Origin of the sequence: Rhizobium grahamii CCGE 502 (genome assembly GCF_000298315.2) — a bacterium.
Classification (GTDB): domain Bacteria; phylum Pseudomonadota; class Alphaproteobacteria; order Rhizobiales; family Rhizobiaceae; genus Rhizobium; species Rhizobium grahamii.
Genome location: NZ_AEYE02000029.1, coordinates 279,821 through 507,772, shown reverse-complemented (window position 1 = coordinate 507,772; position 227,952 = coordinate 279,821). Strand labels below are relative to the sequence as shown.

General features: G+C 59.8%; 208 protein-coding genes, 2 tRNA genes, 2 pseudogenes and 3 riboswitches (2 of these 215 only partly in view). Of the genes and pseudogenes, 101 read left to right on the top strand and 111 right to left on the bottom strand.

Translation table 11 applies throughout. The features are described from left to right. Positions 1-802, top strand: partial view of a ParB/RepB/Spo0J family partition protein gene (locus RGCCGE502_RS24240; protein ID WP_016556843.1) — the 3' portion only. 83 nt of this gene lie to the left of the window's left edge; 802 of the gene's 885 nt are visible here — the last part of the coding sequence; its start codon lies off the left edge, out of view; its stop codon occupies positions 800-802. 7 nt (positions 803-809) lie between these two features. Here RGCCGE502_RS24240 and holA read toward each other — a convergent pair whose 3' ends face one another. Genes holA through leuS form a run of 3 tightly spaced genes read right to left on the bottom strand, consistent with a single transcriptional unit; the run spans position 810 to position 4,997 of the window. After that, the gene (gene holA, locus RGCCGE502_RS24235) at positions 810-1,844 is read right to left on the bottom strand and encodes a DNA polymerase III subunit delta (protein ID WP_016556842.1); all 1,035 of its coding nucleotides are present in this window, start codon (positions 1,842-1,844) and stop codon (positions 810-812) included. Positions 1,845-1,855: 11 nt separating this feature from the next. Further along, positions 1,856-2,377 carry an LPS assembly lipoprotein LptE gene (gene lptE, locus RGCCGE502_RS24230; RefSeq protein ID WP_016556841.1) on the bottom strand — a complete coding sequence of 174 codons (522 nt, stop codon included), beginning with the start codon at positions 2,375-2,377 and terminating at the stop codon, positions 1,856-1,858. Then, positions 2,367-4,997 carry a leucine--tRNA ligase gene (gene leuS / locus RGCCGE502_RS24225; RefSeq protein WP_016556840.1) on the bottom strand — a complete coding sequence of 877 codons (2,631 nt, stop codon included), beginning with the start codon at positions 4,995-4,997 and terminating at the stop codon, positions 2,367-2,369. The genes lptE and leuS overlap by 11 nt, the downstream gene beginning before the upstream one ends. A 198-nt stretch (positions 4,998-5,195) precedes the next feature. On the opposite strand from leuS, the gene RGCCGE502_RS24220 reads away from it, so the two are divergent. Then, a complete protein-coding gene (locus RGCCGE502_RS24220; protein ID WP_016556839.1) occupies positions 5,196-5,855 on the top strand; it encodes a YggS family pyridoxal phosphate-dependent enzyme in 660 nt (219 codons plus the stop codon). 82 nt (positions 5,856-5,937) lie between these two features. Further along, entirely contained in the window at positions 5,938-7,848 is a 1,911-nt protein-coding gene (locus RGCCGE502_RS24215) for a propionyl-CoA synthetase (protein WP_016556838.1), read from the top strand. Between the two features lie 59 nt (positions 7,849-7,907). Here RGCCGE502_RS24215 and RGCCGE502_RS24210 read toward each other — a convergent pair whose 3' ends face one another. Next, positions 7,908-8,606 carry a DUF1013 domain-containing protein gene (locus RGCCGE502_RS24210; protein ID WP_016556837.1) on the bottom strand — a complete coding sequence of 233 codons (699 nt, stop codon included), beginning with the start codon at positions 8,604-8,606 and terminating at the stop codon, positions 7,908-7,910. A gap of 222 nt (positions 8,607-8,828) precedes the next feature. Here RGCCGE502_RS24210 and acs point away from each other — a divergent pair, with 222 nt between their 5' ends. Further along, positions 8,829-10,784, top strand: a complete 1,956-nt coding sequence (gene acs, locus RGCCGE502_RS24205; protein WP_016556836.1) for an acetate--CoA ligase — start codon at positions 8,829-8,831, stop codon at positions 10,782-10,784. 34 nt (positions 10,785-10,818) lie between these two features. Here the strand turns inward: acs and RGCCGE502_RS24200 are convergent, their stop codons facing one another. Together RGCCGE502_RS24200 and RGCCGE502_RS24195 are read right to left on the bottom strand one after the other, a co-directional pair. Beyond that, positions 10,819-11,268: a thermonuclease family protein gene (locus RGCCGE502_RS24200; protein WP_016556835.1), complete on the bottom strand. Its 450-nt coding sequence runs from the start codon at positions 11,266-11,268 to the stop codon at positions 10,819-10,821. 48 nt (positions 11,269-11,316) lie between these two features. Then, the gene (locus RGCCGE502_RS24195) at positions 11,317-11,541 is read right to left on the bottom strand and encodes a DUF1674 domain-containing protein (RefSeq protein WP_016556834.1); all 225 of its coding nucleotides are present in this window, start codon (positions 11,539-11,541) and stop codon (positions 11,317-11,319) included. A gap of 123 nt (positions 11,542-11,664) precedes the next feature. Between RGCCGE502_RS24195 and htpX the strand changes: the two genes are divergently transcribed. The 4 genes from htpX (at position 11,665) to purH (ending at position 17,499) form a co-directional block, all read left to right on the top strand. Continuing rightward, positions 11,665-12,627, top strand: coding sequence for a zinc metalloprotease HtpX (gene htpX, locus RGCCGE502_RS24190; RefSeq protein ID WP_016556833.1), 963 nt, complete (start codon positions 11,665-11,667; stop codon positions 12,625-12,627). Further along, complete coding sequence (locus tag RGCCGE502_RS24185; RefSeq protein WP_019280551.1) at positions 12,618-14,012, top strand: RsmB/NOP family class I SAM-dependent RNA methyltransferase; 1,395 nt, start codon at positions 12,618-12,620, stop codon at positions 14,010-14,012. Before htpX ends, RGCCGE502_RS24185 begins: the two co-directional genes overlap by 10 nt. Before the next feature lie 110 nt (positions 14,013-14,122). Further along, positions 14,123-15,787 (top strand): heparinase II/III family protein, encoded by a 1,665-nt coding sequence (locus tag RGCCGE502_RS24180; protein ID WP_040675497.1) that lies wholly within the window; start codon positions 14,123-14,125, stop codon positions 15,785-15,787. A 95-nt stretch (positions 15,788-15,882) separates the two neighbouring features. Further along, positions 15,883-17,499, top strand: a complete 1,617-nt coding sequence (purH, locus tag RGCCGE502_RS24175) for a bifunctional phosphoribosylaminoimidazolecarboxamide formyltransferase/IMP cyclohydrolase (RefSeq protein WP_016556830.1) — start codon at positions 15,883-15,885, stop codon at positions 17,497-17,499. A 17-nt stretch (positions 17,500-17,516) separates the two neighbouring features. On the opposite strand, the gene RGCCGE502_RS24170 is transcribed toward purH, so the two are convergent. Both RGCCGE502_RS24170 and RGCCGE502_RS24165 read right to left on the bottom strand, forming a co-directional pair. Beyond that, positions 17,517-18,905 carry an MFS transporter gene (locus RGCCGE502_RS24170; RefSeq protein WP_176705727.1) on the bottom strand — a complete coding sequence of 463 codons (1,389 nt, stop codon included), beginning with the start codon at positions 18,903-18,905 and terminating at the stop codon, positions 17,517-17,519. Between the two features lie 27 nt (positions 18,906-18,932). Beyond that, positions 18,933-23,708, bottom strand: a complete 4,776-nt coding sequence (locus RGCCGE502_RS24165) for an NAD-glutamate dehydrogenase (RefSeq protein WP_016556828.1) — start codon at positions 23,706-23,708, stop codon at positions 18,933-18,935. 255 nt (positions 23,709-23,963) lie between these two features. Between RGCCGE502_RS24165 and pdxY the strand changes: the two genes are divergently transcribed. Both pdxY and RGCCGE502_RS24155 read left to right on the top strand, forming a co-directional pair. After that, positions 23,964-24,839, top strand: coding sequence for a pyridoxal kinase PdxY (gene pdxY / locus RGCCGE502_RS24160; RefSeq protein WP_016556827.1), 876 nt, complete (start codon positions 23,964-23,966; stop codon positions 24,837-24,839). A 56-nt stretch (positions 24,840-24,895) separates the two neighbouring features. Next, positions 24,896-25,537 carry a carbonic anhydrase gene (locus tag RGCCGE502_RS24155; RefSeq protein ID WP_016556826.1) on the top strand — a complete coding sequence of 214 codons (642 nt, stop codon included), beginning with the start codon at positions 24,896-24,898 and terminating at the stop codon, positions 25,535-25,537. Between the two features lie 57 nt (positions 25,538-25,594). Here RGCCGE502_RS24155 and RGCCGE502_RS24150 read toward each other — a convergent pair whose 3' ends face one another. The 17 genes from RGCCGE502_RS24150 to RGCCGE502_RS24075 all read right to left on the bottom strand — a co-directional run bounded on the left by RGCCGE502_RS24150 (position 25,595) and on the right by RGCCGE502_RS24075 (position 49,379). Then, complete coding sequence (locus RGCCGE502_RS24150) at positions 25,595-26,413, bottom strand: lytic murein transglycosylase (protein WP_016556825.1); 819 nt, start codon at positions 26,411-26,413, stop codon at positions 25,595-25,597. A gap of 173 nt (positions 26,414-26,586) precedes the next feature. Continuing rightward, on the bottom strand, positions 26,587-27,621 hold the full coding sequence (locus RGCCGE502_RS24145; RefSeq protein ID WP_016556824.1) for an aspartate-semialdehyde dehydrogenase: 1,035 nt from the start codon (positions 27,619-27,621) through the stop codon (positions 26,587-26,589). A 113-nt stretch (positions 27,622-27,734) separates the two neighbouring features. After that, positions 27,735-27,950 carry a hypothetical protein gene (locus RGCCGE502_RS38280; RefSeq protein ID WP_040675496.1) on the bottom strand — a complete coding sequence of 72 codons (216 nt, stop codon included), beginning with the start codon at positions 27,948-27,950 and terminating at the stop codon, positions 27,735-27,737. Positions 27,951-27,976: 26 nt separating this feature from the next. After that, entirely contained in the window at positions 27,977-29,197 is a 1,221-nt protein-coding gene (locus RGCCGE502_RS24135) for an OpgC family protein (protein ID WP_016556823.1), read from the bottom strand. 99 nt (positions 29,198-29,296) lie between these two features. Beyond that, positions 29,297-37,816: a glycoside hydrolase family 94 protein gene (locus RGCCGE502_RS24130; protein ID WP_016556822.1), complete on the bottom strand. Its 8,520-nt coding sequence runs from the start codon at positions 37,814-37,816 to the stop codon at positions 29,297-29,299. A 359-nt stretch (positions 37,817-38,175) separates the two neighbouring features. Further along, positions 38,176-38,340, bottom strand: coding sequence for a DUF1328 domain-containing protein (locus RGCCGE502_RS35010; protein ID WP_016556821.1), 165 nt, complete (start codon positions 38,338-38,340; stop codon positions 38,176-38,178). Between the two features lie 294 nt (positions 38,341-38,634). Further along, positions 38,635-38,799: a hypothetical protein gene (locus tag RGCCGE502_RS37520; protein WP_016556820.1), complete on the bottom strand. Its 165-nt coding sequence runs from the start codon at positions 38,797-38,799 to the stop codon at positions 38,635-38,637. A gap of 122 nt (positions 38,800-38,921) precedes the next feature. Continuing rightward, positions 38,922-39,116 carry a hypothetical protein gene (locus tag RGCCGE502_RS24120; RefSeq protein WP_016556819.1) on the bottom strand — a complete coding sequence of 65 codons (195 nt, stop codon included), beginning with the start codon at positions 39,114-39,116 and terminating at the stop codon, positions 38,922-38,924. A 161-nt stretch (positions 39,117-39,277) separates the two neighbouring features. Further along, entirely contained in the window at positions 39,278-40,027 is a 750-nt protein-coding gene (locus RGCCGE502_RS24115) for an ABC transporter ATP-binding protein (RefSeq protein ID WP_016556818.1), read from the bottom strand. After that, complete coding sequence (locus RGCCGE502_RS24110; protein WP_016556817.1) at positions 40,024-40,857, bottom strand: ABC transporter ATP-binding protein; 834 nt, start codon at positions 40,855-40,857, stop codon at positions 40,024-40,026. The genes RGCCGE502_RS24115 and RGCCGE502_RS24110 overlap by 4 nt, the downstream gene beginning before the upstream one ends. Next, positions 40,854-41,789: an ABC transporter permease gene (locus RGCCGE502_RS24105; protein WP_016556816.1), complete on the bottom strand. Its 936-nt coding sequence runs from the start codon at positions 41,787-41,789 to the stop codon at positions 40,854-40,856. The genes RGCCGE502_RS24110 and RGCCGE502_RS24105 overlap by 4 nt, the downstream gene beginning before the upstream one ends. After that, positions 41,786-42,853, bottom strand: a complete 1,068-nt coding sequence (locus RGCCGE502_RS24100) for an ABC transporter permease (protein WP_016556815.1) — start codon at positions 42,851-42,853, stop codon at positions 41,786-41,788. The genes RGCCGE502_RS24105 and RGCCGE502_RS24100 overlap by 4 nt, the downstream gene beginning before the upstream one ends. 18 nt (positions 42,854-42,871) lie before the next feature. Beyond that, positions 42,872-44,515, bottom strand: coding sequence for an ABC transporter substrate-binding protein (locus RGCCGE502_RS24095; RefSeq protein WP_016556814.1), 1,644 nt, complete (start codon positions 44,513-44,515; stop codon positions 42,872-42,874). Between the two features lie 48 nt (positions 44,516-44,563). After that, positions 44,564-45,622 carry a dipeptidase gene (locus RGCCGE502_RS24090; protein ID WP_016556813.1) on the bottom strand — a complete coding sequence of 353 codons (1,059 nt, stop codon included), beginning with the start codon at positions 45,620-45,622 and terminating at the stop codon, positions 44,564-44,566. A 158-nt stretch (positions 45,623-45,780) separates the two neighbouring features. Further along, a complete protein-coding gene (locus tag RGCCGE502_RS24085; protein WP_016556812.1) occupies positions 45,781-46,806 on the bottom strand; it encodes an ABC transporter permease in 1,026 nt (341 codons plus the stop codon). A gap of 33 nt (positions 46,807-46,839) precedes the next feature. After that, positions 46,840-48,381, bottom strand: a complete 1,542-nt coding sequence (locus tag RGCCGE502_RS24080) for a sugar ABC transporter ATP-binding protein (protein WP_016556811.1) — start codon at positions 48,379-48,381, stop codon at positions 46,840-46,842. A gap of 68 nt (positions 48,382-48,449) precedes the next feature. After that, positions 48,450-49,379, bottom strand: coding sequence for a sugar ABC transporter substrate-binding protein (locus RGCCGE502_RS24075; protein ID WP_016556810.1), 930 nt, complete (start codon positions 49,377-49,379; stop codon positions 48,450-48,452). A 318-nt stretch (positions 49,380-49,697) separates the two neighbouring features. Between RGCCGE502_RS24075 and RGCCGE502_RS24070 the strand changes: the two genes are divergently transcribed. Next, on the top strand, positions 49,698-50,207 hold the full coding sequence (locus RGCCGE502_RS24070) for a DUF1993 domain-containing protein (RefSeq protein WP_016556809.1): 510 nt from the start codon (positions 49,698-49,700) through the stop codon (positions 50,205-50,207). A gap of 137 nt (positions 50,208-50,344) precedes the next feature. Here the strand turns inward: RGCCGE502_RS24070 and galE are convergent, their stop codons facing one another. Next, positions 50,345-51,328, bottom strand: a complete 984-nt coding sequence (gene galE / locus RGCCGE502_RS24065; protein WP_016556808.1) for a UDP-glucose 4-epimerase GalE — start codon at positions 51,326-51,328, stop codon at positions 50,345-50,347. 345 nt (positions 51,329-51,673) lie between these two features. Here galE and RGCCGE502_RS24060 point away from each other — a divergent pair, with 345 nt between their 5' ends. Beyond that, positions 51,674-52,456, top strand: coding sequence for a class I SAM-dependent methyltransferase (locus RGCCGE502_RS24060; RefSeq protein ID WP_016556807.1), 783 nt, complete (start codon positions 51,674-51,676; stop codon positions 52,454-52,456). A 6-nt stretch (positions 52,457-52,462) separates the two neighbouring features. Here the strand turns inward: RGCCGE502_RS24060 and RGCCGE502_RS24055 are convergent, their stop codons facing one another. From RGCCGE502_RS24055 to RGCCGE502_RS24010, 11 genes are all read right to left on the bottom strand, one after another. After that, on the bottom strand, positions 52,463-53,167 hold the full coding sequence (locus RGCCGE502_RS24055; RefSeq protein ID WP_016556806.1) for a response regulator transcription factor: 705 nt from the start codon (positions 53,165-53,167) through the stop codon (positions 52,463-52,465). Beyond that, positions 53,164-55,872, bottom strand: a complete 2,709-nt coding sequence (locus RGCCGE502_RS24050) for a DUF4118 domain-containing protein (protein ID WP_016556805.1) — start codon at positions 55,870-55,872, stop codon at positions 53,164-53,166. The genes RGCCGE502_RS24055 and RGCCGE502_RS24050 overlap by 4 nt, the downstream gene beginning before the upstream one ends. 63 nt (positions 55,873-55,935) lie before the next feature. Beyond that, positions 55,936-56,505 carry a potassium-transporting ATPase subunit KdpC gene (kdpC, locus tag RGCCGE502_RS24045; RefSeq protein ID WP_016556804.1) on the bottom strand — a complete coding sequence of 190 codons (570 nt, stop codon included), beginning with the start codon at positions 56,503-56,505 and terminating at the stop codon, positions 55,936-55,938. 12 nt (positions 56,506-56,517) lie between these two features. Continuing rightward, complete coding sequence (gene kdpB, locus RGCCGE502_RS24040) at positions 56,518-58,605, bottom strand: potassium-transporting ATPase subunit KdpB (RefSeq protein WP_016556803.1); 2,088 nt, start codon at positions 58,603-58,605, stop codon at positions 56,518-56,520. Between the two features lie 42 nt (positions 58,606-58,647). Then, complete coding sequence (locus RGCCGE502_RS37515; protein ID WP_016556802.1) at positions 58,648-58,803, bottom strand: hypothetical protein; 156 nt, start codon at positions 58,801-58,803, stop codon at positions 58,648-58,650. A 10-nt stretch (positions 58,804-58,813) separates the two neighbouring features. Next, the gene (gene kdpA, locus RGCCGE502_RS24035) at positions 58,814-60,517 is read right to left on the bottom strand and encodes a potassium-transporting ATPase subunit KdpA (protein ID WP_016556801.1); all 1,704 of its coding nucleotides are present in this window, start codon (positions 60,515-60,517) and stop codon (positions 58,814-58,816) included. A 61-nt stretch (positions 60,518-60,578) separates the two neighbouring features. Continuing rightward, on the bottom strand, positions 60,579-60,668 hold the full coding sequence (locus RGCCGE502_RS24030) for a K(+)-transporting ATPase subunit F (RefSeq protein WP_016556800.1): 90 nt from the start codon (positions 60,666-60,668) through the stop codon (positions 60,579-60,581). Between the two features lie 433 nt (positions 60,669-61,101). After that, a complete protein-coding gene (locus RGCCGE502_RS24025) occupies positions 61,102-61,755 on the bottom strand; it encodes a CDP-alcohol phosphatidyltransferase family protein (protein WP_016556799.1) in 654 nt (217 codons plus the stop codon). Further along, positions 61,752-62,144 carry a hypothetical protein gene (locus RGCCGE502_RS24020; protein ID WP_040675495.1) on the bottom strand — a complete coding sequence of 131 codons (393 nt, stop codon included), beginning with the start codon at positions 62,142-62,144 and terminating at the stop codon, positions 61,752-61,754. Before RGCCGE502_RS24020 ends, RGCCGE502_RS24025 begins: the two co-directional genes overlap by 4 nt. Then, positions 62,141-63,088 carry a phosphatidate cytidylyltransferase gene (locus RGCCGE502_RS24015; RefSeq protein ID WP_016556797.1) on the bottom strand — a complete coding sequence of 316 codons (948 nt, stop codon included), beginning with the start codon at positions 63,086-63,088 and terminating at the stop codon, positions 62,141-62,143. Before RGCCGE502_RS24015 ends, RGCCGE502_RS24020 begins: the two co-directional genes overlap by 4 nt. Then, positions 63,085-63,729: a lysophospholipid acyltransferase family protein gene (locus RGCCGE502_RS24010; RefSeq protein ID WP_016556796.1), complete on the bottom strand. Its 645-nt coding sequence runs from the start codon at positions 63,727-63,729 to the stop codon at positions 63,085-63,087. Before RGCCGE502_RS24010 ends, RGCCGE502_RS24015 begins: the two co-directional genes overlap by 4 nt. A 236-nt stretch (positions 63,730-63,965) precedes the next feature. Between RGCCGE502_RS24010 and RGCCGE502_RS24005 the strand changes: the two genes are divergently transcribed. The 6 genes from RGCCGE502_RS24005 to RGCCGE502_RS23980 all read left to right on the top strand — a co-directional run bounded on the left by RGCCGE502_RS24005 (position 63,966) and on the right by RGCCGE502_RS23980 (position 71,182). Continuing rightward, complete coding sequence (locus RGCCGE502_RS24005) at positions 63,966-64,280, top strand: DUF6074 family protein (protein ID WP_019280546.1); 315 nt, start codon at positions 63,966-63,968, stop codon at positions 64,278-64,280. Positions 64,281-64,731: 451 nt separating this feature from the next. Further along, complete coding sequence (locus RGCCGE502_RS24000; protein ID WP_016556794.1) at positions 64,732-65,895, top strand: isovaleryl-CoA dehydrogenase; 1,164 nt, start codon at positions 64,732-64,734, stop codon at positions 65,893-65,895. 35 nt (positions 65,896-65,930) lie between these two features. Then, positions 65,931-67,538 (top strand): carboxyl transferase domain-containing protein, encoded by a 1,608-nt coding sequence (locus RGCCGE502_RS23995; protein WP_016556793.1) that lies wholly within the window; start codon positions 65,931-65,933, stop codon positions 67,536-67,538. A 7-nt stretch (positions 67,539-67,545) separates the two neighbouring features. Continuing rightward, entirely contained in the window at positions 67,546-69,531 is a 1,986-nt protein-coding gene (locus RGCCGE502_RS23990) for an acetyl/propionyl/methylcrotonyl-CoA carboxylase subunit alpha (protein ID WP_016556792.1), read from the top strand. Between the two features lie 53 nt (positions 69,532-69,584). After that, entirely contained in the window at positions 69,585-70,415 is an 831-nt protein-coding gene (locus RGCCGE502_RS23985; protein WP_244441791.1) for a hydroxymethylglutaryl-CoA lyase, read from the top strand. Further along, a complete protein-coding gene (locus tag RGCCGE502_RS23980) occupies positions 70,415-71,182 on the top strand; it encodes a crotonase/enoyl-CoA hydratase family protein (protein ID WP_016556790.1) in 768 nt (255 codons plus the stop codon). The genes RGCCGE502_RS23985 and RGCCGE502_RS23980 overlap by 1 nt, the downstream gene beginning before the upstream one ends. 55 nt (positions 71,183-71,237) lie before the next feature. On the opposite strand, the gene RGCCGE502_RS23975 is transcribed toward RGCCGE502_RS23980, so the two are convergent. After that, positions 71,238-71,327, bottom strand: a tRNA-Ser gene (locus tag RGCCGE502_RS23975). 307 nt (positions 71,328-71,634) lie between these two features. Here RGCCGE502_RS23975 and rplU point away from each other — a divergent pair. The 4 genes from rplU (at position 71,635) to RGCCGE502_RS23955 (ending at position 73,623) form a co-directional block, all read left to right on the top strand. Continuing rightward, positions 71,635-71,952 (top strand): 50S ribosomal protein L21, encoded by a 318-nt coding sequence (rplU, locus tag RGCCGE502_RS23970; protein WP_007528566.1) that lies wholly within the window; start codon positions 71,635-71,637, stop codon positions 71,950-71,952. A 34-nt stretch (positions 71,953-71,986) separates the two neighbouring features. After that, a complete protein-coding gene (rpmA, locus tag RGCCGE502_RS23965; protein ID WP_016556789.1) occupies positions 71,987-72,256 on the top strand; it encodes a 50S ribosomal protein L27 in 270 nt (89 codons plus the stop codon). Between the two features lie 126 nt (positions 72,257-72,382). Next, a complete protein-coding gene (locus RGCCGE502_RS23960; RefSeq protein ID WP_016556788.1) occupies positions 72,383-73,039 on the top strand; it encodes a GNAT family N-acetyltransferase in 657 nt (218 codons plus the stop codon). Further along, on the top strand, positions 73,036-73,623 hold the full coding sequence (locus RGCCGE502_RS23955) for a GNAT family N-acetyltransferase (protein WP_040675494.1): 588 nt from the start codon (positions 73,036-73,038) through the stop codon (positions 73,621-73,623). The genes RGCCGE502_RS23960 and RGCCGE502_RS23955 overlap by 4 nt, the downstream gene beginning before the upstream one ends. 40 nt (positions 73,624-73,663) lie before the next feature. On the opposite strand, the gene RGCCGE502_RS23950 is transcribed toward RGCCGE502_RS23955, so the two are convergent. Next, the gene (locus RGCCGE502_RS23950) at positions 73,664-74,527 is read right to left on the bottom strand and encodes an endonuclease/exonuclease/phosphatase family protein (RefSeq protein ID WP_016556786.1); all 864 of its coding nucleotides are present in this window, start codon (positions 74,525-74,527) and stop codon (positions 73,664-73,666) included. An 83-nt stretch (positions 74,528-74,610) separates the two neighbouring features. Between RGCCGE502_RS23950 and obgE the strand changes: the two genes are divergently transcribed. The 7 genes from obgE (at position 74,611) to modC (ending at position 81,850) form a co-directional block, all read left to right on the top strand. Next, positions 74,611-75,693, top strand: a complete 1,083-nt coding sequence (gene obgE / locus RGCCGE502_RS23945; protein WP_016556785.1) for a GTPase ObgE — start codon at positions 74,611-74,613, stop codon at positions 75,691-75,693. Then, the gene (proB, locus tag RGCCGE502_RS23940) at positions 75,680-76,849 is read left to right on the top strand and encodes a glutamate 5-kinase (protein ID WP_016556784.1); all 1,170 of its coding nucleotides are present in this window, start codon (positions 75,680-75,682) and stop codon (positions 76,847-76,849) included. Before obgE ends, proB begins: the two co-directional genes overlap by 14 nt. After that, positions 76,842-78,125 carry a glutamate-5-semialdehyde dehydrogenase gene (locus RGCCGE502_RS23935; protein ID WP_016556783.1) on the top strand — a complete coding sequence of 428 codons (1,284 nt, stop codon included), beginning with the start codon at positions 76,842-76,844 and terminating at the stop codon, positions 78,123-78,125. Before proB ends, RGCCGE502_RS23935 begins: the two co-directional genes overlap by 8 nt. A 37-nt stretch (positions 78,126-78,162) precedes the next feature. Further along, on the top strand, positions 78,163-78,756 hold the full coding sequence (locus tag RGCCGE502_RS23930; RefSeq protein ID WP_244441790.1) for a nicotinate-nucleotide adenylyltransferase: 594 nt from the start codon (positions 78,163-78,165) through the stop codon (positions 78,754-78,756). A gap of 470 nt (positions 78,757-79,226) precedes the next feature. Further along, positions 79,227-80,012 carry a molybdate ABC transporter substrate-binding protein gene (gene modA, locus RGCCGE502_RS23925; protein WP_016556781.1) on the top strand — a complete coding sequence of 262 codons (786 nt, stop codon included), beginning with the start codon at positions 79,227-79,229 and terminating at the stop codon, positions 80,010-80,012. A gap of 72 nt (positions 80,013-80,084) precedes the next feature. Beyond that, the gene (gene modB, locus RGCCGE502_RS23920) at positions 80,085-80,786 is read left to right on the top strand and encodes a molybdate ABC transporter permease subunit (protein WP_016556780.1); all 702 of its coding nucleotides are present in this window, start codon (positions 80,085-80,087) and stop codon (positions 80,784-80,786) included. Further along, complete coding sequence (modC, locus tag RGCCGE502_RS23915) at positions 80,783-81,850, top strand: molybdenum ABC transporter ATP-binding protein (protein ID WP_016556779.1); 1,068 nt, start codon at positions 80,783-80,785, stop codon at positions 81,848-81,850. Before modB ends, modC begins: the two co-directional genes overlap by 4 nt. Here modC and RGCCGE502_RS23910 read toward each other — a convergent pair whose 3' ends face one another. After that, a complete protein-coding gene (locus RGCCGE502_RS23910) occupies positions 81,851-82,222 on the bottom strand; it encodes a winged helix-turn-helix domain-containing protein (protein WP_016556778.1) in 372 nt (123 codons plus the stop codon). A gap of 206 nt (positions 82,223-82,428) precedes the next feature. Between RGCCGE502_RS23910 and rsfS the strand changes: the two genes are divergently transcribed. The 6 genes from rsfS (at position 82,429) to RGCCGE502_RS23880 (ending at position 88,191) form a co-directional block, all read left to right on the top strand. Beyond that, positions 82,429-82,872 carry a ribosome silencing factor gene (gene rsfS, locus RGCCGE502_RS23905; protein WP_016556777.1) on the top strand — a complete coding sequence of 148 codons (444 nt, stop codon included), beginning with the start codon at positions 82,429-82,431 and terminating at the stop codon, positions 82,870-82,872. Positions 82,873-82,990: 118 nt separating this feature from the next. Further along, positions 82,991-83,473, top strand: a complete 483-nt coding sequence (gene rlmH, locus RGCCGE502_RS23900) for a 23S rRNA (pseudouridine(1915)-N(3))-methyltransferase RlmH (protein WP_016556776.1) — start codon at positions 82,991-82,993, stop codon at positions 83,471-83,473. A 120-nt stretch (positions 83,474-83,593) separates the two neighbouring features. Further along, positions 83,594-85,048 (top strand): murein hydrolase activator EnvC family protein, encoded by a 1,455-nt coding sequence (locus RGCCGE502_RS23895; RefSeq protein ID WP_016556775.1) that lies wholly within the window; start codon positions 83,594-83,596, stop codon positions 85,046-85,048. Then, on the top strand, positions 85,038-86,360 hold the full coding sequence (locus RGCCGE502_RS23890; RefSeq protein ID WP_016556774.1) for a S41 family peptidase: 1,323 nt from the start codon (positions 85,038-85,040) through the stop codon (positions 86,358-86,360). Before RGCCGE502_RS23895 ends, RGCCGE502_RS23890 begins: the two co-directional genes overlap by 11 nt. An 81-nt stretch (positions 86,361-86,441) precedes the next feature. Further along, complete coding sequence (locus tag RGCCGE502_RS23885; protein WP_016556773.1) at positions 86,442-87,644, top strand: divergent polysaccharide deacetylase family protein; 1,203 nt, start codon at positions 86,442-86,444, stop codon at positions 87,642-87,644. 13 nt (positions 87,645-87,657) lie between these two features. Then, a complete protein-coding gene (locus tag RGCCGE502_RS23880; protein WP_016556772.1) occupies positions 87,658-88,191 on the top strand; it encodes an RNA pyrophosphohydrolase in 534 nt (177 codons plus the stop codon). Positions 88,192-88,227: 36 nt separating this feature from the next. Here the strand turns inward: RGCCGE502_RS23880 and bfr are convergent, their stop codons facing one another. The 5 genes from bfr to RGCCGE502_RS38270 are packed head-to-tail and all read right to left on the bottom strand — an operon-like array spanning position 88,228 to position 94,967. Beyond that, on the bottom strand, positions 88,228-88,713 hold the full coding sequence (gene bfr / locus RGCCGE502_RS23875) for a bacterioferritin (protein WP_007528518.1): 486 nt from the start codon (positions 88,711-88,713) through the stop codon (positions 88,228-88,230). Continuing rightward, positions 88,679-89,119, bottom strand: a complete 441-nt coding sequence (locus RGCCGE502_RS38275) for a (2Fe-2S)-binding protein (RefSeq protein ID WP_081647304.1) — start codon at positions 89,117-89,119, stop codon at positions 88,679-88,681. The genes bfr and RGCCGE502_RS38275 overlap by 35 nt, the downstream gene beginning before the upstream one ends. 16 nt (positions 89,120-89,135) lie before the next feature. Beyond that, entirely contained in the window at positions 89,136-92,567 is a 3,432-nt protein-coding gene (locus RGCCGE502_RS23865) for an error-prone DNA polymerase (RefSeq protein WP_016556770.1), read from the bottom strand. After that, on the bottom strand, positions 92,567-94,012 hold the full coding sequence (locus RGCCGE502_RS23860; protein WP_280114305.1) for a Y-family DNA polymerase: 1,446 nt from the start codon (positions 94,010-94,012) through the stop codon (positions 92,567-92,569). Before RGCCGE502_RS23860 ends, RGCCGE502_RS23865 begins: the two co-directional genes overlap by 1 nt. Positions 94,013-94,022: 10 nt before the next feature. Further along, a complete protein-coding gene (locus tag RGCCGE502_RS38270; protein WP_016556768.1) occupies positions 94,023-94,967 on the bottom strand; it encodes an ImuA family protein in 945 nt (314 codons plus the stop codon). 162 nt (positions 94,968-95,129) lie between these two features. On the opposite strand from RGCCGE502_RS38270, the gene RGCCGE502_RS23850 reads away from it, so the two are divergent. Continuing rightward, on the top strand, positions 95,130-95,567 hold the full coding sequence (locus tag RGCCGE502_RS23850; RefSeq protein ID WP_016556767.1) for a metallopeptidase family protein: 438 nt from the start codon (positions 95,130-95,132) through the stop codon (positions 95,565-95,567). A gap of 8 nt (positions 95,568-95,575) precedes the next feature. On the opposite strand, the gene RGCCGE502_RS23845 is transcribed toward RGCCGE502_RS23850, so the two are convergent. Both RGCCGE502_RS23845 and RGCCGE502_RS23840 read right to left on the bottom strand, forming a co-directional pair. Next, positions 95,576-95,782, bottom strand: coding sequence for a DUF1737 domain-containing protein (locus RGCCGE502_RS23845; protein ID WP_016556766.1), 207 nt, complete (start codon positions 95,780-95,782; stop codon positions 95,576-95,578). Positions 95,783-95,795: 13 nt separating this feature from the next. Further along, entirely contained in the window at positions 95,796-96,704 is a 909-nt protein-coding gene (locus tag RGCCGE502_RS23840) for an HpcH/HpaI aldolase/citrate lyase family protein (protein WP_040675546.1), read from the bottom strand. Positions 96,705-96,816: 112 nt separating this feature from the next. Here RGCCGE502_RS23840 and RGCCGE502_RS23835 point away from each other — a divergent pair, with 112 nt between their 5' ends. From RGCCGE502_RS23835 to leuD, 3 genes are all read left to right on the top strand, one after another. Beyond that, positions 96,817-97,059: a hypothetical protein gene (locus RGCCGE502_RS23835; protein ID WP_016556764.1), complete on the top strand. Its 243-nt coding sequence runs from the start codon at positions 96,817-96,819 to the stop codon at positions 97,057-97,059. A gap of 112 nt (positions 97,060-97,171) precedes the next feature. After that, positions 97,172-97,600 carry a VOC family protein gene (locus RGCCGE502_RS23830; protein ID WP_016556763.1) on the top strand — a complete coding sequence of 143 codons (429 nt, stop codon included), beginning with the start codon at positions 97,172-97,174 and terminating at the stop codon, positions 97,598-97,600. Positions 97,601-97,738: 138 nt separating this feature from the next. Further along, the gene (gene leuD, locus RGCCGE502_RS23825) at positions 97,739-98,347 is read left to right on the top strand and encodes a 3-isopropylmalate dehydratase small subunit (protein WP_016556762.1); all 609 of its coding nucleotides are present in this window, start codon (positions 97,739-97,741) and stop codon (positions 98,345-98,347) included. A 61-nt stretch (positions 98,348-98,408) separates the two neighbouring features. Here leuD and RGCCGE502_RS23820 read toward each other — a convergent pair whose 3' ends face one another. Further along, positions 98,409-99,341, bottom strand: coding sequence for a pyridoxal-phosphate dependent enzyme (locus RGCCGE502_RS23820; RefSeq protein ID WP_016556761.1), 933 nt, complete (start codon positions 99,339-99,341; stop codon positions 98,409-98,411). A 176-nt stretch (positions 99,342-99,517) separates the two neighbouring features. On the opposite strand from RGCCGE502_RS23820, the gene leuB reads away from it, so the two are divergent. Together leuB and RGCCGE502_RS23810 are read left to right on the top strand one after the other, a co-directional pair. Beyond that, positions 99,518-100,630: a 3-isopropylmalate dehydrogenase gene (leuB, locus tag RGCCGE502_RS23815; RefSeq protein WP_016556760.1), complete on the top strand. Its 1,113-nt coding sequence runs from the start codon at positions 99,518-99,520 to the stop codon at positions 100,628-100,630. A gap of 118 nt (positions 100,631-100,748) precedes the next feature. Beyond that, complete coding sequence (locus RGCCGE502_RS23810; RefSeq protein WP_016556759.1) at positions 100,749-101,507, top strand: phosphatase PAP2 family protein; 759 nt, start codon at positions 100,749-100,751, stop codon at positions 101,505-101,507. Between the two features lie 69 nt (positions 101,508-101,576). On the opposite strand, the gene RGCCGE502_RS23805 is transcribed toward RGCCGE502_RS23810, so the two are convergent. The 3 genes and pseudogenes from RGCCGE502_RS23805 to RGCCGE502_RS23795 all read right to left on the bottom strand — a co-directional run bounded on the left by RGCCGE502_RS23805 (position 101,577) and on the right by RGCCGE502_RS23795 (position 105,902). Then, positions 101,577-103,463 carry an MFS transporter gene (locus tag RGCCGE502_RS23805; protein WP_016556758.1) on the bottom strand — a complete coding sequence of 629 codons (1,887 nt, stop codon included), beginning with the start codon at positions 103,461-103,463 and terminating at the stop codon, positions 101,577-101,579. Between the two features lie 212 nt (positions 103,464-103,675). Further along, positions 103,676-104,023 (bottom strand): annotated as a pseudogene (locus RGCCGE502_RS23800) (VOC family protein); the annotation flags it as partial. A 115-nt stretch (positions 104,024-104,138) separates the two neighbouring features. Beyond that, positions 104,139-105,902: a glucan ABC transporter ATP-binding protein/ permease gene (locus RGCCGE502_RS23795; protein ID WP_016556756.1), complete on the bottom strand. Its 1,764-nt coding sequence runs from the start codon at positions 105,900-105,902 to the stop codon at positions 104,139-104,141. Positions 105,903-106,224: 322 nt separating this feature from the next. On the opposite strand from RGCCGE502_RS23795, the gene RGCCGE502_RS23790 reads away from it, so the two are divergent. From RGCCGE502_RS23790 to RGCCGE502_RS23780, 3 genes are all read left to right on the top strand, one after another. Further along, positions 106,225-106,965 (top strand): helix-turn-helix transcriptional regulator, encoded by a 741-nt coding sequence (locus RGCCGE502_RS23790; protein WP_016556755.1) that lies wholly within the window; start codon positions 106,225-106,227, stop codon positions 106,963-106,965. A gap of 114 nt (positions 106,966-107,079) precedes the next feature. Further along, entirely contained in the window at positions 107,080-110,544 is a 3,465-nt protein-coding gene (pyc, locus tag RGCCGE502_RS23785) for a pyruvate carboxylase (RefSeq protein WP_016556754.1), read from the top strand. A 69-nt stretch (positions 110,545-110,613) separates the two neighbouring features. Next, a complete protein-coding gene (locus RGCCGE502_RS23780; protein WP_016556753.1) occupies positions 110,614-111,174 on the top strand; it encodes an NADPH-dependent FMN reductase in 561 nt (186 codons plus the stop codon). Positions 111,175-111,195: 21 nt separating this feature from the next. On the opposite strand, the gene RGCCGE502_RS23775 is transcribed toward RGCCGE502_RS23780, so the two are convergent. The 3 genes from RGCCGE502_RS23775 to RGCCGE502_RS23765 form a co-directional block, all read right to left on the bottom strand. Further along, positions 111,196-111,957, bottom strand: a complete 762-nt coding sequence (locus RGCCGE502_RS23775) for an amino acid ABC transporter ATP-binding protein (RefSeq protein WP_016556752.1) — start codon at positions 111,955-111,957, stop codon at positions 111,196-111,198. After that, the gene (locus tag RGCCGE502_RS23770) at positions 111,954-112,634 is read right to left on the bottom strand and encodes an amino acid ABC transporter permease (protein ID WP_016556751.1); all 681 of its coding nucleotides are present in this window, start codon (positions 112,632-112,634) and stop codon (positions 111,954-111,956) included. The genes RGCCGE502_RS23775 and RGCCGE502_RS23770 overlap by 4 nt, the downstream gene beginning before the upstream one ends. A 104-nt stretch (positions 112,635-112,738) precedes the next feature. After that, positions 112,739-113,512, bottom strand: coding sequence for an amino acid ABC transporter substrate-binding protein (locus RGCCGE502_RS23765; RefSeq protein WP_016556750.1), 774 nt, complete (start codon positions 113,510-113,512; stop codon positions 112,739-112,741). 240 nt (positions 113,513-113,752) lie between these two features. On the opposite strand from RGCCGE502_RS23765, the gene RGCCGE502_RS23760 reads away from it, so the two are divergent. From RGCCGE502_RS23760 to ispG, 3 genes are all read left to right on the top strand, one after another. Then, positions 113,753-114,535 (top strand): DeoR/GlpR family DNA-binding transcription regulator, encoded by a 783-nt coding sequence (locus RGCCGE502_RS23760; RefSeq protein ID WP_016556749.1) that lies wholly within the window; start codon positions 113,753-113,755, stop codon positions 114,533-114,535. A gap of 59 nt (positions 114,536-114,594) precedes the next feature. Then, positions 114,595-115,788 (top strand): MFS transporter, encoded by a 1,194-nt coding sequence (locus RGCCGE502_RS23755; protein WP_016556748.1) that lies wholly within the window; start codon positions 114,595-114,597, stop codon positions 115,786-115,788. Between the two features lie 96 nt (positions 115,789-115,884). Next, positions 115,885-117,135 (top strand): flavodoxin-dependent (E)-4-hydroxy-3-methylbut-2-enyl-diphosphate synthase, encoded by a 1,251-nt coding sequence (gene ispG, locus RGCCGE502_RS23750; protein WP_016556747.1) that lies wholly within the window; start codon positions 115,885-115,887, stop codon positions 117,133-117,135. 15 nt (positions 117,136-117,150) lie between these two features. Here the strand turns inward: ispG and RGCCGE502_RS23745 are convergent, their stop codons facing one another. Further along, on the bottom strand, positions 117,151-117,789 hold the full coding sequence (locus RGCCGE502_RS23745; protein ID WP_016556746.1) for a LysE family translocator: 639 nt from the start codon (positions 117,787-117,789) through the stop codon (positions 117,151-117,153). Between the two features lie 115 nt (positions 117,790-117,904). Beyond that, positions 117,905-118,819, bottom strand: a complete 915-nt coding sequence (locus RGCCGE502_RS23740; protein WP_016556745.1) for a polyprenyl synthetase family protein — start codon at positions 118,817-118,819, stop codon at positions 117,905-117,907. Between the two features lie 134 nt (positions 118,820-118,953). Here RGCCGE502_RS23740 and mtgA point away from each other — a divergent pair, with 134 nt between their 5' ends. From mtgA to RGCCGE502_RS23720, 4 genes are all read left to right on the top strand, one after another. Then, positions 118,954-119,700: a monofunctional biosynthetic peptidoglycan transglycosylase gene (mtgA, locus tag RGCCGE502_RS23735; protein WP_176705724.1), complete on the top strand. Its 747-nt coding sequence runs from the start codon at positions 118,954-118,956 to the stop codon at positions 119,698-119,700. Positions 119,701-119,913: 213 nt separating this feature from the next. Further along, positions 119,914-120,561, top strand: coding sequence for a glutathione S-transferase family protein (locus RGCCGE502_RS23730; RefSeq protein WP_016556743.1), 648 nt, complete (start codon positions 119,914-119,916; stop codon positions 120,559-120,561). 157 nt (positions 120,562-120,718) lie between these two features. Beyond that, on the top strand, positions 120,719-120,904 hold the full coding sequence (rpmF, locus tag RGCCGE502_RS23725; protein WP_016556742.1) for a 50S ribosomal protein L32: 186 nt from the start codon (positions 120,719-120,721) through the stop codon (positions 120,902-120,904). A 158-nt stretch (positions 120,905-121,062) separates the two neighbouring features. Further along, complete coding sequence (locus RGCCGE502_RS23720; RefSeq protein ID WP_016556741.1) at positions 121,063-121,467, top strand: hypothetical protein; 405 nt, start codon at positions 121,063-121,065, stop codon at positions 121,465-121,467. Between the two features lie 2 nt (positions 121,468-121,469). Here RGCCGE502_RS23720 and phaR read toward each other — a convergent pair whose 3' ends face one another. Next, positions 121,470-122,042 (bottom strand): polyhydroxyalkanoate synthesis repressor PhaR, encoded by a 573-nt coding sequence (phaR, locus tag RGCCGE502_RS23715; protein WP_016556740.1) that lies wholly within the window; start codon positions 122,040-122,042, stop codon positions 121,470-121,472. Between the two features lie 235 nt (positions 122,043-122,277). Here phaR and RGCCGE502_RS23710 point away from each other — a divergent pair, with 235 nt between their 5' ends. Both RGCCGE502_RS23710 and RGCCGE502_RS23705 read left to right on the top strand, forming a co-directional pair. Next, positions 122,278-123,459: an acetyl-CoA C-acetyltransferase gene (locus RGCCGE502_RS23710; protein WP_016556739.1), complete on the top strand. Its 1,182-nt coding sequence runs from the start codon at positions 122,278-122,280 to the stop codon at positions 123,457-123,459. 68 nt (positions 123,460-123,527) lie between these two features. Next, entirely contained in the window at positions 123,528-124,253 is a 726-nt protein-coding gene (locus tag RGCCGE502_RS23705) for a beta-ketoacyl-ACP reductase (RefSeq protein ID WP_016556738.1), read from the top strand. Here RGCCGE502_RS23705 and RGCCGE502_RS37505 read toward each other — a convergent pair. The 8 genes from RGCCGE502_RS37505 to metA form a co-directional block, all read right to left on the bottom strand. Next, the gene (locus RGCCGE502_RS37505) at positions 124,250-124,402 is read right to left on the bottom strand and encodes a hypothetical protein (protein ID WP_019280539.1); all 153 of its coding nucleotides are present in this window, start codon (positions 124,400-124,402) and stop codon (positions 124,250-124,252) included. The genes RGCCGE502_RS23705 and RGCCGE502_RS37505 overlap by 4 nt on opposite strands. An 89-nt stretch (positions 124,403-124,491) precedes the next feature. After that, positions 124,492-124,638, bottom strand: a complete 147-nt coding sequence (locus RGCCGE502_RS37500) for a hypothetical protein (protein WP_016556737.1) — start codon at positions 124,636-124,638, stop codon at positions 124,492-124,494. 142 nt (positions 124,639-124,780) lie between these two features. Then, positions 124,781-125,509 carry an SIS domain-containing protein gene (locus tag RGCCGE502_RS23700; RefSeq protein ID WP_016556736.1) on the bottom strand — a complete coding sequence of 243 codons (729 nt, stop codon included), beginning with the start codon at positions 125,507-125,509 and terminating at the stop codon, positions 124,781-124,783. A 13-nt stretch (positions 125,510-125,522) separates the two neighbouring features. Continuing rightward, the gene (nagA, locus tag RGCCGE502_RS23695; protein ID WP_016556735.1) at positions 125,523-126,674 is read right to left on the bottom strand and encodes an N-acetylglucosamine-6-phosphate deacetylase; all 1,152 of its coding nucleotides are present in this window, start codon (positions 126,672-126,674) and stop codon (positions 125,523-125,525) included. Beyond that, positions 126,674-127,705 carry an SIS domain-containing protein gene (locus RGCCGE502_RS23690; protein WP_016556734.1) on the bottom strand — a complete coding sequence of 344 codons (1,032 nt, stop codon included), beginning with the start codon at positions 127,703-127,705 and terminating at the stop codon, positions 126,674-126,676. The genes nagA and RGCCGE502_RS23690 overlap by 1 nt, the downstream gene beginning before the upstream one ends. Beyond that, the gene (locus RGCCGE502_RS23685) at positions 127,702-128,475 is read right to left on the bottom strand and encodes a GntR family transcriptional regulator (RefSeq protein WP_040675493.1); all 774 of its coding nucleotides are present in this window, start codon (positions 128,473-128,475) and stop codon (positions 127,702-127,704) included. Before RGCCGE502_RS23685 ends, RGCCGE502_RS23690 begins: the two co-directional genes overlap by 4 nt. A gap of 115 nt (positions 128,476-128,590) precedes the next feature. Continuing rightward, positions 128,591-129,613, bottom strand: a complete 1,023-nt coding sequence (locus tag RGCCGE502_RS23680) for an aldose epimerase family protein (protein ID WP_016556732.1) — start codon at positions 129,611-129,613, stop codon at positions 128,591-128,593. A gap of 138 nt (positions 129,614-129,751) precedes the next feature. Continuing rightward, positions 129,752-130,675, bottom strand: a complete 924-nt coding sequence (metA, locus tag RGCCGE502_RS23675) for a homoserine O-acetyltransferase MetA (RefSeq protein ID WP_016556731.1) — start codon at positions 130,673-130,675, stop codon at positions 129,752-129,754. A 35-nt stretch (positions 130,676-130,710) separates the two neighbouring features. Next, a riboswitch (SAM riboswitch) is annotated at positions 130,711-130,788 on the bottom strand. 150 nt (positions 130,789-130,938) lie between these two features. Here metA and RGCCGE502_RS23670 point away from each other — a divergent pair. Then, positions 130,939-132,765, top strand: a complete 1,827-nt coding sequence (locus RGCCGE502_RS23670; protein ID WP_019280538.1) for an ABC transporter ATP-binding protein/permease — start codon at positions 130,939-130,941, stop codon at positions 132,763-132,765. Between the two features lie 4 nt (positions 132,766-132,769). On the opposite strand, the gene RGCCGE502_RS23665 is transcribed toward RGCCGE502_RS23670, so the two are convergent. The 4 genes from RGCCGE502_RS23665 to RGCCGE502_RS23650 all read right to left on the bottom strand — a co-directional run bounded on the left by RGCCGE502_RS23665 (position 132,770) and on the right by RGCCGE502_RS23650 (position 136,575). Further along, complete coding sequence (locus RGCCGE502_RS23665; protein ID WP_244441789.1) at positions 132,770-133,354, bottom strand: DUF5666 domain-containing protein; 585 nt, start codon at positions 133,352-133,354, stop codon at positions 132,770-132,772. A 164-nt stretch (positions 133,355-133,518) separates the two neighbouring features. Further along, entirely contained in the window at positions 133,519-135,345 is a 1,827-nt protein-coding gene (locus tag RGCCGE502_RS23660) for an ABC-F family ATP-binding cassette domain-containing protein (protein WP_016556728.1), read from the bottom strand. 3 nt (positions 135,346-135,348) lie between these two features. Beyond that, a complete protein-coding gene (locus RGCCGE502_RS23655) occupies positions 135,349-135,999 on the bottom strand; it encodes a thiamine diphosphokinase (RefSeq protein ID WP_016556727.1) in 651 nt (216 codons plus the stop codon). A gap of 48 nt (positions 136,000-136,047) precedes the next feature. Continuing rightward, entirely contained in the window at positions 136,048-136,575 is a 528-nt protein-coding gene (locus RGCCGE502_RS23650; protein WP_040675492.1) for a MarR family winged helix-turn-helix transcriptional regulator, read from the bottom strand. A 119-nt stretch (positions 136,576-136,694) separates the two neighbouring features. On the opposite strand from RGCCGE502_RS23650, the gene RGCCGE502_RS23645 reads away from it, so the two are divergent. The 5 genes from RGCCGE502_RS23645 to RGCCGE502_RS23625 all read left to right on the top strand — a co-directional run bounded on the left by RGCCGE502_RS23645 (position 136,695) and on the right by RGCCGE502_RS23625 (position 143,606). Beyond that, positions 136,695-138,227 carry an MDR family MFS transporter gene (locus tag RGCCGE502_RS23645; RefSeq protein WP_016556725.1) on the top strand — a complete coding sequence of 511 codons (1,533 nt, stop codon included), beginning with the start codon at positions 136,695-136,697 and terminating at the stop codon, positions 138,225-138,227. Between the two features lie 60 nt (positions 138,228-138,287). Continuing rightward, positions 138,288-138,398, top strand: a riboswitch (TPP riboswitch). Positions 138,399-138,442: 44 nt separating this feature from the next. Further along, positions 138,443-139,471, top strand: coding sequence for a thiamine ABC transporter substrate binding subunit (gene thiB, locus RGCCGE502_RS23640; RefSeq protein ID WP_016556724.1), 1,029 nt, complete (start codon positions 138,443-138,445; stop codon positions 139,469-139,471). Then, complete coding sequence (gene thiP / locus RGCCGE502_RS23635; protein ID WP_016556723.1) at positions 139,471-141,105, top strand: thiamine/thiamine pyrophosphate ABC transporter permease ThiP; 1,635 nt, start codon at positions 139,471-139,473, stop codon at positions 141,103-141,105. The genes thiB and thiP overlap by 1 nt, the downstream gene beginning before the upstream one ends. Then, positions 141,098-141,814, top strand: coding sequence for a thiamine ABC transporter ATP-binding protein (locus RGCCGE502_RS23630; protein ID WP_016556722.1), 717 nt, complete (start codon positions 141,098-141,100; stop codon positions 141,812-141,814). The genes thiP and RGCCGE502_RS23630 overlap by 8 nt, the downstream gene beginning before the upstream one ends. Positions 141,815-142,061: 247 nt before the next feature. Continuing rightward, complete coding sequence (locus RGCCGE502_RS23625; protein ID WP_040675541.1) at positions 142,062-143,606, top strand: M48 family metalloprotease; 1,545 nt, start codon at positions 142,062-142,064, stop codon at positions 143,604-143,606. Positions 143,607-143,659: 53 nt separating this feature from the next. Here RGCCGE502_RS23625 and RGCCGE502_RS23620 read toward each other — a convergent pair whose 3' ends face one another. The 5 genes from RGCCGE502_RS23620 to RGCCGE502_RS23600 all read right to left on the bottom strand — a co-directional run bounded on the left by RGCCGE502_RS23620 (position 143,660) and on the right by RGCCGE502_RS23600 (position 149,850). Then, the gene (locus RGCCGE502_RS23620) at positions 143,660-144,523 is read right to left on the bottom strand and encodes an RNA polymerase factor sigma-32 (RefSeq protein ID WP_007528357.1); all 864 of its coding nucleotides are present in this window, start codon (positions 144,521-144,523) and stop codon (positions 143,660-143,662) included. A gap of 376 nt (positions 144,524-144,899) precedes the next feature. After that, positions 144,900-145,472 (bottom strand): CarD family transcriptional regulator, encoded by a 573-nt coding sequence (locus tag RGCCGE502_RS23615; protein ID WP_007528356.1) that lies wholly within the window; start codon positions 145,470-145,472, stop codon positions 144,900-144,902. A gap of 398 nt (positions 145,473-145,870) precedes the next feature. Then, complete coding sequence (gene fdxA, locus RGCCGE502_RS23610) at positions 145,871-146,209, bottom strand: ferredoxin FdxA (RefSeq protein ID WP_016556720.1); 339 nt, start codon at positions 146,207-146,209, stop codon at positions 145,871-145,873. Positions 146,210-146,402: 193 nt separating this feature from the next. Further along, on the bottom strand, positions 146,403-146,807 hold the full coding sequence (locus RGCCGE502_RS23605) for an RNA-binding S4 domain-containing protein (RefSeq protein ID WP_016556719.1): 405 nt from the start codon (positions 146,805-146,807) through the stop codon (positions 146,403-146,405). A gap of 4 nt (positions 146,808-146,811) precedes the next feature. Next, positions 146,812-149,850, bottom strand: coding sequence for a helicase-related protein (locus tag RGCCGE502_RS23600; RefSeq protein ID WP_019280536.1), 3,039 nt, complete (start codon positions 149,848-149,850; stop codon positions 146,812-146,814). A gap of 513 nt (positions 149,851-150,363) precedes the next feature. Here RGCCGE502_RS23600 and RGCCGE502_RS35725 point away from each other — a divergent pair. After that, positions 150,364-150,519 carry a DUF3309 family protein gene (locus RGCCGE502_RS35725; RefSeq protein WP_007794620.1) on the top strand — a complete coding sequence of 52 codons (156 nt, stop codon included), beginning with the start codon at positions 150,364-150,366 and terminating at the stop codon, positions 150,517-150,519. 27 nt (positions 150,520-150,546) lie between these two features. Beyond that, positions 150,547-150,810, top strand: coding sequence for a YMGG-like glycine zipper-containing protein (locus RGCCGE502_RS23595; protein ID WP_007794616.1), 264 nt, complete (start codon positions 150,547-150,549; stop codon positions 150,808-150,810). Between the two features lie 143 nt (positions 150,811-150,953). Here RGCCGE502_RS23595 and efp read toward each other — a convergent pair whose 3' ends face one another. Beyond that, complete coding sequence (efp, locus tag RGCCGE502_RS23590) at positions 150,954-151,523, bottom strand: elongation factor P (protein WP_016556716.1); 570 nt, start codon at positions 151,521-151,523, stop codon at positions 150,954-150,956. A 151-nt stretch (positions 151,524-151,674) separates the two neighbouring features. Here efp and epmA point away from each other — a divergent pair, with 151 nt between their 5' ends. From epmA to RGCCGE502_RS23555, 8 genes and pseudogenes are all read left to right on the top strand, one after another. Further along, the gene (epmA, locus tag RGCCGE502_RS23585; protein WP_016556715.1) at positions 151,675-152,742 is read left to right on the top strand and encodes an EF-P lysine aminoacylase EpmA; all 1,068 of its coding nucleotides are present in this window, start codon (positions 151,675-151,677) and stop codon (positions 152,740-152,742) included. After that, a complete protein-coding gene (locus RGCCGE502_RS23580; protein WP_016556714.1) occupies positions 152,739-153,791 on the top strand; it encodes a lysine-2,3-aminomutase-like protein in 1,053 nt (350 codons plus the stop codon). Before epmA ends, RGCCGE502_RS23580 begins: the two co-directional genes overlap by 4 nt. A 262-nt stretch (positions 153,792-154,053) precedes the next feature. Continuing rightward, positions 154,054-154,305, top strand: a complete 252-nt coding sequence (locus tag RGCCGE502_RS23575) for an acyl carrier protein (RefSeq protein ID WP_016556713.1) — start codon at positions 154,054-154,056, stop codon at positions 154,303-154,305. After that, positions 154,306-155,487, top strand: coding sequence for an acyl-CoA dehydrogenase family protein (locus tag RGCCGE502_RS23570; protein ID WP_016556712.1), 1,182 nt, complete (start codon positions 154,306-154,308; stop codon positions 155,485-155,487). Between the two features lie 4 nt (positions 155,488-155,491). Then, a complete protein-coding gene (locus RGCCGE502_RS23565) occupies positions 155,492-156,400 on the top strand; it encodes an amino acid--[acyl-carrier-protein] ligase (RefSeq protein ID WP_016556711.1) in 909 nt (302 codons plus the stop codon). Continuing rightward, a pseudogene (locus RGCCGE502_RS39395) lies at positions 156,364-156,894 on the top strand (DUF1839 family protein); the annotation flags it as partial. The gene RGCCGE502_RS23565 and the pseudogene RGCCGE502_RS39395, both read left to right, overlap by 37 nt. Positions 156,895-156,963: 69 nt before the next feature. Next, positions 156,964-157,371 carry a DUF1839 family protein gene (locus RGCCGE502_RS39390; RefSeq protein WP_500690640.1) on the top strand — a complete coding sequence of 136 codons (408 nt, stop codon included), beginning with the start codon at positions 156,964-156,966 and terminating at the stop codon, positions 157,369-157,371. Positions 157,372-157,387: 16 nt separating this feature from the next. Further along, complete coding sequence (locus RGCCGE502_RS23555) at positions 157,388-159,862, top strand: glycoside hydrolase family 2 protein (protein ID WP_016556709.1); 2,475 nt, start codon at positions 157,388-157,390, stop codon at positions 159,860-159,862. 48 nt (positions 159,863-159,910) lie between these two features. Here RGCCGE502_RS23555 and RGCCGE502_RS23550 read toward each other — a convergent pair whose 3' ends face one another. Continuing rightward, positions 159,911-160,147, bottom strand: a complete 237-nt coding sequence (locus RGCCGE502_RS23550) for an Lrp/AsnC ligand binding domain-containing protein (RefSeq protein WP_016556708.1) — start codon at positions 160,145-160,147, stop codon at positions 159,911-159,913. Positions 160,148-160,219: 72 nt separating this feature from the next. After that, positions 160,220-161,110, bottom strand: a complete 891-nt coding sequence (locus tag RGCCGE502_RS23545; protein ID WP_016556707.1) for a LysR family transcriptional regulator — start codon at positions 161,108-161,110, stop codon at positions 160,220-160,222. A 218-nt stretch (positions 161,111-161,328) separates the two neighbouring features. Here RGCCGE502_RS23545 and RGCCGE502_RS23540 point away from each other — a divergent pair, with 218 nt between their 5' ends. The 6 genes from RGCCGE502_RS23540 (at position 161,329) to RGCCGE502_RS23515 (ending at position 169,166) form a co-directional block, all read left to right on the top strand. Next, positions 161,329-162,612: an NAD(P)/FAD-dependent oxidoreductase gene (locus RGCCGE502_RS23540; protein ID WP_016556706.1), complete on the top strand. Its 1,284-nt coding sequence runs from the start codon at positions 161,329-161,331 to the stop codon at positions 162,610-162,612. A gap of 17 nt (positions 162,613-162,629) precedes the next feature. After that, positions 162,630-164,168 (top strand): L-piperidine-6-carboxylate dehydrogenase, encoded by a 1,539-nt coding sequence (amaB, locus tag RGCCGE502_RS23535; protein WP_016556705.1) that lies wholly within the window; start codon positions 162,630-162,632, stop codon positions 164,166-164,168. Positions 164,169-164,240: 72 nt separating this feature from the next. Further along, positions 164,241-165,230: an Ldh family oxidoreductase gene (locus RGCCGE502_RS23530; protein ID WP_016556704.1), complete on the top strand. Its 990-nt coding sequence runs from the start codon at positions 164,241-164,243 to the stop codon at positions 165,228-165,230. A gap of 137 nt (positions 165,231-165,367) precedes the next feature. Beyond that, entirely contained in the window at positions 165,368-166,396 is a 1,029-nt protein-coding gene (locus RGCCGE502_RS23525) for an iron ABC transporter substrate-binding protein (protein ID WP_016556703.1), read from the top strand. A gap of 176 nt (positions 166,397-166,572) precedes the next feature. Further along, entirely contained in the window at positions 166,573-168,129 is a 1,557-nt protein-coding gene (locus RGCCGE502_RS23520) for an ABC transporter permease (RefSeq protein ID WP_016556702.1), read from the top strand. Next, positions 168,126-169,166 (top strand): ABC transporter ATP-binding protein, encoded by a 1,041-nt coding sequence (locus RGCCGE502_RS23515; protein ID WP_016556701.1) that lies wholly within the window; start codon positions 168,126-168,128, stop codon positions 169,164-169,166. Before RGCCGE502_RS23520 ends, RGCCGE502_RS23515 begins: the two co-directional genes overlap by 4 nt. On the opposite strand, the gene RGCCGE502_RS23510 is transcribed toward RGCCGE502_RS23515, so the two are convergent. The 13 genes from RGCCGE502_RS23510 to RGCCGE502_RS23450 all read right to left on the bottom strand — a co-directional run bounded on the left by RGCCGE502_RS23510 (position 169,167) and on the right by RGCCGE502_RS23450 (position 182,817). Further along, positions 169,167-170,492, bottom strand: a complete 1,326-nt coding sequence (locus tag RGCCGE502_RS23510) for a glucoamylase family protein (RefSeq protein WP_016556700.1) — start codon at positions 170,490-170,492, stop codon at positions 169,167-169,169. A 113-nt stretch (positions 170,493-170,605) separates the two neighbouring features. Continuing rightward, complete coding sequence (locus RGCCGE502_RS23505; protein ID WP_016556699.1) at positions 170,606-171,238, bottom strand: thiamine phosphate synthase; 633 nt, start codon at positions 171,236-171,238, stop codon at positions 170,606-170,608. Next, complete coding sequence (locus tag RGCCGE502_RS23500) at positions 171,235-172,008, bottom strand: thiazole synthase (protein ID WP_016556698.1); 774 nt, start codon at positions 172,006-172,008, stop codon at positions 171,235-171,237. The genes RGCCGE502_RS23505 and RGCCGE502_RS23500 overlap by 4 nt, the downstream gene beginning before the upstream one ends. Before the next feature lie 2 nt (positions 172,009-172,010). Beyond that, positions 172,011-172,208 carry a sulfur carrier protein ThiS gene (thiS, locus tag RGCCGE502_RS23495; protein WP_016556697.1) on the bottom strand — a complete coding sequence of 66 codons (198 nt, stop codon included), beginning with the start codon at positions 172,206-172,208 and terminating at the stop codon, positions 172,011-172,013. After that, entirely contained in the window at positions 172,208-173,179 is a 972-nt protein-coding gene (thiO, locus tag RGCCGE502_RS23490) for a glycine oxidase ThiO (RefSeq protein WP_016556696.1), read from the bottom strand. The genes thiS and thiO overlap by 1 nt, the downstream gene beginning before the upstream one ends. A 1-nt stretch (position 173,180) precedes the next feature. Further along, entirely contained in the window at positions 173,181-175,007 is a 1,827-nt protein-coding gene (gene thiC, locus RGCCGE502_RS23485) for a phosphomethylpyrimidine synthase ThiC (protein ID WP_016556695.1), read from the bottom strand. 93 nt (positions 175,008-175,100) lie between these two features. Continuing rightward, positions 175,101-175,212: riboswitch (TPP riboswitch) on the bottom strand. A 47-nt stretch (positions 175,213-175,259) separates the two neighbouring features. Next, positions 175,260-176,024, bottom strand: a complete 765-nt coding sequence (locus RGCCGE502_RS23480; RefSeq protein ID WP_019280530.1) for a FadR/GntR family transcriptional regulator — start codon at positions 176,022-176,024, stop codon at positions 175,260-175,262. A gap of 23 nt (positions 176,025-176,047) precedes the next feature. Next, positions 176,048-177,109, bottom strand: coding sequence for a four-carbon acid sugar kinase family protein (locus tag RGCCGE502_RS23475; RefSeq protein ID WP_016556693.1), 1,062 nt, complete (start codon positions 177,107-177,109; stop codon positions 176,048-176,050). After that, complete coding sequence (locus RGCCGE502_RS23470; RefSeq protein ID WP_016556692.1) at positions 177,106-178,098, bottom strand: ABC transporter ATP-binding protein; 993 nt, start codon at positions 178,096-178,098, stop codon at positions 177,106-177,108. Before RGCCGE502_RS23470 ends, RGCCGE502_RS23475 begins: the two co-directional genes overlap by 4 nt. After that, on the bottom strand, positions 178,098-179,105 hold the full coding sequence (locus RGCCGE502_RS23465; protein ID WP_016556691.1) for an ABC transporter ATP-binding protein: 1,008 nt from the start codon (positions 179,103-179,105) through the stop codon (positions 178,098-178,100). Before RGCCGE502_RS23465 ends, RGCCGE502_RS23470 begins: the two co-directional genes overlap by 1 nt. Continuing rightward, entirely contained in the window at positions 179,105-180,067 is a 963-nt protein-coding gene (locus RGCCGE502_RS23460) for an ABC transporter permease (RefSeq protein WP_016556690.1), read from the bottom strand. The genes RGCCGE502_RS23465 and RGCCGE502_RS23460 overlap by 1 nt, the downstream gene beginning before the upstream one ends. 2 nt (positions 180,068-180,069) lie before the next feature. Further along, positions 180,070-181,026 carry an ABC transporter permease gene (locus tag RGCCGE502_RS23455; RefSeq protein ID WP_040675537.1) on the bottom strand — a complete coding sequence of 319 codons (957 nt, stop codon included), beginning with the start codon at positions 181,024-181,026 and terminating at the stop codon, positions 180,070-180,072. A gap of 141 nt (positions 181,027-181,167) precedes the next feature. Next, on the bottom strand, positions 181,168-182,817 hold the full coding sequence (locus RGCCGE502_RS23450) for an ABC transporter substrate-binding protein (protein ID WP_016556688.1): 1,650 nt from the start codon (positions 182,815-182,817) through the stop codon (positions 181,168-181,170). Positions 182,818-183,124: 307 nt separating this feature from the next. On the opposite strand from RGCCGE502_RS23450, the gene RGCCGE502_RS23445 reads away from it, so the two are divergent. The 7 genes from RGCCGE502_RS23445 (at position 183,125) to RGCCGE502_RS37495 (ending at position 190,145) form a co-directional block, all read left to right on the top strand. After that, complete coding sequence (locus RGCCGE502_RS23445) at positions 183,125-184,030, top strand: dihydrodipicolinate synthase family protein (RefSeq protein WP_016556687.1); 906 nt, start codon at positions 183,125-183,127, stop codon at positions 184,028-184,030. A gap of 10 nt (positions 184,031-184,040) precedes the next feature. Next, complete coding sequence (locus tag RGCCGE502_RS23440) at positions 184,041-185,228, top strand: sialidase family protein (protein WP_016556686.1); 1,188 nt, start codon at positions 184,041-184,043, stop codon at positions 185,226-185,228. Positions 185,229-185,578: 350 nt separating this feature from the next. Next, positions 185,579-186,712, top strand: coding sequence for an iron-containing alcohol dehydrogenase (locus RGCCGE502_RS23435; protein WP_016556685.1), 1,134 nt, complete (start codon positions 185,579-185,581; stop codon positions 186,710-186,712). A gap of 31 nt (positions 186,713-186,743) precedes the next feature. Next, the gene (gene pdxA, locus RGCCGE502_RS23430; protein WP_016556684.1) at positions 186,744-187,733 is read left to right on the top strand and encodes a 4-hydroxythreonine-4-phosphate dehydrogenase PdxA; all 990 of its coding nucleotides are present in this window, start codon (positions 186,744-186,746) and stop codon (positions 187,731-187,733) included. A gap of 231 nt (positions 187,734-187,964) precedes the next feature. After that, positions 187,965-188,774 (top strand): hydroxyacid dehydrogenase, encoded by an 810-nt coding sequence (locus tag RGCCGE502_RS23425; RefSeq protein WP_016556683.1) that lies wholly within the window; start codon positions 187,965-187,967, stop codon positions 188,772-188,774. A 33-nt stretch (positions 188,775-188,807) separates the two neighbouring features. Beyond that, positions 188,808-189,857: an Ldh family oxidoreductase gene (locus tag RGCCGE502_RS23420; RefSeq protein ID WP_016556682.1), complete on the top strand. Its 1,050-nt coding sequence runs from the start codon at positions 188,808-188,810 to the stop codon at positions 189,855-189,857. A gap of 114 nt (positions 189,858-189,971) precedes the next feature. Next, the gene (locus RGCCGE502_RS37495) at positions 189,972-190,145 is read left to right on the top strand and encodes a hypothetical protein (protein WP_019280528.1); all 174 of its coding nucleotides are present in this window, start codon (positions 189,972-189,974) and stop codon (positions 190,143-190,145) included. 173 nt (positions 190,146-190,318) lie between these two features. Here the strand turns inward: RGCCGE502_RS37495 and RGCCGE502_RS23415 are convergent. After that, positions 190,319-190,393 (bottom strand) — tRNA-Gly (locus RGCCGE502_RS23415). Positions 190,394-190,646: 253 nt separating this feature from the next. Between RGCCGE502_RS23415 and RGCCGE502_RS23410 the strand changes: the two genes are divergently transcribed. The 4 genes from RGCCGE502_RS23410 (at position 190,647) to RGCCGE502_RS23395 (ending at position 193,148) form a co-directional block, all read left to right on the top strand. Continuing rightward, the gene (locus RGCCGE502_RS23410; protein WP_016556681.1) at positions 190,647-191,156 is read left to right on the top strand and encodes a prolyl-tRNA synthetase associated domain-containing protein; all 510 of its coding nucleotides are present in this window, start codon (positions 190,647-190,649) and stop codon (positions 191,154-191,156) included. 53 nt (positions 191,157-191,209) lie between these two features. Continuing rightward, positions 191,210-192,175, top strand: a complete 966-nt coding sequence (gene trxA / locus RGCCGE502_RS23405; protein ID WP_016556680.1) for a thioredoxin — start codon at positions 191,210-191,212, stop codon at positions 192,173-192,175. 106 nt (positions 192,176-192,281) lie between these two features. Beyond that, positions 192,282-192,950 (top strand): LON peptidase substrate-binding domain-containing protein, encoded by a 669-nt coding sequence (locus RGCCGE502_RS23400; protein ID WP_016556679.1) that lies wholly within the window; start codon positions 192,282-192,284, stop codon positions 192,948-192,950. 9 nt (positions 192,951-192,959) lie between these two features. Further along, complete coding sequence (locus RGCCGE502_RS23395; protein ID WP_007794429.1) at positions 192,960-193,148, top strand: Trm112 family protein; 189 nt, start codon at positions 192,960-192,962, stop codon at positions 193,146-193,148. On the opposite strand, the gene RGCCGE502_RS23390 is transcribed toward RGCCGE502_RS23395, so the two are convergent. Continuing rightward, positions 193,149-194,396: a ubiquinone biosynthesis hydroxylase gene (locus RGCCGE502_RS23390; protein WP_081647302.1), complete on the bottom strand. Its 1,248-nt coding sequence runs from the start codon at positions 194,394-194,396 to the stop codon at positions 193,149-193,151. 53 nt (positions 194,397-194,449) lie between these two features. Here RGCCGE502_RS23390 and tesB point away from each other — a divergent pair, with 53 nt between their 5' ends. The 6 genes from tesB (at position 194,450) to xth (ending at position 201,986) form a co-directional block, all read left to right on the top strand. After that, entirely contained in the window at positions 194,450-195,334 is an 885-nt protein-coding gene (gene tesB / locus RGCCGE502_RS23385; RefSeq protein WP_016556677.1) for an acyl-CoA thioesterase II, read from the top strand. 211 nt (positions 195,335-195,545) lie between these two features. Continuing rightward, positions 195,546-195,896 carry a P-II family nitrogen regulator gene (locus tag RGCCGE502_RS23380; RefSeq protein ID WP_019280527.1) on the top strand — a complete coding sequence of 117 codons (351 nt, stop codon included), beginning with the start codon at positions 195,546-195,548 and terminating at the stop codon, positions 195,894-195,896. A gap of 28 nt (positions 195,897-195,924) precedes the next feature. Beyond that, complete coding sequence (locus RGCCGE502_RS23375) at positions 195,925-197,349, top strand: ammonium transporter (RefSeq protein ID WP_016556676.1); 1,425 nt, start codon at positions 195,925-195,927, stop codon at positions 197,347-197,349. A gap of 240 nt (positions 197,350-197,589) precedes the next feature. Further along, on the top strand, positions 197,590-200,253 hold the full coding sequence (locus RGCCGE502_RS23370) for an FtsK/SpoIIIE family DNA translocase (RefSeq protein ID WP_016556675.1): 2,664 nt from the start codon (positions 197,590-197,592) through the stop codon (positions 200,251-200,253). A gap of 134 nt (positions 200,254-200,387) precedes the next feature. Further along, the gene (locus RGCCGE502_RS23365; protein WP_016556674.1) at positions 200,388-201,059 is read left to right on the top strand and encodes an outer membrane lipoprotein carrier protein LolA; all 672 of its coding nucleotides are present in this window, start codon (positions 200,388-200,390) and stop codon (positions 201,057-201,059) included. Positions 201,060-201,182: 123 nt separating this feature from the next. Continuing rightward, the gene (gene xth, locus RGCCGE502_RS23360; protein ID WP_016556673.1) at positions 201,183-201,986 is read left to right on the top strand and encodes an exodeoxyribonuclease III; all 804 of its coding nucleotides are present in this window, start codon (positions 201,183-201,185) and stop codon (positions 201,984-201,986) included. A gap of 5 nt (positions 201,987-201,991) precedes the next feature. On the opposite strand, the gene RGCCGE502_RS23355 is transcribed toward xth, so the two are convergent. Further along, positions 201,992-202,447: a cyclic nucleotide-binding domain-containing protein gene (locus tag RGCCGE502_RS23355; protein WP_016556672.1), complete on the bottom strand. Its 456-nt coding sequence runs from the start codon at positions 202,445-202,447 to the stop codon at positions 201,992-201,994. A gap of 1 nt (position 202,448) precedes the next feature. Continuing rightward, positions 202,449-203,132, bottom strand: coding sequence for a response regulator transcription factor (locus tag RGCCGE502_RS23350; RefSeq protein ID WP_016556671.1), 684 nt, complete (start codon positions 203,130-203,132; stop codon positions 202,449-202,451). Between the two features lie 143 nt (positions 203,133-203,275). Between RGCCGE502_RS23350 and RGCCGE502_RS23345 the strand changes: the two genes are divergently transcribed. Both RGCCGE502_RS23345 and RGCCGE502_RS23340 read left to right on the top strand, forming a co-directional pair. Further along, complete coding sequence (locus RGCCGE502_RS23345) at positions 203,276-203,824, top strand: L,D-transpeptidase family protein (RefSeq protein ID WP_016556670.1); 549 nt, start codon at positions 203,276-203,278, stop codon at positions 203,822-203,824. Between the two features lie 138 nt (positions 203,825-203,962). After that, positions 203,963-204,793, top strand: coding sequence for an aldo/keto reductase (locus tag RGCCGE502_RS23340; protein WP_016556669.1), 831 nt, complete (start codon positions 203,963-203,965; stop codon positions 204,791-204,793). Between the two features lie 53 nt (positions 204,794-204,846). On the opposite strand, the gene RGCCGE502_RS23335 is transcribed toward RGCCGE502_RS23340, so the two are convergent. From RGCCGE502_RS23335 to rplS, 6 genes are all read right to left on the bottom strand, one after another. Beyond that, a complete protein-coding gene (locus tag RGCCGE502_RS23335; RefSeq protein WP_016556668.1) occupies positions 204,847-205,383 on the bottom strand; it encodes a SixA phosphatase family protein in 537 nt (178 codons plus the stop codon). Positions 205,384-205,493: 110 nt separating this feature from the next. After that, positions 205,494-206,903, bottom strand: coding sequence for a 3-isopropylmalate dehydratase large subunit (leuC, locus tag RGCCGE502_RS23330; RefSeq protein WP_016556667.1), 1,410 nt, complete (start codon positions 206,901-206,903; stop codon positions 205,494-205,496). 244 nt (positions 206,904-207,147) lie between these two features. After that, positions 207,148-207,969 carry an amino acid ABC transporter permease gene (locus tag RGCCGE502_RS23325; protein WP_016556665.1) on the bottom strand — a complete coding sequence of 274 codons (822 nt, stop codon included), beginning with the start codon at positions 207,967-207,969 and terminating at the stop codon, positions 207,148-207,150. A 22-nt stretch (positions 207,970-207,991) separates the two neighbouring features. Further along, on the bottom strand, positions 207,992-208,789 hold the full coding sequence (locus RGCCGE502_RS23320; RefSeq protein WP_016556664.1) for a transporter substrate-binding domain-containing protein: 798 nt from the start codon (positions 208,787-208,789) through the stop codon (positions 207,992-207,994). Between the two features lie 730 nt (positions 208,790-209,519). Further along, on the bottom strand, positions 209,520-210,398 hold the full coding sequence (locus RGCCGE502_RS23310; protein WP_016556662.1) for an aldo/keto reductase family oxidoreductase: 879 nt from the start codon (positions 210,396-210,398) through the stop codon (positions 209,520-209,522). Positions 210,399-210,585: 187 nt separating this feature from the next. Further along, positions 210,586-211,122: a 50S ribosomal protein L19 gene (gene rplS, locus RGCCGE502_RS23305; RefSeq protein ID WP_016556661.1), complete on the bottom strand. Its 537-nt coding sequence runs from the start codon at positions 211,120-211,122 to the stop codon at positions 210,586-210,588. A 347-nt stretch (positions 211,123-211,469) separates the two neighbouring features. On the opposite strand from rplS, the gene RGCCGE502_RS23300 reads away from it, so the two are divergent. Further along, on the top strand, positions 211,470-212,924 hold the full coding sequence (locus RGCCGE502_RS23300; RefSeq protein WP_016556660.1) for an NCS1 family nucleobase:cation symporter-1: 1,455 nt from the start codon (positions 211,470-211,472) through the stop codon (positions 212,922-212,924). A 39-nt stretch (positions 212,925-212,963) separates the two neighbouring features. Here RGCCGE502_RS23300 and trmD read toward each other — a convergent pair whose 3' ends face one another. The 5 genes from trmD to ffh all read right to left on the bottom strand — a co-directional run bounded on the left by trmD (position 212,964) and on the right by ffh (position 216,662). Continuing rightward, positions 212,964-213,644, bottom strand: coding sequence for a tRNA (guanosine(37)-N1)-methyltransferase TrmD (gene trmD, locus RGCCGE502_RS23295; protein ID WP_016556659.1), 681 nt, complete (start codon positions 213,642-213,644; stop codon positions 212,964-212,966). A gap of 8 nt (positions 213,645-213,652) precedes the next feature. Continuing rightward, complete coding sequence (gene rimM, locus RGCCGE502_RS23290) at positions 213,653-214,222, bottom strand: ribosome maturation factor RimM (protein WP_016556658.1); 570 nt, start codon at positions 214,220-214,222, stop codon at positions 213,653-213,655. A gap of 117 nt (positions 214,223-214,339) precedes the next feature. After that, positions 214,340-214,708, bottom strand: a complete 369-nt coding sequence (rpsP, locus tag RGCCGE502_RS23285; protein ID WP_016556657.1) for a 30S ribosomal protein S16 — start codon at positions 214,706-214,708, stop codon at positions 214,340-214,342. Positions 214,709-214,757: 49 nt separating this feature from the next. After that, positions 214,758-215,078 carry a chorismate mutase gene (locus RGCCGE502_RS23280; RefSeq protein WP_016556656.1) on the bottom strand — a complete coding sequence of 107 codons (321 nt, stop codon included), beginning with the start codon at positions 215,076-215,078 and terminating at the stop codon, positions 214,758-214,760. A gap of 15 nt (positions 215,079-215,093) precedes the next feature. After that, complete coding sequence (gene ffh, locus RGCCGE502_RS23275) at positions 215,094-216,662, bottom strand: signal recognition particle protein (RefSeq protein ID WP_016556655.1); 1,569 nt, start codon at positions 216,660-216,662, stop codon at positions 215,094-215,096. A gap of 304 nt (positions 216,663-216,966) precedes the next feature. On the opposite strand from ffh, the gene RGCCGE502_RS23270 reads away from it, so the two are divergent. Next, positions 216,967-217,971, top strand: a complete 1,005-nt coding sequence (locus RGCCGE502_RS23270) for an MBL fold metallo-hydrolase (protein WP_016556654.1) — start codon at positions 216,967-216,969, stop codon at positions 217,969-217,971. On the opposite strand, the gene RGCCGE502_RS23265 is transcribed toward RGCCGE502_RS23270, so the two are convergent. Then, positions 217,972-219,930 (bottom strand): elongation factor G, encoded by a 1,959-nt coding sequence (locus RGCCGE502_RS23265; protein WP_016556653.1) that lies wholly within the window; start codon positions 219,928-219,930, stop codon positions 217,972-217,974. It lies immediately after the preceding gene. Positions 219,931-220,134: 204 nt separating this feature from the next. Here RGCCGE502_RS23265 and dapF point away from each other — a divergent pair, with 204 nt between their 5' ends. The 5 genes from dapF (at position 220,135) to RGCCGE502_RS23240 (ending at position 225,212) form a co-directional block, all read left to right on the top strand. Further along, the gene (dapF, locus tag RGCCGE502_RS23260) at positions 220,135-221,040 is read left to right on the top strand and encodes a diaminopimelate epimerase (RefSeq protein WP_016556652.1); all 906 of its coding nucleotides are present in this window, start codon (positions 220,135-220,137) and stop codon (positions 221,038-221,040) included. Continuing rightward, complete coding sequence (gene mtaB, locus RGCCGE502_RS23255) at positions 221,037-222,311, top strand: tRNA (N(6)-L-threonylcarbamoyladenosine(37)-C(2))-methylthiotransferase MtaB (protein ID WP_016556651.1); 1,275 nt, start codon at positions 221,037-221,039, stop codon at positions 222,309-222,311. Before dapF ends, mtaB begins: the two co-directional genes overlap by 4 nt. Positions 222,312-222,326: 15 nt before the next feature. Beyond that, entirely contained in the window at positions 222,327-223,919 is a 1,593-nt protein-coding gene (gene ftsY / locus RGCCGE502_RS23250; RefSeq protein WP_016556650.1) for a signal recognition particle-docking protein FtsY, read from the top strand. Between the two features lie 64 nt (positions 223,920-223,983). Next, a complete protein-coding gene (locus RGCCGE502_RS23245; RefSeq protein ID WP_016556649.1) occupies positions 223,984-224,628 on the top strand; it encodes a septation protein A in 645 nt (214 codons plus the stop codon). Then, entirely contained in the window at positions 224,625-225,212 is a 588-nt protein-coding gene (locus RGCCGE502_RS23240) for a DUF2585 domain-containing protein (protein ID WP_016556648.1), read from the top strand. Before RGCCGE502_RS23245 ends, RGCCGE502_RS23240 begins: the two co-directional genes overlap by 4 nt. On the opposite strand, the gene RGCCGE502_RS23235 is transcribed toward RGCCGE502_RS23240, so the two are convergent. The 5 genes in view from RGCCGE502_RS23235 to ccmA are tightly spaced (at most 47 nt apart) and all read right to left on the bottom strand, a layout consistent with a single transcriptional unit that may run on beyond the window. Then, positions 225,213-225,818, bottom strand: a complete 606-nt coding sequence (locus tag RGCCGE502_RS23235; protein ID WP_019280525.1) for a DsbE family thiol:disulfide interchange protein — start codon at positions 225,816-225,818, stop codon at positions 225,213-225,215. Beyond that, a complete protein-coding gene (gene ccmD / locus RGCCGE502_RS23230) occupies positions 225,815-225,982 on the bottom strand; it encodes a heme exporter protein CcmD (RefSeq protein WP_016556646.1) in 168 nt (55 codons plus the stop codon). The genes RGCCGE502_RS23235 and ccmD overlap by 4 nt, the downstream gene beginning before the upstream one ends. Positions 225,983-225,984: 2 nt before the next feature. Continuing rightward, positions 225,985-226,746: a heme ABC transporter permease gene (locus RGCCGE502_RS23225; RefSeq protein ID WP_016556645.1), complete on the bottom strand. Its 762-nt coding sequence runs from the start codon at positions 226,744-226,746 to the stop codon at positions 225,985-225,987. Between the two features lie 47 nt (positions 226,747-226,793). Beyond that, a complete protein-coding gene (gene ccmB / locus RGCCGE502_RS23220; protein WP_016556644.1) occupies positions 226,794-227,453 on the bottom strand; it encodes a heme exporter protein CcmB in 660 nt (219 codons plus the stop codon). Further along, positions 227,450-227,952, bottom strand: partial view of a heme ABC exporter ATP-binding protein CcmA gene (gene ccmA, locus RGCCGE502_RS23215; RefSeq protein ID WP_016556643.1) — the 3' portion only. It continues 142 nt past the right edge of the window; the window shows 503 of its 645 coding nt (coding positions 143-645); the start codon falls outside the window, past its right edge; its stop codon occupies positions 227,450-227,452. The genes ccmB and ccmA overlap by 4 nt, the downstream gene beginning before the upstream one ends.

The following is a 227,952-nucleotide window of genomic DNA, read 5'->3' as shown; positions in this document are numbered from 1 at the left end:
TACCGCAAAGCCGGGCGTCAGCGCCGATCGTATGGTTCCGATCGAATTCGTCAGCCGGAACCCGCGGAACCCGCGGCGTTTCTTTGATGATGGCGAACTGCATGAACTCGCGAGTTCTATCCGTCAACACGGTATTGTCCAGCCGGTCGTAGTTCGCACGCTTGCAAGCAATCAGTTCGAGATCATCGCCGGCGAAAGACGGTGGCGGGCGGCGCAGTTAGCCGGCCTCGTAGAAATCCCGGTGATCGTGCGCGACGTAGATGATAAGACTGCGCTCGAGATCGCGATTGTTGAGAACGTGCAGCGCTCCGACCTCAATCCGCTGGAAGAGGCGCTAGGCTATGATCAGCTGATGGCGGAGTACGGTTATACGCAGAATGATCTCGGCGAAATTATCGGCAAGAGTCGTAGTCATGTTGCGAATTCGCTGCGTCTCCTGAAGTTGCCGGAGCCGGTTCGCGACTTGTTGGCTGCGGGTAGCCTCTCGGCTGGCCACGCCCGAGCCTTGGTGCCGACCTCCGATCCGACCGCCCTCGCCCGCACAATTGTCGCAAAGGGTATGTCGGTGCGCGACGCCGAACGACTGGCTCAAAGCGATATTAAGGCTCAATCAGAGCCAAGGGCTGCAGGGCACCAAAAGGATCAGAAGGATTCGGACACGCTCGCCTTGGAGCGGACTCTGTCGGATGCACTCGGCCTGGACGTTGCGATCAATCATAAAGCAAGCGGCGGACAGATTCGAATCTCTTATAAGTCATTGGAACAATTGGAAGAAATCTGCCGACTTCTGGAGCGTCGCTAGGTAGAAGCTACCGACGTGCCGATTGTAGCGTCGTTGAAAGCAGCGTTTGTAGGACGATGCTGTCTTCTAAGACAGCACGCTTGCGGGTTTGTAGAATTGCGGCCTGCAGACGATTTGCCTCCCGCGCCAAGGCCTCAGCGGACCAGGTTCGGAGTGCCTGCTCGATGATTGGCTTTCGTCGAAAGTGAAGGTGGCGGCCTAACGCCTGCATGACCTGCGCAGCAGGCAATCGCTTCTCGTCCATCTCCGTCTTCATTGCGTCAAGCAGTTGAAATTGCTTTAGGCAGGCCTGAACAACAAGGAATACGGCGGTCTTGGACGATATAATCTTCTGCATCGCGTGCAGAAAATTTGCCGAATTGCCGTTCAGCACCGCATCGACGGCGTCATCCACGGAGATCGCGCTGGCGTCGCCAATGATCTCCGTAACGTGGTGTTCTTCGATCGTCGATTTTCCGCGGCAATAGAGTGCGAGCTTTCGCAGTTCATTGCGCGAAGCAATACGATCTCCCCCGATGAGCTCTAGCAAAGCTTGCCGTGCGGCCGGCGTGATGCCGATCCCGGCGCTCGAGAGTTCGCTGTCTATGAGGCTGTTTAGCGCACGGGTGTCATCCGCGTAGCAGGGGATCGCCACCACATTGCGGGCCGCTTCGGTTGCCTTTCGCAGTAGGGATCCCTTCTTCAGATCCCCAGCTTCGACGATAACGTACGTGGCGTCCGGCGTGTCGATTGATAAAGCCTGGAGAGAGTCGACGAGATATTTCTCGTTCGCCGCTCCGCGTATCCAGATAAGTTTGTCCCCGCCGAAGAGGCCGATTGCCCCTGCCTCGTCCAGTAGACGGCCTTGATCCCGCTGCAAATCGGAAACGTCGAGCTTTATCAGGGAGAAGGGATCGTCGAGCGAAACTCCGGTCTTGCCCGCGATTAGTGTTGCGCGCTCGGAAACAAGGCCACGATCTGGTCCGTAGATGACGAATAGGCGGTAGTTGCGGGCGGATCGCTCGAGAAAGCCTTCAAACTCATGCGATTTGATTTCCACCACGCTTCCGCTCCTCAGCGGCCGAGCGCAGCCGCGATATCGGCGCCAACGAACTCGGCGGCCTGCCGCGCTGCGCGATTTTCGGCATCACGAATGGCACGCTGCTTCGCAAACTCCTGACCCGGAAAATCAAGCAGGGCCGTCGCATAGCGGTTTCCGGCCTTTATTACATGGCCGTCCTTCGTCGACTTCAGGGTATAGTCGACGCTGACCGTTGCACGGCCAGCCAGCGACTCATCCGACGACGCGACGAGCAATGTGCTGATGATGTTCGACCGAACGCTCAATTCCACCTCGTAGTCGGGGTTCGCAGGCTCGCCGGCGCCGCGTGACGCGATGAAGATCAGCCGATTGCGAACCTCTTGCCCGACACGGCTGGTCGCTTCCGAGAAGCCGACCGACGAGAGCCTGCCGGCGACGCCCGAGCTCTCCGAATAAAGGGGCCGAAGTTGGCAGGATGCGAGAAAGGCCGTCGACGCAAGGATTGCGGCAATACCGGTGCCACGCACCAGCTTGAAAGCGATATCAAACGACAATGTTCACAATCCTTTGCGGAACCACAATGATCTTCTTGGGCGCCTGACCGTTCAGAGCCCTCTTAACGTCGTCCAATGCTAATACGGCCTCGGTGACGGCATTCTGATCTGCGTCGCGCGAAATTGTCAATTCGGCGCGCTTCTTGCCGTTGATCTGAACCGGCAAAACCACATCGTTTTCAACGACGAGGGCGGCATCGTAACGCGGCCAATCGGTGTGTGCCAGCAAACCACTGTTGCCGAGCGCTGCCCAGCATTCCTCGGCCAGGTGGGGCGTCATCGGCGCCACTAGTTGGATAAGGATCTCCGCAGCGTCACGCACGGCAGCGCGATAGGCGAGGTCGCCCTCGCCCGCGGCGACTTTGGTCAGCGGCGATGCAATCGCATTGACGAGTTCATAAATCCGCGCGACAGCCTTGTTGAACCACAGTCGATCATAGTCGTTCTGAACAGCTTTCAGCGTCTTATGGGCGATCTGCGAGATCGCCTGCCCTTCGCCATCCTTAGCCGGAGTCACAGCGACACCTTTAAGATTATCCGCGGCTTCAGCAATCAAACGCCACAACCGTTGTGTAAACCGGTGGGCTCCCTCCACGCCTGCTTCCGACCAGATGACATCCCGTTCCGGCGGCGAGTCCGAGAGGACGAAGAAGCGGGCAGTGTCGGCACCGTAAGATGCGATGATATCGTCCGGATCAACGACATTCTTCTTTGACTTCGACATCTTCTCGATCGATCCGATCGCGATTTCTTCCCCGTCGGAGAGATGATAGGCGCGGCGTTTGCCGTCGAGCTCTTCAATGCGAATGTCGGCGGGCGCGACCCATTCGCGGCTCGTTCCCGAGCCGCGGCTGTATGTCTCGTGCACGACCATACCCTGCGTAAAGAGACCCTTGAACGGCTCCTTGGCGTCGACGTGACCCGTCTCGCGCATCGCTCGGGTGAAGAAACGCGAGTAGAGCAGATGCAGGATGGCGTGCTCGATGCCGCCAATATATTGATCGACCGGGAGCCATCGATTGGCAGCGCTGGCGTCGGTCGGCTTGTCCTCCCAGGGTGCGGTAAAGCGCGTGAAATACCAGCTCGAATCGACAAAGGTGTCCATCGTGTCGGTTTCACGCCGCGCATCCTTGCCGCACTGCGGGCAGCCGACATGCCGCCACGTCGGATGACGATCGAGTGGATTGCCGGGCTGATCGAAGGTAACGTCCTCGGGCAGCTTTACCGGCAGATCCTTCTTCGGAACGGGAACGACACCGCAGTCATCACAATGGATGACCGGTATCGGGCAGCCCCAATAGCGCTGGCGTGAAATGCCCCAATCGCGCAGGCGGAAGTTCACCTTGCGCTCTCCTTGTGGAGCATTGCCGAGCGTCATTGATGTCAGGCGGTCGGCAACGATCTCGAATGCTTCAGTTGTGTTCTTGCCATCGAGGAAACGCGAATTGATCATTACGCCATCACCGTCATAGGCCACGTCGCCGACGCTGAACGTCGCGGCATCGCCATCTGCTGGCATGACAACCGGAACAACGGGCAGACCGTACTTGCGTGCGAAATCGAGGTCGCGCTGATCGCCCGATGGGCAACCAAAAATCGCTCCAGTGCCATAGTCCATTAGAACGAAGTTCGCGACATAGACAGGCAGTTCCCATGAGGGATCAAGAGGGTGCCTTACCCGAATCCCGGTATCGATGCCCTTCTTCTCCGCGGTTTCCAGCGCCGCGAGCGAGGTGCCGGCACGACGGCATTCTTCGCAGAAAGCATCGATAGCCGGATTCTTCGCCGCAGCATCCTTCGCCAGCGGATGGTCGGCCGCGATGGCCAGGAACGAGGCACCAAACAAAGTGTCCGGTCGGGTCGTATAGACTTCGATCTCGGTTTCTCCGGCTGGCGCCGTCTGCTGGACAATCTCCCAGCGCAGCATCATGCCCTCGGAGCGTCCGATCCAATTCTTCTGCATGAGCCGGACCTTCTCCGGCCACTGATCAAGCGTGTCCAGCGCGTCGAGCAGATCTTGGCTGAAGTCGGTGATCTTGAAGAACCACTGCGTCAATTCTCGTTGCTCGACCAGCGCACCTGAACGCCAGCCGCGGCCGTCGATCACTTGCTCGTTGGCGAGTACCGTGTTGTCGACCGGGTCCCAATTGACCTTCGACTGCTTGCGATAGACAAGCCCCTTCTCCAGGAAATCCAGGAAGAGATGCTGTTGGTGCTGGTAGTAAGCGACGTCGCAGGTTGCGAATTCGCGGCTCCAGTCCAACGACAGGCCCATCGCCTTCAATTGGGACTTCATGGAGGCAATATTCTGATAGGTCCAGGACGCGGGATGGACGCCCCGTTCCATCGCCGCGTTTTCAGCCGGCATGCCAAAAGCGTCCCAGCCCATCGGATGCAGGACATTGTAGCCGCGAGCGCGCTTGTAGCGGGCGACGACATCGCCCATCGCGTAGTTCCGCACATGGCCCATGTGGATGCGACCGGACGGATACGGAAACATCTCGAGGACGTAATACTTCTCGCGCGGATCGCTGTTGTCGGTCTCGAAGACCTTCGCCTCGTTCCATTTCTGCTGCCAGCGAGGTTCGGCATCGCGCGGGTTATAACGTTCGGTAGCCATGGTATTCGTATTTCCAGAAAATCAGGGGAAGTTGGTGGTGACCTTCACCATGAAACCACGGTAGCGTCAAGTTTTACGGGCGCCAGCACCTCCCGATCTCGGTCTTCCAGCCACGATTTCAAGCATGTGGGCCTTGGCAAGCACAGCCCGGGCGTTTAGTGCATGGCAATCTTCTCACGCGACATCTCGAGGCGAACGATGGAACTAGAAGAGCGATTGAACGATGTGCGCTCGCGTATTGCAGCAGCCGAGCTGCAAGGCAGACGACCGGATGGGTCGGTTCAGCTGGTTGCCGTCTCGAAGACATTCGACGCAGACGCGATTCGCCCAGCGCTCCAGGCGGGACAGCGAATATTTGGCGAGAACCGGGTCCAGGAAAGCCAGGGAAAGTGGCCTGATCTGAAAGCTGAGACACCCGGCATCGAACTCCATCTGATTGGACCTCTGCAGTCGAACAAGGCAGCGGAAGCAGTGGCGCTGTTTGATGTCATCGAAACTGTTGATCGCGAAAAAATTGCCCGCGCACTTGCCGATGAGATGAAGCTTCAGGCGAAGACCCCTCGCCTCTACGTTCAGGTGAATACCGGGCTTGAGCCGCAGAAGGCGGGAATCGCACCCAAAGAGACGATGCAGTTTGTCGCTTTTTGCCGCGACGAGCTCGGCCTCGCCATTGAGGGATTGATGTGCATTCCGCCCGCAGACGAAAATCCAGGCCCGCATTTCGCGTTGCTGGCGCAGCTCGCGAGGGCTGGCGGCATCGAGAAATTGTCGATGGGAATGTCCGGGGACTATGAAACGGCGATCGCCTTTGGGGCGACCAGCGTCCGCGTGGGATCCGCAATTTTCGGCGCCCGCTGATACGCTGCTTTCGTCGGGCTTCCTCTCCTGCCCAGCCTCTCCTAGATTGCTAAGGTAACTTGCATGTCCTGGGGAGGAGCAGATGCAGGGTGGCTATCAGCGAACCTATGCCAGATGGAAGGACGATCCCGAGGCCTTCTGGCAGGAGGCGGCGGCAGAAATTGACTGGTTCAAAGAGCCGGAGCTGACGTTTTCACGGGAGGGCGGTCCATATGGCCGTTGGTTCCCCGGGGGGGAAACCAATACTTGCTATAATTGCTTGGATCGCCATGTTCGGGCAGGTCGCGGCGGCGACACCGCATTCATCTACGACAGCCCCATTGGCGGTGCGAAGACCATCTTTAGCTACGGTGAAGTCCTTGCCGAAGTGAGCGCCATCGCCGCGACTCTGCGCGAACGTGGGATTGGAAAGGGCGACCGCGTTATCATCTACATGCCGATGGTGCCGCAAGCAGTCTTCTCCATGCTTGCATGCGCGCGCATCGGCGCTGTCCATTCCGTCGTGTTTGGTGGCTTTGCCGCAAACGAGCTTGCCGCGCGCATCGACGATTCGGGAGCGAAACTAATCGTGACCGCAAGTTGCGGGCTCGAGCCGGGACGGGTGGTGCCCTACAAGCCTTTGGTCGATCAAGCGATCGCCATCGCCAAGTCAAAACCAGCCCATTGTCTTGTCCTGCAGAGGCCGCAGCTTGCGGCAGACCTAGTCGATGGTCGCGATGAGGATTTCGAAGCTGCTGTTGCGAGAAACCGTGGAGTGAAGGTGGAATGCGTTTCCCTCGGCGCTACGGACGAACTCTATATTCTCTACACATCGGGTACCACGGGCCAGCCTAAGGGCGTTGTGCGCGACAACGGCGGTCATATGGTCGCCCTCAATTGGTCGATGGCGAACATCTTCGGCATCCGGCAGGGTGAAGTCTTCTGGGCTGCCTCCGATATCGGTTGGGTTGTCGGGCATTCCTACATCGTCTATGCGCCGCTGCTGGCAGGCGCCACCAGTGTGATCTTTGAAGGCAAGCCGGTCGGCACACCCGATGCCGGCGTCTTCTGGCGAATCGCTTCGGAGCATGACGTTCGCGTTCTCTTCACCGCCCCCACCGCCTTCCGTGCCATTCGCCGCGAAGATAGCGAAGGTGTTCACCTCAAGACGTATTCCATGCCGAATTTCAGGGCTCTGTTTCTGGCGGGAGAGCGCGCTGATCCGGAGACACTGAAGTGGGCCGAGCGTATGCTCGATGTTCCCGTGATTGATCATTGGTGGCAGACCGAAACCGGATGGCCGATGGTGGCGAATCCGCTCGGCCTTGAGGTGTTGCCGGTGAAGCATGGCTCCCCCTCGGTCCCCATGCCCGGCTACAGCATCCACGTTCTTGATGACGCCGGCCACGCGGTTGCGCCGGGGACACTTGGCAACGTCGTTGTCCAGCTCCCCCTGCCTCCCGGTTGTCTGCCCACTCTGTGGAATGCCGACGCGCGCTTCCACTCAGCTTATTTGGCTGAATTTCCTGGCTATTACAAAACGGCAGATGCCGGTTACATCGACGAGGATGGTTATCTGTTCATCATGTCGCGCACGGACGACATCATTAACTGTGCTGGTCACCGCCTATCAACGGGCGCAATGGAAGAGGTTTGTGCCACGCACCCGGATGTCGCCGAATGCGCGGTGGTCGGAATTGCCGACCAGTTGAAGGGTCAGGTACCCTGCGGTTTCCTTATCCTTAAAAAGAATGTTTCACGGGAAACATCAGCGATCGAATCGGAGGTCGTGCAGCTCATCCGGGAAGCGATCGGCCCGGTGGCTGCTTTCAAAACGGCGATAACCGTCGACCGCCTTCCCAAGACCCGCTCTGGCAAGATCTTGCGCGGCACGATCCAGAAAATCGCCGATGGCGTGCCGTGGAAAATGCCGGCAACGATCGACGATCCGGTAATTCTCGAGGAGATTGCTGAAGCGCTGCGCAAGCGCGGATTCGGCTCTCCGCCAATGTAGAGTACAAAATAGAAAGGCCCCGCTTACGCAGGGCCTTCTAAATTACTCACCAAAAACAATCAGTACTGATCGTCTTCGTCCTCATCCTTCGGAGAAGACTTCAGCGACTTGAGCTTTGCGAAGACGGCATCGGCGTCGATTTCCTTCTCCTCTTCGCGATCGTGGCTCGTCAGACGTTCCGTCTCATGCGCGGATTGCAAGGTCGCGCCAAGCTCGGCGGCCGTCGGCAGTGGACGGCCCTTCGCGGCCTTCTCGACTTCCATGTCGAGATCGATTTGGCTGCAGAGACCGAGTGTCACCGGGTCCATCGGCGCGAGATTTGCGGAGTTCCAGTGAGTGCGCTCGCGAATCTGTTCGATTGTCGACTTTGTGGTACCGACTAGCCGCGAAATCTGCGCATCCTTCAGTTCCGGATGATTGCGCACCAGCCAGAGAATGGCGTTCGGACGATCCTGGCGCTTCGAAACCGGTGTGTAGCGCGGACCGCGACGCTTGGATTCGGGAACGCGAACCTTGGGCTCGGAGAGCTTCAGCTTATGCGCCGGATTCTTTTCTGCGCGGGCGATTTCGTCGCGTGAGAGTTGACCGGTTGCTATGGGGTCGAGACCCTTGATGCCTTGCGCAGCTTCGCCATCGGCAATTGCCTTCACTTCGAGCGGATGCAGTCTGCAAAACTGAGCGATCTGGTCGAATGACAGGGCTGTGTTGTCGACGAGCCAGATGGCAGTCGCCTTCGGCATGAGCAATTGTTGAGCCATGGATATAGTCCTTCTGTCGTCCGCGCCGGTGTCGCGGTCCGTGGATTGTCACCACTATGTCCGGGAAATATGGCGCTATATAACCGCAGTGACGCAGAATTGCAATTGATCACGAATGAAATGACCTTTGTCTAATTGCCGGGCAAATGCGACCTGCTATGAATGCCTAGAGCCAAGCCGGACTGCTTCGTTCAGTCCGGTGTCCGAGTGAGGAGGAGTTCCATGTCCGAAAAGATCTACCCGGTGCAAAAACCGGTGAAGAACCATGCGCTTATCGATAAGGCCAAGTACGAGCAATGGTACGAGGAAAGCGTCGAAAACCCTGACAAATTCTGGGGCAAGCATGGGAAGCGGATCGATTGGTTCAAGCCCTACACGAAGGTCAAGAACACGTCTTTTACGGGCAGGGTCTCGATCAAGTGGTTCGAGGACGGGCAGACGAACGTTTCGTACAACTGCATCGATCGGCACCTGAAGACCAACGGCAATCAGACGGCAATCATCTTCGAGGGCGACAACCCGTACGTCGACAAGAAGATCACTTACAATGAGCTTTACGAGCATGTTTGCCGCATGGCGAACGTCATGAAGAAGCACGGCGTCAAGAAGGGTGATCGCGTCACGATCTACATGCCGATGATCCCGGAGGCGGCCTACGCGATGCTCGCTTGCGCACGCATCGGCGCTGTCCATTCGGTGGTGTTCGGCGGCTTCTCCCCAGAAGCACTGGCCGGCCGTATCGTCGATTGCGAATCCACCTTCGTCGTCACCTGCGACGAGGGCGTCCGCGGCGGCAAACCTGTTCCACTGAAGGACAATACCGACACGGCGATTCATATCGCCGCCCGCCAGCATGTTATCGTCGACAAGGTGCTCGTGGTGCGCCGTACGGGTGGCAAGACCGGCTGGGCACCGGGCCGCGACCTCTGGTACCATCAGGAAATCGCCACGGTTAAGCCGGAGTGCCCGCCGGTGAAGATGAGGGCGGAGGATCCGCTCTTCATCCTCTACACCTCCGGCTCGACGGGAAAGCCAAAGGGCGTATTGCATACGACGGGTGGTTATCTCGTCTACGCGGCAATGACCCATGAGTATGTCTTCGACTACCATCCGGGCGATATCTACTGGTGCACCGCCGACGTCGGCTGGGTCACCGGCCATTCCTACATCGTCTACGGACCGCTTGCGAACTGTGCGACGACACTGATGTTCGAGGGCGTACCGAACTTCCCGGACCAGGGCCGGTTCTGGGAGGTCATCGACAAGCACAAGGTCAACATCTTCTACACGGCGCCAACGGCGATCCGGTCACTGATGGGGGCTGGCGACCACTTCGTCACCCGCTCGTCGCGCTCTAGCCTGCGTCTGCTCGGAACAGTCGGCGAGCCGATCAATCCGGAAGCGTGGGAATGGTATTACAATGTCGTTGGCGACAAGCGTTGCCCTGTCATCGATACCTGGTGGCAGACGGAAACTGGTGGTCACATGATCACGCCGCTTCCGGGCGCAACCGACCTGAAGCCGGGGTCCGCGACGACGCCGTTCTTCGGCGTCAAGCCGCAGCTGGTCGACAATGAAGGCAATGTGCTCCAAGGTGCCGCCGATGGAAACCTCTGCATTATCGATAGCTGGCCGGGTCAGATGCGGACCGTCTACGGCGATCACGAGCGCTTCATCCAGACATACTTCTCGACCTACAAGGGCAAGTACTTCACCGGCGACGGCTGCCGACGGGATGAGGACGGCTACTACTGGATCACCGGTCGCGTCGATGACGTGCTGAATGTTTCAGGCCACCGCCTCGGTACCGCCGAAGTCGAATCCGCGCTCGTTTCGCACAACCTTGTCTCGGAGGCAGCTGTCGTCGGCTATCCGCATCCGATCAAGGGTCAGGGCATCTATTGCTACGTCACCCTGATGGCCGGCAACGAAGGTTCGGACGATTTGCGCCAGCAACTGGTCAAGCATGTTCGCAGCGAAATCGGCCCGATCGCTGCACCTGACAAGATACAGTTTGCCCCGGGTCTTCCAAAAACGCGTTCGGGCAAGATCATGCGCCGTATCCTGCGCAAGATTGCCGAAGATGACTTCGGCTCTCTCGGCGATACCTCGACGCTTGCCGATCCGGCAGTCGTCGACGACCTTATCGCCAACCGCCAGAACAAGGCGACCGCATAAAGAAGAAAAGCCGCTCCGAGCGATCGGGACGGCTTCAATTCTCTGCGGCGCAGGTCTCCCGCGGTTTTCGGCCGCCGTTGTAGGTCCGGACGATCCCTTCTTCCAGCAGGTCCTGAGCCGGATTCCTGCCATCTGAAAGGGTGACGTTCGCCAGGATGCGGCCGAAATATTTGTCGCCCGCGATCTGCGTCAGCTGGATTTCCGATGATCTGGATGTCAGGGTTTCGAGGGCATGGCGCGCGTCGATCCCGGCGCGCCTTGTTTCAGCGCAGCTAGAGTGCATTTCGGGCGCGTCGATTCCGCGGATCCGGACATACACTTCCATTGTCTGCTGTGGCCAAGGACGCGCTTCGACCAGCAGCGTGTCGCCATCGATCACTCTCAGGATTTCCGCCGAAACAGGCCCCTTTATTTCGTCGCGAGCAACGGCCGTTATAGGGGTCGCAACAAGGGCCAGCGCAACGAAGGGAGCAATCTTTCTCATGAAAGGAATAAATTCCGATAATGAGTAAAAGTCAATAGGAATATTTACTTAAAAATCGATCGCCCTACCGTTGATTTCCCAATCTCCAAAGCGCGAGGGATCTGCGCCGCCGCGGCCACCTATCTCTGCAGGCATTTCTACCGGCTTCTCGTTTCGGCGACGTTCTTCGGCCTCGGCAAGCGCGCGCTTGGCAGCCGGTGATAGCAACTTCCGAGGAGCCTCGGCGGCCTCAGTCGCCAGGGTTTCGTTGTTGTCGTTGTCTGCTGGCTGCATCACGCGATTCCGCCTGAAAAACATTGAAAATGGCTGGTGAATGACCAAATCATAGAGCGCCAGCGCCGCAATTGAAACCCTCTGGTTTTAGCGGGTCCGCTCAGGGACACTTTGGAGATAGCGATGAATCTTGTCCGTACAGCCATGTTGCTCGCCTTCATGACCGCATTGTTCATGGCCGTCGGCTTCCTAATTGGCGGGCGTGGCGGTATGATGATCGCGTTCGTGATCGCCGCCGGAATGAACTTCTTTTCCTACTGGAATTCCGACCGGATGGTGCTGTCGGCTTATCACGCCCAGGAGATCGACGAGCGCAATGCGCCGGAGTTTTTCACGATCATCAGGGATTTGGCGCGCAATGCTGGCTTGCCGATGCCGAAGGTCTATCTATACGACAGCCCGCAACCAAACGCCTTCGCGACAGGTCGTAATCCGGAGAACGCTGCCGTTGCCGCCTCCACTGGCCTCCTGAGCGCTTTGACGCCCGAGGAAGTCGCCGGCGTGATGGCGCACGAATTGGCGCACGTGCAAAATCGCGACACCTTGACGATGACGATCACGGCGACGCTCGCTGGCGCGATCTCCATGCTGGGCAATTTTGCGTTCTTCTTCAGTGGCAACCGGGAAAACAACAACAATCCGCTCGGCTTCATAGGGGTGTTGCTGGCGATGATTGTCGCGCCGCTTGCTGCAATGATTGTGCAGATGGCCATTAGCCGGACGCGCGAATACTCGGCCGATCGCCGTGGTGCAGAGATTTGCGGCAATCCGCTGTGGCTTGCTTCGGCACTCGGCAAGATTGCACGTGGTGCCTCGCAGGTGCCGAACTACGATGCCGAGCGCAATCCGGCAACCGCCCACATGTTCATCATCAATCCGCTGACCGGTGCTGGGATGGATAATCTGTTCTCCACGCACCCGAACACGGAAAACCGGATCGCAGCGCTGCAGGAAATGGCGCGCAGCGGCATGAATATCTCGACGCCGCCGGTTCGCGCTGATAATCCGATGCGCAAATCGCGTTCGGTTCCGAATACCGGTATTGATCGCGGTGGTTCACAACCGCCAAAAGGTCCGTGGTCTTGAATTCTGACGGCAAGAAAAAGCCATTTCGCAAACCGAAGTCTTCCAATTCGGGCTCTGTCGATGCTCCGGCAAAGCCCGGATTGCAGGTTCGCGCTGCTGCGGCCAAGATCCTGGCGGCCGTCGTCGACCGGAAGCTTTCGCTTGACGGTGCCTTGGACCATGAACATGGCAATCCGGCGTATAAGGCTCTCAATGAGGGTGACCGCGCCCTCGTCCGCGCCATTCTCAATGCGACGCTGCGCCATTTGCCGCGGATCGATGCCGCAATCTCAAGCTTGCTTGAGTCACCCCTCCCGGACGGCGCGCGGGCCTTGCATCACGTTCTTGCGATTGCCGCCGCGCAAATTCTCTACCTTGATGTGCCGGATCACGCTGCGGTCGACCTCGCCGTGGAGCAATCAAATCAGGACCCCCGGAATCGTCGCTTTGCGAAGCTGGTGAATGCCGTTCTGCGCCGTCTTGGACGCGAAAAAGAACAGGTCCTTGACGAGATCAGCTCCATTCCAGTGATGCCGGGATGGTTTCTCGACAGGCTTGAGAAGGCTTACGGCAAGGAAAGGGCGCACTCGATCTCTGAATCGCAACTCGAGCCGGCCGCGATCGATCTTACCGTCAAGGACGACGCGCAGAGATGGGCAGAACGTCTGGGCGGCCTCGTGCTGCCGACCGGTGGTGTCCGGCTGGCTGCCTTCGAAGGTAGCGTTCCCTCACTGGAAGGATTTGCGGAAGGCGCGTGGTGGGTTCAGGACGCAGCAGCCAGTATCCCGGCTCAGCTGTTCGGTGACTTGGCGGGCAAGCGCGTTGCCGACTTATGCGCAGCTCCGGGCGGAAAGACAGCCCAGCTGATCCGCGCCGGAGGCAACGTTACAGCGGTCGAGCAATCCGAAAACCGCATCAAGCGACTGCGCGCGAACCTCGATCGGCTTGGATTGAATGCCGAGACGGTTGCCAGCGACCTGACCAAATACGAGCCGGCGGAGCTTTTCGACGCCATCCTGCTGGATGCGCCCTGCTCGTCGACGGGAACGACGCGTCGCCATCCCGATGTTCTCTGGGCCAAGGGACCGGATGACATAGCGAAACTCGCAAGCCTTCAGGAGCGCCTGCTGCGACACGCGATAACCTTGTTGAAGCCGGGCGGCACGATCGTCTTTTCCAATTGCTCGCTTGATCCGGCCGAGGGCGAAGAGGTCGCCGCGCGCGTATTTTCGGACACACCGATGCTTGAGCGTGTCGCCATCGATGCCCAGCAGTGGCCGGGCCTGGAGTCTGCCATCAATGCCCTCGGAGAATTCCGCACCACACCCGACATGCTGACTGCTCCCGCTGGCTTTGCCAGTGGTCTTGATGGTTTCTACGCCGTCGTAATGCGCCGTGTTGCCTGATTGAAAGGCAACTGGCATAGTTGAGCACTTGTCATAATTTGATACGTAAGTGTCACTGATTCCGGGCTTATTCACCTATTCTTAACGACGCGGGTCAATAGACAATAAACATGTGGTCCGGGTTCTCGACTCTGTACGTGGGAGAGGCTTGGCGGCGCGCGTTGTGCCGCGGAGCAATCCTGCGGCTGCGTCTCTTCCGCCATACGGTTCACGCCCCGGAGCGGTTGATCGTCGCTCCTACCGACCTGCGCGCGGTCGATCCGCATGTGGCCGACGAGATTTTGAACGGTCGCTTCCCACTTGCCGGTCGGCTCCTCGAAACCGGCGGCAAGTCGCCCTTCAATTTCAGTCTCCCATCCCGATCATTCGCCCTGCGGCTTCATAGCTTCGGTTGGCTCCGCCACATGCGGACCAAGAAGAGCGACCTGCATTCGAGCGTTGCCCGGTCCATCGTCAACAATTGGCTGTCGCTGCATGGCGGCCGCATCGAAGGCATCGCCTGGGAGATCGATGTTACCGCGCAGCGTGTGATTTCCTGGCTCTCGCATTCGCCTGTCGTTCTCCACAACGCCGATCGCGGCTTCTATCGCCGCTTCCTGCGCTCGCTGGCCTTCCAAGTGCGATTTCTGCGCCGCATGGCAAAATACGCGCCTCCCGGCGAGGTTCGCTTTCGCTTGCGCATTGCCCTTGCAATGGCCTCCATTGCCATGCCGACGCGCGCTGGCGCCCTTCGGCGTGCGGCTGAAGCGTTGGATCAGGAGTTCGACAGTCAGATTCTGCCTGATGGCGGGCATGTCTCGCGCAATCCGCGGGTCGGCTTGGAATTGCTCCTGGATCTTCTTCCGCTCCGGCAAACCTATGTCAATCTCGGGCATGATTTGCCGCAGAAGCTGATTTCCGGCATCGATCGGATGTACCCGGCCCTGCGGTTTTTCCGGCACCAGGATGGCGATCTTGCACTTTTCAATGGCGCAACGTCGACGCTCGCGACGGAATTGATGTCGTTGCTGCGGTACGACGAGACTGCGGGTGATCCCTTCAAGGCGATGCCCCATTCACGTTATCAACGGTTAGCCTCAGGTAGAACGGTGGTCATTGCTGATACAGGATTGCCGCCGACCGGCAGCCTGTCGCGCACGGCGCATGCGGGTTGCCTTTCGTTTGAGATGTCGTCCGGACGTCACCGCTTTATCGTCAATTCCGGATCACCGAAGTTTGCCGGTAAGCGTTACGTGCAGATCGCTCGAACGACGGCTGCGCATAGCACGGTGACCGTCAACGACACCTCTTCCAGCCGTTTTGCGTCCTCCGACTTCGTCGCGAACGTTATCATTGACGGCGTGAAAAGCCTGAATGTGGATCGCGTGCTCGCCGATGACGGCCGCGATGTGATCAAGGCGAGCCATGACGGCTACCTCAACGCCTTTGGTGTTCTGCATGAGCGAGAGCTGACCCTGAACGCCACGGGATTGATCGTTACGGGCTGTGATCGGCTGGTTGCGCCGGAAGGCAAGGTCGATGAGGCCGTGCGCGCCGTGGCGCGATTCCATGCTCACCCTTCCATCAATCTGAAGCAGTTCGACAAAGAGTCGGTGATGATGACGGCGCCTGATGGAGAAACATGGCTGTTCTCGTCGCCCGGCAATGAGATCATAATTGGCGAGGACGTCTTCTTTGCTGATGCTTCGGGCATTTGCGGTTCCGACCAGATCGAGATCGCCTTCTCATATCCGGAGCGGCCGGAAATACGCTGGTTTTTATCGCGCAAGGGCTAGCGAGTGTTTCCGCGGCGGCAAAGCTGTGCTAACGCGGCGCCATCATCCGCTTATCCCTCGCCGGATATCTCCCGAAGACCAAACGGAGAAGCCTCATGGCCGTTGTTTCCAAGAAAATCCCCGCACCCGATAAGGTCGCAGTCAAGACCGCGTTGCTTTCGGTATCGGACAAGACCGGTATCGTCGAACTCGCGCGTGCGCTCGCCGACAAGGGCGTTCGCATCCTGTCGACCGGCGGCACTCACAAGGCAATTGCAGCGGCCGGTCTCGCCGTGACTGACGTTTCCGAGATCACAGGCTTTCCAGAGATTATGGATGGTCGCGTGAAGACCCTGCACCCGAAAGTGCACGGTGGCCTGCTTGCCATCCGGGACGACGCGGAACATCAGGCGGCAATGAAGGCGCACGGTATCGAGGGTATCGACCTAGTGGTCATCAACCTCTACCCGTTCGAGGATGTCCGCGCTGCTGGCGGCGACTATCCGACGACCGTCGAGAATATCGATATCGGCGGCCCGGCTATGATCCGCGCATCGGCCAAGAACCATGCCTACGTGACGATACTGACCGATCCGGCGGACTATTCTGAGCTGCTCGAGCAGCTGGCTTCGGACGCCGGTCAGACCAGTTATGCGTTTCGCCAGCGGATGGCCGCCAAGGCGTTCGCGCGCACGGCAGCTTATGATGCCATGATTTCCAACTGGTTTGCCGAAGCTCTTTCGATCGACACGCCGCGTCATCGCGTCGTTGGCGGCGTGCTCAAGGAAGAAATGCGTTATGGCGAGAATCCGCACCAGAAGGCGGCATTTTATGTGACGGGCGAGCGTCGCCCCGGCGTTGCCACGGCGTCACTGCTGCAAGGCAAACAGCTTTCCTACAACAACATCAACGACACCGATGCGGCCTATGAACTCGTCGCCGAGTTCCTGCCTGAGAACGCAGCAGCCTGCGCGATCATCAAGCACGCAAACCCCTGCGGCGTCGCGACCGGCACCAACCTGCTGGAAGCCTACAAGCGCGCGCTTGCCTGCGATTCCGTTTCGGCATTTGGCGGCATCATCGCGCTCAACCAGACGCTCGATGCGGAAACGGCGGAGGAGATCATCAAGCTCTTCACCGAAGTGATCATCGCGCCCGACGTGACTGAGGAAGCGAAAGCCATCGTTGCACGCAAGGCAAATCTTCGACTGCTGACTGCCGGTGGGCTTCCCGATCCGCGCTCTGCCGGTCTGACGGCGAAAACCGTCTCCGGCGGCTTTCTTATACAGAGCCGAGACAACGGCATGGTCGAGGATCTGGAACTCAAGGTTGTTACCAAGCGCGCGCCGACCCCGCAGGAACTCGAAGACATGAAATTTGCCTTCAAGGTAGCCAAGCATGTCAAATCGAACGCCGTGGTTTATGCCAAGGATGGACAGACGGCCGGCATTGGCGCAGGCCAGATGAGCCGCGTCGATTCTGCCCGTATCGCTGGCCTGAAGGCTGAGGAAGCAGCTAGGGCTCTCGAGCTTGCGGAACCGCTGACACGCGGTTCGGCAGTGGCGTCTGAGGCCTTCCTGCCCTTCGCCGACGGCCTGCTGTCCATGATCGCCGCAGGTGCAACGGCAGTGATCCAGCCGGGTGGATCCATGCGCGACCAGGAAGTGATCGATGCTGCAAACGAGCACAACGTCGCGATGGTCTTCACCGGCATGCGGCACTTCCGCCACTAAGCCCGTGGGGGCTGCCGTTACGCCCTGTCCGCGGGATAGGGCGTACGGAAAAGCAGGATCAGCCCTGCAGCCAAGAAGATTGCCAATGTTGACATTCCCAGCCGCGACGAACCGGTCGCGTAGGTCACGGCGGAAAAGAGTAGTGTCGCCAGAAAGCTCGTAGCGCGCCCAGAAAGCGCGTAGATGCCAAAATAGCGCCCGGCCTCGTTCAGACTTACGCTGCGTGCGAGATAGGACCGCGAGGACGCCTGCACCGGTCCAAAGGCTAGACCGACCAGCAAACCGTAGGCAATGTATGCCTTCTCCGCCGCCGTGCCGAAGAGGCCGCCGGAATCGGCGGCTGGCAGCTTGAGCAGACCAAAGAGTGTGTATCCGGGCCCGGTCGACACTATTCCGATAGTGGCGATCAGCAACATTGTCAGGCTGATAACGATCGTCGACTTGGAGCCTATACGCCGATCAACGCGGCCGGCAATGATGCATCCGAAGATCGCAACGACGTTGAGTATGATTCCGTAGATCCCGATCTCGATCGTCGCCCAGCCGAACATTCCGGCAGCAAAAGCGCCGCCGAGGATCAGCAGCCCGTTGACACCGTCCTGATAGATCATCCTCGCGATGAGGAAGCGAACAATGCCACGGCGATGCTTGAGTTCGGCAAGCGTACTCTTCAACTCGGTAAAGCCGGCTCGCACCGCGGCGCCAAACGGAAGGCCTTTGCTGATATCGGGTGTGAAAAAGAACATCGGCAGAATGAAGATCAGATACCAGACAGCCGAGATCGGCCCAGTGATGCGGGCATCTTCGCCCTGGTGCGGATCGAGACCGAATAACGGATCAAGACCAAGAATTGTTTTGCCGGATTCGAGATTGCCGGCGAGCAGGACCACGACGGCGATAAGAACAATCATCCCGCCGAGGTAGCCGAGGCCCCAGGCCGTATTGGATAGTTTGCCGACCTCGTCTTTGCTGACGAGCCGAGGCATCATGGAATCATTGAAGACAATCGAGAACTCGGCCGCGATCGAAGCTAGGATCATGAAGATTATTGGGTAGATCAACGGTGAGCCGGGCGCTGCAAACCAGAGGCAGAAGAGGCTCGCAATTTTGATCACTGCGAAAAACGCGATCCAGGGCTTTCGGGCGCCGGATTGATCGGCGATGGAGCCGAGGATTGGCGACAAAATGGCGATGATCACCGAAGAGATCGTCGCCATGTTGCTCCACATTGCCTGGGCAGAGACCGGATCGGCCGTCAGGCGCGACACGAAGTAGGGACCGAAGATGAAGGTCGTTACAACAGTGAAGAATGGCTGGGCTGCCCAGTCGAAGAGCATCCAGCCCCAGATGCCCTTCTCCGATGCCCTAGCCGGCTGCGTTCCCGTCCAGTCGATGCGATTCACAATCCGCTCCTGATTCCGAGCGGAACTGTCTCACCTCGCCCCTTCGCGCGCAAGATCGGTCAACAGACCAGCCGCCACGGTGATACGGGCAAGGTTCGGGTCGCCGCTGTCGCTCAACCCCGACAGTTCCTCCGCGATCCGGTTGATCCTGATGCGATCGCCTGCATGCCAAGCTTGGACGGGAAGCTTGTCCTTACCGTGGTTGGCAAGTGCCGAAATGACGATATCGCGTCGCGCGCTTGCGATCTGGTCGATGCTGCGAGCCAGCGCCAGGTTTTCATAGTGGTCAGCCGTGATGATCCGTGAGCCGGCGGCAAGCAAGCGCCCGATCCGGAATGTCTGGGAGACAGCAAAATAGCTTTCCGCGGCGCGCGCCAACGGTTCGCCCGTGCGGGCAGCGATTTGCATGATCTCAGGTACGAGGGCAAAGCCGAGTAGCCCCGAGATCTCGGCCGCCAACTTATCCGGCACACCCGCATCACGATACTCCTGTTGCCGCGCTTCGAGCTCCGGTACCGTCTGGTTGGCGAAAATCGGCTTGAGCTTCTTGAGGGCAGTCTGAAGTCCATCGACAGTTGCGGCCATATCGCCCTTGGTCATCTGCGTCTTCAGGAGCAGGCGCGTCAGCACCGTGAACGTATGACTGATTTCCTCGTAGATGCGGTTCTGCATCTGGCCGGAAATCTTGCCATCCAATGCGTCGGTCTCCGCCCAAAGCCGGCTCAGGTCGAAGCCATCGCGCGCGATGATCGCGGCCCGAACAACGTCGGGGCCGGATGCCGCCGTCGCATCCGTCATGCTGATGGCAAAGCTTGGGCCGCCGCGGTTGATGGCCTCGTTTGCCAGCACCGTCGCAATGATCTCGCGCCGTAGACGGTGGGTATCGATATCCGACGCGTTCGTCTTGCGCATCTTTGCGGGGAAGTAGTTCGAAAGCGTTGCCGCGAAATAGGGATCGTCAGGCAGATCGCTGGCAGCCAATGCGTCGAACAGCACGATCTTCGCATAGGACAGCAGAACGCCGATTTCGGGTCGGGTGAGCGGCTTGCCAGCGGTATAGCGTTCCGCGAGGACGGTGTCGTCGGGAAGGGTCTCCACCTTCCGGTTTAGCTGCTTTGCGCCTTCGAGCACTGTCATGAGCCGAGCAAGTTCCAGCCCGTTGGCAGTGCCTTTGCGCTCGGTCAGCGATATCGCGAGAGACTGCAAATAGTTGTTCCGCAGCACGAGTCTGCCGACCTCGTCCGTCATGGAAGAAAGAAGCTGATCGCGCTTTGACCGAGTCAGGCGACCGTCGTGCATTGCTGCAGCGAGAGCAATCTTGATATTGACCTCGACGTCGGACGTGTTGACGCCGGCCGAATTGTCGATTGCGTCGGAATTGCAGCGCCCGCCCCGCAGGCCATAGGCGATACGACCTTTCTGCGTGACACCAAGGTTTGCGCCTTCGCCGATCACCTTGGCGCGCACGTCTTCGGCAACAACGCGAATCGGGTCGTTGGCACGATCGCCGACTTCAGCATCGGTTTCCGACGGCGCCTTGACGTAGGTGCCGATACCGCCGAACCAAAGCAGGTCGACCGGGCTCTTCAAGATGGCCGTCATGATCTCGAACGGCGTTGCTACAGCCTTGTCGATGCCAATCGCAGCCACCGCTTCCGGCGTCAGAGTGACGGACTTTGCCGAGCGCGAAATAACCATCGCACCTTTCGAAAGGACGCTCTTGTCGAAATCCTGCCAGCTCGACCGTGCCAGGTTGAAGAGCCGCTGCCTTTCGGCAAGCGTCTTCGCCATATCTGGATCGGGATCGATGACGATGTCTCGATGGTCGAAAGCCGCAATCAGCCGGATTTTGGGCGACAACAGCATGCCGTTGCCGAAGACGTCGCCCGACATGTCGCCGACGCCGGCGACAGTGAACGGCGTGGTCTGGATGTCGATGTCCATTTCGCGGAAGTGGCGCTTTACCGTTTCCCAGGCGCCGCGAGCGGTGATGCCCATCTTCTTGTGGTCATAGCCAGCCGATCCGCCCGATGCGAAGGCATCATCGAGCCAGAAGCCCGCTTCTTGGGCAAGCGCGTTGGCGGTGTCCGAGAAAGTCGCGGTTCCCTTGTCGGCTGCCACGACGAAGTAGGGGTCGTCGCCGTCGAGCCTCACCGTATCCATTGGCGGCACGATATCGGCGCCACTGATGTTGTCAGTAATCGACAGCAGCGTACGGATATAGGTCTTGTAAGCTTCGCGGCCGGCGTTGAAGATTTCATCGCGGCTGCCGCCAACCGGCAGCTTTTTCGGATAGAAGCCGCCTTTGGCGCCGACCGGCACGATGACGGCGTTCTTGACCTGCTGCGCCTTCACCAGGCCGAGCACTTCGGTCCGGTAGTCTTCGGCGCGGTCCGACCAACGCAAGCCGCCACGCGCCACCTTGCCGAAGCGCAGATGCACGCCTTCGACTTCGACGCCGTAGACGAACATCTCGCGGAATGGCCGCGGTTCCGGGAGTCCGTCGACCAGATGCGGATCCAGCTTGAAGGCCAGCATCGCCTTCGGCGAGCCGTCCGCATTGCGTTGGAAGTAATTTGTCCTCAAGGTCGCATCCACTACGTTGACGTAGCGGCGCAGGATCCGATCATCATCCAGGCTCGGAACATCGGAAAGTGCTGCCTCGATCTTTTCGTGCTGTTCGCTTACCTTCTTCATCCGCGTCTTGTCAGCGATCTTCGGATCAAGCGTGTCATGGAACAACCGGAAGACCATCGCTGCGATTGCCGGATACTTGTCCAGCGTGGTTGCTATATAGTCCAGGGAGTACGGTATGCCCGCTTGACGCAGATAGCGCGCATACGCGCGAAGTACGCTGGTTTCGCGTGCAGTCAATCCGGCCGAAACGATCAGGCGGTTGAAGTTGTCATTGTCGATGACACCGCTGAAAGCCGCCAGAAATGCTTCCTCCAGCGTCGCTCCGTGACGGTCGAGGTTGATTTCGACGCCGCCACGAGCTTCGAGCTCCATATCGTGGAGGACAACCAGGCTTTCGGAGCCGCCGGGTAGGGTGACATCGATATCAAAGGTTCCTTCGCTGATGACGTTGAAACCTAGATTCTCGAGCAACGGCACGCGGCGTGACAAAGCAAGCTGGCCACCCGAATGGAAGATCTTGAGGCACAGCAGCTCCTCGCCATCCTTCTCTCGCGTGTAGAACGCGATGCGGATCGGCTCTCCACTGGCGCACGCAGCAATGTCGCCCAGATCGCCAAAGGTTTCCTCGGGCGTGAAGAGATCCTGGAAAGCGTGACTGACCTGCAGGCGCGGTGCCTTCGGCCCGGCAAGAGCTTCGAAACGATCGTCCCACCGCGCCGTGATGGCGCGAATAGCTTCCTCGAGCTTTGCCTGCGGCACGCGCGGCGTCTTGCCTCCCGACCGGCCGATGATGAAGTGGACGCGTGCGACACCGCCCTCCGGGAAAGCCGGATAGTAGGCCGAGACACGGCCATCGTAGACGGTCTTCAGATAGGTCCCGATCTTCTCACGCACGATCGAGTCATACTCTTCGCGTGGGACGTAAACGATCACCGATACAAATCGGTCGAAATGGTCTATGCGCGGCAGGACCCGGACACGCGGCCGATCGGCAAGATCGTTGATCTGCTCGGCGAAGCCGGCCAGAAGCGTTGTGTCGATCTGGAAGAGGTCGTCGCGCGGGTAGGATTCCAGCGTGTTATCCAGCATACGGCCCGAGTGGCTCATTGGGTCGAAGCCGAAATGTTCCTTCACTCGCTCGATCTTGGAGCGGAGCAGCGGGATATCGCTGGCAAGCGACGTGTAGGCAGTCGAGGTGAACAGACCGACAATACGCAGTTCGCCCGTCACATTTCCGTCGGCGTCGAAGCGCTTGACCCCCACATAGTCCATGTAGGCGCGGCGATGAACGATCGACTTCACATTGGCCTTGGTCACGATCAGGAAGTCCGGCCCATCCAGGAATGCCAGGATTTCCGGCGTCGTCGTCACCGCGTCCTTGCCGGTGCGCAAAACCAGGACATCAGGGTTTGACAGGATGCCGAGACCGGTGCCCTTGTCGCGCTCCACCTTCGCACTCGAGCCCTTGCCGGAATAGACATATTCCCGCATGCCGAGGAAGGTGAAATTTGCGTCCCGCAGCCAGGTCAGGAAAGCGAGCGCTTCGTCCCGCTCCGTCTTCCGCCGGCTGGCATTGTAGGCGGAAAGCTCATCGATCACCGTTCCAAGCTTATCCAGCATGGGTCTCCAGTCGGATACGGTCACCCGCACCTGCTCGACCACGGTTTTCACTCGCTTGACAAGCTCGGCGGCCTGGGCCGACGTCAAGGGCGCCAGATGTAGCTGGATGTGGCTGACGCGATTGGCCGGCTCGCTCGGGAGATCAGCGGAATAAAGTTCCGGAGCCTTGCCGGCTTCCATCACCAGGATCGGATGCACGGCCATGTAAAGGTCGCGATAGCTGCTGGTCACCTCGCCCATCACCGATTCATACAGGAACGGCATGTTGTGGTCGGTTACCGAGAGAATGGATACCGCGACACCGCCGGGCTCGACGTCGGCGATCGTATCGATGGTGATACGTGCCGAATTGCTGCCCCAGGCAGCCAGTTCCTTAGCCGAATGCACGGCGGAAAGCGCCAGCATCTCCGGTGTGTATTGCTCCAGGTCGTCGCCGCTGGCGCGCCCAAATAGGACATCGGGATCGAGATAGGTTTCCCCGGTTGCAGCCGCGATTTTGGTCGCGCTTTCAAGCTGTTTTTCTCGTTTCGGATTGTTTCGACCAGCCATCGCAGATACTCCCTCATCTCCTCGATTTGGCGCAAAGTAGCAGAAGACTTGACGAAAGAATCTCTAAATGAGCGCTTTATGAGGCAGCTTTCATGCGTTTTTGGCCACCGGAACGCAAATTTTCGAAAGATTTTGCTTCGTCGTAGATATGCGGAAATTTCCCGAGCCCGACGTTTTCATGTCTGTATGAAGAGCGGTTGACAGTGGAGCGGCAAAAAGGGGATCAACGGTTGTCGAAAAGCTGAGTGGAGCGTCATGTCGGAAAGTGCTGCAGGAACTGTCATCGTCATCTCCAGCCATGTTGTGCGCGGTTCCGTCGGAAATCGTGCGGCGGTCTTTGCGCTGGAGACGCTCGGCCATCAGGTCTGGGCGCTGCCGACGATCGTGCTTCCATGGCATCCGGGCCATGGTCGGTCAACGCGGCTGACATTTAGCGAAGCCGACTTTGACGCGGCAATCGACGATCTCATCCGCGCGCCGTGGATCGGTGAAGTGAAGGCCGTTCTTTCGGGCTATTTCGGCAATGCGGCGCAGGCACGCTCGGTTGCCCGGCTCGTGACCGCTTTGCGCGAACGAAAGCCGGAATTGTTTTATGTCTGCGATCCGGTGATGGGGGACCTGGGTGGGCTCTATGTGCCGCAGGCAACGGCGGAGGCGATCAGGGATCATCTGATACCCCTCGCGTCGCTTGCGACGCCCAATCGCTATGAGCTTGCCTGGCTCGTTGGCGCCTCGCTGGATGACAATACGGCGGTCATGGATGCCGCCCTGTCGCTGGGGCCGTCTCGCATGCTGGTAACGTCGGCCGTGCCGATGATGGCAGGCGGCACAGGGAACCTCTATCTTTCGGGGCGTCACGCTCTGTTGGCGGAACATCGCCTTATCGACAAGCCGCCGAATGGTCTTGGCGATCTCCTTGCGGCCCTGTTTCTATCGCGGCTTCTCTCCGGCATGGAGGACGAAAAGGCGCTTCAGCTTGCAACGGCAAGCGTCTATGAGGTGCTTGCCCGCGCTGTGAAGCGGGGCAGCGATGAACTGACGCTTGCGAGCGACTCCTCGAGCCTGGCAACCCCAATGGCAATGGTTCAGATGAGGCGTCTCCTGCATCCGGCTCAAAGGCGCAAGGGCTAGCGGCTATCGTGTCGTGCGATATTGATCTTGTATTGCGCAGGCTGTAATCGAAGATCATGCAGCATTTTCCAAGCACCCTTCTGGACGGTTACCGCAACTTTATGAACGGGCGTTATGCGGACGCCCGTGATCGCTATCGGACACTGGCGGAACACGGGCAGAACCCCAGTACGCTCGTGGTAGCCTGCTCGGATTCCCGTGCTGCGCCCGAACTGATTTTCGACGCCGGCCCGGGCGAACTTTTCGTCGTCCGCAATGTTGCCAACATGGTGCCGCCGTATGAGCCGGATGGGCATTTCCACTCGACGTCTGCCGCGCTGGAATTTGCGGTTCAGGCCCTGAAGGTTACAGATATCGTCGTCATGGGCCACGGCCGTTGTGGTGGCATCAGGGCGGCTCTGGACCCGAGCGCTGAACCCCTTTCTCCTGGTGACTTTATTGGACGCTGGATGTCGCTCGTGAAGCCTGCGGCAGAACAGATCGGCGCCAACGACGTGATGACTGCCGCCGAGCGTCAAACTGCGCTCGAGCGAGTATCGATCCGCAATTCGATTGAGAACCTCAGGACATTCCCGAACATCAAGGCCTTGGAAGAGGCCGGCGAGATCGCGCTTCATGGAGCATGGTTCGACATTTCGACCGGCGAACTGTGGGTGATGGACGCCGAAACCCGCGACTTCATTCGACCGGACGTCTAAGCCCAAATAAAAAAGCGCCGAACCTCAGTTCGGCGCTCGTGGCTCAGTGTTGAATTCTCAGTTTCCGTCGATCTGCTGGCCGATGTAGGCAATGGCCTGCTGATAGACCGTCGCGGCATTCCAGCCGGCGATCGCTGCAAAGTTGGGCTCGCCGGGCTGATAGCCGGCGCCGGCCTGCCAACCATGGCCCTTCAGGAAATTAGCCGTCGAGGCCAGCGCATCCGCGCGCGAGCCGACCATGTCGACGCGACCGTCGCCGTCGCCATCGGCGCCGAAGCGCACGACGTTGCGTGGCAGGAACTGCGTCTGGCCAATCTCGCCGTGCGCGGCGCCTCGCGCCTGCGGGCTGAGGTAGCCTTCCGAGACGAGTTGAAGCGCTGCGTAAAGCTGATCGGTGAAGTAATCAGAGCGCCGGCAATCGTAAGCAAGTGTCGATACGGCCGACATGGTGTGCTGGTTGCCCATGTAGCTGCCGAAGCCGGTCTCCATGCCCCAGATCGCGATCAGCGGGCCAGCGGGAACACCATATCGGCGTTCGATCGATGCAAAGAGCGTAGCATTGGCACGCTTCATGCCCTTACCGCGGGAAATGATTGTCGCACCACCGCGCTTCTGCATGAAAGCGTCGAAGGAAAGCTTGAAGCTCTTCTGGCCGCGGTCTGCGGCGATGGTCGGCCTGTTATAGGAAACGTTCGCAAAAGCGCGATCAAGAACCGACGGGCTGACGCCGTTCGCAGCAGCCTCTTGCTTGAACTCGCCAACCCAGGCGTCGAAGCCGGCACCGTTATTGCCGCACTGGGCGGCTGTGGCCGCTGCCGGAACTGCGTGGAGAGTACAGGCCGCCGCAGCAGCCAGCAAAAATTTCGTCATGCGCATGGAGATACCCCGATCCCGATCTGACTAGCCTTCAAACCGGGCCAGCTGCCCGCTTCCGGCAATATTGTCACCGTCTTTGAATTGGCAAGCGCGGGAAGCCGAAAACGGCAAACCCGCGCCCAGCAAGCCCTACCTCAATAAGCGGGACTTAACAAATCACAGTTAACAGTTGGTTAGGCCGCCTTCTTGCGTGGCTTCACAAGTCCGCGATTGATCAGAAGCTCGGCGATCTGGATCGCATTGAGCGCAGCCCCCTTGCGAAGGTTGTCGGAAACCACCCACATGTTCAGGCCGTTCTCGACCGTCGCATCTTCGCGGATGCGCGAGATGTAGGTCGCGTCTTCGCCGGCGGACTCGTATGGCGTGATGTAGCCACCGTTCTCGCGCTTGTCGATGACGAGGCAGCCCGGAGCTTCGCGCAGGATATCGCGTGCCTGATCGGCAGTGATTTCGTTCTCGAACTCGATGTTGACCGACTCGGAGTGGCCAATGAAGACCGGAACGCGAACTGCCGTGCAGGTCACCTTGATCTTCGGATCGAGCATCTTCTTGGTTTCGGCGAGAACCTTCCACTCTTCCTTCGTGTAGCCGTCTTCCATGAAGCTATCGATGTGCGGAATGACGTTGAAGGCAATACGCTTCGTGAACTTCTTGTTCTCGATCGGATCCGCTACGAAGACGGCGCGGGTCTGGTTGAACAGCTCGTCCATACCATCCTTGCCGGCTCCGGAAACCGACTGATAGGTCGAAACGACCACGCGCTTGATCTTGGCGAAGTCGTGCAGCGGCTTGAGAGCGACAACGAGCTGGGCGGTCGAGCAGTTAGGGTTGGCGATGATGTTGCGCTTGCTGAACTGGGTAACGGCGTCCGGGTTCACCTCCGGAACGATCAGCGGCACGTCCGCGTCGTAGCGCCATGCTGAGGAATTGTCGATGACAACGCAACCCTGAGCGCCGATCTTGGGAGACCACTTCTTGGAGACCTCGCCGCCTGCCGACATCAGGCAGATATCGGTGTCGGAGAAATCGTAGTTCTCGAGATTTGCGACCTTCAGCGTCTTGTCGCCGTAGGACACTTCGGTGCCCTGCGAGCGCGCGGACGCAAGTGCTACCACTTCATCGGCAGGGAAACCGCGCTCGGAGAGGATGTTGAGCATTTCCCGACCGACATTTCCGGTGGCTCCCGCAACTGCAACTTTAAAACCCATTTCTCAAGCTCTCTTTCTCTTCTCTCCTCTTGTCAGTTGAGGGGGGAAGCGCGAAAACATCGCGTCTTCCTTGTCCCCAGCCGGGCCGGGGAGAGAGCGGCAGGCCAGAGACGTCAGACGGTTTTCGTCGTCGTTTTGGCCTTGGTTTTGGAAGAAGCCGGAACGGCAATATCCATCCCGGCACTAAGTGCCCGGTCATTGCATGCAGCAATGGCGTGTTCGTGGCGAACCATGGATATTCCTTTTCCGCCGTTGCTCTTAAAAGGTTTTCCACAGGAGTCAAGGTTTTTGCAATTGGAGTCCGCAGCAGGATAGCGGACTGAGAGCAGTCGAACTGCCGAACGCGTCTCGCCTCCTAGCGCCGATCCCTAGAACGATCGACGTGCACGGGAACCGGAACCAAGCCTCGGTCGGGCAACCGCCTGTGGTTCCCGGCGTCCAATTTGCGCTTGCGCTCAAGATGATAGGCATAGGCAAACTGGACAGCGATGCCGATCACCACAAAGATCGGGCCGACGATCCGATCGTGGTTGTTGATGTAGAGCACCACCTGCCCCACCATCGCCAAAATCGTGCCGGCGACGAAAATGCTGAGCGAATGGCGACCAAGAATGGTCAGCGGGTTGTCCGTGGACCTGCGAAGCAAGCGCGAGATCGCTGGAATATTGATGACGAGATAGGTGAGTGCCAGGATGTGCAGCAGCCTCGGCAGCGACAGGAATGTTTTGTCGAAGCCTGTCAGCACCGGCGGCAGCCCCAACGAGGCCAGCGCAATTCCGAAGCTCCAGAGTTGACCGACAACCCAGGCAAAGGACAAGGCGACATAGGCAGCCGCAAGTCCAAAGAGAACGGGATGCTGCGGCAGTTTGCCGCCGCGGCGCACATGCATCATTCCGACAATGCCGATGGTGAAGAGGAATTGCCAGGACAACGGGTTGAGGAACCAGTAGCCCTCGATCAACAGGTTGTGAGGCGCGATCTCATATATGCCGGCAAACAGCCAGACGGCGCCCGAAAAGGCAAGCGCAAGGAGCGGGCTTGCGGCGTTGAGCAGCAGAATGACCGGCACCATCAGCATCAGCGCGCCATACATCGGCAGGATGTTATTGTAGCCGATCTGATGCCCAAGCAGCAGCAGCGAGGGAATGCCGTCCTTCAGATTGGTGAGAACGGCAAGGATGTTGATCTCACACAGAAGCCCAGGCCGATGGAAGATCCAAGCGCCGGTCAGAAAAAGAGCCAGAGTCATGAACGTCGTGATCATGTGAGCCAGATAAAGTGTGAACGATCGCTTCGTGGCCTTCATCGCCGTCTGCAACCAGGTGCCCGGTTGAAAGCGCGATCCATAGGCCAAGCCGACCGCAATCCCGGAGATCAGGACGAAGCCTTCGGCTGCATCGGAAAATCCAAAATTCTTGGTTGTGAGATTCTCAAAAATCTGCCCTGGGACATGATTGATGAAAATCGTGATGAGCGCGAGTCCGCGCAGAACGTCCAATCTGGTGTCACGTTTCGGCGTCGCTACCGACACAGAAATTTGCTTGGCGCTGATCTTTCCTTCAAGCGCTACGGCCATGGACTTCTCCTGCTTTCCGATTTGCAAACGCAGTTGCGGCCAAAAGGGTTCCCTTTTGGCCGCAACGAATCGCCGGATGATTAGCGTAGAAGAATGCTGTTATCCGACCGGATATCCCTCGCCGGGATCGGTGACTTCGCGTCCGTTGATGGTCAAATCGTAGCCCCTTGGTTGGGACGATTTTGAGACCGAAATGAGGTATTTAGCACCTAAATGTTCGATCTCCGCAGAGAAGCCATCCCAAGTGCTTGGCAAGGCCGGACGCACATACAAGCGGCTGTCCTTTATCCGGATACCGAGGATCCCCTCGGTCACCGCACGGTAGAGCCAGCCTGCGGAGCCGGTATACCATGTCCAGCCGCCGCGTCCTGTGAGGGAGCCTTCGCCGTAGACGTCAGCGGCAATGATATAAGGTTCGACGCGGTAGCGTTCTGCCGAGGCCGGATCCCGCGCATGGCTGATCGGATTAAGGAGTTCAAAGCAACGCAAGGCGTCATCGCCGCGGCCAAGCTCGGCCAAAGCCATCACCACCCAGGTCGCGGCATGGGTGTATTGGCCGCCGTTTTCACGAACACCTGGAGGATAGGCTTTGATATAGCCAGGATCTTTAGCCGAGTTAGCAAAGGGCGGGGTGAAGAGCCGGATGATCCGCGCTTCTGGATCGACCAGCTTGTCCAGCACTGAGTTCATTGCCTTTGCTGCGTGCGCCGAATCTCCCTCTCCCGAGAGCACGCTCCAGGATTGGGCAATCGAATCGATCTGGCACTCCAGGCTCTCCTTTGAGCCAAGGAGGCTGCCGTCGTCAAAGGTACCACGCCTGTAATAGCTGCCGTCCCAGGCAACGGTTTCAAGCGCAGCCTTAAGCTCGGTGAGGTGTTTGGTCCACCGCTCAACACGGACTGTATCGCCCCGCTCCTGTGCATAGACGGCGAAGGAGCGCAGCGCGCCAGCCAGGAACCAGCCGAGCCAGACACTCGTACCCTTGCCGCCGATGCCGACGCGGTTCATGCCGTCGTTCCAGTCCCCGCCGAGGAACAGCGGCAGACCGTTCTTGCCCTTCCGGGTGATGGCAAGATCTAGTGCGATGGCGGCGTGCTCATAAACGCTCACCGTGTCGTCGGACACCTCGGGCAAATAGAACGAGTCGTGCTGGCCCTCGAGTAGTGCCGGACCTTCGAGGAAGGCGAGTTGTTCGTCGAGGACGCTCTTGTCGCCCGTAACGCTGCAGTAGTGGTGGATCGCATAGGCAAGCCACACGACGTCATCCGAAATGAGTGTCCGAACGCCGGCGCCGGTACCGGGCAGCCACCAGTGCTGAACATCTCCCTCGCGGAATTGTCGCGAGGCGGCGTTCAGGATCTGCTTCCGGGCAATCGACGGCTCGTGCACAATGAAAGCCAGCGTATCCTGGAGCTGATCGCGGAAACCAAAGGCACCGCTGGCCTGATAGAAGGCGGTGCGCGCCATGATGCGGCAACCAAGGCTCTGGTAGGGTAACCAAGTGTTGATCAGATTGTTCATGCTCTGATCAGGCGTGGAAACCTGCAGCTTTCCAGTGAAATGCTGCCAGAAGCCGCGATTTGCCTGGACAACGTCGTCGAAGGCGACCTTGCGGATATCGTTGATTACCGCGCTCGCCTCCGCCCTCGTCTTGGTTTCGCCGAGGAAGAAGCAGACATCCCGCTCCTCGTCCGGCGCGATCTCGATATCGATCGCCAGTACCGCTGCCGGATCGCCGTCGAGTTCGGTGGCGCCGGAAAGGAGGGCGGCAGAGCTGACGGCGTGCGGTGCCTGGATCGTGCCCGTCTTGCCGATAAATTCCCGACGGCTGGCGGTAAAGCTCGACGGCTTTTCGCTCGCCACAAAGAAGGCGGTGCGACCGGAGTAGTCGATGCTGTAGTTGTTGCTGGCAAACAGCGCACCCGTTTCCGCGTCGTGCTCCGAGAGGATGAACGGCGCCGACTTTTGTGCATTGTTGCCGAGAATCCACTCGACATAGCCGTAGAGCCGCAGCTTCCTCGGCTTGGTGCCAGTGTTGCGTAGCCGGATTCTCTGAAGCTTGACCGGTTTTTCGCGATCGACGGTTTGCGTGACCTCAAGCGCGATTTCATTCTGGACGCTGGAGAATACGGAATAGCCCAGGCCATGCCGTGCTTCAAAGCGAATATCCTGCCGCTCCGAGAGGCTCGCAAACGGTGTCAAAACCGCTCCACTTTCGCGATCGACAACGTACATCGCCTCACCCGGCCGGTTTATGACCGCGTCGTTCGACCACGACGTCAGCTGGTAATCGCGCGAGTTTACACTCCACGTGAACCCTGCGCCTTCTGCAGATACATGGAAGCCAAATTTTTCATTCGAGATCACATTGATCCACGGATGAGGCGTCGCGTGGCCACCGGGAAGACGCACGACATACTCGCGACCATCGACGGTGAAGCCGCCGATGCCGTTCCAGAAATTGAGGTCGCCTTCCTCCTCGATCACCACCTTTGACGGACGTGGGGCGGGCGTCGGCGCAGTCCGCTTGACGGGCGCCTTTGCCCGATCGGCACGCTCCAGTTCCTGCTGTTCTTCCTTGGATGGAGCAAACAACGCGACGGCACGATTGATTTGGTCGAGAATCTTGCCGTTCTTGGCGTGGAAGGTGACGCGCGAGGCGGAGATGAGGGCGTGATACGTCGCCTCTTCCATCAGATCCTTGCGGACCGTGAAGATATGCTGACGCAAACCATCGGCCTGGCCCATGCGGCGGACGTTTTCGGCCATCTGGTCGACGGCATGCTGCATGTCCTGCGCATAAGAGGATGCGCGCTCGTTCATGATAACCAGATCGGCAGTGACGCCGCGCGAGCGCAGGTATTCTTGTGCGAGCAGGGCCTCCCTGACCACGTCGAGGTCCATGTCGTCGGTGACGCGCAGCGTGAAGATCGGGAAGTCCCCCGAAATCGCGAGCGGCCAAAGCGACGACTGCGACTGCATGCCGGCCGCGACTGCGGCGGCATCGGCGCGCAGGTGCATGTCCGGATATACGAGGTGACGGCCAAGATGCTGGAAGGCTGCGGCCTGTTGCGACGTCACGCCGACATGGCGCATCTGCACCTGCGTGCGGGTCCATGCCTGGACGAGTTCGTGGTTGAAGGCGTCAGCATGCCGATAGCGATTGACCGCCTGGTCAACCTCGTTACGGCTCGGGGCAGCAATGGTCCAGAAGATGACGCTGACCTTCTTGCCGGGGGGGACACGAACCGTACGGCGAAGCGAGAGAACCGGATCGAGGGTGAAGCCATCCGTTCCGGAAAGGGTCGCACCCGGATCGAAGGCAGCAGCGTTCGCTAGGCTACGGCCGCGACCGAGGAACTTGCGGCGGTCGGTTTCGAATTCGGTGTCGCGCGTAGAGCCGGAGGTATCGACGATCAGGTGAGCGACAGCCATGTTCGGCTCGTTCGGATCTCGCTTGTTGCGCTCGGCGCGGATGACGTCGCCGCGCTTGCCAACCTCTGTCTTGACGAACATGCGCGCAAATGCCGGATGGGCGTTGTCGACGTCATCTGTCGCGAGAACCGGCTCGAGATAGGACGTTACCTCGATAAATCGATCTTCCGTCCCCGAATTGACAAGTGTCAGGCGCCGCGCTTCGGCGTCATGCTCGGTGGCGACGATGCATTCGACTTCACTCGTGATATCGCCGACCGTTTTGGTGAACTCCGCCTTTTCGTCGGCAAAGAGAACCTTGACCTCTTCGCCTTCGACACTCTTCGGCTCCGTGGTTGCCGACCACCATTCGTTGGTCGCCGTATCGCGAAGGAAGAGGAAGGTGCCCCAGCGATCCTCGGTCGGATCCGCTTTCCAACGGGCAACCGACTGGCCGTTCCACCGCGAATAGCCGGCGCCTGTCGCGGTCAGCATCAGCGAGTAGTGGCCGTTCGAGAGGAAGACCAGCTCGCGGTCACGCGAGGCCGGATCGTAGATTTTGCGCAGTTCAGGGCGCAGAAGATCGTCCTGAATGCTGGCGGGGGTATCGGATTCGTGTTTGCCGCTCATGACAGGAATATCCCGTGGTGCCTTCTCTTGAAGAAGGAGCTCGGCAGCTTCGATCACTGGATCCGAATGGAAGAGTTCGCGCAGGTGACCATTGAAGGCGACGTTCGCGACGGCAGCGATCGACATGCCGTGGTGGTGAGCGTAGTAGTTATAGACGACCGCGCAAGTCTTGCCTTCCGGCACGCGGGTCGGCGTAAAGTCGACGGCGTCGTGGTAGCCGAACTTGCCGAGCGCGCCGAGCTTGCGCAGGCGCTGCAGGTTTTCAAGCGCCGCGTCAGGGTCGTACTGGCTGGCAAGGATCGAAGCATATGGCGCGATGACGGCGTTGTGGCCGAGGCCCCGCTTCAGACCCAATGATGGGACGCCGAAGTTCGTGTACTGGTAGTTGAGGTTGTGGTCGCGCGCATTGAAGGCCGCTTCCGAAATGCCCCACGGGATGCCTAGCTTGCGGGCATGGTTCATCTGCTCGACAACAACGAGATTGTTGGTCTGGTTGAGGATGCCTCCGCCACGCTCCTGCATGACGAGCGGGGGCATGAGGTATTCGAACATCGAACCGGACCAGGAGACAAGCGCGCCGCGCGACCCAACCGGGACGACCTGGCGGCCGAGACGGTACCAATGCTCCGTGGGCAGATCGCCCTTCGCGATGCCGAACAAGCTGGTGAGGCGGCATTCCGACGCCAGCAGGTCGTAGCAGGCCTGATCCAGCTCGGCGCTTTCGACGCGATAGCCGATTGAAAGCAGGCGACGCTCAGGTCGGAACAAGAAGCCGAAGTCCATCGAGAAGGCAAGGTCACGGGCCTTGTCGCGCAGCGCAATCAGACGAGGCCGCAGCGCGTCGATGTTGGACAGATCGAAGGTGCTGTCGGAGATATGGGCTTCGCAGACCTTGACCAGCGATTCCGCCCAGCGCGTGACCTCTGCGCTCAACGGGGACTTTACCTCATGGTCGAGGTTAGCGGCAAGTTTCTGAATGTCGCGCGCCAGGACGGCGAGGTTGATAATGCGGATCGATGCGAATTCATGCTCGCGTTTGACCGCAGCCAGCGCATTCTGGAAGCCGATGATGCGTTCTTCGAGGCGGCGGCGTAGCGGACGAACCGTCTTGCGATCATCCGGCAGCTCCGACAGCCCCTCGGCAAGAATACCCGCCGTATCGCCGACGCCGTCGAGGTTGCCCTGCATGTGAGCCGACGGCGCTTCTGCCCAGTCGCGGCAGGCGGACGAAATCGCGATCAGGTGGCCGGCAAGGTTGCCGCTGTCCACCGCTGAAACGTAGCGCGGTCCGAGCGTCTGGAGCGTATCGGTGTGATACCAGTTGAAGAGATGGCCGCGGAATTTTTCCATCTTGTCGATCGTCGCGATGGTCTGCTCAAGCCGTTCGATCGTTTCTTCGAAGGAGAACCATCCGAATTGGCGGCCGGATACGACGGACAGCAGATAGACGCCGATGTTCGTCGGAGACGTGCGTGTGGCCACAATCACATGCGGCGTTTCCTGGACGTTGTCCGGTGGCAAATAATTCTGCTCGGCGGTCGTAAACGTCTCGAAATACCGCCATGTGCGGCGGGCGATCTTGCGAAGCTCGGTGGAGACAGATTCCGCAACTTCAAGCCGGTCTTCGGTCTCGGCCGACTGGCTGACATAGTAGGCGACCAACGGCGAGAGAATCCATAGGCAAGCGAAAGGAACGCCGACGAGATACGCGTTGTCACCGGAAAGCGCCGCGAAGCCGAGCGCACACAAGGCCAATACTGGTGCGTGCCACATAGCCCGGTAATAAGACAGGATCGTTCCCTGTTTGCCCGCCTGGACGCTCGCCGCCGTGCGCCACTGCAGCATCAGCCTGTGGCTGAAAAACAGGCGATAGAGCGAGCGGCCGATCGCGTCGGCCATCATGCATGCGGAATCGGCGATAAAGATGATCCGCAAGGCGACTTGGGCATTGGCGGCACGAATGTCGGACCAAACGGTATAAAGGTGAGCGCTTGCGACCACATCGCTGCTGCGCGGAATGATGCCGTGAATGAGCGACAGCGTCGGAGCGACAAAGAGGCAGAAAATCAAGAGAATCTGCCACACGAGCGCGCCGAGCGGGCTCATGAAATACCAGCCGAGCACGGAGGCGAAGAACCAGGCGATCGGAGTCAGCGAGCGGCGCAAGTTGTCGAACATCTTCCAACGGCCGAGCCCGGTCACACCATGCTTCGGGTTGAACATATATGGCAGCAGCTGCCAGTCGCCACGCGCCCAGCGATGCTGACGCGAGGTTTCGACTTCATAGCGGATCGGGAAATCTTCAACCAGTTCCAGGTCGGTGACGAGCGCGCAGCGCGCCATTGAGCCTTCGAGGAGGTCGTGGCTGAGCACCGAATTTTCGTCGATTCGGCCCTTCAGAGATGCCTCGAAGGCGTCCACGTGGTAGAGCCCCTTGCCGGTGAAGGTGCCCTCGCCCGCCAGATCCTGATAGACGTCGGACACGGTGAAGACGTAGGGATCGAGACCGCGGTTGATCGAGAAGACGCGTTGGAAGACCGACGCGTCCTTGCCTGTCGTCAGCGACGGGGTGACACGCGGCTGCAGCACGCCATAGCCGCTTTCGACCCGTCCCGTAGCCTGATTGATGACGGGACGGTTGATCGGGTGGTAAAGCTTACCGGCAAGCTTGGTGACGGCATCGCGCATGAGGCGCGTGTCGGCATCGAGCGTCATCACGTACTGAATGTTTGCCGGCACGACATTGGCGCCCGGAAGGTAGGTCGTATCGCGATCACCGCGAAGCAGAAGGTTCAGTTCGTGCAGCTTGCCACGTTTGCGCTCCCAGCCCATCCAAGCGCCCTCGGACGGATTGTAGAGCCTGCGGCGATGTAAGAGGTAAAAGCGCGTCTTGCCATCAAAGGCATAGCGCGCTGAGAGGTTCGCGACCTCGCGACGGGCATAGTCCAGAACTTCGAGGTCGGCCGGCGTTTCCTCGACCTGGCTGTCCGGCCAGTCGCTAAGCAGCGCGAAGTAGATCTCGCCGCGCGGGTTGGCGAGGTAGTGTACCTCGAGATTGCGAACCAGCTCATCCACACTGTCACGGTTCGAGATCAAGCACGGAACGACCAGAAGCGTACGGGCCTCCTCGGGGATGCCCTCCTTGAATTCGTAGCCGACCAGTCGAGCCGGCGTCACGAAAAACGACAGCACGGTGTTGAAGAGGCCGGTCGCACCTTCGGAGGCCGGAAGCGAGAACATGATTAGCAGGATCGCGATCTCAAGCGGACCCATGCCTGCATTGGCCATGAACCTCCCGACGATCGCCATCGCGATGATGGTCAGAAGGATCACGGGAACGGCGATCGAGAGCCAGTTAAACCGACGAACGGTTCGAACAAAATGCTGCGTCAGAGTCGGGCGATAGTTTGACCGAGCTTCCAGCTTGGGTCTTTGCACGCCGGTCAGGAAACCGCCAACATTTGGTTCACGCTGCTGCGGTTCGTCGGAGGCCTTGGCCTCCTCGGTCATATCCAGCGCCAGCTGGGCGATCTCCATTTCCGACAGCGGCGAGCGCTTGGCAAGCTTTTCGATCTGCTTGCGGTATTTGTTGCGAGAGCCCGAATCGAGATCGCCATAATCGGAATGATCCCAGAGCAGCTTGTCGACGTGGCTGACCTGCTCCACCCAGACGGACCATTCTGTGTCGTCGATCTCGCGAAGACTGCGAATGATGTTGCCCATCGTGACGTTGCCGGAGGACAGGCGGCTGTGCTCCGCCATTGTCGTCTCTTCGGTGTCACGCCCGAGCGCTTCAAGCCGTTCGTCGAGCCAGGCGATCGCTACGCTGGACGCCTGCGAGCCGTCACGCATGCGGTAAAGGAACTGCGTCGCGAAGGTGTTGTCTTCCGCAAGCGATTCCAGCGACCTGAGATATTCGGCAGCCTTCGTCGGGTCCGTCAGCCGCACGAGCTCATCTGCAGCCTCATTGGCGCGTCGGCGCATCCGGCGGCTGCGTTCAACACGGATAGAGATGCGGCGCAGGTTCTCCACGAGAACGTAGCGTACCAGTGACGGCAGCGCCCAGAGCTCACCGATCTTCAGTGTTTCGCTCTGCTGAAATCCGTCGACGAGGGCTGTGAGGCTTTCCTGCGAGATTGTGCTGTGGGTGTGGGCTACATAGAGCCATGCAAGCGCGAGCGTGCGCGGCACTTGTACGCCGTTGACGTCGATCGTCGGCAGCTCTCTGTAGAAGCGCCGCGGGAAATCGCGACGCACTTCCTGGATCGCTTCCTCGACAATGTAGTGGTTATCGAGCAGCCACTCCGCCGCCGGAGTGATCGTTTCACCGGATTCCACGTCTGTTGCCGTGGTGCGGTAGACCCGCAGGATCTCCTTCTCGTTCTCCTTGTGCCGCGCGAAGAAATCGAAGGGCGCAAAAGCCGGCAGCGAGTCTATGCCGCGGGCAGCGACTGAGGCGCCTATGGCCTTGATATCCTCGATGGAAAGATATGTTGAGCGGATCGAGTCGTTATGATCGATCTGCTTCGTTTCGGACTCGCGGGACGGGTTCGGAGACGTGGCGGAAATGTTCATGGGTTCGGTTCTGGATCCAAACAAAATTATGATGATTTTGCGTTGCCTTTTGCACTGCCGAATATGACTGCCGCATGAACAGCGCCGGGGTTTCTGGATCCCGGACTGCAAGATCGGAACGGTAATCAACCAACGATGCGAAACGGTTTAAACGCGGACATGTGTGGGCGACGCGCGAACACGGCTCCGTTGTGCCCTCCACCTTTTGGAGCCATTCCGGGAAAGTTGGACACCATTGCGATAATTCAAGTCAAGATGTTTTAAAGGCGGCATTTCGGCCGCACGTGGGATCGCACTTACCGACAAAAGGAAACCGGCGCTTGGGCAAGCGCCGGCTTTCATTTGTAGATAGGTTTTCGTCAGGTGCGTCGCATGAGGCGCATGACCACAGACACGACGAACAGAATCAGGAACAGGAAGAAAAGAACCTGAGCGATCGAGGCGGAAGCGCCGGCAATGCCGCCAAAGCCCAATACGCCGGCGATCAGCGCCACAACGAGAAATACGAGTGCATAATAAAGCATGGCGATCTCCTTGTCTTAGCTGATGGAATTAACGGGAGGTCGCTCTATTGGTTCCGTCAAAGCTACAAGACCGCCCCAGCCAAAAAGAAAAGGCGCGCCAGTGACGCGCCTTGTCATAACCGCTAATCGATCGCAATTTTAGAATGCGTGGAAGAGGTAGAGCAGAATAATTACCGGGATCGGAATGCCGATCAACCAGAGTAAAATGCCTTTCATCGTCATTCTCCCTTTTCACAATGTCTGTGCGGAGAGAATGAGCAGCTAAGCGGATAGTTCCGCAACGGCACCTCTGGCTTAGCCTACGACGCCAAAGACGAGAGCTGCGACGAAAACAAATGCCGCCGTGACAAGCGTTGCGTTAATAGCAAGTTGGATCTTGCTGCGGGTCGTGCCCGGCTTTTTGGTTTGGACGGAACCATACTGATTCACATGAGCATGCGAGATACCTAGGTCTGCCATGTGTTGCCTCCGTTTCTCCGTGTTCTTTTTCGTTAGCGTTTTCGTATTTTCTCTATCTGATAGGTAGAGATAAAATTCTGTCCTGCTAGGGGGTGTTAAAAAATCCGCCCCTTTGGGTGGAACTAGACAAGAGTCCGCCAGGCCCAGAGCAAGGAGCGATCATCTTCCACCGCTTGGCGCGCGCTTCTTTTGGGTTCCGATTTTTCGAGGAGCCGCCGGTCTTTCTCCGCCGGAATCGAGGTCGAAGCTGCAGCTTTTCTATCGGTCTTGGCCGGTGGGTGCAGATATCCCATCGTCATGCCGCCGAGAAAAAACATGCTTGATCTCCATGATCACGAAAATTAACGGGCGTTAACGGGATCATGACAGAAGTAAGGCGGGTGTCAATAGTCTAGTTGAATGGTCGTGTTTTAGCGGATCGTTAAGGCTAAGGCTCGTCGAGCCCTAGCGAAAACAATTCATTGAAAAAGATTGCCTTTCACGCTTTGACGAAACCCTTGCTGGCCACCATCAGATTTCGCGTGTAGTCCTCGGACACGGCTGCCCCTGCCAGCTGTGTGGATGTTAATCGTTCGACGACGGATCCATTGCGCATCACAGCAAGGCGATCGCACATATGGGTGACCACGCCGAGATCATGGCTGACCATGACGAAGGTCAGCTTGCGATCTCGCCGCACCTGTTCGAGGAGGTTCAGAACCTCTGCTTGCACCGACGCGTCAAGCGCCGAGGTGGGTTCATCGAGTAAGAGAATGGACGGCTCGACGATCAGCGCGCGGGCAATCGCAACGCGCTGGCGCTGGCCACCGGAAAGCTGATGCGGGTAACGGAAGCGGAAACCGTTTCCAAGCCCAACCTCATCAAGAGCGCGGGCGATCCGCATGTCGCTGTCGCGGATGCCATGGATCGCCAGCGGCTCGAGCAGGAGGCGATCGATGGTCTGGCGTGGGTGTAGGGATCCGTACGGATCCTGGAAGACCATCTGAACCTGTCTGTAAAAGGCCTTGGATCGCTTCGCACCGACCAGGGGATCGCCGTGGATCTTGATGGAGCCGCTTGTTATCGGCGCCAGGCCGGCAACGGCACGGAGCAATGTCGATTTTCCGGACCCAGATTCGCCGACCAATCCGAATGACTCACCGGACTCGATATCGACGCTGACGTCCTTCAGGGCGTGGAAGTGATCATAGACCACGCTCAGCTGGTCGACTGAAAGTGCGACGCTCATGCGGCCCACTCCGGCTTGCGATCGAGGACCGGCAACGGGTGCCTGCTTTCGCCGATTTGGGGCATGCAGTTCAACAGGCCCTGCGTGTAGGGATGGCTCGCATTCTTGAGATCGGATGCCTTGAGTTCTTCCACGACCTTGCCGGCATACATGACGATGACGCGGTCGCAGAAGGATGAGACCAGGCGCAGGTCGTGGGATACGAAGATCAGGCCCATGCCGCGTTCCGACACGAGCCGGTCCATGATCCTGAGAACGTCGAGCTGGACCGTGACATCCAATGCGGAGGTCGGCTCGTCGGCGATCAGAAGCTCCGGATCGGCGATCAGCATCATAGCGATCATGGCGCGCTGACCCATACCGCCCGAGACCTCGTGCGGATAGAGGTCGAAGACCCGCTTGGGATCACGGATCTGCACGGCCTCGAGCATTGCGAGCGCGCGGTCGCGCGCCTCCGTCTTGCCGACTTTTTCGTGGGTCCTCAGCGTCTCGCAGATCTGCCGGCCAATCGACATGACAGGGTCGAGCGAATACTTCGGATCCTGCAAGACCATCGCGATGCGTTTGCCGCGCAGCTGCCGGCGCTGTTTGGCCGATGCGTTGAGAAGGTCGATACCATTGAAATCGAGCTTGTCGGCCGAAACAATGCCGTGCTTTGGGGTCAGACCCATGATGGCGCGCCCCGTCTGGGACTTGCCTGAGCCGGATTCGCCCACGATCCCGAGGCGTTCCTTGCCAAGCGTAAACGAGACGCCGCGGACGGCTTCGATCACGCCCGTGCGCGTGGGATAGCTGACCTTGAGGTTTTGAACGGTGAGGAGGTCGTTCATTGGCCGCTCTCCTTGGGATCGAGCGCGTCGCGCAGGCCGTCACCAAGCAGGTTGAAGCCGAGGCTGACGATGAGGATCGCAAAGCCTGGCATGGCTGCCACCCACCACTGGTCGAGGATGAAGCGCCGGCCAGAGGCGATCATCGCCCCCCATTCAGGAAGCGGCGGCTGCGCGCCGAGGCCGAGGAAGCCGAGACCAGCGGCCGTCAAGATGATGCCAGCCATGTCGAGCGTGACGCGCACGATGAGTGAGGAAAGGCAGAGCGGCATGACGTGCCGGACCACAATCCGCAGCGGCGATGCGCCCATCAGCTTGACCGCAGAGATGTAGTCGGAGCGGCGGACGGTCAGCGTCTCCGCGCGCGCAATGCGAGCGTAGGGCGGCCAAGAGGTGATCGCAATCGCGATGATGGCGTTCTGGATACCAGGTCCGAGCGCTGCAACGAAGGCAAGCGCCAGAACCAGCTTGGGGAAGGCCAGGAAGATATCGGTGATGCGCATCAGCGTCGCGTCGACCCAACCACCGGCGTAGCCCGACACCGTCCCGACGATCAGACCAATAGGTGCCGAGATGGCGGCGACTAGAACGACGACGAGCAGTGTCAGGCGGGAGCCGTAGATCAGGCGTGAATAGATATCGCGGCCCTGGTCGTCGGTACCAAGCAAATAACCCTCAGCGCCGGGTGGAAGCAGGCGCGCATTCTTCAGGTCGCCAACAATGGGCGAATGCGTTGCGAGGAGGTTTGCAAAGGCGGCCACGAACAGGAGGGCAATGATGATCAGCAAACCGACGACGGCCAGGCGGTGTGCGGTGAATTGGCGCCATGTCACATAGGCTCGGCCCAATTGCGCCTGTTTGCGCGATTGTGGCCGATCGGAAAGCAGCCACTCACGGCGGCTCATCGGCGCTGATTGATGTGCGGGAACCGTCATCGGCTTCGCGTCCTAGGGTCGAGTGTCCGATAAAGAAGGTCGGACAGAAGATTGATGCCGATGAAAACCGTGCCGATGACGATGGTGCCACCGAGAACAGCGTTCATGTCGGCATTCTGAAGGGAATTTGTGATGTAGAGTCCGATGCCCGGCCATGAGAACACCGTCTCTGTCAGTACCGAACCCTCAAGCAAACCGGCGTAGGAGAGAGCGATGACGGTAACCAGCGGCACGGCGGCATTGCGCAATGCATGGCCCCAGATCACACGCGTTTCGGACAACCCCTTGGCGCGTGCGGCAACCACATATTCCTGGCTGAGCTCATTGAGCATGAAGCTACGGGTCATGCGGCTGATGTAGGCAAGCGAGAAATAGCCGAGCAGCGAGGCAGGCAGAATGATGTGGCGGAAGACGTCATAGAAAACGTCCCACTGCCCCTGCATAGCGCTGTCGATCAGATAGAAGCCGGTCACCGGCGTAAAACTGTACTCGAAGACGATGTCGATGCGGCCCGGGAAGGCAACCCACCGCAACTGCGCGTAGAAAATCACAAGCGAGATCAGCGCAAGCCAGAAGATCGGAACGGAATAACCAATCAGACCGATCACACGGACAACCTGGTCGGCAATGCTGCCGCGCCGAACAGCAGCAAGCACGCCAAGCGGCACGCCGATAGCCGATCCGATGATGGTCCCGAGCGTCGCGAGTTCGATCGTCGCGGGGAAGACACGCCTGATGTCGACCATCACGGGATTGGTGGTCAACACTGACGTTCCGAAGTCGCCCGACAGGATGCTCTTCAGGTAAATATAGAACTGCTGGTAGAGCGGCAGGTCGAAACCAAGCTCGCGACGAACGCGCTCGACGACGTGCGTGGGCGCACGATCACCGAGGATGGCGAGGACGGGATCGATCGGGACGACCCGGCCGATGAAGAAAGTTACGGCCAGGAGGCCAAGATAAGTCGTGACGGCGGCGACAAGAAATCGCCCGACCGCCTTGGCAATGGGAACGGCACGGCCCCGTTTGGGCCGTGCCTCCATATTTGTTTCAACGATGCTCAACGGGTCAATCCTGCCGGATCATTCCTTGCCGATCGGGCCGACATAGTTGGTGTCGAAGCTCGGGCCGAGCTTGAAGTCCTTCAGGCTCTTGCGAGCGCCTGCGACTTCGATCTGCTGGAAGATGATCACGAACGGGCTGTTTGCGAGAAACTTCTTCTGAACATCCTCGTACATGGCAGCGCGCTTGGCGCCATCACGTTCCAGCAGGGCGGCCTTCGTTTCCTTGTCGAGTTCCGGCGCTTCCCAGGTGTTGCGCCAGGCGAGCGTCTTGACGGTACCTGCATCCGAGTTGTCCGGATTGCTGGTGAACGTATCGGCATTCGAATTCGGGTCGAAATAGTCCGAACCCCACTGGCCGATGTACATGTCGTGGGTGCGCGCGCGGAACTTCGTCAGGGTCTGCTTGCCGTCGCCAGGGATGATCTCCATCTTGACGCCGGCCTGGGCGAGCGACTGCTGCATGGATTCGGCAATACCGGTTACGGGCTGTGTATTGCGGACGTCCATCGTTACCGAGAAGCCGTCCTTCAGGCCAGCTTTCGCAAGCAGCTCCTTGGCCTTGGCGACGTCGAGCTTGTATGGGTTTTCATCGAGCGCGCCGAGCTGGCCCTTCGGCAGGAAGGTCTGGTGGATTTCGCCGATGCCCTTGATGAGCGTCGAGCCGATCGCATCGTAGTCGACGAGGTACTTGAAGGCTTCCTGGACTTCTGGCTTCTTCAGGTTCTCGTTCTTGGAATTGAGGCTGACGTAGTAGACAGTGCCCTTCGGCGCGCTGACGGTGGTCAGGTCGGCATTCTTTGAGACTGCATCGAGGTCACCGGGCTCGAGGTTACGCGCGATATCGATGTCGCCCGCTTCGAGCGCCAGGCGCTGCGCCGAGCTTTCCTTCATGAAGCGATAGATAACGCGGTTGAGTTTCGCCTTGTCGCCGTAATAGTTGTCGTTGCGCTCCATCACGACGACTTCATTGGCGCGCCATTCGCGGAGCTTGTAGGCGCCGGAGCCGGCGTAGCCGGTCTTCAGCCACTCGTTGCCGAAATCGTTGTCGTACTTGTAGTCAGCGCTCGGCGTCACGGACTTGACGTGATCCATGACCAGCTTCTTGTCGACGACGGATGCAACGGTTGCCGTCAAGCAGTTCAGCACGAAGCTAGGCGCATAGGGCTTGTCGACGGTGAAGACGAACGTGCTTTCATCCGTTGCCTTCGCCTTCTCGGTGACGTTGTCGCCGTTGATGCCGAATTGGGTGATGATGAAGGCCGGGCTCTTGTCGAGTTTGACGGCCCGTTCGAACGACCACGCGACGTCTTCAGCCGTGATCGGATTGCCGGACGCGAATTTCATGCCGGGCTTCAGCTTGAAGGTATAGGTCAGGCCATCGTCGGAAACCGTCCAGCTCTCAGCAAGGTCGCCCTTTACCTTCGACGTGTCGCTCATATCGAGACGGACGAGCAGGCTGTAGGTGTTGCTCGTGACCTCAGCCGTCGACAGCTCGAATGCTTCGCCCGGATCCATGGTGATGATGTCATCGATGGCGAAGCCTTCGACCAGCGTGTCCTTCGGCGTTTCCGCGAAGGCGACCGGCGCGGCTGCCATCATGATCGAGAGCGCTGCCCCTGCAGAGAGCGCGCGGAAAGTGCGGTTGAATTTGCTGACTATCATGGTTTTTGTTCCCCTGTTTTCCATTTCAACACAAAGCAATCGGCAGGCTTAGGCGTCCTGTTCTCCCCATGCCGAAGCCAGAATTCTCAGCCAGTTCCCGCTGGCCAATTTTTCGAGATCTCGGGCACCATAGCCAACGCGCTGGAGGGCGGCAATGAGCTTCTGATTGCCTGCGGCATCCCCTATTTCTTCAGGAATTGTCGCGCCGTCAAAGTCCGAACCGAGCGCCACGCAGTCGATGCCGACGCGCTCGACCAGATAGTCGATATGGCGCACCATATCCCTCAGCGGCGTATCACCATCGGAGCGACCGTCGCTGCGCAGCATCGCAGTCGCGTAGTTTACGCCGACGAGACCGCGGCTTTCTCTGATGGCGTCGAGTTGTTTGTCAGTGAGATTGCGGGCAACCGGTGTCAGCGCATGGGCGTTCGAATGGCTAGCAACGAGCGGCTGATCGGTCGTTTTTGCGACATCCCAAAAGCCTTTCTCGGTGATGTGCGCCAGATCGATCAGGATCCCAAGCCTGTTGCATTCGCGCACGAGCGCAAAACCAGCTTCAGTCAGGCCGGGGGCCGTGTCCGGCGACATCGGGAAAGCGAAAGGCACACCGTGGCCGAAGATATTGTGGCGGCTCCAGACTGGGCCGAGTGAGCGCAGGCCGGCGGCATGGAACACTTCGAGTGCTGCCAGATCGGGGCCGATTGCCTCGCAGCCTTCCATGTGCATCACCGCGGCGAAGACGCCGTCGGCCATGGCTTTGCGGATGTCCTTTACCGTGCGGCAAAGGCGCCAGGCGCCGGCGCGGTCGAGGCGAAGCGCGATTGCGGCCATCTCCGTCGCGATATTCAGCGACGAAAGCGGCTCGAGCGGCGCGGCAAGCGGAGTCACGTAATGACCGTTCTTGTCGGGATCGGCAAAGACAAGATCGCCGGAAGGAACGTAGATTGCACAAAGGCCGCCGGCCAGACCGCCGGCCTTGGCGCGTGGAGCATCGATGTGGCCTAGATCAGTTCCGTTTGAAAATTCAGCGATTGGATCGCCGCCATCCCGTTCATGTGTCCAAAGCCGGAGAAGGACGTCGTTATGGCCGTCGAATACGAATTGCATCTGCGTTCCTGTGTGCCCGAGCGGGCGATATGAAGAGCGCAGAATAGAAAAGCTGGCGGAATACGCTACCCCTTTTTTCAGAATTTTTGCGGTTCGGTAGCAATGGTTAGCGGAAACGAAAAACGGGAGCCGAGGCTCCCGTTCCAAAGTCCTTTTCGTCAGTGCTTGGCGCGTTTCTTTTGCCGGTAAACGTCGATCACGACGGCGGCCACGATGATCAGCCCTTTGACGATCTCCTGGTAGTAGGCGTCAACCCTGAGGAAGGTGAAGCCCGAGGTCATGACGCCAAGAATGATCGTGCCGATAACCGTGCCGGTGATCCGACCGACGCCACCTGTCAGAGACGTGCCGCCGATGACCGTCGCAGCAATCGCGTCCAATTCGTACATGACACCCATGCCTGCTTGCGCGGTTTGAGCGCGGGCTGCGGTGACCACGCCGGCAAGACCTGCCAAGAGACCAGCGATGGCGTAAACCTTGATGAGGTGCGCCTCGATATTGATGCCGGAAACGCGTGCCGCCTGAAGATTGGCGCCGATTGCATAGGTGAATTTGCCGTAGCGGGTATAGCGCAGGGCAATATGGAAGATCAGCGCGACGACGAGGAAGACAATCACAGGCCAAATGCCGGTGCCGATGAAATTGAATTGATCGGTGAGCCCCGAAACCGGCTGGCCTTTGGTGTACCACTTCGAAATGCCGCGTGCGGAGACCATCATGCCGAGCGTGGCGATGAACGGCGGGATCTTGGTCCTTGCGATCAGCTGTCCGTTGATGAAACCGGCCGCGAGGCCAATCAGGAGACCTACGCCGATCGGAATGAAGAATGGTAGGTCGGTTAACGACGGATAAAGCGCCCGAGGCCAGGTCGATGCCTGGGCAAAACTAGCAGCAATCATAGCTGTCATGCCGACGACGGAGCCGGACGACAGGTCGATGCCGCCGGTGATGATGACCTGGGTCACACCCACCGCGATAATACCGATGACCGATACTTGAAGGATCATGATCGTCAGGCGCTGCGAATTGAACAGGAAGCTCTGGCCGATAAAGATCCAGCCGAGAACTTCGTAGACAAGCGCAATGCCAATCAGAACGAGGAAAATACTGAGCTCCGGCGGAACGCGTCGTCTGCGCGCGCGCGTTGCGAGTGGGGCTGCCGCCTCAGCTGCGTTGGTATTCATGATATCCTCCCTTCGGCTCCCGGAGCCCGCGCGTCACTGCGCGGCAAGCTCCATCACCTTGATCTGCGTTGCTTCGTCGCGATTGAGAAAACCGGTTACGCGTCCTTCATGCATCACCATGATGCGGTCGCTCATGCCGAGCACTTCCGGCATTTCCGACGAGATCATGATCACTGCCACTCCATTCCTCGCCATCTCCGACACCAGGCGATGGATCTCGGCCTTGGCGCCGACATCGATGCCACGTGTCGGCTCGTCGAGAATGAGGATCTTCGGATTGGTGAGCAGCCAGCGACCGATCAGAACCTTCTGCTGGTTGCCACCGGACAGGTTCTCCACGCGCTCATCGAGGTTCGGCGTTTTGACGCGAAGCTTCTTGGCCATGTCTTCACAGGTTGCCTCGATCGAGCCTTCCTGCACGAAGCCACCCTTGACGAACTTGTCCTGGAGAACGGCGATCTGCATGTTCTCGAGAACGCTGAGGATCAGCAGGCAGCCCGTTTCCTTGCGGTCCTCGGTCAGGAACGCCATGCGGTTCTGGATCGCGACGGTTGGCGATGCGATATCTGTCTTCTTGCCGAAGAGTTCGATGGTGCCCGATGTCGCCGGCGTTACGCCGAACAAGGTCTCTGCGACATTCGATCGACCGGATCCCACGAGTCCGGCAACGCCGAGGATCTCGCCAGACCGGACATCAAAGGAGACGTCATGGAAAACATTGTTCAGCGAGAGATTCTTGACCGAAAGGACGACGTCGCCGATCGGCACCTCCTCCTTCGGGAACATCTGGGTGATCTCGCGACCGACCATCATGCGGATGATGTCGTCGCGGGTGACGTCCGTTGACGCATGGGTGCCGATGTAGCGACCATCGCGGAACACCGAGAATTCGTCGGCAATCTCGAACAGTTCGTTCATCTTGTGCGTGATGTAAACGATGCCGATGCCTTGAGCTCGAAGGTCGCGAATGATCCTGAAAAGATGCTCGACCTCGCGCTCGGTCAGTGCCGATGTCGGCTCGTCCATAATCAGAACGTCGGAATTGTAGGAAACCGCCTTGGCAATTTCGACCATCTGCCTGTTGGCAACCGAAAGATCGCGAACCTGGATCTCCGGGTCGATATCGATATTCAGCCGTCGAAACAGCTCGTCCGTCTGGCGGAACATTGCTGCGTGGTCAACAAAGCCGAACTTGTTCTTCGGCTCGCGCCGGATCCAGATGTTCTCGGCGACGGTCATGTAAGGCATCAGGTTCAGTTCCTGATGGATCATCGCGATGCCATTTTCCAGCGCATCCAGCGGTGATTTAAGCTGAATTTCGACCCCCTTGAGGCGCACTTCGCCCTTGTCCGGGATGTAGATGCCAGCAAGGATTTTCATCAGCGTCGACTTGCCAGCGCCATTCTCGCCCATCAAGGCGTGGACGGTGCCGCGCTTCAGCCGGAACTGAACGTCATCCAGTGCGATGACGCCGGGGAATTCCTTGCGGACACCTTCGGCGCTCAGCAGGTATTCCGCATTCGGAACAACGCCGCTTTGACGCACTGCAGCCATGGTAGACGGGCTGACAACCATCTCATTTCCTCCCGGACACGGACTGAAGGAAGGGATGCGGACCATGCCCGCATCCCGATTTCCGAACGTTAGTTCTTCGCGACGAAGTCCTTGACGTTTTCAGGCGTGACGAGCTGGAAAGGAATATAGACCTTCTTGTCCACCTTTTCGCCCTTAGCCAGCTTCAGCGCTGCATCGAGTGCGCCCTTGCCCTGACCTGCTGCGTCCTGGAAGACCGTCACGTCGAGGTCGCCTGCCTGCATCGCAGCGAGTGCGTCCTGAGTGGCGTCAACACCGCCGATGACGATCTTGCTGAGATCCTTGCCGGCCGCCTTGAGTGCCTGGATGGCGCCGATTGCCATTTCGTCATTGTTCGAGATGACGGCATCGAACTCGAGACCGCTGGAAAGCCAGTTGGTCATAAGGTCGGAACCTTGGGTACGGGACCAGTTCGCCGTCTGCTCTTCAATGATCTGGATGCCCTTGCACTCATCGGTCGCCACGACATCGTGGACGTCCTTGGTGCGCATGCGCGCAGCCTGGTTGGAGAGTTCGCCCATCATTACAACGGCCTTGCCCTTGCCACCGAGCAGCCGGCAAACTTCCTTGGCTTCGAGGGTGCCAGACTCCTGCTCATTCGAAGCAACGAAAGCCTGCTTGTCCGGAAGAGCGTCAACGTTGACCGGTTCGCGGTTGACATAGACGAGCGGAATGCCGGCTTCAGCGGCAAGCTTCGACATCGCCGCCGTGGCGTCGGTGTCAACCGGATTAACGACGATCGCGTCGACCTTGGACGCAATGAAGTTCTGGATCTGGCTCTGCTGCTTGGCCACGTCGTTCTGCGCGTCTTCAACCTGCAGCGTCACGCCGTTCATGGTCTTGGCGTAGTCCTGCATGCCGTTGCGTAGAACGGTCAGGAAGTTGTCGTCGAACAGCGCCATGGAAACGCCGACTGTTTCAGCGTGAGCGGCCGTCGACAGGACGAGCGCCATGGCAGTGCCCAGGATAAATTTCTTCATTTTCTTTCCTCCACAAAGCGGTGTCCGGCTGCACCCTCCTCACGCCGGAGCTCCGGGCCGTGCCCAAAAGCCAGTATATGTTCGTTGGGCCATCTCCCGTTGGCAGTCCGTCAAGAAACGGAACAAACGAACCGTAAAATCTGTATCACGGAATATTCATTCCATTTTCTGACAAAGGCGTCAAGTCCATTTCAATGATGAGGCCAAGGACCAGCCGCGAAAATCGCGCGAAGACACCTTGGCTGGCGCTGAAAAGCGTTCCTGCGCGAACTATATGCGCCAGCGGCAGCAGGTCGCTGCCTACCATTGGAGAAACCGATGCCTATTTCGATGTACCGATTGACAGTTCCCGTCTTCCAGCACGGTCTTGAAAGCTTGAAGACCTATCTCGACAAAGCCGAGAACTTCGCGAAAGAAAGAGGGATCGATGACGCGGATCTCGTTGCCGCGCGGTTGACTCCGGACATGCTGCCGTTCTCGGGCCAGTATCAGCGCGCGACCGATAGCGCCAAACTGGCGATCGCGCGGCTGACCGGCAGCGAGGCGCCTAAATTTGAAGACAACGAGGCAACGATCGCCGAGTTGCGCGAGCGCGTTGCCAAGACGGAAGCCTATCTCGCGACCGTCGCGCCGGCAGCGCTCGAGGGAACGGAAACGCGGGAAATCATTCTTTCGCCAGGAGGCAATAAGCTCACGTTCCGCGGCGACGAATACGTGATGACGTTCGCACTGCCGAATTTCTTCTTCCACCTTGCAACGGCCCACGCGATCCTGCGCAACCAGGGCGTACCCGTCGGCAAGATGGATTACCTCGGACGCCTCGGCTGAGAGGTCGGAGGGGCGCCGCGACCACCCGCCTATCGCGCTCAGCGTCGTCGTGCATGAGGACCGGCAACATACGTCAATCACCGCGCCTACTAAGCGTGGTGATTGACGTTACGTGTTCGACCGATCCTTGATACGTTTCAGTGCTGATTTGACTTCGCGTGCCAGTTCCACGCGGAGCGAATGATCTGAGATAGATCGTACTGCGGCGCCCAGCCGAGAATTTCCCGCGCCTTGTCATTGTTGGCAACGAGCGTGTGGGAGTCGCCTTCGCGACGGCCGACATATTCCACCGGAAACGGCCGCTCCGAGACGCGCTCGATTGTGCCGAGAAGTTCCTTTACCGTCGTTCCAGTGCCGGTGCCGAGGTTGAGGGCAACCGACTCCCCGCCCCGCAGCAGATGCTCGACGGCGCGAACGTGGGCGTCGGCGAGATCGAGGACGTGGATGTAGTCGCGGACGCAGGTGCCATCGCGCGTCTCGTAATCGGTGCCGAAGACCTTGAAGCCCTCACGGCGACCCAGTGCGGCGTCGATCGCCAGTGGTATGGCGTGGGTTTCAGGCTGGTGCCATTCGCCGATCCGGCCCTCGAAATCGGCGCCGGCTGCGTTGAAGTAGCGGAGTACGACCGATCGAAAGCCTGTGTACTTGTCATAGTCGGCCAGCGCCTGCTCGACGATGTATTTCGTGCGGCCGTAGGGATTGATCGGCACCTGGCGATGCGTCTCATCCAGCGGCACGCTCTGCGGCAGGCCATAGGTTGCGCAGGTCGACGAGAACACGAATGCCTTGACACCAGCAGCCTGGGCGGCTGCCAAGAGGGTCAAGGTGCCGATGACGTTGTTCTCGTAAAAGGCTACCGGATCCTTGACCGATTCACCGACCTCGATAAGGGCGGCAAAGTGCAGGATGGCTGCTGGTTTGTGCTTGGCCAGGACCTCGTCGAGGCGGGCCCGATCCCGGATATCCCCTTCCTCTGCGGGTCCCCATTTTACAAATTCGCGATGACCGTTGGAGAAATTGTCGAAAACGACCGGTTTGAAACCCTTATTCGCAAGATCGAGACACGTGTGCGAGCCAATATACCCAGCGCCACCCACGACCAGAACCGTTTCACCTGCCATGCACCACCTTTAATTCTCGTTTCGCTGGAGAGGAGACTTAGGACAGGTCGATGGCAAGAAAAAGAAAGAAACGAAGCGGGAGCGGCGAGGGCATCATTTTGTCAGCGATGGCATTAGCAAATTGATTGATCGAAGCTTTTCGGCCGGATTGACTGTCCGCCGGCTTAATGGCGGCGCGGGTCTCTCAATAGATCGCTGCATCAAAACTGCAAAGGCTCAAGCAACCTAATGCGTCTCTAAAGACATATTCTGCTCCAACTTAAATAGAATTGACTTATGTTCCTTTCTTCTGCGAAACATTGTCCCTCACGGGGGTTCTGTTGATGCATCGGAAGGCGCGGTGCCATGAATTCATCGGTCAGAAAATTCATATTCCATGATCTTCAAGCGATCGAAGGGTACATTGATCCGCCGGACGCGCTGGTCTTTCTTGCTATTTTGCGTTCCCAGCAATCGGCTTCCCTGCAAGGCGGCTTGGCCGAGATTGGTGTTTACTACGGTCGATCCTATTTTCTCCTGCGAAAGATCTGCGGAGACGGAGAGAAGATCGTCGCTATCGATCCGTTCGACATCGTGAAACCGGATCACGGTGTTACGCAGTATGAACGTTTCGCGGCGGGTGGCCGCCAACTCGGGCTTTCAGTAGATGAAGAGCGTGTCATCAAGAGCGACAGCACGCTACTCCGGCCAGCGGACGTCATCGAACGGGCCGGCCTGATTCGCTTCTTCAGCATCGATGGCGGCCACATGCTGCCCCATGTCGAGGCTGATAGCCGCCTGGCCGCCGCGTCGCTGGCCGAGCATGGCATCATCGTTTTCGACGACACGTTCAATCCGGCCTGGCCCGAGGTTACCGCTGGCGTGACCGACTTCCTGCGTGAAGAGGCCGGTCGCTATTCCGTCTTCTGCCTGACGAAATACAAGACCTACGTCTGCCGTCAACCGTTCCATGAATTTTACGCGCGGACGATCAAGACTTCGCCCGAGCTAAAGACTTTCGATCACATTGAAACCGAGTTTTTGGGTTCTACGGCAATCCGACTGCACAACCCGATGCGCCGCCGCATCGCCTATGAAGTGATGGTGGGGCTCGGTATGCGAGCGTGGTCTGAGCGCGCATACCGATGAACCGACTCAGGCCGGCGGCGGATCGGCTTCTTTCAACCTGTATCCGACACCGGTTTCCGTCGTGATGTATTGCGGCTGATCAGGGCTCTGTTCGATCTTCTGGCGCAACTGGCGAACATAGACGCGCAAATACTGGACATCGGCGGCCGGCCCCCAGATCTGCTTCAGCAGGAACTGGTGAGTCAGGACCTTTCCGGCGTGCTGGGCAAGGACCCTCAGGATGTCGTATTCCTTCGGCGAGAGTTTGATTTCCCTGCCATCGATCTTGACGATGCGCTTGACGAGGTCGATGGACAGGCCGCCGGCCTGGAAGATCGCCCTCTCACCCTGCTGTTGTAGACGGTGGCGCAAGGCGACGCGTAGCCGGGCGCCGAGTTCGTTCATGCCAAACGGCTTCGTCAGATAATCATCTGCACCCGCTTCGAGGGCATTGACGATGCCAGTTTCATCTGTGCGGCTGGAAAGGATGACGATTGGCAGGGTGAGACCCCCGTCTCGCCATTCCTGCAATAGTTCGTGGCCCGATTTGTCTGGTAGACCAAGATCGAGCACGATCAGATCAGGCGGATCGTCCTTTGCCGACTGCAGGGCGGTAGCGCCGTTCGGCGCCTCGTTCACCTCATAACCCTGCGCGGTGAGACCAACGCGAAGCAGCTTGCGGATCGGGGGTTCGTCGTCGACGACGAGAATTTTTACGGCTGAACCGGTCATTTGAGCTCATCCAATTTCGGAATTTCATTTGGTCTCGGAAGGCGGATGGTGAAGACGGCACCGGAGCGATCGGTGCGATTTCCGGCCGTTATTGTTCCACCCATGGCCTCGACAAAGCCGCGACAGATTGACAGGCCGAGGCCGGTTCCGGCGCGAACCTGGTCGCCTTTGCGTACGCGATAGAAGGTATCGAAGACCCGATCCACGTCTGCCGGCGGAAGACCCGGCCCCTCGTCCAAGACCTGAATCATGACACTGTATGCGTCAGCCCAGGCGTCAATGCGGATCGATGACCCAGGCGGCGCATATTTGGCGGCATTGTCGAGAAGGTTGAAAAGCACCTGCTCGAACAGCACCGGATCGACGCGGACCATCGGTAGATCGGTGGGGATTTTCATCACAGTCTGGTGGTGTGAAAGAATTTTCTCGGCGCGCCGCAGCGCACTTCCGGCAATATCGCCGGGATAGTGCAGCGCATAATTCGGTTCCATTGCGCCCGATTCGATTTTCGTCATGTCGAGGAGGTTGGCAATAAACCGGTTCAGCCGTTCCGATTCGTCGACCACGGTGGACAGAAGATCAACGCGATCTTCCGGAGGCATGGAATCGAGATAGTCACGCAGTGTGCCCGCGGCGCCGAGGATCGCGGCTAGTGGCGTCTTCAGATCGTGCGAAATCGACGTCAACAGGGCAGAACGCAAACGATCGGCCTCAGCGGCAAGCTTCGCACGGTCGACATCCGCCACGAGTTGAATGCGTTCAATCGCAAGAGCGGCTTGGTCCGCCAGCGCGTGGAGAAGACGCTGTTGCTCGGGTGTCAGCAATGGCCCGTCTCGCCGGTCATTGTCCAGGCCGATCACGCCGACGGCAGCGCGTCCGGTTCGCAGCGGCACATAGAGACGCCTGGCGCCGGGTAGGGTGTCGGCACCGCGGCCGGCGGCGTGATTGTGCTCCCAGGCCCACCGGGCGGCGGCGATATCTGCCTCATCGAGCGTATCGTCCGGCGGGTAGCCGGCTTTGACGGCAATGGTGCCTCCTTCGGGCAGCAGCAGGACGACGCGGACTTTGAGCATTGAGGCAAGCTGGAATGCCGTGGCCCAGAGAACGTCGTCTAGTGTGCCGGTGCCGGCCAGCTTCTTGGAGAAGAGATAAAGGTCTTCCGTCGTTCTGGCGCGCTGTCGAGCCGCCGCAGCCTGGCGTTGGACCGTTGCGGTCAGATTGCTCGCTATCACCGCAACGCCCAGGAAAAAGAACAGCGCGAGGACGCTTTCCGGATCGCTGATCGTCAGCGTGTAACGGGGCGGCAGGAAGAAGAAATTGAAGGACAGTGCGCTGAGGACGCAGGTGTAGAGCGCCGGACGAAGCCCGTGGATGACGGCCGCGGTGAGGACTGCCATCAGGAACACGAGCGCGAGGTTGCGGACGTCAAGAACCTGATCAAGCACAACGCCTGCGATGAGCGCGATCACCACATAGGCTGTGGCCGAGAGGTATGGCTGGATATTGAAGGCAGGCGACGACGGCGCGGTTTTGACACCGCGCGCCGACGTTCCATCCTTCTCGCTGCCGGAAATCACGTGGACACTGATGTTGCCCGAGGTTCGGATCAGATCGTCGGCTATGGAGCGGTGAAGCCAGTCCCGCCAAGTCGGCTTGCTCGGGGCGCCGATGACGATGTGCGTGACGTTGTTGGCGGTGGCGTGTCGAACCAGCTCTTCCGACACCTCGCGACCGGGAATGGTGAGAGCCTCGCCGCCGAGCTGTTCGGCCAGGCGGAGCGTTGCCGCAATCGTGTCGCGGTCGGCCTCGGTCAGACTGATCGATCGATTGGTCTCGACATAGACGGCCGCCCAAGGCGCGCGCAGCCGCGAGGCCATTCGCGACGCGTAGCGTACCAGTGAAGCGGAGCGCAGATGATGATCAATAGATACAAGTACCCTTTCGCCGGCGGCCCAGGGACCGGAGATGGCATGCGCCTGCATATGGGTCAAAAGCTGATCGTCTACACGCTGTGCGGTCTTGCGCAATGCGAGTTCGCGCAACGCGGTGAGGTTTCCGGCGGTGAAATAGTTAGTCAGGGCCTTTTCGGCGGTCTTTGGGACATAGACCTTGCCGTCATGCAACCGCTTGATCAGGTCTTCCGGTGTGAGATCGATGATCTCGACGTCATCGGCCATGTCGATGACAGAGTCTGGAACTGTCTCGCGCACGCGGATGCGCGTGATCTGTGAGACCACATCATTCAGGCTCTCAACGTGCTGGATGTTCAGCGTCGTGTAGACGTCGATGCCGCGATCTAGCAGCTCCTTGACGTCGAGATAGCGCTTCGGATGTCGACTGCCTTCGGCATTGGTGTGAGCGAGTTCATCGACCAGGACAAGGGAGGGTCTGCGGGCGAGAATGGCGTCGATGTCCATTTCCTCGAGAGGCCGGCCCTTGTAGTCGATCTTGACGCGGGGAATGACTTCGAAGCCGTCGACGAGCGCTTGTGTTTCCTTGCGCCCGTGAGTCTCGACCATGCCGATGACCACGTCGACGCCATCGGACATCTTGGCGCGGCCCGATTCCAGCATCTCATAGGTCTTGCCTACGCCGGGCGCGGCGCCGAGGAAGATCTTCAGTCGGCCGCGGGTCTCCTGACGCGCTTTCTCGAGCAGCGCGTCGGGTGAGGGCCTTCCAACCGTGTCGCGGTTGTCTTCCGGCATGCGTTTTATCTTTCCTTGACGAGCAGGCCCCGGGTGCACACAGGCGCCCCGGGGCTTTTGACCTTACTCAGACATAGAAGCATCAAGGGACTGGTTCAATGCCAGTACATTGACGGTCGCTTCGCCGAGAATCCCTAGTTCAGGGTGCTCGACGGCGGCATCGACAATCGTCTTGAGCTTGCTTTCATCGATCCCACGTGCCTTGGCAACGCGCGGTATCTGGAAGTAGGTGGCTTCGGGCGAGATGTGCGGATCGAGGCCGCTGCCGGAGGCGGTCACGAGATCGATCGGAACCTCCGCATTCGGGTTGGTTGCCTTTGCCGCCTCGTAGTCAGTCTTGACGCGATCCAGCAGCTTCTGGCTGGTCGGGCCAAGGTTCGAGCCCGAAGATGAGGCGGCGTTGTATCCATCGCCCGCGGCCGAGGGACGACCGTGGAAGTATTTGTCGCTGGCGAACGCCTGGCCGATCAGCGTCGAACCGATCACCTTGCCGTCCTTTTCGATCAGGCTGCCATTGGCTTGCGCCGGGAAGAGCGCCTGCGCGGCGCCGGTCATGGCGAGTGGGTAGAGCAGGCCGGTGATGGCTGTGGTGGCAACGATCATGACGATTGCCGGACGAAGTTCTTTCAACATGATGTCAACTCCTTAGGCGAGACCGATGGCCGTGATGACCATGTCGATCGCCTTGATGCCGATGAAGGGGACGATGATGCCGCCGACACCGTAGATAAGCAGGTTGCGGGACAAGAGCGCGCCGGCGCCGACCGCGCGGTATTTCACGCCTTTGAGCGAGAGCGGGATCAGCGCGACGATGATCAGCGCGTTGAAGATGATCGCCGACAGGATGGCGCTCTGCGGCGTGGCTAGGCCCATGACGTTCAGCACGCCGAGTTGCGGATAGAAGGCCAGGAACATCGCCGGAATGATTGCGAAGTACTTGGCGATGTCGTTGGCGATCGAGAAAGTCGTCAGCGCACCACGCGTCATCAGCAGCTGCTTGCCGATTTCGACGATTTCGATGAGCTTGGTCGGATCGCTGTCGAGGTCGACCATGTTGCCGGCTTCGCGGGCCGCGACCGTGCCGGTGTTCATGGCAACGCCGACATCGGCCTGGGCGAGGGCGGGGGCGTCGTTGGTGCCGTCGCCGCACATGGCGACGAGCTTGCCCTTGGCCTGTTCCTCGCGGATCAGCGACAGCTTGTTCTCCGGCGTGGCCTGAGCGAGGAAGTCGTCGACGCCTGCCTCGGCCGCAATGGCGGCGGCGGTCATAGGGTTGTCGCCGGTGATCATCACCGTGCGGATGCCCATGCGGCGCAGTTCGGCAAAGCGCTCGCGGATCCCGCCCTTGACGATGTCCTTGAGCTGGACGATGCCGAGAAGGCGCCCGTCGCGCGCAACGGCGAGCGGTGTGCCACCTTCCTTGGCGATCTCATCGGCGATTGCCTGCAGTTCCCGCACGACCTCGGTGTTGCTTCGAATGGCGACGGCCGCATTGCCGGAGACCGGCGCCGGCGCCGCGCCAACATATGCAAGCACAGCATCGACCGCGCCTTTGCGGATCGACGAGCCCTCGACATCGACGCCGCTCATGCGCGTCTGGGCAGTGAAGGGCACGAAGGTCGCCTTCAGGCTCGTCATATCGCGACCGCGGATACCGTACTTTTCCTTGGCGAGCACGACGATCGAGCGGCCTTCCGGTGTCTCGTCGGCGAGCGATGCCAGCTGTGCCGCGTCGGCGAGGTCCTGTTCGGTGATGCCGCGAACCGGGCGGAATGTTGTCGCCTGGCGGTTGCCGAGGGTAATCGTTCCGGTCTTGTCAAGCAGCAGCGTATCGACGTCACCGGCGGCTTCGACGGCGCGACCCGACATGGCAAGCACGTTGAAGCGCACCAGACGGTCCATGCCGGCAATGCCGATCGCCGAGAGAAGCGCGCCGATGGTGGTCGGGATCAGCGTCACGAAGAGCGCGACGAGGATGATGATCGGGATCGAGCCGCCAGCGTAGCTTGCAAAGCTCGGGATGGTCGCGGTGGCCAGAACGAAGATCAGCGTCATGCCCGCGAGCAAGATGTTGAGCGCGATTTCGTTCGGCGTCTTCTGACGTTCCGCGCCTTCGACGAGAGAGATCATGCGGTCGAGGAATGTATGTCCCGCCGCGGCGCTGATGCGGACACGAATCCAATCCGACAACACCTGCGTGCCACCGGTAACAGCCGAACGGTCGCCGCCGGACTCGCGAATAACAGGGGCGGATTCGCCGGTAATCGCAGCTTCGTTGACGGATGCGACGCCCTCGATGACTTCACCGTCCGAGGGAATGATATCGCCAGCCTCGACGAGGACGAGGTCGCCCACCTTCAGGCTCGTGCCGGGGACCAGACGGTAACCTGTGCCGTTGTTGGCCGTCAGCAGCTTTGCCTGGGTTTCGGTGCGGGCCTTGCGCAGCGAGTCCGCCTGCGCCTTGCCACGGCCCTCGGCGACGGCTTCGGCGAAGTTGGCAAAAAGCACTGTGAACCAGAGCCACAGGTTGATCTGGAAAGAGAAGCCGAGATCTCCGCCGCCCATGACGAGATCGCGGACGAACAGGATCGTGGTCAGTGCCGAAACCGTCGCCACGACGAACATGACGGGGTTTTTGGCAAGGGTGCGTGGGTTCAGCTTCTTGAAGGCGGCGCCCACGGCCGGAATGAGAATGCGAGAATCCATGATGCTCGCTGATTTTGCCTGGCTCATAAGAGACTCCAGCTTGAAAGAGTAAGGCGACCGTTGTGGCGATCAGCCGTGTAGGATCCGAAATACCGCGACGATGACGAGGAGGCCGGCCAGCATCACCAGGATGATGTCGGAGGCGCGGGTCATCCGCTGGGTGTCACGTCCCGGCGAACCGGGACGTGCGTTGAAGGATTTGCGAAACTTGTGACGAAGGATCATTGCGTCCACCTCAGAAGGTCTGGCCGGCAATCATGACCAGATGCTCGACGACCGGGCCAAGCGCCAAGGCCGGGAAGAAGGTCAATCCGCCGACGATCAGGATCGTGCCCGTCAGGAGGCCGACAAAGAGCAGGCCATCTGTCGGGAAGGTGCCTGCGGAGGCGGGGACGGTCTTCTTGGCGACCAGGGAGCCGGCGATTGCGAGTGCCGGCACGATCACCAGGAAGCGACCCATCAGCATGCCGAGGCCGAGCGTGATGTTGTACCAGGGTGTGTTGCCGGTCAGGCCGCCGAAGGCCGAGCCGTTGTTTGCCGCAGCCGAGGTATATGCGTAGAGAATCTCCGAGAAGCCGTGCGGACCTGCCGTGCCGATCGAGGCAACGGCCGAGGGCAAGACGCTTGATATCGCGGTGAAAACCAGCATCGCAAGCGGAAGGCAGAGAATGGCGAGGACGGCCATCTTCATCTCCTTGGCTTCGATCTTTTTGCCAAGGTATTCCGGCGTACGGCCGACCATAAGACCAGCGACGAAAATCGCGATGATGACGAAGAGCAGAATGCCGTAGAAGCCCGCGCCGACGCCGCCGACGATAACTTCGCCAAGCTGCATGTTGATGAGGGGGATCAGGCCACCGAGCGCCGTAAAGCTGCCATGCATCGCATTGACCGCACCGCATGAGGCAGCCGTCGTTATGACCGCAAAGAGCGAGGACAGCGTGATGCCGAAGCGCACTTCCTTGCCTTCCATATTGCCGCCTTGCAGGCCGAAGGCGTGCATCAGCGGATTGCCTGCGGCCTCCGCCCAATAGGTCACAGCCACGCCGGCGACGAACAGGATCCCCATCGTAGCGAGGATCGCCCAGCCCTGACGCTGGTTGCCGACCATACGTCCGAAGACGTTGGTGAGGGCCGCTCCGATCGCGAAGATCGAGACCATCTGAATAAGGTTTGAAATCGCGTCGGGGTTCTCGAACGGATGCGCGGAGTTGACGTTGAAGAAGCCGCCGCCGTTGGTGCCAAGCATCTTGATGGCCAGCTGCGAGGCGACGGGGCCGAGAGCGATCGTCTGCTTGGCACCCTCGAGGGTCGTCGCATCGACATAGGGACCGAGGGTTTGCGGCACGCCAAGATAAACATAGACCAGCGTCAGCACGATGCAGATCGGCAGCAGGACGTAGAATGTGCTACGCACCATGTCGACCCAGAAGTTGCCTATCGCCTTACCCGACGCCCGCGAGAAGGCGCGGATGAGCCCGATCGCAATCGCCATACCGGTTGCGGCAGAAATGAAGTTCTGCACCGTCAGGCCGGCCATCTGCGTCAGATACGACATCGTGCTTTCACCGCCGTAGTTCTGCCAGTTGGTGTTGGTGACGAAGCTCGTGGCAGTGTTGAAGGAAAGCTCAGGTCCAACGGCTGCCATACCGGCCGGGTTATAGGGCAAAACAGCCTGCAAGCGCAGTAACGCGTAGAGAACGATGACACCGAGCAGGTTGAAGAGCAGCATCGAAAATGCGTAGGAAGTCCAGTGCTGATCCTCGCGTTCACTGGTGCCGGCTAGCGCGTAAAGTCCCCGCTCGATCGGAACGAGGACTGGTGAGAGAAATGTGCGCTCGCCGTTGAAGACGCGAGTCATATAACCGCCGAGCGGTTTGACGAGCACGATGATGATCCCGCAGTAAAGCAGGATCTGAAGCCATCCGTTGAGGGTCATGGGAGGTAACTTTCAATACCCGATTGGTTCCGCCTGTCGCGTAGTGGGAGAGGGCGCGATGCTAGAAGCGTTCGGGGCGAATGAGAGCGTAGGTGAGGTAAACCGTGAGGAACACGGTGACGGCACCACTGAGAATATAGTCGAGTGTCATGGCGCTTCTCCGGTTAGAGCCGGTCGCAGGCTTTGGTGTAAGCAAAGCACAGGGCGAAAAATACGATTGCTGTGGCGAGTAGAACTATGTCCATCATCGATCTTGACTCCTGTTGTTCTTCTGGAGTCAGACAAGACAAAGGGCGCCACCCACCGGATGGCACCTTTCATGCTTTCTGGCGTGGAGATGATCCTTGGATCTCTCGGACATTAATATGCGGCCGAAGCGCATAAGCGTTCGAGATTGGCGGCGGGGCGCGGATATAAAAATCTTATAAATACGGGAAAGAAAAATGCCTCGCCGAAGCGAGGCTAGTCCTAGGCCGCTTCGGGGAAAAGAAGAAGCGGCGTCGTTGTTCTATTGACCGCCCGCGCCGCTGCAAAGCGCACTTTCCGGCTTTTCGGTACGCCTGAGCAGGATTGAGCGGATCTCGTCAGTGGCCCGCTCGGCCAGCCTTCAGGCTTCGAACAACATTTCTGCCTCGTCGCAATGCCGTGAAGGCAGCGCCGATCGCGATCAGCCAGAGGGCTGTATGCAAGACCTGATTGTGCCCGTTCCACAGCGGCTCGAGGACAGAGAGAGCTGCCGCGGCCGTCATCGTTGCCATGCGGTGCTGCTTTGCCATCGGGCCTGAGAAGTCGCTTGGTGTCCCCGCTGCTCGTCCGAGCTCGCGAACGTAGGCGGTCAACACTGCAAAGGAGGCTGCTGCCCAACCGAGGCCAGGGGATCCAACGCCATACCCCACGCCGACCAGGATCATGATATCGGCGATGCGGTCGGGGAATTCGTTCCAGAACGGTCCGTCGCTTGCACCTTTGCCGCCTTCGACGGCAACCATGCCATCGAAGAGATTGCACAGCAGCCGCAATTGGCAGAAAGCGGCCGCGAGAACGAGGAAGACGGCCCGGATCCAGCCGGTCTCAAATCCGGCAAGGCAAAAGGAGCCGCCGGCCAGCGCGGCGGCGATCATGCTCGCCTGCGAAATCTGGTTCGGCGTGATCGACCGCGACGCTAGCCACTGTGCGACGCGCTTTGCCCATCGCGTGTCTCTGCTTGCCAGTGGCCGCCGATCGCCCGTTTCCGTCATGCCCCAATCGCCTTTTGGTAGAGAAAGTAGTTGTAGATGGCCGCATAGCTCGTCGAAACAGCCAGCGGCACCGCTATGGTCTTCAGGATTTCCGGCGTGCCGCTCAAGGCATGGATCGAGATCAGCACGCTAGTCGAGGCAAGGCATGCAATCAATGGCGGCGCCCAGAGCCTGGCGTGCCCCTTAAACTGCTTCGAGAGCCACTCGATCACGGTCTTGAGAAATAAGGTAAGACAGGCTGAGAGTCCGCCTTGCACAACGCCGGCCAGCAGGGCCTGTTGCAGCGGATGGCTACTGTTGGCGAGGACCGCCCAGCCGCCCATGGCTACGAATGCGAAGAGCACGTGAGTCAAACTGCTTTGGGCCAGGCGACGTGCCAACGCCATCATGTGGTCGACCACCAGTAGCGAACGATGTGAAAGAAGATCGGTGCGGAAAAGACCACGGAGTCGAGCCGGTCGATCAATCCGCCATGACCTTCGATCAGGTGGCCCCAATCCTTGACGCCGCGATCTCGCTTGATGGCTGACATGACGAGGCCGCCGAAAAACCCCATCATCGTGATAACGAAAGCCATGATCCCGGCTTGAAATGGCGTAAATGGCGTAATCCACCACAGAGCGGCGCCGATCAATGTGGCGCTGGCGACGCCGCCGACAAAGCCTTCCACGGTCTTCGAAGGGGACAGGCTTGGCGCGATCTTCGTTCGGCCGAACAGCTTGCCCCAGACATATTGCAGGACATCGCTGAGCTGCACGATGATCACCAGGAAGGCGATTAGAAGAACGTTGCGCCCTTCGTAGCCCGGGATCGTCAAGGTCAGCAACGCCGGAACGTGGGAGGCGCAGAACACGCAGATCATCAACGCCCATTGAACTTCGGCGATGCGGACGAGGAAGCGTTCGGTATCGCCACGCAGGACGGAGATGATCGGCATCAAAAGGAATGCGTAGACCGGAATGAAGATCGAGAAGATGCCGTATTGTCTCTCCCACAACAGCCAATACTGGAGCGGCAGGACGATGAAGAAAGCGGCCGCGAGGGCCCAGTGGTCGGCGCGCTTGGTGTCGGTCAGCGTGATGAACTCGCGTAGCGCCGCGAAAGAGCAAAAGCCAAACAGCAGCAGCACGCCAATCCTACCGGCAAGAAAGGCGAGGCCGATCAGGATGACCATGATCCACCAGGCCTTGATGCGTGCATTCAGGTTCTCGATCGCGGCATTCGACTGACCGGCCGGCAGTCGCCGTTGCAACAGATAGCCGATGGTCGAGGAAACGATGAGGAGCGTGAAAATGCCGAGGACGAGCGTCCACAGATCGGAGTTTGCGTTCATTCGTTACCGCCGAGGTGCTTGGGCGACAGATCGAGCAGCGCCGTGCGCGCCCTGTCGAGGAAGGTTTCCTTGCCCTCATCGGCTTCAAGTCGCATGGCGCTGCCGAAGGTCACGGTGCAGATGAGGGGAATCGGGACAATCTCGCCCTTAGGCATGACGCGATTGAGATTGTTGATCCAGACGGGCACGAGCTGAAGGTCCGGCCGGGTCGACGCAAGATGAAAAAGCCCGCTTTTGAACGGTAGTAGCTGCGCATCCGTCTGGTTGCGTGTGCCTTCGGGAAAGAGAATCAGCGACGCGCCGGAATCAATCACCTCGGCCATGACTTCAATTGGATCACTGGTGCGGTTCTCGCGATCCCGCTCGATCAGCACGGCCTGGAAGACATCGCGGCCGATGAAGCGATTGATCGACGACTTTAGCCAATATTCCGCGCCGGCGACGGGGCGTGTCCGGCGCCGCAAGCTCGGTGGCAGGACCGCCCAGACCAGAATGAAATCGCCGTGGCTGGAATGATTGGCAAAATAAACGCACTGCCCGTTAGGGATGCCGTCATTCGGCCAGATGGCGCGCACCGCCGTTATTGCTCGCGCGAATACCACGATGGCTGCCGCGACAAGCTTCGCGATTATCCTCCTCACCGATTTCCAGCCCCCCACTGCACCGACAAAGCAGTCTGCAGAACCTAGCGACATTTTTGACTATCCGGAAGTCCTGCCTATGGCGGAAGTGATTGGCGGCTTGATACTCCCATATCCACCCTTCAACCGGAGCTGGCATGATGTGCGACGAACCGACCGGGTGACTTTGTCGAGCATGAAAGGAAAGCGTTAACCATGGTCGGCTACGAATGAGTCGGACGCAACGGAATGAGTCGATGACAGTACAGTCAAACAAAACTCTGCAAGCAATGACGACGAGCGAGATCGTGCTTTTCCCGGTCGCTTCGCGCGCCGGTGACATCGAACGGTGCGCGGCCGAACTGGATCGCCGCCATGGCGAGGAAGCAGTCACCTTCTGGAAGACCGAGTGCCGCCGGCTCGCCGCTGAGCTGACGTCGCTTGGCTGCTCCGACGACGAGGTCCGTAACCAGGTCATGACATTCCAAGCCGAGGTCCAGGCTGAGCTGGTTCGTCGGCATCAAGTGCGGGCAATTGCCGAAAGCCGTAGCGGCCGCGCCATCAAGCGCTGACCGCATCACGATCGGTTCCGGCCGCATTTGGGCTGCCGCTTTGTCGGACAACCCTTGCGGTTGAACGCGTCGTCCCGACGACAAAATCTTTCCAAATTATGCGCGAGATGAACCGTCTTGGTTCAGAAATTCCGCGCGCCCGGTGCTAGCATCCCTTTGTTCTCGCGCGAATCTGCACAGATCCTGCGCGTATTCAGGTCGTTGCCTATCTCGGGAGGAAGGGCATGTGCCGGCGGCAGATCTATCGAATATTCGCGGGAGCAAGCTGGCGGTCAGAATTGTCTGGCCGCTCGGAAATGCTTGCCATTTTCGCGTTCTTCAACGAAATTTATCAGGCCGACCGGCAGTGGAGGAGCTGCCGACCAGATACGCGCGTGAAAACAATGACGGGAAAATAACGACACACGCATGCCGGACGCGGTAATCGCGCGCCGGACTTGGGAGGGAAGGCATGTATTCCGGTGGTTTGAGATTTGGTCTGGCGGACGAGATCGAGGCGCTCCGCGACAGCGTTCGGCGTTTCGCGACGGAGCGCATCGCGCCGCTGGCAGCCGAGACGGACAGTAGCAACAGTTTCCCAGCGCCGCTCTGGCGCGAGATGGGTGAGATGGGGCTGCTCGGGATCACGGCCGAGGAGACCTATGGCGGCGCCGGCTTGGGATATCTGGCCCATTGCGTCGCGATGGAGGAAATCAGCCGCGCTTCAGCTTCGGTCGGGCTCAGCTACGGCGCCCATTCAAACCTCTGCGTCAACCAGATCAGCCGCAATGGAACGGAAGCGCAGAAGTCAGACTATCTGCCGAAGCTTATTTCCGGCGAGCATGTCGGTGCGCTTGCCATGTCGGAGCCGGGTGCCGGGTCGGACGTCGTTTCGATGAAGCTTCGGGCGGAGAAGCGCGGCGACAGCTACGTTCTCAATGGTAACAAGATGTGGATCACCAACGGCCCGGATGCGGATGTGCTGGTTGTCTATGCGAAGACAAACCCCGATGCGGGACCGCGCGGCATCACCGCGTTCCTCGTCGAGAAGGTCTTCAAGGGCTTTTCAACCGGCCCGAAGCTCGACAAGCTCGGCATGCGCGGCTCCAACACCTGCGAGCTGATCTTCGAGGATTGCGAGGTTCCCGAGGCAAATGTGCTCGGTACCATCGGGGGTGGTGCGCGCGTTCTGATGTCGGGGCTCGACTACGAGCGCGTCGTCCTTTCGGCGGGTCCGATCGGCATTATGGCGGCCTGCATGGATGTCGTCATGCCTTATCTTCACGAGAGAAAGCAGTTTGGCCAGGCGATCGGCGAATTCCAGCTGATGCAGGGCAAGCTCGCCGACATGTACGTCACCATGAACACTGCACGCGCCTATGTCTATGCGGTGGCGTCCGCCTGCGATCGCGGCGAGACGACGCGCAAGGATGCGGCTGGCTGCATCCTCTATGCCGCGGAGAAGGCGACGCTTCTGGCTCTCGAAACGATCCAGGCACTCGGGGGCAACGGCTACACGAACGACTATCCCGCCGCCCGACTCCTACGCGACGCCAAGCTCTACGAGATCGGTGCCGGAACCTCTGAAATCCGACGCATGCTGATTGGCCGCGAGCTCTTTGCTGAAACGGCCTGATTCGAACGTTCATCCGACAACCATCCTGGTGACCAATGACGGTTTTGAAGTCGCAGATTTCGACGAATTCGGAGAGCTTCAGGACAAATCGCGCGGCAATGGCCGAGGCGATCCGTGCCATCGAAGAGGCGGCTGTAAGTGCCGCCAATGGTGGTGGACCTGCCGCGCGCGAGCGTCATGTTTCCCGCGGCAAGATGCTGCCGCGCGATCGGATTGCAGCTTTACTCGATCCAGCCACACCGTTTCTCGAGATCGGATTGACCGCGGCCCACGGCATGTACGGCAACGAGGCTCCCGGTGCTGGCCTGATTACCGGCATCGGCCGTGTTTCAGAGCGTGATTGCATGATCGTCTGCAACGATGCGACGGTCAAAGGCGGCACCTACTTTCCGATGACGGTGAAGAAGCACCTGCGTGCGCAGGAAGTTGCAGCCCAGAACAATCTGCCGTGCATCTACCTGGTGGATTCCGGTGGCGCGAACCTGCCGAACCAGGACGAGGTGTTCCCTGATCGCGATCATTTCGGCCGGATATTCTACAATCAGGCCAATATGTCGGCCGCAGGAATTCCGCAGATTGCCGTCGTCATGGGCTCGTGTACGGCAGGCGGTGCCTATGTACCGGCCATGTCCGACGAGGCGATCATCGTCGAGGGGCAGGGAACGATTTTTCTCGCTGGCCCGCCACTAGTCAAGGCAGCAACCGGTGAAGTCGTCTCGGCCGAGGATCTCGGTGGCGGCGATGTGCACACAAGGCTTTCCGGTGTCGCGGACCATCTTGCGCGCGATGACGCGCATGCGCTGGCGCTGGCGAGGCGGGCCGTCGCCAATCTCAATCGATCCAAGGCGGGCGCCGTCGAGCGCCAAGCGGTTGAGGCGCCACTGTTCGATCCCTCGGAAATCGCAGGGATCGTCCCGGCCGACCTGCGCGTGCCCTACGATGTGCGCGAAGTCATTGCCCGCATCGTCGACGGCTCGCGCTTCGATGAATTCAAGGCACGCTATGGGACGACGCTGGTCTGCGGCTTTGCGCATCTCCATGGCATCCCCGTCGGCATTGTTGCCAACAACGGTGTACTGTTCTCGGAATCGGCCCTCAAGGGCGCGCACTTCGTGGAACTCTGCTCGCAGCGCAGGATACCGCTCGTGTTCCTGCAGAACATCACCGGCTTCATGGTTGGCCGCAAATACGAAACCGAAGGCATCGCGAAGAACGGCGCCAAGCTCGTTACCGCGGTCGCAACGACCGGTGTGCCAAAGGTGACGATGCTGGTCGGCGGTTCCTTTGGGGCGGGCAATTACGGCATGGCAGGTCGCGCCTTCTCGCCGCGCTTTCTCTGGACATGGCCGAACAGCCGGATCTCGGTCATGGGTGGAGAGCAGGCGGCAGGCGTGCTTGCGACTGTACGGGGAGAGGCGCTTTCCCGCGCCGGCACGCCCTGGTCGCCAGAGGAGGAGAGCAGTTTCAAGCAGCCGGTGCTCGATCTTTTCGACCGGCAGAGCCATCCGCTCTACGCGTCGGCGCGGCTGTGGGACGACGGGGTGATCGATCCGGCAAAGAGCCGCGATGTGCTCGGTCTCTCGCTGTCTGCGGCGCTGAATGCGCCGATTGAAGAGACGCGTTTCGGCCTGTTTCGGATGTGAGGTAGCGATGTTCCAGAAAATTCTCATCGCAAACCGTGGCGAGATAGCGTGCCGGGTGATCCGGACCGCCAGGCGCATGGGGATCGCGACCGTGGCGGTCTATTCGGATGCCGATGTTGGGGCACTGCACGTCGAGATGGCGGACGAAGCAGTTCGCCTTGGGCCGGCCAGTGCGCAGGAAAGCTATCTCTCGGTCGAACGGATCCTTTCTGCAGCCGAGCGGACCGGCGCCGAAGCCATTCACCCCGGTTATGGGTTTCTGTCCGAGAATGCCGACTTTGCGGCAGCCGTGGAGGCCGCGGGGATGGTCTTCATTGGACCTCAGCCGTCCTCCATCCGTGCCATGGGATTGAAGGACGCGGCAAAGGCGCTGATGGATCAATCGGGCGTACCGGTTGTCCCGGGTTATCACGGTGAGGAGCAGAATGATGGGTTTCTCGCCGACCAGGCCACCCTGATCGGTTACCCCGTGCTCATCAAGGCCCGCGCCGGCGGTGGCGGCAAAGGCATGCGCCGCGTCGACAGCGAAGAGGATTTTCCCGAAGCGCTCGCTGCCGCACGGCGGGAGGCGAAGGCTGCATTCGGCGACGACGCCGTATTGATCGAGCGATATCTCATTCGCCCACGCCACATCGAAGTTCAGATCTTCGGGGATCGGCATGGCAACGTCGTGCATCTTTTCGAGCGCGATTGCTCGCTGCAGCGTCGCCACCAGAAAGTGATCGAAGAAGCGCCGGCACCGGGGATGACGCCGGAGATGCGCCGCGCGATGGGCGACGCCGCCGTACGTGCGGCGCGTGCCATTTCCTACCGTGGGGCCGGCACCGTGGAATTCATCGCGGATGTCTCGAACGGCCTCTGGCCGGATCGCTTCTACTTCATGGAGATGAATACTCGCCTCCAGGTCGAGCATGCGGTCACCGAGGCGATCACCGGGGTCGATCTGGTCGAGTGGCAATTGCGTGTCGCTGCCGGCGAGCCCCTACCGAAGAAGCAGTCGGAGCTTGAGATCTACGGATGGGCCTTCGAGGCGCGAATCTACGCCGAGGATGCGGTCAAGGGCTTCCTCCCCGCGACGGGAACGATCCGGCATCTGGACTTTCCTGAGGTTACGGCGCGGATCGATGCCGGAGTACGTCCTGGCGATACGGTCTCCGCCCATTACGATCCGCTGATCGCCAAGATGATCGTGCATGGACCAAACCGCAATGTCGCTCTGTCGCGGTTAACCCGTGCGTTACAGAGTTCACATGTCGTCGGCGTCACCACCAATTTGGACTTTCTGGCCAGGTTGAGTGCGCAGGAGGAATTCGTCGCCGGCCATCCCGATACCGGCCTGATCGATCGCGACCTTGCATTGCTGACGGCAATCGAGCCGCCGGTAGACACGGTTGTTGCTCTTGCCGCGGTGTTGTCGCTGGGCGCGCTTAGGCAATCATCGGATGGCGATCCATGGCTGACGCTGGGGCACTGGCAGCTTTGGAGCGAAATGCAACGCATCGTCACGCTGACCTACGAAGGGGGGCATTCTACGCTACGGGTTGCCGCAAAGGGGTTTGATTTCTTTGCGGTACACGACGGCCGGCGCGTCATTCCAGTGAAAATCGTCAGTCGGCAGGATGACGGATGCCGGGCGGAGGTCGATGGCCGGCAAGTCCACGTCAAGGCGAGCTTGGCGGCACATCACTTGGTGGTCAGTGTCGATCACAGAACCCATATTTTCCACCTCGGAAACCGGCTCGATTTCAGTGCGAGCGATGTTGCGGATGGCAACAGGCTGATCGCCCCGATGCCGGGCTTTGTGAAAATCGTGCGCACGAGTTCGGGAGCCGCGGTCTCCAAGGGCGATGCGCTTGTCGTCATGGAAGCGATGAAAATGGAACTCACACTCGTTGCGGCCCGCGACGGAACGGTGGAAGCGGTGGAGGTGAGTGAAGGCCAGCAGGTCGATGAAGGCGCGGTGCTTCTGACGCTTCGGGTAGAGGAGACGTGATTGTGCAGCCCGGAGAATCGTCATTGCTGCCGCGGGATGTCTCGATCGTCGAGATGGCACCACGCGATGGGCTGCAGAACGAGAAGGATTTAATCCCGACCGCCACGAAAATTGCTCTGATCGACATGATCTCGGAATGTGGTTTCGAGCGGATCGAGGCGACAAGCTTCGTCAGCCCGAAGTGGGTGCCGCAACTTGCTGACGCCGCCGAAGTCATGGCCGGCATTAAGCGGAGACCAGGTGTTCGATACGCAGTTCTGACGCCGAATATGAAAGGATTCGACGCGGCAATCGCGGCGGGCGCGGACGAGGTCGCGATCTTCGCGTCCGCCTCGGAAAGCTTCTCGCAAAAGAACATCAACTGTTCCATCGCCGAGAGTATCGAGCGCTTCAAGCCGGTTGCCGAAGCAAGCCATAGGCACGGCGTCCCGATGCGCGGCTATGTCAGCTGCGTCGTCGAATGTCCCTATGAGGGTGCGGTTTCGCCCGATGCGGCGGCGCGCGTCGTCGAGAGCCTGCATGGCTTGGGCTGCTACGAGATCAGCCTCGGCGATACGATCGGCAAAGGACGCCCTGAGGAGGTCGATCAGATGCTGCTGACGGTCCTCTCCTATGCGCCGGCGACCATGCTTGCCGGTCATTTCCACGACACTGATGGCTGGGCTCTCGACAATATCGAGGTGTCGTTGAAGCACGGGCTGCGGGTCTTCGACGCGTCAGTCGGCGGCTTGGGCGGTTGCCCCTACGCACCGGGCGCAAAGGGAAATGTCGATACGTTGGAAGTCGCCCAGTTCCTTGCCCGCAAGGGTTATCGAACCGGGCTCTCGCCGCAAAAGCTGGAAGAGGCGGCGCGCTTTGCCCAGAGCCTCAGGAGTGCAGGGTAATGCCGGAAACGCTGATGATTTCGATCGACGAACGCGGTGTTGCTCGGCTTACGCTGGCCCGCGAAGACAAACATAATGCCATGTCCGCCGGAATGATTGACGAACTGACGGAAGCGGCAAACGCTCTCGGATCGGACAGGAATGTACGCGTCATCGTACTTGCAGGGGCGGGCAAGAGCTTCTGTGCCGGCGGTGATCTGGAGTGGATGAGTGCCCAGTTCCAAGCAAGCCGGGCGGAGAGAATCGCCGAAGCGCGGCGGCTGGCGATGATGTTCAAGGCGCTGAACGAGGTTCCGAAGCCACTCGTTGGCTGCGTCCACGGGAGCGCCTTCGGCGGCGGGATCGGATTGATCAGCGTCTGCGATGCTGTGGTTGCTTCGGAAACCGCTCGTTTTGGCCTGACGGAAGTTCGGCTTGGCCTGATTCCAGCAACGATCAGCCCCTATGTCGTGGCGCGAATCGGCAGTTCTGCGGCGCGGTCCCTCTTTGTTTCCGGCCGGACATTCGATGCGTCCCATGCCAAATCGATCGGTCTTGTTGCCTCCGTCGTGCCGTTAGGTGATCTTGAATGGGCCATCAATCAGGAAGTCGTCGAATTCCTCGCAGCTTCGCCGCAGGCCGCAGCGCGCGCCAAGGCCCTTGCACGTTCGCTTGCCACGCCAATCACAGACGAGATCATCGACAACGTGATTACCCAACTCGCGGACACGTGGGAAACAGAAGAGGCGCAAGCCGGCATTGCCGCCTTCTTCGAAAAACGCCGATAGAAGTCCAGCGGGCGTCGACTGCCGGGGAAGACTGACTCAAGCCAGGTGGGAACTATGGCGGAGAGGGTGGGATTTGAACCCACGATACCCTTGCAGGTATGCCGCATTTCGAGTGCGGTGCATTCGACCACTCTGCCACCTCTCCGCGGTTTGGTCGGCGCTTGTTCGGCGCGGTGGGCTACATAGCGACAGAATGACGGGCTGGCAAGACGAAATCTCAAAGCTTTTCATCCTTTTGCCTTGACAGTGTTTTTGGCCTCGCGTATCCCGGCTTCGCAATAGGTGTGGATAAGTCTGCGCCTTGCCAGTCTCGCGCTCGCGCGGGGTGGATCACCGGCAGCGAGAGTTCTGGGCTAAAGCCTCTGAAATCCCTGCTTAACCTCGACTGATAAAAAGACGGCCACCTGCTTGTTGGGCGGGTATGAGCCGGAACGAACATGAAAGGATAAAAAATGTTCGCAGTCATCAAGACCGGCGGTAAGCAGTACCGTGTGGCGGCAAACGACGTGCTGACCATCGAGAAGCTTGAAGCAACCGCTGGCGACGCAATTGAATTCACCGAAGTCCTCGTAATCGGCGAAGGCGCCGACGCTGCGATTGGTGCTCCCTTCGTCAAGGGCGCTTCCGTCAAGGCCGAAGTGGTCGAGCACAACCGCGGCAAGAAGGTCATCGCCTTCAAGAAGCGCCGTCGTCAGAACTCGAAGCGTTCGCGCGGCCATCGCCAGCACCACACTGTTGTCCGTATCACGGACATCGTGGCTGCCAAGTAAGATTACGGGACTTAAGGTTTAAAGGAGAACACCAATGGCACACAAAAAAGCTGGCGGTTCATCGCGCAACGGTCGTGATTCCGAATCCAAGCGCCTTGGCGTGAAGAAGTTCGGCGGCGAAACCGTCATCGCGGGCAACATCATCCTGCGTCAGCGCGGTACGCAGTGGCATCCGGGCGCCAACGTTGGCCTCGGTAAGGACCACACCATTTTTGCGCTTACGGCCGGCAATGTGAACTACCGTACGAAGGCCAATGGCCGCGTGTACGTGTCTGTAATGCCGAAAGCGGAAGCAGCGGAATAAGCCGGTAGCGCTCTAAAACAGCCGGCGTCTCATCGACCCGGCTGAGCGTATCAGGTTCAGTCCAGAAAACAGGGGAGATGGGGCGCCATCTCCCCTTTTTTCTTGTCCAACGAAGGAGGACTGAACATGCAAGGCGAATTGTTGAGGGAAGGCCAATCGCGGTCTTTCAGGGAAGACCAGCGGTCTCCCAAGGAACGGCTGAGGCCGGAGCGGTTAAGGACCGATTGCCCTGTCTTACTGTCGGAGCGGCTCGTCATGCGCGCGCCGCACGAAGAAGACATCGACGCCCTTGCCCATCTTGCCAACAACGCCAAAGTCGCCACCATGGTGTCGCGTATGCCGCACCCGTATACGGCCAATGATGCCGCCGACTTCGTGCGACGCACGAAAAACGGCGAGATTGGCAAGTGCGTCTATGCGATCACGAAAGCCGAAAACGGTGCCTTCATCGGGTGCTGCGGAGTTGAGCCGCATCTTGATGGGCGGACCGTCGAGATCGGTTACTGGCTAGGCGAACCTTACTGGAATCAAGGCTTTATGACTGAGGCGTGCCATGCCTTGGTCGATATGGTCTTCCGCACGCGGCAGGATGTCGATCAGATCGATGCCCGTTGCCGGGTGATGAACGTCGCTTCGCGGCGGGTCATCCAGAAGTGCGGCTTCCAGTTCCAGGGATCGGGCCTTGCGGCGTCGCTGGCGCTGGGCAGTAACGTCCCGGTCGAGTGGTACAGGCTTGATCGGAAGACCTGGATGTCGCTGAGAAGCTGGGGGAGCGTCTTATGAACGCGATCAGTCTTCAAAGACCCAGGAGCCAGTCGATGACGCCCGGCCCGATGCCTGTCATTGCGACTGACCGGCTGGTTCTCCGGCCGCACCGGCTGAGTGATGCAGATGCGATCGCTGACACACTGTCCGACTTCGCCGTGACCCGCATGCTCGCGCGCGTTCCTGCTCCTTATGACAGGCAGGACGCGCTCGACTGGCTGGTACCGGTGACGGCTGGCGGTATGCCCGACTGGCAGTTTGCGATCACGACCGGCGACGACGCCCATATCGGCGTCGTCGCGATCGAGCTGCGCCATGGTCTCTGGCACCTCGGCTACTGGCTGAACCGTTTCTACTGGCGGCGCGGCTATATGAGCGAGGCGGTATCGGCTGTGTTGGAGCGCTTTTCGCGCCGCATGCCCGACACGACGGTTCATTCCGGCGTGTTTGCCGACAATCCGGCCTCGCTGAAGCTGCAGGAGAAGCTCGGCTTCCGCATGACCGGTTGCAGCGAGATCTACAGCTTCGCACGCAACACCATGGTCACGCACGTCGAGACGATGTTGAAGCCGGGCGCGTTGCAACAGGCGAGGATCGCCTGAACAAACAAGAGGCGTCCCGATGCGTTGGGACGCCTCGCTATTAACCGCCGATCTCGACCCAGACGGGGAAGTGGTCGGAGCCTACCGAATCTGTATCGATCTTTGCCGATTTCAGACGGCCCGCTAGGCCGCAGCCGACAAAGATGTAATCGAGATGCATGCGTTTGCCATGATCCTTGGGATCCATCCAGCTATAGCTGCCGGGCGGGTAAGCCTTCAGCGCTGCAAGCGCGTCGACAGGCGTGCCGATGCGTGGGACGCGGCCGTAGTAGCCGTCCGTGGCTCCAGCAAGAAGGCAGTATTCGGGCGACTCCGGCGTCATGTTGAAGTCGCCCATGATGAGATAATCCTCGGGCAATGGCGGATCATCGACATCGAACTCGACAGCGCCCGTGACCGAGCCGCCCTCGGAAACGAAGGCGTTGATGCGCTCGTTCAGATGAACGAGTTGCCGGCTGCGCTCGTCGATCGAGACGTGATCGAGATGCACCGAGTAGACGCGCAGCGTCCCCTCCGGCGTTTCGATAACGGCCTCCGTTGCGCCCCGCTGGAGGTTGACTTTCGAGATCGTTCGGCTGCGCGGCAGAAGCAGCGTTCGAGTCGAGAGGATCGGCCAGCGCGAGAGTACCATGTTGCCGAATTGGAAGCGCGTTCCGTGTGTCGGCCAGCCATCGGAGCCCTCTTCGATATGCAGGTCGCAAGCCGGCCCATAGACCCAGAAATGGTTGGGAAAAAGCGCTGCAAGGTCGGCAACCATGTCGGCATAGTCGTTCCTGGCGAAGCCACGAGTGACCTCCTGGAGCGCGATGATGTCGGCGCCATCGAGGCTCGCGGCGATTCGGTCGAGGTCGTAGATGCCATCAAGACCAAAGCCGTACTGTATGTTATAGCTCGCAAACTTCACGATAATCCTTTGACCTCCGATTGAACCGCCTATATCGAAAGCGGCAAGAGGGGCGATGAACAGCCACCGGACATGGAAGTAAAATGAAATTTCTCGACGAAGCAAAGGTCTATATCAAGTCCGGAGACGGCGGTGCGGGCAGCGTCTCGTTCCGGCGCGAGAAATTCATCGAGTTCGGCGGCCCGGATGGCGGTGACGGCGGACGCGGCGGCGACGTCTGGGTCGAGGCGGTCAATGGCCTCAATACGCTGATCGATTTCCGCTACCAGCAGCACTTCAAGGCCAAGGTCGGCACGCACGGGATGGGCAGGGACCGTACCGGGGCCAATGGCGACCACGTGACGCTGAAGGTGCCTGTCGGCACGCAGATTTTCGAGGAAGACCAGGAAACGCTGATCTGTGACCTCACCGAGGAAGGCCAACGCTTCCGGCTCGCTACCGGCGGCAACGGCGGCTTCGGAAACGCGCACTTCAAGTCCTCGGTCAACCAGGCGCCGGACTGGGCCAACCCTGGTCTTCCTGGTGAGGAAAAGACGATCTGGCTGCATCTGAAACTGATTGCAGATGCCGGTCTCGTCGGATTGCCGAATGCCGGCAAGTCTACGTTCCTTGCGGCTGTCACTCGCGCCCGGCCGAAGATCGCTAATTATCCCTTTACGACATTGCACCCGAACCTGGGCGTGGCGACCGTTGATGGACAGGAGTTCATCCTTGCCGACATTCCCGGGCTGATTGAAGGCGCACATGAAGGTGTCGGGATCGGTGACCGCTTCCTCGGCCATGTCGAGCGCACGCGCGTATTGCTGCATCTCGTATCCGCGCAGGAAGAGAAAGTTGGCAAGGCCTACACGACCGTGCGCCGCGAACTCGAGGCATATGGCGGTGATCTTGGCGACAAGCTGGAGATCGTCGCTCTGTCGCAGATCGATGTTCTCGACGACGACACGTTGAAGAAGAAGACCAAGGAGCTTGCCAAGGCCTGCGGCAGGACGCCGTTCCAGATTTCCGCGGCGACGGGCAAGGGCATGACGGAAGTGTTGCGCGCCTTGCGGGATGTCATCGTCGAGGCGAATGCGGGTACAGCGGAAAAACTCGCGAAGGCACCGAAACTCCGCCACCGCGATATGGTGTCGGATGACGAAGGCGAGGCCAATGACGACGCGTAAGTCGCTCGAGCGCTATCGCCGCGTCGTCATCAAGATCGGTTCGGCCCTCCTCGTCGATCGCAAGATGGGCCTGAAGAAAGCATGGCTTGACGCGATGTGCCGCGATATTGCGGTCCTGAAGGCGAAGGGCGTTGATGTCCTCGTCGTTTCCTCCGGTGCGATTGCGCTCGGTCGCTCCGTTCTCGACCTGCCTTCGGGTGCCTTGAAGCTCGAGGAAAGCCAGGCCTCGGCGGCCGTCGGCCAGATCGCCTTGGCGCGCGCCTGGTCCGAAAGCCTGTCACGGGACGAGATCGTTGCCGGCCAGATTCTCCTGACGCTCGGCGATACCGAAGAGCGTCGTCGCTATCTCAACGCGCGTGCCACTATCAACCAGCTTCTGAAGATCGGCGCGGTGCCGATTATCAACGAGAACGATACTGTTGCCACCAGCGAAATCCGCTACGGCGACAATGATCGCCTAGCCGCGCGTGTCGCGACGATGACCGGCGCTGATCTGCTGATTCTGCTCTCCGACATCGACGGGCTCTATACGGCACCGCCGCACCTCGATCCGCAGGCTGAGTTTCTTCCCACGATAGCCGAGATCACGCCTGAGATTGAAGCCATGGCAGGGGGGGCGGCATCCGAGCTGTCGCGGGGCGGCATGCGTACAAAGATCGATGCTGGAAAGATCGCGACGACGGCCGGCTGCGCCATGATCATCGCATCAGGCAAGACGGACAGCCCGCTCTCGGCAATCGAGAACGGTGCGCGGTCCTCGTGGTTCGCGCCTTCTGGGACCCCTGTCACGGCCCGGAAGACCTGGATTGCCGGCCAACTGCAGCCGGCGGGCGAACTTCACGTCGACGAGGGCGCTGTTGCCGCGCTCGGCGCCGGCAAGAGCTTGCTGCCAGCCGGCGTGCGCAGGGTGGTCGGGCTTTTCAGCCGCGGCGATACCGTGGCGATCGTCGGCCCGCACGGTCGGGAGATCGCCCGCGGGCTTGCCGGCTACGATGCCGAAGAGGCACGGCAGATTACCGGCCGCAAGTCGACGGAGATCGAGGCAATCCTCGGCTACGCGGGACGTGCGGCAATGATCCATCGCGACGACATGGTGATGACGTCGCAGATCGGTTCGAAATCGGAAAGGCAGAAGAAGGACACAAGCTATGCTTGATACCGTTGCGCAGAGCCCTGACATTGACGCGCTGATGAATGACATCGGCCGCAAAGCCAAGGCTGCCGCGCGACCGTTGGGCTTTGCGTCCACCGAGGCGAAGAACAAGGCGCTGAACGCCATGGCCGATGCGATCCTCGACAACAAGGATCATATCCTCGCCGAGAATGCGAAGGATCTGAAGGATGTCGCCGGCACGGACATGCTGGCATCCTTCGTTGACCGCCTCACCCTGACTGACAAGCGTATTGCCGAAATGGCTGACGGGATCCGCGCGATTGCGGCCCTCAAGGATCCGGTCGGCGAAGTGATCGCGGCCTGGGACCGGCCAAACGGTTTGAAGATCGAGCGTGTCCGTACGCCTCTTGGCGTTATCGGCGTGATTTTCGAGAGCCGCCCGAATGTGACTGCGGATGCGGGTGCCCTGTGCCTGAAGGCCGGCAACGCCGTCATTTTGCGGTGCGGTTCCGATTCCCGGCGTTCGTCGCAGGCAATTCATGCCTGCCTCGTGCAAGGCCTGAAGGCTGGCGGACTGCCGGAGCACGCCATTCAGCTTGTGCCGGTGACCGACCGCGCGGCTGTCGGCGCAATGCTCCGAGGACTGGATGGCGCGATCGACGTTATCGTTCCGCGCGGCGGCAAGAGCCTTGTTGCGCGCGTCCAGAACGAGGCGAGGGTGCCTGTCTTTGCGCACCTCGAAGGGCTTTGCCATATCTATGTGGATGCCTCGGCCGATCTCGGGATGGCCAAGGAGATCGTCGTCAACGCGAAAATGCGGCGCACGGGTATTTGCGGTGCGGTCGAAACGATCCTCATCGACAACGCTGTCGCCAGCACCCATCTTCGTCCGCTGTTGGAAGCCCTCGCAGGCGCCGGTTGCGAGATCCGCGGCTCGGCTGCCGTCGTTCAAGCGATGCCCGGTGTGAAGGCTGCGACCGAGGAGGATTGGTCGACGGAATACCTGGACGCCGTCGTTTCGGTTACCATTGTCGATGGCATTTCGGGTGCGATAGAGCATATCCAGACCTATTCCTCCAACCACACCGAGGCGGTGATTGCCGAGAATCCCGATGTGGTTGAGCGGTTTTTCACTGAGGTCGATTCCGCGATCCTGTTGCACAACGCATCGACGCAGTTCGCCGATGGCGGCGAGTTTGGCATGGGTGCCGAGATCGGCATCGCGACCGGCAAGATGCATGCGCGCGGCCCGGTCGGCGTCGAGCAATTGACATCCTTCAAGTATCGGGTGCGCGGCACCGGACAGACCCGGCCCTGACGTGATCAACGACGAGATCGACCGACCTTATCTTCGCATGCCGCATACGGAGCGCGGCATGGTCGTCGGTCTTTTCGGCGGCTCCTTCAATCCGCCGCATGACGGGCATGCGCTGGTTGCCGAAATCGCGATCAAGCGGCTTGGCCTCGATCAGTTGTGGTGGATCGTTACGCCCGGCAATCCTCTCAAGGATCGTAGGCATTTGCTGCCGCTTGCAGAGCGGATCGCCTTGAGCGAGTGTCTTGCCCGACACCCCTCGATCAAGGTCACGGCGTTCGAGCGCGATTTTGCGACGAGCTTCACGGCCAACACGTTGGCGCGCGTCAAGGCGCGCAACCCGCATGTCCATTTCATCTGGATCATGGGGGCGGATAGCCTGAAGACGTTCCATCTGTGGCAGCGCTGGCAGGACATCGTCAACACGTTTCCGATTGCCGTCATCGACCGGCCGGGTTCCACGCTGTCGTTCCTCTCGTCGAAGATGGCGCGGACGTTCGATTTCGCTCGTATTGACGAGGATGATTCTCAAGCCCTCTGGAAACGGCGCGCACCTGCCTGGACTTTCATACACGGTCCGCGCTCGGGCCTCAGCTCGACCGATATCCGCGCCACGAACGGCGCCTTGAAATAGTTGGATTTTCCGGGATCGAACAAACGAAAAGCCCGACGGGGGAGGAGATCCGTCGGGCTTCGTAAACTTGATCGACAACTGGGAGGAGGAGTGTTGCCGATCCATATCAAACGACTTTGGGAGGAGGAGATCGTCGTTTGATGAGTGTGTTGTACCACATTCTTCGGATTTTTAAAGCTAGCGTATTGCATTGCAGCAATGCGTATACGGCATATCTCTCGACAGAAGTCATTTCTGTGATGCCCATTTCTTTTGCATTCTCAAGGATTTCGGCCAAGCCTCCGCGTTTTTGGCACGCACTTATGCGGAATTTCAGCTCCTTTAGCGGACGGTGGTGCCCAGCCATGCGCTTCACGAATGCGTGAAGTCCTCCGATTGAGCAAAATGGTTATGCCCTCGAAAATATAACGGTAGCCAAGGCGCTGGCTACGTTATATTTCTCCGGATATTGCGAAACTCGGGGAGAGATCATGTACAGTCGCCGCCAATGGATCAACGTTGCCGCCGCTACCATTTCGGCGGTTCTTTTAGGTGTTGCAGCAACGCCGGCAATCGCCGCGGAGAAGGTTACCGTTTTCGCGGCAGCCAGCTTGAAGAACGCCCTTGATGCGGCGAATGCCGCCTGGGCGAAGGAAGGCGGCAAAGAAGCGGTTGCTTCCTATGCTGCGAGTTCGGCGCTTGCAAAGCAGATTGAAGGCGGTGCGCCCGCCGACATCTTCATGTCGGCCGATCTGGACTGGATGGACTATCTCGCAAAGAAGAACCTGATCAAGGCCGACACTCGGTCAAATCTCCTCGGCAACAAGATCGTACTTGTCGCACCCAAGGATCACGCCAAGCCGGTCGACATCAAGAAGGGCTTCGACCTTGCTGCTCTGCTCGGCGATGGCAAGCTCGCGATGGGCGAGGTCAAGTCTGTTCCGGCCGGGAAGTACGGCAAGGCGGCGCTTGAGGCGCTCGGCGTCTGGCCTTCCGTCGAAGGCAAGGTAGCTGGGGCGGAGAGTGTTCGGGCGGCACTTGCTCTGGTCTCGCGCGGTGAGGCACCGTACGGCATCGTCTATCAGACCGACGCGTCTGCGGATCCGGGCGTTGCGGTTGTTGGAACCTTCCCGGCGGATTCGCACCCACCAATCATCTATCCGATTGCTGTGCTCTCCGAGAGCAAGAACCCGGATGCCGCTGCTTACCTGGAATTCCTGAAGTCGGAAAAGGCGGCCCATTTCTTTGCCGATCAGGGTTTCACCATCTTGAAATGATTGCGAATTTTCGCACGAGGACTTAGCGTGAGAAGGCCCGTCCGACGGGCCTTCTGTTTTTGGAGAAATGGCTTGAACGCACTCGGCCTGAGCGATGACGAATGGACAGCAATTTTGCTCAGCCTGCGCGTGTCAGTGGTCGCGATGCTGGCGAGCCTGCCGTTCGGGATCGGAGTAGCCCTTTTGTTGGCGCGCGGGCGGTTTTGGGGCAAATCTGTTCTCAACGGTGTCGTTCATCTGCCGCTGATCCTGCCGCCGGTGGTCACGGGTTTCATCCTGCTGATTCTCTTCGGGCGACGCGGACCGATTGGCACCATCCTCGATCAATATTTCGGCATTGTCTTTTCGTTTCGTTGGACGGGTGCGGCACTTGCCTGCGCGGTCATGGCCTTTCCCCTGATGGTGCGCAGCATCCGGCTCTCTATCGAAGCGGTTGATCGAAAGCTGGAGGAGGCGGCCGGCACGCTGGGTGCCAGTCCGTTCTGGGTCTTTTTGACCATAACGCTGCCGTTAACGCTGCCGGGAATCATCGCCGGAATGATCCTTTCCTTTGCCAAGGCGATGGGGGAGTTCGGGGCAACAATCACCTTCGTTTCCAATATTCCGGGGGAAACACAGACACTCTCGGCCGCGATCTATTCCTTCACGCAGGTTCCCGGCGGTGACGCCGGTGCTCTGCGGCTGACGCTCGTCGCAGTCGCCATCTCCATGGTCGCCCTACTCGCGTCGGAGTTTTTATCGCGCATCGCCGGTCGGAGGATCGATCCGGAATGACGCTCGTTGTGAACGCAAAGCAGCGTCTTGGCGCGTTTTCGCTCGATGCCGCCTTTACCTCGGAACGCGGGATCACCGCGCTGTTCGGCCGGTCCGGTTCCGGTAAGACGTCGATGATCCGCATCATCGCCGGGTTGACACGACCCGATAGAGGGCAGGTTATCCTCGACGGGCAGACGATGACGGACACCGACCGGCGGATCTTCGTCGCGAAGCACCGCCGAAGGTTCGGGTATGTCTTTCAGGAAGCACGACTGTTTCCGCATCTCAATGTTCGCCACAATTTATCCTATGGCAAATGGTTCGCCAAAGCTGCCGGCTCGCCGGAGGGCCTGGACCGCATTGTTGCGTTGCTCGGTATCGAAAGCCTGCTTGAGCGCCGACCCGAAAAGCTCTCAGGTGGCGAAAAGCAGCGCGTGGCGATTGGCCGGGCCCTGCTCTCGGCTCCTCGTTTGCTGTTGATGGACGAGCCGCTGGCGGCGTTGGATGATGCCCGAAAGGCCGAGGTCATGCCCTATCTCGAGCGGTTGCGCGACGAGATGGACATTCCGATCGTCTATGTCAGCCATTCGATCGCCGAGGTAGCACGCCTTGCCAATCAGGTCGTGGTCATGCGGGACGGCAAGGTCGAGGCGGTCGGCTCGGCGGCGGACGTGCTCAGCCATCCGCCCTCTTCGTTCGAGCGACGCGAGGCAGGTGCGCTTCTCGAAGGAAAAGTGGAGAGCGTCGACCCCCGGCATCGCATTGCGACGATTGCCCTGAAATCGGCGAGACTTCACATCCCGGGAGCGATGTTGGTACTGGGCAAGACCGTTCGGGTGCGGATCCCCGCGCGCGATGTGATGCTCGCAATGAAAAGGCCCGAGGCTTTGAGTGCTCTCAATGTCCTTGAAGGTCTAGTTCAGGCCATGACTCAGGCCGACGACGCGACAATCGACGTGCTCGTTGATTGCGGCGGAGATCCAATCCTTTCCCGGATTACCAGCTTTTCGGCAGAGCGGCTGGGCCTGCGAGTCGGGGTGCCGGTTTTCGCCGTCATAAAGACGGTTGCCCTAGAGCCGTGATCAGCGACTGTTTTGGGTCGATCGGTTGGCCTCCAGCCATGCCAGGTCATCCGCGAGGGTCGCCTTCATGACTTGTTCCATCTTTCGAAAGCGGGCAAGCAGTTCGTCGCCAAATGGCGTCAGTGTCGCCCCGCCTCCCTTTTGCCCTCCCCTTTGCGATTCGACCACGGGCTCGAGGAACATCCTGTTCATGTCGCTGACCAATAGCCAGGCGCGACGATAAGACATGTCCATCGCCCTGCCGGCTGCGGAAATCGATCCTGTTTCCCTGATGTGCTCGAGCAGCTCCATCTTGCCGCGCCCGAGCCGGTCTTCATGGGGAAAGCTGATGCGGAGAATTGGAGTAAGGGTTTCTACTGAGGGGCTTTTCATGGCGGGGGTCTTCGCGGTCGGAAACGGAACTTACTTTACGTGCGGGCGGAAGCACTGTACACAGCCGGCAACATACAGTCTTCCATCTAAAGATGAGTTCTCGTACCAAAGCGGATATTCACGCTTTGTGATTGTGCGCGTCTTGAAACGTTAATGGTTTGGTGCCTATCTTAACTATGATTTGGTCACCCAAATCAGTGATGTGCATGTTTTGTCATTCCGAGAAAGGGAAAGCACTGACAACAGTACACGCCAAGGGAAAAACGCTTGCCGTTGTCCCGAAGAGCCCGGAACGTGGCGCCGATGCTGCCGCCCGCGCCCTGCACGCCGTCCTCACAAGTCTTGAGGACTCTAAGGCTGAAGATATCGTCACTATCGACATTGCTGGAAAATCGGCACTGGGGGACTTCATGGTCGTCGTCTCCGGGCGCTCGAGCAGGCATGTCATGGCGATCTCCGATCACCTGTTGACTGATCTGAAAGACGAGGGCCTTGGAAGCGCCCGTGTCGAAGGTCAGGAAGGCGGCGATTGGATCCTGATCGACACCGGTGATGTCATCGTTCATGTCTTCCGTCCTGAAATACGCGAGTTCTACAACATCGAAAAGATGTGGGCCGCGCCCGATATGGACGAAGAAACGGTGCACTAACAGGCTGCCTGGACGCTGTGTCCGGTGCCTGATAGACGGCAATTCAATTGGGCCGGATGATGGGATCCGGCCAGGTGGCATATGTGCGCCGCCCTATGCCGAATTGCAGGAGCGGATAATGCGTGTTGGTCTTTTTGCAGTGGGGCGGCTGAAGTCAGGCCCCGAGAAGGACCTTGCGGGCCGCTATTTCGATCGTTTTTCCAAGGCTGGTCCCGCTGTCGGCCTCGAATTCTCCCGTGTCGCCGAAGTTGCTGAAAGCCGCGCGTCGAATGCCGATACGCGCAAGCGCGACGAAGCGGCAATGCTGCAAAAGTTGCTGCCCGACGGGAGCGTCCTCATCCTCTTGGATGAGCGCGGCAAGGCGCTGGACAGCGAAGGCTTTGCAAATCTCCTAGGAAACTATCGCGATCAGGGAAAGCGCGACCTCACGATCGCCATCGGTGGTGCTGACGGTCTCGATCCGTCGCTGTACGATCTTGCCGAAGCCACGCTTTGCCTCGGCAAGATGACCTGGCCGCATCAGCTGGTTCGTACTCTGATTGCTGAGCAGCTATATCGAGCCGTCACGATCCTTTCCGGCCATCCCTACCATCGCGTTTGATGGGCTCCGTTGCTCACGCGAGCGTGTCCATCCTGGGGCGCGCAAACCCTCAATCGATCTGGCAAAGAATGTCAAATCAGCTTAATCTCCGCGCGATTTGAAAGGGATCTCGAAGCTCATATGCCGACGCGCGTGTTCAAGCCAAAATACGTCATTTTGTCGGCCCTGGCCGCAGGCTTGAGCATGTCTGTGGCGGCAGTTGTAAGCCGCCCCTTCGCCGCCAGCGCCTTCGCGCAAGATGCGCCGGAAGTTGCAGGGATGTCGCCGGGCGATGCGCCTACTGTGGCAGGTGCAACCGTTGCCCAGCCGCCACCCGATCCGGCGGCCGACCTTGCGAAGAAGCGAGACGAGACGCGAGCCGAGCTTGATGCCTTGTCGAAGAAGATAGGCCTCTCATCCGACAAGGTTGCCGAGTTGGAGAAGAGCATCGCGGATCTGGACAAGAGCAGCGGCAGTGTTCGTCAGGCGCTGATCGATTCTGCGACGCGGCGCAAGGCACTCGAGAAGCAGATTTTGGAGAGTGAGAAGAAGCTTGCCGATCTGGGCGTGAAGGAAGATACGGTTCGGCGTTCCCTGTATGAACGGCGCGGCTTGCTGGCGGAGGTGCTAGGGGCCTTGCAGCGGATGGGCCGCAATCCGCCACCTGCCCTGCTCGTCACACCCGACGATGCGCTCGCCTCAGTGCGCAGCGCGATCCTGCTCGGCGCCGTGGTTCCCGGCATTCGAAAGGAGACAGACAAGCTCGCTGGCGATCTCGCTAACCTTTCTGCATTGCAAGCAGCAAGTGCTGCGGAAAAATCAGCGCTCACCACGACGATGACGAACAACATCGAAGAAGAGCGCCGCATGGATCTGCTTCTTGCCGAAAACGAGAAGCTGAGCCGCAGCAGCGCCGCAGAACTGAACGCGGAGAAGAAGCGCTCGGAAGATCTTGCCAGCAAGGCGACAAGCTTGGAGGGTCTGGTGGCATCGATGGAAACCGAGATTGCATCGGTGCGCGAAGCCGCGGCTGCAGCTCGGCAGGCCGAGGAGAACCGCAAGCTCCTGACCGAGGAGCAGCGTGCCCAGGCCAAGGCGCTCGCGGAGAGCGGTGTGCCTGATAAAAACCGCATTGCGCCCGCATATCCCTTCGGAGAATTGAAGGCGAAGCTGGAATTGCCTGTGGCAGGCGATGCTCTCCGCCAGTTCGGCGATGCCGACGGAACCGGCCATGAGGCATTGGGAATGACGCTTGCCACCAATCCGGAAACGGTGGTTACCGCTCCCGCAGATGGCCTTGTTGTCTATGCGGGCGCATTTCGCAGCTACGGCCAAATGATCATCCTAGACGCCGGCGACGGCTATCATCTCGTCCTCTCCGGCATGGAGACGATCAGCACGCGGCAGGGCAAGTTCGTCTTCGCTGGCGAGCCGCTTGCCGCAATGGGTGCAAAAAGAGTGGCGAGCGCGACTGCATTGGCGCTGGAAACCAACCGTCCAACGCTTTACATTGAATTTCGAAAAGATGGAAAACCGGTCGATTCCCGGCCTTGGTGGACCGCTAAAGACACTGGAAAGGCACGCAATGATTCGTAGGGCTTCTCTTGTTCTGGTCGGCGCATTGATGGGTGCGACCGCGATGAGCGTCATCTATTCGGCGGGCGTGCCTGCGGAAGCAGCTGGAGCCTCCACCTATAAGGAGCTTTCCGTTTTTGGTGACGTCTTTGAGCGCGTGCGCGCACAGTATGTGACGCCGCCGGCCGAGGACAAACTCATCGAAAATGCCATCAACGGCATGCTGTCCTCGTTGGATCCGCATTCGAGCTACATGAATGCCAAGGATGCAGCCGACATGCAGACCCAGACGAAGGGTGAATTCGGCGGCCTCGGCATCGAGGTCACGATGGAAGATGAGCTTGTCAAGGTCATCACCCCGATCGACGACACGCCTGCGGCAAAGGCCGGCGTTCTTGCTGGCGACTACATCTCCGAAATCGACGGTCAGTCGGTTCGCGGCCTGAAGCTGGAAGACGCTGTCGAAAAGATGCGTGGTCCGGTCAATACGCCGATCAAGCTGACGTTGATCCGCAAGGGTGCCGACAAGCCGATTGAGCTGACGATCGTCCGAGACGTTGTTGCGGTCCAGGCCGTTAAGTCGCGCGTCGAGGATGATGTCGGTTATCTGCGTGTCATCTCCTTCACGGAAAAGACCTATCCCGACCTCGAGAAGGCGATCGAGAAGATCAAGAAGACGGTCCCGGCCGACAAGCTGAAGGGCTATGTGCTCGACCTTCGCCTGAACCCCGGCGGTCTGCTCGATCAGGCGATCCAGGTATCGGATGCGCTGCTGCAGCGGGGCGAGGTGGTGTCCACCCGCGGCCGTAATCCGGACGAAACCCGCCGCTTCAACGCTGGCCCGGGTGATCTGACGGACGGAAAGCCGGTGATCGTTCTCATCAATGGCGGTTCGGCGTCCGCTTCGGAAATCGTTGCCGGTGCGCTGCAGGACCTCCGCCGTGCGACGGTGCTCGGCACGCGTTCGTTCGGCAAGGGCTCGGTCCAGACGATCATCCCGCTCGGCGAAAACGGCGCGCTGCGACTGACGACTGCACTTTACTACACGCCGTCGGGCCGCTCCATCCAGGGCACCGGTATCACGCCCGACATCAAGGTCGAGGAGCCGCTGCCGGATGATCTGAAGGGCAAGATGGTCACCGAGGGCGAGTCCAGCCTGCGCGGGCACATCAAGGGTCAGAGCGAGACGGACGAAGGCTCCGGCTCGGTTGCTTATGTTCCGCCGGATCCGAAGGACGACATCCAGCTCAACTACGCGCTTGACCTGCTTCGCGGCAAGAAGACCGATCCGGCCTTCCCGCCCAATCCGGACAAGGCCGTCAGCGCCAAGTAATTGCAATTTGAGGCGTCAGGCCGGATGGTATGTCCGGCCTGACGCCTTTTTTCTGTCCTGATTCTCAAGCGGAAAAGAAGTTTGAATACCGATCTGCACGCCCCTCTGGGACAGAACCGAAAGGCCAAGCGCCAGCGGCCGGGTATTCTGCGCACCGGGCGCGTTGTCGCCGGGATTTGTCTCGTGCTGATCGGGGCGTCATCGCTCTACACTGCGTTTCGCGGTGACGGATTGAAACGAGAAAAGCCGCCGGTGCAAAACCAGACGGCTGCCCCACCTTCTGAGACAGTTCAAAATCAGGTGCCGCCGCAGCCCCCATCCGCTGCAGCTCCTGGCATGGCGCCATCCGGCCCTAGGTCGGGCGCGAATGTGGAGCAGATGGTCACCGGCGACGGATCGGTGGTCACGAAATACTCCCCAAGACAACGCGATGGAAATGGTCCAGTACTGGTCGATGCCTCGCAGATCGGACAGGATCCACGGGTGGCAGCCTTGCCGAACGACGCGCTTCTGGAGGAGACGCCATTTGGGCGACTGCCGATCGTTGGGCCGGACGGACGGCGCCCGATGGAGCAGTATGCGCGGCCATGGTCGGGCGCTCACGGAACACGCATCGCGATCGTTGTCAGCGGTCTCGGGCTTAGCCAGACGGGCACGCAGCGGGCCATTCAACAATTGCCTGAGGAGGTCACGCTCGCCTTTGCCGCCAGCGGCAACAGCTTGCAGCGCTGGATGCAGGAAGCGCGTCGTGGTGGCCACGAAATCCTGTTGCAGGTTCCGTTCGAGCCTTTTGATTATCCGGCAAACGATCCTGGACCGGATACGCTCCTGACCTCGACATCGGCTGCGAAAAATATTGAAAACCTGCACCGGGCGATGGGCGAGATCACCAACTATACCGGCATCATGAACTATCAGGGCGGGCGCTTCCTTTCCGACCCCAATGCCATGGAGCCGGTTATGCGGGACATCGGAAAGCGCGGGCTGTTGTTCCTTGATGACGGAACGTCAGCTCAGTCCAAGACCGCCGCGATCGCCAAAGGAACAGAAACGCCCTACGCGTTCGCAGATGTTCAGTTGGACAAGCAGCTTGACGTGAACGCCATCATCCAGAAACTGGACGAGCTGGAGCGTGTTGCAAAGCGCAACGGCCAGGCGATCGGCGTCGCTGCTGCTTTCGACGAGAGCATCGACGCGATCGCGCAATGGACGCAGGAAGCGGCGATGCGAGGCATTGAGATCGTTGGTGTCGCAGCACTCACCAATGATCTCAAAAGACCTTGAATAGAGAGAGCCGATGAGCAAGCCGATCGTCAAAGCCGAGGACCTGCCGTACCGCCCCTGTGTCGGCGTCATGATCCTCAACCGCCAGGGCCTCGTGTGGGCAGGGCGACGGATTCCGGAAGAGAATTCCGAGTATGATGGATCGCCGCAGCTTTGGCAGATGCCGCAGGGCGGCATCGACAAGGGCGAGGATCCGCTTGAGGCGGCCTACCGCGAGCTTTACGAGGAAACAGGCATTCGTACCGTGACGCTGCTCGCCGAGGCGCGGAACTGGATCAATTATGATTTGCCGCCCCAGCTGATCGGCATTGGGCTGAAAGGCAAGTTCCGCGGCCAGACGCAGCGCTGGTTCGCGTTCCGCTTCGATGGCGATGAAAGCGAGGTTGCAATCAATCCGCCGCCAGGCGGGCATGCGCCTGAGTTCGATGCTTGGGAGTGGAAGCCGATGGAGAGCCTGCCTGGTCTTATCGTGCCCTTCAAGCGGGCTGTCTATGAGCAGGTCGTCGACGAGTTCAGGCACTTGGTGGATTTGAGTGCCGCAGAGTGAATGACCGACGGCCGGGGCCGCCGGTCACGATTGGGATTACTCGGCCTCGTTGGCGGAGTCGGCGTTGAGTTGGCCGTACTTCGATTCGCCGATCTTGCCGAGCAGCTCCAGCTGTGTTTCGAGGAAGTCGATGTGGCCTTCCTCGTCCGCGAGGAGTTCTTCGAAAAGCTTCATCGAGACGTAGTCGCCGGCCTCATGACAGATGTCGCGTGATTTCTTGTAAGCCGTGCGCGCATCGTATTCGCCGGCAAGGTCGGCTTCCAGAACTTCCTTGACGTTCTGGCCGATACGAAGCGGAGCGAGGGTCTGGAGATTGGGATGGCCTTCGAGGAAGATGATACGTGCAACCAAGCGATCGGCGTGGTGCATTTCCTCGATGGACTCGGCCCGCTCCTTCTTGGCTAGCTTGGTGTAGCCCCAATCTTCAAGAAGTCGGTAGTGGACCCAATACTGGTTTACGGCGCCGAGTTCGAGAAAGAGGGCCTCGTTAAGCCGCTCGATGACTTTTTTGTCGCCTTTCAATGTCCGCTCTCCTGTTTTCTTCGTGGAATTCTCTGAGGCGGGACATGAAATCAAATATTTCGTCGTCCGTCGAGTGGTGACGGGCGTGATATTCTTCGGTTGTCTGGATGATGATATCGACCACATTCGGGAAGCAGCCGCAGCAACGGCCCCGCTTTTCCATGGCGTGGTAGACCTTTGCTGGAACAATGAGCTGCCAACAGTCCTGATCGAGAAGCTCATTGATGACTTCCCTGATTTCGTGATCAGTTATGTAGTTGCAGCTGCAGACAAGCACGGCATCATTCCAAACATGACATTCACTATCCCCTTTTCTGCAAAAGAAGATGATAGGTGTCAAGAAAAATCGAGTTGCGGGGGTAGTCCATTGGTCGCAGGCCGTGTGGCGCTCGGAACGATTGCGAATCCGCTAGATCGCGATCTCAATGAAAATTGCGGCCCCTTGGCATAATGTTAGCTGTTTCTCTCGCTTCGGAATGGCTTGAAGTCAGCCTCTTCTCCATGGCAGCCTTTTCAAGTGAGTTTGCGAGTTTCCTTTGTCGCGGGTCCATCGTCGGATTGAGCGCTTCGTCCGAACGATCGCTCACGCCGAAGCGACGGGCTTCCTTCTGGAGGATGCCAAGCGCAGGGGTCATATCCTCGATATGGTCGACGACAGTGTGGATCACGCCGCTCTGGCTCTGAAGCTTGCCATATATTTTCACGAGCCGCGCACCCATGACGATCGGGCGATACTTCTCGAAGACCTTCTTCCAGACAATCGCATTGGCAACGCCCGTCTCGTCCTCCAATGTCATGAAGATGACGCCCTTGGCCGAGCCGGGACGCTGACGTACCAAAACCAGGCCAGCGATGGTTACTCTTCTCCCGTTTGGGACGGTCAGAAGATCGACATTCCGCACCACCCCGGCCTTGTGGAACTCGTTACGAAGGAATGAGACGGGGTGGCCTTTCAAAGAAAGCGAAAGGTAGCGATAGTCTTCAACCACCTGTTCACCAGCCAGCATTTCCGGCAGACGCGTCTCAGGCTCGACCTGTAGATCGATGTGACTCACTTGGTCGAACAGAGGGAGTTTTTCAGCGGCGCTTTTCGCATCGAGTGCCCGCACGGCCCAGAGTGCTTCGCGTCGTGATAGTCTTATGGAATGAAAGGCATCCGCATCGGCGAGCCGTTCTATATCCGCTTTATGCAGGCCTGAGCGTAGCCAGAGATCGCGAATCGAGGAATAGCCCTTGCCTCTATTTATGACGAGCTGCTGCATGCTCGCTTCCGAAAGGCCTTTTATCTGCCTGAAGCCAAGCCGAACGGCTCGCTTCGTCCGGATGATTTCCCGCATGGCGGCATGCCGGAAATTAACGGTCCGTCTGTTGAATTCGGCCTCCTCAAGCAGGCAATCCCAATTCGATTCATTGATGTCGACCGGCCGAATCTCAACGCCATGCTCCCGGGCGTCCCGGACGAGTTGAGCTGGGGCATAGAAGCCCATTGGCTGTGAATTCAGCATCGCTGCACAGAAGATGTCGGGGTAATAAGCCTTTACCCAGGAGGAGGCATAGACGAGCAAAGCGAAAGAGGCAGCGTGGCTTTCCGGGAAGCCATATTCGCCAAATCCCTTGATCTGGTTGAAACATTGCTGGGCAAACTCACGAGCGTAACCTTTCGCGACCATGCCTTCGATGAACCGCGTTTCGAAATTGCCGATGGTGCCTGTCCGTTTGAAGGTCGCCATGGCTCGCCTCAGTTGATCCGCTTCGGCTGGCTTAAATCCCGCAGCTGTAATTGCGATCTGCATGGCTTGCTCCTGAAAGAGTGGCACGCCAAGTGTTCGTTCCAAAACCCCCTTCAGTTCCTCGCTCGGGTAAGTCGCTGGGATGCCACGTGCCTCGGCTTCTCTGCGCTTCAGGTATGGGTGCACCATGTCGCCCTGGATGGGGCCTGGCCTGACGATGGCGACCTCGATGACAAGGTCGTAAAACTTTTTTGGCTTCAGACGCGGCAGCATACTCATCTGCGCCCGACTCTCGATCTGGAAGACGCCAAGCGTGTCGGCTCGACACATCATCGCATAGACAGGCTTCTCGTCCTCATGCGTAGCGTTGCCGAGATCGGCGAGCGTCTTCTTGACGTCGTAGTGCAGGAGAAGCAAGTCGAATGCCCGCTTCAGGGCCGTCAGCATTCCAAGGGCCAGGATATCCACCTTGAGGATTCTCAGATTGTCGAGGTCATCCTTGTCCCATTCGACCATGTAGCGTCCGGGCATTGCCGTTTTCATGATTGGAACGACTTCATCCAGCCTGTCCCTGGTGATGACAAAGCCCCCGACATGCTGGGTGAGGTGCCGGGGAAAACTCAGAAGCTCGGATGCATATTTCAGCACGTTCTTGGTCATCGGATCGAAAGTATCGAGCCCAGCGGCTCTTGCTTCCCGCTCGGAGAGCTTCTCATCCGACCAGCCCCAGACCAGGCTGCCGATGGCAGACTGGACATCTTCTGAGAGACCGAAAGCCTTCGAGACCTCGCGACCTGCGGATCGGGTGCGGTAGGTCGTAACCCCCGCCGTCAGACCGGCATGTTCCTTGCCGTACGTCTGATAGATATACTGGATGACCTCCTCGCGCCTCTCGTGCTCGAAATCGACATCGATATCCGGCGGCTCGTCGCGGTCCATCGAGAGGAAGCGGTCGAAAAGCAGGGTGCTCTTCTCCGGATTGACCTCGGTTATCTCCAGGCAATAGCAAATCACCGAGTTTGCAGCGGAGCCGCGCCCCTGGCAGAGGATCCTCCTCTCGTGCCGGGCATACTGGATGATCCGATGGACCGTCAGGAAGTATGATTCATATTGCTTCCGGCGAACGAGATCCAACTCGTATTCGATGTTCTTCTGAACTTTCTCAGGTACGCCGTCGGGGAAGCGCTTTGCTGCACCTGAATTGGTCAGGCGTTCCAGTGTTCCATAAGGCGTTTCCCCCTCGTCATTCTCGGAGGGGTAGTTGTGCTCCAGTTCGTCGAGCGAAAAGGAAAGGCAGCCAAAAAACTTCGCTGTGTTCGTGACGGCGTGCGGATAGTCTCTGAATAGGCGCAGAATTTCGTTGCCACTCTTGAGATAGCGTTCGGCATTCGGAGCCAGAAGAAAGCCAGCCTCGGGAATGGAAACGTGCTCCCGGATCGATGTTACGATATCGGCGAGGGGGCGGCGGGCCGTATTGTGGTAGAGTGGCTGGTTGGTAGCGATCAGCGGGATGCGGCTGCGGTCAGCCAGCATGGAGATGGTCGCAAATGTACGCTTGTCGCGGCCGTCATAGGCGGGGGCGAGCGCCATGTGGATGTTTTTCCGGAAGCGTTTTCTGAACCGCTCCAGACAGGCTTCGAATGCGGCGTGACTGTTCTCATCGGCAATGGACGGGTGCGGAATGATTGCAAGCATCATGTCCTCGCCCCATTCCATCAGATCCTCTTCCGACAGAATGCACTTACCCTTCTCAGCTCTCAGGTTTCCGGCACTCAGCAGCCGGCAAAGATGCGCCCAGCCTTGACGATCTCGGGGGTAGGCAAGAATGTCAGGCGTTCCATCCGCAAAGACAAGGCGGGCTCCCGGCTGGAAACGGATCGGATCGGGAATGATGTCCTTCTTCTCGCGCTCCTCCAGAAGCCCGGCTTTCTTTCGTTCGAACTTCTTCCGGATCGCCTCCGCCTGGGCATGCGCGCGAACGACACCCGCAACCGAATTGCGGTCGGCAATGCCAAGTCCACCAAGCTTCAGAACAGCAGCCTGGACGATCATTTCCTCGGGTTTAGAGGCACCCTCGAGAAACGAGAAATTGCTCCTTGCGCCGATTTCGAAGAAGGCGGACATCAGGCAATGATCCCATGCATGAACCAGCTCTGTGCGGTGTCCCGCTCATAATGGCCCTGGCGATAGATCCAGAAGCGCCGCCCCTTATCGTCTTCGATCCGGAAGTAGTCTCTATCCTCAGCATTCGACCCATCGAGCCACCATTCCATTGCCAGTCGCTCCGGTCCCTCACTTTTCAAAACACGATGCTGCATGCGCCGCCAGTGAAAGCTCGCTGGTGCGCCATCAGGGATTTCGATGGCAAAGGCATCCACCGGTTCTGCATTCCGCAATAACCGGATGGGTCGCTCGTTCCTGGACGGCGGAGGATGTCCTTCCCGGGTTTTCGGGGCGGATAGGTGATCGATTGCCGGCACTGCAATTGTGGCTCTTTCCGGTACGTGGCTCTCCCGCAATTGGAAAGTTTGCAGGCAGTCTTTTCCAAGGCGGGCGGAAACCCGGTCCACGAAGGCAGCAAGAGAGGCATCCTTCTGTTGATGCTGTTCGAAATCACCCTGCAAGGTCACGAAATCTTCGTGCAGGAGCACGTTGAGACGGAGGATCTCGAATCCGTAACCGGCATCGAAATCGTCGTGAATTGCCTGCAGGCGTTCGGCAAAGAGGGCGGCGATGCGCTTGGGCTCCCGTAAGGGCTGTGCTGTCCCGGCAGAAATCCGAAACACCTTGCCGTCGACACGGAACAGCACCAGTTCGAAGATGCGGCCGCCGACGCCACGCGCTTCGAGCGAGGGCTTCAGGGAGATGGCAATCTGATCGGTGAGCGCAAGGATATCGTCTTCGGCTCCGATTGGCTCAATCAGACGACGTTCGACCGAAAGGCTCGCGACGGGCAGGCGCGGAGAGACCGGCTCCTCATCGGCTCCAAGCGCCTGATCGAGCCTCAAGAGCACCGCTCCTCCAAAGCGGCGGGTGAGCGGCGCGCGTGGGGCGGTCAGCAGATCGCCGACATATTTGAGCCCCATCTTGTTCAGGCCTTCTATCGTTTCTTCCTCAAGGCGCAAGGCCGCGACGGGCAGGGGAGCCAGCGCCTGTTCTGCCTCCCCGTGCTCGATGATGCCGCCTTGGCCGAAATGGCTGATGGCCCAGGACAATCCAGGCGAGGAAGAGATGGCGCCGCGGGCATCAATTCCCATCTGGAAGAGCCTTGTGAGAATATCCTTGAGAAGGGAGGCCTCGCCGCCGAACAGATGGGTGCAGCCGGTTATGTCGAGAAACAGGCCATCCACACCGTCGAGAGCGACAAGTGGGGTATAGCGATCGCACCAGTCAGCAATCGCTTCCAGGAAGCGTTGGTTGGCAGCAGGGTCGTCCTCGATCACATCAAGCGTGGGGTAGATGGCGCGGGCTTCGGCGACGCCCATGTTCTTTCGGAGATTGAGGGTTTCGGCTGCCTCGTCGAGCGCTGTCAGCCGCATGGTATTGTTGAGACGGCTAGAACAGACGATCGGTGCGGCTTCAGGACGTCCGCGCGAACGCCAGGAGAGCCCCCATTTCTTTCTTGATATCCGGTCGGTTGGAAGATGCGGAAAGTGGAGTGCCAGAATGCGCTGCGCGTTCGTCTGGAAGGCGAGGGTTGACTGACTGTGAGATGGCGAAAAAACGGCGGTCATGAGGATTCCACTCCAGTAGAAAGGAGAGGGGGGCCGGGTTGCGGCTCTTCTCCAGGGTCAGATGAAAAACCGGATTGCCGATGCTACCGCCCAGCATCGTGCCATCCGGCAAGGGGCGCGCCTGTGCCGGCGCGGGTGCCACAAGGAAGCGGAAGCAAGCGCTGCTGGCCTCTTCCTCTCCAGCCTGCCGCAACAGGAAAAGCGGGCGTTTTACTGCTTTCGCCCGCAAGCTCAAACGGCGGCTCTCCGTCAGGCCGAAGGGCTTCGGATTGCCGCGCACCTCCAGAATTGTCGCAGGAAAGACGCCGCTTTCGATTGCCGCTTCGGCAAGCCAAAGGGCATCTTCAAGCTTGCGTGGACTGGCATAGAAGAACTGGTCCGGTCCCAGACCGAAATCGCGTAAGCCCACGGCGTAGGGGATGCCTGCTTCCATCGTGGAAACCATATCTGCGATCCACAGGATCGGCAGGGATGCAGGGTTCTCTCCCGTCTGGCGCTGCAGCATGGCGGCAAGCGCCAGCACGAAGCCGCTGCCGGCGCCAGCTTCGCGCAAGAGGTCGGAACGAACCTCGGTGATCCCGTCGAGCGGCAGGCCGCCATCAACTGCCTCGTCGAGCGCGGGGATTCCAAGAGGAAGACGCAGGCCACTGTCGTTCTTGGTGGAGAGGTCCTTCTCGGCCAAGGCTTCGCCTTGCGCTGCAGCCAAGGCCGGCGCGGGCTTTCCTTCAAGCTTTGCAATGGTTTCGCGGAGCGCAAAAAGGCGCTCGCGCGTCACGGCCGACTGTGCCATGACGTTCTCCAAGTCTCATATGTTCCTGTTATGTTCTTATGGATTCCAGAGGCGGGCGAAAGAGTCAACAGCCATTTGATGTGAATTTATTCCTGCCTTTGATTCCGCTCTCGAAAATCGTACGCAAAGGTTCTATATGGGCCGCAAAGGAAGGGAATTTTTATGGCCCGCATAGACCAGAGCGATAATTGGCAGGATCGCCACGCTCCGACGATCAGCACTTTCGAGTCCCTGGCGATGGAAGCTTATAGCCATCTGCCGGAAGAATTCCGCTCGCTGACCACCAATCTGACGATCGAGATTGAGGATTTCCCTGACGACGACGTGTTCGAGGACATGGCGCTGGAAACGCCGTTCGACTTGCTCGGCCTCTTTGAAGGCCGAGGCATCTCGGAGCGTTTTACGATGGAAACCGGCGAATTGCCGAACCGTATCCGTCTCTATCGGCGGCCGATCCTCGACTATTGGGCCGAGAACGACGAGACGCTGGGCGATATAATCACTCACGTCCTCATCCACGAGATCGGCCACCATTTCGGTCTTAGCGATGACGACATGGAGCGGATCGAGGCGAGCGCCGAAGAGGCGGCCGAACGCTAAGCTTTCGCTTACTGTTCGGACAGCTTCATGTCCGGGTGGTAGTCCTTGCCTTCGACTTCCTTGACGATCGCCTGAGCGCACATCACCTGGCCGGTCTGCGTGTTGAAGGTCATCGACGGCGAGCCGTTCAACGACCAGCCCTTGTTGAGGGCGTCGGTTACGCGGTGACAGAAAGCGGCATCATCCTGGCCGGTCAGAAGGCGATAAAGCTTCATCTAAAGTCGTCTTTCACTTCGCCGTTTGGCGTTCTGCAATCAGGCGGGCTTTATGAACCAGACTTTCCGCCTGGACAAGGTGTAGCCGCTCGATCATCCGACCATTGGCATTGATGACATTCAGGCCATTTGTAGCGGGGTCGGCAAAGGCGGTGATGATCGCCTCCGCCTCGGCAATTGCCGCCTCATCCGGGCCGAAATGCCGGTTGGCGGCTTCGATCTGAGCCGGATGAATCAGCATCTTGCCGTCGAAGCCCATGGCGCGGGCGTGCGCGCATTCGGCATCGAAGGCATCGGCATCCTTGAAATCGTTGAAGACGCTGTCGATCGCGTCGAGGCCATAGGCGCGCACGGCAAGTACCACCTGCATCAGCCAGGGCACGAGATAGGTACGGCCCGGCTGTGGCAAGACGCCGGTCTCCTTGCGCAGGTCGTTGAGGCCGACGACGAAACAATCGAGCCGTGAGCCCGGCGTGCGCCCGGCCTCGGCAATCGCGGCCGCGTTCAGAATGCCACGGGGCGTTTCGATCATCGCCCAGATGCGGAGACTTTCCGGCGCGTCGGCATCGGCAAGCCGGTCGCTGACGGACATCACATCCTGCGGCTCGTCCACTTTCGGCAGGAGCACGGCATCCGGCTCCAGTGCCAGGACCAGTTCCATGTCCGTATTGCCGAATGTGGAATCAAGCGCATTGATGCGGATGATCCGCTCCTTGTTCACAAGGGGGGCGCCCGAAAAAAACGTCTTCAGATTGTCGCGGGCTTCCGCCTTCCGTTCCGGGGCCACGGAGTCTTCGAGATCGAAGATGACGGCGTCGCAATCGAGCGCATGGGTCTTTTCCAGGGCGCGCGCATTGATGGCAGGGACGCTCAGCACCGAGCGGCGCAGGTTCAAGGAACGAGTCGGAGAATTGCGGGTCATCACAAATGTGTGCCAAGCTTTGTGATGGGTGGCAAGACAACAAAAAGCCATGCTCACCTTGCAGAGAAAGAAAAGAAGGACCACATTCCTTTCCGAAGAAAGGTCTAAAACCATGCAAAGCATTCGTTCCGTCTTCCTCCTGCTCGCAGGCATCACCGCCTTCGTTGCGCTGGCGTTCGTCACCTTTTCCGTGACGCTGGCAGTCGGTGGTATTCTGACGGTGCTTATGGTCGGCCGCGCGCTTTCGCTGAAGATGAAGCCGGCGCCGGTGCGCGCCACAGCCAAGGCAAAGTCACATTCCGGCGAGAACATGCGCATCTGGAATGATGGTCGCGGTACGATCATCGACCTCTGATTTTCGCGTCAGTTCCAGAAAAATTTCGAGATCACTGTCGGCTCGACTGATCTTCCCGCGTCCTTGAAAGGTCTGGGCTTTGGCCCGAACCAATCAAATCATGGAGGACAGTATGGATACCGCAACGGAAACCGGCACGATGCAGATGCCGCCGGTCAAGAATGGCTTGCTGCCTTATGTCACGGTCGACGGCGCGCTGAAGGCCGCGGAGTTCTACAAGCGTGCGTTTGGTGCCGAGCAGGCCTTTGTCGTTCCGCCGGATGAAAACGGCCGGACGATGCATGTTCACCTCTACATCAACGGAAGCTCGCTGATGTTGTCCGATGCCTATCCCGAGCACGGTCATCCGTTTCAAAAGCACCAGGGCTTCACGCTTCAGCTTGTTATCGACGATATCGATTTCTGGTGGGAGCGCGCCGTTGCCGCCGGCGTAGAGGTGATCATGCCTGTTCAGCTGATGTTCTGGGGCGATCGATATGGCCAGGTGCGTGACCCGTTCGGCGTGCTCTGGGCCATGAATGCACCAGCGAAGGCAAGTTGATCTCACCGTGATCATGGCTGGCTGCGCGTCGAATCCGCGCGCAGCCACTCCCGCGATATAAATTTTCCTTCATTTCGGTCAAAATCTGGACTAAACGCTGATCAACAAAACTACGTCTGCTGACATTGGAGCCAGGCCATGGACAAATTCGTAAAGCTGACGGGCGTCGCTGCCCCTCTGCCGGTTGTCAACATCGATACCGACATGATCATTCCAAAGGACTACCTGAAGACGATCAAGCGCACAGGTCTTGGCAAGGGTCTTTTCGCCGAAGCCCGGTACAATGAAGACGGCTCCGTGAACCCGGACTTTGTGCTGAACAAGCCGGCCTATCAGAATGCAAAGATCCTCGTTGCCGGCGACAACTTCGGTTGCGGCTCCTCGCGCGAGCATGCGCCGTGGGCGCTTCTCGACTTCGGCATCCGTTGCGTCATCTCGACCAGCTTCGCCGACATCTTCTACAACAACTGTTTCAAGAACGGCATTCTGCCGATCAAGGTCAGCCAGGAAAGCCTCGACAAGCTGATGGACGACGCCTCCCGCGGTTCCAACGCGATCCTGACGGTTGACCTGGAAAACCTCGAAATCACCGGTCCGGACGGCGGTTCGATCAAGTTCGATCTCGACGAATTCAAGCGTCACTGCCTTCTGAATGGCCTCGACGATATCGGCCTGACGCTGGAAAAGGGCAAGGCGATCGACAGCTTCGAAGCCAAGAACACGGCATCGCGCCCCTGGGCTGCGTAAGTCTGATAAAACATGGCATTTCGTCAAAGCCGGGCTTTTACCCGGCTTTTTCTTTGGTGGCTTACAGCAACCGTTCTTTCCAGGCCTTCAATTTCTCCAGCGAGACGCCGATGCCACCGCAGACCTCGATCAGCGGATTTTTGAAGCGAGCTAGGACGTCGGCATGCACGTCAGCGACCGCCAGGGCAGCCCCACAGGCGGGCTCGACCAGAATGCGATAGGCGTCGGCGAATTTCAGGCAAGCGGCGACAGTCTGCGCATCGGTGACCGTGACGCTCTCTATCGGATGGTGCTTCGGCAGATCGAAGACGTGCTGGGCCACCTGGCGGGCACCGAGAGAGCTGGCTATTGAGGTGATCGCTGGCAAGGTGATGCGTTCGCCTGCGGCAAGGCTGGCATGAAGCGAAGCGGCTCCTTCGGTTTCGACGGCGATGACCGGCAGGTCAGACAGACCGTTTCGCTTGAGACCGGCAACGATGCCCGCGAGCAAGCCGCCACCGCCAACGCTCGTGATGACGCAATCAAACTCGGTGCCTTTTGCGACAACCTCGTCGATCAATGTGCCATGCCCCTCCCATAGAAGAGGATGGTCGAACGGATGTACGTAGGCCGCTTCTCTGGCATTCGCTTGCTCAATTGCAAAAGCGTTGGCTTCGTCGAATACCGTTCCATGGACTAGAACCGTGGCGCCGGTTGCCGCGATTGATTGGCGAACTTCCGCCGACGTCGTCTCGGGCACAACGATGGTCACCGGAATGCCGAGCGACCGGCCGGCATAAGCGGCAGCGATCCCGGCGTTGCCGCCGGAGGCACAGAAAATCTCGCGGGCGCCGTTCTCGATTTCATGCTGGCAGAGCCTGCCAACGCCGCGGAGCTTGAAGCTTCCCGAAGGCTGCAGCGCGTCGAGCTTCAGCCATAGCGGCTTGTGGCTTGCGCTGTAATCGGCGGAAGTGCGGAAGAGCGGCGTGTCGAGGTGGAGTGGTGCAGATGGCATGGTGGTACCCGATGAGCTTGGCGATACAGGCTCTCCTTGTGGACCCGCTTGCGCTGGTCGGTCAACGAGGGATCTCGCCGTAATTCCGCAACCGTACCGAATCGGCCTCGCGCTCGCTTGAAATGCCGTTTTTGCAGGTCTAAGAAGCCGCAACTTGTTTTTCCGCGGAGGGTTTCATGACAGCGCGCAATCTTTTCCTGCTGCCGGGCGACGGCATCGGCCCAGAGGCCATGGGTGAGGTCCGCAAGATCATTGCCTATATGAATGAGGCAATGAATGCCGGCTTCGTCACCGACGAAGGCCTGGTCGGCGGTAGCGCCTATGATGCGCATGGTGCCGCGATCTCCGAAGGCGACATGCAGAAGGCGCTTGCCGCCGATGCCGTTCTCTTCGGTGCTGTCGGCGGCCCGAAGTGGGATGACGTTCCCTATGAAGTGCGTCCGGAAGCCGGTCTGTTGCGCCTGCGCAAGGATCTGGAGCTGTTCGCCAACCTGCGTCCGGCCATCTGCTACCCGGCGCTCGCTGCCGCTTCCTCGCTGAAGCCGGAGCTGGTCGAGGGCCTCGATATCCTGATCATCCGCGAGCTGACCGGCGGCGTCTATTTCGGCGAGCCGAAGACCATTACCGATCTCGGCAATGGCCAGAAGCGCGCGATTGACACGCAGGTTTATGACACCTACGAGATCGAGCGCATCTCGGCCGTGGCCTTCGAAATGGCCCGCACGCGTCAGAATCGCGTTTGCTCAATGGAAAAGCGCAACGTCATGAAGTCGGGCGTGTTGTGGAACCAGGTGGTCACCGCTACACACAAGGACAAGTATTCCGACGTCAAGCTTGAGCACATGCTGGCGGATGCCGGCGGCATGCAGCTGGTTCGTGCGCCGAAGCAGTTCGACGTCATCGTCACCGACAACCTGTTCGGCGACATGCTGTCCGACGTTGCAGCCATGCTGACGGGCTCGCTCGGCATGTTGCCCTCGGCCTCGCTCGGCGCGCCGGATGCCAAGACCGGCAAGCGCAAGGCCCTCTATGAGCCGGTGCACGGTTCGGCTCCTGACATCGCCGGCCAAGGCATTGCCAATCCGATCGCGATGATTGCGTCCTTTGCCATGTGCCTGCGCTATTCCTTCAACCTCGTGCAGGAAGCCGACAACCTCGAAAAGGCGATCGCCAACGTGCTCGAAAAGGGCATCCGCACCGGCGACATCATGGCCGAAGGTGCCAAGAAGGTTGGAACCACCGAGATGGGTGACGCGATCCTCGCCGAATTCAGGGCCCTTTCTGCCTGATATTTCACGTGAAACACGCTTTTGGCCTTCCGCATCGACCGGTGCGGAAGGCCTTTGCTTGAAGGCGGATGATGCCGTTCCTATTTCCGTTCTGCACTGAGCAACGAGCGGGAGTAGAATGAACGAAGCCATCGATCGTAAGCCGAACTGCTGGAGCTATTTGCGAAAGCGCTACACTGCGCGGCGCTCAATCCACCGTCGGGTTCCCTGGCAAGGCTTCGCGCTTTTTGCCATCAACGCTGTTGCCATTGCCTTCTTCGTCTTCGACCGCCCGTTGGGGCAGGCAGTCAAAAGCCTTTCGCCTCCGCTGGTGTCGATCGCCGGGGATGTCACCGACGTCGGCAAGCTTGTCTGGATTCTCGTCGGTCTTTTGACAATACTAGCGACTGGCTATTTCGTTCGTCGACGACTATGGAAGGTGCGCGGCCGTTTCCGGCTCGCCTATTTCGGGCAGATGACAGCCTATGTCGGGTTCTCGGTTCTGTTCGCCAGCATCGTTTCCAATCTGCTGAAGTTCGCAATCGGGCGTGCTCGACCGCTGCTTTATGATCAGGAAGGCATTTTCAGCTTCGTCCCTTTCAGCACTGATTTTCTTCATCAGAGCTTTCCGTCGGGTCACTCCTCCAACGTCGGCGCTCTGTTCATGGCGCTGGCGCTTCTCTTTCCACGGTTCCGCCTCGGCTTCATCGGCATCGGTCTTTGGCTTGGAGCCACGCGCGTCATCATTGGCGTGCACTATCCCAGCGATGTGGCGGCCGGCCTCGCATTGGGCGCGTGGTTGGCTTTTGCGACATCCATTTTGTTTGCACGCTTCGGACTGGTCTTCTCGATCGGTCGTGATGGTTGGCCGACGCCGAGGCTCAGCCGCCTTCTCTAGGCTTGGCCAGACACGAAAAAGCCCGGCGTCTTGCGGGCGCCGGGCTTTCTTAGATTTCGGTTACCTGGATCAATCCATCGCGTGGATGTCGCGATCCTTCGTTTCCGGCAGGAAGATGAGACCGATGACCAGTGTGATTGTGGCGAACACGATCGGATACCAGAGACCGTAGTAGATGTCGCCGGTTGCCGCGCTCATTGCGAAGGCCGTTGCGGGCAAGAGGCCACCGAACCAACCATTGCCGATATGGTAGGGCAGGGACATGCCGGTGTAACGGATTCGGGTCGGGAAGAGTTCGACCAGAAGCGCCGCGATCGGGCCATAGACCATCGTAACGTAGATCACGAGCACGAAGAGAATGGCAATCGTACCGATCCAGTTGACGCGGGCCGGGTCGGCCGTCATGGCAAAGCTGCCGCCATTGGCGATGCTATAGACCGCCATATCGGTGGCACCCTTCGCTTCATCAGCCGTTAAGAGCTTGTCAACGACGAGCTTGTCTGCCGGCACGGTCTGCTTTTCACCGGCGCGGACTGCATCGGCGTTGAGAGCAAGCTCCGGGTTGGCTGCAATGAAGGCGTCCAGTTTTGCATCTGGAACCTTGATGGCACCGCGCTTCAGCGGATATCCGGCATCATGAAGGGCGATGTTGACGCCTTTTTCAAAGGCGCCGGTCATTGCCTTTGCCTTGTCGCCGGCGGCGACGGCGTCGAAGCTGGCGATAGTTTCGTCACCGATTTTTACGGTTGCGGGCTGCCCCGCCGGGCCAGGCACGACGTCATAAGGCACCGAGTTCTTGGTCAGGAAAGCCGTTGCCACATCGCAGGAACTCGTAAACTTCGCGGTTCCGGTCGGATTGAACTGGAATTTGCAATCCGCCGGGTCGGCTGTGACCGTGGCCCGTACGGAAGCCTGTGCTTCGGCAAGCGCCGGATTGGCCGTCCAGGTCATGGCCTTGAACAGCGGGTTATAGGTCACTGCTGCGATCAACAGGCCGGCCATGATGATCGGCTTGCGGCCGATCCTGTCCGACAGGCCGCCAAAGACGACGAAGAAGGGTGTGCCGAGGATGAGGGCAATCGCCACCATGATGTTTGCCGATTGCAGATCGACCTTGAGGACGTTCTGCAGGAAAAACAGCGCATAGAACTGACCGCCGTACCACACGACTGCCTGACCCATCGTTGCGCCGAGAAGCGCGATCAGGGCGATCTTCGCATTTTTCCATTGGCCGAAGGCTTCGGTCAGTGGCGCCTTGGACCCCTTGCCTTCGGCCTTCATGCGCTGGAATGCCGGCGACTCGTTCATCTTCAGACGGATCCAGACGGAGACGCCGAGAAGCACGACCGAGAGCAGGAACGGGATACGCCAGCCCCATGCTGCAAAAGCTTCCTTGCCCATCAGAAACTGAACGCCGACGATGACGATCAGAGAAAGGAAGAGGCCGAGCGTTGCAGTGGTTTGGATCCACGAGGTGAAGTAGCCGCGGCGCCCATTTGGCGCGTGTTCGGCCACATAGGTTGCCGCGCCACCATACTCACCACCGAGCGCCAGACCCTGCAGGAGGCGAAGGCCGATCAGGATGATGGGTGCTGCGATGCCGATCGATGCAGCACCGGGAAGAATACCGACGAGGAACGTCGAGAGACCCATGATGAGGATCGTGACCAAGAACGTGTATTTGCGGCCGACGAGATCGCCGAGGCGCCCGAAAACCAGCGCGCCAAACGGGCGCACCAGGAAGCCGGCGGCGAAGGCCAGAAGCGTGAAGATGTTGCGCGTCGCTTCCGGATACTGGGTGAAGTAGGTCGCGCCGATATAGGTGGCGAGCGAACCATAAAGATAGAAGTCATACCATTCGAAAACCGTGCCGAGCGACGAGGCGAAGATAACCTTCTTCTCCTCGCCCGTCATCGGACCGGCTTTTGTGCCGTCGACGCTTGCGATATTTGCCATTTTCTGTCCTCCACAGAACGATCTGAAACGCGGCGCGCGACCTTGCTCTCCTCAAAGCATACCCCGGGTCGCGGTTCGCCTGATGAGAGTGTGACAGAAAAGCTCATCCATACAGAGAGCGGCTTTGGGATTATGACTTTAGTCTAACGCCTTTGCAGGGACGGCCGACGCCGTGCGACGGTGCCGGATCGGCTGGACTTTTGATCTCCTGGCCTGTGCGAAAGGATATTTACGACTGTCCCGAAGGGATCGCGCACATAGAAGCGACGAACGCCCCAAGTCTCGTCGGCTGGGCCGTAAATGACCTCGAATGCCGATGAGCTCATGGCCACGAAGACTTCATCGACGTCGTCGACTTCGATCGAAAGACCCGGGACGGGCGTCCCGGAGCCGCCCTCGCTCGCGAAGCTTACCTGGACGGGCATTGACTGGTTTGAGCCAAAGGTGGAGATCCAGCCGTGATCCATGAGGATGTCGAGGCCCAGAATATCCTGATAGAAGACCTTCGCGGCAAGAGGGTCGGCGGTCTCGATGTTTGCTACGATTCGCAGGACCTTCATGTCGCCTCCTCAGCCACACCAGTTTTGCCTAAATTATGCGTGAACTCCCAAGCGGCAAGAAAAAAGCCGGGCGGCGAAGTGCCGTCCGGCTGTTGTTCATACGATCCCTTCAGCCTTACGCGGCTTCGGTCGTGTGTGCCTTGCGAACTTCTTCATCCGTCAGGATGCCGCTAGCGCGCAACAATGCCGCAAAGCGACCGTTGCTATGGCTGAGCTCATCGAAGCTACCTTCTTCAACGACGCGGCCGCCATCCAGGAACAGCACCTTGTCAGCTTCACGAACCGTGGAAAGACGGTGCGCGATGATGAAGGTCGTGCGGTTCTGGCGCAGGTTGTCGATTGCGGCCTTCACGCGGTTTTCCGTTTCGACATCAAGTGCGCTTGTTGCCTCGTCGAGCACCAGGATCGGTGCATCCTTGAGGATGGCGCGGGCGATTGCCACACGCTGACGTTCACCGCCCGAGAGCTTGTTGCCGCGCTCACCGACGTGGGTGTCATACTGGTCCTCACGTGTCTCGATGAAGTCGGCTGCGGCGGCAGCTTCGGCTGCACGGCGCATGTCTTCATCCGAAGCGCCTTCCCGGCCGAGGCGAATGTTGTCGCTGATCGAACGGTTGAGCAAGCCGGCATCCTGGAACACGGTTGCGATGTAGCGGCGAAGCGACTTGCGGGTGATCTTCGTCGTATCATGACCATCGACCAAGATCTGGCCGCTGTCCGGATCGTAGACGCGCTGCAGAAGGTTGATCATCGTCGTCTTGCCGGAGCCGGTCGGGCCGACGATCGCAACCGTCTGGCCAGCCTTGGCGGTGAACGACACGTTGTGCAGACCCTGCGCGGTGTTGCCGAAGCGGAACGACACGTTGCGGAACTCGACCTCGCCCTTGACGTCGGTGATATCGGCATTGCCGGCCGGCTCTTCGCGGTCGCGGACAGAGTCTTCAAGCGAATAGAAGTCTTCGAGCTTCGAACGGGCTTCGAAGATCTGCGTCGCGAACTGGCGCATCTGGTCGAGGCGCGAGATTAGCAGGTTCGCAAAACCGATGAAGGCAATGACGTCACCGATGCGCAGTTCGCCGGACTGAACCATCAGCGTACCGATCACCAGGATGATCATCATGGCGATGGTCGATGCCATGCGGTTCATGGCGCCGGCCAGAGCCCACCAGTCGAGAACCGGATACTGAGCCTGCAGCAGACGGTCGGCAAAGGACCTCAGGGCCTTGGTTTCCGCCTCAATACGGTTGTAGCTGTGCAGGACCGATACGTTGCTGATCGAATCGCTGACGTGCGAGAAAACCGTGTGGTAGTGGTTTTCGACCGAAGCCTGCCCGTCTTTGGTGCGGCTCATGACGAGACGACCGATAAGCCAGTAGGCAATACCGAGCACAACCAGCACGCCCGAAAGACGCAGGTCCATGGACATCGCAGTCGGCACCAGAAGCGCGATGGCTACGACCGTCGCCAGGTGATTGCGCATGAACTCCAGCCACAGGCCGAAAAGCGTTTCACAGGCGCGAAGCAGCGTATGCAGCGCATTCGACGTGCCGCGCTGGTGATGCCAGGAGAGCGGCATGGAGATAATGCGGCCGAATGCTTCCGTCAGCAGCGTGGCGCGACGGCCATGAGCCAGTCGGTCAGCCTCACGAGCGACAAGAACGAACGCTATGGTGTTGAAGACGGCAAAGCCGGCCCACATGAAAAGAATGGGTTTGACTTCACCCTTGCCTGAAATCGCGTCGATGATGCGACCGAACAAAATCGGTTCAGCGATCGTGATCGCGGCAAGCACGATGTTCGCAATAACGACCAGGGATACGCGGAGCTTGTAAGCGCCAAGATAGCGCAAAGCTCGAGCATAGACCTTGAATAGCGACACGGCGATACCTCTTGTGCATGTGCGAAATAAGGGACGCTGCAACGCTACAAAAAGATACCTGAACCAGCGATTAACAGAGCGTTCAGGCAGGCGGCAATGGCCAGATTCTTTTGCTTGAGCGGCGATCTCTCAGGGGCTATTTCCGCCAGCCTTTTGAAATTTTTTGGGGCGCATAGCAATTTTCGCAATTTTCGCTTGCGCCCCGGGGTCGGGCTGGCACACCATAGATTGACGCTTGCTTTGCGTCGAAGGGCCCCAGGCAAGCACGTCCCACTGGTTCGTGACATTCGGCGCGGAGCCCAATTGGGGTAGGGGCATTTCCGTGAATATTCATTCTTTAATTCAATTGCTTGTCGTTTTGGAAGAGTGTCGCAGACCTGAAGGAGTTGTCGCCGAACTGGAGCATGCCATCCACGCCTACGGGTTCCAGTACTACGGCCTTTTGCGACATCTGAAAGCGACTGAAGATCCAATCAGTCTGATGTTTGCCGGTCATTGGCCGGAGAAGTGGCCACAGATCTATATTTCGAAGAAATACGTTTTGACTGACCCGACGGTTCGCTATCTCGCATATGCGCAAAGACCGTTTCGTTGGAGAGACAGCCTGGCCGCCTTCCGCAAGGATCCGCACTATCGCCGGATGGAGCAGATGATGGCCGACGCACATGGCCATGGGCTTAGGGACGGCTACATTTTTCCTATCCACGGTCGAAACGGCATCCTCGGTACCATGAGCGTCGGCGGAACGCAGGTCGATCTGTCTCCGGTCGAAATCTCACTGTTTGATGCCATAGCGCGAAAAGCGTTCTGGCGACTGCTCGAGCTCAAGGGTGAGATGCACACGCTCGAAGAAGTTTCCGGCATCGACACGCGGTTGACGCGCCGCGAGATGGAGATACTGCAATATCTTGCAGAGGGCATGACCTCCGTTGAGATCGGAAAACGCCTCAAGATTTCCAATCATACCGTCGACTGGTACATGAACGGCCTGCAAGACAAGCTGAAGGCAAGAAACAGACAGCACGCCGTTGCTGTCGCCTTTCGTCACGGACTCCTCACTTAGTCTGAGAAATTCTATCTTAGTCGTTTCTGGAAATTGAACTTTCCGTGACAGCACGTTAAGACTTCTCTTCGCGGGTGCAGCAATTGCCCGTTTCGATGCCGTGAGGAGACAGCATTGCCCATTTCCAAGATACTTGTTGCCAACCGTTCGGAAATTGCCATCCGCGTGTTTCGCGCGGCCAACGAGCTCGGGATAAAAACGGTCGCGATATGGGCGGAAGAAGACAAACTGGCACTGCACAGGTTTAAGGCCGACGAGAGTTACCAGGTCGGCCGTGGACCGCATCTTGCCCGGGATCTCGGCCCAATCGAGAGCTATCTGTCGATCGACGAAGTGATCCGCGTCGCCAAGCTTTCGGGCGCCGATGCGATCCATCCGGGTTACGGCCTGCTGTCGGAAAGCCCGGAATTCGTCGATGCCTGTAACAAGGCAGGCATCATCTTCATCGGCCCGACGGCCGACACCATGCGTCAGCTCGGCAACAAGGTTGCGGCTCGCAATCTGGCGATCTCGGTCGGCGTGCCCGTCGTGCCGGCAACCGAGCCGCTGCCTGACGATATGGCTGAGGTCGCCAAGATGGCGGCGGCGATCGGCTATCCCGTTATGCTCAAGGCTTCCTGGGGGGGCGGCGGGCGCGGTATGCGCGTCATTCGCTCGGAAGCCGATCTTGCGCGCGAGGTGACGGAAGCCAAGCGCGAGGCGATGGCTGCCTTCGGCAAGGACGAGGTCTATCTGGAAAAGCTCGTCGAGCGCGCTCGTCACGTCGAAAGCCAGATTCTCGGCGATACGCACGGCAACGTCGTGCATCTCTTCGAGCGCGACTGCTCGATCCAGCGCCGCAACCAAAAAGTCGTCGAGCGCGCGCCGGCGCCTTACCTCAGCGAGGCGCAGCGCCAGGAACTCGCGGCCTACTCGCTGAAGATCGCGGGTGCCACCAATTACATCGGCGCCGGTACCGTCGAATATCTGATGGATGCCGACACCGGCAAATTCTACTTCATCGAAGTCAATCCGCGCATCCAGGTCGAGCACACGGTCACCGAAGTCGTTACCGGCATCGATATCGTCAAGGCACAGATCCACATTCTTGACGGCTTCGCGATTGGCACGCCAGAGTCGGGCGTGCCCGCGCAGAATGACATTCGCCTCAACGGCCACGCTCTGCAGTGCCGCATCACGACCGAAGATCCCGAGCACAACTTCATCCCTGACTATGGCCGCATCACCGCTTACCGTTCGGCATCCGGCTTCGGCATTCGCCTTGATGGCGGCACCTCCTATTCCGGTGCGATCATCACCCGCTATTACGATCCGCTGCTGGTCAAAGTCACGGCCTGGGCGCCGAGCCCGTCTGAAGCGATCTCGCGTATGGACCGTGCGCTGCGCGAATTCCGCATCCGCGGCGTTGCCACCAACCTGACCTTCCTGGAAGCGATCATCACGCATCCGAAGTTTAGGGATAACAGTTACACCACACGCTTCATCGACTCGACGCCGGAACTCTTCCAGCAGGTTAAACGTGCTGACCGTGCAACCAAGCTGCTCACCTATTTGGCGGACGTGACGGTCAATGGCCATCCGGAAGCCAAGGATCGCCCGAAGCCATCGGCTGACATCGCCGAGCCGGTTGTCCCCTATACCAACGGCAATGGTATTCCCGACGGCACCAAGCAGCTTCTCGACAAGCTCGGCCCGAAGAAGTTCGGTGAGTGGATGCGCAATGAGAAACGCGTGCTGATGACCGATACGACGATGCGCGATGGCCATCAGTCGCTGCTTGCCACGCGCATGCGTACCTACGACATTGCCCGGATCGCCGGCACCTACGCGCATGCGTTGCCGAACCTGCTGTCGCTGGAATGCTGGGGCGGCGCGACCTTCGACGTCTCCATGCGCTTCCTGACGGAAGATCCATGGGAGCGCCTGTCGCTGGTCCGCGAAGCGGCACCAAATCTGCTGCTGCAGATGCTGCTGCGCGGCGCCAATGGCGTCGGCTACAAGAACTATCCTGACAACGTCGTCAAATACTTCGTCCGCCAGGCCGCTGCCGGCGGTATCGATCTCTTCCGCGTCTTCGACTGCCTGAACTGGGTCGAGAACATGCGCGTCTCGATGGATGCGGTGGCCGAAGAGAACAAGCTCTGTGAAGCAGCGATCTGCTACACCGGCGATATCCTGAACTCCGCGCGCCCGAAGTATGACCTCAAGTACTATACGGATCTCGCCGTCGAGCTCGAAAAGGCCGGCGCGCATATCATCGCACTGAAGGACATGGCCGGCCTGTTGAAGCCGGCTGCCGCCAAGGTCTTGTTCAAGGCGCTGCGCGACGCTACCAGCCTGCCGATCCATTTCCACACGCACGACACTTCGGGCATCGCCGCCGCGACGGTTCTCGCCGCAGTCGATGCTGGCGTCGACGCCGTCGATGCCGCGATGGACGCTCTGTCCGGCAATACCTCGCAGCCCTGTCTCGGCTCGATCGTCGAGGCGCTGCGTGGTTCAGAGCGCGATCCGGGTCTCGATCCGGAATGGATCCGCCGCATCTCCTTCTACTGGGAAGCGGTGCGCCATCAGTATGCGGCCTTCGAAAGCGACCTCAAGGGGCCGGCATCGGAAGTCTATCTGCACGAAATGCCGGGTGGCCAGTTCACCAACCTCAAGGAACAGGCCCGCTCGCTCGGCCTCGAGACTCGCTGGCATCAAGTGGCGCAGGCCTATGCCGACGCCAACCAGATGTTCGGCGACATCGTCAAGGTGACGCCGTCCTCGAAGGTCGTTGGCGATATGGCGCTGATGATGGTTTCGCAGGACCTGACGGTCGCCGATGTTGTCAGCACCGACAAGGAAGTCTCCTTCCCGGAATCAGTCGTCTCGATGCTGAAGGGCGATCTCGGTCAGCCACCATCGGGTTGGCCCGAGGCGTTGCAGAAGAAGGCACTGAAGGGTGACGCACCCTATACGGTGCGTCCTGGCTCGCTGCTTGCCGACGCCGATCTCGATGCGGAGCGTAAGACGATCGAGACCAAGCTGGAGCGCGAGGTCAACGACTTCGAATTCGCCTCCTACCTGATGTATCCGAAGGTCTTCACCGACTTCGCGCTGGCATCCGACACCTACGGTCCGGTCTCCGTTCTGCCGACGCCTGCCTATTTCTACGGTCTTGGCGATGGCGAGGAGCTGTTTGCCGATATCGAGAAGGGCAAGACGCTCGTCATCGTCAATCAAGCGATGAGCCAGACCGACAGTCAAGGCATGGTCACTGTCTTCTTCGAGCTCAACGGCCAGCCGCGCCGCATCAAGGTTCCGGATCGCGCTCATGGTGCGACCGGTGCCGCCGCCCGCCGCAAGGCGGAACCCGGCAATGCCGCGCATGTCGGTGCGCCGATGCCGGGCGTCATTTCCCGCGTTTTCGTCTCGCCGGGCCAGACGGTCAACGCCGGCGACGTCCTCGTCTCCATCGAGGCGATGAAGATGGAAACGGCGATCCATGCCGAAAAGGACGGTGCGATCGCGGAAGTGCTGGTCAAGGCGGGCGATCAGATCGACGCCAAGGACCTGTTGGTCAGCTACGCCGGCTGACGAATATCGGAATCAAACGATGGGGCGGCCTCTGGGCCGCCCCATGCATTTTCATGAAAAGGATTTGATATGAGTAAGCTCAAGATTGCTGTCATTGTCGGAAGCACGCGTATCGGCCGCTTTGCGGACCATCCGGCCAAGTGGATTGCCGAGATCGCCGCAAGCCGGCCTGAACTCGAGGTCGAGATTCTCGATCTGTTGGATTATCCGATGTCCTTCCTCGGTCAGGCAAGCGCGACCGAAGCCCAGAACGAAACGGCGGAGCGTTGGAAGAAGAAGCTGCGCGAGTTCGACGGCTACATCTTCACGGCGGCCGAATACAACCACGGCCCGACTGCCGTTCTCAAGAATGCTATCGACCTCGGTGAGTTCATTCACAAGCCGGTCGCTTTCGTCGGTTACGGCGGTGTCGGTGGCGCCCGCGCGGTAGAGCAATTGCGACTGATCTTCGTCGAAATGAGCGCCGTTTCCGTGAAGACCGGCGTTCACATCTCCTTCCCGGAATACCTCTCGGTTATCAAGGACGGAAAGGGCCTGAGCGACTACGCTCACCTCGCCGAGGCCGCCAAGAACCAGCTCGACCAGCTTGTCTGGTGGGGCGAGGCATTGAAGGCTGCCCGCGCAGTCTGACGCTCTAGCCGCCGCCCGTGTCTAAATGTCGTAGGTATGGGCGGCGTTGATTGTCGAGATGAAGCGCTTGGTACGCTCGCGCTCCGGCGCGGTAAAAATGTTCCGTGCACTTCCCGTCTCGACCACGCTGCCGGCCTCGAGAAAGACAACGTCGTTGGCAATCTTGGAGGCGAGACGCAGGTCATGCGTCGCCATCACCATCGTTGTTCCCTCCTTGGCGAGGCGACCGAGAACATCGACGACTTCAGCCGAAAGTTCGGGATCGAGCGCCGATGTCGGTTCATCGCAAAGAAGAACCCGCGGAGACGGGGCAAGCGCGCGGGCGATTGCGACGCGCTGCTGTTGACCGCCCGAGAGCGTCGAGGGCCATGCGTCAGCCTTGTGGGCCATGCCGACCTTCGTCAACAGCTCCATTGCCCGTTCCCGGGCTCTTTCCTTCGGCCACCGCAGAACCGTGATGAGGCCTTCCATCACATTCTCGATGGCGGTTTGATGCGGAAAGAGCTGAAAGTTCTGGAACACCATGCCGGTCTGCCGGCGGATCTTCTGGATTGCCTGCCAGGCAGTCTTCTGCCCCGGTGCAAAGCTCAGCTTCTCCTCACCGAGGCGGATCGTGCCCGCTGTTGGGATTTCCAGCAGGTTGATGCAGCGGAGCAGCGTGCTTTTGCCGCCGCCGGAGGGACCGACGAGCGCCGTGACGCTGCCCTCGGGAATGCGGATGCTGATGTCCTTCAGGATGACGGTGTCGCCGAAGCGCTTTTCGATATGGGAAAGCTCGATCATGCGTTTGCCTCCAGCATGCCGCCATAACGCGCGAAGCGGCGCTCGAGGCGTACCTGCATGGCCGATAGGACGGAGCTCAGCGCAAGGTATATCAACGCAGCTTCGATGTAGAGGATAAGCGGCTCGTACGTGGTTGCGACGATGCGCTGTGCGGCCTGAAACAGTTCGGGTACCGTAATGGCAGCCGCAAGCGAGGTGTCCTTGACCAGCGAGATGAACGTGTTGGAAAGCGGCGGCACCGCCACGCGTCCGGCCTGCGGCAGGATCGTGCGGCTCATCGCCTGGCGCCAGTTCATGCCGATCGAATAGGCCGCTTCCCATTGGCCCTTCGGCACGGACGAGATGACGGCGCGGATGATCTCGGAGCTATAGGCGCCGATGTTGAGCGTAAAGCCGATCAGCGCTGCCGGAAAGGCATCGAGCAGGATGCCGATGCTTGGCAGGCCGTAAAAAATCACGAAGAGCTGCACCAGAAGCGGGGTGCCTCTGATAACCCAGACGTAGAAGCGGGCGATGGCAGCAACCGGCGCCGGTCCGAAAAGCCGGGCGATCGCAGTGATCAGGCCTAGGACGAGGCCGAACGCGAAGGAGAGGAGGGTCAGCGGGATCGTGAAGATCAGGCCGGCCCAGAGGAGGGGTCCGAGCGAATCCGCCATCAAGTGAAGCCAGTTCGGCAAGGTGCAATCCTCAAAGAAAGGCGCGTCCAGCGAGGGTTCGCTGAACGCTTTTCAGGCACATATAAAGGATGTTGCGGCGGCAGCAAGCCGCCGATCGTGACGGGTTACTTCGAAACGTCCTGGCCGAAGTATTTGTCAGAGATCTTCTTGTAGGTGCCATCGGCCTTGATGTCGGCCAGCGCCTTGTTGATAGCTTCGAGCAGTTCGGGCTCGCCCTTGCGGATGATGATGCCGGAGTAGTCGGCATTTTCCTGCTGGGCGGCGATCTTCACCGGAGCGTCAGGCTTGTGCTTCTTGAAGTCGAGGAAGGAGAGGCTGTCGTTGATCGTCGCGTCTGCGCGCTTGGTCAGGACAAGCTGGATCGACTGGTCGAAGCCGTCGGTGCCGACGAGTTCAGCGCCGGACTGTTCGGCAAGCTTGCCGAAGTTGCTGGTCAGCGACTGAGCGGACTTCTTGCCCTTCAGATCTGCGAAGCCCTTGATGCTGTCGTCGCCATCGCGAACGATGAGAACGGCCTTCGATGCGATATAGGGCTCAGAGAAATCGTACTTCTGCTTGCGCGCATCGGTGATACCGACCTGATTGATGACCGTGTCGTAGCGCTTCGCGTCGAGACCGGCGATCAAGCCGTCCCACTTGCCCTCGACGAATTCCGGCTTCACGCCGAGCTTGGCGGCAATCGCTTCGCCGATCTCCACGTCGAAGCCGACTAGTTTGCCACTGTCGTCATGGTAGGTGAATGGAGCATAGGTTCCCTCGGTGCCAATCTTGAAGACACCCGCGGACTTGATAGCGGCGAGGTTTTCAGCGGCAACGGCGGGGAGGAGCGCGGCGGCCTGGATCAGTGCTGCGGCGGCGATGGTCTTCAGGATGTTCATTTTCTTATCCAATTCACCAGAGTGTTTGCTGCGGCGAAAATCGCAGAAAAGCCCGCTGTTGCGAAGCGTAGAAAACTGCAAAGACAATCGGCATCTGCAAATATTTTTCTCATTTATCACGGATTCGGCGCGGCATGTTTCAGTTTGTGAAGGCTGACCTGCGGCCGGACCCTTGCCTGCAAGTTTGTATCCGTTTATGCATGTTTGTAACGATTTTATCTAAACCGGGCTGAAGTCGGCATGAACACGAATGAACTCCTCCTGCAGGAGAGACAGAGCGTCATCCTGCGGAAGCTGCAAGCCGAAGGTCGAGTGCTTGCAGCAGATCTTGCGATTGAATTCGGCGTGTCCGAAGACACGATACGTCGGGATCTGCGTGAAATGGCAGCCGCCGGCCTTTGTGAGCGCGTGTATGGCGGGGCGTTGCGCGTTTCGCCTGCCGGTGGAAGCCTCAATCATCGCGCGGGTATCGCGCGCGATCGTAAGCTGGCGCTTGCCACTGCTGCGGTGTCGCAGATCGCCTCTGGCTCGATGGTGTTTTTCGATGCGGGCAGCACCAACCTCGCAATCGCGACGGCCCTGCCGATGGACTTGCCCTTGACTGCCGCAACAAACGCTCCTGCCATCGCCGCTGCCTTGATGGAGAAGCCTGCCGTCAATGTGATCCTGATCGGCGGCTTGATCGACCGCCAGGTTGGTGGCGCACTTGGCGCGAAAGCGATGCGCGACATGGAAGCCCTGTCGCCCGATCTTTGCATTCTTGGCGCCTGCGGGATTGATCTTGTGGCCGGCGTAACAACCTTCGGCTTCGAGGACGCGGAATTCAAGCGGTTCGCTGCATCGCGAAGCAAGAAGGTTCTTGTCGCCGCAACGTCCGACAAATTCGGTACCGCCGCCCCGCATGGCGTACTTCCGGTGGCGCAATGCGAATGCCTGGTGGTCGAACGCGACACGGATCAGGAAATGTTGGCGCGCTATCGCGACAATGGCTGCAGAACGATCGTAGCCGGAAGCATAACGTAAGCATCATTCAACAACGCGTCGTGTCCGAGTGCTGGCGCTGAGACATTTTGGGAAGAAAAATGGACAACCACGTTAATACGGCACCGATTGTCAGAAGTGGCTTCATAACAAAGAACCGGGCTGCGGTTTCGCTGCTGTTCCTCATCAACGGCTTCATCGTCGGCTGCTGGGCGCCGAAAATTCCCGAATTTGCTGAGCGCCTGCAACTCAGCAAGTTCCAGTTGGGGCTAATGATTCTGGTTCTTGGTGTCGGTTCGCTTACTCTCATGCCAATCGCGGGATCACAAATCGCCCGCTATGGCTCGAAGCTTGTCGCGCAGATTGCTGCCGTTTGCCTGCTGCCCGCACTTCTGGCGCTGACGCTTGCGCCCAATGTTGTGACAGGGGCGATCTCGATCTTCCTGTTTGGCGGGTTCATGGGCGCCATGGACGTTGCCATGAATGCCAACGCGGTTGCAGTCGAGCAATCGATGCGCCGCTCAATCATGTCCTCGTGCCACGCTTTCTGGAGCTTGGGCGGTTTGATAGGGGCTGGCCTTGGCGGCTTGCTGATCGCCACTGTTGGTGTGCTCTGGCATGCGGTGATTGCGACCTTATTGGCAGCGCTCGTGCTGGGCCTGGCTTGGAACATGATCCTCGCAGATCCTCCACATCCGGACGAGAAGAAGGAAAGGCTCCGGCTGCCAATGGTGCCGCTGCCCTGGTTGATTGGTCTGATGGCACTATTCTCGATGGTTCCGGAGGGCGCCGTGTTGGATTGGGGTGCGCTCTATCTGCGTCAGGAGCTCGGCGCGTCGGTGGCACTTTCCGGCTTCGGCTTTGCGGCGTTTTCGCTGACGATGGCTGTGATGCGGTTTGGCGGCGACCTTGTTCGTGACCGGCTTGGCGGCGTGATGACGCTTCGGATCTGCACGTTGTTTGCAATCTCAGGCATGCTGCTCGCCGCATTCGCACCCAATGCGGAAATTGCAATCCTCGGCTTTGCACTGTGCGGGATCGGCATTTCGAACATGGTCCCAATCGCCTTTTCGGCTGCCGGCAATATTCCCGGCCTCCGCGCCGGCATCGGCCTCTCGGTTGTTACAACAATGGGCTATTCGGGCATGCTGGTGGCACCCTCCGCAATTGGCTTCGTGGCCGAACATATCGGCTTCAGCGTCGTGTTCATGGCTTTGCCTGTCTTGCTGGTCGTCGTCCTGCTGTTCTCGAACCTTGCACGTTATGCCGACGGCATATCGGGCGGCGGTCACTGAACGGCTCCAAGCAAAAGTGATGCGCGGGGCGGGTTGACAACAAAGCAGGCATGATCCACCTGAAAGACACAAATTTCAGGGGTTCAAGAACTCTCTATGTCTTCTGCTGCAGATTTTGATCCGAAGCCGCGCCGCGCATCCGTCGCCGTCGATGTTGGCGGCGTCATCGTGGGCGGCGGTGCGCCCGTTGTCGTTCAGTCGATGACGAACACCGACACGGCGGACATCGACTCCACGGTCGCCCAAGTGGCGGCTCTCTTCAAGGCGGGATCGGAGATCGTCCGCATTACCGTCGACCGCGACGAAAGTGCGGCAGCGGTTCCGAAGATCCGCGAGCGACTGTTGCGACTTGGCATGGACGTGCCGCTCGTCGGTGACTTCCACTACATCGGCCACAAGCTTCTTGCCGATCATCCGGCCTGTGCGGAAGCGCTGGCGAAGTACCGTATCAATCCGGGCAACGTCGGCTTCAAGGACAAGAAGGACAAGCAGTTCGGCGACATTATCGAGATGGCGATCCGCTACGACAAGCCGGTGCGCATCGGTGTGAACTGGGGTTCGCTGGATCAGGAATTGCTGACGGCACTGATGGACCAGAACGCCGAGGCCGGCTCGCCGCTTTCGGCGCGCCAGGTGACCCGCGAGGCGATCGTGCAGTCCGCGCTGATCTCGGCCAATCTGGCCGAAGAGATCGGTCTGCCGCGCAACCGGATCATTCTGTCGGCCAAGGTCAGCCAGGTACAGGATCTGATCGCCGTCTATTCGATGCTCTCCGAGCGCTCCGATCACGCCCTGCATCTCGGTCTTACCGAAGCCGGTATGGGCAGCAAGGGGATTGTCGCCTCATCGGCTGCCATGGGCTACGTCCTGCAACAGGGCATCGGCGATACCATCCGCGTATCGCTGACGCCGGAACCGAATGGTGACCGGACCCGTGAAGTGCAGGTCGCCCAAGAATTGCTGCAGGTCATGGGCTTTCGCCAGTTTATTCCCGTGGTTGCGGCTTGTCCCGGCTGCGGCCGCACGACCTCGACCGTCTTCCAAGAATTGGCGCAGAACATCCAGAACGACATTCGCAAGAACATGCCGGTCTGGCGCGAGAAATATCCTGGTGTCGAGGCGCTCAACGTTGCGGTCATGGGCTGCATTGTCAACGGGCCGGGTGAAAGCAAGCACGCCGACATCGGGATCTCATTGCCTGGTACCGGTGAAACGCCGGCTGCGCCGGTGTTCATCGATGGTACCAAGGCATTGACGTTGCGCGGACCGAATATCGCTTCGGATTTCGAAGCATTGGTCGCCGACTATATCGAAAAGCGCTTCGGGCAGAAGACCGCTGCGGAATGAGGCTGGAGAAAGCCGTCAAATACGGCTGGTCAGCAGCTTCAGTCCGGCGACACAGTAGAAGGCTGCCATAGCCCCTTCGATCCAGCGGCGCGGATTGCGGTAAATCTTCAAGGCGTGTGGTGTCGAGAAGATCACTGCGTAGCCCATGAAGATGGCAAAGCCGGTCGTCATGCACATGCCGATGATCAAGCCGGCGACGGATGCCGGCGCGCCCTGAGGCATCCCGAGCGCGATGATCGCCAGCCAAGCGAAGATGGCCTTCGGGTTGGTGACGTGAATGCCATAGCCGCGCAGCAACAGGGCGCGCGTCGTAAGGCTCTTTTGCACGACCGCCTGCGGCAGATCATCGTTGCCGCGCACAGCCCTGAAAGCCTTGTATGCGAGATACAGTAGGTAGATGCCGCCGAAGATCTTCAGGATCTGCAGCGCCATGGCATAGATCTGGAGGATGGTTGCCAAGCCGAGAGCGGCGGCACAAGCCCAAGTGAACGAGCCCGCAAAGATGCCGAGCGAGATCGTCATGCCTGCCTTTCGGCCATGCGTCATCGACGTCGACACGATTGCCATGATCGCCGGGCCAGGGCTGATGACGGCAATCAGATAGGCGACGTAGGCCGGCAGGATCTGCGGCAAATAGGTCAGGATCTCACGCATCTGCGTCTCTTGTGGCCGGCGGTCAGTTGTTTCACCCGTTTGTGACTTGGCTCCCGACAGTCGGCAAGTGACTGCGCCCGATGTGTTGGCGGAAATATTGTCTCGGTGACGCTTTTCAGCTCTTTCGACCGGCGATGAAGCGAGCCGTCTCGGCCAGAATGGTGCCGCGCTCCGAGTAGGGAGCCACCAATGCCTCGGCCGCGAGCACCTGCTCGGCAAGCTTGGCTTCCGCCCATGCCATGCCGTGCATTGCCACCAGCGTTCCTTTGCCGCGGCCGGCATCCTTGCCGGTCGCCTTGCCCATCGTGGCGGCATCGGAGGTGAGATCGAGAATGTCGTCGGCAAGCTGGAATGCGAGGCCAATCCGCTCGCCGAACTGGCGCAATCGCACGCAATCCTCTGACGAGGCGCCGGCGATAATGGCGCCGGCCTCGCAAGCAAAACGGATAAGGGCGCCGGTTTTCATCGCCTGTAGGGTAACAATGCCTTGTTCGTCCGGCGCCTGTCTCTCGGCCGCTAGGTCGAGAGCCTGCCCGCCTGCCATGCCTCCAATGCCGGCTGCGCGGGCCAGCGCCAACGTCAGCGTCACCTTGGCCTTATCCGGCAGGACGGTTTCGGGGGACGCGATGATGTCAAAGGCATAGGTCAGCAGGCTGTCGCCGGCGAGAATGGCGGTCGCCTCGTCATAGGCGATGTGCACGGTCGGTTTGCCTCGACGCAGATCGTCGTCATCCATTGCCGGCAGATCGTCGTGAACGAGCGAATAACAGTGCACGCATTCAAGCGCCGCGCCCACACGCAGAGCCGCATCCCTGTCGCCTCCGAGCAGCGATGCCGCCTCGATGACAAGGAAAGGCCGAAGTCGCTTGCCGCCGTTCAGGCTGGCATAGTGCATGGCTGAACGCAGCCGTTCCGGCCGGGCAATCTCGCCCTTCAACGCGGAAGGCGACAGCAGCGTCTCGAGCACAGCCTCGATTTCGCGCGCGGTGGCCGTCAATCTGGCTTCGAATGTTTCAGTGCTTGCGTCCATGGCGCGCTGTTTGGCACGAGCCGCCTTCTACTGGCAACGGAATTGTCGATGGCGCGGTGAAGATTTCCTTTGTCTCTGGCAATGCCAGTTCGCAAACGGTATGGAGGAGAAGGGCAAGAGACTGGGTCGGGGAATTGGACATAACGCCGGAGAGAGAGGAAAGCATGACCGTGCCGCTTCACAGGCACGCGTATCTTTGGCTTAAGAGTCGTCCCGTGATCATGCGGATCGTTCTCGCGCTGGCGGCGCTCGTCATCCTTCCCTATGTCCTAATCGTCCTCTACTTACTGCCCTTCATTCACCCCGTTTCCACGCTCATGCTGCGCGATCTGCTGTTGCTGCGTGGCTACGACCGTCAATGGGTGTCGCTCGATGACGTTTCTCCGGTTCTGGTTCAGTCGGTGATGATGTCGGAAGACGGGCAATACTGTTTCCACGGCGGCGTCGATTGGGGCGAGATGCGGATGCTTCTCGAGGATACATTGAGCGGCCAGGCGACCCGTGGCGGCAGCACGATCCCGATGCAGACGGTGAAGAACCTGTTTTTGTGGAATAGCCGGTCCTTCGTTCGCAAGGCGTTGGAGCTGCCATTGGCTGTGACGGCGGATTTCATCTGGTCGAAGCGGCGCCTGATGGAGATCTACCTCAATATTGCTGAATGGGGACCAGGGATCTACGGCATCGAGGCCGCGGCCCGCCACCATTTCAAGGTGCCGGCATCGAAACTGACCAGCCGGCAGGCCGCTCTTCTTGCCGTGTCGCTTCCCAATCCCTTTGATCGCAACGCGGGCAAGCCCGGTCGGGGATTGCGACGACTCGCCGGCCTCATCGAGCGACGCGCTCGCGGGTCGGGCGATTACATCAGATGCATTTATGATTGATATCGCAATAAGTCGTTGGTGTTGACGAGTGCCATCTGGCATTCGTTGCTTCAACACGATGGACGGAAATCCCGCTACCAGCGACTGGACTACCAGCGATGATTTCTGCTTTTTCGCCCACGCTTGAAGTTGCCGGCCTTCTGCGCTTTCAACGATATGAACCATTTCGAGGAGCGGCTCGTGTTCGCGCCTGTAATGTAAACGGGAGATTCCATGGACAAACTCACGCTCTATATCGGCAACAAGAACTATTCCTCCTGGTCGTTTCGGCCATGGATCGCCCTGACGGCTGCCGGCATTCCCTTTGAGGAGGTACTGGTTCCTTTCGATTTCGCCGCCGGCAATCCGCGCTTCAAGGAGTTCTCGCCGACCGGTCAGGTCCCCGTGCTTCAGCACGGCGATGTTCGCGTCTGGCAGTCGCTGGCGATCATCGAATATGTGGCCGAGCTTTTCCCGGAAGCCGGGATATGGCCGAGGGAACGTGAGAGGCGAGGTGTTGCACGCGCGGTTTCCATGGAGATGCTGGCAGGTTTCAGGGCGCTGCGGAACGCTTGTCCGATGAATATCCGGCGGCCGAAGGGTAAGATCGTGCTTGCGGACGGCGTCATGGCCGACGTCGCCCGCATCGAGACGATCTGGCGGGACTTGCGGGCTCACTCCGGCGGACCGTTCCTGTTTGGCGGGTTTTCCGGGGCCGACGCGATGTTCGCGCCAGTTGTCAATCGTTTCGAGGTTTATGACCTAGTATCAGCCGGCGACACACTAAGTTATATGGCAGCCGTCAAAGCGCATCCCGCCTGGAAAAAGTGGGAAGAGGCGGCGCGATCCGAGCCCTGGATTGTCGAGGAAGACGAGGTCTGAGCCGGTGAATCGCAGGAATCTCAAAAAATAAGCTTGGGGACTGGTCAAGTACCCCCAAGGCATGTATAAGCGCGCAAAATTTCCGAAATCGCGATACGTCGTTTCGGCCGCCAGTCTGGCCGTTGGATGTGTTTGCCCGTGAAGTGGAGTAAGAGAAATGGCTGTACCGAAGAGAAAAACGAGCCCGTCCAAGCGCGGTATGCGCCGCTCTGCCGACGCGCTGAAGGCTGCGACCTACGTTGAAGACAAGAACTCCGGCGAACTGCGCCGTCCGCACCATATCGATCTGAAGACCGGTATGTATCGCGGCCGTCAGGTTCTGACGCCGAAGGAAAGCGCATAATACACGGGCGTTCTGCCTGCGTAGGACTTACGAGGTCGGCCCTGTGCCGGCCTTTTGCTTTTTCGATCGGCAAATACTCGGCAAATACATTGTCGTGATGTCTTGAAGTGATGCGGTTGTTTACGGCACTATTCTCCGGCTGAGGGGAGCTATGCCATATGTTCAATGCCGTACCACTGATGACTATTCCATTCATTCTTTACAATATGTCGATGCTTGGCCTGATGGGCGGCGGCGGGCTTCCATCGCTCGAAAACGACGTCATCGTTCTATCGATGATTTCGGGAGCCATGTGGAGCATGTCGCTCGGCGATCTGTTCATCGTCGTCGCGCTTGCGGTGCTGTTCTTCGAAATACTGAAGGCAACGCGCAGTGACGGCAGCCTGACAAATCACATGTTGTCGATGCTTGTCTTCATCGCGTTCTTGGTCGAGTTTCTTCTCGTCCAGGATGCGGCCACCCAGGTTTTCTTCATCCTGATGACGATTGCATTGATCGATGTGATTGGCGGCTTTGCCGTATCTATTCGCACCGCCGGCCGCGACGTTTCGATCGGTCTCTGAGCTTAGAGGTTATCGAGTTTGTTCTGAAGCGCGCGCAGCTGTTCTTTCAGCTCGTCGATGTCTTTTGCTTCCGCCTTACGGCTTTCCTTGGCCGGTGGGGTCATGAACGGCGAGAACATCTGCATGGCCTGCTGGAACATCTCGGTATTGCGGCGGACCTGATCTTCGACCATCTGCATCGGCAGCTGCAGATTCTTGCCCATCGGTGTTTCGCCGAAGGCGCGCGTAACCTGCTCGCGCATCTGAGACTGCTGCTCGGTAAAGGCGCGCATGGAATGTTCCAGGAAGCTCGGAACGACCATCTGCATCTGGTCGCCATAGTAGGTGATCAGCTGGCGAAGGAAGGAGATTGGTAGCAGCGTGTTGCCCGTCTTGGATTCCTGCTCAAAAATGATCTGCGTCAGTACGGAGTGGGTAATATCGTCGCCGCTTTTCGCATCCTGGACCGTAAAATCCTCGCCCTTCTTCACCATCTCCGCCAGGTCTTCCAGTGTCACATAAGTGCTGGTGCCTGTGTTGTAGAGGCGGCGATTGGCGTATTTCTTGATTACGATCTGCCCGTCATTCTTCGCCATATCAGTCTCCCGAAGCCCGTCTGATTGTTATGGAAATTCCTCCACCTAGGAATGTAGACGCAAACGAAGCCCGGTGACAATCTCTTTGTGCGATGCGGCAAGCCCTTTTGCAGCAGAGATAATTTGCTTCAGTGTAAGTGATCCCTAAAATTGAATGACGCAGTCTTGTCGTTTGACTCGGCGATGAAGCTTTGTCAGTTTCCTCTAATCTGATGGAGCTAACGAGGAGATTGTCATGTCGAGTTCATCCATCGTCATCGCTAGTGCGGGCCGCACTGCCGTTGGCTCATTTAATGGCGCCTTCGCGACTGTCCCGGCCCACGAACTGGGCGCGGCTGCAGTCAAAGGCGCATTGGAGCGTGCAGGTGTCGACGCCGGGGAAGTCGATGAGGTCATTCTCGGTCAGGTTCTCCCGGCAGGCGAAGGTCAGAACCCGGCCCGCCAGGCGGCGATGAAGGCGGGTGTTCCCAAGGAAGCGACTGCCTGGGGTGTCAACCAGCTCTGCGGTTCTGGTCTTCGCGCCGTCGCGCTTGGCATGCAGCAGATCGCCCTCGGCGATGCAAAGATCATCGTCGCTGGCGGCCAGGAGTCGATGTCGATGGCACCACATGCCGCGCACCTGCGCGGCGGCGTCAAAATGGGCGACATGAAAATGGTCGACACCATGATCAAGGATGGTCTGACGGACGCTTTCTACGGCTACCACATGGGCATTACTGCCGAGAACATTGCTCGCCAATGGCAGCTCTCCCGCGACGAGCAGGACCGATTTGCCGTCGCGTCGCAGAATAAGGCAGAAGCCGCGCAGAAGGCCGGCCGGTTCGCGGATGAAATCATTCCCTACGTCATCCAGACGCGAAAGGGCGACGTGACTGTCGATGCCGATGAGTACATCCGGCACGGCGCGACGCTGGACTCGATGGCCAAGCTGCGTCCGGCCTTCGACAAGGAGGGCACGGTTACCGCGGCGAATGCCTCCGGCCTTAATGATGGCGCCGCCGCAGCCGTTCTGATGACCGAAGCTGAAGCCGCTCGTCGTGGCATCCAGCCGCTCGTCCGTATCGTCTCCTGGGCAACCGCAGGCGTTGATCCGCAGGTGATGGGGACCGGCCCCATCCCGGCATCGCGGAAGGCGCTGGAAAAGGCGGGCTGGTCCGTCGGCGATCTTGATCTCGTTGAAGCCAATGAGGCCTTTGCCGCACAGGCTTGCGCGGTCAATAAGGATCTCGGCTGGGACCCCTCGATCGTCAACGTCAACGGCGGTGCGATCGCGATCGGCCACCCGATCGGTGCATCCGGTGCGCGCGTTCTCAACACGCTTCTCTTCGAGATGAAGCGTCGTGGCGCGAAGAAGGGACTGGCGACTCTTTGCATCGGGGGCGGCATGGGTGTTGCAATGTGTTTTGAAGCTCTTTGAATAGCAGGCAGTCCAACTATAACCTGAGCCCCGCGAAATAGCGGGGCCTTCAAATGAGGGAGCGGAACATGAGCAGAGTGGCTGTTGTCACTGGTGGTACGCGCGGTATTGGCGCCGCGATTTCCGTCGCACTGAAGAATGCAGGCTATGCAGTTGCCGCCAACTACGCCGGCAATGATGAGAAGGCGAACGCCTTTCACGGCGAGACCGGCATTCCCGTCTTCAAATGGGATGTTTCCGACTACGCCTCATGTGGCGAAGGCATCGCAAAGATCGAGGCGCAACTGGGTCCAGTCGATGTTCTCGTCAACAACGCGGGCATTACCCGGGACGCAATGTTCCACAAGATGACCCCTCAGCAATGGCATGAGGTCGTCAACACCAACCTCACCGGCCTGTTCAACATGACGCACCAGGTTTGGGGCGGCATGCGCGACCGAAGCTACGGGCGGATCGTGAACATCTCCTCGATCAACGGCCAGAAGGGGCAGATGGGGCAGGCGAATTACTCGGCCGCTAAGGCTGGTGACCTCGGGTTCACCAAGGCGCTTGCGCAGGAGGGTGCCGCCAAGAACATCACCGTGAATGCCATTTGCCCCGGCTACATCGGCACGGAGATGGTTCTCGCGGTTCCGGAAAAAGTGCTGAACGAACGGATCATTCCGCAGATTCCGGTGGGCCGTCTCGGAGAACCTGAGGAAGTCGCGCGCTGCGTCGTCTTCCTGGTTTCCGACGACGCAGGCTTCATCACCGGATCGACGCTTAGCGCGAATGGTGGGCAGTTGTTCGTTTAGCGGATGGACGCCGTAAGGCCGTTATCGTGGCTCTCGACCTGCTGCGAATAGCGGCCTTGCTGGCTGCGCGTATCGTACGGATTCAAGTATGCCGCATAGGCCGCCATAGCGATGGTCAACATTGCGGCCGCACCGATAATTCTGGTCATTGCCCTGCACTCCAAATTCCCCACGACGCATTCGTCGTTCAAGCAGGTGTCGATATTGGGGCCGATTTGAGGAATTATTTGGCTGTCTTTCAGCCCTTTGGGTGGCGTCTTGCCTTGGCCCTGACTGGCACCCTCTGCAGAGCGCGGTTTTCACCGCGAAGGGCGGCTGTCGCTGTTGTCATGAAGGCGGCAGCAATGAGGATGGTGATTGCTGAATTCAAGATGATCTCGGCCATCGGATCGTTCCTTTCAAAGCCGGCGGGACGTGGGCTCGCCGTGGTTGTTGAAAGAAATATGCGCCTCACCCCTCCGGCGAGGTAGATTGAACTTTGACGACCGACTGTCAGCGTGGTGTTGACAATCGGGCGTCAAATGGACCTAGAGGTGAGGATTGCGCGGCCGATACTTCTTTACCAGTTGCTCGTTTACCGCCTTGGCGCCGGGCATGTTGGCGCTCAGATAAATCGGTGCGTCGCCCTCTTTTGAGAGTTCGGAAGCCACCTCAGCCAGGACGGCGTTGAGGACCGTTGCACCAATGGCGGTCGAAACGGGGCCGACCTTCAGCTCCGTACCCGGCAGTTCAATCACCGCATCGCCAGGAGGAAGGCCGTTGTCCAATACGACGTCGGCAATGTCCGCCAAGCGGCGCCGGCCATTTGCGACTGCACTGGAATAGGAGACCGAGGTGATCGCGATCACTTTGGCCCCAATCTCACGGCCATAGTCGGCGGCTTCGATCGGCGCTGCATTGACGCCAGAATTCGACGCGATGATGATTACGTCTCCAGGCTGCATGCCATAGCGTTCCAACACCGGTCGCACCAATCCTTCCGTTCGCTCGTAGACGGAGCTGATCACCGCGCCCTCGTGCAGCATGGCAGAGCCGACGAGAATCGGAACGGTGAAGGCAAGCCCGCCCGCGCGATAATGTACCTCTTCCGCCAGCATGTGCGAGTGGCCGGTGCCGAATACGTAAACGCGCTTGTCGTTGCGTGCGGCCTCGAGGATCGCATCGGCCGCCAACGCCATCGGCTCGGCGATTTCCTTCTTTAAGGTCTCGAGCCGGCCGATGAGGTTGGAAAAATAGGCATCGGTGATCGCAGTCATCACTTCCTCGCTTTTACGCCGGTTGGCCACTGATAAAGGTCCGCGTGACCTCCAGAGCGTCAGTCAGGTGGACGAGATCAGCGCGCGCACCCGGCGAAAGGTGGCCGTAGCCTTCAAGGTTGAGAAAGCGTGCAGGATAAAGCGTCGCCATGCGAAGCGCTTCCGCAAGTGTTAACTCGAGATAGGTCACGCCATAGCGGATGGTGGACGCCATGTCGACGTCGGAACCGGCAAGCGTGCCATCCGATAGGACCAGTTTTGAACAAAAGCCGCCGCGTTCGCGCCGGACGGTGCGGCCGTTCAGTGTAAAGGAGTCCTTCTCCGAGCCAACCAGCGACATCGCGTCGGTGACGAAGAAGAGCTTGCCTTCGCCGCGCTTTGCGCGAAGAGCAGTCCGAAGCGCCTTCGGATCGACATGATGGCCATCGGCGATGATGCCGCACCAAACCGAAGGATGATCGATCGCCGCGCCGACGAGGCCGGGCGCTCGGTGACCGAGTTGGCTCATGGCGTTGAAAAGATGGGTGACGCCGCGCGCGCCGGCATCAAAGCGCACCTCTGCTGCTTCGCTGGAGCAATCGGAATGGCCGATGCTGATGGTGACGCCGGCTTCGCTGAGTTCGCGCACCTGCTTCGCGGTGACTTGTTCAGCAGCCATTGTTACCAACAGGGTGCCGATTGCCTCCTTGGCCGAAATGAAGGCTTTCACGTCCTTGTCTTCGACCGGCCGCATAAGCTCGGCAAGATGGGCTCCCTTGCGCGCCGGTGCCAGGTGTGGACCTTCGAGGTGGAGGCCCGCGACGCCGCGGTTTGTCTTGACGGCTTCCTTGGCCGCTTCGATCGCTGCTGCGGTCGCATCCGCCGTATCGGTGATCAGCGTCGGTAGCAGTGCGGTCGTTCCGTAAGGTCGATGGCCGTCGGCTATCATGTACATGGAGGCGGGCGACGGCTCGTCGTTGAGCATCCTGCCGCCACCGCCATTCACCTGAGCGTCAATGAAGCCTGCGGAAAGCACACCACCGTCGAAGCGTATGTGATCGCCGTCCGGCAGTTCACCTGCCGCTGCAATGGCCTCGACGCGTCCGCCCGAGATGATGAGGGCTTTGTCGTCGTGAAAGCGCTGGCCGTCGAAGATCCGCGCGCCGGAGAAGATCTTGCGAACCATCACATCGTCTCCGTGACCTTGAGCAGGTTGGCCGGCTTGTCCGGGTCGAAGCCCTTGCGGCGCGTTACCGACTCGATCAGGCGGTAGTAGACCAGCAGCGAAACGAGCGGGTCGAGCAGGCCACTTCCGGTCGTCGGTACCTGCAGATTGACTCCGGACACCGGCTGGCCGGATAACGGCACGGTCGTCGCGCCGAGCTTGCGTAGCCGCTCAAGCGCCTGGACGTTGTTGGCAAATGCCGGATCGTCGGGCGTGAAGGCGACAATTGGGAAGCCCGGTTGCACAAGCCGCATCGGACCATGCATCAGTTCGGCAAGCGAGAAGGCTTCCGCATGCAAACCGGCCGTTTCCTTGGCTTTCAGTGCGGCCTCGAGCGCAATAGCGAACGCGGGACCACGACCCGCCGTATAGAGCGAGCTTGCCTCAAACAGAATGTCCTCGGCTGCCTTCGTATCGATTCCGTTGGTTGCCTCGAGGGCGTCCGGCAGCTTTTCCAGCGAGGCGTGCAGATCGCGCTTGCCGCTGATGGCGGCGGTGACGCCTGAAAGGGCGGCGACCGAGGCGATGAACGACTTAGTCGCCGCTACGCTCTTTTCCGGGCCTGCGTTGAGGCCGAGCACAATATCGGCCTGCTTGGCGAGTGCGCTGTCGGTGACGTTGACGACGGCGATGGTCGTTGCGCCGCCGTGCTTCGCAGCCTCCTGCAGAGCGATGATGTCGGGGCTTGCACCGGATTGTGACACCGTGAAGTGAATGCCGCCCTTCAGATGCAGAGACGCGCCGTAGACCGATGCGATCGACGGACCGATCGAAGCGACCGGCACTCCACAGGTGATCTCGAACAGGTATTTGAAGAACGTCGCGGCGTGGTCCGAAGACCCGCGCGCTGCCGTGGTCACGACGCTCGGAGCGCCAGATGCAAACAGCTTCGCAATTGCGTCAAAGGCAGGCTTTTCCTTCTGGAGCAGTGTTGCGACGACCTCCGGTGATTGGCCGGTTTCCTGCAACATCAGCGAATGGTTTTCACTCATAAGTCATCTCCAATTCTTAATTCCGCAACAAAATCATATGCATCACCACGATAGTGGGAGCGGGTGTATTCGACGACCCGCTGGTCTTCCAAGCGCGATACACGTTCGATCAGCAACGCTGGCGCACCGGCATTCACGTGCAGTGCAGCGGCCGACGACGGATCGAGAGTGACCGCCGTCAGCCTCTGCAGCGCTCGAACGGGGCGGTGACCGCTTGCCGTAAGCGCTTCGTAAAGGGACCCCTCGCCGCCGCCATTTTCACCAAGGAATTTTATCGGCACGACGGCGCGTTCGATGGCCAGCGGCAGCCCGTCGGCAAGGCGCAGACGATCAAGCCGAAGGACGGGTTCGTCGAGCCCTAGGCCAAGCAGGAACGCTTCTTCGGGAGATGGTGTATTGACCGTCCGCGACAAGATCCTCGCGGCCGGCGCGCGTCCGCGTGAGCGCATGTCCGCGGAGAACGAGGAAAGTCGCCATAGCGACTGCTCCATGCGCTCGACCTTGCTGGAGACGAATGTGCCGCTTCCGTGTCGCGACTCGAGCACGCCTGAATTCATCAAGTCGCGATAGGCGGTCCGAACGGTCACGCGCCCCACCTTCAACGCTTCAGCCAGATCACGCTCGCCAGGCAGGGCCGTTCCAGGCTTCAACAATCCTTCCTGAATGAGGCCGGTCAGGGCTTGCCCCAGCCGCTTGTAAAGCGGTCCGGTCAGCGCTTCGTCGCGCAGGCCGCGGCTCTTCAGTTCCGCCATCAGACTGGTTCTATCCATGTCGTCATAATAGAACCTATTTAGAACCAATCACAAGCACGAAAATCAGCTTGAAAAGAAAAAACCCTCGCAGGTAGCCTGCGAGGGTTTGTTTCTTCCAGTACGTGGAAGAGCGTTAGCTCTTCGAGAAAATGTAATCCGTTTCCTGACGCAGCACTTCGCCCGGGCGCAAAACCGCATTGGGGAAGCCTTCGTGATTGATTGCATCAGGCCAAACCTGCGTTTCCAGGCAGAAGCCGGCGAAGGGACCATACTTGCGTCCTTCAAGACCCGGCACGGGCACGTTCAGCTTGAACGCGGCGTAGAACTGCACGCCAGGCTCTGTCGTGCGCACTTCCAGCGAAACGCCTGAATTCAGGCTGCGGGCAAGCGCAACCGAGCGCTTGGCCGTCCGGTCCTTCGAGAGGCAGAAATTGTGATCATAAAGCGCCTGCTCGCCATCGTCGAACCGCTTCATCGGCGACATTTCGCGGAAGTCGAAGGCTGTTCCGGCGACCGGCCGAACTTCGCCTGTCGGGATCTGAAGGTCATTGGTGACGAGGTAGCCGTCGGCCGCGATCATGATGTCGTGGCCGAGTGCATCGTCACGGCCGTCAAGGTTGAAGTAGGTGTGCTGGCAGACATTGGCGATCGTCGGTTGATCGCTGGTCGTTTCGTAGGTGACGGACAGTTCGCCGTCGCCATGCACACGGTAAGTAGCCTGGATGGTGCAATTGCCGGGGTAGCCGGCGCGCCCGTCCGGATCGACGATCTTAAGGACGACACGGTCGACGTCATGCTCGACGATTGTCCAGTTTTGCTGCGCGATATTGCCGTTGCCGCCATGAAGATGCGTCACGCCCTTCTCGTTGAGATCGAGCTGATACTTCACGCCGTCCAAGGTGAATTTGCCGCCACCGATGCGGTTCGCGCAGCGGCCTGGTGTCGCACCAAAATAGGAGGAGTGAGTCGGGTAGCTGTCGAAGTCGTCGAAGCCGAGCACGAGGGGCGCCTCGTGGCCGTCGAGGCGGAGATCCTGAATAACGGCGCCCCAGGTGAGGACCTTGGCCGTCAGCCCACCGCCTTTGATCTCGACGCGATGGACGGTTTCGCCCGATTTGGTCTGCCCGAAAACTTCCCGTTTCAACATTTCCGCCATTGCGACTGTCCTGATATTCCTTCAAGTGAGGCAGGAACGTGCCCCCATTTGCCGCAAACCGCAACGGGTGTGCCGCAAAAAAGTAATACTTTCAGTTCGCCCCGCGCTTCTTCAGCGTTGCGCTGACGCCGGCACGCGTTAGCCGTCCTTGCCGATATCGTTGAGATCGTAGGGGGTGGTCTGGTAGATCTCGTTGATCCAGTTGCCAAACAGCAGATGAGCGTGGCTGCGCCAGCGGTTCTGCGGTGCCAGGGAGGGATCGTTATGGGGAAAATAGTTGTGCGGCATCTTGATCGGCACGCCGGCATTCACGTCGCGGAAATACTCGTCGGACAGCGACGTGGAGTCATATTCCACGTGATTGAACATATAGAGCCGCTTCCCCTTCCGTTCATGCACAAGGCAGACGCCCATTTCGCTGGATTCCATCAAGACCTCCAGGCTTTCCGACTTCTCGATGTCGTCACGGCGAACCTCTGTCCAGCGCGAAACAGGAACCTCGAAATTGTCTGAGAACCCATTCAAGTAGACCGACGATGGTTTCAGGTTCCGGTGGCGGTAGACGCCGAAAGCCTTCTCCTTGAGTTCGTACTTGGGAACACCGTGGAAGTGATAGATGGCGGCCATCGCTCCCCAGCAGACGTTCATCGATGAATGGACGTTGGTTTCAGTCCAGTCGAAAATCTGCTGCATTTCGCCCCAATAGTTCACATCCTCGAAGGGCAGCGTCTCGATGGGCGCGCCGGTAGTAATGAAGCCATCGAACCTGCGGTGCTTCACTTCCTCCCACGTCTGATAGAAGGCGAGAAGATGGTCTTCCGAGGTGTTTTTTGCTTTATGGTTGCCGACGCGAATGAGCGAAAGCTCGACCTGCAGCGGAGAGGCGCCGACCAGGCGAGCCATCTGCAATTCCGTCTTGATCTTGTTCGGCATGAGATTGAGCAGACCGATCTGCAGCGGTCGGATGTCCTGACGGATCGCCGCCGTCTCGGTCATCACGCGCACGCCTTCCTGAACCAGGGTTTCGAACGCAGGCAGGGTATCGGGGATCTTGATTGGCATTGCGGTCACTCGATCAAAACAAAGAATAGATCGCTATCGGTCCGCACGCGGCCCTTTAGCAACTTCTTTAACGTGGCTGCAAGCCGGCCGGCCAAATCACCACAGAGCATCCTAGATAGCGCCAGTCCTTCGGCGAATCAATTGCCTAAACGAATGGATGGGTCGATGCGAAGTCACCGCCGCGTTAATGACTGCTAGAATCTGTTGGTGGACACGGCGAGTCACCATGGTTATTGAAATAGAATGACGGCTAGGGACACGTAATGGCAGATGACCTCGAAGGCAGGCCAAGCATTCAAGGGCAGGACAGAGTAGGGTACGACCTGAGCCTGGGCTATCGCTTGAAGGTGATGTTCTCGGCTTTCTGGCATTCACCGGTCCGAGGAAAGGTGTTAGTGATCGCGCCGGCGCTGATTGGCATCATTCTCGCCACTGCCTATGCGACCGTGATCCTCAACCAGTGGAACGCCCCGTTTTACGACAGCATCGCTCGACGAGATCTGCCTGGGTTTTTCCATCAGTTGAAGGTCTTCGCAGTGATTGCGGGCATGCTGCTGCTGCTCAACGTCGTGCAGGCCTGGCTCAATCAAATGACCGCAGTCTACATGCGCGAGGGCCTGACGCGGGACCTGGTCAGCCAGTGGCTTCAGCGCAAGCGTGCGCTCCGCCTTTCAGCCAGCGGCCTGATCGGCGTCAATCCCGACCAGCGTCTGCATGAAGATGCGCGCAACCTCGCCGAAAGCACCACAAGCCTCATGATCGGGCTGGTGCAGGCGACGATCCTGCTCATCAGTTTCATCGGCGTGCTATGGGATCTGTCCAGCGGCTTTGTCTTCCGTTTCGGCGCGCATTCCTTCTCCATTCCGGGCTATATGGTCTGGGCCGCTATCTTCTATGCGGCGTCAGCATCAATTCTCAGCCAGCTCGTGGGCCGTAAGCTTGTGAAGCTCAATGCGGATCGCTTCTCGAAGGAGGCGGAACTACGCTTCGCGTTGATGCATGCCAACGAGAACATGCCGGCGATCACCGTCGCTCGCGGGGAAGAAAACGAGCAGAAGCGGATCAATACCGACATTAGTGCGGTGCTCACCGTTATCAAGCGGGTAGCGATGGCCAATGTCAATCTGACCTGGGTATCGGCCGGTTACGGCTGGCTCGTCGTTGTTATCCCGATCATCGTCGCAGCACCGGCCTATTTCTCTGGCGGACTGACGTTCGGGCAGTTGATGGTGTCGGTCGGCGCCTTCAACCAGGTCAATACCGCCCTTCGCTGGTATGTCGCGAACTTCGGTCCCATTGCCGAATGGCGTGCCACGCTGATGCGTGTCACCGATTTTCGTCAGGCTCTTACCAGCATGAACGACGAGATCAACATGAGGGGCACGATCAAGTACGAGCGGAATCCTCCCGGAACTCTGACGCTCGATCACGTCCGGATCGCCGCCAAGATCGGCGAAGAGATCGACCAGTGCGGTGGCTTCCGTATCCAGGAAGGCACGGTGACGATCAAGGCCGGTGAGAAGATCATGATCAACGGCGATCACAACGTGAACCGCAAGCTGCTTTTCCTTGCGCTTTCCGAACTCTGGCCGTGCGGTGGCGGCAAGATCGGGCTGCCGCCCACGGATGACATGCTGTTCGTCCCGCAGTCGGCCTACATCCCGGGCGGCACGCTTCGCGAAGCGTTGGCGTTTCCGGAGCCTGTGGAGACTTATCAAAATGCCGACGTCGTGGTGGCATTGGAGAGGGCCGGCCTTCACAATCTGGTTTCCCGGCTTGATACGCGAGCCCGCTGGGACAAGCTGCTCGATTCCGATGAGCAGCGGGCTATAGGTTTCGCGCGCTTGCTTCTTGTACGACCGAAGTGGATTGTCTTCGATGAAGTGCTGGAAGGCATGGAGCCGGAATGGCAGTCCACAATGATGGAGGTTCTTGCGTCTATGCCGGAGGCGGCGATGATCTATATCGGCCGGTCAGACACATACGTCGAGACCTTCAAGCCTCGTGTGCTGCATCTGGAGGCTTTGCACGCGAAGCCGGAGGCGAAGGTGGTGACAAAGGCAGCGAACGCGCCCGCGCCTGTCGTCTGACGACCTACATCGGCGGGACGACACCGTTTGTGCCGACCGTTACGTTTGTGGCGGACACTGTCCCGTCAGGTGCCTTCTGACCCATCACGATCACACGCGCGCCGGCGACGAGGTCGGTCTTGTCAGCCGGAGCGAAGGTGACAATCGGTGTATCATCGGCGATGGATATCGTCTTTTCCTTGCCCTGATAGGTCAGCGTGATCATATGTCCATCGACTGCCTTGACGGCCTTAGCGACGGTGGCGTTGGTCATCGTGCTGTTTGGCTTCAGGTCCCAGGGGCGGCTGCCTTCTCCGGTGCCCTTCATTGCGGCTGGGAAGATCAACACTTCAAGAGCGCCGTCGCCGCCCTCAGCTTTTGGCAGTGACGCAACGCCGACGAAATCGCCCGGCTTGATGTCTTCCACGGAAGCTTTCTTGATGCCGCGGACCTTCCAATCCGGCTTCAACGTCACCGTTTGCTCTGTACCTTCTCGCGTCTTGACTACCAACGTGTTGCCGCTGAGGCTCTCAATGGCACCACGCACGCGTTGCGCTTCCTGCGCAAGCGTTACGTGCGATGCAATAGTTAGAACACCCGCGGCCCAGATGAGCGCGGTCGATGTTTTGAGAATGTGTGACAAGACGTGCTTCCTTGCCTCGTTCAAATTGCGGATAGGCAAGCTTAATCTTGCCAATCGCGGACTGACGAATCAATGAAACGTGAAAATCGAATCACGCAGGTACAGCGATAAGGTCGAAGGGGCGCAAAGGCTCAGCCCTCCAATTCCTCCCGAAGCATCTCGAGTTCCAGCCATTCCTCTTCCATCTTCGTCAGGCTGCCACGGAGCTTTTCCATCTCCGCCGCAAGCCTGTTGAAGGTTGTGGGGTCCCTGGTGAACAGGCTGGGGTCGGCCATGCGCTCCTCGCGTTTGGCAATCTCGGCCTCTGCCTTGGCCATTTCCTTCGGAAGATTCTCGAGCGCGAACTTTTGTTTGAAGGAAAGCTTGCCCTTTGCTTTTGCCGTCTCGGAGGAGGCGGATGTTTCCTGGGGCTTAGCTCGCTCCGCCGCCTTTTCGGCCTTCCTTCGCTCTTCGACGGCGCCTTTTCGTTGCGCGAGCATGTCCGAGTAGCCGCCTGCATATTCAATCCAGCGACCGTCCGGTGCATCCGGCACAGCAGGTGCAATGGTCGAGGTCACCGTGCGGTCCAGGAAGTCGCGGTCGTGGCTGACAAGGATCACGGTGCCGGGGAAGCCTGCGACGATTTCCTGCAGCAGATCCAGCGTCTCGATATCAAGGTCGTTGGTCGGCTCGTCGAGGATCAATAGGTTCGCCGGGCGCGACATAATGCGGGCGAGCATCAGCCGCGCGCGCTCGCCGCCGGAGAGGCTCCTGATCGGCGTGCGGGCCTGTTCCGGCTGAAACAGGAATTCCTTCATGTAGCCCGTCACGTGCCGCTGTTCGCCGTTCACGAGGAGGTTCTCGCCGCGGCCATCCGTCAGGTAATGGGCGAGCGTCTCTTCCGGATTGAGGTCCTCACGCTTCTGATCGAGCGTCGCAATCTCCAGATTGGTTCCGAGCTTGACGGTGCCGCTTTCGGGTTCGAGCTGTCCGGTCAGCATTTTCAGGAGTGTGGTCTTGCCGGCGCCGTTCGGGCCAACGAGACCGATGCAATCACCGCGATGGACGCGAATGGAGAAGGGGGTAACAATCGGCCGGTCGCCGAAGGTTTTCGTGATCTTCTCGGCCTCGATGACGAGCTTGCCGGACTCCTGCGCGTCCGAAACCGTAGCCTGCACGGTGCCCTGGGGACCTTTGTGGCCACGATATTGCGAACGCATCGTCTGCAACTCACCAAGGCGGCGCATGTTGCGCTTGCGCCGGGCCGTAACGCCGTAGCGCAGCCAATGCTCTTCGCGCTCGATTGCCTTGCCGAGTTTGTGCTGCTCGAGCTCTTCCGCCTCCAGCACCTGGTCGCGCCAGGCTTCAAAATGAGCGAAGCCCCTGTCGAGCCGTCGCGAGGTGCCGCGGTCGAGCCAGACAGTTGCCGTTGAAACCTTCTCGAGGAAACGCCGGTCGTGGGAGATCAGGACGAGCGCACTGCGGCTCTTCTGCAGTTCGCCTTCCAGCCATTCGATGGTCGGCAGGTCGAGATGGTTGGTCGGTTCGTCGAGGAGGAGGATGTCGGGCTCCGGCGCAAGCACACGCGCGAGCGCTGCGCGACGCGCTTCGCCGCCTGAGAGGTTTTTGGGATCCTCCTCGCCGGTGAGGCCGAGATGCGAGAGCAGATACGTGACACGGTAGTGATCGTCGCCCGGGCCGAGGCCGGCCTCGGCATAAGCCTGCACGGTCTTGAAGCTGGCAAAATCGGGCGCCTGTTCGAGATAACGCACGGTTGACGAGGGATGGCGGAAGACCTCTCCCGACTGCGCTTCGACGAGTCCGGCAGCGATCTTCAGCAACGTCGACTTTCCGGAGCCGTTGCGGCCGACGAGGCAGATCTTGTCCCCGGGCTCGACCTGCAGCGCGGCACCGGCGAGCAACGGCGTGCCGCCGAAGCTGAGAAAGACGTCGTCGAGTTTCAGGATGGGGGGCGCCAAAGATCAGACTCCGGAAAGATCGTAGGGGCGCGCGAGCACAATGGCGCGGCCGCTCTCGAGCGAAAGGCGCACCTTGCCTTTCGCGACATTGGAAATGGTGCGTGACGAGCCGAAGGGCAAATGGAAAACGGCAAGCGGGTAGCGCGCGTTCTCGATTGACAGGCCGCGAAGCTCGCTAAAACCGGGAACAGAAAATAGACTGTCAGGCGGCAGGTCCAGTTCTATTGCGCCTGAAATCAGCGGCACGGCCTCCTCGCCGCCGGATGTCAGAAGCACATCGTAACCCTGCTCTGCCAGGCTGACGGCATAGAGCAGGTGCTGGATGGCATGGTCGGAACGCTCGCCCGCAAGGGCGCCGGCCAATACAAGACGTTTCGCGCCGCGCGCGATCGCTTCCGCAACCGCAATCTCGCCATCGGTGGAAGCCTTCGCAGCGGGATAAGGTTGCCTGGGCACGTCGGGAAAGGCACCCTCGAGATCTGCGGGCGTCGAGTCGAAATCACCGACCCACAGCTCTGGGATGACGCCGAGTGCTGCCGCGTGACGCATGCCACCGTCGGCGGCGATGAAACGGCTGCCAGAGACGGCATTTCGCAGGCGATCGGTTACCTGCAGCTCGCCGCCAAGCAGAATGGTGAAGGTGGATTGGCTCATGGGCACTGCCCATAGCGCAAAGCAGGGGGGAAGGGAAAGGGCCGTCGCTCAGGCTTCGTCCGCGATATCCTTGACGCGTGCCTCAAAAACACTCTCGAAGCCGGAAATGAACTTCTCGAACAGTTCTCCGAACGCCTCGATCTCTTCGGGTTTCCAGTCTTTGACCACCTCGGAAACGAATGAGAGCTTCTGCGCACGTATTTCCGACAGCAGCCTTTGTCCGAGAGGCGTCATCACGACGATAATCCGCCGCGCATCCGCCTGAGATGCCTTTCGCCGCAGGATGTTCCGCCCCACCATCTCGGCGACGATGCGGCTTGCGCGCGACGGGTCGATCCGCATCATGTCAGCAATCGTCCCGACCGTTACCTCGCCGTTCTCCTGAGCACGCCGCACTGCGTCCAGCACGTCGAGGTGCGATAGCTCAAGACCAGGGGCCACGGTTTGAATGGCAAGCCGCCCGATCAATCGACGTCCGGTCATCAGGCGCATGCGGGTCATACTTTGACCAATGCGCAAAATGCCGGCGTCTTCGTTCGCGTCAGGGTCGTTCAGTTTCATCAGGCTCTCATTCATTCCGAAACCATAACACGCCACGCGCCGATTGAGAATATGCCAAAGTCAAGTGCGTGACATTGACAAATATATGCTGATAGCACATAACTAGATCAACTCATCATTTGGAACGACGCTTTATGGACACTCAAATTGCTGCGGCGCCGCTTGTGACCGATCATCGCCGGCGGTTCATTCTCTTCCTTTTCTTGATGGCCGCAATGTTCATGGCAACGCTCGACAATCAGATCGTCGCAACGGCTCTGCCGACGATCGTTGGCGAGTTCGGCCACCTCGAGCGGTTCAGTTGGGTCGGCTCTGCCTATCTTCTCGCCGTGAGCGCCGTGATGCCTCTCTACGGCAAGCTCGGCGATCTCTTCGGCCGCAAATATGTGATGATGGCCGCGATCATGATCTTCACCGTCGGCTCTGCCGTCTGCGGACTGGCTGTATCGATGAATACGCTGATTGCGGCTCGCGTGCTGCAGGGACTTGGCGGCGGTGGCATCATGGTGTCGATCTTTGCCGTCAACGCGGACCTGTTCGAGCCGCGAGAGCGGGCGCGGTACCAGAGCTATTCCAGCCTCGTGCTGATGGCATCGGGCGCCATCGGGCCTGTCCTTGGTGGCGCAATGAGCGATCTCTTCGGCTGGCGCTCGATCTTCCTTGTCAACGTTCCGATCGGTTTCGTCGTCCTTGTCGGTCTGGCCTTGATGCTGCCTTACCGGAAACCAAACCGCCGCCCGAAGATCGATTACGCTGGCGCCCTGCTGCTCGCCTTGACGACGGCAAGCATCGTTCTGGCCGCCGATGGCGCTCAGGTCTTCGGCTCGCTCGTTGCTCCTCAAAGCCTGGCGATCATGGCGCTCGGCGTCGCGGCGGCCATCGGTTGGGTCTTCGTCGAGCGTCGCGCCGCAGAGCCGATCGTTCCCCTGTCGCTGTTTCGCAATTCGACGTTCAGCCTGTTGCTCATCATGTCGATCATGAGCGGCGCGATTGGTATCGGGATGGTCAATTATTTCGCATTGTTCCTACAAACGACGACCGGTCTTTCGCCGTCGGCGGCTGGAGCGTTCTTTATTCTTCTGACCGGCGGGATCGTTTGCGGGTCACTCTCGGCAGGCCGCATCATCTCCCTCACCGGTCGCTACAAGCCGTTCGCCATCGCAAGCCTGACCTGCAGCGCCATTGCGTTTGTACTGCTGACGCAGGTTCATGTCGGAACACCGGTCCTGCTGATCGGGGCGGTGATGGCCCTACACGGCTTCGGTGTCGGTCTTGCACAACAGGTTCCGGTCATCGGCGTCCAGAATGCTGCCCCGGCGCGCGACGTCGGCGCCGCAACGGGATCGGTGACGCTGTCGCGTATGGGCGGAGCATCGATCGCCATCTCCATTTACGGCGCGATCGTCGGCTCGCAACTCGGCAAAACGGGCGTTTCCATTCCAGGGGTAACCGACATTGAGCAACTCACTCCAAAGATGCTGGCAGCCTTGCCGGAGCAGGCGCGTCAAGCCGTTGCCGAAGCGTATGGCAGTGCGTTCATGCCGCTTTTCATGGCATCCTGTGCCATCGCCCTCATCGGCCTTTGTGCGGCGGTGATGCTGAAACCAACACAGCTGCCTCGTGTCGTTGAGGTGCGGCCGGCCGCCAACGCCGAAGCCGCGGAGTAAAACGCCGATGGCGCCGCAAGGCCGCCCCTTGCAAGACGCCAAGCGTGGCGATACATCTCAAACGCTCTAACGGGGTGCCCGTGCCATCAGGCGCGCGGCTGAGAGGCTCAAAGCCAACCCGCGGAACCTGATCCGGCTAACACCGGCGGAGGGATTAGACGCGTGACATCTGGCACCGCCCTTTTCCCCTTCAAGCAAACCAGAGGAGAGGTGCCATGTTCAAATTCAAGTTCACGAGCCGTTCGTTGCTTGCCACGATCTTTGTCGCGACCATCGGCTTGGCCGGCCAGGGCGCACAGGCGGCAGACAAGACGCTCACCGTCTACACCTATGAGAGCTTCACATCCGAATGGGGTCCGGGACCGAAGGTCAAGGAAGCATTCGAGAAGACCTGCGGCTGCAGCGTCAAGTTCGTAAGCGTAGCCGATGGCGTGGCGTTGTTATCGCGTCTGAAACTTGAGGGCGCTGGGACTAAGGCGGATGTCGTGCTCGGGTTGGATACGAATCTGACCACCGAAGCGAAGGCGACCGGCCTCTTCGATGCGAGCGGTGTCGACGTCAGTGCACTCAAGGTGCCGGGAAACTACAAGGATGAGGTATTTGTGCCTTATGACTATGGCCACTTCGCCGTCATCTACGACACCCAGACGATCAAGAATCCTCCGAAAAGCATGAAGGATCTGGTCGAAGGCGATTCTTCGCAGAAGATCGTCATTGAGGATCCGCGCACCTCGACACCCGGGCTCGGCCTCTTGCTGTGGGTGAAGTCCGTCTACGGCGACAAGGCGCCTGAGGCCTGGGCAAAACTCAAGAAGCGGGTGCTGACGGTGACTCCCGGTTGGTCCGAAGCCTATGGGCTCTTCACCAAGGGCGAGGCGCCGATGGTGCTCTCCTACACGACTTCGCCTGCCTATCACATGGTTGCGGAAAATACGGACCGTTATCAGGCGGCTGCATTCTCGGAGGGCCACTACATCCAGATCGAGGTGGGGGGCCTCCTGAAGAATGCACCGGACAAGGAGCTTGCACGCGAGTTCCTGAAATTCATGGTGACGCCGGGCTTCCAGGATACGATTCCGACCAACAACTGGATGATGCCGGTTTCGGCGACATCGCAGCCGCTACCGGACGCGTTCGACAAGCTTGTGAATCCATCAAAGACCTTTCTGATGAGCTCGGATGAAGTTGCTGAGAAGCGCAAGGCCTTCGTCGATGAGTGGCTGGCCGCCATGAGTATGAATTGATGCTTTTGACCGAGGCTGAGATGCGACGGGCGATGCTGGGTGGGGCTGTGAGTCTCGCCGGCATTGCCCTTTTCGTCGGCTTTGCAGTCTTCGCATTGCTCCTTTCGAGCGGTTTTTCCTACATTCTGGCAGCGGTGCTTGAACCCTATATCCTGCAGGTCCTGCGTTTCACCTTGTTGCAGGCCTTGCTCTCGACGCTGCTCTCGATCGCTTTTGCCATTCCGGTCACGCAGGCCCTGGCGCGTCAGCAGCATTTCCCCGGTCGCATCTGGATCATTCGGCTGATGGCCGTGCCGATGGGGCTTCCTGTCCTAATCGGGGCGCTGGGGTTGATCGGTATCTGGGGGCGGCAGGGCCTTGCGAACGCGCTGCTGCTCAAGCTCGGCATGGCGGAGCCGATCAGCATCTACGGGCTTTCCGGGATCCTGTTGGCGCATGTCTTCTTCAACATGCCGCTGGCTTGCCGCCTGATGCTCGCGGCGTTGGAGCGGGTACCGGCGGAATACTGGCTGATGGCGAGTGGTCTCGGCATGCGGCCCGGTTCGATTTTCCGTTTCATCGAATGGCCGGTCCTGCGCTCTGTCATTCCCGGGATCGCCGGCCTGATCTTCATGCTCTGCGCCACGAGCTTCACGCTGGTGCTGACACTGGGTGGCGGACCGGCCGCAACGACCGTCGAGGTTGCCATATATCAGTCGCTGCGTTTTGATTTTGATCCGGGCCGGGCCGTCACGCTTTCCCTGCTGCAGATCGCCCTTACATCGGTCATCCTTGGGGCGCTGTCATGTCTTCCTGCGTCCGCGGATGAAGGGATGACTGTCGGCAAGGCGATCAGGCGCCCGGATGGTGGGCTGTTGGGTGCGCGGCTCGTGGATGGAAGCATCCTGCTGTTCGCCGCTCTGTTCCTTGGTTTACCTTTGATGTCGGTGCTTCTGGCTGGCCTTCGGTCCAATCTCATGAAGCTCATCAGTGAACCCATTTTCTGGCAGTCGGCTGCGACCAGTCTTGCCATCTCGATCTCCGCGGCCACTAGCGCCTTACTTATGTCGATGATGCTGGTGGGTGCGCGCCGGGCGGCGCTTCTCCGGCGTTCAGGGATCCCGGGCGCAGGAGCGTTCTTTGCCGCCATGGGTGGCGCATCATCGTTGGTCTTGCTCGTGCCGCCGATCGTCTTGGCGACGGGCTGGTTTCTAGCGCTGAGAAGCTTCGGTGACGCCAGCGCCGTGGCTCCGCTGCTGATTGTCGCGATCAACGCTTTGATGTCCCTGCCCTTTGTGATGCGTGTCCTCGAGCCGGCTTTCATCGTCCACAAGCGCCGAACGCAGAAACTTGCGGCGAGTCTTGGTGTCTCGGGTTGGGTGCGGCTGCGCCTGATCGATATGCCAGCCCTGATTAGACCAGTGCTCACGGCATTTTCGTTCGCGATGGCGCTGTCGCTCGGCGATCTTGGCGCCGTCGCATTGTTCGGCTCGGACAGTTTCGTCACGTTGCCTTGGCTCGTTTATAGCCGCATGGGGAGTTACCGGACGAACGATGCGGATGGTCTAGCGCTGATCCTTGGCATCCTCTGCCTGCTGCTCACAATCGCCGGCACCATGGGGCCAGCGCGGCGAGAGGTGGCTTTCCATGGTTGATCCGCGGTTCTCGGTCGAGATGCGCGACGTCGGTCTCCAACTTGGCGTGCAGGAGTTTCACTTCGATTGCCGGCTTCCTGCCGGTGCTGTGATTGCTGTGACGGGCGCGTCCGGTGCCGGCAAGTCAACCTTCCTCAATCTGCTGGCTGGCTTTGATGTGGCTGAGCGAGGGCAGATCGTGATCGCAGGGAAGGATGTGACCAGCGAGTACCCGGCCCGGCGGGCCGTCTCTCTCGTCTTTCAGGACAACAATCTGTTCGCGCATCTCGATGTCGTTACCAACATCGGCCTTGGCATCAACCCGTCGATGAAGCTGACGACTGCCGACCGCCAATCGATCACGTCTTCGCTTGAAAAGGTCGGGCTCCGCGGGTTTGAACGACGAATGCCGGCGACGCTGTCCGGCGGGGAACGGCAGCGGGTGGCCTTTGCACGTGCGCTTGTTCGCAACCGGCCGGTGCTCCTGCTGGACGAGCCTTTTGCAGCGCTTGATCCCGGCTTGCGAAGTGGAATGGCGGCGTTGCTGCTCGACATGCATCGCGAGACGAGCAATACCGTCGTCGTCGTGTCGCACGATCCGGACGAGGTCAAACGCATCGCAGACTTTGGTCTTTTCATTGAGAACGGCAGGATCGCGGTGGCCGCTCCGATCGATGAATTTATGGGCCGCCAGGATCATCCCGGATTGACGCAATTTCTCCGCAGTTAACGAATCTGGCGGTTGCAACGGCACTTTCGCCATAATTTGAGGCGACCGAGGAAACTCAAAAGCACGTTAGGCTTGCTAAAATACAACGGCGCCACATTTACTTAGAGTCTCGCTATGCAACCGATGCGGAAATCAGTTACAGCAAAGACTTGTGTCCCCGATTGTGCAGTGCAAGGACGGGGACGGACGCCTGTTGAATCACCATGAGACCGACCGGGTCGCGGAAGCGGGCCGGCCGACAAGCAAGATGACCTGGAGAGCCAGACTGGACAGTATACCGACGTGGAAATTCCCCGCGCCTTCCAGTGATGTGCTCTCGTCGGCGTGCCGTCTGGTACGACGAGCCTCGGTTATCTGTGCGACAAGCATGGCGCTATATGGCTGCCAATCCATTCTTGAGCAATCCTATCAGCCAAGTGTTGCGCCGTCCTCTAATCCGCAGATTGTCGACGAGGTGCAGAAGAATGATCCGCGTGCCGCCATGGGTGCACGCGAGCATCCGCGCATCGTGGCGAGCTATGGCGGCGAGTATAAGGATGCGAAGACCGAGCGTCTGGTTGCCCGTATCGCGGGGGCGCTGACCGCTGTCTCCGAGAATCCGAGCCAATCCTACCGCATCACCATCCTGAACTCCCCGGCCATCAACGCGTTTGCCCTGCCGGGGGGCTATCTCTACGTGACGCGTGGCTTGCTGGCGCTCGCCAAAGACGCATCCGAGGTTGCCGCGGTTCTCTCGCACGAGATGGGTCACGTCACGGCAAACCATGGCATCGAACGGCAGAAGCGCGAGGAGGCAGAAGTCATCGCCAGCCGCGTCGTGGCCGAGGTGTTGTCGAGCGATATTGCCGGCAAGCAGGCGTTGGCGCGCGGCAAGCTGCGATTGGCAGCTTTCTCGCGACAGCAGGAATTGCAGGCCGACGTTATCGGCGTCCGGATGCTCGGGGAAGCAGGGTACGATCCCTACGCGGCCGCGCGGTTCCTCGACTCCATGGCCGCCTACAGCCGCTTCATGTCTGTCGACCCCGAGGCGGACCAGAGCCTCGACTTCCTATCCAGCCATCCGAATTCCGCCCAGCGCATCGAACTGGCGCGCGATCATGCGCGAGCCTTCGGTCAGGAGGGCAAGGTCGGCGATACGGGCAGGGACTATTATCTCGACGGAATCGACGGCTTGCTATACGGCGACAGCCCCGAGGAGGGCTATGTGCGCGGGCAGACCTTCCTCCACGGCGGGCTCGGCATTCGCTTCGACGTGCCGCCTGATTTCAAGATCGACAACAAGGTCGAGGCGGTCATGGCGACTGGGCCCGGCGATGTTGCAATCCGTTTTGACGGCGTGGCCGACAATCAGAACCAGAGCCTCACGAACTATATCTCGAGCGGGTGGGTTACTGGCCTCGATCCCTCCACCATTCAGCAGACCACGATCAATGGAATGGAGGCGGCCACGGCGCGGGCGAGCGCAGATCGTTGGGACTTCGACGTCACCGTTATACGCAACAACGCTCAGATTTTCCGTTTCCTGACAGCTGTGCCGAAAGGTAGTGCCGCGCTCCAGCAGACGGCGGACGTATTGCGAGCAAGCTTTCGTCGGATGACCCCGGAAGAGACGGCATCGCTGAAGCCGTTGCGCGTCAGGGTCGTCAAAGTGCGGCCGGGCGAAAACATCACGACGCTTGCTGCACGGATGATGGGTACGGATCGAAAGCTCGATCTCTTCAAGCTTATCAATGCGCTGCCGACCGGCGCCTCCGTTTCTCCCGGCGATCGCGTCAAGATTATTGCGGAATAAAAAGAGGCCCGGCTTTCACCGGGCCAAGTCCATCACTGGGGGAGTAAGCTCGTTCAGGCCGATGCGGCCATGTAGGGGTCTGCGCTCACGAGTGCGCTGCGTAGCTTTTCCATCGCCCGACTTTCGATCTGCCGAACGCGTTCCTTGGAGATGCCGAGATCTGCGCCGAGTTCCTCGAGCGTAGCGCCATCTTCAGCAAGCCTCCTAGCGCTGATGATCTTCATCTCCCGCTCATTGAGGTGCTTCAAGGCAGAAGCGAGCCAGTTGCGCCGGCGCTCGCCGTCGATCATGTTCGATACTTGCTCATCCGGCAGAGGCTCGTCGCTGACGAGGAAGTCCATCTTCTCGGCACTATCCGCATCGCCGGAGACCGACGGGGCCTGAAGCGAAGCGTCGTTGCTCGAAAGCCTGGCATCCATCGTTTGGACGTCGGAAAGGCTGACGCCGAGTGCTGCTGCGATTTCTTGATGAATGGATTGAAGTGTCAGCTGCGTGTCGCCTCTGGCGAGCTTGGCGCGCAGGCGGCGAAGATTGAAGAACAGGGCCTTCTGCGCCGAACTCGTACCGCCGCGAACGATCGACCAGTTGCGAAGGATATAGTCCTGGATCGAGGCACGGATCCACCAGCTTGCGTAGGTAGAGAAGCGGACGTCACGCTCGGGCTCGAAGCGCGCAGCCGCCTCCAGTAGACCGACGTAACCCTCCTGCACGAGGTCGCTCATCGGCAGACCGAAGTTGCGGAACTTTCCTGCCATCGAGATAACAAGGCGCATATGGGCCATGGCGATCTGATTGCGAGCGCCACGGTCATCATTATTCTTCCAGCGGATTGCGAGATCGTGTTCCTCTTCTCGAGCAAGGTAGGGAGCCGCCATGGCGATTTTAATCATGCGCCGGTCTGCAGACATGTTCTTCATATCGGTCTCCTGAATTCAGGCGTGACGCCAAAAAAGGGCAAAGAATTCTTGCTTCCGGACATTGCTGCCCAGACCAAATTCATGTCTTGAACGTATAAAGGCCCCGAACTCTGGACGTTTCCAGATGGGGCCCTAGCTTAGGGTTATGCGCCGGTAGTACAGCGGGGTGGGATCAAGTTCCTCAAGTTGCCCGCTAGGCAGAACGTGGAAAGCATGATCCGCTCCTCATCGAACGTTTACAGATATGCGAGCGTTCGAGGGTGATGTCAGTTCCCGACGCGGTCCGCAGCTACATTGTTGAAACGTGCCAAGAGAGAAAAAGTTCCAAAAAAAACCCGGCACAAGGCCGGGTTTTTTTGCAGGAAAAACAGGGAGCTTATGCAGCTTCGTCCTGAGATTCGTCTTCTTCGATCGCCTTGCCACGCTTCGGACCCTTGTTGAGATTGGTCTCTACGAGGCGGACAGCTTCCGTTTCCGACATCTTGTTCACCGCAGCAATTTCGCGTGCCATGCGGTCAAGCGCAGCTTCATAAAGCTGGCGTTCGGAATAGGACTGTTCAGGTTGGTTCTCGGCGCGATAGAGATCGCGCACAACTTCAGCGATGGAAATGAGGTCGCCGGAATTGATCTTTGCATCATATTCCTGAGCGCGACGGGACCACATGGTACGCTTGACGCGCGCCTTGCCCTGCACAACCTTCAATGCACGCTCGACGAAATCGGTCTCGGAGAGCTTACGCATGCCGATACTCATGGCCTTGGCGACCGGCACTTTAAGGCGCATCTTGTCCTTCTCGAAATCGATAACGAAAAGTTCAAGCTTCATGCCTGCTACTTCTTGCTCTTCGATAGCGCTGATGGTACCGACGCCATGTGCGGGGTACACGATCGATTCACCGGTCTTGAAGCCGTGACGTGCGGAAGAAGGTTTTTTCTGCTGGGTCGTCATTCTATTCAAACACTCCCTGTTACGCTTCCGGCTGCAGCCGGAGCCGGGTCAGTCAGGCCCGGGTGAGACGGTCAGATCCGTCGGGTGACTTACTTCTGGTCCCACCGGATAAAAGCAAACTTGTCCATGCGCACAAGCTTGGAACCTCACGGCTCAAGGCGTTGATATGTCACGGAAACCGCGTTTTTGGATTTGTTTTGCTTTCGTGGTGGTTTGGGCACGCTTCATGCCGCAAATGGATCAGTGTCCGAAAGCTATCACAAAAATATGAGGAAATCAATAATTTACTGCGCCTGAGTCATGCGCGCAACACATGACACCCATATGCCGCGGACACACTTCAGGCGTTTTTTGGCTCACTGAACCCGGTTTCAGGCCCTAGTAGCGAGAATGAGGGATCAGTCACCCGATCCCGGCTTCTCAGAGAAGTACTTCTCGAACTTGCCGGTCTCGCCGTCCATTTCCTTCGCTTCGGGCATGGCGTCCTTCTTGACCGTAATGTTCGGCCAGATGCTCGCATACTCGGCGTTGACCTTGAGCCACTTGTCGAGGCCTGGCTCCGTATCAGGCTTGATCGCCTCGGCGGGACATTCCGGTTCGCAAACGCCACAGTCTATGCATTCGTCAGGGTGAATGACGAGGAAGTTTTCACCCTCATAGAAGCAATCGACGGGGCAGACTTCCACGCAGTCGGTATATTTGCAGCGAATGCAATTGTCGGTCACGACATAGGTCATGAAGAACTCCAGGACTTCCATACAACGGGGCCGGGCAACCTGGAACGTCGCGCCTTTCCCCAACCGGAAAGGAAGCAGTGAGATGCTTGGGAGGCATTCACGCTATCCGGCAAGTTGATTGTGACGTACCGGCTTTGCCCGAGGATTTCAAGAATAAAGAAATCGCAAAACCCGGCAGTTCGGATAGAGTTTTCTAATCCTCGTCCGACATCAGCTTGTCGATTGCACGACGTTCCTTTTTGGTGGGTCGTCCCGCACCTGTGGCCCGCATTGCCTGCTCATAAGGGGTGAGGCGTTTTGTCTCGTCGGGCGGAGGCGTCAGGTCCTCATAAAGCAGCCGAGCTTCCTCGTAAGGACCGCGCCGCTCACCGCCCGACCTGACGACAAGGACAATGTCGCGGCGCTCGAGAGCCAGCTCGATCTTGTCGCCGGCTTTGACCATTTGACTCGGCTGGACGGCCCGCTCGCCGTTGATCCTGACATGTCCGGATTGAATGTGGCTTTGTGCCAGCGAGCGCGATTTCACCATGCGCGTGAAGAACAGCCACTTGTCGATGCGTTGCCGCGAACCGCTTCCTGGCTGTGTCTCCCCGCCCATGCCCTTACTTCTTCATCTGCTCCTTCAAGGCAGCGAGCTTTGCGAAGGGAGAATCCGGATCGATCGGCTTTTCCTTGCGTGGGGGCTTTGCCTCGAAGCGCAACGGCTGCGGGCCGCCGCGGTTGTTGTTGCGATCCTTGCGATCGCCGCGGTCCTGACGGTCGCCGCGCTGCTCGTTGCGATCGCCCCGTCCCTGCTGCGGCTTACCGCCATCCTTGCCGCGATGTTGGCGGTTGCCGTCACGGCCTTCGCCACCTTCACCACCTTGGCGACGCTGGCCATTTCCGCGATCTTGGCCGCGATTGTTGCCGCCGCGGCGTTCGCCACCCGGGCTGCGGGCCTGACGCTGATTGTCCGTACGGCCACCGAGGCGCCAAAGAAGAACCGGCTTCGGTTCCTCAGCTTCTTCGGACGTTACGGCAACCGGCTGTTCTTCAGCCGCGACCTCAACGGCGGGAGCCTCCGAGGCAGGCTCCTCCGACGCGCTGTCGGCATCGTCGTGATCGGCCTTCTCCGCGCTGTCGTCGGAGGTGGCCTCGGCCGTCGGCGCCGCCGAGGCGTCCTGAACCGACAGATGAGCTGCTGCCTCTTCTGCCTTTACGGCATCAGCGCGATAGCCGAGCCCCTTCAGGATCTCTTCCATATCCTCGAGCGTTGCACCGAGGATGGAAAGCATAGCGGTCGTTGTCGTGAAGCGACGGCCGTCATATGCGCCTTCAGGACGGTTGGCCTGGCCAGGCTTCCACTGAAGCAACGGGCGGATGATATCCGCAAGGCGCTCCAGGATGTCGATGCGAACTGCGCGTTTGCCAAGGAATCGGAAGCCAGCCAGCTTGTAGAAGGTGCGCTCGAAAGCTGGATCTGTCACCACCGACGTGCGGCCTGCAGCCAGAACGGGAATGAGATCGCCGTAGCCGGGCTTGTCGAGACCGTCGTTCTTTAGCGCCCAGAGAAGCGTGATGAGCTCGGCTGGAGCAGGCTTCAGAAGGGCAGGGACGAAGATGTGATAGGCGCCGAACCGGACGCCATAGCGGCGCATCGAGGCGCGCGCATCCTGATCCAGCGACTTCACCTCTTCGGTCACATCGCGTCGGAACAGGACGCCGAGATTCTCGACGAGCTGGAACGCCAGACCCTTTGCCAGGCCCTGCAGGTCTTCTGCGCGCGACAAATCGTCGAGCGGCTTCAGAACCGTACTGATGTGATGATTGACGAACCGCTCGATACGAGCTGCCACGTGGTCGCGGGCATTGCCGGTCAGCTGCTCGTCGGCGAGCAGGATGACGCGCGGGCGCATCACATGATCACTGCCCGCAAGGCGCGCTACCGGATCGCCCAACCAACGGATCGCGCCGTCGGAGCTGATCGCGAGATCGCCGTTGCCGGCCGCATGGAGGCGCGCGGCACGTGCCTCGAATTCCAGAGCGAGCGCCTTTTGCGAGGCAGACTGAACAGCCTTGGCGTCCGGCCCTTCCGCTCCCGAAATGGGCGTGAACCGGAATCCCGACAACTGCCCCACATGATGTCCTTCAACGAAGACATCGCCATTTACACTGATTTCAGCTTCCAGCATCGCATTCTCTCTCAGGCGCTTCATGAGCACAGATGTCCTGCGATCAACAAAGCGTTTCGTCAACCTTTCATGTAACGCATCGGACAATCGATCTTCGATTTCCCGCGTCTTTTCCTGCCAGTGTGTCGGATCGGCAAGCCAATTGGGCCGATTCGATACATAGGTCCAAGTCCTTATCTGCGCGATTCGCGCCGAAAGCGTGTCAATCTCGCCGTCCGTTCGATCTGCGCGATGTATCTGCTCGGCGAGGAAATCCTCGTTTACCGTGCCATAGCGAACGAGATCGGAAAAGAGGGTGGAGATCAGATCGGCATGTTGCGCCGGCGCAATGCGCCGGTAGTCCGGAAGCGCGCAGGCCTCCCACAACTTCTCGACGCGCGATGGATTGGTCGCAAGGTCGATGATTTCGGGGTAGCGCGACAGGTGTTCCAGCGCCTGCTGGTCGACCGCAGGCAAAGCGCGCGTCAGGCCGGGAACAGTGGGTCCGGTCTCAAGGCTTGTGCGTAGCGCGTGAATGGAAGCGAAATCGAGGTTCTTCGTGCGCCATTGCAGCACTTTCACGTTGTCGAACTCATGGCCTTCGATGCGTTCGACCAGCTCCTCGTCGAAGGGATCGACCTGGCCTGTGACACCAAAAGTCCCATCGCGAACGTGCCGGCCGGCACGGCCTGCAATCTGCCCGAGTTCGGCGGGGTTCAGGTTGCGGAACTGATAGCCGTCGAATTTGCGATCTTGAGCAAAGGCGACGTGGTCGACGTCGAGATTGAGCCCCATGCCGATCGCATCGGTCGCGACCAGATACTCGACATCTCCAGCCTGATAAAGCGCTACCTGCGCATTGCGCGTACGCGGGCTAAGGGCTCCGAGAACGACGGCCGCTCCGCCGCGCTGTCTGCGGATCAATTCCGCGATCGCGTAGACTTCATCCGCCGAGAAGGCGACGATTGCCGAGCGCTGCGGCAGGCGCGTGATCTTCTTCTGTCCAGCATAGAAAAGGTGGGAAAGTCGGGGTCGCTCGACCACCGTGATCCCAGGGAGAAGCTGCTGCAAGATCGGTCGCATCGTACCGGCGCCAAGCAACAGCGTTTCGTCGCGACCGCGCAAATGCAGAATACGATCGGTGAAGATATGCCCCCGCTCCAGATCGCCAGCGAGCTGAACTTCATCAATGGCGACGAACGCTGCCTTGGTCTCGCGTGGCATTGCCTCGACCGTACAGACCGAAAAGCGGGCATTGGGAGGCGATATCTTCTCCTCGCCCGTCACCAGTGCAACGTTCTGAACTCCGACCTTTTCGGCGACGCGCGTGTAAACCTCACGCGCCAGCAGTCGCAGCGGCAGGCCGATCACGCCGGTGCCATGTGCAACCATGCGCTCAATGGCATAATGCGTTTTGCCGGTATTGGTTGGCCCGAGCACCGCGGTTACCCCGCGTCCACTCAGTATCATCGGCTGCGATGTCAGTGTCATGGTCCTGCAGATGAGGCCGGGGAGCCCCAGATCAAGTCAGCTCCTCTCCGAAGCAGACAACACATGGACAGCCGTTGTCGCAAAGGCAAGGGCTGATTTGAATTTCCTCCGCAGTTTCTGTTGCGCGAATAGCTTGCAGATTGCTCGTTTTCCGATTCGGAACAGCTTGAGAACGAATCGGAGACGAATCGCTGACTCCGCCTGATTCAGTGTTTGTTCACGGCTAAGTATTGATTTTGAATCGCTTTTTCCCACAAGATGCTGAATCGGAAAATTCACGTCCTGCGTGCAGCGTGATTTGCATCCGCTCTGTCAACCGCCCTTGCCGAAAATCTTAAGGCGAATTTCTGCCGGAGCCTTTCGCGATGTTACCTGCATTCCACGGAGCGGCAGAAAACGATGTGGTTCGAATGATTTTGCTGCCAAAGCTAAACATTTGATACGCACGGAACAAAAATCGGTGATGCGTGTTTCTCGTCCATTCCTGGTGTAATGACGTCGAGGACTTGAACCATGCTTGGAACCATACTTCTCATTATCCTTATTCTGCTTTTGATCGGAGCCTTACCAAATTGGGGTTACAGCCGCGGCTGGGGCTATGGACCTTCTGGTGGTTTAGGGCTAGTTCTCGTGATTATTATTATTCTTGTGTTACTCGGTCGTATCTAAGCGACGGAAAAAACTGGGAGTTATGTCATGATGAAGAAGATTGTGCTCATTGGCGCCCTCGTTGGCGCGCTTGCTTCCTGCACGGCGACGGAACAGGGCACCGCAATCGGTGCAGGTACTGGCGCTATCATTGGTGGTGCTGTCAGCAACAGCTGGGGTGGCGCTGCAGTTGGCGCCGTTGCCGGCGGTCTTGCCGGTGCGCTTATCGGTCAGTCGGTCGAACGCCGCGGCTACTGCGTCTACAGAGACCGGTATGGCCGCCGCTACGAGGCACGTTGCCCGCGCTACTAAGTCGAGCGGTCTGGGCTCAATCTCAATCCGAAACTCGAAGCGCCGGTTCTGCCGGCGCTTTTTCATTTGTTTACCAGCTCTAATCCGCAAGAAAAAAGGCCGCGTTTGCTACGCGGCCTTTGCTTTCACATATCGATGAACGATCAATTCTTGGCGCGTTCGACGTAGGAATTGTCTTCCGTTGCAATGACGACGCGTGTGCCGGCGTCAATATGCGGGGGTACCAAGGTGCGGATGCCATTCGAAAGCATTGCCGGCTTGTAGGAAGACGACGCCGTCTGGCCCTTCACAACCGGTTCGGTTTCGGTGATTTCGAGAATGACGTGGCGCGGAAGCTCGAGCGCCAGCGGAACACCTTCATGGATCGACAGGATGCAGGTCATGCCTTCCTGCAGGTAGGCCTTCTGATCGCCCATCGTTTCATCGTTCACGACCACCTGGTCATAGGTCGCCGGGTTCATGAAGTGGAACCCCTCGCCGTCCTCGTAAAGATATTGGAAGTTCACGTCTTCGACGAAGGCGCGCTCGACTTGCTCGGTCGTACGCCAGCGTTCGGAAACCTTTACGCCGTCGACGATACGACGCATGTCAACCTGGGTGACCGGCGTGCCCTTGCCCGGATGAAAGTTCTGGGCAGTCAGAACGACGTAGAGTTTGCCATCTACGTCGAGAACGTTGCCCTTGCGGACGGAAGAGGCGATGACCTTGACCATTAAGACTTCCTTGTAACTCGGCTTTTGGCGTCGTAGAGGACTGTCGATACGGCCTCCGAGACGCAACTGATTGTTCTTTGGGGGCGCAACTAACCTAAAATCCGGCAAATAGCCAGCCCCAGCGTTGGATAGACCGGTCAGGACGATGTCAATGAAACCCTCGATCGCCAAAGTATCGCCGTGGTGGACGCCGAGCGTGCATGCGGACCGCCGCCCGTTCCTGCTCGGGCGGAATGCGATCCAGACGGCCCTGCGCGGCTATTTCCTAAGCGAGGACTTTCTGGAGGTCGACACTGCCACCCTGCAAGTGTCGCCAGGCAACGAGGCGCATCTGCACGCCTTTGCTACCCAAGCGCTGACGACCGACGGCCAGACAGCAGCACCGCTATATCTGCACACTTCGCCTGAATTTGCCTGCAAGAAACTGCTTTCGGCCGGAGAACAGCGCATCGCCTGCTTCGCTCACGTTTATCGCAACCGCGAGCGCGGTCCGCTGCATCATCCGGAATTCACCATGCTTGAATGGTATCGCGTGGGCGAAAGCTATGAGAGCCTGATGATGGATTGCGTTCGCATTCTGGCCCTTGCTGCAGAAACCATGAAGACAACGCGGCTCACCTATCGAGGGAGCGAGTGCGATCCGTTCGCGGGGCCGGACCGGATAAGCGTTGCCGCAGCCTTCGACCGCTACGCCGGTATAGATCTGCTGGCGTCCGTGTCCGCCGATGGCACGACGGATCGGGCGCATCTCGCGGACCAGGTAAAGCGGACCGGCATGCGCGTTGCCGAAGATGACGGCTGGGCGGATTTGTTCAGCCGCGTGCTGGTCGAAAAGGTGGAACCGCATCTAGGCTTTGGCCGTGTCACCATTCTGGACGAGTATCCGGTATCGGAAGCTGCGCTGGCGCGTCCTTCCGCGAGCGATCCCCGGGTTGCCGAACGTTTCGAGGTCTACGCCTGCGGCGTCGAGCTTGCAAACGGCTTCGGCGAGCTTACCAATGCGGCCGAACAGCGCCGCCGCTTCGAGATCGAGATGTCCGAGAAAGTGCGCATCTACGGCGAAAGCTATCCCCTCGACGAGGATTTCCTGGAGGCGCTTGCCATCATGCCCGAGGCAAGCGGCATTGCGCTCGGTTTCGATCGGTTGGTGATGTTGGCAACCGGGGCGTCGCGGATCGATCAGGTAATGTGGGCGCCGGTCGCGGAGTACGGCACATGAACAGCATCACAGCCATCAAGACCGTCGAGGGTCTGGAACGCGCCGGGTTGCTTGGCGAAAGAGACCGGGACGCTTTGGCGGATGTCGCCGCACGCTACGCCATCGCATTGACGCCGACGGTCGTGGGTCTGGTTGATCCTGCGAATGATGCCGACCCGATTGCCCGGCAGTTCGTTCCTGACGCGGCCGAGCTGATCGTTGCGCCTGAAGAACGTGCGGATCCGATCGGCGACGAGGCCCATAGTCCCGTGCAAGGCATCGTTCATCGCTATCCGGATCGCGTGCTGTTGAAAGCCGTGCATGTGTGCCCGGTCTACTGCCGCTTCTGTTTTCGCCGCGAAATGGTCGGTCCACAAGGCTTGGGGACATTGGACTCTGAGGCGATGTCGGCAGCTTTTGCCTACATTCGCGACCACCAGGAAATCTGGGAAGTGATCCTGACGGGCGGCGATCCGTTAATCCTCTCCCCGCGACGGCTCGAAGAGATTCTTCGGGAACTGGCACTGATCGATCAAGTGAAGATCGTGCGGTTCCACACGCGCGTTCCTGTCGTCGATCCATCAAAGATTGATGCGGCCCTGATTGCGGCGCTGAGAGCGAGTGGGAAGAGCGTTTATGTGGCTTTGCACGCCAATCATCCGCGCGAACTGACAGACGAGGCACGAGCGGCATGTGCGCGCCTGATTGATGCCGGGGTGGTCATGGTCAGCCAGTCGGTGCTGCTCAAGGGCGTCAATGACGATCCGGCCGTGCTCACGGAACTGATGAAGGCTTTCGTCGAGACGCGCGTGAAGCCCTATTATCTGCACCATCCTGACCTGGCTCCCGGGACGAGCCATTTTCGGCTCACGATCGAAGAGGGACAGAAGATCGTCGCGGCTCTGCGTGGTCGGATTTCTGGTCTCTGCCAGCCCACCTATATACTCGACATACCTGGTGGCCATGGCAAAGCCGTGATCGCTGAACAGTCGATCAGAGCGATGGGCGAGGGCTGCTATTCGGTTTCGGATTATCGTGGGACCGAGCACCTGTACCCGCCGCTCGTCTAGTAAAAAATCGCGAGAGAAGTATTGTTTCTGAACAATGTGTCAGAAGACCCCTCTCCTGGCGCGGCGATTGCAATCACGGCAAGAATTTGAAATATCAGCTAAATTTCGCCTCCTCTCGTTTTCTCTTCTAAGAATTTAGCTGACATCATCAGTTCGCTTTAACTACGTCATTTAGCAGAATTTTGTCTTTTCCGGACTACGCCTATCGCGAGAACAAGGCACTTTTCGCCACTCGAGATATGATCATCTTGGAGAAGTCATAATGAATACTACGATCCGTGATCTCCTGGTCAAATTCGGAAAGCTTCCCGTTTCTGTTGACCAAGTTGCCGACGATTCCGACCTCTATGCCGTCGGCCTCACGTCCTTCGCTTCGGTGCAGCTTATGCTTGGCATCGAAGAGGCTTTTGACATCGAGTTTCCCGACAATCTCTTGAATCGAAAGTCTTTCGCCAGCATTGCAGCGATCGCGAGGACTGTCGACCAGATCAAAGATAGCCGGAAGGTCGCCTAAATGAACTTTCCGGTCAAAATCGCGCAAGAGGATCTTGCCGCCAGGGTCGCCCGCGTGGCAGCGATCGCGGCAAAGCATGCAGACTCCGTCGATTTTGATGGGAGGTTCCCGCACGAGGCCGTGGAGGCCATGAGAGCCGAGCGGTTGCTCGGAATTCAGGTCCCACTCCACTTTGGCGGCGAAGGCGCGACGATCGCTGAGATTGCCGAGTTGTGCTCGATGCTTGGTCAGGCTTGTTCTGCGGCTGCCATGGTCTTCGCCATGCACCACATCAAGCTGTGCAGTCTTGTCGAGCACGGCGGCGAGAGCGAATGGCATCGGGCCTTCATGCGGCGCGTGGCGGTTGAGCAATTGCTGATCGCATCGGCGACGACAGAAGGCGGCATAGGCGGCAACCTCAGGAACAGCATCTGCGCGATCGAGGTCGAGGGCGATACCTGCCGTCTGGAGAAGGACGCGACCGTCATATCCTACGGTTCGTACGCCGATGCGATCATGATTACCTCGCGGGCCCACGCAAATTCGGCTTCTTCCGATCAGGTCCTGACCGTTTTCGTCAAGGAGCAGTACGCGCTGGAAAAGACCCACGCGTGGAACACCCTTGGCATGCGTGGCACGTGTTCGGATGGCTTCCTGTTCAAAGGAGAGGCGCCGGCCGAGCAAATTTTGCCGAAGCCATTTGCGGAGATTGCAGCCCAATCGATGCTGGCATCGTCGCACCTTCTTTGGAGCGGCGTCTGGTATGGGATCGCCGTCGATGCTGTGGGTCGTGCCCAGGCGTTCGTTCGTGCTGCCGCACGTAAGTCGCCCGGAGTGCCGCCGCCCGGTGCCCTGCGGTTGGCCGAGGTCTCCAACCTGCTTCAGATGGTTCGCTCGAACGTCGTCGCCGGCCTGAAGGCCTACGAGGATGCCAAGAGCGACGCAGACAAGCTTTCCTCGATGGGCTTTGCCGTCACGATGAACAACGTGAAGATCGCGTCGTCGGAAACGATCCTCGAAATCGTCAATCATGTGATGCTGATCTGCGGGATCATGGGCTACAAGAACGGCACGCCGTTCAGCGTCGGGCGCCATTTGCGCGACGCCCATTCCGCACAACTCATGATCTCGAACGACCGCATCCTCGGCAACACGTCGAGCATGCTTCTTGTCCACAAGCAGGACACTAGCTTACTGGGGTGACGACATGGACGTGCAGACAACGTTTTTGGACAGGCTTTTTGAATCGGGCCTTCTAATCGATACCGGCGTTGACGGTCTTTATGGGCGTAGCGGACAATTCGAAGATGTGATTTCCGCCTTCGAGCGGTTGATCGACAAATTCGGTGGCGCCGACGGCGCTGAGGCGATGCGCTTCCCGCCGGGCATGAACCGCGCCTTCTTCGAGAAAAGTGGTTACATGAAGAGCTTCCCGCAGCTCGCCGGCACCGTCCATAGTTTCTGCGGCAGCGAGCTCGACCACATCGGCCTGCTTCAATGCATGGAAGTGGGCGACGACTGGACAAAGGATCAGCAGGCAACCGACATCGTGCTGACGCCTGCGGCCTGCTATCCGCTTTATCCGACTGTTGCTCGTCGCGGCAAACTGCCGATGAGTGGCGGCCTTTTCGATCTGCAATCCTACTGTTTCCGGCACGAGCCGTCGCAGGACCCGGCGCGCCAGCAGCTCTTCCGCATGCGCGAGTACATCTGCATGGGCACAGAGCAACACGTCACGGATTTCCGGCAGCGCTGGATGGACCGCGGCGTCGAAATGATGAAGGCGGTCGGCCTGGATGTGGCGATCGATGTCGCGAACGATCCCTTCTTCGGCCGGGCTGGCAAGATGCTGGCCAACAATCAGCGCGACCAGAACCTGAAGTTCGAGCTGCTCATTCCGATCACCTCGGTTGCAAAGCCGACGGCCTGCATGAGCTTCAACTATCATCAGGACGCGTTCGGTACGAAATGGGGCCTGTATCTCGAAGATGGCAGCGTCGCTCATACCGCCTGCGTTGGCTTCGGGCTTGAACGCATTGCCCTTGCTCTCTTCCATCACCACGGGCTTGAGGTGAAGCAATGGCCTGCCAAGGTGCGGCAAGCGCTGTGGGGCTGAGCGGTTTGATGACAGCCGTCTTCCCGCGGGCGCGCCCGGACGGCTATCAGTCGCATCCGTTGCACTCCAGCGAGCGCATGTGGCCGGAAACCAATTGCTACGTCGACCTCTGGATCGAAGTATTGAATGCTGCTGGTGCCGCACCGGAAGCGATGCTTGGCTTCACGTTGACGCAGGATTTCGAGGGCGACCAGTTCACCTTCTTCAAGGTGCCCCTCGAGGATCTCGAGTCACTCTACGACGTCCGGGTCACCGAACTTGCCATCTTCGACCGGGTCGAACGGCATGTCGAAACACAGATTGAGCGAGGTCGCCTCTGCCTGATCGAGATGGACTCGTTTTACATGCCCGATACGCAGGGCACCGCCTACCGTACGGAGCATGGCAAGACCACGGTCGCAATCAACAGGCTCGACTTCACCGGCAAGCGCATCGAGTACTTTCACAACGGCGGCTATTTTCAACTCGAGGGAGAGGATTTCGACGGGCTGTTCCAGCTGCATCTATCCGCAGAGGATCCACCGTTCCTCCCCTACACGGAGTTTGCAAAGTTTCCCGTTCGCATGCCTGACGCCGCTCATGTCGGCACTACGGCGCGCAAGCTTCTCGGACCTCACTTCCGCCGCAGACCGACCACCAATCCGATCCGCGCCTTCGCTGAAGTGTTTCCGCAGCAGGTGGAAGCCGTGGCAGAGCGTCCCTTCGGTTTCTTTCACAAATACGCATTCAATACGTTGCGCCAGTTCGGCGCCAATTTCGAGCTTGCCGGAGATTACCTGGCGTGGCTCTCGGCCAGCGAATTCTCCTCCGCCATTGACGATGCGCGTCGAATTTCCGAAGTCGCAAAGTCGGTGCAGTTCCAGCTTGCCCGGGCGGTGACCCGGAAGAAATACGATCCGCTGCGCACGGCGCTTGATCCGGCAGCCGATGCATGGGATTCCATGATGGCTTCTCTCAAGGAGCGCTTGTGAAGCCGGGAGTCTGAGGATGCGGGGACGGTTGGCGAGTGTCGGTGCGGAGGAAACCCTGCTTGCCGAAGGGTGGAATCTGGTCCTGACGGAACCGGGCGCTTGCGCAACGCCCCATGACATTCCCTTGTCCGCGCAGTTTATTGCTGCCGAAGTACCAGGTACCGTCGCCGCAGCTTTGGAAAAGGCGGGGCAGTTCGACCGGGATAATCCGGAGCCGCTCGACACCCGCGACGCATGGTATCTCTGCCGGCTTTTTGACGTCCAGCCCGGTGATGCGATCCTTCGCTTCGAGGGATTGGCGACGCTGTGTCATGTCTTTCTCAACGGCCAGGAGATCCTGTCGTCGGAAAGCATGTTCACAATGCACGAGATACCTGTGACGCTCTCCGGCGGCGACGAGTTGGCGCTGTGCTTCCGAGCCCTTGCGCCGAGGCTGGCCGAGCCCGGCCCACGCGCCCGCTGGCGCCCGCAGATGATCACGCCGCAAGGCTTGAAGAATGTCCGCACGACGCTTCTGGGCCGCATGCCCGGGTGGTGTCCGGAAATTCATGCTGTCGGTCCCTGGCGACCCATCACGGTCGTCCGCCGTGATGTCGTTTCGATCGATAATGTTTCTGTGCGCGGCGTGCTCGAGGCGGATGGCACTGGGCGACTGAGCGTTTCCCTCCATACCAATGTCGACAATCCGGACATCGTGCTTCGGTGCGGAGATATTCAGCAGGCTTTCGAAAAAGTCGGAGAGAAGCACCATTCGGCAATCCTCAGGCTAGAGAACGTCGATCTCTGGTGGCCGCACACGCACGGCGTACCGCAGCTCTATGATTTCTCGATCGTCATTGACGGCGTCGAGCACCATGGGGGCCGAACGGGCTTTCGGCGCATCGACGTCGATCGCGGATCGGGTGGTGATGACTTTGCGCTGGTGGTCAACGGCGAGCGTGTCTTTTGCCGAGGCGCTGTCTGGACGACGGCGGATATCGTTCGGCTGCCGGGCGGCAAGGCGGATTACGAGCCGTTCCTGCGCCTTGCCGCCGAGGCAGGCATGAACATGATCCGCGTCGGCGGCACCATGGCTTACGAGACGCCGGCGTTCTTTCAGCTCTGCGACGAACTCGGTCTGCTCGTCTGGCAGGACTTCATGTTCGCCAACTTCGACTATCCGAAGAACGACAAGGCGCTAACCGCGCACGTCCACGCGGAGGTCGAGGAATTCCTGCACGCCGTTCAGGGATGCCCATCAGTGGCCGTTCTCTGCGGTGGCAGCGAAATCTATCAGCAGGCGGCTATGCTCGGATTGCCGCGTGAATATTGGGCGGGCCCAATCACGGAGGAGATCATTCCGGCGATTGCCGGCCGCATAAGGCCCGATGTGCCGTATGTCGTGAACTCACCCTCGGGTGGTGCGATGCCCTTCTCTCCAGATGCAGGTATTACCCACTACTACGGAGTGGGCGCCTATATGCGGCCGCTCGACGATGCCCGCCGCGCGAATGTTCGCTTCGCAGCTGAGAGCCTGGCTTTCGCCCAGGTGCCGCAGCAGCGAACGCTGCAACGATACCTGGATGTTCCTCCGGTCCACAGCCCGCTATGGAAATCGCGTGTTCCCCGCGATCGAGGCGCGTCCTGGGATTTCGAGGACGTTCGTGACTTCTATCTGACCGAACTTTACGGCGAGGATCCAGCAAGACTTCGTCGTGAAGATCGCGATCGCTATCTGGACCTTTCACGCGTCGTTACCGGCGAAGTTGCGGAAGCGACCTTTGCCGAATGGCGACGCAGCGGGTCGACCTGCAACGGCGCCTTGGTGTGGACCCTGCAGGATTTGATGCCAGGCCCCGGTTGGGGAGTGATCGATTCGACCGCCGAGCCGAAGCCCGTCTGGTATGCTCTGCGCCGCGCCTTTCGGCCGGTTCAGGTGGTGGTGACCGACGAGGGGACCAACGGCCTCGACGTCCATGTGCTGAATGAAACCGAACATACCTTGCAGCTTGATCTCGAGCTGGTTTGCCTGCGACACGGCAGGCAACACGTCGTCAGCGGTGGTCGCATTCTGACTTTGGCGCCCAGAAGCTCCGAAACGTTTGCCGCAACCGATCTCTTCGGTGCGTTTTTTGATACGACCTATGCGTTTCGCTTCGGACCACCGTCGCACGACGTCACTGTCGCCCGGCTACGCCTACCGGACGGTGGCCCTGTGGTGGCAGACGCCTTCCACTTCCCCTTGGGCCGTGCCAAGGCCTTCCACTACGCCGAAATTCAGGTATCCGCAATGCGGCAGGACGACGGGTGGGCCCTCGATCTGTCAACCGACAGGTTCACGCAGTCCGTCCACGTCAGTGTCGATGGCTATCGACCGGATGACGACTGGTTTCATCTTGCGCCAGGTGCCGCCAAGCGCGTCCGACTGCTTCCGCTATCGGGATCTGCAGATAAAAAAGCGCCATCCGGTCAGATCACAAGCCTTGGCAGCTCGCGAACGGCCTTATTTTAAGGCCCAATACCGCGGTCGCCGGGCCGAAGGGGTTTTGAAACGGCTTCCTCAGAAAGCCTTGAACGTAAGGGTCGTAAGCGAGCGCACGATGCCGGGAATGTTGGCGATGTTGTCGTTGATGAACTTGCCGATGTCCTGGCCTTCCTCGATATAGACTTTGAGCAGAAGATCGTAGTCGCCGCTCGTCGAATAGAGCTCCGAAACGCGCTCGGTCTGGTAGATAGCATCGGCAACCTCGTAGGTTTTGCCGGGTGCACATTGGAGCTGAACGAAAATGGGCTTCATGGGGATTTCCTGCATCATATTTTGGTTTGCGGCATAATGGTCGAAAGCACCATGCCGGCGCAAGCTGTTCCGTCAGATGGCGGCTTCCCGAACGATCCAGTCGCGAAATGCCTCCAGTGGCGCGTAGTCGGCGCGCTCTGGCGGATAAACGAGATAGTAGTGCTCGCTGCTTTCCATTTCGCGGTCAACGGCTGCAACTAGGTCGCCGCGTTTAAGTTCATCTTGAATGAGGAACGTCGGAAGCAGCGCAACACCGAGACCGGCCATCGCTGCTTGCGCCGCAGTCGCGAACTGATCGAAAAGCATGCCGTGCACGGTTTGAAAGCTCACGCCGCTGTCTGCGAACCAGCGCTCCCATGCATCCGGGCGCGTTGTCAGGTGCAGTAGCGGAGCTTCGAGCAGATCCTGCGCTACTTTGATCGCGCGTCGGCTGCGGAATTCGGGGCTGCAGGCCGGCACTGTTTTCTCCGACATCAGAAATGTCAGCTCCGCGCCCGGCCAATGGGCGTGGCCGAAATGAATGGCCGCATCAATCGAATCGAGCCGGAAGTCGAAGGGCGACAGCCGGGTGACAAGATTGATCGTCACTCCCGGATTGGTCGCCAGGAAGCCTCCTAGCCGGGGGGCCAGCCAACGTGTTCCGAAGGTGGGAAGAATCGCGAGATTGAGCGTGCCGCCGTGCGGATTGGCGCGCAGGTTCAGCGACGCACTCGAAATCCGTCGCAACGCTTCGCGGATCTCCCGGGCATAGCCGTCTCCGGCAAGCGTCAACCGCACGGTCTGGCGCTCGCGCACGAACAGCTCAACGCCGAGCTGCTCTTCCAGCGCCTTGATCTGGCGGCTGACGGCGCTCTGGGTGAGGTCGAGTTCACGGGCGGCGGCTGTTACACTGCCGGCACGCGAGACGGACTCGAAGGCCACAAGCAAGGACGTTGACGGAAGAAAGCGTCGTGATGGCAGCATCTATCATTCCATTTCAGAATAAGCTGTTTCCTAAATGTCGATATTTACGGCTTATCCGGCTTTGTAAAGTCATTCATCTGACAGAATCGGAATGAACTGAAACTACGATCGGACTGCCCGGTACGGACGCCTGGCTGCGATCGGCAACCTGATCAGCGGTTTAACAAGCAATCGCACGGCGCTAGAATGCTGCCTGCTTAACGAATGGATTTTGATCGATGCTGAACGATCCCCGCTCCCACGGCCTCTGGGAAAAAACCGCTCCTCAGCCGCCGGTTACCTCGTCGCTCGTGGGCAATGTGACTGCCGATGTCGTGGTTGTGGGGGGCGGCTATACCGGTCTTTCTTCCAGTCTCCATCTGGCCCAGGCGGGCTCGAAGGTCGCGTTGCTGGAGGCCAAGGAAATCGGCTTCGGCGGCGCGGGCCGCAACGTCGGCCTCATCAACGCCGGCATGTGGGTAATGCCGGACGATCTTCCGGGCGTTCTCGGCCCGGTCTACGGCGAACGTCTGCTCGACTTGCTGGGCAACGCGCCACGGCTTGTGATGGAGTTGATCGACAAGCACGGCATCGCCTGCGAGCTTGAACGAAACGGCACGCTTCACGTTGCGGTTGGCGAAAGTGGCCTCAAGGAGATCGAGGATCGCGCGCGCCAATGGGCGGCGCGGGGTGCAGCGGTGATGTTGCTCGATGCGGCGGAGACGGCCAAGCGCGTTGGGAGCAGCGCCTACACGGGTGCATTGCTGGACATGCGCGCCGGTACACTGCAGCCGCTCGCTTACGCCCGCGGCCTTGCGCATGCGGCGGTTAACGCCGGCGTTTCAATCCACACGTCGAGTCCCGTCATCGGGACCGAGAGAAAAGGCAATCGCTGGACCGTTAAGACCGCCAAAGGCGAGGTGACGGCGGACTGGATCATAGTGGCGACCGACGCCTACAGCACGGGCCCTTGGGAAGCGGTGCGCAACGAGCAGGTCCATCTGCCCTATTTCAATCTTGCGACCCGACCACTCAGCGACAATCTGCGCCGCTCGATCCTTTCTGGGCGCGAGGGCGTTTGGGACACAAAGGAAATCCTCTCCTCTTACCGCATGGACCAGGCCGGACGTTTGGTCTTCGGCAGCGTCGGTGCTCTGCGCAATACCGGGCTGGGGATTCATACGTCCTGGGCCAAACGGTCCTTGAAAAAGCTGTTCCCGCAGCTTGGCGATGTCGAGTTCGAATGCGAGTGGTACGGCAAGATTGGGATGACCGACAACGCGCTCCCGCGGTTCCACAGGTTTGCGCCGAATGTCGTGGGTTTCTCCGGCTATAATGGTCGCGGGATCGCGCCCGGCACAGTGTTTGGCCGCACGCTTGCGCAGCTCGTCCTGGGGCAGACGACGGAAGCAGACTTGCCACTGCCCCTGACAGCACCGTCCGAACCTAGCTTCCGCGCCGTGAAGGAAATGTGGTACGAAGCCGGCGCCCAAGTGGCCCACTTCGCAGACGCCCGATTTTGAGAACCGAGGTTGAAACCATGACCATCTCCGCACTTGATCTCGCCACCGAGACGAAAAACCTGCTTACGGAACTGGGCGTCGGCGCCGACCGCTATACCGGCGGCAGCCTTCGCGTTACCTCGCCGGTAACCGGCAAGGAGATCGGTGCGCCGAAGGAGCATTCTGCCTCCGAGGCAAAGATCGCGATCGAGGCAGCACACAAGGCATTCCTCGAATGGCGAGCTGTCCCGGCTCCGAAGCGTGGCGAACTCGTCCGCCTGCTCGGCGAAGAGCTCCGCGCGGCAAAAGCCGCGCTCGGTCGCCTCGTCTCGATCGAGGTTGGCAAGATCACCTCCGAGGGGCTCGGCGAAGTCCAGGAAATGATCGACATCTGCGACTTTGCCGTCGGCTTGTCGCGTCAGCTCTACGGTCTGACCATTGCCACCGAACGCTCAGAGCACCGGATGATGGAAAGCTGGCACCCCTTAGGCGTGGTCGGCATCATCTCGGCCTTCAATTTCCCGGTCGCCGTCTGGTCGTGGAATGCTGCCTTGGCGCTGGTTTGCGGTAACTCAACCGTGTGGAAGCCGTCTGAGAAGACGCCGCTGACTGCGCTTGCCGTTCAGGCCCTTTTTGAGAAAGCATTGAAGCGATTTGTTGCCGAAGGCGGAGTCGCACCTGCGAACCTCTCGACGTTGCTTATCGGCGGTCGCGATGTCGGGGAAGTCCTCGTTGACCATCCCAAGGCGCCGCTCGTCTCGGCGACAGGTTCGACGGCCATGGGCCGTGTTGTCGGTCCCCGCTTGTCACAGCGCTTTGCCCGATCGATCCTCGAGCTCGGCGGCAACAATGCCGCGATCATCTGCCCGACGGCCGATCTTGACCTGACGCTTCGGGGCGTCGCCTTTTCCGCCATGGGGACGGCCGGTCAGCGTTGCACGACGCTGCGCCGCCTGTTCGTTCACGAGAGCGTCTATGACAAGCTCGTTCCGCGCCTCCAGAAGGCCTATGGCTCGGTGTCGATTGGCAACCCGCTCGAAGCGGGAACGCTTGTTGGACCTCTGATCGACAAGCAGGCCTTTACCAACATGCAGTCGGCTCTTGAGCAAGCGAGGGCTGGCGGTGGTAAGGTCACGGGTGGCGAGCGCGTCGAAAACGGTGCGGCAGACGCCTTCTATGTTCGTCCGGCGCTCGTTGAAATGCCCAATCAAACCGGCCCCGTCGAGCATGAGACATTTGCGCCGATCCTCTACGTGATGAAGTACACGGATTTCGACCAGGTGCTGGACCTGCACAACGCAGTGCCGCAGGGGCTGTCCTCTTCGATCTTCACGAACGACATGCGCGAGGCCGAGACCTTCGTTTCTGCTCGCGGTTCGGATTGCGGCATCGCCAACGTCAACCTCGGTCCATCCGGGGCCGAAATCGGTGGTGCCTTCGGCGGGGAAAAGGAAACCGGCGGCGGCCGCGAATCCGGTTCGGATGCCTGGAGAGCCTACATGCGTAGGGCGACGAACACCGTCAATTACGGCAAGACCTTGCCGCTTGCGCAAGGCGTAAAGTTCGACGTCGAATGACCGTTGCTGCATTGCAGCTGTAGGGGTGATGGCATAACACGTCATCACCCCTTTTTCTTTTTGCAGGTTGCCATGCATTTCACCCTAGCTGCGGCGGAGACGCTGGTTGTCGACGCCTTGATGCGCAATCGTGTGGCCGAGGCCAATGCACACTCGGTTGCCAAGGCACTTGTGGCGGCCGAAGCCGCCGGGCAGGGCGGTCATGGCCTGCGGCGGGTTGAGGCCTACGCAAAGCAGGCGAAGGCAGGCAAGGTCGACGGGTTTGCCAAGCCGCGGCTCGAACGGCCATTTCCCGCGGTCGTGCGGATCGATGCCTGTCATGGCTATGCCTATCCGGCCTTCGATCTCGCGGCGACGGCGCTTCCGGAGATTGTCCTGCAGCAGGGGATCGCCCTAGCTGCGGTTCACCGTTCGCACCATGCCGGCGTCCTTGCCTTAACCGTCGAGCGGTTTGCGGAAATGGGCCTTGTCGCTCTGATGGTCGCTAACGCCACTGCGTCTATGGCCGCTTGGGGTGGACGGAAGCCCGTCTTTGGAACGAATCCCATAGCGTTCGCTGCGCCGATCCCGGGTGCTGACCCTCTTGTCATTGATCTTGCTTTGTCACGCGTCGCCCGTGGCAAGGTGATGGCTGCGCGCCAAAAAGGCGTCGCCATTCCTGCGAATTGGGCTTTTGACCGCAATGGCGAGCCGACGACGGATGCGATTGCGGCACTCGAGGGGACGATGGCTCCCTCTGGAGAAGCCAAGGGCGCTGCATTGGCGATGATGGTGGAGTTCCTCGCCGGCGCATTGACTGGGGCCAATTTTTCCTTCGAGTCCTCCTCGCTCTTTGATGACAAGGGCTCAGCGCCCGGCCTTGGTCAGATGCTTATGGTCATCAACCCCGCGGCCAGCGGTGGGAAAGGCGTCGCCGATCGGGTGGCTATGCTGGTCGGCGAGATTTCCTCCGATCCCGGTGTACGGCTTCCAGGACGTCGCGGCCAAACGGCCCGACGGCAGGCACTGGAACATGGCATTGACGTGGAGGATGAAGTCATCGCCGCAATCGGCGCGCTCTAGAACGATTCTAAAGTTGACGAATGTTTTCAAGTATTTGTGATGCCAACAGCATCACTAAAACTTGAAATGCGAAATCAACAAAAATATACGGGCTCCATCACCCTGGGGATCTCGGGTGAAACACCATGGAGGGCTTCATGAAAACTTCCCTTAACCGCGTTTCCGGCGCGCTGGCGCTTGCCGCTTCGCTCGTTGCCGCAACGTCGCTGGCTACCGGCGCAGCCGTGGCACAAGAATCCGAAGGCATTGTCGTCTACAACGCTCAGCATGAGAGCCTTGGCCGCGAGTGGATTGATGCATTCACCAAGGCAACCGGCATCAAGGTGACGATGCGCCAGGGCAGCGACATGCAGCTCGCCAATCAGATCGTCCAGGAAGGCGACGCGTCGCCGGCCGACGTTTTCCTGACGGAGAACTCACCGGCCATGACGCTGGTCGATGCCGCCGGCCTGTTTGCGCCGGTTGACAAGGAAACGCTGGACCAGGTCCCCGAGCAGTATCGTCCGTCCGACGGCATGTGGACCGGCATTGCCGCCCGCTCGACGGTTTTTGCTTACGACAAGACGAAGCTCACCGAAGATAAGTTGCCGAAGTCGTTGCTCGACCTAGCGGATCCGGCCTGGAAGGGTCGCTGGGGCGCTTCGCCGGCCGGTGCTGACTTCCAGGCGATTGTCAGCGCCTTGCTCGAGCTCAAGGGCGAGGAAGCAACTGCGGCTTGGCTCAAGGCGCTGAAGGAAAACTCCACGCCATACAAGGGCAACAGCGTCGCGATGAAGGCGGTCAATGCCGGCGAAGTCGAAGGTGCCGTGATCTATCACTACTACTGGTTCGGCGATCAGGGGAAGACCGGTGAAAACAGCAAGAACGTTGGTCTGCACTACTTCAAGAACCAGGATCCGGGCGCTTTCGTCAGCGTCTCGGGTGGCGGCGTTTTGAAGTCGAGCCAGCATGCCAAGGATGCTCAGGCTTTCCTCAAGTTCGTAACCGGCAAGCCTGGTCAGGACATCCTGAAGAATGGCACCTCCTACGAATATGCTGTCGGCAAGGATGCAGCATCGAACGACAAGCTGGTCCCGCTGGCTGACCTCGATGCGCCGAAGGTCGATGCGGCCAACTTGAACAGCAAGAAGGTGACGGAACTGATGACCGCCGCCGGCATCATCTAAGTCCTTCTGACACATGTCCGGCTGGTCAAAACTGTTGCTTTTGGCTCAAGAAAAACGTAGGGCATGACGAAATCGGCAACCGCCTTCCGTGGGCGGTTGCCTTCCTTTTTCAGCGTGTGAAGGCGGCGGCCTTGCTGCAGGACAACAGATTGCTTGTTCCCGGCCATGAGAGGCCGATGGCACGGCCGGTGACAGGAATAGATCGCCTGCGGGCGCGTCTGCCTCACGCTTCCGTCATTCTCTTTGCTTCCGTGGTGGCGTTGTTTAGCCTGGTTCCGCTCGGATTTATCGGCTGGATCAGCTTTGATGTCGGCTGGCAGACGGTCAAGGAGCTGGTATTCCGCGCTCGTGTCGGCGAACTGCTCGTCAACACGGTGCTGTTGGAAGCCTTCACCATTCCTCTGTCGATAGCTCTTGCTGTCACGCTGGCCTGGCTAGTCGAACGGACGGACATACCCTTCGCACGGCTTTGGTCGTGGCTGGCTGTCGCGCCCCTCGCGGTGCCGGCCTTCGTCCATAGCTACGCCTGGATCAGTCTCGTACCGGGGATGCATGGGCTGCAGAGCGGTGTCTTCGTTTCCGTCCTGGCGTACTTTCCGTTTCTCTATTTGCCGGTTGCCGCCGCGCTTCGCCGGCTTGATCCTGCCATTGAGGATGCGGCTTCTTCGTTAGGCCTCGGGCCTTGGCGTCTGTTCTTTCGCACGATCCTGCCGCAGCTGCGCTTCGCCATTTGCGGCGGTTCGCTGCTGATCGGGCTGCACCTGCTGTCGGAGTACGGCCTCTTCGTGATGATCCGTTTCGACACCTTCGCGACCGCGATCGTCGACCAGTTCCAATCCGCTTACAATAGCCCCGCCGCCAACATGCTGGGTGGTGTTCTGGTCGCTTGCTGCCTGCTTTTGCTGGGTCTCGAAATCCTGTTGCGCGGTAACGAACGATATGCCCGCGTCGGATCCGGTTCGGCGCGGCCGGCGGATCGCCGTCGACTCGGCTGGTTCGTGGTACCGGCGATCGTGCTTCAGGTGGGGCTGGCGGCATTGACCCTCGGGGTTCCCCTCGTGACGCTCGTGCGGTGGCTCTATCTGGGTGGGCTTGAGGTCTGGCGCGTCGACACGGTCGGCAATGCGTTTGTGCAAACCATCATTCTTGCCATCGCCGGCGGCATTCTTGCCACGATTGCCGCCACACCAATGGCCTGGCTTTCCGTCCGAGCGCCGGGGCGTCTTCAGCGCCTGCTCGAGGCCTGCCATTATTATGTCGGCTCATTGCCTGGCGTGGTCGTCGCACTCGCGCTGGTTACGATTACGGTTCGCCTCGTTCTGCCGCTCTATCAGACCTTCGCGACACTTGTTGCCGCCTACATCCTGCTGTTCCTGCCACGGGCCATGGTGGGCCTGCGCGCCAGCATCGCCCAGGCGCCGGTAGAGCTTGAGCGGGCCGCAATGGGCCTTGGGCGGACGCCTGCCCAAGCTGTGCGACAGATCACCATGCGACTTGCCGCGCCAGGCGCAGCCGCCAGCGTCGCGCTCGTTGGTCTCGGCATTACCAATGAGCTCACCGCGACATTGATGCTTGCACCAAATGGGGTGGAAACTCTGGCAACGAAGTTCTGGTCGCTGACCAGCGAGATCGACTACGTCGCGGCCGCGCCTTACGCATTCATGATGGTCGTGCTATCGCTGCCGCTCACCCTCCTTCTCTATGCCCAATCGAAACGGACTGCCGGACAATGACGCTGCTTACGATTGATCGCATCAGCAAGCGCTACGGGCATGTCCAGGCATTGCAGAACATCTCACTCGATGTCGCCGCCGGAAGCCGCACCGCCGTTGTTGGACCTTCAGGGTCGGGAAAGACGACGCTGCTGCGCATTATTGCCGGCTTCGAGCAGCCTGATAGCGGTCGCGTCACGCTGAATGACGAGCTTCTGGCCGACGGTCCGGCAACGGTGCCCGCGCACAAGCGAGGCATCGGTATCGTCTCGCAGGATGGCGCGCTGTTTCCGCATCTGAGTGTCGCCGACAATATCGGCTTTGGCTTCGAGCGCGGCGCCCCCGATCGCGACCGACGCATTCTCGATCTGCTCGATATGGTGGAACTTGACCGCAACATGCTCACCCGCCGGCCGCACCAGCTTTCCGGCGGCCAGCAGCAGCGCGTGGCGCTGGCCCGCGCGCTTGGCCGCAAGCCGCGCCTGATGCTGCTCGATGAACCGTTTTCGGCACTCGATACCGGTCTGCGTGAGAATATGCGCAAGGCTGTGGCGCGTGTCCTACAGTCAGCGGGCATCACGACGATCCTCGTCACCCATGACCAGGCGGAAGCTCTCTCTTTTGCCGATCAGGTCGCCGTCCTGCGGGAAGGCCGGTTGATCCAGGCCGGGTCACCGCAATCGGTTTACCTGCAGCCGATTGATCGCGAGACAGCCCTGTTTCTCGGAGACGCGGTTATGCTTCCGGCCATTGTTCGCAATGGTTTTGCCGATTGTGCGCTCGGCCGCGTCGCCGTCGACGGCGGCCATAAAGGTAAAGTCGAGATCATGCTGCGGCCTGAACAGATCCGCGTCGTTCCCGATGAAAGCGCGCAGACCTACCGCGGGCGGGTCGTCGAGGTGGAGTTCGGCGGGGCGACCTGCACCGTTGCCGTGTCGCTGGAAGGCGTTGCCCTGCCGCCGATCATGATCAAGACGTCAAGCGTGGCGCTTCCGGAGCGCGGAGATCATGTGCGTCTCGACATCGCCGGCAAGGCGCACGTTCTCGGAAGCCGCTGATCAGGCGATCTTGCGTTCAGAACTCTCGTCTTCTGACAACCAGCCGCCGCTAAATCCCGCTAGCTCAAGACCGCGCCGGATAACCGACGAACGCCGCATAAGGCTCCAGATGAAATCGGACCGATCGTTTTCGATCGTCATCACCAGTAGGCCCTGGTCGATGCCGACGCAGCGGTCGTCGACCCAGCCCTCAGGTCGCTTGGTCTTGACCGTCGGGTTGAATCCACCGGGGAAACGATCCTCGTAGAGCAGGTTCGGATAGGTGGACATCAGGGCGCGAAGACCGTCGAGCGAGGCCTGGCGGTCATATGGGAGCGATGCCAGCGCTGCCCAGGGAGCGATCGTGCCGTCATCCGGGCCGAGTGGTGCGCCGCGCGCGGCATAGCCGAGCACGCGCGGATGGCGACCGCCGCGCATGTTGCGGGTCGGAGGCGGGCCATCGGAGGCGGATAGACCCCAGACGTCCTTGCTGTAGCCGACGAAGTGGCCGGGATTGCGCTCGGCATAGTCCCGCTGCACGGCGATCGATACTTGGGTGTTGCGGAAGTAATCCCAGTTGCGCTCGGCCATTGCCTTGTCCTGGATCCCACGGAAATCGATCCAGGCATGCGAGAACAAGTGAATGAAGAGTGGGCCGGCATAGACGTAAGGCTGGTCGCCGAACAGCATCCACGAATAGCTCGCGGTGAAGGCATCGTAGCTCGACGGTGGGATCGGATGCGTCGGGGAAGCAAGAGCCAGCGTATAGAGCAGGATCGCTTCGTCGTAGCCCTGCCAGCGCCAACGCAGGAAGCCGCTGCCCGGCTTCCAGCCCATGCAAACGGTTTGGCCCTTGTTCAGCGCCCAGTGCCAATCGATTCTCTCGTAAACCAGGTTCGCGAGCCTGCGGATCTCCGTTTCGGCCTCGGTGTTACGGTCGAAATAGGCGGCGGCGGTCAACATGCCGGCAACGAGAAGCGTGGTGTCGATCGTCGACAACTCGCTGTTCCAAGCGCGGTGACCGGTGTCCATGTGCAGGAAGTGATAGAAGAAGCCCTTATAGCCGATCGCGTGCCGCTCACGACCCTGGTGGCCGTTGGCAAAGAAACAGAGCGTCTTCAGCGTGTACTCGATCGCATCGGACCGCTGCATCCAGCCACGCTCGACGGCGACTGGATACGACGACAGGGAAAAACCGACCGCGGCGATGCTGCAGGGGACCCCCGCGATGGACGTGTCCGCGACGAGCCCGTTTTCGGGATTGTAGTGTTTCGGGAAATAATTGAAAGCGCCTTGCTGAAGCCTGTCGATCAGCGCGGCATCCGTTTCCTCGGTCCGTTGTAACATGCGTGCCAAGCCCAACTTGTTGTCCAGTCCCCGGTTCAACATGGTGAAGCACGACGCGCAAATCAATCATTTTTGAAAGGCTTGCGATCGAACGACCCATCGACCGTTTTGCTTCAGCACCGGCCCAATGGCATTTTCACACCGCGCCAAGATGCGGTGGCAGCGAGCCACTGCCGCGTTCGTGCCTCCGGATCGGGGTTCAGGCTAATATCGGTCACGACAGCAGCGCTGTCGGCGCCCTGAGACAAAACGCCCTCGATTCGATCGACGTTCAACCCGCCGATGGCGACGAGCGGCATGTCGCCGACGCGCGACTTCCATAGGCGCAGACGTTCCGGTCCTTGCGGCGACCATTTCATCTGCTTGAGAATGGTCGGATAGATCGGACCGAGCGCGATATAGTCCGGCTTTGCCGCTAGCGCCGTCTCAAGTTCCGCATCGTCGTGGGTGGACAGCCCGAGCTTCATGCCGGCGGCACGAATGGCGCCGCGATCGGCCGCCTCCAGATCCTCCTGGCCGAGGTGGACGAAATTGCATCCTTCTTCAATGGCAAGCTGCCAGTAGTCGTTGACGATAAGCTGACAGCCGTGCGCGACACAAATCGCCTTCGCCGTTCGGATTTCGGTGCGCAGCTCGGTCGTGTCCTTATCCTTGATCCTGAGCTGCACGAGCTTGACGCCGAGCGGCACCAGCCGTGCGATCCATTCGGCGCTATCGACGATGAGATAGAAGGGATCGAGCTTCATGCAAATACGGCCTTTCCGATGATGGGTGTCGAGGGAACCGCGACATCACGCGGTTCGAGCATGCCCGCACCGAAAGCCTCGCGGCCGGACTCGATCGCCTTGGCAAACGCGCCCGCCATGGCCACGGGGTCGCCAGCGCCGGCAACAGCGGTGTTCAGGAGGACGGCATCGAAGCCGAGCTCCATGACAGCAGCCGCATGTGATGGCCGACCGATGCCGGCATCAATAATGAGCGGAATGTCGGGGAAATGTGCGCGCATCGAACGCAACGCCGAGAGGTTGAGCGGTCCCGCGGCACTGCCGATCGGGGCGCACCATGGCATCAATACCCGGCAACCCGCTTCGAGCAGCTTCTCGGCCACAACGAGGTCGTCGGTCGTGTAGGGAAAGACCTCAAAGCCCTCGCCGGAAAGAATGCGGGCGGCTTCCACCAAGCCGAAAACATCAGGCTGAAGCGTATCGTGATTGCCGATCACCTCCAGCTTGATCCAACTGGTGCCGAAGAGCTCGCGCGCCATCTTGGCTGTCAGCACGGCCTCGGAGACGCCATGGCAGCCCGCGGTGTTCGGCAGAACCCGAACGCCGAGTGCCCGTATCATCTCGAAGAAGGCACCGCCGCTCCGTCCGCCCGCGGTCTCGCGGCGGAGCGAGACGGTGACGATCTCCGTTCCCGATCGCTTGACGGCCTCTGCGAGGATTGCAGGTGAAGGGTATCGTGCGGTGCCGAGAAGCAGGCGGGAGGAGACTTCGGTGTCGTAGAGCGTCAGCATGGTCAGCCCCCCTGCATCGGCGACAGGATTTCGATCCGGTCGTTGTCGTTGAGCGCGTGGTCGGCGCGATCCTCGCGGTGGACGATTTCGCCGTTGACGGCGGTCGCCAGCCAGTCGCCTTTGTATTCCATCAGCGTCAGCAGTTCGGACAAGGTTGGCGCAGTGAGGTCGTGATGCTCGCCGTTGACGATCAGTTTCATCAGCAATTTCCTCCCGATTCGGTTCTGGAGACGACAAGGTTCACAGCTTCCTGCGCCATGACAGGCGCCAACAGGAAGCCGTGGCGATAGAGGCCGTTGAACACCACTGCCTCGGCCTCGCGGGTCACGCGTGGAAAGTTGTCGGCGAATGCCGGCCGGATGCCCGCGCCGGTTTCGACAACGGCCGCGTCCGCAAAGGCGGGATGCACGGCGTAGGCGGCGTTCAGCAACTCCATCATCGAACGCGCCGAGATCGGACCGTCGAACTCGGTCTCGATCATGGTGGCACCCACCATGAACAGGCCATCTCCGCGCGGAACGATATAGACGGGGAAGCGGGGATGCAGCAGGCGTACGGGTCTGGCGAGGTCGACCTCGGGCGTCTGCAGATAGAGCATTTCGCCGCGCACGCCGCGAAGTCCGCTCATTTGCCCAATGCGTGCTGCGCCCGTGCAATCGATAATGTCATCGTAGCCGGTGGTTTCGGCCACGTGGTCGATGAATGCGACATATCGAGCGGCGAGCTTTTCTCGCAGCAGACCCAGCACTCGTCTCGGATCGAGATGTCCTTCCAGCGGGAAGAACAGCGCCCGCCTGAACCGGTCTGCCAAGCTTGGCTCCAACGCGGCGATTTGCTCTTCATCTAGCCATTCATGGCTGCTGGTACGAGCGGCGAAGCGATCGAGTTCGCTTTGGTCGCGCGCGGGGGCGACGACCAGGGTGCCGTTTCGGTGTACCTCGCCCGGTAGCATCCTTTCCCACCGGTCGATAGCGTCGCGGCCGCGCAGCAAGACGGCTTCGTCCGCGCTTTCACGTTCACACCAGGGAGCCAGCATGCCACCCGCGAGCCAGGAGGCCGTCTGGCCGAAACCGGGACGCGGATCCATGACGGTGACGTCGGCACCACGAAGGCTGAGTTCGTGCGCCACCGTGAGGCCGGCAACGCCGGCCCCTTTGACGAGGACATGCATCTCAGTCACCCGACCGTTCGACGGCGTCGATCGGCATGTAGAGATCGCCGCCTTCGCGGTATTTCGCTGCCATGGCGTCGAGTCCCTCCTTCTGCGCTTCGGCACGGATGTCGTGCGAGATCCGCATCGAGCAGAACTTCGGGCCACACATGGAGCAGAAGTGCGCGACCTTGTGGGCTTCCTTTGGCAGGGTCTCGTCGTGAAAGCTGCGGGCGGTCTCCGGATCGAGCGACAGATTGAACTGGTCCTCCCATCGGAATTCGAAGCGCGCGCGCGAAAGCGCATCATCGCGCAATTGAGCCGCCGGGTGACCCTTGGCGAGATCGGCGGCGTGTGCAGCGATCTTGTAGGTGATGACGCCCGTCTTCACGTCGTTGCGGTCGGGAAGGCCAAGATGCTCCTTCGGCGTGACGTAGCAGAGCATTGCCGTGCCGAACCAGCCGATCATTGCGGCACCGATGCCCGAGGTAATGTGGTCGTAGCCCGGTGCGATATCTGTCGTCAGTGGTCCCAGCGTGTAGAAAGGCGCCTCGCCGCAGACGGCGAGCTGCTTGTCCATGTTTTCCTTGATCTTGTGCATCGGGACATGGCCCGGGCCCTCGATCATGACTTGGCAGTCCTTGGCCCAGGCGATCTTCGTCAGTTCGCCGAGGGTCTCCAGCTCGGCGAATTGCGCGGCGTCATTGGCGTCGGCAATCGAACCTGGACGCAGGCCGTCACCGAGCGAGAATGAGACGTCGTAGGCTCGGCAGATGTCGCAGATCTCTTCGAAATGCTCGTAGAGGAAACTCTCACGATGGTGATGAAGACACCACTTGGCCATGATCGAGCCGCCGCGCGAAACGATGCCGGTAACGCGGTTGACGGTCAGCGGGATGTAGTGAAGCCGGACACCGGCATGGATGGTGAAATAGTCGACGCCCTGCTCCGCCTGCTCGATGAGCGTGTCGCGATAGACCTCCCAGGTCAGGTTCTCGGCGATGCCCTCGACCTTCTCCAGCGCCTGGTAGAGTGGGACAGTGCCGATCGGCAGCGGTGAGTTGCGGATGATCCATTCGCGAATGTTGTGAATGTTGCGGCCGGTGGAAAGGTCCATCACGGTGTCGGCGCCCCAGCGGGCCGCCCAGACCATCTTCTCGACCTCCTCGGCCATGGAGGAAGTGACGGCTGAGTTTCCGATATTGGCGTTGATCTTCACGAGGAAGTTCCGGCCGATGATCATCGGTTCGGATTCGGGGTGGTTGATGTTGGCGGGGATGATCGCCCGACCCGCAGCCACTTCCTGGCGGACGAATTCCGGGGTGACGTGATCGGGAATGCGAGCGCCGAAGCTTTCACCGTCGCGCTTGACGGCCTCAGCCTTTGCCTTGCGGCCGAGATTTTCGCGGATCGCGATGAACTCCATCTCAGGCGTGATGATGCCGGCACGAGCATAGGCGAGTTGGGTGACTGCCTGGCCGTCCTTGGCGCGGAGTGGCTGGCGCTTGGCGGGAAATTCCGGCGTCAGCCGTTCGCCGCTGGCAAACCCGTTGTCCTCCGGGCGAACTTGTCGGCCCTGATAGGCTTCGACGTCGCCGCGAGTGAGAACCCAATTGCGTCGCAATTCCGGAAGCCCTTGCTCGATGCGGATGTCGGCATTTTCGACGGTGTAGATGCCCGATGAATCATAAACCGTGACCGGCGGCTCTCCTGACGTCGGATGGACGCTGATCTCGCGCATCGGTACGCGGATTTCGGAGTGAATTTCTCCAGGGATGTAGATTTTTTTAGAAGCCGGTAGCGGACCCGTTGTAACGGTCGGGGTGATGTTCTTTGCGGCAATATTCATGGTTTGAGGCTCCAAGTTTTAGGTTTGGAGACCCAGTCATCAGCCGGAATGATGAAAAGACGCCGGCACGGATTCCACGCGAGAACCCAATGCCTTCGAGCGCTTGCACCGTCCCTACGCCAGTATGAACTGGATCAGGTTCAACGGGTCACTGCGCGCGATAGCAGTATCTCAGCCCCTTGCCGGGACCCCCCTGGTGAATGCGAAAAGGTTAGAGCCAGAGCGGCAAAGCTGTCAAGCCGACCGCCGCAACTACATGGAGAGGTCCAGCGCGCGACCTTCGAAGAGGCGGCTCTGCGAACCCTCAAGATGCGCCTTCATCAAAGCGCGCGCGTCTTCCGCGCGGCCTTCGACGATCGCGAGGTAAATCTTGTTGTGCTCCTCGTAGACCTGCTCGAGGCCCTGACGCGGACCAAGGAGCGATAGGCCGTGAAGGTGCATGCCGACGGCGATGTGTGCCTTCAGGGCGTCGATCGAGGCCGTGTAGTAGTGATTGTTGGCGGCCTCGGTGACGGCACGATGGAAGGTGAAGTCGGCGTCGGTGCGATGGAGCTGGTGGCTGGTCGCATCTCGCAGGTCGGCGAGCGCCGCGGCAATTTTCTGGATTGCCGTCTCGTCACGACGCTTGGCTGCGAAATAGGCGGCGGCCGGCTCGATCGTCAGGCGAAACTCGTAGCAGCGCTGGATATCGGCAATCGTCTTGACTGGTGAATAGGACAGCTGGGTCGTTGGCGAACCATGGGCGCTGACAAATGTGCCGGCTCCCTGACGGGCATAGACGATCCCCTGATCGCGTAACCGCGCCAGGGCGTCGCGCACGATCGGACGCGAAACGCCGAGCATCGATGCAAGCTCATGCTCGCCGGGAAGACGCGAATCCGGCGGATAGTTCCCGGAGCGAATGCGCTCCTGCAATTGATCGAATACCCGATCGACCAGTTTCACGGCCTTGCCGCGCTCCGGCTTGCCTTCCGGGGCCGCCGGGGCTTTCGCCGATACACCGTTTGCTTCGTCCACCTTCATTCTCCCCGTCGGCATTTCTATGCCGCCTGATTCTGCGCAATCAGTCTTAGCAAACTATCTGGATTCCCAAAGCCCCCCGACTTGACCGCGCAGCGCAGACACAAGCCATCGGCTGTGGTAACCTCAAACCACGGAATCCCTGCTTCGATCTCGCCCTTTGGTCTCAGGGTACGAATTCCAAGTTCGCGAAAAACCGCCAGCGCGGTATCGCCGCCGCCGACCATCAGCAGCTCCGGACGCGTCGCGTCAATGACTGACCTTACGCCTTTGGCGAAGCGGTCGGCAACTGCCGCAGCATCGCTGGCCATCTCGCCGCTGCAGCGCGTGAGCATTGGCAGGCCCAGCCGCTCCCCGAGTGTCAGCGCGCCCATGGGCGCGTCGATCGTCGCGGCCAAAGCGCCGGAAGCTTCGAGCATTGCCATCTGCACTGCCGTGATCGGATCGCGAGAGCCGAAGGCAAAGACCGTTCGTGGGGACGCCACAAGGGTTTCGCTTACCCGGTTTGGTCGACCAATCTTGCGGGCAAAAGCAAGCCCAATGCCCCTGGCGCCGACGGCAAGGCTTTTTTTCCAGTCATAGGCGTCAACCACCCGGTCGAGATCGCCATCGGTTTCGGCATCGCGAACGAACACCTGGCGACCGCTGGTCTCGAAGAGGACAGCGATGGGCAGCGGCCGGTCAACGCCGCGACCGACGACATGAGCATTTCGAGTAGGCCGTTCCTGATCAGGAATGGCGGGCGCCACCACGATCGTCTCGTGTCCGAAGACGGTGGCTAGGGCTTGGCTTTCCACCGCGACATTGCCCTTGAGGCGAGAGTCGATCTTCTTGAGAACGATACGAGGCGAGGCGGCAAGAAAGGCCTTCGCCGCAGCGCTGACCCTCCTTGCCGCTTCCTCCTCCGGGAGAGCCCGTGAGGCCGTGTTGATGACAACCACATCGCAACCGCTGGCGAGAGCGTCGGCAATTGCGTCGACCTCGATCGCGACCGCGACTGACAGCCCGGCGTCGACAAACGGTGTTCCCGTGTCGAGCGCACCGGTCAGATCGTCAGCGATGACCGCGACCTGAAGCGTCATGCATTTGTTCCCGTGTTGACCGCATGGCAGGCGACGAGATGGCCGGGCCTTGCTTCCTTCCACTCGGGGATCATCTTGCTGCAAACTTCCATGGCGATCGGGCAACGGGTATGGAAGCGGCAGCCGGTCGGTGGACTAAGCGGGCTCGGCACATCGCCCTGCAGGATCTGGCGCTTGCGAGTACGCTCCAGCTCCGGATCGGTTTCCGGAACGGCGGAGAGCAGCGCTTTGGTGTAGGGGTGCAGCGGGTTCTCGAACAACTCCTCGCGGGTCGCAAGTTCGGCAAGACGACCGAGATACATGACGCCGACGCGTGTGCTGATATGGCGTACGACCGCCAGATCGTGGGCGATGAACAGATAGGTAAGCCCGTATTTTTCCTGCAGGTCGAGCAGCAGGTTGATGATCTGCGCCTGAATGGAAACGTCGAGAGCGGAGATCGCCTCGTCGCATACGATGAACTTCGGCTGACAGGCCAGCGCCCGGGCGATGACCACGCGTTGACGCTGGCCGCCCGAGAGCTCGTGCGGATAGCGTTGCGCAAAACGCGTCGGCAGACCGACATCGGTCAACAGCGTTGCGATCCTGTCCTTCAGTTCGGCCTTGGTGCAGAGCTTGTGGAACAGGATCGGCTCGCCGATCGCTTCACCGATCGTCATGCGCGGATTGAGGGTCGAATACGGGTCCTGAAAGACGATCTGCAGATCGCGACGGAACGGCCGCATCTGCTTTTCATCAAGCGTCGCCAGATCCTGCCCCTTGTATACGACCTTGCCCGATGTCGCTTTGTAGAGGTTGAGGATGGTGAAGCCGGTCGTCGACTTGCCACAGCCGGATTCACCGACGAGCGAAAGCGTCTCGCCTTCCATGATATCGAGGTTGACGTTGTCAAGCGCATAGACCGTTGCCGCACGCTCGCCGAAGGCGCCGAGCTTGACATGGAAATGCTTAACCAGGTTTTCCACCTTGAGAAGCGGTTGTGCACCCATCACGCAGCCTCCTGCATCTTCTGGACAACAAAACAGGCGGCCCGGTGATTTCCGGCTCCGGCGAGCGGCTCCAGTTTCGGCACGCGCTCGTGGCACACCGGTTCGGCCAACGGACAGCGTGGCGCAAACGGGCAGCCCTTCGGTCGGCGACCGGGTTCCGGTGGCGTTCCACCGATGGAGGAAAGTCGGCTTGCCGGTGCATCGGAGAGCTTCGGAATAGAGGCCAGAAGGCCGCGCGTGTAGGGATGGCTCGGGCGCGCATAGAGTTCGTCGACCGGCGCATCCTCGACCACGGTTCCGGCATAGAGCACGGCGACGCGATCGACGAGACCGGCGATCAGCGCCAGATCGTGCGTGATCCAGACAACGGACATGCCGAGCTTGGCACGCAGATCCTTCACCAGGTCGACAATCTGCGCCTGGATGGTCACATCGAGCGCGGTCGTCGGTTCGTCCGCAATCAAGAGCTTCGGATTGCAGGCAAGACCGATCGCGATCATGACGCGCTGGCGCATGCCGCCCGAAAGCTCGTGCGGATAGGCTTGCAGCCGCTCTTCCGGTCCGGGAATGCCAACGAGCCGCAGCAGTTCGACAGCCCGCGTGCGGGCCTGCGCCTTGCTCATCTTGCGATGATAGATCAGCGGTTCGCAGATCTGGTCACCGATGCGCATCACGGGATTGAGCGATGTCATGGGATCCTGGAAGACGAAGCCGATGTCGCCACCACGCACCTTGCGCAGTTCTTTGTTCGACATCTTCTGCAGATCGTTGCCGTCGAAGCTTGCGGAGCCCTTGGTGACCTTGATCTTGTTCGGCAGCAGCCGCATCAGGCTCAGCATGGTTAGGCTCTTGCCGCAGCCGGATTCACCGACGACGCCTAGCGTCTCGCCCTTGTTGACGTGGAGATCGATCCCGTCGACGACAACGGCAGGTCCATTGCGCCCATCGATTTCGACCGTCAGGCCGCGAACGTCGAGCAGTCGTTCATTGGATTTGGTTGTGTTCATCACTTGCTGCCCCGCGGATTGAGTGCGTCGTTGAGGCCATCGCCGAGGAAGCTGAAAGCAACCGAGGCAAGGCCGAGAACGGCTGCCGGTGCGGCCAGCAGATGGGGATAGTGCTGCCAGACGCGCAGGCCATCCGAGATCATGTTACCCCAGCTCGGGGTCGGCGGATTGACGCCGACGCCTAGGAAGCTGAAGGCGCTTTCCAGAACCATGGCGGTGCCGAGACCTGCGCTGACGGAGACGATCAGCGGACCGAGCGCGTTCGGCACGACATACCGCTTCATGATCACCCAGTTGGAGAGGCCAAGCGCCTGCGCCGCGGTGATATAGGGACGGCTGCGGATCGACAGCACCTGTGCGCGAACGAGACGGGCGTAAGGCGGCCAGGAGATCAGCGCCATCGAGCCGAACACAAGGAAGAAATCCACCCAGATCGTCTGCCGATAGAAAGGATTGAGGGTCGCCATGTATTGCGCCTCCATCCATTTTGCGATCGGCGTTTTCAGCGAAGCGTTGATGACGACGACGAGCAGCAGGTTCGGCACCGACATCGTCACGTCAGTCAGCCACATGATGGCGCTATCGAACGGGTTGCCGAAGAAGCCGGCGATGGCACCGAGCACGAGACCGATCGCAACGGCGATGAAGGTCACGACGATAGCGACCAGGAAGGCCGTGCGCGTTCCGAAGACGACGCGGCTGAAAACATCGCGACCTAGATCATCGGTACCGAACAGGTGGTGAAGTGACGGAACCGCGTTTCGCGCCTGCAGATCCTGCGTCAGATAATCGTAAGGCGTCAGGTATGGACCGAAGATTGCGGTGAAACCGAGGATCAGCACGACAACCAGACCGAAAAGGGCAAGCTTGTTGCGCTTCAGACGGTACCAGGCGTCACGCCACAGGTTGACCGGCGGCTCTTCCTGCGTTGCTTCGATCGTGGAGAGAGGGATGGCGGACATGGTCAGCGGCTCCTTCTTGCATCGTTGGCGCGCGGATCAAGCAGCGGATAAAGCACGTCGACCAACAGATTCGACGCCATGACCAGGAATGATCCGATCAGGGTGATCGCCAGGATGACGGGATAGTCAGAATTGGTCAGCGCCTGCACCGTCAGGCGCCCGAGGCCCGGCAGACCGAAGACGAGCTCCACGAAGATCGCCCCGTTGACGATGGTGATCATGATCAGGCCGAGCTGGGTGACGACAGGCGTCAGCACCGGGCGCAGGATGTGGCGCAAAGCGACGACGATCTCAGGCACGCCCTTGGCCCGGGCCGTGCGCACGAAGTCCTCCGAAAGCACCTCGATGACGGCGGCGCGAGTCTGGCGCACGATCAGCGCGATCGGCTGGAAGGAGAGAACCATCAGCGGCAGCAGGATACGTACGTCGAAGACGCCGCCCCAGCCATAGGGCACCTTGATCATCGGCAGCAGCACGATGAGCGCGACCATCAGCAGCGGACCGGCGACATAGGCGGGGATCGCCCACAGAAAGAGCGCGCTGCCAAGGATCGTGTAGTCGAGCCGTGTGTTCTGGTTCAGCGCTGCGATCATGCCGAGCGGAATGGCGACGACGGCGGTCAGAATGATGGAACAGAGCGCCAGCTGGAAGGAAACGGGAGCGGCGGCCGAAACCATGGCCCAGACCGAGCGGCCCGAGGTCAGCGAATTGCCGAACTGGCCATGCAGAATGTTCCAGATGTAAAGGCCGAACTGCTCGATGAAGGGCTTGTTCAAGCCAGCGCTCTCGCGGATGGCTTCGATGCGCTGCGGGTTATAGGCAACATCGCCGGGTGCGCGCAGAAAGATCAACTTGATCGGATCGCCGGCGCCGTAGAAGGCCAGCGCGTAGACCGCCAGCATGACTATCAGGACGGACGGAATCCAGATGGCAAACCGGGTTAGCACGTAGCGTAACAAGGTCATCTCCCACCGGTTGGCAGACACCTTTCCGCATCAACGCGGACATGCGATGTCTTCTTGAAACTTGCGCGAAGGCCTTGCGGTCTTCGCGCGGTTGCTAATTTGCCAGAAGGCTATCTATTCGTGACGTTCGACGGCTCAGCCGACGGAAATGTCCCAGGGCGCAACGACCTGCCAGTCGAGGTTCTTTTCCATGCCCTTGACCTCCTTGGTGGCCCAGCGCGACATCGCCTGAGAATACCACGGAATGAACGCCCAATCGTCACGGAATGCCTTCTGCGCATCCTGAGCGAGCTTGACGCGCTGCGGATCGTCGGCAGCCTTCGTGGCCGCTTCGGCGAGAGCAGCGTCGACCTTCTCGTTCTTGTATCCGCCAAGCTTGTTCTGCGCGTTCGACGAGGTCGAAGCGATGCAGCCCGCGAGATAGGAGACAGCGTCCGGCACGCGCGTACCGACGTCGTCACGGAAGATCTGAACGGCGTTTTGGTCAGGACCGGCGTAGGAGTCCTGCTGCGGCTTCATGTCGACGGCGGTGATGCCGAGATTCTGGCGCCACTGCTCGGCAATGAACTGGGCGGCAGCTTCGATCGCCGGCGCCGAAATGCCGACGAACAGGATCTTCGGCAGACGCTCGGGACCACCGTAGCTCGACTCGGCGAGCAGCTTCTTGGCGGCTGCCGGATCGTACGGGTAGGGCTCGAAGCCGGAATTGTCGGCGCCGGGCACGGAATTGAGGATCTGATCCGCCTTCTTGTGCGGACCATCAGGATAGGACGCCTTGAAGAGACCGTCGCGGTCGATCGCCATGATCAGTGCCTGGCGGACCTTGGGGTCGTCCATCGGGGCACGAGTGACGTTGAACCAGAAGTGCTGGCTGGTCGGGATCAGCGGACCGGAGGAGAATTCCGGACCGAGGTCCTGGATGATGGTGGAGGTCACGAGTTCGGTGTGAGCGTTGAACTCGCCCGAATTGATCAGCGAGGTCGCGGTGACGTTGTCTTCCACCGAGGTGATTTCGATGCGCGCGAGCTTCGGCTTCGGCCCGAAGAAGTTCTCATTCGGTTCGAAGACCAGCTTGCCGGCATCGATGTCGAGGCTGGTCAGCTTGAACGGGCCGGAGAAAACCGGCTTGCTGTCAGGCTTGTACCAATCGGCAACTTCTTCGCCGTCACTGCCGCGCGACTGCGCCGCCTTGGTGATGGGGGCAATGTGGTTGGCAAGACGCATGAAGAAGATCGGGTCGACTTCCGTGAGCGTGACGACAACAGTGCCTTCATCGGGCGTCGCGACGCCGGTCAGTTCGTTGCCGGAGCCGCCGCTGATTTCCTTGTAGCCCTGAACCTTGGCCAGCACTTGGTCGGCGCGCTGGCTCTTCGTATTGGGCATGGAGGCAACTTCCCAGGAGCCCTTGACATCAGCCGAGGTGATTTTGCTGCCGTCGGAGAAGACCGCCTTGGGGTCGATCTTGAAGGTCCAGACCTTGTTGTCAGGCGAATCCCAGCTGGTGAAAACGTATGGCTTGATCTTGCCTTCGCTGTCGAAATACATCGGCGAAGCCCACCAGATCGAGTTCCAGCGGAAGGGGCGCCCGCCGCCGCGCAGCGGTGACCAGTCTTGGTCGAAAGCCGGATGCGCGGCCTTGAGGACCTGTCCCTCATCGGCGAAGACGATCCGGGCGTTCATCCCGAATACGGTGAGGCCAACGCCAGCGGCGAGGCCGAGCTTCAAAGCCTCGCGGCGTGACATCTGCGTTCCCTGCGCAGATTTCCCTTCATTGCGGTCAGTCATAGTGTCCTCCCATGGCAAAATTGATGGCGTCTCCACTTTCCACTCTATCCCGAAAGTGCATCACGACATGGCGCAGACACTCGCTCGATAATGTAAATATGTCAATCAAAATTAATCCATGTCTTGAGTTTGAGAAAGGCATTAAATATTTTCGTTTTTATTTTCAGTATGTTATAAATATGGCGAGCTGTTGCCGCACATTGTCATATTGACAACATCTGCTGTGAGGAAGATGAAAACCGCATCTCGCGGGCTCGAGTTCCCGCCTTGGCCGCCAGCTGTGCGGCGTTCATCCGAGGAGGACGATATGAACGATCACAAGATTTCAGGTGTATTCAGCGCGGCGACGACCCCGCTCAACGCGGACGGCAGCCCGGACCTGGGCCTTTTCACCGAGCACTGCCAACGCCTGTTGCAGGAAGGATGTCACGGCGTCGCGCTGCTTGGCACGACCGGCGAAGCAAATTCCTTCTCCTCCAGCGAGCGCCGGTCGATCCTCGAGGCAGCCCTCAAGGCAGGCGTGGCCGCCGACAAGCTGCTTCCCGGGACTGGTGTCGTAGCCACTCCCGAAACGGTGGAGTTGACCAAGCATGCGCTCTCGCTTGGCGTGACAAAGGTCGTGATGCTGCCGCCGTTCTACTACAAGGGCGTATCCGACGACGGGTTGTTTGCTGCCTATTCGCAGGTTTTGGAAAAGATCGGCGATGTCAGGCTGCAGGTCATTCTCTATCATATCCCGCAAGTCTCAGGCGTTCCGCTTTCGATCCCGTTGATCGGCAGGCTGATCGAAGCGTTCCCGAACACGGTCGTTGGAATCAAGGAATCCGCAGGTGATTTCAATAACATGCAGGCGATCATTGCTGCTTATCCGGGCTTTTCCGTGCTGGCCGGAGCTGATCCACTGCTCTTGCCGCTCTTGAAGGCGGGAGGTGCAGGCTGCATCACGGCAACCTCCAATCTCGTCGCGGACTCGCTGCGCACCGTATACGACAAGGTCCACGATGAGGCGTGCGCCGGCGAGGTCGAGATTGCCCAAGCTCGCATCAATGCCTATCGAACGCTCTCTAACTCCTATGTCCAGATTCCGACGATCAAGGCGATGGTCGGCCTCAAGACCGGTAACGCAGCCTGGCGGCGGACCCGTGCGCCGTTGATGCCAATCAGCGACGCCGACTATGCGGCGCTTTCCGAAGCCTATGCCAAGCTGCCGTGAGGGACGGAACATGAGCTTTACAGGTTTGCCGCCCGAGGCGGTTCCGGCGTTGATGACCGGGGACATCGCTGAGCATTCCGCCGAGAAGGGTCGTGCTGAAGCGTATCTACCCTCTCCCTGTATCCAGAACCACGCGGCCAATCTCGCATTTCTGCCAGATGGAACCCTGACTTGCGTTTGGTTCGGAGGCACGATGGAGGGAATGGGCGATATTTCCATTTACATGTCGCGGCTGGCGACGGGAGCGGCGTGCTGGTCGCAGCCGGAGAAGATGTCGGATGATCCAACGAAATCCGAACAAAATCCTTTGATTTTCAATGCGCCAGACGGAAAAGTCTGGCTACTTTATACCTCGCAGACCTCGGGCAACCAGGACGGCTCGATTGTAAAATGTCGTACCTCGGAGGATGGCGGAAAAACGTTTGGAGACGTGCGTGTTCTCTGTGACATTCCTGGAACGTTCGTGCGCCAGCCGATCATCTTCAATAAGACCGGCACCTGGCTGCTGCCGGTCTTTCGCTGCATTGGATTGCCCGGAGAACGCTGGACGGGAGACGTCGATACGGCGGGCGTGCTGATCTCGCGCGACGCCGGCAAAAGCTGGGTCATGACGGAGGTTCCGGATAGTATCGGCGCGGTTCACATGAATATCGTGCCGATCGACGGCGACAACTTTGTGGCCTTCTATCGCAATCGATTTGCCGAATCGATCTTGTCCAGCCGCTCGAGTGATGGCGGTGCGCATTGGAGCGCGCCTCGACCGATTGATCTGCCGAACAATAACTCGTCAATCCAGGCGACGCGACTGGAAAATGGCATGATCGCAATGGTTTACAACCATTCCAATGCCTCGACCTCGGATGCGCGCCGCCAGTCGCTTTACGATGAGATCGAAGGCGACGAGGAGACAAAGGTGGCGCCGGTGCAAACAAGCGAGCGACGCAAGGCTGTCTGGGGCGTCCCTCGCGCGCCGCTCAGCCTCGCTCTCTCCGGTGATGGTGGCGTAAGCTTTCCCCGACGTGTCGATCTTGATACCGGTGACGGATACTGCTTGAGCAACAACTCGAAAGACTCGGTGAACCGTGAGTTTTCCTACCCCTCGATTATTCAAGGGGCTGATGGCGTGGTGCATGTCGCCTACACTTATTATCGCCGCGCCATAAAATACGTGCGGCTTTCCGCTGATGCGATAGCGTAACGCCCTTCATAGGTTGTCAGTTGTGAATTTTCCTCGATCCGATTCCACTTCTTGACGAAAGAAGTGGGTTGGATCGCGCGCTCATTTAACAACTTCCGATGATCTTAGGGCCATTCGGCCCCCAACTCCACCTCAGTGCCCCCAATTGCCGGTTCTCGTAATTTTTATTTGCGAAATCAGTAATTTGAATGGTGAAACGGCATTGATGGCGTGCGGACGTGATTGGCAAAAGCGCGATTTCCTCGTCGCGGACGATCTGACTGCTTGCCAGATGCAGTAGCATTGTATAACAAATTTACATCTTATGCGACGGAGATAAGTCGCCAGCACTTGCAGGGAGGAGTGGTCCAGTGGTCAGCTTGGATTCGCCTATCACAATCGTCCGGCCGCATCTGATCGAGTTCGGCGTCGGCACGGCAGAGCGGCTCGGCAAGTGGGCGAGCGAGAAAGGCTACAGCAGGATTCTCGTTATCTCCGACGCCTTCAACGCGACGCGCGTCGATACGCTTGCCCTCAAGGGCGACGTCACGGTGTTTGCCGATGTAACCCCAGAACCGGATACTGCCAATCTCGACAAGGTGCTGGCCGTGGCCAATGCGGCTGACGCCCAACTGGTGGTCGGCTTCGGCGGCGGCAGCGCCATGGACCTTGCCAAGCTTGCTGCCGTGCTTGCCGGTTCGTCGCAGACATTGCATGAGGTCGTGGGGCCGAACAAAGTCAAGGGACCGCGCCGTGTTGCGCTGGCACAGGTGCCGACGACGTCAGGCACTGGCAGCGAGGCCGGCATCAGGGCCCTCGTCACCGACCCCACGACGATGGCCAAGCTTGCCGTCGAGAGCATGCATATGCTGGCCGATATCGCGGTTGTCGATCCGGCGCTGACCTTCAGCGTGCCCGCGCGCACGACCGCGGCAACCGGTGTCGACGCGATGGCGCATTGCGTCGAGGCTTTCACCAATCGCAAGGCGCATCCGATGATCGACCTTTATGCGATCGAAGGAACGCGGTTGGTCGGAAAGTATCTTGCTCGCGCCGTTCAGGATGGCTCCGACGCCGAGGCGCGTGCCGGCCTGGCGCTTGCGTCCCTTTATGGAGGCTTCTGTCTCGGCCCGGTCAATACTGCCGGTGGTCACGCGCTTGCCTATCCGCTCGGCACGCGTTGGCATGTGGCGCATGGCGCGGCAAATGCGCTGATCTTCCCTCATGTGCTCGCCTTCAATACGCCAGCGGTACCTGAGAAGACCCGTATCATTATGGAAGCTTTGGGTCGCCAGAGTTCAGTCCATATCGAGTCTGTTTTCGATGCCGCCTATTCCTTTTGCGCCGAACTCGGGATTGAGATGAAGCTCTCTGGCCTCGACGTGCCGGAAAGTGATCTGGATGCGATGGCTGACGATGCCTTTGCCATCCGTCGCCTGCTGGACAACAACCCGCGCGACCTGTCGCGCGCCGATATCCGCTCGATCTACCAAGCCGCTTTTTGAGGCCGCTTTCATTCAAAGAGGACCGTGAGTGATGGACAGGAATGCGAAAGTTGCCGTGACGCTCGGCGATCCGGCCGGTGTCGGCCCTGAGGTGATCGTCAAGGCGCTTGCCACGATGCCGGAACAGGAGCGGCGCGATTTCGTCATCGTCGGCAACACGGAAGCGCTCGAGCGTGCCAATCGCGCTGCAGCAACCGGGCTTTCCTTCGCGCCGGCAGATACAGCTGGTGCGGGCAAGATCGCCGTCGATGAGGTCGAGCTCGGTGCGCCGCTGCCGGAGATCGGCAAGGTCAGTCCAGTCGCGGGCGACGCATCGGTGCGCTACATCAGCCGTGCCGTCGATCTTGCGATGTCAGGCAATGCCGATGTCATCGTCACCGCGCCGATCAACAAGGAAGCGATGAATCTTGCCGGCCATCATTATGACGGTCACACCGGCCTGCTGGCGCATCTCACCGGTTCGAAGAGCTCGTTCATGCTGCTCGCTTCGGAGCGGCTGAACACCATCCACGTTTCTACCCATATCTCGCTGAAGGGCGCTATCGAACGCGCCAAGACCGAGCGCGTTCTGGCAACGATCGAGGCGGGACACAATCATTTCATGCGCCTGGGCAAAAAGGCGCGGATCGCGGTTGCCGGCCTCAACCCGCACTGCGGCGAGAACGGCTTGTTCGGCACCGAAGATGCCGAGTTCCTCGCGCCTGCCGTCGAACTGGCGCAGGCGAAGGGCATCGATGTCGTTGGTCCAATCTCGGCCGACACGGTCTTTGCCCGTGCCTATAATGGTGCCTTCGATCTTGTTATCGCCCAGTATCACGACCAGGGCCATATCCCGATCAAGCTCATCGCATTCGACACGGCGGTCAACGTCTCGCTCGGCTTGCCGATCGATCGCGTGTCGGTCGACCACGGCACGGCCTTCGATATTGCCGGCACTGGCAAGGCAAACCACGTGAATATGCTCTCAGCCATCGCCTATGCGCGGCTTATGGCGCGGTCTCCACGCCAGCGGGCGGCTTAGGGCGTCGGTTCTTGCGGCATTGTGTGGGTGGTGCCGTTGGACCGCCTGCTGCTTTGCTCGTTGGAGGAGTTGAGCGATGGAAAAGACTGTTGTCATTCTCGGTGGCGAATTGGCGCCCGAAGGTCGGGCGCTTTTGGAAAATGCTGGGGTACGCGTCATCGCCACGCCGCCCTACATCGACCGGCAGGCCGTCATCGAGGTCATGAAAGCCACAAGCCGGATGCAGTCATCGTGCGGCTGCTCGCCGATTTGCTTGGGGCCGAGGAAATGCAGGCCGGCGGAAAGCTCCGACACATCGCCAAGCACGGGGTCGGAACGAACGACATCGACGTGAAGGCGGCCACAGCGCTCGGCACCCCCGTGTCGATGACGACGGGCAGCAACGGACACTCGGTGGCCGAGCATGCGCTCGCGCTGATCATGGCACTTGTCAAGGACTTGCCGCGCCAAGATGCGCTCATCCGGGACGGTATCTGGGACAAGAACCAATATAACGGGCGCGAGTTGCGCGGCCAGCGGCTTGGTCTTGTCGGGTTTGGCTTCATCGGCCAGACGCTCGCCCGGATGGCGGGCGCCATCGGGATGATCGTCTCGGCCTTCGATCCACATACCCCCGGTCACGCGTTTCACGATGGGGTCACCCGAGAAACCGACCTGGATACACTTATTGCGAACTCCGACATTGTCAGCCTCCACTGTCCGTTGACGCCGGAGACACAAAACCTCATCGATGCTCGCCGCATCAGGCTGATGAAGCGGGGCGCGCTATTGATCAACACGGCGCGCGGCGAAGTGGTCGACGAGAAGGCATTGATTTCCGCGCTTGAAGATGGGCACCTCGCCGGAGCCGGATTGGACAGTTTCGCCGTCGAGCCGCCCGGCATCGACAATCCCCTATTCCGACTGCCGAATACGCTGGTGACCCCGCACGTCGCCGGCGTCACCCTCGACGCGAAACGCGCCGTGTCGATCATGTCTGCCGAGAACGTGCTTGCGGCGTTCGATGGCAAGACATTGGAACCCCGCTTTCTCGCGCGCTGACCGGCTCGCTGCCGCCAAATGATGGAGAACAACATGGGCGAGGCTCCCGATATCCGCTATGCACCGGATACGCTGCGCATGTTCGCGCAGACCTTGTTTGGCGCCGCCGGACTTGAGGAGGAAAAGGCGGGCGCCGTTGCCCACTATCTCGTCGAAGCCGATTTGATGGGCCACACGACGCATGGCCTGGCATTGGCCGGCTGGTATCTGCAAAGCATCGCCGATGGTGTGATGAACCGTGAGGGCTTGCCGGATATTCTGTCGGATCGTGGGCCAGCGGTTGCCTGGCGTGGGCGCCGCCTTCCCGGTGCGTGGCTGACATCCGAAGCGGTGAAACTCGCCTGCGAGCGCGCAGCCACTTACGGCACAGCCACGATCGCGATCGCCGACAGTCATCATATCGGTTGTCTCGCCGCCTATCTCACCATCGCGACGGATCGCGGCTACATGGTCAGCATCGCAAGCTCCAGCCCATCCGGCGCTCAGGTCGCGCCTTTTGGCGGGCGAAAGGGGATCTATACGCCCAACCCGGTCGCCCATGGTATCCCAACGCCTGGCGATCCCATCCTGATCGATATCAGCGCTTCGATCACGACGGTCAACATGGCGCAGCGACTGGTGCGCGAGGGCCGGCAATATGAGCACGAGTGGTTGATGGATGAGAACGGCGAGCCCAGCCGTGATCCGCGGGTGATCGACCGTGGCGGCACGCTCATGCCGGTCGGAGGGCTCGATCATGGCCAGAAGGGCTACGGCATGGCGCTTCATGTCGAGGCCTTCACGCAGGGGCTTGGCGGTCTTGGCCGTGTCGACGAATTGACGGGGACGAACGCGGCCGTCACCGTCCAGGTTTTCGACCCTGAAGCCTTTGGTGGCCGGGATGCCTTTCTACGGCAGACGGGCTGGCTTGCCGAGGCGTGCCGCAGTAATCCCCCGCGACCGGGTGTTGCGCGCGTTCGGCTGCCGGGAGAAAACGGGCTGGCCCGCAAGCGCGACGCTCTCGCTCAAGGGTTAGTGCTCCACCCCAATATCATGGCCTCACTCGCACTGCATGCCGAACGGCTAGGGGTGGCTATCCCCTAGCCCCAGGCGCTTGTCCATTCCCCGAAAAAGCACGTGGAGAGTTCGATCAAACCATTTCGATCGGCGCTGCGAGCGGCTAAATGTTTACAAACGGTAAACGGCGTGAGGGAAAAGATGAGAAGCTTTGCAGGCGGTCTGACGGCAGCTCATTTGGAGCAAATGCTGGCACCTTACATTGCCGACCGGCAGGCGGAAACGGATCGCGGCAATGCCGAGCAGCGTGACGAGCGCGACCCTGCACCGGCAAAGAAAGCCGCGGAAAATGCCTGGACGTCGCCCCGCAACTAAACTCCGCAGACCGCCTCTAGGTATCTAACGACCGACGATTCCGGCATTGCCGAAAAGAGCTTTCGCTGCCCGGCGATGTCGGCAAATTCCAGTGCGGTATTTCTAATGTCTTGAAAAGACAGGCGTCCTCCAGGTCAATGGTGCCTGAAAGAAATCACCTCTGATAAGGAAACTGGAGCGGGCGAAGGGATTTGAACCCTCGACCCCAACCTTGGCAAGGTTGTGCTCTACCCCTGAGCTACACCCGCTCAATCCGCATCGGTCCGGGGTAGTTTGTGAGGACCGTGGGCGCCACCTTGCGGCGACGGGCGCTATATCGCCCAAACGATTTTCAAATGCAACAGGGAAATGACGGAATTTCGAAGAAAAATTTCCGGGCCCTGTTGGAAGACATCGGAAGTGCCGCAAATGCAGGGCAAAGCGTCAACCACGAACATTGCAAAAGACGACGGTGGAACGTAATCAGGCACCTTATCGCTCTCCAGACCCACGGATTTTACGATGACCGACGTGACGCCGAAGACCAGAGATGACCTTTTTGCCTTTCTTGACGGCCTTGAGATCAAGCATAGCACCAAGGATCATCCGCCGGTCTTCACGGTCGCCGAATCGGTGGCGCTGCGCGATGAGATTCCCGGCGGCCATACCAAAAATCTCTTCGTCAAAGACAAGAAAGATCAGTTCTTCCTGCTGACGGTGGAAGAGAATGCAGCCGTGGATCTAAAGACGGTGCATACGCTGATCGGCGCTGCCAGCAAGGTCTCATTCGGAAAGCCGGAAAAGCTGATGGAGTATCTGGGGGTCGCGCCAGGTTCGGTCACGGCTTTCGGGGCCATCAACGACACCGGCGGAAATGTAACGTTCGTTCTCGACGCCGACCTGATGAAGGAAGAGATCGTCAATTGTCATCCGCTGTCGAATGATGCCACGACATCGATTGCCAGCGGCGACCTTATTCGCTTTATGGAAGCAACCGGACACAAGCCGCTTGTCTTGAAAGTGACGTCCTGACATACGATTTTAGCGCTACACAAGCCGGCTGACCGGCACGGCGGGAGATATCCATGAGCGGCAACGACAATCCTTACAGCAATTCCTTGGGCCAGATGTCGGCAACGGCAAACTACGGGGCAGCGCCGACACCCGGCGCGGGCGGCTATATCAAGGATACGACGACTGCGAATTTCACGAAGGATGTCATTGAGGAATCGCGCAACCAGCCGGTTCTCGTCGATTTCTGGGCGCCTTGGTGCGGTCCTTGCAAGCAGCTGACGCCGGTGCTGGAAAAGGTCGTCAACGAGGCGCAGGGGCGCGTCAAGCTGGTCAAGATGAACATCGATGACCATCCCTCGATTGCCGGGCAGCTTGGTATCCAGTCGATCCCGGCCGTGATCGCCTTCGTTGGCGGTCGTCCCGCCGATGGCTTCATGGGCGCAGTGCCAGAGAGCCAGATCAACCAGTTCATCGATCGGATCGCCGGTCCGGCCGGCGCCGACCAGGCGGCAGAAATCGAGGGCGTTCTCAAGGAGGCCGACGAGCTGCTGGCTTCAGGCGATATCAACGGTGCCGCACAGCTTTTCGGCGCCGTCATGCAGGCCGATCCCGAGAATGCCAAGGCGTTGGCCGGAATGGCCGAATGCATGATTGCCGCCAACCAGCACGAGCGTGCGCGCGAGGCGCTGACAGAACTGCCGGAGGAAATGGCGAAGGATCCGGCCATCCAGGCGGTCTCGAAGAAGCTCGATCAGATCGAGGAGGCGCGCAAGCTCGGTGATCCCGTAGCCCTGGAGCAGGAGTTGGCGCGAAATCCCGACGATCATGAAGCGCGTTTGAAGCTTGCCAAGATCCGCAACGTCGAGGGCCGGCGTGACGAGTCGGCAGATCACCTGCTTTACATCATGCGCAAGGACCGTGCTTTTGACGACGACGGCGCGCGCCGCCAATTGCTGCAGTTCTTCGACGTCTGGGGCTTCAAGGATCCCGCTACTGTTTCGGCACGCCGCAAGCTTTCGGCGATGCTGTTTTCATAATTCGGACTCCAGTTTCGATTCGTCGCCCTTGCGTTTTTAGAGGCGGGCACCACATTTCCGTTTGTGCGGGCGTGTCGCGCCCGCCGGCAATGCAGGACCAGTCTCTATGCAAGTGGGGAATGCACGATATCTGAAACCCGGTGATCTGCCTGATACGATCGCGGTCTTTCCGCTGGGCGGTGCGCTGCTGCTGCCCACAGGGCAGTTGCCTCTCAATATTTTCGAGCCGCGCTATCTTGCCATGTTCGATGCGGCCTTATCAGGCAATCGATTGATCGGCATGGTCCAGCCCGCGCTGGGCGACCAGGAAGGGCAGGGCGAGGCCAATCTGGCGCCGGTTGGGTGCCTCGGACGCATCACTTCTTTTGCGGAGACCGGCGACGGCCGCTACATCGTGTCCCTGACGGGCATTTGCCGTTTTCGGCTGCTGGAGGAGCGGGAGACCCACAATCCGTTCCGGACCTTCCGCATCGCGCCGTTCATTGCCGATCTTTCGGCGCGCGACGAGGAGGATGCCGTTGATCGCACAGCGCTTCTGGCCGCCTTCAAGGCCTATCTCGACGCGAACAAGCTCGAGGCGGATTGGGAAAGTGTCGAGCGCGCCAGCAACCTGACGCTCGTGAACTCGCTGGCGATGATGTCTCCCTTTGGGCCGGCGGAGAAGCAGGCGCTACTGGAGGCACCGGATCTGAAAACACGCGCGGAAACATTGATCGCGATCACCGAGATCGTCCTGGCACGCGTCTTCGGTGACTCGGACACCGTTCTGCAGTAAGACCGGTTCATGGACGAAAAGCTCAGCCGTGTTGACCCGAAACTGCTGGAACTATTGGTATGCCCCCTGACCAAGGGCCGGCTAACATACGATCGCGAGCACAATGAACTCGTGTCGGAGAAGGCGCGTCTCGCCTATCCGATCCGTGACGGCATTCCGATCATGCTGGTCTCCGAGGCGCGCGGGCTGGACGACTGACTAGATCGTCTGTCCCGCGAGCAGGCGGGGGTTGTCCTTGGCGGTCGTGCCGGCCGCCTGCCCGATAAAGAACGATTTGAGGCCCGGCAGGCGATCGACGATCCCGAGGCCAAAGTCGCGGGCGATACGCAGTGGCCCTATGTCGTTCGAGAAAAGTCGATTCAGCACATCGGTGGTAACGCCCATCCGGAAGGTGTCGAAGCGTCGCCAGGCCTGGTAGCGCTCGAGTATGTTGATCGAGCCGATATCAAGTCCAAGCCGATCTGCCTCGACGACGGTTTCGGCAAGGGCGGCGACATCCTTGAAGCCGAGGTTGAGGCCCTGACCCGAAATCGGATGAATACCGTGCGCCGCATCGCCGGCGAGCGCCACACGTGGAGCTACGAAAGCCCGCGCAAGCGTCAGCCCCAGCGGGAAGGCGCGCTTGTCGCCGGCAACCCTCAATGCACCGAGCTTGTGACCGAAGCGGCGCTCCAGCTCCTCCTCGAAAATCAGATCGTCGGATGTGACGAGACGATTTGCCTCCGGCGTCGGCTCCGTCCAGACGAGCGAGGAGCGGTTGCCTTTCAGGGGCAGGATGGCGAAAGGTCCGGATGGGAGGAAGTGTTCTTCCGCGCAACCGTGATGTGGACGCTCATGCTCGACCGTCGTGACAATTCCTGACTGTCCATAGTCCCAGGAGACGGTCTTGATCCCCGCCAGGTCCCTGAGGTGTGAACGGACGCCGTCGCAGGCGACGACGAGCCGGGCTTCCTGCATGCTGCCATCCGAGGCAGTGACTGTCGCATGCGTATCGGCAATCGAGAGGCCGGTTGCGCTGAAGCCGTGATGAATTTCGATCCCAAGCCGTTCGCATACGCCACGCAGCGCCCGCACGAGCACGACATTCGGAATCATATGTGCGAACGGCCTGCCATCCTCCACCTCGCCATCGAAGGTCAGGAAGACCGGACGTACGGGATCCGATGTCTTGGAATCGGTGACGATCATCTTGGTGATCGGCTGAGCGTCGGGCTCGATCTCATCCCAGATGCCGAAAACCTCGAGCATCCTGGTCGCGGCGGCGATAATGGCCGAGGCGCGCATGTCTTTCTGCCATACGCCGGCAGGAGCAGCCTCGACAACCGCGACATCAAGGTGAGGTGCCGCCTGCTTGACCGCCACGGCCGCGGAAAGCCCCACATAACCCGCGCCTACAACCAGCATGTCCCGCATGGAGTTCCGTTCCGTTTCTTGTGAATATCGTATTGATCTATATAGATCATCGCTGCCGTACTTCCTACCGCCCGGAGCCGTACAAAATGACGCGTGACACCGAAAAGCCGACTGCGATGGAGACCCTGCTTTCTACGCTGGATCTCGAAGCGATCGAGGTCGACATCTTTCGGGGTCGCAGCCCGCAGGTCGGCTGGCAGCGCGTCTTCGGCGGCCAGGTCATCTCGCAGGCCTTGATGGCGGCACAGCGCACGGTGGAGCGCGACCGGGTCGTGCATTCGCTGCACGCCTATTTTATGCGACCGGGCGATCCCTCCGTGCCGATTGTCTATCAGGTGGAAAGGATTCGCGACGGGTCGAGTTTCAACACGCGCCGGGCCGTGGCCATCCAGCATGGAAAGGCAATCTTCGCCCTGTCGGCCTCGTTTCAGATCGAGGAATCTGGTTTCGATCACCAGATCGTCATGCCCGACGTGCCCGCTCCGGAAAAGCTTCTCGATGAGCGGCAGATCGCGACGCAATTTCTTGCCAACGCGCCCGCGCCGATTCGGAAATACTGGGAGCGCGAGCGGCCGATCGAGATTCGCCCGATATCGCTCACGCACTATTTCTCTGACAAGAAGCTCGATCCGGTGCAGCATGTTTGGGTTCGGGCGACGGGGCCAGTTCCCGACGATGGGCACTATCAGGCAGCCATTCTTGCCTACCTCTCCGACATGACCCTGCTCGATACGTCGCTCCATCCGCATGGAACGTCGATTTTCGATCAGAGCATCCAGGTGGCCAGCCTCGATCATTCGATGTGGTTCCATCGGCCCACCAAACTCGATGATTGGCTTCTCTATACCCAGGACAGCCCCTCGGCTTCCGGCGCCAGGGGGCTCACCCGCGGTAGCCTGTTTACGAGAGACGGTGTCTTGATTGCGTCGGTGGCGCAGGAGGGGCTGATTCGTAAACGGGCAATTGAATAAATCGTAGGCATATTCGTTCATTTGAACATTTTTCGAGCGATTATTGGGCAATCAATTGCCCGTTTATTAGCGCCGTTATAAATAACGTATACTTTTCAATATATTAGATCGTCATATCGAATCTGGCACGTCCTTTGAATGTGTAGTCTTGGTCGCTGTTCGTGAACGTCAGCGGCAAGGAGAGTCGGCTCCGTGCCGAGGATAACGAAGGATGGGAAACCAGATGAAAATTGTGATGGCCATTATCAAGCCGTTCAAGCTGGATGAGGTGCGCGAAGCCCTCACGGCGATCGGCATCCAAGGCCTGACCGTGACCGAAGTGAAGGGCTACGGGCGCCAGAAGGGGCATACTGAAATTTATCGCGGCACCGAATATGCGGTCAGCTTCCTGCCGAAGCTCAAGATCGAGATCGCGGTCGCCTCCGAACTCGTCGACAAGGCTGTCGAAGCCATCGCCTCATCTGCCAAGACCGGCCAGATCGGTGACGGCAAGATCTTCGTATATTCGATCGACCATGCCGTGCGCATTCGCACCGGCGAAACCGACACAGAAGCGCTTTAAGAGCCGCAGAGCAAGGGAGCCTGTTTCAATGTCAATTTCGAAGTTTTCTTCCACCTATGCGCGGCTTGGTGCTGCGTCGGCTGCGCTGCTCGCGCCCGTCGTCGCTTTCGCGCAGGATGCTGCTGCTCCTGCTGCCGCTGCTGCTGCTCCTGCGATGACGGTCGACAAGGGCGACAATACCTGGATGATGATCTCCACGGTTCTCGTCCTGCTGATGACGATCCCGGGCCTCGCCCTCTTCTACGGCGGTCTGGTTCGCGCCAAGAACATGCTCTCCGTTCTCATGCAGGTCTTCATGATCACGGCAGTGGTGATGATCATCTGGGTGACCTACGGCTACTCGCTCGCCTTTACGGACGGCGGTTCGCTTAACAGCTTCGTCGGCGGCTTCTCGAAGGCTTTCCTCGCAGGCGTCGACACGACCACCCTGTCCGAAACATTCACGAAGGGCGTTGCCATTCCGGAGCTGACCTACGTTTGCTTCCAGATGACCTTCGCCTGCATCACGCCTGCCCTGATCGTCGGCGCTTTCGCCGAGCGCATCAAGTTCTCGGCCGTCATGCTGTTCGTCGTTCTGTGGGTCACCTTCGTCTACTTCCCGATGGCACACATGGTCTGGTTCTGGGGCGGTCCGAGCTCCTACACCTCCCCGTCGGGTCTGATCTTCTCCTACGGCGCACTTGACTTCGCTGGTGGTACGGTCGTCCACATCAATGCCGGTATCGCCGGTCTGATCGGGGCCATCATGCTCGGCAAGCGCACCGGCTATAAGAAGGAAATCATGGCTCCGCACTCCATGACCCTGACCATGGTTGGCGCATCGCTTCTGTGGGTCGGTTGGTTCGGCTTCAATGCCGGCTCGAACCTCGAAGCCAACGCCTATGCCTCGCTCGCGATGATCAACACCTTCGTCGCAACGGCTGCAGCGGCTGTGTCCTGGTGCCTCGTCGAAAACTTCACTCGCGGCAAGGCGTCAATGCTCGGCGCAGCTTCGGGTGCAGTCGCTGGTCTGGTTGCCGTTACCCCGGCAGCAGGTTTCGCGGGCCCGATGGGTTCGATCGTCCTCGGCCTCATCGTTTCGCCGGTTTGCTACTTCTTCGTCGACGTCGTGAAGAACAAGTTCAACTATGACGACTCGCTCGATGTCTTTGGCGTGCATTGCGTTGGTGGTATTCTCGGCGCCATCGGCACTGGCATCCTGGTCAATCCGGCGCTCGGCGGCGCAGGCATCGTCGACTATTCGACGGCCGACTTCGCGGCCAGCTACCCGGGCACGGCAACGCAGGTTTTCGCCCAGCTGAAGGGTGTCCTGACGACGATCGCATGGTCGGGCATCGGTTCCTTCATCCTCTACAAGATCGTTGATGTCGTCATCGGTCTGCGCGTCTCTGTCGAAGCGGAGCGCGAAGGTCTCGACCTCGCAACCCACGGCGAAGCCGCCTACCATTCGTAATCTAGGCATTGCGGCGCTTGCACAACAGGCGCCGCTGAACAGCCCGTCGCGGCCTATTCGTCCGAATAGTCCGCCTTTAGCCCGGACCTCCATAGGTTCGGGCTTTTTTATTTTCAGATGCAAGATGTGGGGGTGGCATGGTTAACACCGCTTTAACCGTCCTTTGATTAGGTGGGGCGAAGGTACTGGGCGCAGACGCTTGGCGATTCGCACGCTCTCACGCATTGGACGGGTACACACATGGCAAGAAGCACATCGCCTGCAATGGATGGCCGGCCTGACCGTTTTTCCCTTTCGGGCTTCATGTTCCGGCAGGCGCAAACCCTTGTTGGCTTCGGAATCTTTCTGCTGCTCGCTTTGGCAGTCGCCGCGCTTGCCACCTGGAATGTTGCGGATCCGAGCTACTCCTATGCGACAGGAAACGAGCCGACCAACATTCTAGGCTATAGCGGCGCTGCCTTTGCAGATCTTGCAATGCAGTTCTTCGGACTTGCCAGCGTCGTCGCGCTTTTGCCTGTGGTCGCCTGGGCGCTTGCATTGATCTCGGGACGCCGCATCAGTCGCATCCCGGCGCGCGCCGCCGCCTGGGGTCTGGGATCGGTGCTTTCTTCCGCCGTAATAGGTTGCTTCCCGCCGCCGCTCACCTGGCCGATTCCCAACGGTATTGGCGGTGTCATCGGTGACATGATCCTGCGGTTTCCAGCGCTGTTTGTTGGAGCCTATCCGACCGGCGCTTTTGCGACAGCGGTTGGCTGCGTGTTCGCCATCCCCACCGTCTGGATGATGCTGTTTTCTGCCGGTCTCGTCGGTCGCAACGAGGAGGATGAGGATGAAGCGGCGGAAGACTACGCAAAAAGCCGCTCCAAGCTGCCCTCGGTAGGTGACGAGGAAGAAGATGACGATGAAGGCGGCTGGCTGGCGTTCGGAGCGCTGACCCATGCCTGGTACATGAGCCAGGCTCGCATGCGTCGCTTGCTCGGCATGGGCCCCCGCAAGCGGCGGCAGGACGATTTCGAGTCGCCCTACGACTTCAATGATGACGAGTTTGGCAAGCTGAATGAGCCGGTCCGCGCCAAGGTGTCGGTGGCCCGTGGAGAGCGCATGGATCCATCGATGGATCCGCGCGCTGCCTCGCAGCGTCGTGTTGTTTCCGCGCCGTCCATTTCGCTCAACGACGACGACGATGACGATCTGCCGTTCGATGACATGCCGCCGCGTCCAGCCGACATTCTGCCTGATGACGACGACGACTGGATGATGCGCGCTCCCTCCAAGCCTGCCGGCGGACGTTCGGAGCCGCGCGTCGTACAGCCGACGGCGCGGCCGAAACCCGGCGCCCGCGTCGAACGCGAGCAACAGGGATCGTTCATCCGCCCCGAGGGCTTCCAGCTTCCGTCGATGCATCTCCTCGCCGAACCGAAGAATGTCGTGCGTGATTCGACGCTGTCTGCCGATGCGCTGGAACAGAATGCGCGCATGCTCGAAGGCGTGCTCGAGGATTTCGGCGTCAAGGGCGAGATCATCCACGTTCGGCCCGGCCCGGTTGTCACGCTCTACGAACTGGAGCCTGCTCCCGGTATCAAGTCGTCGCGCGTCATCGGCCTGGCTGACGACATCGCCCGTTCGATGAGCGCGATTGCCGCGCGCGTCGCTGTCGTGCCGGGCCGCAATGCCATCGGTATCGAGCTGCCGAACTCCACGCGCGAAACCGTCTATCTGCGCGAACTCATCGCCTCACGCGATTTCGAAGGCTCGAAGGCGAAGCTTGCCATGGCGCTCGGCAAGACCATCGGCGGCGAAGCTGTCATAGCGGATCTGGCCAAGATGCCGCACTTGCTCGTTGCGGGTACCACAGGCTCGGGTAAGTCGGTCGCCATCAACACAATGATCCTGTCTTTGCTTTATCGCATGACACCGGAGCAGTGCCGTCTGATCATGATCGATCCGAAGATGCTCGAACTGTCGGTCTATGACGGCATTCCGCATCTTCTCTCGCCTGTCGTCACGGACCCCAAGAAGGCTGTCGTTGCGCTCAAATGGACCGTCCGCGAGATGGAAGAGCGCTACAAGAAGATGTCGAAGATCGGCGTCCGCAATATCGACGGCTTCAACAGCCGCGTCGAACAGGCCCTTGCCAAGGGCGAGGTGATCTCGCGCACCGTGCAGACCGGCTTCGACCGCCACACGGGCGAGGCGATGTACGAGACGGAAGAATTCGACCTGCAGCCGATGCCTTATATCGTCGTCATCATCGATGAGATGGCCGACCTGATGATGGTTGCCGGCAAGGACATCGAAGGCGCCGTGCAGCGACTGGCGCAGATGGCGCGTGCCGCAGGCATCCATGTCATCATGGCGACCCAGCGCCCGTCCGTCGACGTCATCACCGGCACCATCAAGGCAAACTTCCCTACCCGCATCTCCTTCCAGGTGACGTCGAAGATTGACAGCCGCACCATCCTCGGCGAACAGGGCGCGGAGCAGCTGCTCGGGATGGGTGACATGCTCTATATGGCCGGCGGCGGACGCATCCAGCGCGTCCACGGCCCGTTCGTTGCCGATATGGAAGTCGAGGAGATCGTCTCCTACCTGAAGACGCAAGGCGCGCCGCAATACCTCGATGCCATTACGGCTGACGAGGACGAAGATGGCGACTATGGCGGTGGTCCGGCGGGAGCGTCCAACCTCTCTGAATCCGACGATCCGTACGATCAGGCCGTCGCGATCGTTCTACGTGACGGAAAGGCGTCGACGTCGTATATTCAGCGTAGACTTGGCATTGGATACAACCGCGCCGCATCCTTGATCGAGCGGATGGAGCAGGAAGGCATCATCGGTCCCGCCAATCATGCTGGAAAACGCGAGATCCTGGTTCCGACCGAGGGCGATATTCTTGACCGCTGAGGCCGGCAGCATTGAATGATGCCAACCTCACGGAAACCTGATCGCATTGAAACCGTTAGTTTATGCAGGCCTGCGAGCTCCGCCATGAAGGCGCCGCGTTTCCGCAGCATTCAAAATGCATAAAGGAGACATAGATGAACAACTCCAATTCCGTCATGGACCGCATCTCGCTGACCCGGCGCCATCTTCTTGGCACGCTGGCCGTCGCTGCGGCGTCGGCAATCCCGATTGCTGCCTATGCACAGGCGGCCGCCGCTGCTTCCAGCTCCGCTACCGCGCAGGCGATTGCGGACCACTTCTCAAGCGTTGCGACGATGCAGGGCGAATTCGTCCAGTTTGGCCCGCGCGGCGAGCAGACCGGCGGGAAGTTCTATATCCAGCGCCCCGGGAAGCTGCGCTTCAACTATGACAACCCATCGCCGATCCGTGTCATCGCGGACGGAAAGAACGTTGCCGTTGGCAATATGAAGCTCAAGACATGGGATTTGTATCCATTGTCGAAGACGCCGCTCAGCCTGCTGTTGGCACAGCGGATCGACCTCTCGGCAGGTTCCGTGAAGAGCGTGAAGCAGGAATCGGACCTGACGACGATCGCGCTTGGCAACAACACGATCTTTGGTAACTCGACGATTACGATGATGTTCGATCCGAAGACCTATGATCTCCGTCAGTGGACGATCACCGACAACCAGGGCAAGGACACCTCGGTTATGGTGTTCAACGTCAAGACCGGCATGCAATTCGACAACAAGGTGTTCAGGGTGCCATACGAGGTGATCCCCGGAACGGCTGCCTACCGAGACTGATTTCTGCTGTGTTTTGAGGACAACGCCCTGCGATCTCGCGGGGCGTTTTTCTTTTCGCGCATCCGTTCCATAGGAGCAGCCTTTGCTCTAAAGCCAGTTCGTCCGGTTTTGAAAGGCAATGGAATGGGCTTCTCAGTCACGACTTGGAATATCAACTCTCTGCGGTTGCGCATGCCGATCGTCGAGCAATTCGTCCTCAAGCACAAGCCAGACATCCTTTGCCTCCAGGAAACGAAGGTTCCGAACGACCTGTTTCCTGCCTCGCCGTTGCGCGCAATGGGCTATGAACACATCATCATCCATGGCCAGAAGGGCTATCACGGCGTTGCCATTGCCTCGCGTGTCCCGCTCGTCGAGGATCACCGTCAGGACTACTGCAACGTCGGCGATGCTCGGCACATCTCAGCGGTCTTCGAGCACGGTGGCCGCCGTATTCGCCTGCATAACTTCTATGTCCCGGCCGGCGGCGACGAACCGGATCGGACGATCAATCCGAAGTTCGGGCACAAGCTCGACTTCATCGAGGAAATGAAGCAGCTCAAGGCGAACGGCGAGACGAATACGTCGGCGATCCTTGTCGGCGATCTCAATATCGCTCCGCTCGAGCACGACGTATGGTCGCACAAGCAGCTGCTCAAGATCGTCAGCCACACGCCCGTGGAGACCGAAGGCCTTCTTGAGGTCATGCAGCGGGGCGCCTGGCTCGACCTGATGCGCCAGCACGTTCCGGAGAATGAAAAACTCTATACGTGGTGGAGCTATCGCGCCAAGGATTGGCAGGCAGCTGATCGCGGCCGTCGGCTCGACCATATATGGAGCTCAAAGGACCTCGGGCCGCATCTGCAACGCATCGATATCTTGAAGGAGGCGCGCGGTTGGGAACGGCCATCCGACCATGTGCCTGTTACCGCGCACTTCAATCTCTGATCTGCTCAGACGAAGCGGTGGAGATGTGCCACTGCTTTGGCCGCAAGCTCGGCGATATTGTCCCGAATGCGGCTCTCGATTAGCCGGGCAGCATCCGGATATTCTTCGATTAGCCGGTGGAACAGCGAGCGAGTGATGCGAATGATGCTCGTGTCTTCCGTTGCAACGGCCGTGAACTTCCGCTCGACCAACGTGATCAGCGCAAGCTCGGATAGAAGCGTGCCAGGTCCAACCGTATTCTGGATTTCAGCTTGGCCATCGCGGCCAGTCCGGCTGAGTTCGACGCCACCAGCGAGGATGACGTAAGCGCTTTCCGCCGGCGAGCCTTCGCGGAAGAGCATCTGGCCTGCCGAAATGACGCGTCGATCAGCGCCGAAGGCGATCAGCCGCAGCTGATCCTCCGACATGCCGTGGAACAGCGGCAGCTGCGACAAAAGCCGGATGTCATCGTTAAGAGCCATGCTACGGAATGATCTTGTAGCCGCCGTTTTCTGTTACCAGAATCTCGGCGTTGGATGGATCGCGTTCGATCTTCTGGCGCAGGCGATAGACGTGGGTTTCCAGCGTGTGCGTTGTGACACCGGAATTGTAGCCCCACACCTCTTCCAAAAGCACGTCGCGGGTGACGACCTTCTGTTCGGCGCGATAGAGGTAGCGAATGATCGCCGCTTCCTTCTCCGTCAGCCGGATCTTCTGGCCGCTGTCCATCGTCAACAGCTTCTGGCTCGGCTTGAAGACATAAGGGCCGACGCTGAAGGTGGCGTCCTCGCTTTGCTCGTGCTGGCGCAGTTGCACGCGGATGCGGGCAAGCAGGACGGCGAAGCGAAAGGGCTTCGTGACGTAGTCGTTGGCGCCGGCTTCGAGGCCGAGGATGGTATCGGAGTCCGTGTCATGACCGGTCAGCATGATGATCGGGGCTTTCAGCCCGCCCTTTCGCAGCAGCTTGACGGCCTCGCGTCCGTCCATGTCGGGCAGCCCGACGTCCATGATGAGCAGGTCAATCGGCGTTGATCGCGCGCGCTCGACACCCTTGGCCGCCGTCGTTTCCTGAAGCACCGTGAATTCGTCGTAGAGCGAAAGCTGTTCCGTGAGTGTCTCGCGGAGGTCGTCATCATCATCCACCAAGAGAATGGTGCGTGCGGTCATGCGGCTCTATCCCTCGCCTGCGGTCCCTCACTCCTACGCCAATTCGCTAGCATTGGCAAAGATTGGGCAACCGAGCTGTTGTCGTATACGATGCTATATGATTTCAGTCGTAATCCTAGCAATCGCAACCACATGTGAGAAAAATGGAGAAAACAAGGCGTCCGAGACCGATACAGTCGACGACCCTCGTTGTTCGGCCTGCACCAGGCAAAAAAAGCAGGGCCCTGATCAAGTTCGGTACGATTATCGTGCCGGCCGCCATCGGTCGGTCTGGCCGCACGGTGCTCAAGCGTGAGGGAGACGGGGCCACCCCTATTGCCTCGATGAAGCTATTGTCCGGCTTTCGTCGCGGCGAGCGACCCACGCGTCTTGAGTCACCGCTTGCGGTTCGCCGGATTCGTGGCGATATGCTGTGGTGCGACCAACCAGACAATGCGAACTACAACAGGCTAGTCAAAGCGCCGTTTCGCCCGAGCCATGAGGAAATGAAGCGTAAGGACGCCCTCTATGACGTCTGCCTCGTCATGGACTGGAACATCACCTCGCGAGCCCGCAATCGCGGCTCGGCGATCTTCTTCCATCTGATCAAGCCGGGCTACGAGCCGACCGCGGGATGCCTCGCCGTTCACCCGCGCGACATGCGACGCCTCCTGCCGTTCATGCGCAAGGGGACAGTCGTGCGCGTTCTTTGATCCGCGGGGGTGATAAACCAGCCCCGCCGACCTATATGCCCTTTCGACCGGCGCACGGGCTGAAATGCGCGCAGGGAAATCCGCAACCGCGGCTTCAATCACGCCCCGTCCAATTCTTCAAACTTCCGGAGACATATTGTGGCACAGCAACCCATCATCACTTTCCATGACGGACATTCCATTCCCCAGGTTGGCCTCGGCGTCTGGCAGACGCCCCAGGAGATCGCCGCACCGACGGTGCGTGCGGCAATAGCCGCCGGTTATCGGCACATCGACACGGCGTCCGGCTACGACAACGAGGAAGGCGTCGGCGAAGGCATCCGCTCGTCCGGCCTCGACCGCAAGGACATTTTCGTTACCACCAAGCTCCGCAACACCGACCAGGGCTACGACGCGACCATGCGCGCCTTCGAGGGCAGTCTGAGGAAGCTCGGCATGGAGTATGTCGACCTCTACCTCATCCACTGGCCGTCGCCGCACCGCGGGCTCTATCGCGAAACCTGGAAGGCCTTCGTGAAGATCAGGGAAGAGGGCCGTGCTCGTTCGATCGGTGTTTCGAACTTCTATCCGGATCATCTCGAGCAAATCATCGGCGATACCGGCGTCGTTCCGGTTATCAATCAGATCGAACTGCACCCCGATTTCCAGCAGCAGGCTGCGCAGGAAGCGCACAAGAAGCTGAACATCGCCACCGAATCGTGGAGCCCGCTCGGTCAGGGCAAGTTGATCGCGAACCCCGCGATCGGCGAGATCGCCAGGAAACACGGAAAAACACCGGCTCAGGTGATCATTCGCTGGCATATCGACAGCGGCCTGGTTGTCATTCCGAAGTCGGTTACGCCGTCGCGGATCGAGGAGAATTTCAAGGTCTTCGATTTCAAGCTGGATGCGGCCGATATGGCAGCAATCGCCAAGCTTGACGACAAGAGCGCCCGCATGGGGCCAGATCCATATACGGCTAATTTCTGATCGAAACACTGCTCTCCCTTCTCTCGATTTCGAGGGAGGGGAGAGACGCCACCTCAGGCGAGCGAGCGTGGCGTGATGAAGCGTTCCAACAGGCCGCTTCGAGGTCTAAGATCCTCCCAGCGATCGGCATCGAACTCGATCACGGCGAGCGCGGCCGTCGGGAACTTCTCCCTGATGCGAGCGCATGCCTCCGGATCGCCTTCGCCGATCAAGCCGTCTGCGAGATCCTGAAAGCCGGGATTGTGCCCGATCAGCATAAGCGTCCGAACCTTGGGATCGATGGTTTGTACGACAGCCGCGATCTTCGCGGCAGAAGCTTCGTACAAGTCCTCGGCATCACGCTTTGCGATCGAAGACGGAAGCTTTTTGGCAAGGAGCCCCCAGGTCTCCTGGGTGCGCCGAGCCGACGAAACAAGCACGAGATCGGGAATGAGCTTTTCATGCGCGAGATAGTGGCCCATCAGCGGTGCTGCCTTCTCTCCGCGACCCGCTAGCGGGCGATCGTGGTCGGGCACGTTCTCCGGCCATGCGGACTTGGCATGACGAAGAAGGAGCAGGCGTCGTTTTGTGGACGGTTTTGCAGCGCTCATATGCTCACCTGAAAGGAGCCAAGGGGTCGAACGCGGCTATTGTTCCACCGAATGCGTCCGGTGTCTGCTGAAATGGCCTCCCCTCGTTTCCGAGGGGAGGCCATCATGTTTTAGTTCCATTCGCGGATATCGACGAAGTGGCCCGCAATCGCAGCTGCGGCGGCCATCGCTGGGGAAACCAGGTGCGTGCGGCCCTTGAAGCCCTGACGGCCTTCGAAGTTACGGTTCGAGGTCGAGGCGCAACGTTCGCCGGGCTTCAGGCGGTCGTCGTTCATGGCGAGGCACATGGAGCAACCCGGCTCGCGCCAGTCAAAGCCGGCTGCCTTGAAGATCTTGTCGAGACCTTCCTGCTCCGCCTGTTCTTTCACGAGGCCGGAGCCCGGAACGATCATGGCGTTGACGGTCGAGGCGACGGTCTTGCCTTCGACAACCTTGGCAACAGCGCGCAGGTCTTCGATGCGGCCATTCGTGCAGGAGCCGATGAAGACGCGGTCGATGTTGATCTCGGTGATCGGGGTGCCGGGCTTCAGGCCCATGTAGTCGAGCGCACGCCACTTGGAAGCACGCTTCGTCTCCTCCGGGATTTCGTCCGGGTTCGGAACGACGCCCTGAACGGAAATGACGTCTTCCGGCGAAGAGCCCCAGGACACGATCGGGGGCAATTCGGCGGCGTTGAGCTTCACAACACGGTCAAAATGCGCGCCTTCGTCCGATTTCAGAGTCTTCCAATACGCGATCGCTTGCTCCAGCGCCTCGCCCTTCGGGGCGCGCGGCTTGCCCTTGATGTATTCGAAGGTGGTTTCGTCCGGCGCAATCAGCCCGGCGCGGGCGCCGCCTTCGATCGACATGTTGCAGATCGTCATGCGGCCTTCCATCGACAGCGCGCGAATGGCTTCGCCGGCATATTCGATGACGTAGCCGGTGCCGCCGGCGGTGCCGATTTCACCGATGATTGCGAGCACGATGTCCTTGGCGGTGACGCCGGCCGGCAGCTGGCCGTCGACCTGCACCAGCATGTTCTTCGCCTTCTTCTGGATCAGGGTCTGCGTGGCGAGCACGTGCTCGACCTCAGAGGTACCGATGCCATGGGCGAGCGAGCCGAAGGCGCCGTGCGTCGAGGTGTGGCTGTCGCCGCAGACGATCGTCATGCCGGGCAGGGTGAAGCCCTGTTCCGGCCCAATGATGTGGACGATGCCCTGGCGCTTGTCGTTCTCCGAGTAGTATTCGACATTGAACTCGGCGGCATTGATGGCGAGCTGCTCGACCTGGATGCGGCTCTCTTCGTTCTTGATGCCGAGATGGCGGTCGGGCGACGTCGGAACGTTATGGTCGACGACAGCCAGCGTCTTTTCCGGCGCGCGAACCTTGCGGCCAGTCATGCGCAGGCCTTCGAAAGCCTGCGGCGAGGTGACTTCGTGGACCAGGTGGCGGTCGATGTAGAGAAGACAGGTGCCGTCAGCCTGTTCATCAACCAGATGGTCGGCCCAGATCTTGTCGTAAAGGGTACGCGGTGCGCTCATGGCGTTGTGTCCGTATTGAATGCGTATGGAGAGATAGAGTTTGGGCGGACAAGGCTCCGCCGGCCGTCATTCGATCAACGAAGTCGGCTGTTGAGTGCACCGGACACGGACGCAAAGAAGCGTGCCGGCAGGCGGTAATGATCCTGCAGCACGAAAATATGCGCGCCAATGCACTTGAACTTGGATTCCATGGGCCGTCACATATCAATTTTTGGCGACGGCGGCAATTCGAATCATGACGCCGTTATCGCCCGTCTCTTCTGCGCATCCGCTTCTCCACCTGGCGCAATGCGAGCGACAGGCCGATCGTCAGGATGAGATAGATGTAGGTGACGATCGAGTAGGTTTCAAAGAAGCGGAAGGAGCCGGAGGCGTAGATTTTTCCCATCTGGGTGATGTCGGACACACCGAGGACCGATACCAGCGACGAGTCCTTGACCATCGCCACGAAGTCGTTCGATAGCGGCGGAAAAATCACCTTGATGGCCTGAGGGAAGACCACGAAGCGGAAACGGTGATAGCGCGACAGGCCGAGCGCCTTGGCGGCCTCGATCTGTCCCTGATCAACCGACTGGATGCCGGCACGGAAGACTTCGGCGATGAAGGAGGAGTAACCGATCATAAGGGCGATGATCGCTCGCCACATCAGCGAGAAGTCGCGCACCATTAATGGTTCGCTGAAGCCTGCCTGGATCAGCGGACCGGTCAGGAAGTTATAGGCGGCGACGATGCCGGGGGCGCCGACGAAGGCGACATAGAAGAGCAGCACCAGCATCGGCACGCCGCGGATCACCTCGATGTAAAAACGCGAGATCTGGCGGAGCGCGACACTGTCGGACAATCCGAGCAGCGCGACGCCGAGGCCGAGAAGGGTCGCCAGCGCAAAGCCCACCAGCGTCACGAAGATGGTAACGCCGACGCCATTGAAGACGGTGCGGAAGACCTGCGCATAGATGTCGTTGGCGATGATGACGACGGCAAGGACGATGCCGATCGCGACAAGGGCGACCAGCCACCAGGGGTAGTCGCCCTTACTATGCCCGCCTGGGGCTGGCTGAGGAGCCATTACGTGCTAACCGAAGATGGGATCATTGTCCCATCTTGTAGTCGAGGAACCACTTTTTGTTCAGCGCGTCGAAGCTGCCGTCCGCCTTGAGGCCGGCAATCGCGGCGTTGACGGGAGCAACGAGATCCGAGCCCTTTGGAAAGATGAAGCCGAAATCTTCGGTGCCGAGCGGGCCACCGACGACCTTGAGGCCACCGCTCGATGCGTCGACATAACCCTTGGCGGCGACGCTGTCGGTGAGGACGACGTCGACGTCGCCTGCCTTCAGGGCCTGAACCGTGGCGCCGAACGTTTCGAACAGTTTGATGCGCGGGTTCTGTTCATTGCCGTCGAGGATTTCATAGACAGCCGTATAAAAGGGCGAGGTGCCGGGCTGCGCGCCGACGAGGCCTTCATCGAAAGCGCCGAAGGTCTTCGCGTCACTGAATCGCTTCTCGTCGCCACGCACTAGCATGAACTGCTGCGAGCGCATGTAGGGATCGGAGAAATCCACCTTGGCCTTGCGATCGTCCTTGATGGTGATACCGGTCATGCCGATGTTGTACTGGTTGTCGGAGACGGCCTGGATCATCGCGTCCCAGCTGGTGTTCTGGTACTCGACCTTGAAATTCAGCCGCTTTGCGATCTCGTTCATCGCGTCATATTCCCAGCCGATCGCCTTGCCGGACTTCGGGTCGACAAATTGCAGCGGTGGGTAGGCGTTCTCGGTAACGACGACGACTGCCTTGCCTTTAAGGTCGGGAAGGTCGGCGGCAAAGGTCGCGAGCGGCGACAAAACGAGAGCAGTCAGTCCTGCAAGGACGGTGCGACGGAACGGCATTAAATATCTCCCCGAAAAAACTGACCGAAATTGTCATAAGTGCCAATCAGTTGGCAAGGCAGCTGTTTCATTCAGCGTAAACCACACAAGACGAAATTACTGCGCGGCGGTTTCAGAGCGCAATCCGATGCTGCAATTGTGCGATTTGCTCTTGAAGCAACCTCTTGGGAATAACGATGCCTCGCACTGTTCGCTTTTTTGTCGGAGTAGCTATCGCGGCTCTCGCAACGCTTCTCGTTCTTGAGTTTGCGCAATCCATCTCTGGACGGCGAGTTCCACGCCTAGTCGAGCGCATTCTTTCGCTCGAATTTGTGCCTGCATCTCTTCGGAATGCAGAGTGCCGATCCGGAGCAACTACCGACGTAATTGCCACATGTGTTTTTGAGATTTCGCAATCCGATTTCCCTGTCCTGCTCAGGGGGCGGGCGTTCAACAAAGAAGTCGTTTCGGGCACGAACCACGACTTTGCAGCCTACGCGATAGGCCAGGCGTTTTCCGCGTCCGCACGTTATCTTGTTCAGCCGGCTGAGTTTAAGCACGGCGGCTATGTCTCGCTCGTTGCCAACGCAGAACGGACCAGAGTGCAGGTCGAGATATACCAGGAATAATGCGGTTCTGGGCGTGCAGTTTGAACGGAAAGGCGGCCCAAGAGAGACCGCCCCAACTTCTCATGGGACCCGATCGCTGATGCCTGCTTCAGAGAACATGTCGCCTGGATCCGGGTCTAGAGCTAGCTCACTTTTGCCGATGCGATGCCGTTCAATTTCGCAATCGCATCCGCGGGCAAGCCAATGTCTGCGACCGCGAGGTTCTCCCTGAGGTGGGCCCGTGACGAGGTGCCGGGTATGAGCAGAATATTCGGTGCGCGCTGCAGGAGCCAGGCAAGTGCAACCTGCATCGGTGTTGCGCCAAGATCTGCGGCAACGTCCGAAAGCGTGGAAGATTGCAGCGGCGAGAAGCCCCCGAGTGGAAAGAACGGAACATAGGCTGTCTGTTCCGCGGCGAGCTGGTCGATCAGTGCATCGTCCTCCCGATGCGCAAGATTGTATTGGTTCTGGACACACACGATCTCCGTGATCTTTCGGCTATCGGCAATTTGCTTGGCGGTGACGTTGGAGAGGCCTATGTGTTTGACAAGGCCCTGGTGCTGAAGGTCGGCGAGGACCGTGAGAGGCTCCTCCAGAGATCTTTCCGCGGGGCCATGAACATCGAACATGGCGCGCAGATTGACCACTTCGATCACGTCGAGGCCGAGGTTCGTCAGGTTGTCGTGGATCGCCTTCGTTAGCGCTTCCCGAGAGAAGGCCGGGTTCCAGGATGCATCCGGGCCGCGTGTTGCGCCGATCTTGGTGACGATCACGAGACCGTCCCTGTAAGGATGCAGCGCCTCCTTGATGATCTGATTGGTGACGTGCGGGCCGTAGAAATCACTGGTGTCGATGTGGTTGACGCCGCTTTCGACGGCTTCACGCAGAACGGCTATGGCCTCAGGGCGATCCTTCGGTGGCCCGAAGACACCCTTTCCAGCCAGTTGCATGGCACCATAACCGAGCCGCATCACTGCACGGTCGCCGAGTGTGAATGTGCCCGATTTTTCGAGATTGGACATTATCTGCTCCCTTTGAAGACGGGGTAGACATAGGGCAGTTTCGCCACGGTGATAACGCCATGCATTCCGCACGGGCTGTTCGGAATTTCGGACAGTGGCTACCGAAGGCGGAAATTGCCATCGGTCGCGCGCAATAAAAAAGGCGACCCGAAGGTCGCCTTTTCCAACAATCCGTGAGGATTGAAACTTATTCTGCTGCCGGCTCGGCCGCTGCTGCAGCTTCTGCTGCTGCCTTGGCTTCTGCGGCTTCCTGAGCTGCCTTTTCGGCTGCGAGCGCCTGAGCTGCTGCAACCTTTTCGGCTTCCAGGCGTGCCTTTTCCTCGGCAACGGCCTGACGCTCGGCGTCGTTGAGCTTGCGGGCGCGGGTGCCGGTGTTCTCGACGATACGAGCCGACTTGCCGCGACGATCGCGCAGGTAGTAGAGCTTCGCGCGACGGACCTTACCGCGGCGAACGACTTCTACGCTTTCGATTGCCGGGGAGTAGACCGGGAATACGCGCTCGACGCCTTCGCCGTAGGAGATCTTGCGAACCGTGAAGTTCTCCTGCAGACCGCCGCCAGAGCGAGCAATGCAAACGCCTTCGTAGGCCTGTACGCGGGTACGGTTGCCTTCCTTGACCTTGACGTTGACGCGAACGGTATCGCCCGGGGAGAATTCCGGAAGTGTGCGCTGGGCTTCGATCTTGGCGACCTGTTCGGCCTCAAGCTGCTGAATGATATTCATGACTCAACCTCTTTGTTGGTTCAACAGCCAGAGCGCTCTGAACGATCTATCCTTGGTCGAGCCGCAGATATTTGCCGGTGAGGGCAGGAGCGAATTCGTCTGTTTTTCTTTACGTGGTTGATGGGAGTTTTCCCATTCCGGGCGTGCGCATACCGTATTGCGTAGGCTTTGTCACCCCTTCGGCCCGGAAATTTCGCTGCGTCGGCCGACAAAATGCGACCCTTAACGGCGCTGCACAATATCAAGCCTGTGACTCATTTGATTAAATATTTGTCAAATGCCCAACCGAGGAGCAGATTCTGTGTCGGATCAAATTGTGATCCGTTGGAGTTTTCGGAGGGGAATGAATGACAGTCAGCAATCCGTCGCCCTCGTTATATAACGAGGACCTCGCGCCCGCTCAGGAGAGGAAGTGGGGCGCCTTCAGCATCTTCAATGTGTGGACTTCTGATGTTCACAGCCTTTGGGGCTATTATCTCGCCGCCAGCCTTTTCCTGCTGTGCGGCAGCTTCATCAATTTCGTGATCGCCATCGGTCTCGGCTCGCTGGTCATCTTCTTCCTCATGAGCCTCGTCGGTAACGCCGGCGTCAAGACGGGCGTGCCGTTCCCGGTACTTGCGCGCGCCTCGTTCGGCACGTTCGGGGCCAATGCCCCGGCTCTGGTTCGCGCCGTTGTCGCCTGCTTCTGGTACGGCGCTCAGACGGCGGCTGCATCCGGCGCGATCGTCGCTCTTCTCATCCGTAACGAGAGCATGCTGGCGTTCCATCAGAACAACCACATGCTTGGTCACTCCACGCTTGAGGTGATCTGCTATGTCATCGTCTGGGCACTGCAGCTCCTGATCATTCAGCGCGGCATGGAGACCGTGCGCAAGTTCCAGGACCTCGCCGGCCCCGCCGTCTGGATCATGATGCTTGTTCTCGCCGTCTATCTCGTTACCAAGGCCGGCACTTTCTCCTTCGGCAGCGAGATCCCGCGCGACGTCCTGCTTGAGAAGACGAAAGACGCAGGCATTTCCTACGAACCCGGCACCTTCCCGGCTCTCGCCGCCGTTGCCGCCACCTGGATCACGTACTTCGCAGCGCTCTACCTGAACTTCTGCGATTTCTCCCGCTACGCCAAGGACACGAAGACGCTGCGCACCGGCAATCTTTGGGGTCTGCCGATCAACCTCCTTGCCTTCTGCCTGGTTGCAGGCGTCACGACGACGGCCGCATTCACCGTCTACGGCGAAGTGTTGCTGCATCCCGAAGCAATCTCGGCGAAATTCGACAGCTGGTTCCTGGCATTGCTTGCCGCCTTGACGTTCGCTGTCGCAACGCTTGGCATCAACGTGGTGGCCAACTTTGTTTCGCCAGCCTTCGATTTCTCGAATGTCTTCCCTCGCCAGATCAGCTTCAAGGGCGGCGGCTATATCGCAGCCCTGATCGCGCTGGTGCTCTATCCGTTTGCACCGTGGGAGACGGGTGCCGCACACTTCGTCAACTTCATCGGTTCGACAATGGGTCCGATCTTCGGGATCATGATGGTCGACTATTATCTGATCCGGAAGGGCGAGCTGAACGTCCCAGACCTCTATCAGGAGAATGGCGAGTTCCGCTTCCAGAATGGCTGGCACACGAATGCGTTCATTGCCTTCATCATCGGGTCGCTGTTCTCGTCGGTTCTGCCGACCTTCACGTCGATCCTGCCGGAATGGTGGGGCACCTATGGCTGGTTCTTCGGCGTCGGCATTGGCGGTGTCGTCTACTACGTATTGCGCATGGGCACACGTGGCTCCGCAGTCGGCGCTACGAACTGACACCAAATTATGCAATGCCCGGCTTCGGCCGGGCATTTTTCATTCTTCCAACAGGTCCGGGCGCCGTTCGCGAGTCAGCTGCAGCGCCTGCTCGCGGCGCCATTTTTCGATGGCGCCATGATTGCCCGACGTGAGGATTGCCGGGATCTCGCGGCCCTCCCATTCCTGCGGACGGGTGTAGTGCGGATGCTCCAGCAGGCCGCCTTCGAAACTCTCATGCAATCCGGAAAGATCGTTTCCCATGACGCCAGGCAGAATGCGGACGATCGCGTCCAGCACGGTCAGTGCAGCCGGTTCGCCGCCCGACAGCACGTAATCGCCAATCGAAACTTCTTCCAGCTCGCGCGCTTCGATAACGCGCTGATCAACACCCTCGAAGCGACCGCAGACGATGATGACGCCATCGCCGGACGCCAGTTCGCGCACGCGCTCCTGGGTCAGCGGCTTACCACGTGGGCTCATCAGCAGACGCGGACGGCTGTCGTTCCTCGAAGCGCTGTCGATGGCGCGGGCGAGGACGTCGGGTTTGAGCACCATCCCGGCGCCGCCGCCGGCGGGCGTATCATCGACAGTGCGGTGCTTGTCGGTTGCAAAATCGCGAATCTGCAGGGTATCGAGCGACCATTGGCCACGCTCCATCGCCTTGCCGGCAAGGGAATAGCCGAGGTGACCCGGAAACATTTCCGGGTAGAGAGTCAGCACGGTCGCGCGAAACGCCATCGACCACCTCACTTCTTCTTTTTCGGCGTGTCTGGCGTGAATTTCGCGCTGTCATCCTCGGTATCGACGAGGCCGGCAGCCAAGGGATCGATGGTGATCCTGCCGCTTTCGAGGTCGATGTCGAGAACCGAGGCTTCCGAGAAGGGGATCAACACGGGGCGCTTGCCGGGACCCTTCAGTTCCAGGAGGTCGCCGGCACCGAAGTCGAAAACGCCGGTCACTGTGCCATAGCTGACGCCCTGGTCGTCGAGCGCTTCCAGGCCCTCGAGGTCGGCGTAGAAGAATTCGTCTTCCTCCAGTTCCTCGTCCGGCAGGTTGTCGCGCTCGATATAGAGCTCCAGTCCGTTCAGTGCCTCGGCAGCATTGCGATCGTTAATCCCGCGGAAGCGGACGACAACGACGTTCTTCATTTCTCGGATGTCGAGGATTTCGAAGGTACGGCCATCAAGGCTGTGCAGGTTGCCATAGTCGCCGAGCGCCGTCGGGTCGGCAGTGTAGGCCTTGGCGCGCACTTCGCCGCGCAGGCCCTGGGCGCCACCGATCGTTGCCATCAGAACAGGATTTTCAAGCTTTGCCATGACGTCCTTCACATGAAGCCGCAAATCTGGGCTTCTCTTAAACGAAGTGCGGCGGAATGGAAACGAAAACGGGCGGCATGTCGCCATGCCGCCCGTTCGATAAGGGAAAGTCCCCGATTATTCTGCGGAAGCAGCAGCTTCGGCAGCGTCGGCGGCCTTCTGAGCCTTTTCAGCAGCGCGCTCCTGAGCCTTCTTGCCCGGCTTTGCCTTTTCCGGGTTGCTCTTGGCGTCACGCTTTGCGAGGCCGGCTTCGTTGAGGAAGCGCAGAACGCGGTCGGTCGGCTGTGCGCCCTGATCGAGCCAGTGCTTGATGCGGTCGTTGTTCAGGGTGATACGAGCGCCGTTGTCCTTGGCGAGCATCGGGTTCCAGGAACCGAGGTTTTCGAGGAAGCGACCATCGCGCGGCGAACGGGCGTCAGCGAGAACGATGTGGTAGTACGGGCGCTTCTTGGAACCACCGCGTGCGAGACGAATTTTCAGTGCCATTTTCTTTACTCCTTGGACTTTTCTGGACCGCCTGATCCGGCGGTATGGTTCATTTTGCTGCGGCGCCGTTTTCGGCGTGGTCTGCAGCGATCTGCTCATGATGCCGGATGACTTCCTTGATGATGAAGTTCAGGAACTTCTCGGCGAAATCCGGATCCAGATTGGCATCCTTCGCCAGATGGCGGAGGCGTTCGATCTGGTATTCTTCGCGCGCCGGGTCGGCCGGCGGCAACTTGTACTTGGCCTTGAGAACGCCGACCTCTTTGGTGCAGCGGAACCGTTCGGCCAGGATATGGACCAGCGCGGCGTCGATGTTGTCGATCGACTGGCGATAGTTCGAAAGCTGGGCTTTGATTTCAGGATCAATCATTGTCTACGCGACCCTTCACTTCTTCTTTGGCAGGCCGGGAAGGCCCGGGAAACCACCACCGAGACCCGGCAGCTTGGCGCCGCCCAGACCCGGCAATCCAGCCGCGCCGAGACCGGGTAGCCCGCCGCCCTGCTTGCCGAGGCCGGCGGCTTCCGCCTGCTTCTGCAGCGCTTCGAGCTGTTTCGGATCGATGTTCGAAAGATCAGGCATGCCGCCGCCGAGGCCGCCAAGGCCCATCTTGCCGGCAAGGCCGCCCATCATCTGCTTCATCATGCCGCCTTTGCCCTTGCCGCCCATCATCTTCATCATGTCCGCCATCTGGCGGTGCATCTTCAGAAGCTTGTTGATGTCGGCGGCATCGGTGCCGGAGCCGGCGGCGATGCGCTTCTTGCGCGAATGCTTGAGCATGTCAGGGTTGGCGCGCTCGGCCTTGGTCATCGAACCGATGATGGCGAGCTGGCGACCGAACAGGCTGTCGTTGAGGCCGGCCGAAGCCATCTTGTCCTTCATGCCGGCCATGCCGGGCATCATGCTCATGATGCCGCCCATGCCGCCCATCTTCTGCATCTGACGCAGCTGGTCGGCGAGGTCGTTGAGGTCGAACTTGCCCTTGGCCATCTTGGCGGCCATGGCGGCTGCCTTTTCGGCGTCGATGTTTTCGGCGGCGCGCTCGACCAGCGAAACGATATCGCCCATGCCGAGAATGCGGTCGGCGATACGGCGCGGGTGGAACTCTTCGAGTTCGCCCATGCGCTCGCCGACACCGATGAGCTTGATCGGCTTGCCTGTCACGGCGCGCATCGAAAGGGCCGCGCCGCCACGACCATCGCCGTCCATGCGGGTGAGCACCAGGCCGGTAATGCCGACGCGTTCGTCAAAGTTGCGCGCCAGATTGACGGCGTCCTGACCGGTCAAGCTGTCGGCGACCAGCAGGATTTCATGCGGGTTCGACTTCTTCTTGATGTCGGCCATTTCGACCATCAAGGGCTCGTCGATATGCGTACGGCCGGCGGTGTCGAGAATGACGACGTCATGGCCGCCGAGCTTGGCTGCCTGCACGGCGCGCGCGGCGATATCGGTCGGCGACTGGCCGGCGATGACGGGCAGCGTGTCGACATTCGTCTGCACGCCGAGCTGGCGCAGCTGCTCCTGGGCGGCCGGGCGTCGCGTATCGAGCGACGCCATCAGAACCTTCTTCTTTTCGCGGTCGGTGAGCCGCTTGGCGATTTTCGCAGACGTCGTCGTCTTGCCCGAGCCCTGCAGACCGACCATCATGATGACGACGGGGGCAGCAGCGTGCAGGTCGACGCCCACGCCTTCGCCGCCGAGCATCTCGATCAGCTCGTCATGGACGATCTTGACGACCATCTGGCCGGGCTTGATCGACTTCAGGATCTCGGCGCCGACGGCCTTTTCGCGGACGCGATCGGTGAAGGCGCGCACCACGTCTAGCGCGACGTCAGCCTCCAGAAGCGCACGGCGAACCTCGCGCAGCGCTGCGGAAACATCGCTTTCCGAAAGCGCGCCACGGCCTGTCAGTCCATTCAGAATGGATCCAAGACGGTCCTGGAGGTTCTCAAACATCGGCTCTTCCTTGTGATTTCCTGAAGACGGAAACCTTGTGCTTTTCCGTGACGAAAACAAGACGCATAGCCAAAAAGCACCCGAGGGCGCATCGCGCTGTCGGGTGTGGACCTCCGGGATCGATTTATACCTTTGCGGGTCCCGGTCGGTGGCTCGAGTCTTGAAGCTCGTCGCAGATTGAGCGGCGGTAAACAGCAAAAAGCGTGGCGAGTCAAGGCAAACCCGAGAAAAGACGGCGTTTCGGCCTTTCAAAAGCGCACGCACGATCCCAGATCTGCTTTTCCTTCAACGGAAACGCTCTTGCATGCCCACGGCCAAACGACGCAATCCCTATTATCAGGGTCCGGTCTCCGATCACTTCGACGGTACGCATTTCTTCAATCCTGACGGTATCGAGCCTCTCGGCTTTCGCGATCTGATGCGTTGGCAGTTCGGCGGCGGCCGGGATCGCTGGCCGAAGTCGGTTCCGAGCCTTTTCCAGCCAGCCAAGCCGGATTTGCATGTCGCCGGCGAGAACATCAGGGTAACGATGGTCGGCCATGCGACTATGCTAATTCAGGTCGCCGGGTTGAACATCCTGACCGATCCCGTCTGGTCCGATCGAGCCAGCCCCTTTGGCTTCGCCGGGCCTAAACGCGTCGTTGCGCCCGGCATCGCGTTCGACGATCTGCCGCCGATCGATCTCGTGCTCGTTTCGCATAACCATTACGATCACCTCGACGTTGGCACACTTCGCCGTCTGCAGGCGACACACCGGCCGCATGTCGTCACACCGCTTGGCAACGATGTGATCATTCGCCGTGCCGCCCCCAAGATGCAAGTAACGGCGATGGACTGGGGCGAGCGCATCTCGCTTCAGGGGATCGATATCTACGCGGAGCCGGCGCACCACTGGTCGGCTCGCGGTACGGGGGATCGTCGCATGGCGCTCTGGGCCGCGTTCGTGTTGGCGACGCCGGCCGGGAAAATCTATCACATCGGCGATACCGGCTTTCACGACGGCGTCAATTATAAGGCCGCCCAGCAGAAGCATGACGGCTTTCGCCTCGCCATCCTGCCGTTCGGCGCCTATGAGCCGCGCTGGTTCATGAAGGGGCAGCACCAGAATCCTGACGAAGCGGTGATGGGAATGAAGCTTGCCAATGCCGCCTATGTTGCCGGGCACCACTTCGCCACATTCCAGCTGACGGACGAGGCGGTCGATGCGCCGGTCAAGGCGCTCACTACAGCGATGATCGAGCACGGCATATCTCCGGAGCGGTTCCGGCCGCTCCGGGCAGGCGAGGTCTTCGACGTGCCGCCGGCATGATCAGTGCGTCTGGGCGCCTGAACCATGTGCATTGATGATGCTGTCGGCTTCCTTGCCGTAGAGCTCTTCGAAATGATCGAAGGTCTTGGAGAAATGGCCGATGCCCTGCGTTGCGGACTTGAGCGACCGGGCGAGATCGTCAAGCACGCCTCCCGGTACCAGCGCTCGAAAGATGTCCCAGCCCTTGGCGTTCTCGTCGCGGTCGAAGCCGAGCACCTGTCCCTTGAGCGAAGAAACGAGTGTCACCATGCCGCCTGAGTAGACCGAGGGGATATGGATTTCCACCCTGACGACGGGCTGCATGAGGACGGCTGACGCCTGCGACAGCGCCTGCTTGACCCCCATCTTTCCGGCTGTCCGAAAAGCGAAGTCGGAGCTGTCGACCGAGTGATACTGGCCGTCCGTCAAGGTGACATCGACGTCAATGACCTGGAAGCCGAGCGGCCCCTTTTCCATCGCTTCGCGGGCGCCGGCCTCGACAGCCGGGATGTAGTTTCGCGGCACGGTGCCGCCCTTGACGTTTTCCGCAAACGTAAAGCCGTGGCCGCGCTCGTTCGGCCTGACGCTGAGCTGAACATCCGCGAACTGCCCCGCGCCGCCTGTCTGCTTGCGGTGTCGGTAGTGGACGTCCGAGGGCTTGGAGATCGTCTCCCGGTAAACCGGGTTGGGTGCGCGTTCCGAAACCTCGACCCGGAAAACCTCGGAAAGCGTCTTGCGGAGATCGCGCAAATGAACCGGCCCTTGGGCACAGATCAGTGCCGCGCCGGTTCCTTCCTCCTGCATGACCTTCAAGCCGCGGTCGGTTTCCGCCAGCTTTGCAAGCGTCGCCGAGAGCTTGGTCTCGTCGCGCTCACTGCCGGGTATGAGGATCCTCTCCAGCATCGGTGTCGGTGGGGTTGTCCAGTCGGGGGGCTCGAGGCTTCCGGCTTGCGTCAGCAATGCGGGCACGGGCAGATGGTCCGATTTCAGAGCGGCAAAGATACTGCCGGCCTGCACAGGGCCACTGATCGGTTTTCCGTTGCCGGCTTCCTGCAGCGGACCCAGCGTTGCGCCGGCCAGCGGTGCGCCTTGCTTCAGGCCGTCGGCAAGTGCACGCACGAGGACGGTCTTGCCAACATTGGCCTTGTGGTAGGCGTGGAAACTCACGCCTGAAAGTGTCGCTTCGTCCGCAGCGGAAGAGGCCGCAAGCCGGGTTCGAAGCGCCGTTGCCGGCGGCGCCTCGTGGCGGAGCGCCTTCATCAGACGCATAATGCCGTTGCTATGCGAGGCGGAACCGAACAAGACGGGGATGATCCGATTTTCCTTGAGGATGCGCGAGGAGATCGCAAACAGCGTGTCGCTTGCCGGCTCCCGGTCTTCGATAAGTTCCTCGAGAAGCCAGTCATCGAATTCCGAAAGCTGCTCCAGCATCTCCGTTCGTGCCTCGTGCTCACGCTCGGCAATGTCCTTCGGCAGCTCGATCAGCGCGGAAGGCTGACCTTCCCGATAGCGCCAGGCGCGCTCGGAGATGAGGTCGCAACTACCGACGACCGTGTCGCCTTCGCGGATCGGCACCTGCCGCAGAACGAAGGGGTGGTTTGAGTAGGCCTGGAGCGCGGCGATGACGTCGCGCAATCGGCCGCGCGGCTCGTCCATGCGATTGATGAAGACCAAACAGGGCGTGCCGGATGCCTCGATGGCACGGAGATAGGGTGCCACGAGAACCGCTTCGTCAGGCGTTGGTGATATGCAGAGAATACAAGCGTCGCTGGCGAGCAGTGCATCCTGCGCCAGCGCCAGCGCCTCGTTTGCTCCGGGTGTGTCGATCGCACACCATGCTTCATCCTTGAAGTCGAATTCCGTCAGGCTTGATCCATATGGAGAGGCTGACTTTCTGGGCGTTCCCTCGAGCGAGGCCAGCTTTGCGACGAGTGTCGTTTTTCCCGTCTGCGAGGGCCCAAGTACCGTGAAGCAGCGCATCGGCGATCCTCCCTGCCAAAAGCACGCATCCGAGAGCAAGAATGCCTGGAAGCGGCGAAAAGCGCTAGATATGTGCAGTCATTCTTAAATATGAAGTCAGTACAGCTTCCCATGAATGTGTCGCTGTGTCCGGGTCCGTCAAGCCACTGGTAATTCCTCGGCATTTCCGCCATATACAGCCCAAACAGAGACGGACATGACACTATGAGCGCAACGGTCGAATTCGCGAAGATGAACGGGCTTGGCAACAACATCCTGGTCGTTGACATGCGCGGCCGCGCCGACAAGGTGACGCCCGCCGCAGCGATCGCCTTGAATGCCGTGCCGGACACGCAGTTTGACCAGATCATGGCGATCCATGATCCGAAGGCAGCGGGCACGGATGCCTGGATTGATATCCTGAACTCCGACGGCTCGAAGGCGCAGGCCTGCGGTAATGGCACGCGTTGCGTCGTGCAGGCGCTTGCTTCGGAAACCGGCAAGAAGGTTTTCACCTTCCAGACGGTTGCCGGCATTCTCAATGCCGTCGAGCATGATGATGGGACGATCTCCGTCGATATGGGCAAGCCGGTATTCGCCTGGGACAAGATCCCGCTTGCCGAAGAATTCCATGATACCAGCCGAATCGAGCTGCAGATCGGGCCGATCGACAATCCGGTGCTGCATTCGCCCTCCGTCGCATCGATGGGCAATCCGCATGCGATTTTCTGGATCGACCGCGATCCGATGTCGTTTGATCTCGGGCGTTTTGGACCGCTGCTTGAAAACCATCCGATGTTCCCTGAGCGCGCCAATATCACGCTGGCGCAGGTGACTTCTCCCAGTTCGATCACGACGCGCACCTGGGAGCGGGGAGCGGGACTGACGCTTGCCTGCGGTTCTGCCGCTTGCGCGACGGCTGTTTCCGCTGTCCGCACCGGACGGACCGGACGCGAAGTCGCGGTGAAGGTCGCAAGCAGCCCCAACCAGGGCGTACTCAACATTGAATGGCGCGAAGGCGATGGCCACGTCATCATGACCGGTCCGGCTGAATGGGAATGGTCCGGCACGCTCGATCCGTCGACGGGTGCGTGGTCGCGCGATGCGGCGCCTGGAGCGGAAGCGCGGTGAGCGGCGTCGAAGTCATCACCTTCGGCTGTCGTCTGAATACCTACGAATCCGAAGTGATGCGGGCGGAGGCCGAAAAGGCCGGGCTCAACAATGCCATCCTCGTCAATACGTGCGCCGTTACCGGAGAGGCCGTCCGTCAGGCTCGCCAGGCAATCCGTCGCGCGCGGCGCCACAATCCTCATGCCCGCATTATCGTGACCGGTTGTGCCGCCCAGACGGAAAAAGAGACTTTTGCCGAGATGGCCGAGGTCGATGCCGTCCTCGGCAATGAAGAGAAACTGAAGAGCGCTTCCTATCGCGCCCTGCCGGATTTCGGCGTTTCGGCGGAAGAGAAGCTGCGCGTCAACGACATCATGAGCGTGCGCCAAACAGCGCCGCAGATGGTCAAGCACATCGATGGTCACGTGCGGGCTTTCATCCAAGTCCAGAACGGCTGCGACCACCGCTGCACCTTCTGCATCATTCCCTATGGTCGTGGCAACTCGCGTTCCGTGCCGATGGGGGCGGTTGTCGATCAGGCGCGCAAGCTCGTCGAAAGCGGCTACCGGGAGATCGTGCTGACGGGGGTCGATGCGACCAGTTACGGCGCTGACCTGCCCGGCGAACCGACGCTCGGGCTGCTTGCGAAGACGCTTCTGAAGCAGGTGCCCGATATTCGCCGCCTGCGGCTTTCGTCGATCGACAGCATCGAGGCGGACAAGCATCTGCTGGATCTGATCGCCGAGGAAGCGCGGTTGATGCCGCATCTTCACCTGTCGCTGCAGCACGGCGACGACATGATCTTGAAGCGGATGAAGCGCCGCCATTCGAGCGCGGACGCCTTGGCCTTCGTCAACGACGTGCGCCGCCTGCGGCCGGAGATGAGCTTCGGCGCCGATATGATCGCCGGGTTCCCGACCGAGAGCGAAGAGATGTTCGCCAATGCCGAGCGGCTCGCGGAAGAGGCCGGTATCGCCCACCTCCACGTATTCCCGTACAGTCCAAGGCCGGGGACGCCCGCCGCGCGCATGCCGCAGCTCGATCGCGCGCTGGTCAAGGAGCGGGCAGCGCGGCTTCGCGCCACTGGACATCGCCTGCATCAGTCCCATCTCGACGGAATGGTCGGAACGCAGCAATGGCTGCTGGTGGAAAACAACGGTTTGGCGCATACCGAGAACTTCACGCTTGTCGCAGCGGCGGGACTGGCGCCCCGAAGCTTCGTGCAGGCTGCGATCACCGGGCACAACGGCAAACACCTCGACATGCAATTGACGGCCGCCGACGCGGCCTGAGTTTACGGAATCCTCATGGCGTTCAATTTCATCAAAAAGGTCTTCACCTTCGGCCCGAAGCCTGAGGAAGAGCAGGCGCCGGAGCCGGTCGAGACGAAAGCGCTCGAAACCGAGCTGGAGCCGCATTCGCGCGAGGAAAACCTTCCTGTCGCTGCCGACCCGGTCCTGGCCGAAGAGATGGATACGGCTGGCGGGCCGGCCGATGACATTGGCGCGGATGCCTCGATAGAGGACGTTGTCGAGCAGGCCGAAGCGCTCGTGCCCGTCGAGGAGGACGTTTCCGAGGTCTTGCCGCCGGAGGTACAGACGAGCGACATCGGCATTGTGCCGCTTTCGCTGCTCGAGGCCGAAGCCGAGGTCGAGGCACCCGCTGAAAGCACGCCGGAAGAGACCGTTCCTGTCGCTGCTTCGCTGCAGCCGGAGACCGGCGAGCAGGCTGAAGAGGACGACCGCGCGCAGACGGCATCGGCTACCCAGGTCGAAGAAACACTGGCTACCGAGCTTGAAGCGGACACTGATTCGGAACAGCAGCCGATCGTGGGCGAGACCGCCCCCGCTGAGCAGGAGATATCCGCTCCGGTGGAAGATGGCGCCGCTCCCGGCGATGCGTCTGCCACGCCAACTCTGCCGAAGGGATTTGCCACCGGCCCCGCAGTTTCCGAGCCAGCACCTCTGGTGCCTGCGCCCAAACTTTCCTGGTTCCAGCGCCTGCGTGCCGGCCTCGCGCGCACCTCGTCGCAGCTTACCGGCCAGATCGCCGCCCTCTTCACCAAGCGCAAGCTCGATGACGAGACGCTGCAGGATCTCGAGGATCTGCTCATCCAGGCCGATCTCGGCGTCGAGACGGCGATGCGCGTCACCGATACGCTCGCCTCCGAGCGCTACGGCAAGGATGTGACCGGCGAGGATGTCAGCCGCATCATGGCAAGCGAGATCGCCAAGGTGCTGAAGCCGGTCGCCAAGCCGCTACAGCTCGACCTCAGCCACAAGCCGCACGTCATCCTTGTCGTCGGCGTCAACGGAACCGGCAAGACGACGACGATCGGCAAGCTGGCGTCGAAGCTCTCGGGCGCCGGCCTCAAGGTGATGGTGGCAGCCGGCGATACGTTCCGCGCGGCTGCGATCGAGCAGCTGAAGATCTGGGCTGACCGCACCAAGTCGGAGTTCATCGGCACCAAGCTCGGCGCCGATGCTGCCGGTCTCGCATATGATGCCTTCGAGCAGGCCAAGGCAAAGAAGTGCGATGTGCTGATCATCGATACCGCCGGTCGCCTGCAGAACAAGGCGGAGCTGATGGCAGAGCTTGAGAAGATCGTTCGTGTTCTCGGCAAGCTCGATCCGGATGCGCCGCATACCGTGCTGCAGACGCTCGACGCGACGACGGGCCAGAATGCCCTGTCGCAGGTCGAGATTTTCCGCAACGTCGCCGGCGTCAACGGGCTGATCATGACGAAGCTCGACGGTACGGCGCGCGGCGGCATTCTCGTGGCGATATCCGCCAAGCACAAGCTGCCGGTTTATTTCATCGGTGTCGGCGAAGGCGTCGATGATCTCGAACCCTTCGAAGCCGAGGATTTCGCGCACGCCATTGCCGGGCTCGGCCAATAATGCCACAGATATGCCGACAAACACGGGCAAGCGTCTCGTGTGGCACAACCGGATTTGAGATAGAATGACGACAGAGAGCGATATCACCCCAAGCGCGGCCGACCGGCATCACCCGATGCTGAAGCTGGCGCTGGAGCTTGGCCCGCTGCTGATCTTCTTCTTCGCCAACCTGCGCGGCGCGTGGCTTGTCGAGCGCTTTCCCGTTCTCTTGGAGCTTGGCGGACCGCTGTTCGTGGCGACGGCTCTCTTCATGGCCGCGACGGTGATCTCGCTGATCGTGTCGAAGGTCATGCTCGGGCATCTGCCGATCATGCCATTCGTATCAGGCATCGTCGTCGTCATCTTCGGATCGCTGTCGATCTACCTGCAGAACGAGACCTTCATCAAGATGAAGCCGACCATCGTCAACGCGCTCTTCGGCGTTTCGCTGCTTGGCGGGCTGGCTTTCGGCAAGTCGTTGCTCGGCTACGTATTCAATGCGGCTTTCCAGCTCGATTCCGAGGGATGGCGCAAGCTGACGGTTCGCTGGGGCATCTTCTTCCTTTTCCTCGCCGTGCTGAACGAAGTCATCTGGCGCAATTTCTCCGATGACTTTTGGGTCGCCTTCAAGGTTTGGGGAACGATGCCGATCACCATCATCTTCACAATGGCGCAGATGCCGCTCATCATGAAGCACACGGTAACGCCAGCGGGAGAGGCCGAAAAGTGACAGTCGCAGAAACGCAGACAAGGGTTCGCCATCAGGCGTTCTGGTTTGCAACGTGTCTGCTGGTTCTGCTGGCGCAGGTGGTCACCGAGTATCTGATGGGCCGCACGCCGATCTGCACCTGCGGCTATGTCAAGCTGTGGGAAGGCGTCGTCAACTCCAGCGGCAATTCCCAGCACCTGTCGGACTGGTACACGCCGTCGCATATCATCCACGGTTTCATCTTTTATGGCGTGGCGCATCTCGTCCTTCGCGGAAAGCCGTTTGCGGCACGCCTGCTGCTGGCGCTGGTCATCGAGTCCGGCTGGGAGTTGCTGGAGAATTCACCCATCATCATCGATCGCTACCGTACGGCGACGATCTCGCTCGACTATTACGGCGACAGCATCATCAATTCAGCGATGGACACAATGTTCATGGTCGTCGGCTTCGTCTTCGCCTCGCGCGCGCCGGTGGCGCTGACGGTGGCGATTGCAATCTTCTTCGAGCTTTTGACCGGCTACTTGATCCGCGACAACCTGACGCTTAACGTCTTGATGCTGGTCTGGCCCATCGAGGCGGTCAAGACCTGGCAGAGCGCGATCTGATCAGGAAGCGGGCTTGCCAAGGGCCTTTGCCATAGCGGGCAACAGACCTTCCTTTAGGCTGATATCGTCGAACGGGCCGACGCGCTTGTAAAGGATCGTGCCGTCAGGCGCGACGAGATAGCTTTCCGGAATGCCGTAGACACCCCAATCGATGGCGGCCTGCCCCCTGGGGTCGACGCCGATAGCGGCAAAGGGATTGCCGAGTTCGCCGAGGAAGCGAAGCGCGTTGTCGTTCTTGTCCTTGTAATTGATAGCAACCACGTTGAGGCGGCTGTCCTTCGCGAGCTCCTTCAGGATCGGATGCTCTTCTCGGCAGGGGATGCACCAGGAGGCGAAGACGTTGACGAGCGTCAGCTTGCCCTTGACGGCAGTATCGGTCAGCGCCGGCAGGTTGGCGCCTTCGAGCGGCGGCAGGTTCAGAGCAGGGGCCTTCGTGCCGATGAGGGCAGAGGGGATTTCGGAGATATCCTTGCCGTGGACATCCTGATCGTAAAGCATCTTGGCCGCAGTGCCAGCAATGACGGCAAAGACCGCCAACGGGATCAAGGCGACGGCATAGCGTCCGAATCCGCGCTTGGCGGGGTTCATTTCAGGCGTGGGGCTCATACGCCATCCTTTGTGCGCGCCGAGCGGCGGCGAATACCGGAAGCCTCGAGAGCTGCAAGCTCCTTGCGGCGAGCGCGGCCATCGGCCCACGTCCACAGCGTCACGGCCACTGTCACAAGTGCGGCAAAGGCATAGGAGCCGTAAACATAGAAAGCGTGTGTCATGGCTATCCCTCGCGGCTCGCGAGCCGGGCTGCCATACGGCGTTGGGCGGCGACACGGCGACGCCAGATTTCGTTGCGCATCGCCATGATGTGCAGGGTGAAGAAAAGCGCGGTGAACGCCACGGCCATCACCAGCAGCGGCCGCAGGAATTCCGGATCGATGGCCGGGCCATCGAAGCGCAGAACGCTGGCGGACTGATGAAGCGTATTCCACCAGTCGACCGAGAACTTGATGATCGGGATGTTGACGAAGCCGACGAGGATCAGCACGGCGCTGACGCGTGCGGCCTTGGACGGCTCGTCGATTGCGCGATTGAGCGCGATAAGCCCGAGATACATCAGGAACAGAATGAAGACCGACGTCAGTCTGGCGTCCCACACCCACCATGTACCCCACATCGGCTTGCCCCAGAGCGAGCCAGTGACGAGAGCAATCAGGGTGAAGGCAGCGCCGAGCGGGGCGGCAGCCTTGGCGGAGACGTCGGCCAGCGGGTGGCGCCAGACGAGCGTGCCGATCGCCGAGAGGCTCATGATCGTGTAGCCCATCATCGAAAGCCACGCGGCCGGGACGTGGATATACATGATGCGAACCGTCTCGCCCTGCTGGTAGTCGCCTTCGGTCGTGAAGCTGAGATACAGCCCCACGATGAAACAGAGGGCCGTGAAAGCGGCCATCCAGGGAAGGATGCGCGCGGCCAGCGCCAGGAACCGCGTCGGGTTGGCGAGATCGCTGAATTTCGTGATGGCAAGGCTCGTTTCGCTCATGCCGTTTCCTTACCGCGATATGCCTTATGCCGCAATCGAGCGCTCCATCAATCCGACGTGTTGCGCAGCGCCAATGCCGCCGCGGCCGGGCCGATGACGGCGAAGAACAGCGTCAGTGCGATCAGGATGAGAAACGGCGGCAGGAAGGGCGACGGTCCCTCGACCGCCGAATAAGTGGCGCTGACGCCGAAGATCAGTACCGGAATGGTCAGCGGCAGTACCAGGATCGAGACCAGCAGACCGCCGCGCGGCAGGGCGACGGCAACGGCTGCGCCGACGGCGCCGATGAAGGTAATCGCCGGTGAACCGACCAGCAGCGTCAGCATCGTCGCGCCGATCGCCGTCTCGCTCATGTTCATGAAGAGGCCAAGCAACGGCGAGGCAATCACGAGCGGCAGGCTGGTGGCGATCCAGTGTGCCAGGCACTTGACCAGCACTGTCAGGACCAGCGGGGTTTCCTGCATCAGCATGAGGTCGAGCGAGCCATCGTCGCGTTCGGCCTGAAAGAGCCGGTCGAGGCCGAGAAGTGCCGCAAGCAGCGCGCCGATCCAGACGATGGCCGGGCCGATACGGGACAGCAATGCCAGATCGGGTCCGACACCAAAGGGAATGACCGCAACGACGGTCAGGAAGAAGAGGACGCCGACCAGCGCACCGCCGCCGGCGCGTATGGAGAGCTTGAGGTCGCGCAGCAGAAGTGCGGTCATGCCCACACTCCCGATCCGGCATGGGCAAACCCCGTCATCCGCAGTTCCTGCACGCCTTCCAGGCCAAGGGGCTGGTGGGTCGCCGCAAGCACGATGCCGCCATTGCGCCGATGCGCTTCGATGAGCTCGGCAAAGAGGCGGTCGCCGCTTGTGTCGAGCGCCGCCGTCGGTTCATCGAGGATCCAGACCGGCCGGTAGGCGATCAGCAGCTTGGCGAAGGCAAAGCGACGCTGCTGGCCAGCCGAAAGATAGCCGAAAGGAAGGTGGGTGATACCTTCGAGCCCGACCGCGGCTGCGGCCTCATCGATGGAAACGGAGGGGCCGTGCATCTGTCCCAGAAAACGGCGCCAGAACTCGAGGTTTTCAGCAACGGTCAGTTCGCTTTTCATCGCATTGCGGTGGCCGAGATAGTGGCTGATTTCGCCAACGCGTTTGTGTGTGTCGCCGTGCGAATCGGTAAAGCTCACCGTACCCCTTTCCTGACGGAGGAGACCGGCGA

Excerpts from the sequence above, each read along its gene's own strand:
- RGCCGE502_RS24155 (WP_016556826.1), top strand. The coding sequence starts at position 24,896 with ATGCAGCATTTTCCAAGCACCCTTCTGGACGGTTACCGCAACTTTATG.
- RGCCGE502_RS24200 (WP_016556835.1), bottom strand. The coding sequence starts at position 11,268 with ATGAGAAAGATTGCTCCCTTCGTTGCGCTGGCCCTTGTTGCGACCCCT.
- ispG (WP_016556747.1), top strand. The coding sequence starts at position 115,885 with ATGTCTTCTGCTGCAGATTTTGATCCGAAGCCGCGCCGCGCATCCGTC.
- RGCCGE502_RS23710 (WP_016556739.1), top strand. The coding sequence starts at position 122,278 with ATGTCGAGTTCATCCATCGTCATCGCTAGTGCGGGCCGCACTGCCGTT.
- thiS (WP_016556697.1), bottom strand. The coding sequence starts at position 172,208 with ATGAAACTGATCGTCAACGGCGAGCATCACGACCTCACTGCGCCAACC.
- RGCCGE502_RS23625 (WP_040675541.1), top strand. The coding sequence starts at position 142,062 with ATGACCTGGAGAGCCAGACTGGACAGTATACCGACGTGGAAATTCCCC.
- RGCCGE502_RS24130 (WP_016556822.1), bottom strand. The coding sequence starts at position 37,816 with ATGAACATTTCCGCCACGTCTCCGAACCCGTCCCGCGAGTCCGAAACG.
- RGCCGE502_RS23530 (WP_016556704.1), top strand. The coding sequence starts at position 164,241 with ATGCATTTCACCCTAGCTGCGGCGGAGACGCTGGTTGTCGACGCCTTG.
- RGCCGE502_RS24210 (WP_016556837.1), bottom strand. The coding sequence starts at position 8,606 with ATGGCTCAACAATTGCTCATGCCGAAGGCGACTGCCATCTGGCTCGTC.
- RGCCGE502_RS23505 (WP_016556699.1), bottom strand. The coding sequence starts at position 171,238 with ATGAAGCTCGATCCCTTCTATCTCATCGTCGATAGCGCCGAATGGATC.
- RGCCGE502_RS23355 (WP_016556672.1), bottom strand. The coding sequence starts at position 202,447 with ATGGCTCTTAACGATGACATCCGGCTTTTGTCGCAGCTGCCGCTGTTC.
- efp (WP_016556716.1), bottom strand. The coding sequence starts at position 151,523 with ATGGTCAAGGTCATCGCCTCTTCCGTCCGCAAGGGCAACGTTCTCGAC.
- leuB (WP_016556760.1), top strand. The coding sequence starts at position 99,518 with ATGACAGCGCGCAATCTTTTCCTGCTGCCGGGCGACGGCATCGGCCCA.
- RGCCGE502_RS23835 (WP_016556764.1), top strand. The coding sequence starts at position 96,817 with ATGCAAAGCATTCGTTCCGTCTTCCTCCTGCTCGCAGGCATCACCGCC.
- phaR (WP_016556740.1), bottom strand. The coding sequence starts at position 122,042 with ATGGCGAAGAATGACGGGCAGATCGTAATCAAGAAATACGCCAATCGC.
- rlmH (WP_016556776.1), top strand. The coding sequence starts at position 82,991 with ATGCGTGTTGGTCTTTTTGCAGTGGGGCGGCTGAAGTCAGGCCCCGAG.
- RGCCGE502_RS23595 (WP_007794616.1), top strand. The coding sequence starts at position 150,547 with ATGATGAAGAAGATTGTGCTCATTGGCGCCCTCGTTGGCGCGCTTGCT.
- RGCCGE502_RS24085 (WP_016556812.1), bottom strand. The coding sequence starts at position 46,806 with ATGAATACCAACGCAGCTGAGGCGGCAGCCCCACTCGCAACGCGCGCG.
- RGCCGE502_RS24090 (WP_016556813.1), bottom strand. The coding sequence starts at position 45,622 with ATGCAATTCGTATTCGACGGCCATAACGACGTCCTTCTCCGGCTTTGG.
- RGCCGE502_RS23475 (WP_016556693.1), bottom strand. The coding sequence starts at position 177,109 with ATGACGCTTCAGGTCGCGGTCATCGCTGACGATCTGACCGGTGCGCTC.
- RGCCGE502_RS23245 (WP_016556649.1), top strand. The coding sequence starts at position 223,984 with ATGACGACAGAGAGCGATATCACCCCAAGCGCGGCCGACCGGCATCAC.
- RGCCGE502_RS23465 (WP_016556691.1), bottom strand. The coding sequence starts at position 179,105 with ATGAACACAACCAAATCCAATGAACGACTGCTCGACGTTCGCGGCCTG.
- modC (WP_016556779.1), top strand. The coding sequence starts at position 80,783 with ATGACGCTCGTTGTGAACGCAAAGCAGCGTCTTGGCGCGTTTTCGCTC.
- RGCCGE502_RS23555 (WP_016556709.1), top strand. The coding sequence starts at position 157,388 with ATGCGGGGACGGTTGGCGAGTGTCGGTGCGGAGGAAACCCTGCTTGCC.
- RGCCGE502_RS23600 (WP_019280536.1), bottom strand. The coding sequence starts at position 149,850 with ATGACACTGACATCGCAGCCGATGATACTGAGTGGACGCGGGGTAACC.
- kdpB (WP_016556803.1), bottom strand. The coding sequence starts at position 58,605 with ATGAGCCAGGCAAAATCAGCGAGCATCATGGATTCTCGCATTCTCATT.
- RGCCGE502_RS23570 (WP_016556712.1), top strand. The coding sequence starts at position 154,306 with ATGAACTTTCCGGTCAAAATCGCGCAAGAGGATCTTGCCGCCAGGGTC.
- xth (WP_016556673.1), top strand. The coding sequence starts at position 201,183 with ATGGGCTTCTCAGTCACGACTTGGAATATCAACTCTCTGCGGTTGCGC.
- RGCCGE502_RS23410 (WP_016556681.1), top strand. The coding sequence starts at position 190,647 with ATGACCGACGTGACGCCGAAGACCAGAGATGACCTTTTTGCCTTTCTT.
- RGCCGE502_RS23580 (WP_016556714.1), top strand. The coding sequence starts at position 152,739 with ATGAACAGCATCACAGCCATCAAGACCGTCGAGGGTCTGGAACGCGCC.
- htpX (WP_016556833.1), top strand. The coding sequence starts at position 11,665 with ATGAATCTTGTCCGTACAGCCATGTTGCTCGCCTTCATGACCGCATTG.
- kdpC (WP_016556804.1), bottom strand. The coding sequence starts at position 56,505 with ATGTTGAAAGAACTTCGTCCGGCAATCGTCATGATCGTTGCCACCACA.
- RGCCGE502_RS23955 (WP_040675494.1), top strand. The coding sequence starts at position 73,036 with ATGAACGCGATCAGTCTTCAAAGACCCAGGAGCCAGTCGATGACGCCC.
- fdxA (WP_016556720.1), bottom strand. The coding sequence starts at position 146,209 with ATGACCTATGTCGTGACCGACAATTGCATTCGCTGCAAATATACCGAC.
- RGCCGE502_RS24030 (WP_016556800.1), bottom strand. The coding sequence starts at position 60,668 with ATGACACTCGACTATATTCTCAGTGGTGCCGTCACCGTGTTCCTCACG.
- RGCCGE502_RS23500 (WP_016556698.1), bottom strand. The coding sequence starts at position 172,008 with ATGCTGACGCTCTACGACACCGAAGTCTCCTCCCGCCTGCTTCTCGGC.
- RGCCGE502_RS23730 (WP_016556743.1), top strand. The coding sequence starts at position 119,914 with ATGGACAAACTCACGCTCTATATCGGCAACAAGAACTATTCCTCCTGG.
- RGCCGE502_RS24080 (WP_016556811.1), bottom strand. The coding sequence starts at position 48,381 with ATGGTTGTCAGCCCGTCTACCATGGCTGCAGTGCGTCAAAGCGGCGTT.
- rplU (WP_007528566.1), top strand. The coding sequence starts at position 71,635 with ATGTTCGCAGTCATCAAGACCGGCGGTAAGCAGTACCGTGTGGCGGCA.
- RGCCGE502_RS23370 (WP_016556675.1), top strand. The coding sequence starts at position 197,590 with ATGGCAAGAAGCACATCGCCTGCAATGGATGGCCGGCCTGACCGTTTT.
- trxA (WP_016556680.1), top strand. The coding sequence starts at position 191,210 with ATGAGCGGCAACGACAATCCTTACAGCAATTCCTTGGGCCAGATGTCG.
- RGCCGE502_RS23780 (WP_016556753.1), top strand. The coding sequence starts at position 110,614 with ATGAGTAAGCTCAAGATTGCTGTCATTGTCGGAAGCACGCGTATCGGC.
- RGCCGE502_RS23300 (WP_016556660.1), top strand. The coding sequence starts at position 211,470 with ATGACAGTCAGCAATCCGTCGCCCTCGTTATATAACGAGGACCTCGCG.
- rpsP (WP_016556657.1), bottom strand. The coding sequence starts at position 214,708 with ATGGCACTGAAAATTCGTCTCGCACGCGGTGGTTCCAAGAAGCGCCCG.
- RGCCGE502_RS23865 (WP_016556770.1), bottom strand. The coding sequence starts at position 92,567 with ATGTCCGCCTTCTTCGAAATCGGCGCAAGGAGCAATTTCTCGTTTCTC.
- RGCCGE502_RS23335 (WP_016556668.1), bottom strand. The coding sequence starts at position 205,383 with ATGAGCGCTGCAAAACCGTCCACAAAACGACGCCTGCTCCTTCTTCGT.
- RGCCGE502_RS23400 (WP_016556679.1), top strand. The coding sequence starts at position 192,282 with ATGCAAGTGGGGAATGCACGATATCTGAAACCCGGTGATCTGCCTGAT.
- rimM (WP_016556658.1), bottom strand. The coding sequence starts at position 214,222 with ATGGCAAAGCTTGAAAATCCTGTTCTGATGGCAACGATCGGTGGCGCC.
- RGCCGE502_RS23420 (WP_016556682.1), top strand. The coding sequence starts at position 188,808 with ATGGGCGAGGCTCCCGATATCCGCTATGCACCGGATACGCTGCGCATG.
- pdxA (WP_016556684.1), top strand. The coding sequence starts at position 186,744 with ATGGACAGGAATGCGAAAGTTGCCGTGACGCTCGGCGATCCGGCCGGT.
- leuC (WP_016556667.1), bottom strand. The coding sequence starts at position 206,903 with ATGAGCGCACCGCGTACCCTTTACGACAAGATCTGGGCCGACCATCTG.
- thiP (WP_016556723.1), top strand. The coding sequence starts at position 139,471 with ATGCTTTTGACCGAGGCTGAGATGCGACGGGCGATGCTGGGTGGGGCT.
- RGCCGE502_RS23605 (WP_016556719.1), bottom strand. The coding sequence starts at position 146,807 with ATGGGCGGGGAGACACAGCCAGGAAGCGGTTCGCGGCAACGCATCGAC.
- RGCCGE502_RS23325 (WP_016556665.1), bottom strand. The coding sequence starts at position 207,969 with ATGGCTCCTCAGCCAGCCCCAGGCGGGCATAGTAAGGGCGACTACCCC.
- RGCCGE502_RS24115 (WP_016556818.1), bottom strand. The coding sequence starts at position 40,027 with ATGAGCGTCGCACTTTCAGTCGACCAGCTGAGCGTGGTCTATGATCAC.
- RGCCGE502_RS23845 (WP_016556766.1), bottom strand. The coding sequence starts at position 95,782 with ATGAAGCTTTATCGCCTTCTGACCGGCCAGGATGATGCCGCTTTCTGT.
- RGCCGE502_RS23765 (WP_016556750.1), bottom strand. The coding sequence starts at position 113,512 with ATGAACATCCTGAAGACCATCGCCGCCGCAGCACTGATCCAGGCCGCC.
- RGCCGE502_RS23840 (WP_040675546.1), bottom strand. The coding sequence starts at position 96,704 with ATGACCCGCAATTCTCCGACTCGTTCCTTGAACCTGCGCCGCTCGGTG.
- RGCCGE502_RS23685 (WP_040675493.1), bottom strand. The coding sequence starts at position 128,475 with ATGGATAGAACCAGTCTGATGGCGGAACTGAAGAGCCGCGGCCTGCGC.
- RGCCGE502_RS23775 (WP_016556752.1), bottom strand. The coding sequence starts at position 111,957 with ATGATCGAGCTTTCCCATATCGAAAAGCGCTTCGGCGACACCGTCATC.
- RGCCGE502_RS23520 (WP_016556702.1), top strand. The coding sequence starts at position 166,573 with ATGGCACGGCCGGTGACAGGAATAGATCGCCTGCGGGCGCGTCTGCCT.
- RGCCGE502_RS24020 (WP_040675495.1), bottom strand. The coding sequence starts at position 62,144 with ATGATGGCGTTGGCACGTCGCCTGGCCCAAAGCAGTTTGACTCACGTG.
- metA (WP_016556731.1), bottom strand. The coding sequence starts at position 130,675 with ATGCCAATCAAGATCCCCGATACCCTGCCTGCGTTCGAAACCCTGGTT.
- RGCCGE502_RS23745 (WP_016556746.1), bottom strand. The coding sequence starts at position 117,789 with ATGCGTGAGATCCTGACCTATTTGCCGCAGATCCTGCCGGCCTACGTC.
- RGCCGE502_RS23265 (WP_016556653.1), bottom strand. The coding sequence starts at position 219,930 with ATGCGCTGCTTCACGGTACTTGGGCCCTCGCAGACGGGAAAAACGACA.
- RGCCGE502_RS23270 (WP_016556654.1), top strand. The coding sequence starts at position 216,967 with ATGCCCACGGCCAAACGACGCAATCCCTATTATCAGGGTCCGGTCTCC.
- RGCCGE502_RS23705 (WP_016556738.1), top strand. The coding sequence starts at position 123,528 with ATGAGCAGAGTGGCTGTTGTCACTGGTGGTACGCGCGGTATTGGCGCC.
- RGCCGE502_RS23510 (WP_016556700.1), bottom strand. The coding sequence starts at position 170,492 with ATGTTACAACGGACCGAGGAAACGGATGCCGCGCTGATCGACAGGCTT.
- RGCCGE502_RS23990 (WP_016556792.1), top strand. The coding sequence starts at position 67,546 with ATGTTCCAGAAAATTCTCATCGCAAACCGTGGCGAGATAGCGTGCCGG.
- rpmA (WP_016556789.1), top strand. The coding sequence starts at position 71,987 with ATGGCACACAAAAAAGCTGGCGGTTCATCGCGCAACGGTCGTGATTCC.
- RGCCGE502_RS23690 (WP_016556734.1), bottom strand. The coding sequence starts at position 127,705 with ATGAGTGAAAACCATTCGCTGATGTTGCAGGAAACCGGCCAATCACCG.
- RGCCGE502_RS23670 (WP_019280538.1), top strand. The coding sequence starts at position 130,939 with ATGGCAGATGACCTCGAAGGCAGGCCAAGCATTCAAGGGCAGGACAGA.
- RGCCGE502_RS23830 (WP_016556763.1), top strand. The coding sequence starts at position 97,172 with ATGGATACCGCAACGGAAACCGGCACGATGCAGATGCCGCCGGTCAAG.
- RGCCGE502_RS35725 (WP_007794620.1), top strand. The coding sequence starts at position 150,364 with ATGCTTGGAACCATACTTCTCATTATCCTTATTCTGCTTTTGATCGGA.
- RGCCGE502_RS23545 (WP_016556707.1), bottom strand. The coding sequence starts at position 161,110 with ATGCTGCCATCACGACGCTTTCTTCCGTCAACGTCCTTGCTTGTGGCC.
- RGCCGE502_RS24145 (WP_016556824.1), bottom strand. The coding sequence starts at position 27,621 with ATGGGTTTTAAAGTTGCAGTTGCGGGAGCCACCGGAAATGTCGGTCGG.
- RGCCGE502_RS24165 (WP_016556828.1), bottom strand. The coding sequence starts at position 23,708 with ATGGCTGGTCGAAACAATCCGAAACGAGAAAAACAGCTTGAAAGCGCG.
- galE (WP_016556808.1), bottom strand. The coding sequence starts at position 51,328 with ATGGCAGGTGAAACGGTTCTGGTCGTGGGTGGCGCTGGGTATATTGGC.
- RGCCGE502_RS23755 (WP_016556748.1), top strand. The coding sequence starts at position 114,595 with ATGGACAACCACGTTAATACGGCACCGATTGTCAGAAGTGGCTTCATA.
- RGCCGE502_RS23620 (WP_007528357.1), bottom strand. The coding sequence starts at position 144,523 with ATGAAGAACATGTCTGCAGACCGGCGCATGATTAAAATCGCCATGGCG.
- RGCCGE502_RS23910 (WP_016556778.1), bottom strand. The coding sequence starts at position 82,222 with ATGAAAAGCCCCTCAGTAGAAACCCTTACTCCAATTCTCCGCATCAGC.
- RGCCGE502_RS23680 (WP_016556732.1), bottom strand. The coding sequence starts at position 129,613 with ATGGCGGAAATGTTGAAACGGGAAGTTTTCGGGCAGACCAAATCGGGC.
- RGCCGE502_RS23890 (WP_016556774.1), top strand. The coding sequence starts at position 85,038 with ATGATTCGTAGGGCTTCTCTTGTTCTGGTCGGCGCATTGATGGGTGCG.
- RGCCGE502_RS23310 (WP_016556662.1), bottom strand. The coding sequence starts at position 210,398 with ATGTCCAATCTCGAAAAATCGGGCACATTCACACTCGGCGACCGTGCA.
- RGCCGE502_RS23615 (WP_007528356.1), bottom strand. The coding sequence starts at position 145,472 with ATGACGACCCAGCAGAAAAAACCTTCTTCCGCACGTCACGGCTTCAAG.
- modA (WP_016556781.1), top strand. The coding sequence starts at position 79,227 with ATGTACAGTCGCCGCCAATGGATCAACGTTGCCGCCGCTACCATTTCG.
- RGCCGE502_RS38270 (WP_016556768.1), bottom strand. The coding sequence starts at position 94,967 with ATGGCACAGTCGGCCGTGACGCGCGAGCGCCTTTTTGCGCTCCGCGAA.
- obgE (WP_016556785.1), top strand. The coding sequence starts at position 74,611 with ATGAAATTTCTCGACGAAGCAAAGGTCTATATCAAGTCCGGAGACGGC.
- RGCCGE502_RS24215 (WP_016556838.1), top strand. The coding sequence starts at position 5,938 with ATGCAGGGTGGCTATCAGCGAACCTATGCCAGATGGAAGGACGATCCC.
- RGCCGE502_RS23395 (WP_007794429.1), top strand. The coding sequence starts at position 192,960 with ATGGACGAAAAGCTCAGCCGTGTTGACCCGAAACTGCTGGAACTATTG.
- RGCCGE502_RS23740 (WP_016556745.1), bottom strand. The coding sequence starts at position 118,819 with ATGGACGCAAGCACTGAAACATTCGAAGCCAGATTGACGGCCACCGCG.
- purH (WP_016556830.1), top strand. The coding sequence starts at position 15,883 with ATGGCCGTTGTTTCCAAGAAAATCCCCGCACCCGATAAGGTCGCAGTC.
- RGCCGE502_RS23550 (WP_016556708.1), bottom strand. The coding sequence starts at position 160,147 with ATGAAGCCCATTTTCGTTCAGCTCCAATGTGCACCCGGCAAAACCTAC.
- ffh (WP_016556655.1), bottom strand. The coding sequence starts at position 216,662 with ATGTTTGAGAACCTCCAGGACCGTCTTGGATCCATTCTGAATGGACTG.
- amaB (WP_016556705.1), top strand. The coding sequence starts at position 162,630 with ATGACCATCTCCGCACTTGATCTCGCCACCGAGACGAAAAACCTGCTT.
- RGCCGE502_RS24195 (WP_016556834.1), bottom strand. The coding sequence starts at position 11,541 with ATGCAGCCAGCAGACAACGACAACAACGAAACCCTGGCGACTGAGGCC.
- RGCCGE502_RS24180 (WP_040675497.1), top strand. The coding sequence starts at position 14,123 with ATGTGGTCCGGGTTCTCGACTCTGTACGTGGGAGAGGCTTGGCGGCGC.
- RGCCGE502_RS23365 (WP_016556674.1), top strand. The coding sequence starts at position 200,388 with ATGAACAACTCCAATTCCGTCATGGACCGCATCTCGCTGACCCGGCGC.
- proB (WP_016556784.1), top strand. The coding sequence starts at position 75,680 with ATGACGACGCGTAAGTCGCTCGAGCGCTATCGCCGCGTCGTCATCAAG.
- RGCCGE502_RS24075 (WP_016556810.1), bottom strand. The coding sequence starts at position 49,379 with ATGAAGAAATTTATCCTGGGCACTGCCATGGCGCTCGTCCTGTCGACG.
- ccmB (WP_016556644.1), bottom strand. The coding sequence starts at position 227,453 with ATGACCGCACTTCTGCTGCGCGACCTCAAGCTCTCCATACGCGCCGGC.
- RGCCGE502_RS23645 (WP_016556725.1), top strand. The coding sequence starts at position 136,695 with ATGGACACTCAAATTGCTGCGGCGCCGCTTGTGACCGATCATCGCCGG.
- thiO (WP_016556696.1), bottom strand. The coding sequence starts at position 173,179 with ATGCATGTCCTCGTCAAAGGGGCCGGCGTTGCCGGCCTCACGGTGGCG.
- RGCCGE502_RS23700 (WP_016556736.1), bottom strand. The coding sequence starts at position 125,509 with ATGACTGCGATCACCGATGCCTATTTTTCCAACCTCATCGGCCGGCTC.
- RGCCGE502_RS23895 (WP_016556775.1), top strand. The coding sequence starts at position 83,594 with ATGCCGACGCGCGTGTTCAAGCCAAAATACGTCATTTTGTCGGCCCTG.
- RGCCGE502_RS23880 (WP_016556772.1), top strand. The coding sequence starts at position 87,658 with ATGAGCAAGCCGATCGTCAAAGCCGAGGACCTGCCGTACCGCCCCTGT.
- RGCCGE502_RS24015 (WP_016556797.1), bottom strand. The coding sequence starts at position 63,088 with ATGAACGCAAACTCCGATCTGTGGACGCTCGTCCTCGGCATTTTCACG.
- RGCCGE502_RS24135 (WP_016556823.1), bottom strand. The coding sequence starts at position 29,197 with ATGGCCGTAGCGCTTGAAGGAAAGATCAGCGCCAAGCAAATTTCTGTG.
- RGCCGE502_RS23575 (WP_016556713.1), top strand. The coding sequence starts at position 154,054 with ATGAATACTACGATCCGTGATCTCCTGGTCAAATTCGGAAAGCTTCCC.
- RGCCGE502_RS23460 (WP_016556690.1), bottom strand. The coding sequence starts at position 180,067 with ATGTCCGCCATCCCTCTCTCCACGATCGAAGCAACGCAGGAAGAGCCG.
- RGCCGE502_RS37505 (WP_019280539.1), bottom strand. The coding sequence starts at position 124,402 with ATGACCAGAATTATCGGTGCGGCCGCAATGTTGACCATCGCTATGGCG.
- RGCCGE502_RS37495 (WP_019280528.1), top strand. The coding sequence starts at position 189,972 with ATGAGAAGCTTTGCAGGCGGTCTGACGGCAGCTCATTTGGAGCAAATG.
- RGCCGE502_RS39390 (WP_500690640.1), top strand. The coding sequence starts at position 156,964 with ATGCCTGACGCCGCTCATGTCGGCACTACGGCGCGCAAGCTTCTCGGA.
- RGCCGE502_RS23350 (WP_016556671.1), bottom strand. The coding sequence starts at position 203,132 with ATGACCGCACGCACCATTCTCTTGGTGGATGATGATGACGACCTCCGC.
- RGCCGE502_RS37515 (WP_016556802.1), bottom strand. The coding sequence starts at position 58,803 with ATGATCCTTCGTCACAAGTTTCGCAAATCCTTCAACGCACGTCCCGGT.
- RGCCGE502_RS23280 (WP_016556656.1), bottom strand. The coding sequence starts at position 215,078 with ATGATTGATCCTGAAATCAAAGCCCAGCTTTCGAACTATCGCCAGTCG.
- RGCCGE502_RS23380 (WP_019280527.1), top strand. The coding sequence starts at position 195,546 with ATGGGAAACCAGATGAAAATTGTGATGGCCATTATCAAGCCGTTCAAG.
- RGCCGE502_RS35010 (WP_016556821.1), bottom strand. The coding sequence starts at position 38,340 with ATGCTTTATTATGCACTCGTATTTCTCGTTGTGGCGCTGATCGCCGGC.
- RGCCGE502_RS24025 (WP_016556799.1), bottom strand. The coding sequence starts at position 61,755 with ATGACGGAAACGGGCGATCGGCGGCCACTGGCAAGCAGAGACACGCGA.
- RGCCGE502_RS23540 (WP_016556706.1), top strand. The coding sequence starts at position 161,329 with ATGCTGAACGATCCCCGCTCCCACGGCCTCTGGGAAAAAACCGCTCCT.
- RGCCGE502_RS23525 (WP_016556703.1), top strand. The coding sequence starts at position 165,368 with ATGAAAACTTCCCTTAACCGCGTTTCCGGCGCGCTGGCGCTTGCCGCT.
- RGCCGE502_RS24095 (WP_016556814.1), bottom strand. The coding sequence starts at position 44,515 with ATGATAGTCAGCAAATTCAACCGCACTTTCCGCGCGCTCTCTGCAGGG.
- RGCCGE502_RS24060 (WP_016556807.1), top strand. The coding sequence starts at position 51,674 with ATGAATTCATCGGTCAGAAAATTCATATTCCATGATCTTCAAGCGATC.
- tesB (WP_016556677.1), top strand. The coding sequence starts at position 194,450 with ATGACGCGTGACACCGAAAAGCCGACTGCGATGGAGACCCTGCTTTCT.
- RGCCGE502_RS23655 (WP_016556727.1), bottom strand. The coding sequence starts at position 135,999 with ATGAGCCAATCCACCTTCACCATTCTGCTTGGCGGCGAGCTGCAGGTA.
- ftsY (WP_016556650.1), top strand. The coding sequence starts at position 222,327 with ATGGCGTTCAATTTCATCAAAAAGGTCTTCACCTTCGGCCCGAAGCCT.
- RGCCGE502_RS23995 (WP_016556793.1), top strand. The coding sequence starts at position 65,931 with ATGACGGTTTTGAAGTCGCAGATTTCGACGAATTCGGAGAGCTTCAGG.
- RGCCGE502_RS37520 (WP_016556820.1), bottom strand. The coding sequence starts at position 38,799 with ATGGCAGACCTAGGTATCTCGCATGCTCATGTGAATCAGTATGGTTCC.
- RGCCGE502_RS24110 (WP_016556817.1), bottom strand. The coding sequence starts at position 40,857 with ATGAACGACCTCCTCACCGTTCAAAACCTCAAGGTCAGCTATCCCACG.
- trmD (WP_016556659.1), bottom strand. The coding sequence starts at position 213,644 with ATGGCGTTTCGCGCGACCGTGCTGACTCTCTACCCGGAAATGTTTCCG.
- RGCCGE502_RS23630 (WP_016556722.1), top strand. The coding sequence starts at position 141,098 with ATGGTTGATCCGCGGTTCTCGGTCGAGATGCGCGACGTCGGTCTCCAA.
- thiC (WP_016556695.1), bottom strand. The coding sequence starts at position 175,007 with ATGAATATTGCCGCAAAGAACATCACCCCGACCGTTACAACGGGTCCG.
- RGCCGE502_RS23935 (WP_016556783.1), top strand. The coding sequence starts at position 76,842 with ATGCTTGATACCGTTGCGCAGAGCCCTGACATTGACGCGCTGATGAAT.
- rplS (WP_016556661.1), bottom strand. The coding sequence starts at position 211,122 with ATGAATATCATTCAGCAGCTTGAGGCCGAACAGGTCGCCAAGATCGAA.
- RGCCGE502_RS23470 (WP_016556692.1), bottom strand. The coding sequence starts at position 178,098 with ATGGGTGCACAACCGCTTCTCAAGGTGGAAAACCTGGTTAAGCATTTC.
- ccmD (WP_016556646.1), bottom strand. The coding sequence starts at position 225,982 with ATGACACACGCTTTCTATGTTTACGGCTCCTATGCCTTTGCCGCACTT.
- RGCCGE502_RS23225 (WP_016556645.1), bottom strand. The coding sequence starts at position 226,746 with ATGAGCGAAACGAGCCTTGCCATCACGAAATTCAGCGATCTCGCCAAC.
- RGCCGE502_RS23445 (WP_016556687.1), top strand. The coding sequence starts at position 183,125 with ATGAACGATCACAAGATTTCAGGTGTATTCAGCGCGGCGACGACCCCG.
- RGCCGE502_RS24050 (WP_016556805.1), bottom strand. The coding sequence starts at position 55,872 with ATGCCGGAAGACAACCGCGACACGGTTGGAAGGCCCTCACCCGACGCG.
- kdpA (WP_016556801.1), bottom strand. The coding sequence starts at position 60,517 with ATGACCCTCAACGGATGGCTTCAGATCCTGCTTTACTGCGGGATCATC.
- RGCCGE502_RS23810 (WP_016556759.1), top strand. The coding sequence starts at position 100,749 with ATGAACGAAGCCATCGATCGTAAGCCGAACTGCTGGAGCTATTTGCGA.
- RGCCGE502_RS23960 (WP_016556788.1), top strand. The coding sequence starts at position 72,383 with ATGCAAGGCGAATTGTTGAGGGAAGGCCAATCGCGGTCTTTCAGGGAA.
- epmA (WP_016556715.1), top strand. The coding sequence starts at position 151,675 with ATGAAACCCTCGATCGCCAAAGTATCGCCGTGGTGGACGCCGAGCGTG.
- RGCCGE502_RS23450 (WP_016556688.1), bottom strand. The coding sequence starts at position 182,817 with ATGACTGACCGCAATGAAGGGAAATCTGCGCAGGGAACGCAGATGTCA.
- thiB (WP_016556724.1), top strand. The coding sequence starts at position 138,443 with ATGTTCAAATTCAAGTTCACGAGCCGTTCGTTGCTTGCCACGATCTTT.
- dapF (WP_016556652.1), top strand. The coding sequence starts at position 220,135 with ATGAGCGCAACGGTCGAATTCGCGAAGATGAACGGGCTTGGCAACAAC.
- RGCCGE502_RS23985 (WP_244441791.1), top strand. The coding sequence starts at position 69,585 with ATGGCACCACGCGATGGGCTGCAGAACGAGAAGGATTTAATCCCGACC.
- RGCCGE502_RS23805 (WP_016556758.1), bottom strand. The coding sequence starts at position 103,463 with ATGGCAAATATCGCAAGCGTCGACGGCACAAAAGCCGGTCCGATGACG.
- leuD (WP_016556762.1), top strand. The coding sequence starts at position 97,739 with ATGGACAAATTCGTAAAGCTGACGGGCGTCGCTGCCCCTCTGCCGGTT.
- RGCCGE502_RS23930 (WP_244441790.1), top strand. The coding sequence starts at position 78,163 with ATGCCGCATACGGAGCGCGGCATGGTCGTCGGTCTTTTCGGCGGCTCC.
- RGCCGE502_RS23720 (WP_016556741.1), top strand. The coding sequence starts at position 121,063 with ATGTTCAATGCCGTACCACTGATGACTATTCCATTCATTCTTTACAAT.
- rsfS (WP_016556777.1), top strand. The coding sequence starts at position 82,429 with ATGTTTTGTCATTCCGAGAAAGGGAAAGCACTGACAACAGTACACGCC.
- nagA (WP_016556735.1), bottom strand. The coding sequence starts at position 126,674 with ATGGTTCGCAAGATCTTCTCCGGCGCGCGGATCTTCGACGGCCAGCGC.
- RGCCGE502_RS24150 (WP_016556825.1), bottom strand. The coding sequence starts at position 26,413 with ATGCGCATGACGAAATTTTTGCTGGCTGCTGCGGCGGCCTGTACTCTC.
- RGCCGE502_RS23515 (WP_016556701.1), top strand. The coding sequence starts at position 168,126 with ATGACGCTGCTTACGATTGATCGCATCAGCAAGCGCTACGGGCATGTC.
- RGCCGE502_RS37500 (WP_016556737.1), bottom strand. The coding sequence starts at position 124,638 with ATGGCCGAGATCATCTTGAATTCAGCAATCACCATCCTCATTGCTGCC.
- RGCCGE502_RS23375 (WP_016556676.1), top strand. The coding sequence starts at position 195,925 with ATGTCAATTTCGAAGTTTTCTTCCACCTATGCGCGGCTTGGTGCTGCG.
- RGCCGE502_RS24000 (WP_016556794.1), top strand. The coding sequence starts at position 64,732 with ATGTATTCCGGTGGTTTGAGATTTGGTCTGGCGGACGAGATCGAGGCG.
- RGCCGE502_RS23650 (WP_040675492.1), bottom strand. The coding sequence starts at position 136,575 with ATGAATGAGAGCCTGATGAAACTGAACGACCCTGACGCGAACGAAGAC.
- RGCCGE502_RS23320 (WP_016556664.1), bottom strand. The coding sequence starts at position 208,789 with ATGCCGTTCCGTCGCACCGTCCTTGCAGGACTGACTGCTCTCGTTTTG.
- leuS (WP_016556840.1), bottom strand. The coding sequence starts at position 4,997 with ATGGCTACCGAACGTTATAACCCGCGCGATGCCGAACCTCGCTGGCAG.
- RGCCGE502_RS23980 (WP_016556790.1), top strand. The coding sequence starts at position 70,415 with ATGCCGGAAACGCTGATGATTTCGATCGACGAACGCGGTGTTGCTCGG.
- RGCCGE502_RS24120 (WP_016556819.1), bottom strand. The coding sequence starts at position 39,116 with ATGTTTTTTCTCGGCGGCATGACGATGGGATATCTGCACCCACCGGCC.
- RGCCGE502_RS24005 (WP_019280546.1), top strand. The coding sequence starts at position 63,966 with ATGACAGTACAGTCAAACAAAACTCTGCAAGCAATGACGACGAGCGAG.
- RGCCGE502_RS23565 (WP_016556711.1), top strand. The coding sequence starts at position 155,492 with ATGGACGTGCAGACAACGTTTTTGGACAGGCTTTTTGAATCGGGCCTT.
- RGCCGE502_RS24055 (WP_016556806.1), bottom strand. The coding sequence starts at position 53,167 with ATGACCGGTTCAGCCGTAAAAATTCTCGTCGTCGACGACGAACCCCCG.
- pdxY (WP_016556827.1), top strand. The coding sequence starts at position 23,964 with ATGTCGGAAAGTGCTGCAGGAACTGTCATCGTCATCTCCAGCCATGTT.
- RGCCGE502_RS24220 (WP_016556839.1), top strand. The coding sequence starts at position 5,196 with ATGGAACTAGAAGAGCGATTGAACGATGTGCGCTCGCGTATTGCAGCA.
- RGCCGE502_RS23345 (WP_016556670.1), top strand. The coding sequence starts at position 203,276 with ATGGAGAAAACAAGGCGTCCGAGACCGATACAGTCGACGACCCTCGTT.
- RGCCGE502_RS23850 (WP_016556767.1), top strand. The coding sequence starts at position 95,130 with ATGGCCCGCATAGACCAGAGCGATAATTGGCAGGATCGCCACGCTCCG.
- acs (WP_016556836.1), top strand. The coding sequence starts at position 8,829 with ATGTCCGAAAAGATCTACCCGGTGCAAAAACCGGTGAAGAACCATGCG.
- RGCCGE502_RS24105 (WP_016556816.1), bottom strand. The coding sequence starts at position 41,789 with ATGACGGTTCCCGCACATCAATCAGCGCCGATGAGCCGCCGTGAGTGG.
- RGCCGE502_RS24070 (WP_016556809.1), top strand. The coding sequence starts at position 49,698 with ATGCCTATTTCGATGTACCGATTGACAGTTCCCGTCTTCCAGCACGGT.
- RGCCGE502_RS23760 (WP_016556749.1), top strand. The coding sequence starts at position 113,753 with ATGAACACGAATGAACTCCTCCTGCAGGAGAGACAGAGCGTCATCCTG.
- RGCCGE502_RS23235 (WP_019280525.1), bottom strand. The coding sequence starts at position 225,818 with ATGAGCCCCACGCCTGAAATGAACCCCGCCAAGCGCGGATTCGGACGC.
- RGCCGE502_RS23440 (WP_016556686.1), top strand. The coding sequence starts at position 184,041 with ATGAGCTTTACAGGTTTGCCGCCCGAGGCGGTTCCGGCGTTGATGACC.
- RGCCGE502_RS23820 (WP_016556761.1), bottom strand. The coding sequence starts at position 99,341 with ATGCCATCTGCACCACTCCACCTCGACACGCCGCTCTTCCGCACTTCC.
- rpmF (WP_016556742.1), top strand. The coding sequence starts at position 120,719 with ATGGCTGTACCGAAGAGAAAAACGAGCCCGTCCAAGCGCGGTATGCGC.